The sequence below is a fragment of the Sorangiineae bacterium MSr11367 genome, assembly GCA_037157805.1.
In the GTDB taxonomy this organism is placed as follows: domain Bacteria; phylum Myxococcota_A; class Polyangia; order Polyangiales; family Polyangiaceae; genus Pendulispora; species Pendulispora rubella.
In genome coordinates this window covers 5,015,379-5,246,064 of record CP089983.1, presented here as the reverse complement: position 1 = coordinate 5,246,064, position 230,686 = coordinate 5,015,379, and the positions used below count along the sequence as shown (strand labels likewise).

The 230,686-nt window shown below is 66.2% G+C and carries 146 protein-coding genes and 4 tRNA genes (2 of these 150 only partly in view); 79 read left to right on the top strand and 71 right to left on the bottom strand.

Going from position 1 to position 230,686, the window contains the following annotated elements; all coding sequences use genetic code 11:
• The 7 genes in view from LVJ94_20360 to LVJ94_20330 are tightly spaced (at most 10 nt apart) and all read left to right on the top strand, a layout consistent with a single transcriptional unit that may run on beyond the window.
• Positions 1-7,590: the 3' portion of an SDR family NAD(P)-dependent oxidoreductase gene (locus LVJ94_20360; GenBank protein ID WXB09571.1), read on the top strand. 174 nt of this gene lie to the left of the window's left edge; 7,590 of the gene's 7,764 nt are visible here — the last part of the coding sequence; the start codon falls outside the window, past its left edge; its stop codon occupies positions 7,588-7,590.
• A gap of 6 nt (positions 7,591-7,596) precedes the next feature.
• The gene (locus tag LVJ94_20355) at positions 7,597-12,204 is read left to right on the top strand and encodes a type I polyketide synthase (GenBank protein ID WXB09570.1); all 4,608 of its coding nucleotides are present in this window, start codon (positions 7,597-7,599) and stop codon (positions 12,202-12,204) included.
• Entirely contained in the window at positions 12,201-17,660 is a 5,460-nt protein-coding gene (locus LVJ94_20350; protein WXB09569.1) for a type I polyketide synthase, read from the top strand. Before LVJ94_20355 ends, LVJ94_20350 begins: the two co-directional genes overlap by 4 nt.
• Positions 17,657-28,663: an SDR family NAD(P)-dependent oxidoreductase gene (locus LVJ94_20345; protein WXB09568.1), complete on the top strand. Its 11,007-nt coding sequence runs from the start codon at positions 17,657-17,659 to the stop codon at positions 28,661-28,663. The genes LVJ94_20350 and LVJ94_20345 overlap by 4 nt, the downstream gene beginning before the upstream one ends.
• Positions 28,660-33,966 carry a type I polyketide synthase gene (locus LVJ94_20340; protein ID WXB09567.1) on the top strand — a complete coding sequence of 1,769 codons (5,307 nt, stop codon included), beginning with the start codon at positions 28,660-28,662 and terminating at the stop codon, positions 33,964-33,966. The genes LVJ94_20345 and LVJ94_20340 overlap by 4 nt, the downstream gene beginning before the upstream one ends.
• Positions 33,963-38,267, top strand: coding sequence for an acyltransferase domain-containing protein (locus LVJ94_20335; GenBank protein ID WXB09566.1), 4,305 nt, complete (start codon positions 33,963-33,965; stop codon positions 38,265-38,267). Before LVJ94_20340 ends, LVJ94_20335 begins: the two co-directional genes overlap by 4 nt.
• Before the next feature lie 10 nt (positions 38,268-38,277).
• Positions 38,278-43,569 carry an amino acid adenylation domain-containing protein gene (locus tag LVJ94_20330; protein ID WXB09565.1) on the top strand — a complete coding sequence of 1,764 codons (5,292 nt, stop codon included), beginning with the start codon at positions 38,278-38,280 and terminating at the stop codon, positions 43,567-43,569.
• An 84-nt stretch (positions 43,570-43,653) separates the two neighbouring features.
• Here LVJ94_20330 and LVJ94_20325 read toward each other — a convergent pair whose 3' ends face one another.
• Positions 43,654-44,130 (bottom strand): hypothetical protein, encoded by a 477-nt coding sequence (locus tag LVJ94_20325; protein WXB09564.1) that lies wholly within the window; start codon positions 44,128-44,130, stop codon positions 43,654-43,656.
• Between the two features lie 444 nt (positions 44,131-44,574).
• Between LVJ94_20325 and fdhD the strand changes: the two genes are divergently transcribed.
• Positions 44,575-45,417, top strand: a complete 843-nt coding sequence (gene fdhD / locus LVJ94_20320; GenBank protein WXB09563.1) for a formate dehydrogenase accessory sulfurtransferase FdhD — start codon at positions 44,575-44,577, stop codon at positions 45,415-45,417.
• Positions 45,418-45,547: 130 nt separating this feature from the next.
• Here fdhD and LVJ94_20315 read toward each other — a convergent pair whose 3' ends face one another.
• The 3 genes from LVJ94_20315 to LVJ94_20305 all read right to left on the bottom strand — a co-directional run bounded on the left by LVJ94_20315 (position 45,548) and on the right by LVJ94_20305 (position 48,662).
• Positions 45,548-47,956: an FdhF/YdeP family oxidoreductase gene (locus LVJ94_20315; protein ID WXB09562.1), complete on the bottom strand. Its 2,409-nt coding sequence runs from the start codon at positions 47,954-47,956 to the stop codon at positions 45,548-45,550.
• 446 nt (positions 47,957-48,402) lie between these two features.
• Positions 48,403-48,474 (bottom strand) — tRNA-Glu (locus LVJ94_20310).
• 117 nt (positions 48,475-48,591) lie between these two features.
• Positions 48,592-48,662: transfer RNA gene (locus tag LVJ94_20305), tRNA-Gln, on the bottom strand.
• A gap of 295 nt (positions 48,663-48,957) precedes the next feature.
• Between LVJ94_20305 and groL the strand changes: the two genes are divergently transcribed.
• The 8 genes from groL (at position 48,958) to LVJ94_20265 (ending at position 56,700) form a co-directional block, all read left to right on the top strand.
• Positions 48,958-50,676: a chaperonin GroEL gene (groL, locus tag LVJ94_20300; protein ID WXB09561.1), complete on the top strand. Its 1,719-nt coding sequence runs from the start codon at positions 48,958-48,960 to the stop codon at positions 50,674-50,676.
• Between the two features lie 210 nt (positions 50,677-50,886).
• Positions 50,887-51,435, top strand: coding sequence for a YceI family protein (locus LVJ94_20295; protein WXB09560.1), 549 nt, complete (start codon positions 50,887-50,889; stop codon positions 51,433-51,435).
• Between the two features lie 351 nt (positions 51,436-51,786).
• Positions 51,787-52,974, top strand: a complete 1,188-nt coding sequence (locus LVJ94_20290) for an OprO/OprP family phosphate-selective porin (protein ID WXB09559.1) — start codon at positions 51,787-51,789, stop codon at positions 52,972-52,974.
• Between the two features lie 5 nt (positions 52,975-52,979).
• Entirely contained in the window at positions 52,980-53,480 is a 501-nt protein-coding gene (locus LVJ94_20285) for a hypothetical protein (protein WXB09558.1), read from the top strand.
• A 1-nt stretch (position 53,481) separates the two neighbouring features.
• Positions 53,482-54,114, top strand: coding sequence for an RNA polymerase sigma factor (locus tag LVJ94_20280; protein ID WXB09557.1), 633 nt, complete (start codon positions 53,482-53,484; stop codon positions 54,112-54,114).
• Positions 54,114-55,241 (top strand): FecR domain-containing protein, encoded by a 1,128-nt coding sequence (locus LVJ94_20275; GenBank protein ID WXB09556.1) that lies wholly within the window; start codon positions 54,114-54,116, stop codon positions 55,239-55,241. The genes LVJ94_20280 and LVJ94_20275 overlap by 1 nt, the downstream gene beginning before the upstream one ends.
• A 12-nt stretch (positions 55,242-55,253) precedes the next feature.
• On the top strand, positions 55,254-56,231 hold the full coding sequence (locus tag LVJ94_20270; protein WXB09555.1) for a hypothetical protein: 978 nt from the start codon (positions 55,254-55,256) through the stop codon (positions 56,229-56,231).
• A gap of 238 nt (positions 56,232-56,469) precedes the next feature.
• Positions 56,470-56,700, top strand: coding sequence for a type II toxin-antitoxin system prevent-host-death family antitoxin (locus LVJ94_20265; protein WXB09554.1), 231 nt, complete (start codon positions 56,470-56,472; stop codon positions 56,698-56,700).
• A gap of 99 nt (positions 56,701-56,799) precedes the next feature.
• On the opposite strand, the gene LVJ94_20260 is transcribed toward LVJ94_20265, so the two are convergent.
• Both LVJ94_20260 and LVJ94_20255 read right to left on the bottom strand, forming a co-directional pair.
• Entirely contained in the window at positions 56,800-58,386 is a 1,587-nt protein-coding gene (locus LVJ94_20260; protein ID WXB09553.1) for a fused MFS/spermidine synthase, read from the bottom strand.
• Entirely contained in the window at positions 58,383-59,039 is a 657-nt protein-coding gene (locus LVJ94_20255) for a hypothetical protein (protein WXB09552.1), read from the bottom strand. The genes LVJ94_20260 and LVJ94_20255 overlap by 4 nt, the downstream gene beginning before the upstream one ends.
• Before the next feature lie 131 nt (positions 59,040-59,170).
• On the opposite strand from LVJ94_20255, the gene LVJ94_20250 reads away from it, so the two are divergent.
• The 3 genes from LVJ94_20250 to LVJ94_20240 all read left to right on the top strand — a co-directional run bounded on the left by LVJ94_20250 (position 59,171) and on the right by LVJ94_20240 (position 64,204).
• Entirely contained in the window at positions 59,171-59,956 is a 786-nt protein-coding gene (locus LVJ94_20250) for a 3',5'-cyclic-nucleotide phosphodiesterase (GenBank protein WXB09551.1), read from the top strand.
• Between the two features lie 165 nt (positions 59,957-60,121).
• The gene (locus LVJ94_20245) at positions 60,122-62,413 is read left to right on the top strand and encodes an ATP-binding domain-containing protein (GenBank protein WXB09550.1); all 2,292 of its coding nucleotides are present in this window, start codon (positions 60,122-60,124) and stop codon (positions 62,411-62,413) included.
• Positions 62,414-62,527: 114 nt separating this feature from the next.
• Positions 62,528-64,204 (top strand): protein kinase, encoded by a 1,677-nt coding sequence (locus LVJ94_20240; protein WXB09549.1) that lies wholly within the window; start codon positions 62,528-62,530, stop codon positions 64,202-64,204.
• 171 nt (positions 64,205-64,375) lie between these two features.
• Here LVJ94_20240 and LVJ94_20235 read toward each other — a convergent pair whose 3' ends face one another.
• From LVJ94_20235 to LVJ94_20220, 4 genes are read right to left on the bottom strand one after another with little or no spacing between them, the layout of a single operon-like run.
• Complete coding sequence (locus LVJ94_20235) at positions 64,376-64,864, bottom strand: DUF3574 domain-containing protein (GenBank protein ID WXB09548.1); 489 nt, start codon at positions 64,862-64,864, stop codon at positions 64,376-64,378.
• Positions 64,865-64,907: 43 nt separating this feature from the next.
• Entirely contained in the window at positions 64,908-66,563 is a 1,656-nt protein-coding gene (locus tag LVJ94_20230; protein ID WXB09547.1) for an ABC transporter substrate-binding protein, read from the bottom strand.
• Between the two features lie 12 nt (positions 66,564-66,575).
• Positions 66,576-67,589 (bottom strand): PEGA domain-containing protein, encoded by a 1,014-nt coding sequence (locus LVJ94_20225; protein WXB09546.1) that lies wholly within the window; start codon positions 67,587-67,589, stop codon positions 66,576-66,578.
• Positions 67,590-67,649: 60 nt separating this feature from the next.
• Positions 67,650-70,376, bottom strand: a complete 2,727-nt coding sequence (locus LVJ94_20220) for a phosphotransferase (protein ID WXB09545.1) — start codon at positions 70,374-70,376, stop codon at positions 67,650-67,652.
• A 75-nt stretch (positions 70,377-70,451) separates the two neighbouring features.
• Between LVJ94_20220 and LVJ94_20215 the strand changes: the two genes are divergently transcribed.
• The 6 genes from LVJ94_20215 to LVJ94_20190 are packed head-to-tail and all read left to right on the top strand — an operon-like array spanning position 70,452 to position 77,318.
• Entirely contained in the window at positions 70,452-71,294 is an 843-nt protein-coding gene (locus tag LVJ94_20215; protein WXB09544.1) for a thioesterase family protein, read from the top strand.
• Positions 71,291-72,700 (top strand): condensation domain-containing protein, encoded by a 1,410-nt coding sequence (locus LVJ94_20210; protein WXB09543.1) that lies wholly within the window; start codon positions 71,291-71,293, stop codon positions 72,698-72,700. The genes LVJ94_20215 and LVJ94_20210 overlap by 4 nt, the downstream gene beginning before the upstream one ends.
• A 53-nt stretch (positions 72,701-72,753) precedes the next feature.
• On the top strand, positions 72,754-74,412 hold the full coding sequence (locus LVJ94_20205; protein ID WXB09542.1) for an ABC transporter substrate-binding protein: 1,659 nt from the start codon (positions 72,754-72,756) through the stop codon (positions 74,410-74,412).
• A 22-nt stretch (positions 74,413-74,434) separates the two neighbouring features.
• Entirely contained in the window at positions 74,435-75,571 is a 1,137-nt protein-coding gene (locus LVJ94_20200) for an acyl-CoA dehydrogenase family protein (protein WXB09541.1), read from the top strand.
• Entirely contained in the window at positions 75,568-77,070 is a 1,503-nt protein-coding gene (locus tag LVJ94_20195) for an amino acid adenylation domain-containing protein (GenBank protein WXB09540.1), read from the top strand. Before LVJ94_20200 ends, LVJ94_20195 begins: the two co-directional genes overlap by 4 nt.
• Entirely contained in the window at positions 77,067-77,318 is a 252-nt protein-coding gene (locus LVJ94_20190; GenBank protein WXB09539.1) for an acyl carrier protein, read from the top strand. The genes LVJ94_20195 and LVJ94_20190 overlap by 4 nt, the downstream gene beginning before the upstream one ends.
• Here the strand turns inward: LVJ94_20190 and LVJ94_20185 are convergent.
• Together LVJ94_20185 and LVJ94_20180 are read right to left on the bottom strand one after the other, a co-directional pair.
• The gene (locus tag LVJ94_20185; protein WXB09538.1) at positions 77,315-78,328 is read right to left on the bottom strand and encodes a PEGA domain-containing protein; all 1,014 of its coding nucleotides are present in this window, start codon (positions 78,326-78,328) and stop codon (positions 77,315-77,317) included. The two genes, LVJ94_20190 and LVJ94_20185, sit on opposite strands and share 4 nt — an antisense overlap.
• 68 nt (positions 78,329-78,396) lie before the next feature.
• Positions 78,397-80,067 (bottom strand): serine/threonine protein kinase, encoded by a 1,671-nt coding sequence (locus tag LVJ94_20180; protein WXB09537.1) that lies wholly within the window; start codon positions 80,065-80,067, stop codon positions 78,397-78,399.
• Between the two features lie 104 nt (positions 80,068-80,171).
• Between LVJ94_20180 and LVJ94_20175 the strand changes: the two genes are divergently transcribed.
• Positions 80,172-82,127: a serine/threonine protein kinase gene (locus tag LVJ94_20175; protein WXB09536.1), complete on the top strand. Its 1,956-nt coding sequence runs from the start codon at positions 80,172-80,174 to the stop codon at positions 82,125-82,127.
• A gap of 40 nt (positions 82,128-82,167) precedes the next feature.
• Here LVJ94_20175 and LVJ94_20170 read toward each other — a convergent pair whose 3' ends face one another.
• Genes LVJ94_20170 through LVJ94_20160 form a run of 3 tightly spaced genes read right to left on the bottom strand, consistent with a single transcriptional unit; the run spans position 82,168 to position 85,542 of the window.
• On the bottom strand, positions 82,168-82,434 hold the full coding sequence (locus LVJ94_20170) for an acyl carrier protein (GenBank protein ID WXB09535.1): 267 nt from the start codon (positions 82,432-82,434) through the stop codon (positions 82,168-82,170).
• A 15-nt stretch (positions 82,435-82,449) separates the two neighbouring features.
• On the bottom strand, positions 82,450-83,751 hold the full coding sequence (locus LVJ94_20165) for a cytochrome P450 (GenBank protein WXB09534.1): 1,302 nt from the start codon (positions 83,749-83,751) through the stop codon (positions 82,450-82,452).
• A 42-nt stretch (positions 83,752-83,793) separates the two neighbouring features.
• Positions 83,794-85,542: a fatty acyl-AMP ligase gene (locus LVJ94_20160; GenBank protein ID WXB09533.1), complete on the bottom strand. Its 1,749-nt coding sequence runs from the start codon at positions 85,540-85,542 to the stop codon at positions 83,794-83,796.
• A gap of 440 nt (positions 85,543-85,982) precedes the next feature.
• Here LVJ94_20160 and LVJ94_20155 point away from each other — a divergent pair, with 440 nt between their 5' ends.
• Positions 85,983-87,584, top strand: coding sequence for a hypothetical protein (locus LVJ94_20155; protein ID WXB09532.1), 1,602 nt, complete (start codon positions 85,983-85,985; stop codon positions 87,582-87,584).
• Between the two features lie 82 nt (positions 87,585-87,666).
• The gene (locus LVJ94_20150) at positions 87,667-89,034 is read left to right on the top strand and encodes a sigma 54-interacting transcriptional regulator (GenBank protein ID WXB09531.1); all 1,368 of its coding nucleotides are present in this window, start codon (positions 87,667-87,669) and stop codon (positions 89,032-89,034) included.
• An 18-nt stretch (positions 89,035-89,052) separates the two neighbouring features.
• Here the strand turns inward: LVJ94_20150 and LVJ94_20145 are convergent, their stop codons facing one another.
• The gene (locus tag LVJ94_20145) at positions 89,053-89,460 is read right to left on the bottom strand and encodes a DUF6184 family natural product biosynthesis lipoprotein (GenBank protein ID WXB09530.1); all 408 of its coding nucleotides are present in this window, start codon (positions 89,458-89,460) and stop codon (positions 89,053-89,055) included.
• Positions 89,461-89,862: 402 nt separating this feature from the next.
• Between LVJ94_20145 and LVJ94_20140 the strand changes: the two genes are divergently transcribed.
• Both LVJ94_20140 and LVJ94_20135 read left to right on the top strand, forming a co-directional pair.
• The gene (locus tag LVJ94_20140; protein WXB09529.1) at positions 89,863-91,626 is read left to right on the top strand and encodes a serine/threonine protein kinase; all 1,764 of its coding nucleotides are present in this window, start codon (positions 89,863-89,865) and stop codon (positions 91,624-91,626) included.
• Between the two features lie 277 nt (positions 91,627-91,903).
• Complete coding sequence (locus LVJ94_20135) at positions 91,904-93,352, top strand: serine/threonine protein kinase (protein WXB09528.1); 1,449 nt, start codon at positions 91,904-91,906, stop codon at positions 93,350-93,352.
• An 11-nt stretch (positions 93,353-93,363) separates the two neighbouring features.
• Here LVJ94_20135 and LVJ94_20130 read toward each other — a convergent pair whose 3' ends face one another.
• Positions 93,364-93,591 (bottom strand): acyl carrier protein, encoded by a 228-nt coding sequence (locus tag LVJ94_20130; protein WXB09527.1) that lies wholly within the window; start codon positions 93,589-93,591, stop codon positions 93,364-93,366.
• 336 nt (positions 93,592-93,927) lie between these two features.
• Here LVJ94_20130 and LVJ94_20125 point away from each other — a divergent pair, with 336 nt between their 5' ends.
• Genes LVJ94_20125 through LVJ94_20115 form a run of 3 tightly spaced genes read left to right on the top strand, consistent with a single transcriptional unit; the run spans position 93,928 to position 96,996 of the window.
• Positions 93,928-94,950, top strand: a complete 1,023-nt coding sequence (locus LVJ94_20125) for a 3-methyl-2-oxobutanoate dehydrogenase (GenBank protein WXB09526.1) — start codon at positions 93,928-93,930, stop codon at positions 94,948-94,950.
• Positions 94,947-95,960: an alpha-ketoacid dehydrogenase subunit beta gene (locus LVJ94_20120; GenBank protein ID WXB09525.1), complete on the top strand. Its 1,014-nt coding sequence runs from the start codon at positions 94,947-94,949 to the stop codon at positions 95,958-95,960. Before LVJ94_20125 ends, LVJ94_20120 begins: the two co-directional genes overlap by 4 nt.
• Entirely contained in the window at positions 95,926-96,996 is a 1,071-nt protein-coding gene (locus LVJ94_20115) for a 2-oxo acid dehydrogenase subunit E2 (protein ID WXB09524.1), read from the top strand. Before LVJ94_20120 ends, LVJ94_20115 begins: the two co-directional genes overlap by 35 nt.
• Here the strand turns inward: LVJ94_20115 and LVJ94_20110 are convergent.
• Both LVJ94_20110 and LVJ94_20105 read right to left on the bottom strand, forming a co-directional pair.
• Positions 96,993-97,940 carry a PEGA domain-containing protein gene (locus LVJ94_20110; protein ID WXB09523.1) on the bottom strand — a complete coding sequence of 316 codons (948 nt, stop codon included), beginning with the start codon at positions 97,938-97,940 and terminating at the stop codon, positions 96,993-96,995. The two genes, LVJ94_20115 and LVJ94_20110, sit on opposite strands and share 4 nt — an antisense overlap.
• Before the next feature lie 84 nt (positions 97,941-98,024).
• A complete protein-coding gene (locus tag LVJ94_20105) occupies positions 98,025-100,493 on the bottom strand; it encodes a condensation domain-containing protein (GenBank protein ID WXB09522.1) in 2,469 nt (822 codons plus the stop codon).
• Between the two features lie 60 nt (positions 100,494-100,553).
• Here LVJ94_20105 and LVJ94_20100 point away from each other — a divergent pair, with 60 nt between their 5' ends.
• The 4 genes from LVJ94_20100 to LVJ94_20085 are packed head-to-tail and all read left to right on the top strand — an operon-like array spanning position 100,554 to position 105,524.
• Positions 100,554-101,708: a metallophosphoesterase gene (locus tag LVJ94_20100; protein WXB09521.1), complete on the top strand. Its 1,155-nt coding sequence runs from the start codon at positions 100,554-100,556 to the stop codon at positions 101,706-101,708.
• A 56-nt stretch (positions 101,709-101,764) separates the two neighbouring features.
• Entirely contained in the window at positions 101,765-103,012 is a 1,248-nt protein-coding gene (locus LVJ94_20095) for a hypothetical protein (GenBank protein WXB09520.1), read from the top strand.
• Positions 103,013-103,020: 8 nt separating this feature from the next.
• Positions 103,021-104,697: an ABC transporter substrate-binding protein gene (locus tag LVJ94_20090; protein ID WXB09519.1), complete on the top strand. Its 1,677-nt coding sequence runs from the start codon at positions 103,021-103,023 to the stop codon at positions 104,695-104,697.
• A complete protein-coding gene (locus tag LVJ94_20085) occupies positions 104,694-105,524 on the top strand; it encodes a class I SAM-dependent methyltransferase (GenBank protein WXB09518.1) in 831 nt (276 codons plus the stop codon). The genes LVJ94_20090 and LVJ94_20085 overlap by 4 nt, the downstream gene beginning before the upstream one ends.
• Here LVJ94_20085 and LVJ94_20080 read toward each other — a convergent pair.
• Positions 105,516-110,765, bottom strand: coding sequence for a type I polyketide synthase (locus LVJ94_20080; GenBank protein WXB09517.1), 5,250 nt, complete (start codon positions 110,763-110,765; stop codon positions 105,516-105,518). The two genes, LVJ94_20085 and LVJ94_20080, sit on opposite strands and share 9 nt — an antisense overlap.
• Before the next feature lie 290 nt (positions 110,766-111,055).
• On the opposite strand from LVJ94_20080, the gene LVJ94_20075 reads away from it, so the two are divergent.
• From LVJ94_20075 to LVJ94_20055, 5 genes are read left to right on the top strand one after another with little or no spacing between them, the layout of a single operon-like run.
• Positions 111,056-112,216 carry an efflux RND transporter periplasmic adaptor subunit gene (locus LVJ94_20075; protein WXB09516.1) on the top strand — a complete coding sequence of 387 codons (1,161 nt, stop codon included), beginning with the start codon at positions 111,056-111,058 and terminating at the stop codon, positions 112,214-112,216.
• Positions 112,213-113,538 carry a TolC family protein gene (locus LVJ94_20070; protein WXB09515.1) on the top strand — a complete coding sequence of 442 codons (1,326 nt, stop codon included), beginning with the start codon at positions 112,213-112,215 and terminating at the stop codon, positions 113,536-113,538. The genes LVJ94_20075 and LVJ94_20070 overlap by 4 nt, the downstream gene beginning before the upstream one ends.
• Positions 113,535-116,780, top strand: coding sequence for an efflux RND transporter permease subunit (locus LVJ94_20065; GenBank protein ID WXB09514.1), 3,246 nt, complete (start codon positions 113,535-113,537; stop codon positions 116,778-116,780). The genes LVJ94_20070 and LVJ94_20065 overlap by 4 nt, the downstream gene beginning before the upstream one ends.
• The gene (locus LVJ94_20060; GenBank protein WXB09513.1) at positions 116,777-117,880 is read left to right on the top strand and encodes a histidine kinase; all 1,104 of its coding nucleotides are present in this window, start codon (positions 116,777-116,779) and stop codon (positions 117,878-117,880) included. Before LVJ94_20065 ends, LVJ94_20060 begins: the two co-directional genes overlap by 4 nt.
• A 5-nt stretch (positions 117,881-117,885) precedes the next feature.
• Positions 117,886-118,698, top strand: a complete 813-nt coding sequence (locus tag LVJ94_20055) for a LytTR family DNA-binding domain-containing protein (protein WXB09512.1) — start codon at positions 117,886-117,888, stop codon at positions 118,696-118,698.
• Here the strand turns inward: LVJ94_20055 and LVJ94_20050 are convergent.
• The 13 genes from LVJ94_20050 to LVJ94_19990 all read right to left on the bottom strand — a co-directional run bounded on the left by LVJ94_20050 (position 118,657) and on the right by LVJ94_19990 (position 131,942).
• The gene (locus LVJ94_20050) at positions 118,657-119,910 is read right to left on the bottom strand and encodes a hypothetical protein (protein ID WXB09511.1); all 1,254 of its coding nucleotides are present in this window, start codon (positions 119,908-119,910) and stop codon (positions 118,657-118,659) included. The two genes, LVJ94_20055 and LVJ94_20050, sit on opposite strands and share 42 nt — an antisense overlap.
• Positions 119,910-120,266, bottom strand: coding sequence for a YciI family protein (locus tag LVJ94_20045; GenBank protein ID WXB09510.1), 357 nt, complete (start codon positions 120,264-120,266; stop codon positions 119,910-119,912). The genes LVJ94_20050 and LVJ94_20045 overlap by 1 nt, the downstream gene beginning before the upstream one ends.
• 12 nt (positions 120,267-120,278) lie before the next feature.
• A complete protein-coding gene (locus tag LVJ94_20040) occupies positions 120,279-120,671 on the bottom strand; it encodes a VOC family protein (protein WXB09509.1) in 393 nt (130 codons plus the stop codon).
• Between the two features lie 274 nt (positions 120,672-120,945).
• Positions 120,946-121,875: a hypothetical protein gene (locus LVJ94_20035; protein ID WXB09508.1), complete on the bottom strand. Its 930-nt coding sequence runs from the start codon at positions 121,873-121,875 to the stop codon at positions 120,946-120,948.
• Positions 121,872-122,909 carry a polyprenyl synthetase family protein gene (locus tag LVJ94_20030; protein ID WXB09507.1) on the bottom strand — a complete coding sequence of 346 codons (1,038 nt, stop codon included), beginning with the start codon at positions 122,907-122,909 and terminating at the stop codon, positions 121,872-121,874. The genes LVJ94_20035 and LVJ94_20030 overlap by 4 nt, the downstream gene beginning before the upstream one ends.
• A complete protein-coding gene (locus LVJ94_20025; protein WXB09506.1) occupies positions 122,906-123,904 on the bottom strand; it encodes a hypothetical protein in 999 nt (332 codons plus the stop codon). The genes LVJ94_20030 and LVJ94_20025 overlap by 4 nt, the downstream gene beginning before the upstream one ends.
• Positions 123,901-125,223, bottom strand: a complete 1,323-nt coding sequence (locus tag LVJ94_20020; protein WXB09505.1) for a hydroxymethylglutaryl-CoA reductase, degradative — start codon at positions 125,221-125,223, stop codon at positions 123,901-123,903. Before LVJ94_20020 ends, LVJ94_20025 begins: the two co-directional genes overlap by 4 nt.
• A gap of 32 nt (positions 125,224-125,255) precedes the next feature.
• Positions 125,256-126,209, bottom strand: coding sequence for a mevalonate kinase (gene mvk, locus LVJ94_20015; protein ID WXB09504.1), 954 nt, complete (start codon positions 126,207-126,209; stop codon positions 125,256-125,258).
• A gap of 14 nt (positions 126,210-126,223) precedes the next feature.
• Positions 126,224-127,306: a type 2 isopentenyl-diphosphate Delta-isomerase gene (gene fni, locus LVJ94_20010; protein WXB09503.1), complete on the bottom strand. Its 1,083-nt coding sequence runs from the start codon at positions 127,304-127,306 to the stop codon at positions 126,224-126,226.
• A 21-nt stretch (positions 127,307-127,327) separates the two neighbouring features.
• Positions 127,328-128,764, bottom strand: a complete 1,437-nt coding sequence (locus LVJ94_20005; GenBank protein WXB09502.1) for a hypothetical protein — start codon at positions 128,762-128,764, stop codon at positions 127,328-127,330.
• Positions 128,761-129,792: a diphosphomevalonate decarboxylase gene (mvaD, locus tag LVJ94_20000; GenBank protein ID WXB09501.1), complete on the bottom strand. Its 1,032-nt coding sequence runs from the start codon at positions 129,790-129,792 to the stop codon at positions 128,761-128,763. Before mvaD ends, LVJ94_20005 begins: the two co-directional genes overlap by 4 nt.
• Positions 129,793-129,797: 5 nt before the next feature.
• The gene (locus LVJ94_19995) at positions 129,798-130,463 is read right to left on the bottom strand and encodes a hypothetical protein (protein ID WXB09500.1); all 666 of its coding nucleotides are present in this window, start codon (positions 130,461-130,463) and stop codon (positions 129,798-129,800) included.
• Positions 130,464-130,844: 381 nt separating this feature from the next.
• The gene (locus LVJ94_19990; GenBank protein ID WXB09499.1) at positions 130,845-131,942 is read right to left on the bottom strand and encodes a helix-turn-helix transcriptional regulator; all 1,098 of its coding nucleotides are present in this window, start codon (positions 131,940-131,942) and stop codon (positions 130,845-130,847) included.
• Between the two features lie 1,260 nt (positions 131,943-133,202).
• On the opposite strand from LVJ94_19990, the gene LVJ94_19985 reads away from it, so the two are divergent.
• Together LVJ94_19985 and LVJ94_19980 are read left to right on the top strand one after the other, a co-directional pair.
• Positions 133,203-135,926: a hypothetical protein gene (locus LVJ94_19985; GenBank protein WXB09498.1), complete on the top strand. Its 2,724-nt coding sequence runs from the start codon at positions 133,203-133,205 to the stop codon at positions 135,924-135,926.
• A gap of 85 nt (positions 135,927-136,011) precedes the next feature.
• Positions 136,012-136,686 (top strand): hypothetical protein, encoded by a 675-nt coding sequence (locus LVJ94_19980; protein ID WXB09497.1) that lies wholly within the window; start codon positions 136,012-136,014, stop codon positions 136,684-136,686.
• Positions 136,687-136,694: 8 nt separating this feature from the next.
• Here LVJ94_19980 and LVJ94_19975 read toward each other — a convergent pair whose 3' ends face one another.
• The 5 genes from LVJ94_19975 to greA all read right to left on the bottom strand — a co-directional run bounded on the left by LVJ94_19975 (position 136,695) and on the right by greA (position 145,135).
• Positions 136,695-138,017 (bottom strand): PQQ-binding-like beta-propeller repeat protein, encoded by a 1,323-nt coding sequence (locus tag LVJ94_19975; protein WXB09496.1) that lies wholly within the window; start codon positions 138,015-138,017, stop codon positions 136,695-136,697.
• Positions 138,014-139,330, bottom strand: a complete 1,317-nt coding sequence (locus tag LVJ94_19970; GenBank protein ID WXB09495.1) for a hypothetical protein — start codon at positions 139,328-139,330, stop codon at positions 138,014-138,016. Before LVJ94_19970 ends, LVJ94_19975 begins: the two co-directional genes overlap by 4 nt.
• A 29-nt stretch (positions 139,331-139,359) precedes the next feature.
• Positions 139,360-142,425 carry a sulfatase-like hydrolase/transferase gene (locus LVJ94_19965; GenBank protein ID WXB09494.1) on the bottom strand — a complete coding sequence of 1,022 codons (3,066 nt, stop codon included), beginning with the start codon at positions 142,423-142,425 and terminating at the stop codon, positions 139,360-139,362.
• The gene (locus tag LVJ94_19960; GenBank protein WXB09493.1) at positions 142,422-144,572 is read right to left on the bottom strand and encodes a DEAD/DEAH box helicase; all 2,151 of its coding nucleotides are present in this window, start codon (positions 144,570-144,572) and stop codon (positions 142,422-142,424) included. Before LVJ94_19960 ends, LVJ94_19965 begins: the two co-directional genes overlap by 4 nt.
• An 89-nt stretch (positions 144,573-144,661) precedes the next feature.
• Positions 144,662-145,135 carry a transcription elongation factor GreA gene (greA, locus tag LVJ94_19955; GenBank protein ID WXB09492.1) on the bottom strand — a complete coding sequence of 158 codons (474 nt, stop codon included), beginning with the start codon at positions 145,133-145,135 and terminating at the stop codon, positions 144,662-144,664.
• A 74-nt stretch (positions 145,136-145,209) separates the two neighbouring features.
• On the opposite strand from greA, the gene LVJ94_19950 reads away from it, so the two are divergent.
• The 3 genes from LVJ94_19950 to LVJ94_19940 are packed head-to-tail and all read left to right on the top strand — an operon-like array spanning position 145,210 to position 148,064.
• Positions 145,210-145,644: a hypothetical protein gene (locus LVJ94_19950; GenBank protein ID WXB09491.1), complete on the top strand. Its 435-nt coding sequence runs from the start codon at positions 145,210-145,212 to the stop codon at positions 145,642-145,644.
• A 25-nt stretch (positions 145,645-145,669) separates the two neighbouring features.
• Entirely contained in the window at positions 145,670-146,548 is an 879-nt protein-coding gene (gene bamD / locus LVJ94_19945; GenBank protein WXB09490.1) for an outer membrane protein assembly factor BamD, read from the top strand.
• A 4-nt stretch (positions 146,549-146,552) separates the two neighbouring features.
• Complete coding sequence (locus LVJ94_19940) at positions 146,553-148,064, top strand: sigma-54 dependent transcriptional regulator (protein WXB09489.1); 1,512 nt, start codon at positions 146,553-146,555, stop codon at positions 148,062-148,064.
• A gap of 161 nt (positions 148,065-148,225) precedes the next feature.
• On the opposite strand, the gene LVJ94_19935 is transcribed toward LVJ94_19940, so the two are convergent.
• The 5 genes from LVJ94_19935 to LVJ94_19915 form a co-directional block, all read right to left on the bottom strand.
• Positions 148,226-150,688 (bottom strand): hypothetical protein, encoded by a 2,463-nt coding sequence (locus tag LVJ94_19935; GenBank protein WXB09488.1) that lies wholly within the window; start codon positions 150,686-150,688, stop codon positions 148,226-148,228.
• Between the two features lie 65 nt (positions 150,689-150,753).
• Positions 150,754-151,851: a serine/threonine protein kinase gene (locus tag LVJ94_19930; GenBank protein WXB09487.1), complete on the bottom strand. Its 1,098-nt coding sequence runs from the start codon at positions 151,849-151,851 to the stop codon at positions 150,754-150,756.
• Between the two features lie 68 nt (positions 151,852-151,919).
• Positions 151,920-153,350, bottom strand: coding sequence for a hypothetical protein (locus tag LVJ94_19925; GenBank protein WXB09486.1), 1,431 nt, complete (start codon positions 153,348-153,350; stop codon positions 151,920-151,922).
• A complete protein-coding gene (locus tag LVJ94_19920; protein ID WXB09485.1) occupies positions 153,347-154,339 on the bottom strand; it encodes a hypothetical protein in 993 nt (330 codons plus the stop codon). Before LVJ94_19920 ends, LVJ94_19925 begins: the two co-directional genes overlap by 4 nt.
• Positions 154,326-155,657, bottom strand: coding sequence for a serine/threonine protein kinase (locus tag LVJ94_19915; GenBank protein WXB09484.1), 1,332 nt, complete (start codon positions 155,655-155,657; stop codon positions 154,326-154,328). Before LVJ94_19915 ends, LVJ94_19920 begins: the two co-directional genes overlap by 14 nt.
• A 382-nt stretch (positions 155,658-156,039) precedes the next feature.
• On the opposite strand from LVJ94_19915, the gene LVJ94_19910 reads away from it, so the two are divergent.
• Entirely contained in the window at positions 156,040-158,274 is a 2,235-nt protein-coding gene (locus LVJ94_19910; protein WXB09483.1) for a germacradienol/geosmin synthase, read from the top strand.
• On the opposite strand, the gene LVJ94_19905 is transcribed toward LVJ94_19910, so the two are convergent.
• From LVJ94_19905 to dut, 3 genes are all read right to left on the bottom strand, one after another.
• Complete coding sequence (locus LVJ94_19905; GenBank protein WXB09482.1) at positions 158,271-158,855, bottom strand: C2 domain-containing protein; 585 nt, start codon at positions 158,853-158,855, stop codon at positions 158,271-158,273. The genes LVJ94_19910 and LVJ94_19905 overlap by 4 nt on opposite strands.
• Before the next feature lie 53 nt (positions 158,856-158,908).
• The gene (locus LVJ94_19900) at positions 158,909-161,221 is read right to left on the bottom strand and encodes a beta-propeller domain-containing protein (GenBank protein WXB09481.1); all 2,313 of its coding nucleotides are present in this window, start codon (positions 161,219-161,221) and stop codon (positions 158,909-158,911) included.
• 140 nt (positions 161,222-161,361) lie between these two features.
• Entirely contained in the window at positions 161,362-161,811 is a 450-nt protein-coding gene (gene dut / locus LVJ94_19895) for a dUTP diphosphatase (protein WXB09480.1), read from the bottom strand.
• An 89-nt stretch (positions 161,812-161,900) separates the two neighbouring features.
• Here dut and guaA point away from each other — a divergent pair, with 89 nt between their 5' ends.
• Positions 161,901-163,454: a glutamine-hydrolyzing GMP synthase gene (guaA, locus tag LVJ94_19890; GenBank protein ID WXB09479.1), complete on the top strand. Its 1,554-nt coding sequence runs from the start codon at positions 161,901-161,903 to the stop codon at positions 163,452-163,454.
• Positions 163,455-163,476: 22 nt separating this feature from the next.
• Here guaA and LVJ94_19885 read toward each other — a convergent pair whose 3' ends face one another.
• Positions 163,477-164,076 (bottom strand): CGNR zinc finger domain-containing protein, encoded by a 600-nt coding sequence (locus tag LVJ94_19885; protein WXB09478.1) that lies wholly within the window; start codon positions 164,074-164,076, stop codon positions 163,477-163,479.
• Between the two features lie 153 nt (positions 164,077-164,229).
• Here LVJ94_19885 and LVJ94_19880 point away from each other — a divergent pair, with 153 nt between their 5' ends.
• Entirely contained in the window at positions 164,230-165,099 is an 870-nt protein-coding gene (locus tag LVJ94_19880) for an alpha/beta hydrolase (GenBank protein WXB09477.1), read from the top strand.
• 305 nt (positions 165,100-165,404) lie between these two features.
• On the opposite strand, the gene LVJ94_19875 is transcribed toward LVJ94_19880, so the two are convergent.
• Positions 165,405-165,477: transfer RNA gene (locus tag LVJ94_19875), tRNA-Gly, on the bottom strand.
• A 703-nt stretch (positions 165,478-166,180) separates the two neighbouring features.
• On the opposite strand from LVJ94_19875, the gene LVJ94_19870 reads away from it, so the two are divergent.
• Positions 166,181-166,879, top strand: coding sequence for a hypothetical protein (locus LVJ94_19870; GenBank protein ID WXB09476.1), 699 nt, complete (start codon positions 166,181-166,183; stop codon positions 166,877-166,879).
• Between the two features lie 302 nt (positions 166,880-167,181).
• On the opposite strand, the gene LVJ94_19865 is transcribed toward LVJ94_19870, so the two are convergent.
• Complete coding sequence (locus LVJ94_19865; protein ID WXB09475.1) at positions 167,182-167,454, bottom strand: PEGA domain-containing protein; 273 nt, start codon at positions 167,452-167,454, stop codon at positions 167,182-167,184.
• Between the two features lie 130 nt (positions 167,455-167,584).
• On the opposite strand from LVJ94_19865, the gene LVJ94_19860 reads away from it, so the two are divergent.
• The 3 genes from LVJ94_19860 (at position 167,585) to LVJ94_19850 (ending at position 169,493) form a co-directional block, all read left to right on the top strand.
• Positions 167,585-168,100: a VOC family protein gene (locus LVJ94_19860; GenBank protein WXB09474.1), complete on the top strand. Its 516-nt coding sequence runs from the start codon at positions 167,585-167,587 to the stop codon at positions 168,098-168,100.
• 92 nt (positions 168,101-168,192) lie between these two features.
• Entirely contained in the window at positions 168,193-168,807 is a 615-nt protein-coding gene (locus LVJ94_19855) for a PadR family transcriptional regulator (GenBank protein ID WXB09473.1), read from the top strand.
• Positions 168,708-169,493, top strand: coding sequence for a TetR/AcrR family transcriptional regulator (locus tag LVJ94_19850; protein ID WXB10737.1), 786 nt, complete (start codon positions 168,708-168,710; stop codon positions 169,491-169,493). The genes LVJ94_19855 and LVJ94_19850 overlap by 100 nt, the downstream gene beginning before the upstream one ends.
• Before the next feature lie 64 nt (positions 169,494-169,557).
• Here LVJ94_19850 and LVJ94_19845 read toward each other — a convergent pair whose 3' ends face one another.
• The 6 genes from LVJ94_19845 to sugE all read right to left on the bottom strand — a co-directional run bounded on the left by LVJ94_19845 (position 169,558) and on the right by sugE (position 175,238).
• On the bottom strand, positions 169,558-170,517 hold the full coding sequence (locus LVJ94_19845) for a DUF6268 family outer membrane beta-barrel protein (protein ID WXB09472.1): 960 nt from the start codon (positions 170,515-170,517) through the stop codon (positions 169,558-169,560).
• A gap of 220 nt (positions 170,518-170,737) precedes the next feature.
• Positions 170,738-171,139, bottom strand: coding sequence for a barstar family protein (locus LVJ94_19840; protein ID WXB09471.1), 402 nt, complete (start codon positions 171,137-171,139; stop codon positions 170,738-170,740).
• The gene (locus LVJ94_19835) at positions 171,136-172,521 is read right to left on the bottom strand and encodes a Hint domain-containing protein (protein ID WXB09470.1); all 1,386 of its coding nucleotides are present in this window, start codon (positions 172,519-172,521) and stop codon (positions 171,136-171,138) included. The genes LVJ94_19840 and LVJ94_19835 overlap by 4 nt, the downstream gene beginning before the upstream one ends.
• Before the next feature lie 27 nt (positions 172,522-172,548).
• Positions 172,549-174,144, bottom strand: coding sequence for a hypothetical protein (locus tag LVJ94_19830; GenBank protein ID WXB09469.1), 1,596 nt, complete (start codon positions 174,142-174,144; stop codon positions 172,549-172,551).
• Positions 174,135-174,884 (bottom strand): ABC transporter ATP-binding protein, encoded by a 750-nt coding sequence (locus tag LVJ94_19825; GenBank protein ID WXB09468.1) that lies wholly within the window; start codon positions 174,882-174,884, stop codon positions 174,135-174,137. The genes LVJ94_19830 and LVJ94_19825 overlap by 10 nt, the downstream gene beginning before the upstream one ends.
• A gap of 27 nt (positions 174,885-174,911) precedes the next feature.
• Positions 174,912-175,238, bottom strand: a complete 327-nt coding sequence (gene sugE / locus LVJ94_19820; protein WXB09467.1) for a quaternary ammonium compound efflux SMR transporter SugE — start codon at positions 175,236-175,238, stop codon at positions 174,912-174,914.
• 125 nt (positions 175,239-175,363) lie between these two features.
• On the opposite strand from sugE, the gene LVJ94_19815 reads away from it, so the two are divergent.
• From LVJ94_19815 to LVJ94_19795, 5 genes are all read left to right on the top strand, one after another.
• Positions 175,364-176,674, top strand: coding sequence for an FAD-dependent monooxygenase (locus LVJ94_19815; GenBank protein ID WXB09466.1), 1,311 nt, complete (start codon positions 175,364-175,366; stop codon positions 176,672-176,674).
• 9 nt (positions 176,675-176,683) lie between these two features.
• Entirely contained in the window at positions 176,684-177,424 is a 741-nt protein-coding gene (locus LVJ94_19810; GenBank protein WXB09465.1) for an SDR family oxidoreductase, read from the top strand.
• Complete coding sequence (locus tag LVJ94_19805; GenBank protein WXB09464.1) at positions 177,421-178,713, top strand: amidohydrolase family protein; 1,293 nt, start codon at positions 177,421-177,423, stop codon at positions 178,711-178,713. Before LVJ94_19810 ends, LVJ94_19805 begins: the two co-directional genes overlap by 4 nt.
• A 27-nt stretch (positions 178,714-178,740) precedes the next feature.
• A complete protein-coding gene (zwf, locus tag LVJ94_19800; protein WXB09463.1) occupies positions 178,741-180,132 on the top strand; it encodes a glucose-6-phosphate dehydrogenase in 1,392 nt (463 codons plus the stop codon).
• Between the two features lie 70 nt (positions 180,133-180,202).
• Positions 180,203-181,264, top strand: coding sequence for an SDR family oxidoreductase (locus tag LVJ94_19795; GenBank protein WXB09462.1), 1,062 nt, complete (start codon positions 180,203-180,205; stop codon positions 181,262-181,264).
• Positions 181,265-181,303: 39 nt separating this feature from the next.
• On the opposite strand, the gene LVJ94_19790 is transcribed toward LVJ94_19795, so the two are convergent.
• The 3 genes from LVJ94_19790 to LVJ94_19780 form a co-directional block, all read right to left on the bottom strand.
• Positions 181,304-182,275 carry a LysR family transcriptional regulator gene (locus LVJ94_19790; GenBank protein WXB09461.1) on the bottom strand — a complete coding sequence of 324 codons (972 nt, stop codon included), beginning with the start codon at positions 182,273-182,275 and terminating at the stop codon, positions 181,304-181,306.
• Between the two features lie 321 nt (positions 182,276-182,596).
• Positions 182,597-183,817: a PQQ-like beta-propeller repeat protein gene (locus LVJ94_19785; GenBank protein ID WXB09460.1), complete on the bottom strand. Its 1,221-nt coding sequence runs from the start codon at positions 183,815-183,817 to the stop codon at positions 182,597-182,599.
• Positions 183,818-184,325: 508 nt separating this feature from the next.
• Positions 184,326-184,835 carry a hypothetical protein gene (locus tag LVJ94_19780; GenBank protein ID WXB09459.1) on the bottom strand — a complete coding sequence of 170 codons (510 nt, stop codon included), beginning with the start codon at positions 184,833-184,835 and terminating at the stop codon, positions 184,326-184,328.
• 70 nt (positions 184,836-184,905) lie between these two features.
• On the opposite strand from LVJ94_19780, the gene LVJ94_19775 reads away from it, so the two are divergent.
• A complete protein-coding gene (locus tag LVJ94_19775) occupies positions 184,906-186,192 on the top strand; it encodes an aminotransferase class I/II-fold pyridoxal phosphate-dependent enzyme (GenBank protein WXB09458.1) in 1,287 nt (428 codons plus the stop codon).
• Here LVJ94_19775 and LVJ94_19770 read toward each other — a convergent pair.
• Together LVJ94_19770 and LVJ94_19765 are read right to left on the bottom strand one after the other, a co-directional pair.
• Positions 186,140-187,801 carry a serine/threonine protein kinase gene (locus LVJ94_19770; protein ID WXB09457.1) on the bottom strand — a complete coding sequence of 554 codons (1,662 nt, stop codon included), beginning with the start codon at positions 187,799-187,801 and terminating at the stop codon, positions 186,140-186,142. The genes LVJ94_19775 and LVJ94_19770 overlap by 53 nt on opposite strands.
• A gap of 34 nt (positions 187,802-187,835) precedes the next feature.
• A complete protein-coding gene (locus LVJ94_19765) occupies positions 187,836-189,719 on the bottom strand; it encodes a beta-galactosidase (protein WXB09456.1) in 1,884 nt (627 codons plus the stop codon).
• Between the two features lie 131 nt (positions 189,720-189,850).
• Between LVJ94_19765 and LVJ94_19760 the strand changes: the two genes are divergently transcribed.
• Both LVJ94_19760 and LVJ94_19755 read left to right on the top strand, forming a co-directional pair.
• Entirely contained in the window at positions 189,851-190,591 is a 741-nt protein-coding gene (locus tag LVJ94_19760) for a formylglycine-generating enzyme family protein (GenBank protein ID WXB09455.1), read from the top strand.
• Positions 190,592-190,745: 154 nt separating this feature from the next.
• Positions 190,746-191,657: an SIMPL domain-containing protein gene (locus LVJ94_19755; protein WXB09454.1), complete on the top strand. Its 912-nt coding sequence runs from the start codon at positions 190,746-190,748 to the stop codon at positions 191,655-191,657.
• 3 nt (positions 191,658-191,660) lie between these two features.
• Here LVJ94_19755 and LVJ94_19750 read toward each other — a convergent pair whose 3' ends face one another.
• Together LVJ94_19750 and LVJ94_19745 are read right to left on the bottom strand one after the other, a co-directional pair.
• On the bottom strand, positions 191,661-192,227 hold the full coding sequence (locus LVJ94_19750; GenBank protein WXB09453.1) for a Uma2 family endonuclease: 567 nt from the start codon (positions 192,225-192,227) through the stop codon (positions 191,661-191,663).
• A gap of 61 nt (positions 192,228-192,288) precedes the next feature.
• On the bottom strand, positions 192,289-192,792 hold the full coding sequence (locus LVJ94_19745; protein WXB09452.1) for a DUF6496 domain-containing protein: 504 nt from the start codon (positions 192,790-192,792) through the stop codon (positions 192,289-192,291).
• Between the two features lie 86 nt (positions 192,793-192,878).
• Between LVJ94_19745 and LVJ94_19740 the strand changes: the two genes are divergently transcribed.
• The 4 genes from LVJ94_19740 (at position 192,879) to LVJ94_19725 (ending at position 198,765) form a co-directional block, all read left to right on the top strand.
• The gene (locus tag LVJ94_19740; protein ID WXB09451.1) at positions 192,879-194,063 is read left to right on the top strand and encodes a DUF2786 domain-containing protein; all 1,185 of its coding nucleotides are present in this window, start codon (positions 192,879-192,881) and stop codon (positions 194,061-194,063) included.
• Positions 194,064-194,244: 181 nt separating this feature from the next.
• Entirely contained in the window at positions 194,245-195,708 is a 1,464-nt protein-coding gene (locus tag LVJ94_19735; protein ID WXB09450.1) for a serine/threonine protein kinase, read from the top strand.
• 13 nt (positions 195,709-195,721) lie between these two features.
• Entirely contained in the window at positions 195,722-197,809 is a 2,088-nt protein-coding gene (locus LVJ94_19730) for a protein kinase (GenBank protein WXB09449.1), read from the top strand.
• A gap of 92 nt (positions 197,810-197,901) precedes the next feature.
• Positions 197,902-198,765: an acyltransferase gene (locus tag LVJ94_19725; GenBank protein ID WXB09448.1), complete on the top strand. Its 864-nt coding sequence runs from the start codon at positions 197,902-197,904 to the stop codon at positions 198,763-198,765.
• A 222-nt stretch (positions 198,766-198,987) separates the two neighbouring features.
• Here LVJ94_19725 and LVJ94_19720 read toward each other — a convergent pair whose 3' ends face one another.
• Both LVJ94_19720 and hydA read right to left on the bottom strand, forming a co-directional pair.
• Positions 198,988-200,292 carry a hypothetical protein gene (locus LVJ94_19720; protein WXB09447.1) on the bottom strand — a complete coding sequence of 435 codons (1,305 nt, stop codon included), beginning with the start codon at positions 200,290-200,292 and terminating at the stop codon, positions 198,988-198,990.
• Positions 200,293-200,435: 143 nt separating this feature from the next.
• On the bottom strand, positions 200,436-201,842 hold the full coding sequence (hydA, locus tag LVJ94_19715; GenBank protein ID WXB09446.1) for a dihydropyrimidinase: 1,407 nt from the start codon (positions 201,840-201,842) through the stop codon (positions 200,436-200,438).
• Positions 201,843-201,926: 84 nt separating this feature from the next.
• Between hydA and LVJ94_19710 the strand changes: the two genes are divergently transcribed.
• Together LVJ94_19710 and preA are read left to right on the top strand one after the other, a co-directional pair.
• Positions 201,927-203,213, top strand: coding sequence for an FAD-dependent oxidoreductase (locus tag LVJ94_19710; protein WXB09445.1), 1,287 nt, complete (start codon positions 201,927-201,929; stop codon positions 203,211-203,213).
• 23 nt (positions 203,214-203,236) lie between these two features.
• Positions 203,237-204,583, top strand: coding sequence for an NAD-dependent dihydropyrimidine dehydrogenase subunit PreA (preA, locus tag LVJ94_19705; GenBank protein WXB09444.1), 1,347 nt, complete (start codon positions 203,237-203,239; stop codon positions 204,581-204,583).
• A 187-nt stretch (positions 204,584-204,770) separates the two neighbouring features.
• Here preA and panB read toward each other — a convergent pair whose 3' ends face one another.
• Complete coding sequence (gene panB / locus LVJ94_19700) at positions 204,771-205,712, bottom strand: 3-methyl-2-oxobutanoate hydroxymethyltransferase (protein WXB09443.1); 942 nt, start codon at positions 205,710-205,712, stop codon at positions 204,771-204,773.
• 163 nt (positions 205,713-205,875) lie between these two features.
• On the opposite strand from panB, the gene LVJ94_19695 reads away from it, so the two are divergent.
• From LVJ94_19695 to LVJ94_19685, 3 genes are read left to right on the top strand one after another with little or no spacing between them, the layout of a single operon-like run.
• The gene (locus tag LVJ94_19695; GenBank protein ID WXB09442.1) at positions 205,876-206,316 is read left to right on the top strand and encodes a cytochrome c; all 441 of its coding nucleotides are present in this window, start codon (positions 205,876-205,878) and stop codon (positions 206,314-206,316) included.
• Positions 206,306-206,791: a hypothetical protein gene (locus LVJ94_19690; protein WXB09441.1), complete on the top strand. Its 486-nt coding sequence runs from the start codon at positions 206,306-206,308 to the stop codon at positions 206,789-206,791. Before LVJ94_19695 ends, LVJ94_19690 begins: the two co-directional genes overlap by 11 nt.
• Positions 206,788-208,125, top strand: coding sequence for a sigma 54-interacting transcriptional regulator (locus LVJ94_19685; GenBank protein ID WXB09440.1), 1,338 nt, complete (start codon positions 206,788-206,790; stop codon positions 208,123-208,125). Before LVJ94_19690 ends, LVJ94_19685 begins: the two co-directional genes overlap by 4 nt.
• On the opposite strand, the gene LVJ94_19680 is transcribed toward LVJ94_19685, so the two are convergent.
• The 6 genes from LVJ94_19680 to LVJ94_19655 all read right to left on the bottom strand — a co-directional run bounded on the left by LVJ94_19680 (position 208,122) and on the right by LVJ94_19655 (position 212,874).
• Positions 208,122-209,147: an alpha/beta hydrolase gene (locus LVJ94_19680; GenBank protein WXB09439.1), complete on the bottom strand. Its 1,026-nt coding sequence runs from the start codon at positions 209,145-209,147 to the stop codon at positions 208,122-208,124. The genes LVJ94_19685 and LVJ94_19680 overlap by 4 nt on opposite strands.
• Before the next feature lie 117 nt (positions 209,148-209,264).
• The gene (locus LVJ94_19675) at positions 209,265-210,047 is read right to left on the bottom strand and encodes a hypothetical protein (GenBank protein WXB09438.1); all 783 of its coding nucleotides are present in this window, start codon (positions 210,045-210,047) and stop codon (positions 209,265-209,267) included.
• Positions 210,048-210,147: 100 nt separating this feature from the next.
• On the bottom strand, positions 210,148-211,389 hold the full coding sequence (locus tag LVJ94_19670) for a DUF3570 domain-containing protein (protein WXB09437.1): 1,242 nt from the start codon (positions 211,387-211,389) through the stop codon (positions 210,148-210,150).
• Positions 211,380-211,583, bottom strand: coding sequence for a DUF4266 domain-containing protein (locus tag LVJ94_19665; protein WXB09436.1), 204 nt, complete (start codon positions 211,581-211,583; stop codon positions 211,380-211,382). The genes LVJ94_19670 and LVJ94_19665 overlap by 10 nt, the downstream gene beginning before the upstream one ends.
• A 2-nt stretch (positions 211,584-211,585) precedes the next feature.
• Positions 211,586-212,389 carry an SH3 domain-containing protein gene (locus tag LVJ94_19660; GenBank protein WXB09435.1) on the bottom strand — a complete coding sequence of 268 codons (804 nt, stop codon included), beginning with the start codon at positions 212,387-212,389 and terminating at the stop codon, positions 211,586-211,588.
• A gap of 17 nt (positions 212,390-212,406) precedes the next feature.
• Positions 212,407-212,874: a hypothetical protein gene (locus LVJ94_19655; protein ID WXB09434.1), complete on the bottom strand. Its 468-nt coding sequence runs from the start codon at positions 212,872-212,874 to the stop codon at positions 212,407-212,409.
• A gap of 403 nt (positions 212,875-213,277) precedes the next feature.
• On the opposite strand from LVJ94_19655, the gene LVJ94_19650 reads away from it, so the two are divergent.
• The 8 genes from LVJ94_19650 to LVJ94_19615 all read left to right on the top strand — a co-directional run.
• Positions 213,278-213,529 (top strand): hypothetical protein, encoded by a 252-nt coding sequence (locus LVJ94_19650; protein ID WXB09433.1) that lies wholly within the window; start codon positions 213,278-213,280, stop codon positions 213,527-213,529.
• 67 nt (positions 213,530-213,596) lie between these two features.
• Positions 213,597-213,668 (top strand) — tRNA-Val (locus tag LVJ94_19645).
• A 1,853-nt stretch (positions 213,669-215,521) separates the two neighbouring features.
• Positions 215,522-218,032, top strand: a complete 2,511-nt coding sequence (locus LVJ94_19640) for an FkbM family methyltransferase (GenBank protein ID WXB09432.1) — start codon at positions 215,522-215,524, stop codon at positions 218,030-218,032.
• Between the two features lie 17 nt (positions 218,033-218,049).
• Positions 218,050-218,898, top strand: a complete 849-nt coding sequence (locus LVJ94_19635; protein WXB09431.1) for a 3-hydroxyacyl-CoA dehydrogenase NAD-binding domain-containing protein — start codon at positions 218,050-218,052, stop codon at positions 218,896-218,898.
• Positions 218,899-218,904: 6 nt separating this feature from the next.
• A complete protein-coding gene (locus tag LVJ94_19630; GenBank protein ID WXB09430.1) occupies positions 218,905-219,159 on the top strand; it encodes an acyl carrier protein in 255 nt (84 codons plus the stop codon).
• Positions 219,160-219,163: 4 nt separating this feature from the next.
• Positions 219,164-220,333 carry an acyl-CoA dehydrogenase family protein gene (locus LVJ94_19625; protein ID WXB09429.1) on the top strand — a complete coding sequence of 390 codons (1,170 nt, stop codon included), beginning with the start codon at positions 219,164-219,166 and terminating at the stop codon, positions 220,331-220,333.
• Positions 220,330-221,391: an HAD-IIIC family phosphatase gene (locus LVJ94_19620; protein ID WXB09428.1), complete on the top strand. Its 1,062-nt coding sequence runs from the start codon at positions 220,330-220,332 to the stop codon at positions 221,389-221,391. The genes LVJ94_19625 and LVJ94_19620 overlap by 4 nt, the downstream gene beginning before the upstream one ends.
• Before the next feature lie 78 nt (positions 221,392-221,469).
• A protein-coding gene (locus LVJ94_19615; protein ID WXB09427.1) for an SDR family NAD(P)-dependent oxidoreductase crosses the window boundary here: on the top strand, positions 221,470-230,686 show its start. It continues 24,410 nt past the right edge of the window; only the first 9,217 of its 33,627 coding nucleotides appear in the window; the start codon lies at positions 221,470-221,472; its stop codon lies beyond the right edge, outside the window.

Below are 230,686 nucleotides of genomic sequence, written 5' to 3'. Positions count from 1 at the left end.
ATTCGTGAGACACCGCCCGAGCGCTGGGATCTCGAGGCGCATTACGATCCGGACCCGCAAGCGGCCGGCAAAGTGTCGACGCGGTGGGGCGGCTTTCTGGAACGTATCGACGGGTTCGAGCCGTCTTTCTTCGGTATTTCGCCGCGCGAAGCAATGCAAATGGATCCCCAGCAGCGGCTCATGCTCGAGCTGGCCTGGGAGGCGCTCGAGGACGCGGGGGTACGGGCCGAGGGGCTCGCGGGCAGCCGCACCGGCGTGTTCGTGGGGGCGATGTGGAGCGATTACGCCCGGCTGACGAGCCGCGATCCGGTGTTGATCGACTCCTTCAGCGCGACGGGGCAGGACACGAGCATCATCGCTGCGCGCATTTCGTACGTCCTCGGACTCGAGGGGCCAAGTTTGGTCGTGAACACGGCCTGCTCCTCATCACTGGTGGCGGTTCATCTGGCGTGCCAGAGCCTTCGCAGCGGCGAGTGCGACGTAGCCCTCGCGGGCGGCGTCCACGTCATGGCCTCCGTATCGAGCACCGTGGCGATGTCGAAATTCGGCGCGATGGGAGCAAGCGGTCGCTGCCGGTCGTTCGACGAGCGGGCGGACGGCTACGTGCGCGGGGAGGGGGGCGGCATGGTGACCCTCAAACCGCTGTCACGGGCGCTGCGGGATGGGGACAGAATTTACTGCCTGGTTCGCGGATGCGCGATCAACAACGATGGCTTCAGCAACGGTCTGACGGCCCCTAGCCCCAAGGCGCAACAGGCCGTATTGCGCCAGGCGTACGCCAACGCGAACGTGGCCCCCGAGGCCGTGCACTACGTGGAAACGCACGGGCCGGGAACCTCGCTCGGGGATCCGATCGAGGCAGGGGCGCTCGGTGCGGTTCTCGGTGCGGGCCGTCCGGCGGAGCGGCCGCTGCGGCTCGGATCCGTGAAGACGAACCTGGGGCATTTGGAAGCGGCGGCCGGCATCGCCGGGTTGATCAAGACGGCCCTGTCGATCCATCGCCGCTTCATTCCGAAGAACCTGCATTTCGAAGAGCCGAACCACCTCATTGCGTTCGAGGCGCTACGCCTCGACGTGCAGCGCGAGCGAACTGCGTGGCCATCGCCGGACACCGCCATCGCCGGGGTCAGCTCCTTCGGCTTCGGTGGCACCAATGCGCACGTCGTCCTGGAGGGGCTGCCGGCAAGGCCGCGGTTGCTCGACGTGGGCGCGGACAACGCGCACCTCTTGTCGCGTCGCCTGCTGGAGATTCTCGGTGCGCTCTCCGGGATGCAGGACGATTCGGAGCTCGATGGACTTTGCCGGCGCGCCGGACGCGACTCGGTGGGGGCACCCCGTCGGACGGCCTTCGTCGCGCGATCGCCGGACGAAATGTTCGATGCGGTCGCCGGGGCCATCAAACTCGGACGGGGGATTCGTTCGGTTGCCGAGCGTTCGCGCGCCGTCTTCGTATTTCCCGGCCAGGGCTCGCAATGGCTCGGGATGGGGCGGACCCTCCTGCGGACGGAGCCGGCCTTCCGCGCCGCGATGGTGGCATGCGATCGGGCGGTTCGAGAACGTGCGGGTTGGTCCGTTCTCGACGAACTGGTTGCAGATGCATCACGGTCGCGTCTCGAGGACGTTCGCGTCGTTCAGGTCCTCCTGTTCGCGGTTCAGATCGCGTTGGCGGCGCTCTGGCGCTCGTGGGGCGTCGTCCCGGACGCCGTGGTCGGGCACAGCATGGGGGAGATTGCGGCGGCGCACGTCGCCGGCATCCTGGATCTCGAGGACGCCGTGCGCATCGTCTGCGCGCGCAGCGAGCTCGTTCGAACCCTCGCATCGGGGCAGGGCACGATGGCCCTCGTCGGTCTCTCCGCCGACGAGGCGGCCCGTGCGATAGCAGGCCAATCCGGCAAGCTGACGATTGCCGCGCACAACGGTCCGCACGCGGTGGTTCTCTCCGGCAACCCGGATGCGATGGAGGCACTGATTCGGCCGCTCGAAGAGGCCGGGGTTCACGTCGGGCGGGTGAAGGTCGATTACGCGTCGCACAGTCCGCAAATGGACGCCCTTCGGGGGCCCCTGCTCGATGCGCTGCGCGGCATCGCGCCGAAACGCAGGGAGGTGCGGTTCGTCTCGACGGTGCGAAGCGAGAGCCTGCAGGGCCCCGAGTGCACCCCCGAATACTGGTTCGAGAACCTGCGCGCCCCCGTGCACCTCCATCGAGCCATCGAGACGTTGCTCGCCGAAGGGCCGACCGTCTTTCTCGAGGTGAGCGCGCATCCCATTCTCGAGAAAGCGCTGCAGTCGATGGCCGCAAAGCGCGGCGGGACGGTGTTGCACTCGATGCGGCGCGACGAGGCGGAAGACGGCGTCTTCTTCGAGACGCTGCGCACGTTGTCGACGCATGGGGTCCCGCTTCGGTGGGAAGGGCTCGCCCCCTCCACGGTGACGTTGCCTCTGTCGGCCAAGAGCCGCGAGGCGCTTCGGGATCTCGCGAAGACCTACCGTCTCTGGCTCTCGAAACCGGGGCGCACGGAGCCTTTGGCCGACGTGGCGTACACCGCAGCGGTGCGTCGAAGCCACCACGCGCACCGGCTCGTCGTTCGCGGAAGGGGTCACGCGGAATTGGTCGAGGCGCTCGAGGCCGTCGAAGCAGGACGCGTCTCCCCCAACGTGTTCGAGGGGGCGGATCCCGAGCGCGCGGCGGTCGTGTTCGTGTTCCCGGGACAAGGCTCGCAATGGGTCGGTATGGGGCGAGAGCTCCTGGCGCGCGAACCGGTCTTTCGTCGCGCGATCCTGGAATGCGAGGCGGCGCTCGGTCCGCACGTCGATTGGTCCTTGCTCGCGCAGCTGGAGGCCGCTCCCGAGGCCTCGCGGCTGGGCGAGGTCGACGTCGTTCAACCGACGATCTTCGCCATCCAGGTGGCCCTTGCCCGGCTTTGGCAGTCGTGGGGGATCGAGCCTGCCGCGGTCGTCGGCCACAGCATGGGCGAGGTGGCGGCGGCGCACGTCGCCGGTGTGCTGGGGCTCGACGATGCGGCGAGAATCATCGCCGTGCGCAGCCGGATCACCCGCCGGCACGCCAGCGGGAAGGGTGCCATGGCCGTGGTCGAGCTCTCGTTCGAGGAGGCCGAGGCGGCCATCGCAGTGGTGAGCGATCGCCTTGCCGTGGGGGTGAGCAACGGTCCGCGTTCCTCCGTGCTGTCCGGTGAGCCGGCGGCACTCGACACCGTGCTGGCGGTTCTCGAGCGCCGCGGTGTGTTCTGCCGGCGGGTCAAGGTGGATTACGCCTCGCACAGTCCGCAAATGGACCCGCTGCGGCCGCGGCTTCTCGAGGCACTCGCCGGCCTGGCCCCCGTCCGTGCCCGCGTGCCGTTCTATTCCACGGTGACGGGCGACTGGCTCGACGGCGACGCGATGGACGCCTCCTACTGGGCGGCGAACTTGCGCGAGCCCGTGCGCTTCGCCGACGCCGTCCGCGCATTGCGAGGGAGCGGGCACGGGGTCTTTCTCGAGATCAGCCCGAACCCGGTCCTGGTCCCGGTCATCGAGGATGGACTCCGCCATCTCGGCGTTTCCGGTGCAGCGATCCCGTCACTGCGCCGCGACGAACCCGAGCGCGAGGGTCTGCTCCGCGGCCTGGCCCAGCTCTTCGTTCGGGGGGCCACCCCGGATTGGGCGAAGGTCCATCCCGACGGCGGTCAGGTCGTCTCGCTCCCGTCGTATCCCTGGCAGCGGGAGTCCTATTGGCTCGAGGACGCACCGGTGGAGAGCCCGCGAAGCCTGCGGCCGAAGAGCGGCGAGCATCCGCTGCTCGGCCCGAGCATTCCCTCGTCCGTTCACCCCGGGACGCGCTTCTGGGATGGCGAGATCCATCTCGCGGCACTCCCATATTTGCGCGACCACAAGGTCGAGGATGCCGTCGTGCTCCCGGCCACGGCGTACGTCGAGATGGCGCTCGCCGCCGCGCAGCAGGCCTTCGGGGGCGACGGCGTGCATGGCATCGAGGACCTATCGTTTCGGGAGGCGCTGGTCCTGCGCGAACAGCCCAAGGCGCACCGAGTTCAGCTCGTGCTGAGCGAGCACGCCGCGGGGGGCGCGTCGTTCCGGATCGCGAGCGTCGCCGATGGAAAGGGCGCCTGGACGCTGCACGCGAGCGGCTCCCTCCGCACGGTGGAAGGCGCCACGCTCCCCGAGGACGTGTCGCTCGATGCGATTCGCACACGCGCAGCGCACGGCATGGCGCCCGAGGCGCACTACCAGCGGCTCGCGGGTTGGGGCTTGAAGTACGGTCTCGGGTTTCGAGCCGTGATCGAGCTCTGGAGGGGCACGGGCGAGGCGCTCGGTCGAATCCGGCTGCCCGCGTCGGTGGCCCGCCGGGCGGACGCCTATGCGCTGCATCCCGTGGTGCTCGATGCCGCCCTGCACGTCCTGCTCGGACTGGTGACCGAAGGTGAGGGCAGGGGGCCCTTCGTGCCCGTTCACGTTCGTGCCGCCCGGCTGCACCGCCCCACCGGTGCCGAGGTCTTTGCCCACGCGCGGCTTCACACGACCGAGGGGCAAGGCGCCATCGAGGGCGACGTCGTTCTCCTCGATGCATCGGGGCAGGTGCTCGCCGAGGTGCTCGGGGTACAGCTTCAGCGCCTCGAGCGGGTGGCGCCGCCGATGGCGGAAGAGCAGCAACCCTTCGTTTCGCTCACGTGGAAGAGGACCGACGCCGTCGCGGGGAGCACGCCGCGCGGCCGATGGTTGCTCCTCGCGAACGAAGGCAGCACCGGCGAGGCGCTCTGCCGCAACTTGGAGGCGCTCGGCGAAACGGTGCTCCACGTCCGGCCCGACGCGATCGACATGGATTCGCGCGCCAGCATCGCGACCCTGCTGGCCACCGCCTTCGACGGCCAAGCGCCGTGCTGCGGGGTGATCCAGGCGCTCGGCGTGGAGGCCACGCACGCCGTCGAGACGGCGGACGCGGCGGTCATCGAGGAAGACGCCTTTCGCGCGTGCACGCGGACCTTGCACCTGGTGCAAGCGCTCACGCGCATGCCATGGCGCCACGCGCCACGCCTATGGCTCGTCACGCGCGGCGCGCAGCAGGTGGGGCCCACGCGGCATGCGCCCGCGGTGGCCCAAGCGGCACTTTGGGGGCTCGGGCGAACCATCGGCTACGAGCACCCCGACCTTCGGTGCACCCTCGTCGATCTCGACCCGAGCGCATCGGACGAAGAGCCCGAGCTCCTCGCCCGTGAGTTCGTCGCGAACGGCCCCGAGGATCAGATCGGATTTCGTCCCGACGGGCGCTACGCGGCACGCCTGGTCAAAGGCCCGCCTTCTGCGCCGACCGACGAGGCGCTCACACCCGCGGGCACGAGGCCATTCCGCCTCGAGATCGACCAGCCCGGTGTGCTGGATCGCCTCGCGCTTCGGGCCATCCCTCCGGCCGCCCCGGCGCCGGGCGAGGTGACCCTCGAAGTGACCGCCGCCGGTCTCAACTTTCTCGACGTGCTGCTCGCGCTCGGGGCGGTCCCCGAGGACGAGGAAAACCAAGACGCCGCGGCCCGCGGGTTGGGCGCCGAGTGCGCGGGGCGCATCGTGGCGGTGGGCGATGGCGTCGATCACCTTCGCGTGGGGGACGACGTTCTCGCCGTGGCGCCGGGCGCCATCGGGACGCATGTCGTCACCTCCGCACACCTCGTCGTTCCGCGGCCGGCACACATCGATGCCGACGACGCCGCGACCCTGCCCATCGTGCACCTCACGGCATACTACGCACTGGCGCACGTCGCGCGGTTGACCAAAGGCGAGCGCGTGCTCATCCACTCGGCCGCGGGGGGCGTCGGCCTCGCGGCCATCCAGTGGGCTCGGCACGTCGGCGCGGAGATCTACGCAACCGCCGGCAGCGCCGAGAAGCGCACCTATCTGCGATCGCTCGGCGTGAAACACGTTTCCGACTCGCGCTCGCTGCATTTCGCCTCGGACATTCGCGAATGGACGCAGGGCGAAGGTGTGGACGTGGTGCTCAACTCGCTCGCAGGCGACTTCATTCCAAAGAGCCTGGAGCTTCTGCGCGATCACGGGCGCTTCGTCGAGCTTGGAAAACGCGACCCTCTCTCCAACGGGCAGCTGGGGCTCCGGCCCTTCCTGAGGAACCTCTCGTTCACCTTGGTGGATCTGCGCGGAATGTGGCGCAAGCGGCCCGAAGCCGTCGGCCGCGTCCTCCGCGAAGTGCTCTCTTGGGTCGAGCGAGGCGTGCTCTCACCGCTCCCCAAGCGCGCGTTTCCAATCGGCGAAGCGGCGGAGGCCTTTCGGGAGATGTCGCACGGCCGGCATATCGGCAAAATCGTACTCAGCACACGCGACGCGCGGGAAACGCGCATCGCCGCCCCCTCGGTGCGTGCGCGCATTCGACCCGAGGGGAGCTACCTCGTCACGGGCGGTCTCGGCGGCCTCGGACTATCCGTGGCGCAGTGGATGGTCGCGCAAGGCGCTCGCCATCTGCTTCTCGTCGGCCGGAGCGGTGTTTCGTTGCCAGAGCAACAAGATGCACTGGACGCCCTTCGAGCCTCGGGGGCGACCGTCGCCGTCGGCCTCGCCGACGTTTCCGACCGCGCCGCACTCGCGCATGTGCTCGCCGATTACGAGGGGCCTTCGTTTCGTGGGGTCGTGCATGCCGCGGGGCTTCTCGAGGACGGGCTCCTCGCGCAGCAGGAGCCGGAGCGGTTTCGCGCGGTCATGAAGCCGAAAATCGCCGGCGCGCTCCACCTCGATGCGCTGACCCGTGACGAGCCGCTGGATTTCTTCGTTCTCTATTCGTCGATTGCGGGGCTTCTGGGCTCTCCGGGGCAGGGGAACTACGCGGCGGCGAATGCATTCCTCGATGCGCTCGCGCACAACCGGCGTGCGCGCAATCTGGTGGGATGCTCCGTGGGGTGGGGCCCGTTCTCGGACGTAGGGCTGGCGGCGGCGGACGCAAAGCGCGGGGTGCGCTTGGCCCAGCGGGGGATGGGGAGTCTCACCTCGCGTGAGGGCATCGGGCTGCTGGAACGCGCGCTCGCGCGGGGCGACGTGCACGTGGGCGCCGTGCCCTTCGACGTGCGGCAGTGGGTCGAGTTCTATCCAGCCATCGCATCCTCGTCCATGTTCTCCGACCTTCGAGACGAGGGGCCGCCGCCGTCTTCGGCGCCTTCCTCGGAGCTGCGCAGGGCCGTGTCGGCGGCAGCGCCCGAGCAGCACAAGGAGATCATCGAGCAATTCGTACGCGATCAGGTTGGCTTGGTGCTCCGCATGGAGCCGGGGCGTGTGGCGCGCAGCACGCCGCTCAAGAGCCTGGGCATCGACTCGCTCTTGGGGCTCGAACTCCGCAATCGGCTCGAGGCCGGCGTCGAAACGAGGCTGCCGTCGACCTTGATCTGGACCTTTCCCCACGTGGCCGCGCTCACCGAGCATTTCGCGGGGCTGCTCGCGCCATCCGCGGAGGTCGTCTCGGGCGGTGAGGACCTTACGGAGAACGATGAAGCACTCCACGACGATGTGCGAGAGCTCTCGAACGAAGGATTGATCGCGGCCCTTTCGAGCGAGCTCGCACAGGTCGCCGAAGAAGGCGGCGAATAGAGAACCATGTCGACGAAAGACGTGTCCGCAGACGCTCTACGCCCGCTTCTGGAAACCGCCACCGTGGAACTGCGCAAGCTGCGTGCGCAGAACCAGCGCCTCAAGGCCGAGGGAGCCACCCGGAGCGAGGCCATCGCCATCGCCGGCATCGGCTGCCGATTCCCCGGGGGCGCACGCGGTCCGGTGGCCTTTTGGAAGCAGCTCGAGAACGGCGTCGACGCCATCCGCGAGATCCCGCGCGAGCGCTGGGACATCGAGCGAGCACCGCGCTTGCCCGAGATGCGCTGGGGCGGTTTCCTCGACTCCGTGGACCGCTTCGATGCGGCGTTCTTCGGGATATCCCCGCGCGAAGCCTCGAGCCTCGACCCGCAGCAGCGGTTGCTCCTCGAGGTGGGGTGGGAGGCGCTCGAGGACGCCGGGCAGATCATCGGTGCGCTGGCCGGAAGCCGCACGGGCGTGTTCATCGGCATGTGCCATCTCGACTACCGGGAGCAGGCGACGGCCCGCACCGACCAGCTCGACGTTTATGCCACCACGGGGAACATGGCCAGCACGGCGGCCGGCCGCCTCTCGTACACGTTGGGGCTCGAGGGGCCGTGCATCACCTTGGACACCGCGTGCTCGTCGTCGTTGGTGGCGGTGCACCTCGCCTGCCAAAGCCTGCGGACTGGCGAATGCGACGTAGCGCTTGCGGGCGGCGTCAACGTGATGATCTCGCCCTTGACGATGCACCTGCTCGCGCAGCTGCAGGCGCTCTCCCCCGACGGCCGCTGCAAGACGTTCGATGCCCGTGCCAATGGATTCGTCCGCGGGGAGGGCGCCGGGGTGGTCGTGTTGAAGCGCCTCTCCGACGCCGTGCGGGACGGAGATCGCGTTTGGGCCGTCCTTCGCGGCTCGGCGGTGAATCAGGACGGCCGGTCCACGGGCCTGACGGCGCCCAACGTCCTTTCGCAGCAAGCGCTGTTGCGGCAGGCGCTCGAGCGGGCGCGCGTCTCGCCGGATCGAATTGGCTACGTCGAAGCGCACGGCACGGGGACGTCGCTCGGGGATCCCATCGAGGTCGAGGCGCTCGCGGCCGTGCTCGGCGCGCCCAACGCCGATGGCGCCCCGTGCATCCTGGGCTCCGTCAAAAGCAGCATTGGCCATCTCGAAGCGGCCGCGGGGATCGCAGGCCTCATCAAGGCGTCGTTGGTTCTCCACCACGAGAAGATCCCGCGTCAGATGCACTTCGAACGCCTCAACCCCCGCATCCCGCTCGATGGGACGCGGCTCGCGATTGCGGCGCACAACATCGCGTGGTCCCCGGGGGCTTCGCGTTTTGCGGGCGTGAGCTCGTTCGGCATCAGCGGGACGAACGCGCACGCGATTTTGGAGGCGGCGCCACCCCAGCCTTCGTCGTCCTCGACGGTGCGGTACGCGCACATCGTGCCGCTTTCGGCGCGCAGCCCGGAGGCGCTTCGCGGCGCGTGCGAAGCGTACCGCGCATACCTGGAGGGCGCGAAGGTCCCGCTCGAGGACATCGCCTACACGGCGGGCGCGCGGCGCGATCATCACGAGCACCGCGTTGCGGCGGTTGGCGCTTCCGCCGGCGAGCTTTGCGCGGATCTCGACGCCTTTCTCGCGCAGCCGCATCGCCCCATCGCGCCTGGTGACGAGACGGCGGGCGACGAGGACGCGGAGGGCACGAAGACGGCCTTCGTGTTCTCCGGTCAAGGCTCGCAGTGGCTCGGCATGGGGCGACGTTTGCTGGAGCACGAGCCGGTCTTTCGCGAGATGGTGCATCGGTGCGACACGCTCCACGCGCAGCACGCGTCTTGGTCGATCCTCGACGAGCTGCGCGCCGAGCCATCGCACGCGCGTCTCACCGCGACGGAGGTCGCGCAGCCGGTCCTTTTCGCCGTCCAAGTTGCGCTCGTGGCGCTCCTCGAACACGTGGGGATCGTGCCGGCGGCCGTGGTGGGGCACAGCGTCGGCGAGGTCTCCGCCGCGTGGGCCTCGGGGGCGATCGATCTCGAGCAAGCGACGGCCATCGTCCATCACCGCGGCCTCCTCATGCAGCGTGCAACCGGTTCCGGGCGCATGGCGCAGGTCGCACTGCCGTGGAGCGATGCGCAGTCGCTGGTGGCCGGCACCAGCGTGTGCGTTGCGGGCCACAATGGTCCGGAGTCGGTCGTCCTTTCCGGTGACGCGACGGCGCTCGCGGAGCTGCTGGCCACGCTCGAACGGCGCGGCATTCGATGCCGCGATTTGAAGGTCGACTACGCATTCCACGGTCCTCGCATGGCCCCGTTCCAACAGGAGCTCGCCGAGCGGCTCGCCGGGCTTCGCCCGGGGCCGGCGCGCGTGCCGATGTTCAGCACCGTGACCGGTCATCGGGTCCCGGGCCCGGAGCTCGATGCCGCGTATTGGGCACGCAACATCCGCGAGCCGGTGCAGTTCGTGAACGCGCTCGAGGCCTCGCTCGACGCGGGTTGCCGCACGTTCGTGGAGATCGCACCACACCCCGTGCTGGGCGCGAACATTCACGAGATCCTCGGCCGCAAACACCTCGCTGGGACGGTCGTCCCCATGCTTCGACGCGAGCACGACGATGGGCTCGTATTCCTTCGCGCGCTCGGTGCGCTCTACCGTGCGGGGTCGTCGGTCGACTTCGCAAAGCTCCTTCCGGAGCGCGGTCGGGTCGTGTCACTGCCGGCGTATTCCTGGCAAGGAGAGCGCCATTGGATCGAACGGACCGAGGGTACCGAATCGCCGGCGAGCACGGTCTCCGAAGAGCCACTCGACATCGAGGCGTACGAGCTCGCATGGGATCCGATCCCCACGCCGCGCGGCGATGCGAAGGCGTCGCCGGAAGGCCCATGGCTCGTCGTCACGCCGAAGGACGAGGTGTTCGATTGGGTGCAGCAAGCGCTCGCGCCACGTCGCTGCGTAAGGTCGCTTCCCCCGGAAAAGGGACATGAGCCGGTTTCGCTTGGAGGTGTCCTCCACCTGGAAACGTCGGACGACGCCGCCTTCGCATCCGCGGGCGACCTCGGTGCGGAAGCCACCGCGCGGTGCGCGCGCGTGATCGACACCTTGCGCCTGCTCGAAGGGCGGCGCTGGACCTCGGTGCCGAAGCTCTGGGTCGTGACCCGCGGCAGCCAGAGCCTCCTTGGCGGCGGCGCCCCCGGACTGCTCGGGGCGCCGCTCTGGGGCCTTGCGCGTGCGATCGCACCCGAGCACGGCGTGCGATGGGGCGGCATCTTGGACCTGGATCCCTCGGGCGACGCCAGCCGCGATGCCGCCGCACTTCGCAGCGTTCTTGCGCGTGCGGGCGCGAGCAAGAGCGGCATGGGGGAGCGACTCGCGGCCCGCGGCCGCGCGATCTACCGCGCGCGGATCGCTCGCCGTCCTCGGGAGATCCCGGCGCCCGCGTACGCCTTCCGCGCCGATGCGAGCTACCTCATCACCGGCGGCCTCGGTGCGCTCGGTTCCAAGGTTGCACGGTGGATGGTGCAATCGGGCGCACGGCACCTGGTACTTCTCGGTCGCACCGGCCTGCCGGCGCGCGATGGGTGGGGCGAGGTTCCCCAGGACAGCGACGCGGGGCGCCGGATCGCCACGGTGCTCGACATCGAGCGCCTCGGTGCGCACGTCCGCGTGCTCGCGGAAGACGTCGCCGACGAGGACGCGTTGCGCCGCGCCCTCGAGGCGCACGATCGCGCATGCCTCCCGCCGATTCGGGGGATCGTCCATGCCGCGGGCATCGCCGATCCGCGGCCGCTGCTCGAAGGCGACGCGCGCTGGCTCGACGCACACCTGCGCCCCAAGGTGCAGGGCGCGTGGGCGCTGCACCGCGTGTTCGCGAACCGCCCGCTCGACTTCTTCGTCGCCTTCTCGTCGATCTCCAGCTGGCTCGATTCGCCGCGGCTCGGAGCCTACGCCGCCGCCAATGCCTTCCTCGATGCGTTGGCATGCGAACGACGTGCCCGTGGCGAAGTGGCACTCTCGATGGGGTGGGGCGCCTGGGCGGAAGGCGGAATGGCCGCGCGCGCGCTTCCCGGCATCGCATCCTCCACCGATACCCTCGAACCGCAGCGAGCCCTGACCTTGCTCGGCCGGCTGATGAGCGACGCGCCCGCGCAGGTCGGCGTCGTCCCTGCGGCATGGGCGACGCGGTTCGAGGGCGATGCCGAACACCCGCGCGCGTCGAGCTTTCTCGACGAACTCGCGGCGCTCCGCGCGGATCAGCGCAAGAAGCTGCTCACCGAGTCGCTCGCGAAACAGCTGGGCGTGATCTTGGGCGTTCGCCCCGAGCAGATCCCACTCGACCGCCCCTTCGGGCGGCTCGGTGTCGATTCGCTGATGACCATGGAACTGCGCAAGGCCGTCGAGGGCGCCCTCGGCGTGAGCTTGTCGGCGACCATGTTCTGGAACTACCCGACGCTTCGAGCCCTCACGGCGCATCTGCTCGAGCACCTCGAGCTCGACGAGCCGGCGGAGAGGACGGCGCCCGCGGTCAGCGAGGTGCAGGAGCTGACGCTGATGTCGGACGAGGAGGCGGAAAATATGTTGCTCGAGCAACTTCGTGGGCTCGAGCCATCGACCGGCGTACTGCGTAGAGAGGATTCATGAGCGAAGACGAACAGCTCTCGCCGGTGAGGCGTGCGCTTCTGGCGTTGAAGCAGATGCAGGACAAGGTCGACCGCCTCGAGCGCGCACGCACGGAGCCCATCGCCGTCGTCGGCATTGGCTGCAGGCTTCCCGGCGGGATCCACGATTCCGACGCCCTCTGGCAATGGCTCGACGAAGGAAAAGATGCGGTGACCGAGGTCCCCAGGGAGCGCTGGGACAATGAGCGGTTCTTCGATTCGGACCGGGCCGCGCCCGGGAAGATCAGCACCCGCCACGGGGCGTTCCTCGACAGCATCGACGGTTTCGACCCTGGCTTCTTCGGCATCTCGCCCCGTGAAGCGATCTGGATGGACCCGCAGCATCGCGTGCTTCTCGAGGTGGCCTGGGAGGCCATCGAGCACGCGGGCATCCCCATCCAGACCATGGCGCGCACGCAGACCGGCGTGTTCATCGGCATCACCGGCAACGACTACATTCAGGAGCAGAACGCGAACATCGACACCATCGATGCCTACACGAGCAGCGGCACGCCCTACTCGTTCGCGGCGAACCGCTTGTCGTACCATCTCGACCTTCACGGGCCGAGTCTGGCGGTGGATTCGGCGTGCTCGTCGTCGCTGGTGGCGCTGCACCTCGCTTGCCAGAGCCTTCGCAACCGCGATTGCGATGCGGCGCTCGCGGGCGGCGTGAACTTGATGATCTCGCCCACGGTGAGCATCTCGTACACGAAGTGGGGGCTGCTCAGCCCCGACGGCAAGTGCAAAACCTTCGATGCGGCGGCCAATGGCTTCGTTCGCGGTGAAGGTTGCGCCGTCGTCGTGCTCAAACGCCTCGACGATGCCCTCGCAGCTGGTGACGACGTCATCGCCGTCGTTCGCGGGTCGGGTGTCAATCAAGACGGACAGACGACGGTCATCACCGCGCCGAGCGGTCTCGCGCAAGCGGCGGTCGTACGGAAGGCCCTCGATCTCGCACGGCTCGATCCGTCGGACATCGGGTTCATCGAGACGCACGGAACCGGTACGTCCCTGGGCGATCCCATCGAGGTCGAGGCGCTGGCGAGCGTGTACGGGCGCAAAGCGTCGCGCGGGGCGTGCGCGCTCGGGGCCATCAAGACGAACATGGGCCACCTCGAGGCGGCCGCGGGGATCCTCGGGTTCATCAAGGCCGTGCTGTGCGTCCACCACGGGGCCATTCCGCGCAACCTGCACTTCGAGAAGCCGAATCCCGAGGTGCCGCTGACCGGCACGCGCTTCGTGCTCCCCTCCGCCACCATGCCTTGGCCCGAAGGGCATGACCGCCGCTACGCAGGCGTGAGCTCGTTCGGCGCAGGCGGAACCAACGCCCACGCCGTGCTCGAAGAGCCACCGGAGCGAATTCCCCCGTCCGCAGGGCACGAGGCGCCGGGCCGGCCCTTCTTGCTTCCGCTCTCCGCGCGCAGCGCGCCCGCATTGACCGAGCTTGCGCGCCGCTATCGAGCGTTCCTCGCGGGCGTCCCACCGCTGCGCGATCTGGCGCACACGGCGGGCGTGCGGCGCACGCACCACGACCACCGCCTCGCGCTCGTCGGTCGCTCGCACGACGAGTTTCTGGCCGCACTGTCGGCCTTCGTCGATGGGGCCGAGCACCCGGGCATGCACCACGGGCAGCTTCCCGCGAGCGCGCAGCCGAAGGTCGTCTTCGTCTTTCCGGGCCAAGGGTCGCAATGGATCGGCATGGGGCGAAAGCTTCTCGCCGAGGAGACCGTGTTTCGCGACACGCTGTCGGCCTGCGATGCCGCGATTCGGAAATACGTCGACTGGTCGCTGCTCGCCTTGCTCGGGCGAAACGATCCCGCACCGTGGGAGCGCGTGGACGTGGTGCAGCCAACCTTGTTCGCGATGGGGGTCGCGCTGGCCGCGCAGTGGCGGGCGTGGGGGGTCGAGCCCGATGCAGTGGTCGGCCATAGCATGGGCGAAGTCGCGGCCGCGCACGTCGCCGGCGCCTTGAGCCTGGACGATGCGGCACGGGTGATTTGCCTCCGTAGTCAGCTGCTCGGGCGCGTGAGCGGCAAGGGCGCGATGCTCCTGGTCGAGCTTCCCGCGGCGCGCCTCGCGGCGCGCCTGGAGGGCTATGCGAAGCAGTTGTCGATTGCCGCGAGCAACGGGCCTCGGACGACGGTCGTCTCGGGCGATCCGGATGCCGCGGAGCACCTTCGACGGCAGCTCGAGACCGATGGCATCTTCTGCCGGCACATCAAAGTGGCCGTGGCTTCCCACAGCCCGCAGATGGATCCGCTGCTGCCCGAACTCACCAAGGTCCTCGCGGGCATCGAGCCGGTGGCGGAGTCCGTCGCCTTCTACTCGACGGTGAGCGCCGGGCCGTTCGACGGCCGGCAGCTCGACACCGCCTACTGGGGCAAGAACCTGCGCCAGCCGGTGCAGTTCACCCAGACGGTCGCGAGCCTCCTCGAGGCGGGCCACACCCAGTTCGTGGAAATGAGTCCGCATCCGCTGCTCCTGACCGCGGTCGAAGAAGCCATCGCCGCGAAGGGCGAAATGAGCCACACCGTTGCCGTGCCGAGCTTCCGGCGCGACGCGGACGAGCGCGCGGTGATGCTCGAATCGCTGGGCGCGCTGTACGCCAAGGGGTACCCCGTGCCGTGGGAGAAGCACTACCCCACCGGCACGCGCATCAAGCTGCCGAGCTATCCTTGGCAGCGCCAACGTTATTGGTTCGTGCCCCCGGTACGACCGACTGCGGACGCGTCCTCGACGGAGCATTCATTGCTTGGGCAACGACTTGCGCCGATGGCGCACCAGCCGACGACGCACGGCTTTCAGATTCCACTGGAGCGAGGATGCGCGCTGCTTGGCGCGCCGCATCGGCTCCAAGGGCTCGCCGTCTTGGCGCTGGACGCATTCGCCGCGCTCGTCGATGCGGCGGTTCGGGAGATCGTCGGCGCGGGGGCATTTCGCGTGAAGCTCGCGATGAACGAGCCCGTGGTGCTCTCCGAGGAGGGCGGCGCCGCGTTGCAGCTTCTGGTGACGACGTTCGACGCCGAGGCGGAGACGTGCGCCGCCGTGAGCCTCTATTACCGCGAAACCACCGAGGCATCGTGGCGATGCATCGGCGAGGGGCGCGTGCTGCCGGCGGAGGCGCTCGAAGCGTGCGCGCGCCCCGACGACGTGGTCGCGCGATGCACCGTGGAGGTGCCGCGTGCGGTGTGGAGGCAGCGCCTCAGCGAGTATGGCATCGAGGACGTGAACGATCCGCCGGTGACGCAGGTGCTCGTGCACCCGGACGCGCACGAAGCGATCGCCCGCGTGCAGCTTTCGCCGGCGGCGGGCAGCCATGCGCTCGTGCGCGCGGCCGCCATGCTGGTGGGGCTCGCCCGGCTGGAGGTGGGCGCACCGCAAAAGCGCCAGCTCCCGGTGGCGGTCGAGAGCCTCGACCTATGCCCAGGAACGGCCCGGTGGATGCACCTTCGGCAGCGCCCGGACGGCGAGGGTCGGGTCGACATCGCGGTGTTCGGCGACGACGGCGCCACGCTGGCGGAGCTTCGCGGCCTCGAGCTCTGCGCCTCACCCCTCCGCGACATCGTGCGGAACGCAGGGCGCGATCCCATCGCCGACTGGTTCTACGAGCTTCAATGGCCGGAGCGGCCCGCGCGCAGCTCGACACGCCACCGTGCCACCTCGGGCGGGCACTGGCTTCTCGTGGTCGATGGCCCGAACGCGGGCGTGGCGTCCGCCTTGGCCACGAGCCTCACCGAGGCCGGTGAGACGTCCGCGACGTTCTCGCAGCAAGATCTGAACTCTGGAGGCCTCGCCCGCGCGCTCCAAGAGGGTGCGCCCGTGCGCGGTGTGGTGCTCCTGCTGGACACGTTCGACACGGCGGCGGCCGTCGACCTCGCCGCGCGTACCCATGGCGCGTCGGTGCTGCGACTCTTGGAGCTGGTCGTTCGCGCGGGCAGGGGATCGCGCCTCTGGCTCGTCACGTGTGGAGCGCAAGCCATGGCCTCTTCGGTGCGTGAGGAGACGGCATCGCTGTCGCACGCGCCGCTCTGGAGTCTCGGCCGCGTCATCGCCCAAGAGCACCCCGAGCTCTGGGGAGGGCTGGTCGACCTCGATCCCGAGTCGAACGATGCCGCCGACGCGGAGGCGCTGGCCGCCGAGCTCCTGCACCACGACGACGAGGACCAGATCGCATTTCGCCGCGGACGCCGCCATGTCGCGCGACTGGTGCAGATGCCCGCGCCCTCGGCCGGCTCGCCTGCGCCGATCCGCGCCGATGGCAGCTACCTGGTGACGGGCGGCCTCGGTGGCCTCGGGTTGCATCTCGCGCGCTGGCTCGTAGAGCGGGGCGCGCGGCACGTGGTGCTCACCAGCCGCACGGGCCTCCGCGATCGCAGTCGGTGGGTCGTCGCGGCCATTCGCGCGCTCGAGGCCGCGGGCGCGACCGTCGAAACGCCGGCCATCGACGCGGCCGACCGCGACGCGATGGCCCGCCTGATCGACGGCCTGGCCAAGCCCCTGCGAGGCGTTTTTCATGCCGCGGGCGACGTTTTCTTTGCGCCGCTGGTCGGCGAGAAATCCGAGCAGCAGCTCGAGGCGGCGTTCCGACCGAAGGTCCATGGCTCGTGGATCTTGCACGAGCTCACCGCGCACCTGCCGCTCGACCTGTTCGTCCTGTTCTCGTCGGTGACCTCCCTCTGGGGCGGCCTGGATCAAGGGCATTACGCGGCATCGAACCAGTTCCTCGATGCGCTGGCGATCCATCGGCGCGCAATGGGGCTGCCGGCCACGAGCATCGCCTGGGGTGCCTGGGCCGGTGGAAATACCGTCTCCGAGGAGATCGGCACCTTGCACCGCTCGTGGGGTCTCAAAACGATGCCCACCGACATCGCGCTCGATGCGCTGGAGCGCGTGCTGCAATCTTCGCAAACCGGTGGGGCGCGCATCGGCGTCGCCTCCATCGATTGGGACGTCTTCAAGCCGATCTACGAGGCGCGCGGGCGGCGGCGGCTTCTCGAGGAGATTCGCGTCTCCAAGGATGCCGCCGAGCGCGAACCCGCCTTGCCGGATCTCCTGATGAAGATCGACGCGCTCTCCGCGGTCGAGGCGTGGCAATACCTCACCGACACGGTCGCTGCCGACGTCGCCCAGGTACTCGGCTTCGCGCGCGACCAGGTCCCCCCGGTCGACAAGGGATTTTTCACGCTCGGCATGGACTCGGTCATGGCGGTGCGGCTCTTGTCGTCGCTGGGGAAGCGACTCGGTCGAAAGCTGCGGACGGTCATCGCCTTCGAGTACCCCACGATCGCATCGCTCACCCAGCACCTGGGGACGACGGTTCTCGGGCTTCGCGATCCGTCGGCCGACGAATCGGCACGACATCAAGACGGCCACTACGATGACGTGACGGAGGACGAGCTCGCCGAGCAGCTGGCGCGGAGGCTTCTGGAGCTTTCATGACGACGATGACGGACAAGAAATCGCTGCTCAAGCAAGCCCTCGACAAGCTCGACGACATGGCCACGAGGTTGCGTCGCTCCGAGTCCTTTCGCGATGCGCCCATCGCGGTGATCGGCATCGGATGCCGTTTCCCCGGCGGTGTCCGCAGCCCGGATGATCTGTGGGAAAACCTGGAGCGCGGAATCCACGCGGTGACCGAGATCCCACGCGAGCGCTGGGACATGGGCACGCTCTACGATCCGGATCCGTCGACCCCCGGCAAGATCGCCACCCGCCACGGCGGCTTCGTGGACGGCGTCGATCAGTTCGATCCGGCGTTCTTCGGGATCTCTCCGCGCGAGGCGGCGAGCATCGATCCGCAGCACCGCTTCGTCTTGGAGGTCGCCTGGGAGGCGCTGGAGCGCGCCGGGCAGGTGCCCGATGAACTGGCGCATACGAAGACCGGTGTCTTCGTTGGCATCAGCACCAACGACTACGCGCGGATCCTCTCGCGGCAGGGCAATGCCCACGTCGATGCGTACTACATGACCGGCAACTCGCTCAATTTCTCGGCCGGACGGCTTTCGTACCTGCTCGGCCTTCACGGCCCCGCGATGGCCGTGGACACGGCGTGCTCGTCGTCGCTCGTCGCCATTCATCTCGCCTGCCAGAGTTTGCGCATGGGCGAATGCGAGGTGGCGCTGGCCGGTGGCGTCAACCTGCTTCTCTCGCCCGAAGGCTACCTGGCCGCCTCCAGCGCGCGGATGCTTTCGCGGTCCGGCCGATGCCGCACGTTCGACGCCGATGCCGACGGGATGGTGCGCGCCGAAGGGTGCGGCATCGTCGTTCTGAAGCCGCTCGATGCGGCGCTCGCCGCAGAAGATCCGATCGTCGCCGTGGTTCGCGGTACGGCCGTGAATCAGGACGGCCCGAGCAGCGGCCTCACCGTGCCGAACAAGAAGGCGCAGGTGGAGGTGATCCGCGCCGCGCTAGCCAACGCGGGCGTGAGACCGCACGACGTGGGCTACGTCGAGGCCCACGGCACGGGCACCCCCCTGGGCGATCCGATCGAGGTGCGCGCCCTCGCCGAAAGCTTGTGCGACGGGCGCCCTGCCGAGAGGCCACTCTACATCGCCTCGATCAAGACGAACATCGGGCACGCCGAATCCGCGTCGGGCGTCGCAGGCTTCATCAAGACGGCGCTTTCGTTCGAGCGTGGAAGCCTTCCGCCGCATCTGCACTTGGAGCAGCTGAATCCCCACATGGAGTGGGTCGACTTGGCGATCCGCGTCCCCACCCGCAGCATGGGCTGGCCGTCGTCGCCCGAAGGAAAGCGCATCGCGGGGGTCAGTTCGTTCGGTGCGAGCGGGACGAACGCGCACGTCGTCCTGGAGGCGCCGCCGCCGCAGAGCGAGCTCCCCAGCGATCCCGGGCCCATCGTGCTGTCCCTTTCGGCGCGCACCGAAACGTCGCTGGGCGATCTGGCGCGTGCGTACGCGCGGCACCTCGAGAAGGCCGGCGCGCCGCCGCTGCGCGATCTCGCGCACACCACCGGCGTGCGGCGGAGCCATCACGAGCACCGGTTGTCGGTCGTCGGTCGCACGCACGCCGAGCTCGTTCGCGGGCTCGAGACGCAGAGAGAGCACGCGCCCTTGCCCGGCGTGGCCCGTGGCTTCGCGAAGGCCGGAAAAGAAACGACGATGGCCTTCGTCTTCTCCGGGCACGGATCGCAATGGTTCGGCATGGGGAGGCAGCTCTTCGAGCACGACCCGGTGTTTCGGCAAGCCCTGGAAGACTGCGATGCGGCGATGCGGCCGTACGCCGATTGGGGCCTCGTCGACACGCTCCGAAGCACGGAACCCGCATGGCTCGATCGGGTCTCGCAGGTCCAATCGGCGCTCTTCGCCATCGGCGTCGCGCTCGCGGCCCGGTGGCGTGCATGGGGGATCGAGCCGAGCGCCGTCGTCGGGCACAGCATGGGCGAGATCGCGGCGGCGCACGTCGCCGGCGCCCTGGGGTTGGACGACGCCGCGCGGATCATCTGCCAGCGTGGCCTGCTGCTGGACCGCGTCCGCGGCCAAGGGGCCATGCTCCTCGCCTCGTTGCCGCTCGGGGATGCCGAGGCGTGCCTCGAGGGTCATCGCGATCGCGTTTCGATTGCTGCGAGCAACGGGCCGCGCATGACCGTATTGTCCGGCGATCCGCGGTCCGTGGCGGAGATCCGCACGCGGCTCGAAGTGGACGGCGTGCTTTGCCGCGTCGTGAAATCCGACGTCGCCTTCCACAGCCCGCAGATGGATCCTTTGGTGGGCGAACTGGTGTCGCTGCTCGCGGGAATCACACCACGGGCCGCCGAGGGCATCGCGTTCCATTCGACGGTCACGGGCGACACGCTCACGGGCACACGGCTCGATCCGGCGTACTGGGGGAGAAATCTGCGCGAGCCGGTGCGCTTCGCGCGGGCGATGGATCGCTTGCTCGACACCGGGCACACGCATTTCATCGAGATGAGCCCGCACCCGACGCTGCTGCACGCGATGCAAGAGGCGTTCACCTCCGAAAACCGCGTCGCCGTTTCCAGTTTGCGGCGCGAGCGCGACGATCGCGCGCAGTTGCTGGAGTCGCTCGCCGCGCTGCACACCACGGGGTATCGGGTCGATTGGAAGCGTCTGTACCCGTCGGGGCGCTGCGCCGATCTGCCGACGTATGCGTGGGAGCACAAGCGCTTTTGGGCCGAAGAGCCCGAACCGCCTGTGCGGGAGGGGGACGATTGGATCTACGAGCCCCGCTGGCGAACGAGCCCGCGCGCCGCGACGACGGCGAACTCCGAATCGGGCGCGTGGCTGCTCGTCGGCGATGTGCCAGGGGTGGGCGGCGAACTCGCGGAGCTGCTGGTGCAGCACGGCAACGAGGTGCTCACTACGTGGCCCGAGGATGCGAGCACGCTGCGCGGCGTCGTGTACCTGGGAGGGCTCGAGGCGGCTTCGCCCGAGAAAGCGCTGGGAGACCTCATCGAACTGTTGCAGTGGCTCGCGCCGCTGCCGGCCCCCGTGTCTCTCTTCGTGGTGACACGGGGGTCGCAGTCCGTCGTCGCCGGGGATGCGATGGTGCTCGCACCGGATCAAGCGGCGCTCTGGGGCTTCGGGCGCACGGCCAGCCTCGAGCACCCCGGTGTCCTGCGCGCGATGCTCGACCTGGATCCCGCCGCCACGGGGCACGCGGAAAGCGCGGCGGCGATCTTCACGGAAATCGCCGCACCCGATGGGGAGGAGCACCTCGCGCTCCGAGGCGGAGAACGCTACGCGCTGCGCATCGAACGAAGCGCCGTTCTCCGCGGCAAGCCGCTCGAAAGCGCCCCCGTTTCGGACAACGCGACGTACCTCGTGACGGGCGGTCTCGGTGCGCTCGGTCTCAAGGTGGCGCGCTGGCTCGCGGGGTGCGGCGCGCGGCACCTCGTCCTGGTGGGTCGCAACGTTCCGTCCCGCGATGCGCCCGGCGATGCGCACACCGCGACGCAGATCGCGTCCCTGCGTGAATTGGAGGCGATGGGCGTCGATGTTCTGATGGTGCCCGCCGACGTCTCCGACGAATTGCGCATGGCGCTGTTGTTCGCGCAGATCGCCAAAACGAAGCCGCCGCTCCGCGGTGTCGTTCACGCGGCCGGCACGGCGACGGAGCGCCCTATCGTCGATCTCGAACGAGGGTCGCTCGCGCGCGAACTCGGCGCCAAAGTGGCCGGCACGTGGGCGCTTCACCGGCTGACCCAGGACCTCGCGCTGGACTTCTTCGTTCTCTTCGGCTCCACCGCGGCGGTTTGGGGCTTGAAGGACATGAGCCTGTACGGCGCGGCGAACGCCTTTCTCGAGACGTTCGCGCACCAGCGACGCGCCATGGGCCTGCCCGCGCTCAGCATCGCGTGGAGCCGGTGGGACGACGCGCGCATCGTCCGCCGCAGCGAAGGGCAAACCGAGCGCCTGCGCGAGCAGTACGACCGCATGGGCGTCTTCGCACTGCCCTCCGAGCTCGCCCTCGAGGTCATGGGAAGACTCCTCGCGACCGGGGTCTCGCACGCCATCGTGGCGGCCATGGATTGGTCGCGCTTCACACCAATCTACGAAGCCCAACGCCGACGGCCGCTGATCGCGAGCGTCGCGGCGCGCGAGCCCGAGGCCAACGGAATCCGTGGGGCGGAGGACGGTGACGACCTCCGGCGGCAACTCGAATCCACCTCACCGGCCCGACGCCTGGGCCGGCTCAAAGGGATCGTGCGCAAGGAAGTCGGCCGCGTGCTCGGCTTCGGGGACGACGACATCCTCGATCCGGCCGCGGGCCTCTTCGAGCTGGGCATGGATTCGGTGATGGCCGTCGACGTTTCGCGACGCCTGGGATCCCTGTTCGGGCGGCCGGTCCCCGTGGCCGCGGTGTTCAACCATTCGAGCATCGAAACCCTCGCGCGCCACCTCGAGGAAGACGTCCTGGGGTTCGCCTCGACCCGCACCACGCGCGTGGACCGCACCGAGGTGGCCGCCCAGGAATCGATTGCCGTGGTCGGCATGGGATGCCGTTTCCCCGGCGGCATCGAGAGCACCGAGGCGCTCTGGCGATTGCTCGAGGAGGGGCGAACCATCGTCTCGAAGGCCCCGCGCGAGCGATGGGCCGCCGACGCCTTCGACGACGACGGCGACGCATGGCACGGGGCATTTCTCGACCGCGTCGATCACTTCGATTATCCGTTCTTCGGCATCTCGCCCCGCGAGGCCGCTGCGCTGGATCCGCAGCACCGCCTCCTGCTGACCGTGGCGTGGGAGGCGCTGGAGCACGCGGGGGTGGCACCGGAGAGCTTGGCCGGCAGCGCGACGGGCGTCTTCGTGGGCATCGCCGGTGCCGAGTACAATCTGCTGCGACTTCGAAGCGCCGGCGCCGGCGACTACGATGTCTACGATCTGACGGGCAACGCCCTCAGCTGCGCGGCCGGCCGCCTCGCGTTCGTGCTCGATCTGCAGGGCCCCGCGGTGTCGATCGACACGGCGTGCTCGTCCTCGCTTTCGGCCGTCTACCTCGCCTGCCAGAGCCTGCGGGCCGGGGAGACCCACCTCGCGCTGGCGGGCGGTGTCAGTGTGATCGCGTCGCCGCTGTCGTTTGCCGCCACCACGCGCGGAAAGATGATTGCGCACGATGGCCTTTGCAAAACCTTCGACGCGCGCGCCGACGGCTACGGTCGCGGCGAGGGGTGCGGGCTCGTCGTCCTCAAGCGCCTCTCGGATGCCCTTGCGGGCGATGACGTCATCCACGGCGTGATTCGAGGCATCGCGATGGTGCACGATGGGCACAGCAGCGGCCTCACCGTTCCCAACGGCTTGGCGCAGGTGAAGGTCATTCGCCGCGCACTCGCCGATGCCCAGGTGAAGCCCTCCGAGGTCTCCTACGTCGAAGCGCACGGCACCGGGACCGCCTTGGGTGACCCGATCGAGATCGAATCGCTGCGCGCGGCGCTGGGGGATGGGCGCGATGCCGAGCACCCGCTTTGGGTCGGTTCGGTGAAGACGAACTTCGGTCACCTCGAGGCGGCATCGGGCGTCGCAGGCTTGATGAAGGCCATCCTGTCGCTCCAACGCGCCCGGATCCCCGCGCACCTGAACTTCGAGCGGCTGAATCCCGAGATCTCGCTTTCGGAGATTCCGGCGATCATCCCGACCGAGGCCCTGGCGTGGCCGGCCCACCGCGCCCACATCGCGGGGGTCAGCTCCTTCGGATTCAGCGGCACCAACGTGCACCTGGTCCTGGGCGAGCCGCCTGCGAGGACCGCCGCCGAGGCGCGCGAGGATCGGATCCAACTCGTTCCGCTGTCGGCGCGGTCGCCGGAAGCCTTGTCCGACGCGGTGCGGGCCTCGGTCGAGCGCTTCGGTACGGTGGACGCATCCCTCGAGTCCATCGGCTACGCGAGCGCACGCAAGCGCGGACACCATGCGCAACGGCTCGCGGTCGTCGCCGGTTCGCGATCGGATTGGGTCGAGGCGCTCCGTGCGTTCGGGCGCGGGGAGGAGGATGCGCGGGTCATCTCGGGGCTCGTTCGCTCCGATCGCAGCCATGCTGCCGTCTTCATTTATCCCGGCCAGGGTTCGCAATGGATCGGGATGGGGCGCGAGCTCTTGGTTCGGGAGCCGGTCTTTCGCGCGGAGTTCGATCGTGTGGCGCACGCCATGAAGGACCTGGTCGACTTTTCGCTCCACGACGAGATCGCGCGCGACGATGGTCCGCTTGCAAACGGTGCGATCGACGTGGTTCAGCCCGTCCTCTTCGCGCTCGAGAGCGCGTACACGGCGCTCTGGCGCTCATGGGGCATCGAGCCCGAGGCCGTGGTCGGTCACAGCAAAGGGGAGGCGACGGCCGCGTACATTGCGGGCGCGCTTTCGCTCGAGGACGCGGCGAGCGTGATCTGCATTCGCAGCCGCTTGCTCCGGCGCATGAGCGGCCACGGAGGCATCCTCATCGTCGGCCTCCCGCTGGCGAAGACCGAGGCGGCCCTCGCGCCGTACGCAGGCCGCCTTTGGGTGTCGGCGAGCAACGGCCCGACGATGACCGCCGTCGGGGGCGATCTGGACGCCCTGGACACGCTGGCGGCGTCGCTGCGCGAAGGAAACGTCTACTGCCAACCGGTGCGCACCGACGTCGCGTCGCACACGCCGAAGATGGATCCGTTGCGCGAAGATCTGCTCGCGGCGCTCGCGCACCTGAAGCCGCGCGCCGCCGCGATCCCCATCTATTCGACGGTCACCGGTCAGGTGTCCGACGGTGCGTGTTTCGATGCCCGGTACTGGGTCGACAACCTGTGCAAGCCGGTCCTGTTCGCGCCGGTGATCGAAACGATGCTCGGCGAGGCGTTCAACGTCTTCCTCGAGATGAGCCCTCATCCGAGTCTGCTTCATGCAGTCGACGATGCGATTGCCCAGCGCGGGGCCGATGCGATCACCGTCCCCTCGGGCCGTCGCAGCCACGACGAACGACAGACCTTGCTCGATTCGCTGGGCCGGCTTTACGTGCGCGGCGTTCCCGTCGCCTGGGAGCAACTCTATCCGTCGGGGGCCGCGTGGGCGTCGCTCCCGCCGTATCCGTGGCAAACGGAGCGGGTCTGGCTCGCGCACGAGGAGCGGGGCCATGCCCACCGCGCGCGAACGTGGCGCGCGGGCGATCCCGGGCGTCCGCTGCTTCACGGACGAACGCCGGTGGCCGCGTCGGGGGTCTTCGTTTGGGAGATGCGCCTCGACGCCGAACGCCTCGCGTACCTGAGCGATCACCGCGTTCAGGGGAACATCCTTTTCCCGGCGACGGGCTACATCGAGATGGCCCTCGCCGCCGCCGAAGAGGTATTTGGCCCCGGAGCTCACCTCGTTCGAGACGTGGCGTTTCGGTCGGCGCTGCAGCTGACCGCGGGCGAGCCCGAGCTGGTGCAGGTCGCGGTTACCTTGGAGATGACCGGGCTGGCATCGTTCCAGATCGCTACGCTTCGCGGCCCGTCGGACGAGCCGTGGGACGTGCATGTGCAGGGGACGCTGGTCTCGAGCCCCGCGACGCGGGCACGCGGGCCGCGCCTCGATGTGGAATCTTTGCGCGCCCGGTGCACACGTTCCACGTCCCACGAGGCGCTCTACGAGGCGCTCACCGCACGCGGGCTGAACTACGGCGCGAGCTTCCGGGGGATCGGCGAGGCCCATGCCGGTGACGGCGAAGCCATCGCCACGCTTGTCATCACCGAGCCGCATGCCGCCGGCTACCTGGTTCACCCGGCGCTGCTCGATGCCGCGCTGCACCCGTCGATTCTCGCGTTGCCGAGCCAGCACTTCGAGGCCGGCGACGCCGTCCTGCCCGTCGCCGTCGCGCGCGTGCAGGTTCACGGGCCGCCGGCCGACGCCGCGGGCGCCTACGTGCGCATCTCGCCGCGACCTGGCGCCACCCTGGATATGGTCTCGATCGATGCCTCCATCTTCGATGGCGATGGCCACGTGCTGGTCGAGATCTCGGGGATGGATGCGCGCCGCCTGGGAAAGGGTGCGACGGCGAACGAGGCCGGCACGGATGGCTGGTTGTACGAGCTCGCATGGCCCCCGCAACCGCTGCCCGCGCCCGCGCCCGATGCGACGGCGGCGAGGGGAGGGTGGTTGCTCTTCGACGCGGGCGACGGCCTCGTGGCGTCGCTGCGATCGCGGCTCGAGGCGGAGGGCGGCACGTGCCATACGGTGACCCTGCAGGATCTCGATCCGACGTCCCCCGACGCCTACCGCGAGCTCGTCGGGCGCGCGTTCGAGAACCGCGGCGTCGAACTCCGCGGCGTCGTTCACGCGTGGAGTCTCGCGGCGGGCTCGCTGGAGGAAACCCAGGACCGGGGGTGCATCAGCGCGCTGTACCTCGCGCAGGCCATCGCGGACTCGGCGCCATCGGCACGCCTTTGGCTGGTCACCCGCGGTGCGCAGGCGTACCCGCCCGGGGCGGCCCTGAACGTTGCCCAGGCCCCCATCTTGGGCCTCGGGCGCGTTCTGGCCAATGAGCTCCCGGGCCTCTCCTGCACCCGCATCGACCTCGACGCGGTCACCTCCAGCGCCGATGGCGACGCCCTCTTCGACGAACTCGGGTGCGCCGATGGCGAGAATGAAATCGCCTGGCGCGGCGGCACCCGTCACGTCGCGCGCCTCGCCGTGCGGCCTCGGGAGAGCGGCCTCGCTTCGGAGTCCCGCCGGCGCGTCTCCACCCGCCAGGCGGGCGTCCGGCTCGAGATCCCGATCCCCGGCTCGCTCGACAACCTGACGCTGGTGGAGGTGCCGCGCCGCGACCCCGGCGAAGGCGAGGTGGAAATCCAGGTCGTCGCCGCGGCGCTCAATTTCAGCGACGTCATGAAGGCCATGGGCGTCTACCCCAATCCGCCGAGGGGCGTGCACGTCCTCGGCGGTGAATGCGCCGGGCGCGTGAGCCGCGTCGGTCCGGGTGTCGCCAACGTTCACGTCGGCGACGACGTGGTGGCCATGGCGCCGTACGCCGCCGGCTCGTTCGTCACCGTCAAGGCGGCGCGCGTGGTCCGGAAGCCGACGAACCTCTCCTTCGAGGAAGCGGCGGCGATCCCCACGGTCTTTCTGACGGCGCATCACGCATTGGTCACGCTCGGGCGCATGGAGCGAGGCGAGAGTGTGCTCGTGCATGCCGCTTCGGGCGGCGTCGGCCTCGCGGCCATGCAGCTGGCCCGCCACCTCGGCGGCATCATCTTCGCGACCGCGGGCAGCGAGGAAAAACGCGACTACGTGCGCGCGCTCGGCTGCGCGCACCACGTGATGGACTCGCGCTCGCTCGACTTCGCGGACGAAGTTCGCCGTCGCACCAGCGGCCGCGGTGTCGACCTCGTTCTCAACTCGCTCACGGGCGCGGCGCTCGCCAAAGGCATGGAGGCCCTAGCCCCCGGCGGCCGCTTCCTCGAAATCGGCAAACGCGACATCTACGCGAACAGCCGTCTCGGCATGCTCCCGTTTCGGAACAACGTCGCCTTCTTTGCCATCGACCTGCAGACGCTGGCCGAGCAAAAGCCCGACGCCTTGATGCGCACCCTGGAAGGCATCTTCGCGGACATGGAACAGGGGCACCTCACGCCGCTCCCCGTCCGCAGCTTTCCGCTTTCCCAGGCGGTCGACGCGTTTCGGCACATGGCGCAAGCCCAGCACGTGGGCAAGATCGTCCTCACGGTGGAGGAGCCCGAGGTGGTGGCCACACGCGGTGATGCACTGCCGCTCGTGCGATCCGATGGGCACTACCTCATTACCGGCGGACTCGGCGATCTCGGGCTCGAGGTCGCGCGGTGGATGGTGGGCGAGGGTGCTCGACACCTCACGCTCATGGGCCGCCGGGCGCCCTCTCCAGCGGCCCACGAGGCCATCTCCGAGATGCAGCGTGCCGGGGCGCAGGTGCACGTGGCGTGCGGCGACGTCTCGGATCGGGCGCAGGTCGACCACGTCTTTCGCGGTATCGCGGCATCGTCTGCGCCGCTTCGTGGCGTCATTCACGCGGCGGTGGCCCTCGACGACGGCATGATCCTCAACCTCGATCGCGAGCGCTTTTTGCGGGTCATGGCGGCCCGGGTCGCCGGAAGCCAATGGCTCCACGAGCATTGCACCGACCCCGACCTCGACTTCTTCGTTCTGTTCTCCTCCGCGTCCTCGATCCTCGGCACGCCCGGGCAAGCGAACTACGCGGCGGCGAGCGCGTTCATGGACGCCCTCGCACACGCGAGGCGCTCCCAGGGCTTGCCCGCGCAGACCATCAACTGGGGACCTTGGGCCAACATCGGCCTCGCGGCGCGCGGCGTCTTTGGTGCGCGGCTTCGATCGAACGGTGCCATCACCGAACCGTCCACCGCGACGATTTCTCCCGAACGGGGCATCGAGGCGCTCGCTCGAATCCTGCAGCGCGGGTGGATCCAAACGGTGGTCATGCCCGCGCAGCCGGAGGCGTGGAAAGCGCTCGCCCCCAATGTCGTCGATATCCCCATGGTGCGAAAGCTCTTCGAGGCCGGCGCGGGGGCCGGCGCGAAGGGCACGCGAGGCGCCCTGCGCGAGGCGCTCGAGGCCGTGGACGCCGGACCGAAGCGCCGGACCATGCTCGAGGGCTACATCTGCGAACAGATTGCCCAGGTGCTCCGATTCGACACGAGCCGCGTCGGCGCGGAGACCCCCTTTGGCACGTTGGGCTTCGACTCGCTCCTGTCCCTGGAGGTTCGCAACCGCCTCGCACGGGGCCTGGGCGTGACGCTCCCCGTGACCCTTCTCTGGTCGCACGCCAACGCTGCCGCGCTGGCCGTGCACCTGGCCAGCGAAATGTCGCTCCCCCTCGAACCCCTCGCATCGCTCGCCGTCGAAGAGATGCCCACCCAAGTCGATGCGCTCGACGCCAGTGCACTCGCACTGCTCGAGCAAATGAGTGCGCTCTCGAAGAGCGAGCTCCAAAAGCTCTTGGAGGCCCCCGCTTCCAATCAGGAAACCATTCTATGAGCGACGGTATTCTCAAGTTGATTCAAGCGCTTTCGCCCGACCAGCGGCGAACGCTCGCGCGCCTCCTCGAAGAGCCGAAGGAGCCGATTGCCGTCGTGGGAATGGGCTGCCGGCTGCCGGCGGGCATTCGCGGGCCGGATGCGTTTTGGAATGCGCTGGCCAACGGCGTCGATGCCGTCTCCGAGCCGCCGGCGGAGCGCTGGGACGTGGAAGCCCTATGTGCGCGCCATCCCGATCGGCCGGGCGTTCGCTTCGGCGGATTCGTGTCGGACATCGACAAGTTCGACCCGGATTTTTTCAACGTCAACCGGCACGAAGCGGCGTGGATGGACCCGCAGCAGCGGATGGTGCTCGAGGTCGCGTGGGAGGCCCTGGAGGATGCCGGCCAAGTTCCCCGCGAGCTAGCCGGGACCCACGCGGGCGTCTTCATCGGCATTTCGGCCAGCGAATACATGCAGCAGCGCCTTCGCGACGATTACCAGGCGGAGAGCTACGTCATGGCGGGCGCCTCCCACGCGCTCGTGGCCAATCGTCTTTCGTATTTCTTGGACCTGCGCGGCCCGAGCATGGCCCTCGACACGGCCTGCTCGTCGTCGCTCACCGCGCTGCACCTCGCTTGCCAGAGCCTCCTCTCCGGCGAGAGCGATCTGGCCATCGCCGGTGGCGTCAACTTGGTCCTTTCCCCCGCCGGCGTTCTGGGCTTTGCCGACCTGGGCGGGGTCGCCGGGGATGGTCGGTGCAAACCCTTCGACGCGCGCGCCGATGGGATGATCCGCTCGGAGGGGTGCGGCATCGTCGTGCTCCGGCGGCTTGCCGATGCCCGGGCGCACGGAGATCCCATTCGCGCCCTCATCCGCGGCAGCGCCATCAATCAAGACGGGCGCAGCACCCGGCTGACGGCGCCGAATCCCGCGGCGCAAGTGGACGTGATCCGCCGTGCCCTCGCGCGTGCCGCCGTCGAGCCGCACGACGTGAGCTACATCGAGGCGCACGGAACGGGGACCACGCTGGGGGATCCCATCGAGGTCGAGGCGCTCACCACGGTGTATGGCAAAGCGCGTTCCGACGGGTCGGAGTGCGTGCTCGGTTCCGTGAAGGCGAACCTCGGTCACCTCGAGTCCGCGGCGGGGGCGGCCGGCCTCCTCAAGGTGCTCCTTTGCCTGGAGCACGATCGCATTCCGGAGCAGATTCATTTTCGCGCGCTGAATCCGAACATCACGCTCGACGGCACGCCGCTCACCGTGCCGCGGGCACCGCGGGCGTGGCCGCGCCGAAAGGGGGCACGCCTCGCGGCGGTGAGCTCCTTCGGGATGGGTGGAGCCAATGCGCATGCCATCCTGGAGGAGGCGGGGCCCGAGCTGCAGACCGCACCGGCGGCCCCCAAGGAGACGTACGTCCTGCCGCTCTCCGCGCAAAGCGAGGATTCGCTGCGGGCGACCGCGGCGTCCTATTCGGGTTACTTGCAGAATGCATCGGCATTCGCGGATATTTGTTTTACGGCCGCGGCGCGGCGCGATCATCATGACCATCGCATCGCGGTGGTCGCCCGCGATGCCGGCGAGGCGGCGAACCGTTTGGCGGCGTGGTCGCGCGGGGAGCGGCTTCCGACGGTGGCGTCGGGGCGACTCGCCACGCAACGGCGCCCCGGGCTCGTGTTCGTCTTCTCGGGATGGGGCTCGCTTTGGCCGGGCATGTCGCGCCAGCTTATTGCCGAGGAGCCGGCCTTTCGCGAGGCCTTCGTCCGATGCGCGGAAGCCCTCGCACCTCATTCGAAGCCGTTCTCGCTTCTCGAGCGGGTGCGAACGAACGGGGTCGAGCACACCCAGGCCGATTGGGGGTTCGCCGAAGGGCAGACCGCGATTTTTGCCATGTCGGTGGCCCTCGCCGCGCTGCTTCGTTCGTGGGGTGTGGTGCCCGACGCCGTGATCGGGCACAGCATGGGCGAGGTGGCCGCCGCCCACGTGGCTGGGATCCTCTCGCTCGAGGACGCGGCGCTGGTCATCTCCCGTCGCAGCCAGCTCCTGGCCGGCACCGGGAAGGGGGCGATGGCGGTCATCGGGCTGAGCGAAAACGAGACCCGCGAATGGATCGCGCCCTACGGCGATGCGCTCTGCGTGGCGGTGTGCAACAGCCCCGTCTCGACGGTCATCTCGGGCGAGACCGCGGCGGTGGACGACGTGGTCGCCGCGCTCGAGAAGGGCGGCGACGTCTTTTGCCGCCGCGTAAAAGATCTGCCGATCGCCGCGCACAGCCACCGGGTCGATGCGGCACGCGCCCGGCTCGTGGGCGATTTGCATGGGGTGCGTCCTCGCGCGGGGACGATTCCGTCGTATTCGTCGGTGCTCGGCGGCATCGCACCCGGGCTCGGTTGCGATGCCGCGTACTGGGGAAAGAACCTTCGCGATCCGGTTCTCTTTTCCGAGGCCGCGCGGCGCGCATCGGAAGATGGCCACGGCTTCTTCCTCGAGTTGAGCCCGCACCCGATCTTGCTCGCGTCGCTCGAGGAGTGCCTGCGCGACGGCGAACACCATGGCCTCACCTTTGCGTCGATGCGTCGCGACGCCGCGGGGCGGGAAGCACTGCTCTCGACGGTCGGAAGCCTCTACGCCGCAGGCCACGATGTCCAATGGTCCGCGCTTTATCCCGGAGGACGCAGCGTTCGCCTCCCGCGGTATGCGTGGCGCAACCAGCGCTATTGGATCGATCGCCCCGCGCGGGCGGGCGCCGTCGATCCGGTATGGGAAATCACACTCGACCTCGAGAATCTCCCATTCCTTGCCGATCACGCGGCCTTTGGTGAGGTGGTCTTTCCCGCCGCGGGCTACCTCGAGCTCGCGATGGAGGGGGCGCGGCGACGCGGATTGGCCAGCGCCGTGGCCGAGGGCATCGAGCTCCTGGAGGCGCTCGTGTTGGGCCCGAGCCCGATTCGCCTTCGCGTGGCGCTGTCGTCGGATGCGTTCGGCACCTCGACGTTCCGCATCTCCAGCGCCCCCGCCGGCGAATCCGCCGACGCGGAGCGGCGGTGGACCGTTCATGCCCAGGGGCTTCTTCGCGCCGTCCCGTCTTCGCAACCCCCGCCGCTCGAAGCAATCTCGCTCGAGCCGATTCGTCGGCGGTGCACGCGCCGGATCACGGGCGCCGAGCACTATGCGCGCGCCGCGCAGGGCGGCCTGCACTACGGGCCCACCTTTCGCGGCGTTCGCGAGATCGTCTGCCGAGAAGGCGAAGCCCTCGCGCTCGTGGAGTCCGTCGACGAGGCGTGGGCAAGGCTCGACGCGTGCATCCAGGCGGCCATCGGCATCGTGTCCTCGGTGCCCGACGATGCGGCGAGCTACTTGCCCGTGCACATCGACGCATTTCGCGTTCATGCGCGCCCCGGCGCCCGACTTTGGTCCCACGCGAAGCTTCGCGAGGATCGCGGGGCCGACAAGGTTTTCGACGTCCACGTTTTCACCGACGACGGCGTTCCGGTCCTCGCGCTCGAGGGCCTTCGCGCGAAGCGCGTCGAGCGCCGTGGTCCGGTATGGCTCGATTGGCTTCACGTGGTGCGCTGGCGCCCGCAGGCTTTGCCGGCCAACGCCGCCATGCCGATGCACGCGACCGGCCGCTGGCTCCTGGTGGGCGACGACGACCCCGGCGGGGTGCGCCAACGCCTTCTCGCCCGGTTCCGGTCCGCGCAGCAACCCGTGGCCCTGGCAAGCGCGCGTGACGAGCTCCGTTTCGATGCGTCGTCGCTGGCGGGCATCGTGTACGTCCTCGCGCGCGGCCAAGACGGACCGGTCCCGCGCGAGCGGATCCTCGGGGCGTTTCGACTGGCGGCGTCGCTCGTGCGCGAGGGCCGTCCCGATGCCGGCTCGCATCCACGCGTATGGTTCGTGACCGCGGGGGCGCAAGCGCTCGATGAGGGGCACGCGGTCGCCGCCTCCGAGGCGCCGCTCGTCGGACTCGGTCGTTCGCTCGCGTGGGAGCATCCCACGCTGCGGTCGACGCGCGTGGACCTCGGCGCGGTGCCGGGCGAGCACGAGATCGACGCGCTCTTCGACGAGCTGCGTGCCGGCGATCGCGAGGACGAAATCGCCTTGCGCGGCACCTCGCGCTACGTGGCGCGGCTCGGGCGGTATGTCCCTCCCGTGCCCGCCTCCGACGCGGATCGCACGATCGTGCACGGCGACGCGACGTACCTCGTGACGGGCGGCCTCGGCGGGCTCGGTCTCACCGTGGCCGCATGGCTCGTCGAGTGCGGGGCACGCCATCTCGTTCTCGCCAGCCGAAACGCCGATGGCGCCCGCGTCGAAGCCGCACTCGGCGCGATGCGTGCCCGTGGAGCGCGCATCGAAATCGCGCAGGCCGACGCCGCCTCGCGCGACGACGTGGCGCGCGCCCTTGGGCAAATCGATGCGGGCATGCCCCCGCTCCGCGGCATCGTGCACGCCGCGGGGACGCTGGCCGACGGCCTCGTCACGAGCATCAACGACGCGCGTTTCGAGGAAGTGGCCCGCCCGAAGATCGATGGCGCATCGAACCTCGCCAGGGTCGCCGAGGAGCGCCCTCTCGACTTCCTGGTGTTCTTCTCGTCGGCCGCCTCGCTCATCGGCGCCGCAGCCCAGACGAACTATGCGGCCGCCAACGCCTTCATGGACGCCCTCGCGCATGGGTTGCGCCGGTGCGGCATCCCCGCGCTCAGCATCAATTGGGGACCGTGGAGCCAGGTCGGTCTCGCGTCGGGAGATGCGGTCCGGCGCCACATGGAGGAGCAGGGGATCGGCACCATCGCCCCCGAGCAGGGCACCGCCATCCTCGAGGCCCTCCTCCGGAGCGGGGCCACGCAGGTAGGGGTCATCCCATTCCAGCGTGCACCGCTCCGTCCTCCATCCGTCTCGCTCTTCGCCGGGTTCGGCGCCCCCGAGGCGCAGGCCGCGCGGCTGCGGGAGGAGCTGCAAACGGCGTTGCCCGAGGCGCGAAGGAGCATCCTCTCGGCCTACGTCACCCGATGCATTGCGCCGATTTTGAACCTGCCGCTCGAGGAGCTGAATCCCGACAAGCCGCTCGTCCGCTTCGGGCTCGACTCGCTCATGGCCGTCAAAATGAAGAACGCCCTCGAATCGGAGCCCGGCATCTCCGTCTCCGTGGCGCGCCTCTTCCAAGGCGCGGCCGTGCGCGATCTCACCGAGGACCTCCTGGCGCAGCTCCTTGGCGGCGAGGCGGTCGCCCGAGCTCCCGCACAGGCCGAAAACGGCGCGCGCAAGGGACGCGATCGTCTGAGAGAGATGCGCCAGCGGCGCGCGGCGAAGGAGCAGGCATGACGCGAACGACGGACGAAGAACTCGACGGAATCGCGATCATCGGCATGAGCGGGCGCTTTCCGGGCGCGCGCGACCTCGATCAGTTCTGGAAAAACCTGCGGGACGGCGTCGAATCGATCACGTTCTTCCCCGACGCGGAGCTCGTGCAGGCCGGGGTCGACCCCGAGGCCCTGCGCACGCCGGGCTATGTCAAAGCATCGCCGGTCCTCGAGGGCATCGACCGCTTCGACGCCTCGTTCTTCGGGGTGAGCCCCGGGGAGGCGAGGGTCCTCGATCCGCAGCACCGCCTGCTGCTCGAGACCGCGTGGAGCACGATGGAGGACGCGGCCTACGACGCGGAATCCTACCCGGGCATCATCGGTGCGTTCTTCACCGGCGGCGAGAGCGGCTACCTGTGGACCCACGTCCTCGAGGGGCGAAGCCCCACCGAACGGGGCCATGCCGGGCTCCACATGGCCTTCATGTCCGCGTACTTCAGCAACGCGCGCGACTTCCTCTCCACGCGCGTTTCGTACAAGCTCAATTTGCGCGGGCCGAGCCTCACCGTGCAGGCCGCCTGCGCGAGCTCCCTCGTGGCCATTCACCTGGCGTGTCAGAGCCTCGTGGCCGGCGAGTGCGACATGGCGCTGGCCGGCGGCTCCACCTTGAAGATCCCGCACGGGCGCGGACACTTCTACGAGGAAGGCTCCATCCTTTCGCCCGACGGACATTGCCGCCCGTTCGATGCCGAGGCCCAGGGGACGATCTTCGGAAGCGGCGTGGCCGTCGTTCTCTTGAAGCGGCTCGCCGACGCGCACCGCGACGGCGATCGCATCCGAGCGGTCATCCGAGGTTCGGCGATCAACAACGACGGCAGCCTGAAGATGGGCTACACGGCTCCCAGCGTCGACGCGCAGGCGCGGGCGGTCTCCGACGCCCTGTTCCTCGCGGGCGTTTCCGCCGACTCGATCGGGTACGTCGAGTGCCATGGCACGGCGACGAACCTCGGCGATCCCATCGAGATTGCCGCGCTGACGCAGGCCTTTCGCGCCGACACGCAAGCGCAGCAGTTTTGCGCGATCGGCTCGGTCAAGAGCAACATCGGGCACCTCGATCACCTGGCGGGCATCGCGGGGCTCATCAAAACGACCTTGGCCCTCGAGCATCGCGCCATCCCGGCGAGCCTGCATTTTCGTCGCCCGAACCCTCAGATCGACTTCGAACGGAGCCCCTTCTTCGTCAATACCACCCTGCGCGATTGGACCTCGGGCGACGAGCCGCGGCGCGCGGGGGTGACCTCCGTCGGCGCCGGTGGCACCAACGTGCACGTCGTTCTCGAGGAGGCACCGGAGCGCAACGCCGAAAGCGTGCCCGAGCCGTTCAAACTTCTCACCTTGAGCGGTCACACGGAGGCGGACCTCGAGCGGGTCACCGAGCGGCTTGCCGCGCACCTGGCCGCCCATCCCGAGATCGACGTGAACGATGCCGCCTACACGCTGCAGATCGGGCGCAAGCCGCTGACCCATCGCCGAATCGCCGTCGTGCGCGACGCGGGCGATGCCGCCGACGTCCTCACAGCCCGGGATCCGCGACGGCTCGCGTCCGGACGGAGCAGCGCCGAGGTCCCCGGCGTGGTGTTCATGTTCCCGGGGCAGGGCGCGCAATACGTCGGAATGGGGCGCGCCCTCTACGAGCGGAACGGCGTTTTTCGGGAGCACTTCGACGCGTGCTGCGATCTCGTTCGGCCGCACGTTCGCACCGACCTGAGGGAGCTGCTCTATCCGAGCCGACTCTCCGACGAGGACTCGGAAGCGCGCTTGCGGGCGACCGAGTCGGCGCAGCCGGCGTTGTTCGCGCTCGAGTACGCGCTCGCGCGGCAGTGGATGGCCTGGGGTGTGCAGCCCGGGGCGATGATCGGTCACAGCGTGGGCGAATGGGTCGCCGCGTGCCTGGCCGGAGTCGTCTCGCTGCCCGATGCGCTGAGCATCGTGGCGGTGCGCGGTCGCCTCGTGCAAGCGCTCGCGAGTGGATCGATGCTCTCCGTACCGCTCCGCGAGGACGAGCTCGCGCCGCTTCTCGGCGAAGGGCTCGAGATTGCGGCGATCAACGAGCCCGCGCGGTGCGTGGTCTCGGGACCCGACGCGCCCATCGCCGCCTTGGAGCTCCGCCTCCGAGAGCGCTTCGCCTCCAGCGGGACGGACGCGACGACGCGGCGCTTGCACACCTCGCACGCGTTTCATTCCGCGATGATGGATCCGGCGGTGGCGCCGTTCCTCGCCGTCCTACGGCGCGTGACGTTTTCCGAGCCCCGCATCCCGTTCGTGTCCAACGTGACGGGCACGTGGATCACGGATGCGGAGGCCACGTCACCGGAATATTGGGCCGCGCACCTTCGGCGCCCGGTGCTCTTTTCGAAGGGGATACGCGAGATCCTCCGCCGCGCCCCGAGCGTGCTCCTGGAGGTCGGCCCCGGCCGTGTGCTCTCCACGTTCGCGATCCGGCACCTCGAGAAAACCATGGGGCATGGCGTCGTCGCCAGCCTCGGCGATGCGGCGTCCGAATCGGCGCTCACCGCGGTGGGAAAGGTATGGCTCGCCGGTGTCTCCGTGGACTGGGCCGCGGTGCACGCCGGCCATGGGCGTCGCCGGATCGGGTTGCCGACGTACCCCTTCGCCGGGCCTCGTCATTGGATCGACGATCCTCCCGCACCCGAGCCCGAGGTGCATTCCGCATCGCCCGGTGGTGAGCCGCGCACCGAGTCGGAGAAGACGCTCGCCCGGATCTGGCAAAGCCTTCTCGGCGTGGAGCGCATCGGCCTCGATGACAACTTTTTCGAGCTGGGAGGCGACTCGGTCATCGGCGTGCAGATCGCGGCGCGGGCGGAAAAAGCCGGCCTTCGGATCACGCCGAAGCAACTCTTCGACCATGCCACCATCCGCACGCTGGCCGAAATCGCGCGGCCTACGGGGGTGCTCCCGGCCGAGCAGGGCCCGCTCGTCGGACCGGTTCCGACGACGCCGGCCATGCGCCGCATGCTCGAGGCCTACGACGACGCGAGCCGGTTCAAGAACCTGCCGCTCCATCTCGACTGGCGTGAACCTCCGAACGTTCGCGTGCTCGAAGAGACCCTTCGGCACCTCGCCCTGCATCACGACGCCCTCCGGATGCGCCTTCGCCTCCTCGACGGGACCCTGCAGCTCTATTACGCGGAGTCCGCAGAAGCGGCCTGGAGCCCGGCGCTGGAGCACGTCGACGTTTCGCACTGCAGCGAGGCCGAACAATCCGCGATCGCGCGGCAAGTCGAAACGAGCCTCGCCCGCGACTTGATGACGCCCGACTCGCCGATGGTGCGCGCGGTCCTCTTCGACCGCGGCCGCGTTGCGCCCCACCGGCTCACCTTCGTGTTCAACCACCTCATCGCCGACATCGCGGCGCAGGGCATCCTCGTCGAAGACCTGGAGGCCCTTTATGCACGCCTGGCGGCGGGCCGCCCGCCCGAGCTCCCCCCGAAGACCACCTCGTTCCGAGCGTGGGTCGAGCAAATTTCCGCGCCGGAGAGCCGCGGCTCGGCACGGCCGACGTTCGACAGGGCAGAGCGCCATTCCGTCGTCGTCTCCTTCTCCCTCGACGCCGACGAAACGCGCGCGCTGGTCGAGGTTCAAAAGATGCATCATACACGCATCGAAGTCCTCCTTCTCGCCGCCGCGGTGCGCGCGTTTCAGCGCTGGACGGGGGAGCGACGCATCGCCTTCGACCTGGAGGGAGAGGGGCGAGAAGTCGCCCTGCCGGGGGTCGACGTCTCACGGACCTTTGGCTGGTTCACGACCCTGTTCCCGATGGTCTTCGAACTGGGGAGCGACCACGACCCGATGCGCGACGTCAAAGCGCTGAAGGAACAAGTGGCGACCATCGCGCGCGAAGGCATCGGACACGGCCTGCTCGACGCGCCGAACGATCCGCGCCCAGAGACCCTTTTCGTCTACCTCGGCCCGAACACGGACGTGGAATCGCGCCTTTTCCTTCGCCCGTCCCAGGATGGCCTCGCCGAATACTTCGCGGGCTTCCGCCCCGACCATTACCGACTCCTCATCACGAGCCACATGGCCCACGGTGGACTGGAGGTCCTCTTCACGTACGACACGCAGCGCTTCGACGCCGGCGCCATCGAGACGCTCGCCAGCCTCTTCGGCAGCAGCCTCCGCGCGATCTTCGCGGCGCGTGCGGCCGATGCGGCGGCGGCGGCCTCGCCCGTCGACTTTCCCGGTGCGGATCTGACCGACGCCGACCTCGCAGACCTTCTCGACGAATTCCAAGCCAAGTGAGTTCACCATCATGACGACCGAGCCCGCCACCGACGTGCGAATCGCCGACGTCTACGACTTGTCGCCCATGCAGCAGGGCATGTTGTTCCAATACCTGTACGCGTCGAAGACGACGATGTACCGCGAACGACTCCATTGCCAACTGCGCGGCCCGCTCGACGTGAATCTCTTTCGCAAAGCGGGGCAATGGCTGGTCACCCGGCACGCGGCGCTGCGCACGTGCTTCTCGTGGGAACGGCGGGACAAGCTCCTTCAGATCGTCCTGGAGAACGCGGAGCTGCCTTGGGAGTACAACGATCTTCGCGCCCTATCGCCCGAGGCGCGGCAGCTTTGCCTCGGGCAGATCGTGGACCTCATCGACGAGGAGCAGTTCGACCTCGCCCAGGCGCCGCTCTTTCGGATCACCGTGGTCCGCACCGAGGACGAGCTTCATCACCTGGTCGTCAGCTACCACCACATCATCATGGACGGCTGGTCCGCCGGGGTGGCCATCTCGGAGCTGTTCAGCGCCTACGACGCGCTGGTGCAAAAACGCCCGCTCGAAGTGTCGCCCGTGCGCCCTTTTCGGGACTACATCATCTGGCTTCGCCAGCAGGAGACGTCGGCCGCGGAAGCGTATTGGCGCAAGAAGCTCGAAGGCTTCGTCGCGCCGACGCCCATCGGCTTCGACCGCGCCGTGGCCGCCACGAGCGGCGCGGGCTCGCGCGGCGGAAGCCACCAGCACCGCGAGATCTTCCTCTCGGCCGAAACCACCGCGGGCATGGATGCCTTCGCGCGAACGCACCGCATCACGCAAAACACCCTACTTCAGGGCGCGTGGGCGTGGCTGCTCGGTGCGTACAGCGGCGAGCAGGACATCGTCTTCGGGGCAGTGACGTCCGGGCGGCCGTCGGACCTCACCGGCGTCGAGTCGATGGTCGGCCTCTTCGTCAATTCGCTCCCGAATCGGATTCAAGTCGATCCGGACGCGCAGCTCGTTCCATGGCTTCAGGAAATCTTGAAGTCGCAGGTCGAGGCGCGGCAATTCGGATACGTGTCGCTCGTGCAGGCGCAGGAATGGAGCCAGGTGCGCAGGCCGTTTCCGCTCTTCGAGAGCTTGCAGGGGCTGCAGAATCTGCCCCTCACGGCCGCCGACTTTGCGAAGATCAGCGAGAGCCTGGGCATTGGCGGCGTCGACTACACGAACCACGTGGGCGTGCCGCTCATCCTCATCGCCATGCCCGGAGAGCAGCTCTCCATTCGTGCCATTTATGACGCGAGCCGATTCCAGGCCAGCGACATCGACCGGATCCTTGCGCATCATGTGACGCTCCTGGAGAACATGATCGCGCACCCCGGGGCGCGGCTCGCCGAGCTCACGTGCATGAGCGACGAGGAGCGTGCGCTCATCCTGGGCCCGTGGCGGATGTCCGATCGCCCGGGCGCCCCCGATAGCTGCATCCACGAGCTCGTCGAAGCCCAGGTCCTCCGCACGCCCAAGGCCATTGCGGCCACCTTCGAGGACCAGCGGCTCACCTACGCCGAGCTCAATCAGCGCGCCAATCAGCTCGCCCACTACCTGCGCGCACGCGGGGTAGGCCCCGAGATCATCGTCGGCATTTGTGTCGAGCGCTCGCTCGAAGCGCTCGTCGCGATGCTCGCCGTGCTCAAGGCGGGCGGGGCGTACGCGTGCTTCGATGCCAACGATCCGCGCGAGCGGCTGGCGTTCATGCTCGAGGATACCGCGCCCGCGGTGGTGCTGACCTTGGAGCGGCTGCTCGACCGTCTTCCGAGCCACGAGAAGGACACCGTGGTCCTCGACCGCGACTGGGCGAAGATTGCCAAGCATGACACGTCGAATCCCTCCGGCGGTGCGACGCCGCGAAACCTCGCGTACATCGTCTACACGTCCGGCTCGACGGGAAGGCCCAAGGGCGCGCTGATGGAACACCGCGGCGTGCGCAATGTCCTCGATGACCATCGCGGGTTGTTTGGGGTCGGCCTCGGCACGCGCATGCTTCAATTCGCGCGATTCACCTTCGATGCCTCCGTTTGGGAAATCTATCTTTCGCTCACCTCGGGCGGGACGGTCTGCTTTGCCCGCGACGAGGCCATGATGCCCGGCCGGCGCCTGGGCGATCTCATTCGCAAGGAAAAGATCGAGCTGACGCTGTTGGCCCCGTCGGTGATGGCCGTGATGTCGGAGGAGTCGATTCCCACGTTCCGCGTGGTCGCTGCAGGGAGCGAGGCCGTGCCGCCTGCACTGGTCGCGCAGTGGGGCGAACGTTGCAAGGTGATTCACGTGTACGGGCCCACCGAGACGACCATCATCTGCGTCTCGTTCGAGTGCGATGGTTGGGACGGTGAGCGGCGGCTGCCCTTGGGGCGTCCGACGCCGGGGGTTCAGGTCTACATTCTCGACAGCCAACTGCGGCCGGTCCCCAGCGGCGTGCCGGGAGAGCTGTGCATCGGAGGTCCGGGCGTCTCGCGTGGATACCTCCATCGCCCCGAGCTTACCGCGAGCAAATTCGTCCAATCGCCATTCTCGAACGATCCCGACGACCGCCTCTATCGATCGGGCGATTTGGTGCGGTGGGGCTCGGACGGCCTGATCGAGTACATCGGCCGCACCGACTCCCAGATCAAGCTGCGCGGCTTTCGGGTGGAGCTCGGCGAGATCGAAACCGTGCTGTCCGAGCATCCTGCGGTGGAACAGTCCGTGGTCATCCCGCGGGAGGGCTTCGACGGAGAAAAGCAGCTGGTGGCTTACGTCACCCGAAAGAAGACCGGATCGGCCGGCGCCGAACGCGCGTCATCGGCCTGGCACGGCGAACAGGTCGCCCAGTGGTCCGATTTGTTCGACCGGGCCTACCACGACGGCGCCCCGTCGCCGAGCGATGCGGCCTTCAACATCGCCGGGTGGAACAGTAGCTTCACCGGCGCGCCCATCCCCGCGAACGAGATGCGCGAATGGGTCGATGCCACGGTGGCAAGCATTACCCGGACGAAGCCGCGGAGCGTTCTCGAGATCGGCTGCGGCACGGGGCTGTTGCTCTTTCGCTTGGCGCCGCAGACGACCCGCTACGTGGGGCTCGATTTCTCCAAGGTCGCCCTGGACTACGTGGGCCAACACCTGGCCGCGCACGCGCAGGACGGGCTCGCGCACGTGGAGCTGCTGCAGCGCAAGGCGGACGACCTTTCCGGCATCGAAAGCGGGTTCGAGTCGGTCGTGATCAACTCCGTCGTGCAGTACTTCCCCAGCGCGGAATACCTTCGGAGCGTCGTGACGCGTGCGGTCTCCGCCACCTGCGACGGCGGCTGCGTCTTCGTCGGCGACGTGCGCAGCTTTCCCTTGATCGAAGCGTTCCACGCGGCGGTGCAGCTGTTTCGGGCCGATCCGGGGCTGACCACGGAGAGGCTCGCCGCGCTCATTCGGACCGAGATCGACAAGGACGAAGAGTTGCTCGTCGATCCCGCGTTTTTCCATGCCCTCGCGCACGAGCTTCCCAGGATTCGCGGGGTGGAGGTGCATCACAAGCGCGGCCTGGGGCAGAACGAGATGACACTCTTCCGCTACGACGTCGTTCTCCACGTCGGGCCGCGCCGCGGAGCCGAAGCCGCCGTCGAAGGCGCCCCGCACCTGGATTGGACCCGCGAGGGCCTGAGCGTGGCGGCGCTGCGCGAGCGTCTCGAGCGCCACGATCAGGACGTGCTCGTCGTCGACGGCATCCCCAATGCGCGCCTCGTGGGGGCGGTGCATCTCGCCGAGCTCGTGAAGCGCGGCGACGCCCCGGCCACCGTGGCCGCGCTGCGCGAAACCTTGAAGGCGGCCGTGGAGGGCGCCGTGGACCCGGAGACGCTCTGCCTCACGGTGGCCGATCTTCCCTACGACGTGGACATCGCCTGGGCAGGCCACGGGGCCGAAGGGCGCTTCAATGCCACGTTCCGACGGCGCGGCACGACGAAATGGCTGCCGACACCCAAGCTTCAGGGGTTCGACGGGAATTGGGATCAGTATACGAACGATCCGCTCAAGCGGCGCGCATCGGCCCAACTCGTTTCGGAACTTCGCGAACGCATGCAACGCAAGCTGCCCGAGCACATGGTGCCGGCGTCCATCGTCGTGTTGGACGCGTTCCCGAAGACGACCACCAACAAGGTCGACCGGCGCGCCCTCCCGGCCCCCGGCGACGAAGACGGAAGGGAACGCACGCGCTACGTCGCCCCGCGCACGACCGAGGAGGTGCAAATCCAGCAAATCTGGCAAGAGGTGCTCCAGCTGCGTTCCGTGGGCGTGCACGATGACTTCTTCGACCTCGGCGGGCATTCGCTCCTAGCGGTGCGCCTGATGGCCACCATCAAGCGGCAGCTCGGCGTCGATCTGTCGCTCTCGACGCTCTTCCGCGGCTTCACCATCGAAAAGATGGCCGACCTGGCCGCCGCCGCACGCGCGGGCATCGCCTCGAGCCCCATCGTGCGCATGACCGGCGTTCGAACCGACAAAGCACCATTCTTCTGTGCGCCGCCGGGCGGCGGAAACTTGGTTTGCTATGTCGATTTGGCGCGCCGGCTCGGCGCGTCGCGAACCGTCTATGGCCTGGAGTCGCCCGGACTCGTCGGCGAGGGCAACGGCTTCGACACGATCGAGAAGCTTGCCACCCATTGCATCGAGGCCATGAAGACCGTGCAGCCCAAAGGACCGTACCACCTCGGCGGATGGTCGTTCGGTGGCCTCGTCGTCTACGAGATGGCCAAACAACTCGAGGAGATGGGCGATCCCGTGGCGTTCCTCGGCCTCTTCGACACGTCGCTGCCGACCCGCGCCAAGCAGGTCGACGACTCCAACGATCTCCATGCACGGCGCATGGTTCGAACGGCCAAGTCGGTCGAAATGCTCTTTGGCCTTTCGATTCACCTTCGGTACGAAGAGTTGGTCTCGCTGAACCCGAGCGCGCAGCTGGAGGTCTTTCTCGCGCGAACACGCCAATCGGATCCTTCGCCGGATGGCCTGCTGACCGCGAAAATCGTTCAATATCTCCGATTGCTCGAATCGAATTTGGCCGTCTATCGAACGTACCGCCCAGCGCCCCTACTACCGGGCGGCGATCTCTCGATGACGTTCTTCCGCGCCAAAGACCCATTGCCGGAAACGATGGTCGAATTGGAACACACTGCCCACGATGCGGCGGAGGGCTGGATGGAGCTCGCCCCCGGCCGCGTTCGACTCATCGACGTCCCCGGTGATCACCTCAACATGTTCCGCCCACCGCACGTGGACGTCCTCGCCGCGTCGTTGAATCGGTGCTTCGAGGGCATCCCGTAGCCATGCGCACCATCGCAATGACCGAGAGCTGGTGAATCGGTCATCATGGATCGTCGCAGACCGCGAGATCGATGCAGTCTGTGATCAGCTGACCGGGTTCTGGCAACTCGGATCCGTTTTGTTCGCGCGCAGATCCTCGCACGAGATCGTCTCGAGGCTCGGGATGCACGTCTGACGGAGGGACGATTCGTCGCGTATTTTGGAAACGAGGGGGCAAAGGCGCTTCTGTCCCGCGTACTCGTCTTCATAAGTGGCCCACCCACAACGCGCGGACGCTTTTGCCAGGGCATCCGCGAAGTCGAGGCATGTCTGGTATACACTTTTTCCCGCATCCGCCAATGGCTCCGGGTTTGCCGGTTGCCCCGCATCCGCCAGTGGCTCCGGGGTTGTCGGTTCCGTGGGAGGTGCCGGAGGCTTCGCGGTCGGAGGTTGCGTCGGGGCCGCGGTTTGCGCCGGGGGCGCCTTTTGATCGTTTCTCTTGCCGGTGTCCCTCGGGCCATCGGGACCGCCGCTGCATGCCGCGACGTTCAAAGCCATGACGGCGGCCGCGGACAGAATCATCGATTTGCCATAATATGAATACTGCATAATTCTCCTAAACGACGTAACGACTTCTTACGTTAAGATTTCGAATGATAAGATCCGTACGGCTATGCCGATGGCAAGCCTATGCTCGTCTCATTGTGAGGCTGCATGCTTGGCCAGTCTTGATTCCGCGCATGACGTATCTTCGGTCCTGGCGCCAGCCCTGATTGTTGTATCCTTGCAATGAAGACGTGCGCAGCTCTTCACTGACGCAAAGAAAATTGCGTTCGGTCCAAGGGAAAATACTGCCGACCTCTGCGTCCCATTGGGCCGCGACTCGCCCCGTCAGCCCAACAGAAGCGACCGCATCCAAGCGCGCCGCCTGTGACGCCCCCTTCGCGCCCGTGGCGCGAAGGGGCAGGGGCCGCGCAGCTCTCTTCGGCTTTGTGCTAACTCTTGGCGGAGGACGCGCGAGATCCGATGTTGAACCCTGGCATTCGATCGATTGAGGCACGCCGGCTCAACGGAGACGCGCCCCCAATCGACGAACGCGACGACGTCGTCGTCGAGGAACCGCTCGAGATCCGCATCGCCGGTGAAACGATCGCGGTGACGATGCGGACTCCAGGTCACGATCGCGAGCTCGTCCTAGGCTTTTTGCTCGCGGAAGGCGTCATCGCGTCGGCGATGGACGTCATGACCGTGACCTACTGCGGGCGCATCGGCGACGAAGCGCGCGAGAACACGATCGACGTGAAGCTCGCGCCCGGCGTGAAGCCACCGCTCGATCCGGAGACGGGACTCCTTACGCGGCGCGGCACGCTCACGACGAGTGCCTGCGGGGTTTGCGGGCGCCGCTCCATCGACGACCTCGTGGAGAACATCCGTCCGCTCGCGCCGACGGACCTGGGGACCGAGCGGAGCACCCTGGCCGGCGCCGTGCGCACGCTCCGCGACCGTCAGCGGATCTTCGGCCGGACGGGGGGGTGCCACGCCGCGTCGCTCGTGGACTTCGACGGGCGCGTGGTCGCGACGTTCGAGGACATCGGCCGGCACAACGCCGTCGACAAGGTGCTCGGCTCGCGGGTGCTCGCGGGCGAGGTACCGTCTTCGAACCGCGTCCTCGTCGTCAGCGGTCGATCGAGCTTCGAGATCGTGCAGAAGGCATTCTCCGCGGGCATCCCGGTCGTAGCCTCGGTCTCGGCACCGTCATCCCTTGCCATCGACCTCGCGAAGCGCGCGAACATGACGCTCGTCGGCTTCGTCCGCGAGGAGGCGATGACCATCTACACGGGCGCGGATCGTATCGTCGACGGCCCCTGAGAATTCACAGGAAGACGGGAAGACGGGAAGTTTTTTTGGTTTCCATTGCGGCCCATGGCCTCAATGGAAACCCATCAAAACCCTTCCCGTCTTCCCGTCTTCCTGTGAATTTCTCTTCTGCTGCTTTGAGCTAGGGCCCGAGCCTCGGGCGCTCGTTTGCGGCGATGGCGGGAGCTGCGCTCGCGGCGCGCAGGGTAATGCGTACGCATTTGTGGGCCGGTTGATTGCACTCGTTGATCGCACGCACCGCGACGAGCACGTTGGCCTCCGGGTAATAGCTGGCGGCGCTCTTCCTCGCGATCGGATACGCGATGGCGCGGAAACCGTGGGCCGTGCGCGTTTCGCCCTCGAAGTGGCTGGTAATGTCGACCGACTGCCCATCGGCGAGGCCGAGCTCCTTCAAGTCGTCGGGATTCACGAAGATCACGCGGCGACCGCCCCACACACCGCGATAGCGGTCGTCGAGCCCGTACACGACCGTGTTGAACTGGTCGTGGCTTCGCACCGTCGTCATGAGCAGCTCTCCGGGCGCGAGATCGTGTTGGGGGATCCCGCAGGAGGAAAACTTCGCCTTGCCCGTCGACGTGCGGAACGTTCGCTCGCGCGCCGCGTTGGGCAAGTAGAAGAAGCCTTCGCGCAACCGCTCGTTGAAACGGTCGAAGCCGGGAATCACCCGCGAGATGTGCTCACGCACCCGATCGTGATCCAGGAGCGACTCCCAATCGACGGGCTGTCCCTCCTTGCCAAAGGTAGCTTGCGCAATACGAACGATGATTTCCGTGTCGCTCAACAGATCCGCATGGACCGGTTCCTCGGTACCGCGCGTCGGGTTCACGATGCCCATCGAGTCCTCGGCGCTCGAGAGCTGGACCTTGCCGCCGTACACCTCGCGCTCGGCGCGGCCGAGGCACGGCAGGAGAATCGCCTCCTGGCCCCCGAACAAGTGCCCGCGGTGAAGCTTGGTCGAGACGTGGACGACGAACGGGCAACGGCGGAACGCTTCGGCGGTGAAGCGCGTATCGGGCGCGGCGGAGAAGAGGTTGCCGCTGATCGCGAAAAAGACCTTCGCGCTACCGTCATGGAGCGCGTGGAGCGCCTCGACGGTATCGACCCCGGCCTGGCGCGGCGAGCGAATCCCCATCTCGGCGTCGAGCGCGGCGAGGAATGCCTCCTTCGGGCGCTCCCAGATGCCCATGGTCCTATCGCCCTGCACGTTGCTATGGCCGCGAACGCAGCACGGCCCCGCACCTTGCCGCCCGATGTGGCCACCAAGCAAGAGCAGGTTCACCACCTGCCTCACGTTGTCGACGCCGTTCGGATGCTGGGTGAGCCCCAAGCACCAGAGGATGATCATCCGTTTGCCGCGACCCACGATGTCCGCGAGCTGCTCGATCATCGTGCGGTCCACGCCGCTGCTCGCGACGATCTCTTCCCACGTCGTCTTCTCGAGCCCCTCGACGAAGTCGTCCCAGCCACTCGTGTGCTCGGCGACGAAGGCGCGATCGATCACCGAACCGGGGTTTTTGCGATCGCGCTCGACGAGGAGCTTCATCACGCCTTGCAGCAGCGCGGCGTCACCGTTCACCCGGACGGGCACGAAGAGATCGGTGAGGGCCGTCCCCGATCCGAGCAGGGCCAGCGGCAGCTTGAGCGGGTTCGAGTAGTCCTGCGGGTTCGGGTTGATGACCCGCATCAACCCCGTCTCGGGCATGGGGTTGATCGAAACAATCGTCGCGCCCCGGTGCTTCACCTCCTCGAGCGTCGTGAGCATGCGCGGGTGGTTCGACCCCGGATTGTTCCCGATGATGAGGACCGTATCGCAGTGGTCGAAGTCCTCGAGCGTGACGGTCCCCTTGCCGATCCCAATCGTGTCCGTCAGCGCCGTGCCGCTGGCCTCGTGGCACATGTTCGAGCAGTCCGGCAGGTTGTTCGTACCGAACTGGCGCGCAAGCAGCTGAAAGAGGAACGCCGCCTCGTTGACCGTCTTGCCCGACGTGTAAAAGATGGCGTCGTCGGGGTGGGGGAGAGCTCGCAACTTGGCGCCAATGCGCGTGAAGGCGTCCGCCCACGAGATGGGCTCGAAATGCGTCGCGCCCTCTCGCTTGATCATCGGGTGCGTGATCCGGCCTTGCGCATTGAGCCAATAGTCCGATTGCTCGATCAAATCGGCGATCGCGTGCTTGGCGAAGAACGACGGCTCGACCCTGCGGCGGGTCAGCTCGTCGGCGATGGCTTTGGCGCCGTTCTCGCAAAATTCGAAAACCTTGCGTTTGTTGTCCGGGCTCGGCCACGCGCAGCTCTGGCAGTCGAAGCCGTCGACCTTGTTGACGTTGAGAAAGGTTCGGGTGGTGCGGGCGACCCCCATTTCCCGCAGACCGCACTTCATCGTTTGGACGATGGCGGGGATGCCGGCGGCCTCCTTGCAGCGGTCGTCGACCGAAACCTTGGCCAATTTCGTCTCGGCGGGCGTGTCACCGAGGGCGGTCGTCCGCTCCTGCTCGCCTCGCGTCGCAAGCTTAGTCGAAGTCTCGATGGACATCCCGAGCAGCATACACCTCGCGGCGACCATGAAACTTGGCTCGCATTCATCAGCTGCGGGGTGACGTTCATGATGACACCACGCCGCCTTCGCTTCGAAGCAAGTTCATCATGTCGAGCAATCGCACGACGCAATGTTCGGGCAACGCGGGGAGACGAATTCGGGCTCATTCCCGCTTTGCGCGTAGATACCCAATCATGGCGATCGGCCGTTCCGTCGCGTTGCAATCGAAATAGCGTTACCCATTGGCACAATCGCGATGTCAACGTCCGCGACACGCATTACGAAGTTTCACCGAGCGCCGGCTCGAAGCGGACGAGAAGGAGCGGCTGCGGCTGGCCGCGCGCGCTCGAAGGTACAAAAGAAAAAACGCCCGCTGCGTACCGAGGTACCGCAACGGGCGTCAATCAGGGTTGGCTTGAATCTCACGTTCAAGCCAGAGGGGGCGACCCCAATGGGAATCGAACCCATGTTACCGGCGTGAGAGGCCGATGTCCTAACCGCTAGACGATGGGGCCATTGCTCCCTTGCGAGAGGGAGCCTTGACTACTTCAACCGCGTAAGTTCAGCAAGTAAGAATCGGAAGAAAGATGAAAAAGCTTCGGAAGAAAAGATAGGTCCCTTTGTGGACCTTGCTGGGGGACAAGGATTCGAACCTTGATAGCCAGAGCCAGAATCTGGCGTCCTGCCGTTAGACGATCCCCCAAGGAGATGAACTGCTCAAGCGAAGGGATGCGCAGGGTACCCTTCCCAGAACAGATGTCAAGCATTTCGATCCGGGGTTCATTCTTTTCGGAACTTGCCCCGGGGCAGGGGGGTCAGGGTAAAAGGTTCCGACCGTGCGCCGCCCCGCTCTTGCAGCTGGGGGTGCAGGTAGGGGCTTGACGTGGGCGCGGGGAAGTTTAGCTTGCGCGGCGCTTGGCACTCGCTTTGTTCGAGTGCCAACTCGGTGGAAAGCCCCAGGTTTTGGGCCCAGCCCTCAAGGAAAAGCGGAGCCGCTCATGAGCGCCAAAGACATCCAATACAGCCGCAGCGCACGAAGCAAGATTTTGCGAGGGGTGAATCACCTCGCCAACGCCGTGAAGGTGACCCTCGGACCGAAAGGTCGCAACGTCGTCATCGAGAAGAGCTTCGGCGCGCCCGTGGTGACCAAAGACGGCGTCACCGTGGCGAAAGAGATCGAGCTCTTCGACAAGTTCGAAAACATGGGCGCGCAGATGGTCAAAGAGGTCGCCTCCAAGACCAGCGACAAGGCGGGCGATGGGACCACCACCGCCACGGTCCTCGCCCAGGCCATTTACACACAGGGCCTCGCCCTCGTCGAAGCCGGCCACAACCCGATGGATCTCAAGCGCGGCATCGACGCGGCGGTGGAAGCCATCGCCAAGGCCATCCGCAGCATCGCCAAGCCCACCAAGGACAAGGCGCACATCGCGCAGGTCGGCACCATCAGCGCCAACGGCGATTCGGCCGTCGGCAACATGCTCGCCGACGCCATGGAAAAGGTCGGCAAAGAAGGTGTCATCACCGTCGAAGAGGCGCGCGGCACCGACTCGGCGCTCGAGGTCGTCGAGGGCATGCAGTTCGATCGCGGCTACCTCTCGCCGTACTTCGTCACCGATCCCGAGAAGATGTCCAGCGTCCTCGAAGACGCCCTCGTGCTCATCTCGGAGAAGAAAATTTCGGCCATGGCCGACCTCCTGCCGCTGCTCGAGCAGGTCGCCCGTGACGCCCGCCCGCTGCTCATCATCGCAGAAGACGTCGACGGCGAGGCGCTCGCGACGCTCGTGGTCAACCGCCTGCGCGGCCTGCTCAAGGTCACCGCGGTCAAGGCGCCGGGCTTCGGCGATCGCCGCAAGGAGCTGCTCAAGGACATCGCCATCCTCACCGGCGGCCAGGTCGTCTCCGACGATCTCGGGGTGAAGCTCGAGAGCATCACCGTGCAGGATCTCGGGCGCGCCAAGCGCATCACGGTCGACAAGGACAACACGACGATCGTCGACGGGGCAGGGGACACGGCCCAGATCAAGGGCCGCGTCGAGGCGATCCGCAAGCAGGTCGACCTCACCACCAGCGACTACGACCGCGAGAAGCTCCAGGAGCGCCTGGCGAAGCTCGCCGGCGGCGTGGCCGTGGTGAAGGTGGGCGCGCACACCGAAACGGAGATGAAAGAGAAGAAGGCTCGTGTCGAGGACGCGCTCCACGCGACGCGCGCTGCGGTCGAAGAGGGCATCGTCCCCGGCGGCGGTGTGGCCCTTCTCCGCGCGAGCAAAGCGCTCGACGCTCTCAAGGTCCCGGCCGGCCAGGAAGCAGGCGTCAAGCTCGTGCGCCGCGCCATCGAAGAACCGCTCCGTCAGATCGCGCGCAACGCCGGTGTCGACGGCGCCGTCGTCCTCGAGAAGGTGCGCACGGCCGAGGGGTCCTTCGGCTTCAACGCCCAGACGGAGCAGTTCGAAGATCTCGTCGCCGCCGGCGTCATCGACCCGGCAAAGGTCGTGCGCTCGGCACTGGAATTTGCCGCCAGCGTTTCCGGCATGATGCTCACCACCGAGGCCGTCGTGGCCGATCGTCCCAAGAAGGAATCCGCAGGCGGCGCCGGCGGAGGCATGGGCGGTATGGGTGGAATGGGCGGCATGGGAGGTATGGGTGGAATGGGCGGCATGGGCATGGGTGGAATGGGCGGCATGGGAGGTATGGGCGGCGACTTCGACATGGACTGACACCCGTCCAGTCGGAGCACTCTCCCGGAAGACCACCTGATTCGCGCAGCCTGATTCGCGGGCCCTGGCTCAATGCCTCGGCCCGCGAATTTTTTTTGTCATCGAGCTGTGCCGAAGAAGCACGAAATTTTTTGCATGCCCGACCGTCAAACGCTGCACTGTAATCGTGAGGGTTCCGTTAGGCTCCCTCCCTTCTCCTTGGAGACCCACATGAAGAAAGCGTTGTCGTGTTCGCTCCTGGTGATTTTGGCCACCATGGCCTTCGGAGCAGACGCAAAGCTTGCGCGTACGGGTGAGGCGCCGGTCGTCCATTTCAATGCGTCGGGCCCTGCCGGGCTCAAGATCGTTGGCACCACCAGCGACCTCAGCACGGACGGCGACGACAAGGTCATCAAGGTCATCGTGCCGCTGGGCAACATGACCACGGGCATCTCGCTGCGGGACAAGCACATGCGCGAGAAGTACCTACAGGTTGGTACGTACCCCAACGCCACCTTCGAGGTGCCGCGGGCGAACATCAAGTTCCCCGCCGCCGGCGCCGAAGCGTCGGGCGATGCGCAGGGCACGCTCACCATCCACGGGCAAAGCAAACCCACCACCGCCAAGTACACCGCCCGAAAGAACGGCGATGTGTACGCGGTCAAGGGCACGATGCACGTGAACATCAAAGATTTCGGGATCGAAGTGCCGAGCTACTTGGGGGTAACGGTCAAACCCGATATCGACATCGATGTGCAGTTCTCTGCCAAAGATCAGTAACGAACCTCCTCCTCTCGCTTCTCGTCCTTCATGAAAACCAAAATGCCTCTAACGCCACGTTCGATGGCTTGTCCCAGTTTGCCCAGCACCCGGCAATCGAGCAGCGGCAGCGCGACAAGCCCGGCGAGGCCGGCGCGTTTGTCCGAGACAGGTGCGAGGATCGCCGGAGGTAATGGCGACCTTCGCGTTCCGAGCCACGCATCGCGCCGGTCCCGCCGGTTTCGTCCCGCTGCCGCCGTCCTCGCACGGCGACGTGGTGAGAACCGTTACGTACCATCGACAGGCACCGTAGCTGGCGGGGTTAAGCTCCGCCTCGTTCGCCTTCTTCCGTGCGCGCTGTTCGCCCTGGTCATGATTGCGTGGACGCGTCCCGCAGAGGCCTATGCGTGGATGATTCGCCACGACTACACCTCGTGCGCGCAATGCCACGCCGATCCGTCGGGAGGCAGCTTGCTCACCCCCTACGGCCGCGCGCAGGGCGAGCTGCTCTTGCGCAGCCAGTACGGCAAGCAGGCGGACGATGCCGAGCCGGGCAAGATGAAGGACTTTCTCTGGGGCCTCATCCCGCTCCCGGAGCCAACGATTCTGCTCGGCGGCGACGTGCGCAATGCGTACCTCGCCGCGCGAGAAAAGGCCGGGGACGCGCCCGCGGGCACCGACAACCGGTTCATCTCGATGCAGGCCGATTTCACCGGCCAGGTCATGGTCGACCGGTTCCGGGCCAACGCCAGCATCGGCTTCGATTACAAGGGCGCGCAGAGCAACGCCATCACCCACCGCGACGAGTACAACCTGATTTCGCGCGTCCATTGGGTGGGCGTGGACCTGGGTGAGGACAAGCAATGGCTCGTCCGCGCGGGGCGCATGAACATGCCGTTCGGCATCCGCCAAATCGAGCACACGCTCTTCGTGCGCGATCTCACGCGCACCGACACCAAAGGCGGTGCCGACCACTCCGCGCAGCAACACGGCGTTTCGCTGTCGTACAACGCGGAGGGGATACGCGGCGAGCTGATGGCCATCTTGGGCAACTACCAGCTCAATCCCGATGCCTTCCGCGAGCGCGGGTATGCGGGCTACATCGAGTGGGCGCCGATGACGACGCTCGCCTTTGGTGCGAGCAGCTTGGTCACGCACGCGTCGAGGGATTTGCGACTCGGAACCGAGTTGACCCGGCAGGCGCACGGCGTGTTCGGGCGCTATTCACCGATTCAGCCGCTGGTGCTCACCGCGGAGGCCGACTTCCTCATCAACACGCAGCCAGGCAACGGCGCCGGCGGCGGGACCCACGCCGGATTCGCCAGCTTCCTGCAGGGGGACTACGAAGCCTGGCAGGGCTTGCACTTCATTCTCACGGGGGAGACGAAACGCGACGGACTGGCGAACACGAACTGGTCCTACGGCGGGTGGGCCGGGTGCGCGTGGTTCTTCGCCCCGCACGCCGACATCCGCGTCGACGGGATGCTGCATCATCTGGATCGCTCCGGAATCGGCAGCACGGCGACCACCTTCCTTGCTCAGTTCCACCTTTACCTGTGAGCACGATGAAATCCTGGAGCCTTCGCCTCGCCTCGTTCGTCGTCACGCTCTGCGCCGCGCTGCCGGCAGCGGCCACGCCGAATTTTCCAGGGGCCATCCAGCGCGATCTTTCGCTGAACGCGCCCCCGCCGTGCACCACGTGCCACAACAACCCCGCGGGCGGCACCGGAACCGTCACGCAACCCTTCGGGATGAAGATGATCGCTCGCGGGCTCGTTCCGGGGGACGAGACCACGCTGCAGCGCGCGCTCGGCGCCCTGGACGCTGAAAATTCGGACGTCGACGGCGATGGCGTCAAGGACATCCAGGAGCTGCGCAACGGGACGGATCCCAATGGGTCGACGGAAACGCCCAGCTATGGCTGCGGCGGCTCTATCAGCCCGGTCAACCCGCGGCGTGCGTTGCCGGATGCGTCCGTGATTCTTTCGGGTACGCTGATGGCCATCGGGGCGATCTTCCTGCGCCGCCGCCGGCTTCCCCGAGGGCAACGAGAGGACGAGGGATAGCATGGGCCTGCGCCTACCGATTCCACCGCAACCGCAAGAGCGCGTTCGTCTGGACGACCACGTCCTCGCGCAGCGGTGCGTCGCGGGGGATCGCGCAGCGCAGCACCAGCTTTTTCACGCACACCGGCGCCGCGTTCATGCAACGCTCTATCGCATCGTGGGATCGAACGCGAGCATGGACGACCTTCTGCAGGACACGTTCATCAACGTCTTTCGCTCGCTGGCCACGTACCGCGGCGAAGCGCTCCTCGCGACGTGGATCGATCGATGCGCCGTTCGCGTGGCCTACGCACACATTGCGCAGCGAAGGGCCCGCATGCCGTCGCTCGAACTCGTTCCCGAGATCCCGGCAGGGGATCCTTCGGCCGAACGGCGCGCCCTGGCGCGCGAGGCGGCGCGGCACCTTTATGCGGCGCTCGACGAGATGGATCCCAAGCAGCGCACCGCATTCAGCTTGCACGCCATCGATGGCCGTCCCCTGGCCGAGGTGGCCGAGCTGATGGACGCATCCGTGGTGGCGACGCAAACGCGGGTATGGCGCGCGCGGCGTGCGCTGTCGGCCCGCGCCGGAAAAGATACCGCGCTGGTCGATTTCATTTCGGCCGGGCGCACGAGCGGCAAGGAGGACGGGTGATGGCGATCGAGCCTCGCATCGACGTCGAGCCGCTCAGCGAGTCGCGCTGGGCACGGATCGAAGGCGCCGTCTTCGATCAGCTGGACCACGACCAGCGCGTGGCGGTGCCGCACTTCATCGAGGCACCCGCGGGCTCGCGGTGGCGCGCCGGTGCGGCATTCGTCGTGGCCGGGGCGGTCGCGGCGGCCATCGGCGCGCTGGTCACCCGTGCGGTGTGGCATCCCGAGCCACCGCCGGCCATCACGTCGCAGGTGGAAACCGGCGCGAGCGGCACCCATCTGATCATCGGCGAGGCCGCGCTCGACGTGGGGCCTCGAACGGCGTTGGTCGTCAACGGCGACGATGCGCGCGGCGTGTTGGTCGTCCTGGAGCGAGGGCACGTCGAGTTCGAGGTGGCCCCGCGGCAGGGCCGCCCCTCGTTCGTCGTGCAGGCGGGCGAGGCGCGCGTGAGCGTCACCGGCACGCACTTCACGGTCGATCGCGGCGGGTTGAACGATCGCGGTGTCCGCGTCGAGGTGGCGAGCGGCTCGGTCGAGGTGAGCACGCCGGGCGAAATCGTGAACGTGCACGCGGGCGAGCAATGGCCCTCCTTGCGGGAAAACCAGGAAGCTTGGGTCGTCTCGCCCTTGACGCCGCCCGCGGAGCCTTCCCAAACGGAGGCGCCGGCCATCCCACGGGCAAGCCGGCGCAGCGCCGCATCGTCGACGCGGCCGCCGGAGGTCGATCCCGACGACTTCGTTTCCGGCGGCAACGGTGTCCTCGAAACGCCGGAACCCCGCGGCCGATTCGAGCAGCGCACACCGCCCCAGGCCGAGACGCCACCGGCTGCCGTGTCACCTGCGGAGACGCAAGCCTTGTCGCGCCGCGCGCTCTTCGAATCGGCGGCGCGCCTCGAATCGAGTCACCCAGCCACGTCGCTTTCGCAGTACGGGGAGCTGGCGCGCGGCTCGGATCCGTGGGCGGCGAACGCACTTTTTGCCGCAGGCCGGCTCGAAGCCGACCGCGGGATGCACGAGGCGGCGCGCCGCACGCTGGAAGAGTACATCGCACGTTTCCCACGTGGCGCGAATGCAGCCGATGCGCGCGATCTCCTGAATCGGCTCAAAGGAAAACCGAAGCTACCGTAAAGTAGCCCCGCGATGCCGTTCGCCCTGCGCACGCTGATCGTTTCCTTCGTGCTCCTGCTCACGAACACAGCGTGGGCGGAACGGCGGCGGCTCGGCTTCATTCGGGCCCCCGAGCGGCTCGCGCACGCGGTGTCGATTGCACTCTCGCCGTGGGAGATCGACACCGTCCCGCTGGAGGCCGCCCCCGATGCCCGTTACGTCGCCGCCCGCGATGCGCGCGCCATCGCCGCCGCCAAGGACGTCGATGCCATCGCCTGGCTCGTCGAAACCGAGGGCGATCGCACCATCTGGCTCTACGACGTGCGCGACGACCAAACCGTGACCCGCACGGTCACACCGGGCGAAATCGACGACGCCTCCGCCGCGTCCATCGCGCTATCGCTCAAGACGCTCCTTCGCGCCAGCACCGTGGCCCCGCCGCAAGAGCGCCTGGGCGGGCGGGCCGAGTCCCGCATCCGCGGCCCCGGCGTTTTCCGCCTCGAGCTGGAAGGCGGCGCGCGCCTCAACGCTTCGGAGCGAACCTTCCTCGAATCGCGCGTCGGCTTCGCCGTATCGTTTTGGCCGAGGCTCTTCGAGGACCGACTCGGCCTCGCGCTGCGCTACGAGGACGGGCCGGGCTGGGGGCTCGACGGGGTGCCGAACTACCTCGGCCGATTCGCCGACCACACCGTCTCCGCCGCCCTGCGCGGCCGCATCCCCCTCGGCTCCATTCTCGCACTGGAACCTGGTCTGGGCGGCGCTCTGCACATCACCACCATCACCGGCGGCTGGTCCAACGGGTATCCGCCCGCGGACATCTCGCGCAACTACCCCGCCGCCGAACTCTCCCTCGGACTCTCCGCCACCATCGCCCGCTGGGCCATCCTCGGCGCCCGCGCCACCGGCGCCTACTGGGGCGACACGCACCGCTACGGGGAAGGGGGCGCGATTTTGACGCTGCCGGCGGTGCAGGGGAACGTGTCGCTGTTCGTGGGCGGTGCGATCAATTAGCGCAGTAGATGCCCTAGAGGATCGAGCACGTGCGCGTGCACGTGCACGAAGACGATCACGTAAACGATCACGAGGACGTGCACGCGATCGTGATCGTGCACGCGCACGATCCTCTAGCCGTTACAAATCTGCGCCCTTGGGAGGTTGCGGAGTAGGGGCGCCATCAAACGAGTCGAGAGAGGCGCGACTTGCGCTTTTGTACGGCGACGTACAAACGGTGACGTACAATTTGAGAGCGATGAAGCGCGTCACTGTATCCGTCGCTCGTGAACAGTTTGCCTCACTCCTCGAGGAAGTGGAGACGGGCGGAGAGGTCGAGCTCGTTCGCCGTGGAAGGCCCATCGCAGCAATGGTGCCTATCGAGGCGGCTCGCCGCCTCAATGCCGCGAAAGGCTATCGCGCCTGGCTCGCAGAGTACGCCGATGTCGATCTGAGCGTGCTCGAACCCGACGAAGAACGCTCGAAGTGACGTTTCTTGGTTAGAGGATCAAGCACGTACACGTACTCGTCTACGTGATCGTACTCGTCTACGTGATCGTGATCGTGCACGCGCTCGATCTTCCAGCCGCTACAAATCCGCGCCCTTGGGGAACTTCAGCAAGTCTTCCCACTCGCAGAGCATATTGTCGTCCGTCACCAGCCGCGCACCCGCCGTGCGCGCCAGCAAATCGTCCCGCCCCTCGAGCCCGTACTTGTCGTACGCATGCTGCTCGATGGTGTGCCCCATGCCCAGCAAGCGCGCCAGCACATCGCGCTGGTGCGGCACGTTCAGATCCAAGGCGGGAACGCCATCGATCTCCATCTCGCGCAGGGTACGCTCCCAGCGCGCGTGATTGAAGGTGAGGGGAGAATCACTCACCGCCATGAAGTTCACGATGCGCATCGCGTGCGGAAACAGCGTTGCGGCGGTGCGCTGCACGTCATCCGACGACGTCGTATTGAAGTAGTGGAGCCCGCCCGGCAGAAGGTGCGCGCGCGCCACCTCCATGAAGTCCGCCGAGAGCAGGTTCGTCGCATGCGCCCGGAAGTGGTACGTCGTGTTCATCACGATGACGTCGAACTTGCGCTCGGGGTGGCGCAAAAGCCAACGGCGCCCATCGTCGATGACCATGTCGACCTTGGGGTTCTTCAGCAAACTCGCCACGTGCGGATGCTTTGCAATGAGCTCCAAATAGCCGGGGTTGATCTCGACCACCGTCAGGTGCTCCACCCCCGGCAAATGCGCCACCACCTGCGCCCACGATCCGGACGAGAGGCCCACCATGAGCACGTTCTTCGGATTCGGGTGAATCGCCGAAACTGCAAATGCCCGCTCGATGAAATTCTTGTCGTCCACCAGCGACACGTTGAACGCGCCGTCGTACGCGCCGCCCCCGTACACCTGTTGGTAGTGATTCACCGCGATGACGCCGTGCCGATTCTCCACCACGTCGGCCAGGGTCATCTCGGGGCGATAGAGCTCCTTGTACAAGAGCCGTTCGTACAGATGCTCGAACAGCACCGGTGAAGCGAACACCGCGCCCACCCCGGCGAGCACCACGGTTCCCAACCCCACCGCCGCGCGCGGGGTGGATGGGCGGCTCGCGAGAAACAGGAGCGCGACCATCACCAACCCCGTGGCCCCGAGGAAGGCACTGATGGTCTGCGTCGACCAAACGTCCATCAGCACGAAGCCGGTGAGGAAACTCCCCGCCGCCGAGCCAAGGATATTTGCAAGGTAGACGTACGACAGACGCTGCCCGGCACGGTCGTCCGCCGGAATGCCGAAGTGCGCCACCAGCGGCAGCACCGCGCCAAGAAGCCCCGCCGAGACGGCCACCACACCGAAGGCGGGAAACCATGCGTACTGCGCCAGGCGCGCGAGGATCGGAATGACCAGAAAGCCCGCCACGTCCGACAAGAACACGAACGCCGCCAGCGCCCGCAGCGAGCGCTCTTGCCCCGAGGCGTCGCCATCGTCCTCGCGGCAGAAACGGCGGCTCCCCGACGAGCCAAGCGCCACGCCGAGCAGGTAGCAGCCGAGGAGCAGCCCGAACACGGTCGGCCGGCCCCAGCTCACGAAGGAAAACGCCCGGTACCAGAGAATCTCGTACGAAAGCGCGATGAAGCCCGCCATCAGCGCCACGGCGAGGGTCAGAGGAAAACGGCGGCTCATCGTGCAAGCTCGGCAGTGCGGGAAGGCGTTTCACCGGATGAATCGCCCGAATCCAACGACGACGTCGCGCCTTTCTGGCGCTGGTGCAGCACGAACGCCGTCGCAGCTGCCGCGAGGTTGAGCAGCGCCGCCACGTGCACGGCGTGGCCCTGACCGAGACGCGGGAGGAGCACCAGCACGGACACCACCGACGCCAGCGCCGAGCCCAGCGTATTGATGAAGTACAGAAGCCCCACCGACCGTCCGACGTTTTTCGAGAGCCGGGTGAAGTGCGCCACCAAGAGCGGCAACGTCGATCCCATCAGCATGGTGGGCGCGAGGATCAAAAGGAACGTGACGAAGGCGACCGCGGGCGGCGATAAGGTCAACGTGGCCTGCCCCACGCCCCGAAAGAGCGGAAGGGAGACGGCGCCAAAGAGGCCGATGGTCGCTTCGACCGCCGCAAAGAGCAGGACTACCGGACGCCGCGGATCCTTCGAAACGGCGCCTCCTGCGAGGCTGCCCAGGCCAAGACCCAGCATGAAGGCCGTGACCACAACCGTCACGGACTCGATGTTGATGCCGTAGATCGCGAACAACGTTCGCTGCCACACGACCTGGTAGACGAGGGCGGCGAAGCCCGAGATGAAGAACAGCGTCGAAAGAATGCGCATGGTCTTTGGCGACTGAGTCCTGAGAGAAAGGGCCCGGAACGACCGCCCTTGTTTTGACTTGTTACAAAACGGCACGGTAAGCTCATTTGGACGTTCGGGCGCAGTCAAAAGCGCGCAGAACGGGCCAAGAAATGGATCTACGGGTCATCGGCTGCCATGGAGGGGAAACGCCGCGCCATCGAACGAGCGCTTTTTTGCTCGATGATCGTGTGGCCATCGACGCCGGTTCGCTCACGAGCGGCATGGACCTCGAGGCGCAATGCAAGCTCGAGGCGGTCCTCGTCAGCCACGCGCACCTCGATCACATCCGCGACCTGGCCACCATCGCCGACAACCGCGCGCAGAACGGGTGCAAGCCCCTCGTCGTGTGCGGCATCAAGCCGAGCATCGAGCTCTTAAAGAAGCACTTCTTCAACGGCAAGCTCTGGCCGGATTTCACGACCATCCCCACGGCCTCCAAGCCGACCATCGTCTACCAAGTCCTCAAGCCCGAAGTGCCCGCCAAGGTCGCCGGCCTCACGGTGCGCGCCATCTTGGTGAGCCACACCATCGACTGCAGCGCGTTCATCATCGAGTACGACGGCAAGACCGCCAGTAAGCGTGGCGCCATCGCGTACAGCGGGGATACCGGACCGACGAAGCGCTTTTGGGAGGTGCTCAACGAGGTGGAGGGATTGCGAGCCCTGCTGATGGAGGTCAGTTTTCCCAACGCGCAACAGAAGCTCGCGACCGTCAGCGGGCACCACACGCCGCAGACCCTGGGGCCGGAGCTTGCGAAGTACAAGAACCCCAAAGATCTCGCGACGTTACTCTACCACATGAAACCTACTTTCCAGGGTGAAGTGGAGCGTGAGTGTGCCAAGCTCAAAGGGCTCAACTTAACGGTCCTAAGCCTCGGGGATCACTTCATTCTTTAGGCATTCTACAGGGGTGAGCTTTCTTTCCCTTGCGCTCGCGCGCGAGCGGTATCAAACGTTGGGGCTTACGTGATCACTGCCCCTACCCAGATGTCCCCTACCTCCGCTCGCGCCTTGGAACATGAAGCCATCCCCGGTCTGGAGGATGATGAAGTCGCTTCTCGTGTGGTTCGTGAAGAACTGAAGCTCCTCGCCACCGTGCAAGCTGCGCTCGGTTCGGAGGCCAGTGCCAACACCGCCGCCCTTCGCGGTCGAGAACTCGATGATGCGCGGCTTCTCGAGCTGCGTGAAGACGTGGCCGTCGCCAAGCCGGAAGACCTGCCGGCGCTCTTCGAGCAGATGCATCACCTGGGCTCGTTGCGCGCCCAGCGTGGAAAAGGCGTGGTCGGCTCCGTCGACCCGAAGAATCCGTACTTCGGCCACCTGCGCCTCGAGGAGAACGGCAAGCGCCGCGACATCCTCATCGGCGGCAAGTCGTACGTCGACTCCAGCTCGGGCATCAAGATCGTCGATTGGCGTCAGGCCCCCGTGAGCCGCATCTTCTACCGCTACCGCGAAGACGACGACTACGAGGAGACGATGGGCGGTCGCGCGGTCGAAGGCGTCGTGCGCGCCCGCCGCGGCGTGGCCATCGCGGGCGGGGAGCTCGTGCGCGTTTCCGCGCCGCAAGGCACCTTCGTGCGCGGTGACGACGGCCGCTGGAAGCGCCTCGACGCGTTCAGCGCGCGCCTTCGCACCGAAGCGCGAACGGAGGCATCGGGCGCCAAAAAGCTGCCCGCGCATGCGGCAGGCGACAAGCACCTGCCGGCCATCGCATCGATGCTCGATTCCGCGCAGTTCGATCTCATCACGCGCCCCGGCGCAGGGCTCATTGCCATTCAAGGCAGCGCCGGCAGCGGAAAGACCACCGTCGGCCTGCACCGCATCGCCTACCTCGCCTTTGCGGAGCCGCAGCGCTTCCGGGCCGATCGCATGCTCGTCGTCGTGCCGCACGAGGCGCTCATGCACTTCGTCGCGCGCGTGCTGCCGTCGCTGGGGGTCGAGGGTGTCCCCATTTCGACCTTCCCGCGGTTCGCGCGGCGCCTTTTGCCGGAGCTTTTCCCGAAGCTTCCGCACCGCCTGCACGACGACACGCCGCCCGTGGTGGTGCGCGCCAAGACGCACGCCGCCATGCTGCGGGCCATCCACGCGTACGCCGCGCGGCTGAACGACGATCTCGATGCCCGCGTCGCCAAGGTCATGGAGAAGTGGCCCATGGGCGACAAAGTGGTCGCCGCATGGGCGGCAACCCGCGTCCCGGCGCCGGGCACCAAAGATGAACCGGTGGCCGATCAGCGCGTCACCACGTTCGCGCAGTGGCTCGCCGGCAAGCGCGCGATCGATGGCGCGGGCGTCGCGGCCACGTTGCCGCAGGTCACGCGCGGTGCAGTGGAGCGACTGGGCCAGGAGCTTCGCTCCCGGGCGCGCTCGGTCATCGGCGCGTGGGACGAGATCCTCACCTCGCGCGAGATGCTCGGGGAGGCCTTCCGCGGCCAGAAAGAGTTCGGCTCCGGTCAACTCGACCGGGTGCACGAGTGGTGCGTTCGCCAAGCGCGCATCCGCGCAGAAGGGGAGCGCGACGGCGAATTGGAGGCCATCGACGTGGAGGATATCCCGATCCTGCTGCGTCTCTGGCAAGCGATGCGCGGGCCGCTCACCGCACCGGACGGCACGCCGATCCGCATGGCCCACCTCTTCATCGACGAGGTGCAGGACCACAGCCCCGTCGAACTCCGGGTTCTGCTCGACCTGGCGAACAAGGATCGCTCCATCACCCTGGCGGGCGATAGCGCCCAACGTATGCTCGACGACGACGATTCGCGCGGCGAGTTCGATTGGAAGGGGCTCCTCACCGAGATGGGCATGGCAGCCACGACGTTGGAGCCCCTCAAGGTGAGCTACCGTTCCACTGCGGAAATCACGACGTTCGCGCGCGGTGTGCTGGGGCCGTTTGCGCACGAGGCGGAGCCCATCACCACCCGACGCGGGCCGGACGTGGAGCTCTTCAACTTTGCCTCGGTGGGCGAGTCGGTGGCGTTCCTTGCCGACGCGCTGAAGCAGCTCGCGCTGGACGAGCCCAATGCGAACGTGGCCCTCGTGGCCCGCTTCCCGCAGCAGGCCGACGTGATCTACGAAGGCCTGGAACGCGCGGAGGTCCCCCGCGTCCGCCGCGTGGCCAAGCAGGATTTCAGCTGGGAACCCGGCTTCGACGTGACCGACGTGCGCCAGACCAAGGGCCTCGAGTTCGACGAGGTAATCTTGCTCGAGACCACAGCGACCACGTACCCGGCGACCTCGCAGGCGCGTCATGCGCTTTACGTCGGTGCAACCCGAGCCGCGCATCAACTCTGGTGCATTGCCAGCGACAAGCCCTCGCCGGTCGTAACCGAGGCGCTTTCCACACGCCCGACGACCTAGCAACTTCCGCCTTCGCCGCGGCAGCGGATCTTTCGGACGCTTGCAGGAGCGTGCTATCGTCCCGGTGGAAACTCGAACGGGGCTCCTGCCAATGCCACGACGATGAACTCCACCATGTCTACGGCGCCCTCCTCCAACCGTACGGCTTCCTCCGGTTCGATCGCGGGGAAGTACCGTCTCATTTTCGAGCTGGGGCGGGGCGGCATGGCGGACGTCATGCTGGCCGTCATTCAGGGGCCAGGCGGGTTCAACAAGCTGCAAGTGCTCAAGCTCTTGCGCCAAGAACTCGCGGTTGAGCCCGAATTCTGCTCGATGTTTCTCGAGGAGGCGCGGCTTTCGGCCCGTATCAACCACAACAACGTCGCCCAGACGAACGAGGTCGGGTTCGATGGGGAGCGGTACTTCATCGCGATGGAGTACCTCGAGGGGCAGAGCCTCGACGAGCTGATGCGCCGCGCAAAGGCGAGGGGCATCCCGCTGCCGCTCGGCGTGGTCGTGCGGGCCCTGGCCGATGCGTGCGCGGGCCTTCACTTCGCCCACGAGCTGAAGGACTTCGACGGCACGCCGCTGCACGTCATCCACCGCGACGTGTCGCCGCAGAACATCTTCGTCACCTACGACGGCATCACCAAGCTTCTCGACTTCGGCATCGCCAAGGCGAGCGACTCGAACATTCGCACCCAGGCGGGGACCATCAAGGGCAAGATCGCCTACATGGCGCCCGAGCAGCTTCTCGGGGTGGCCCACATCGATCGGCGCGCGGATATTTTCTCTGCGGGCTCGGTGCTGTGGCGCACCATCACGGGAAAGCGCATGTGGGCGGGCGCCTCGGAGATGGAGATCCTCCAGAGCCTGGCCAACCATCGCATTCCCGAACCCGTGGCGCTCCCGGGCATCCCGGACGACTTGGTGCGCATCTGCAAGAAGGCCATCCTGGCGAATCCGGCGGAGCGCTATCCCACGGCGGCCGCGTTGAAGAGCGATCTCGAGGCGGTGCTCACCAAGATCCCCGGTGGCACGCACGAAGACGTGTCGGTCTTCGTGAACGACCTGCTCGCGGAGCGCCGCAAGGAGATCGCGTCGGCCATCGAGGCGAGGCTCACGTCGTCGGAGCGGGTGCCGTTTACCACCACGCGCTCGATTCCGCGCTTGGAGCCCACGGCGAGCTCCACCGCCAGCGGCTTGCTTGAGACGGCGGGCAGTGCTGAGGTGTCCGGCGTCTCGCCACCACCGCCTTCGTCGCAGCGCCATTGGGGTCTCCTTGGCGCGGTGGTCGTGGCGGGCGGGCTCGTGGCGGCGGCACTCATCGCGCGCCCCGGTTCCGCGCCCTCGGCGGATTCCGTGCCTCCTCCGTCCTCGGCGGCGGCTCCGCCTCCGTCGACCGGGGCGCCGAAAGCCGAGACGGAGGTGACCGTGGAGGTAAACCCGCCCACGGCCAACGTCACCATCGACGACGTCATGCTCATGGGCCGGCCCGCACGCGGCACGTTCCCCCGCGACGGGCGCGAGCATCGCTTGCGCGTGCAAGCAGAGGGCTACGTCACGAAGACCCAGGACGTCGCCTTGGACATTTCCAGCGTCCGCCTGGAGCTCTCTCTCGAAAAAGAGCACCGTTCCACCACGACGTGGCGTCCTACGGGAAAGGGGAAGGGCGCCGCGCCCTCCGCCGCCGCATCCCCGCCGCCCGCCGCCTCGTCCCCGCCGCCCGTGCAACAACCCGACCCTCCGCCCGTAAAAACGGCCAAGCCGGGCGTCGACACCATCGACAAAGACGATCCCTGGAAGAAGTAGAAGAGGGAACCGCCAGGACGCCAGGATCGCCAGGGGTGAACGGCTGTTTTTTTTGTTTTTCGGCGGTCTACGACTGTGTGACAAAAACCAAAAAACCAGGGACCAGGGTCGTCTTTGGGTGACACCCCTGGCGACCCTGGCGTCCTGGCGGTTTTCTTCCTCCGGGAGCCGCTAGAACGCGACGCAGATGACTTCGTCGGTGCGGAGCACGGATTCTTGCTCGAACTGCGCCTTGTAGGCGGTGCGGATGTCCTCGAGCTTCTGCGAATTTTGCCGCGAGCCGTCGTGGTAAACGAGGAGAAGCTTCGACGGCTCCTTGATGATCTGCCCCGTCGACATGCGGTACTGGCCCTTCACGTCGATGATGCTCAGACCATCCGGAAAGCGGGGGGTGATCTCCGCGTCCACGAACGCCGCGAAGTCCGCCTCGGGGATCGGCGTGCCCTTTCGATCGAGCCCGAAAATCAGCTCGGTCGAGACCATGGGGGTCGCGCCCTGGGGGGCGGTCTTCACGTCGCACTTGTGCTTCTTCAGGTCCTCGTCGAGGCCCTGCTGCGTGCTCGGATCCGAGTTGGTGGACGCTGCACATCCCGTGCTGGCAATGGACGAGAAGAGCGTGATCGAACAGATGGTGGTCAGGGCATAAAGGCGATTCATCATGGAGGTGGAAATCCCCTTCGTGGTGATTGGCTGGGCGGTGAATCTAGAGGGAGTAGTCGCAGTTGGGCGTGGTGGTGTTCTGCTGGATGCTCTGGGACTCCACCCGGTAAACGAGGCCGGAATCTTGCGAGTATCCTTCCCCCTTGTCCGTATCGGGATGACTCTTCAAGCATGCCAAAGGAATGTCGGCGGCCACGTCCCCTGTCTCCAGATTGAAATTCAGAGGTCCAGAGGCACCATTGATGTCCACCGATTGGCCGCGCCCCAACGTGTTCAGCGCCACGCCGATTTTCCTTCGATAGAGATCCGCAGGGTCGCCTGACACGAGGTTCTTCATGGCCGCCACGATGTCTCTGCCCGTCACGGTCGGCGGCTTGTTCCCACTGGTCGCACTCGTGACAGCGTACGCAATGATGTACGTTGAATCGTAGGTTCCCGCCAGGCCAAATTCATTCACGCGGCCTTTGATGCTCGCCGCCTCCCCGAGATAGTTGTTGTCGACGAATGCAAAGTAGTTGTCCCTAAAGTTGGAAAACACGGAATTTTCCACGGAACCGAGGCTCGGTGATGCATACAATGTCCGTGTCGCAACACTCGAATACCGCGTCATCAGGTCTTTGAGATCCGCCACGAGGCCTTCGGTGGCCACGTAGTAAGGGCGCGGCTGGCCCTTCGTATTCGGCAGATTTCCCCACAGGTCTTCGGTCTGCGGAATGATTTTAGCCTGCGATTCCGCGAGCCCGAACGTCAGGATGATGTGCGGGGCAAAGTCCTTTATCTGCTGTTGGATGTCGGATGCGGAGGGGGCGCTGTCGCTGGTTCCGTAATTGAAGTCGCGGTAATCCTCGGCCTTGATTGCATTGAACGCGGCCGTATTCCGGAAGGTGGCATTCAACCCCTCGCCGTAGGAGTCGCCGCGCAGCATGGTGAGGATGCGTACTTTGGCTTGTGCGGACAGGTTGTATTTCGCGCGCACACCCGGAATCAGCTTTTGCTGCACGTACGTCGCGATGGCCTGCGCTTGGTACGTGTCCGATGGAGCCGTGCGCCATAGAAGCCCCTGGGCCGGGCCCTCTCCGGGACCATAATCGCGCAACAGTGTGATGTTCTCCCCGGTCGCCGATGGCGAAATGGTGAACACGCCATGGGGGATGGTCACATCCGTTGCCATGGCAACCGTCGTACTGGTCGACGGAGTGCCAATGATGGCGGCCACGTTCACCCGCTCGACCAGGTGGCGTGCACTGCGCAACACCGTCGCGTTGTCGTTCTCGCTCGCACTCCGGTCGTCGCAGACGATGGCCACCACTGGACGAGTTCGACCGCCGGATCCCGCGACTTGCGGGAGCCCCTTCGTTTCCTTGTCGAAGTCGTCGATGGCCGTGCGGACCGCCGCCTCGTACGGCTTGTACCCACCATTTTCGCCATAGGGTCCGGTGAGGGAGATGACCGCGCCGAGGTACACGGCATTGTCATCTTGGTAGTTGCCGTAGATGTAGGGGCAATCGCTGCTGGTCAGCGGCTGGCACGTCTTGTCGCTCTTGCGGCAGAAGTTCGTGCCCGGAAACCGCGTGCAGTCTTGGTTGACGGTGCACTGGTCGACGTCCTTGCCGAGCGTCGCCGTGCAGGCGGTGTTGGAGGCCATGAAGCCGCCGAGCGCCAAGGCCAGAGCACCTACGAGGAAGGGGGTGCGAATCATGTTCTTTCTCTTCTAGAAACGCCCGACGATGCTGACGCCCCCGGGCGTCACGCGCGCGGCGGCCTGGGCGGAGTTGGATTTTTCCGGCTTGTGCAGCGTGAGGTAGAGCGAGATGCCACCCGCGACGACCGTGGCGGCGGTGAGGGCGTCGGCCACGATGGAGAGCGTCCTCGTCTTGGAGTGCGCATCGTCGATCTGGGTGCGCGCATTCGCGGCCTGCCGATCCAGCGCGTCGTTCTGATCCGAGTTGGCCTTGAGCGCGAGCAACCCCGTCACGACCGCACCGGTGGCCAGCGCGCCCGTGATGCCCCACGCGACGTAGGGAGCCACGCTCTTCTCTTCACGCTGCGCGATCTCGCGCTTGGGCAGTTCGATCAGCTCGATGCTCAGCTGCTCGACGTCCGATCCGGCGAAGACGAGTGACTTGGTTTGCGGAAAGTAGCCAGCCTTCGTCGCGGCGATCCTGCGGCGCCCCGGATTGACGAGGATCTTCTGCGGGATCGGCGTCTGGCCCACGGGCACGTCGTCCACCGTGATGGCCGCGCCGGGCACGTTCGTCGTGATGGTCACCGTGGCGATGTTCGGACGGAGATCTTGAATCTCCTTGTTCACGGCGGTGCGGCGCTCCTCGGGAACTTCGTCACCGCCGTCGAGCAAGTAGCGCTCGAACGCCTTCAACGCCTCGACGTAATCGTTGGTCTTTTTGTAGCAAAGGCCGATGTTGTAGAGGATGCGGTAGCTCGGTGCGAGCTCGTACGCCCGCTCGAACTCCACGCGCGCCGCAATGGTGTTGCCTTCGTCGTACAGCTTCAAGCCGCGCGTGTAGCGGGTGCGCGCCTCCTCCATGCGAGGGCTCATCCACGCGGGTGTGCCTTGAGCTCCCGACTTGCCCGCGCCCTGCGAAGGCGGGGCAGGGATCGTCGGCTGCGGAGGTGAACCCGATGGGGTTTGCGCGAGCGCCGTAAAGGGCGCCGTGGCGATGGCTGCGATCAGAAGGAGTGAAATCCTGCGCCGGCGGCACTTCATCAGCCGTGCATCTTTCCTACTCTGCAGTCGCTTCGTCAACGAGGCGCCGAGGTAGGCAAGTCATTTAAGCCATAGTGCGCCCGAGCTCGAGAGACGCAGGAGGCTACGCAAGGCGGCGACGATGCGATGCATGGATGGCGGCGGCGAGTCGCCGTACGCCATGATCGCGAGTGGAATTCGATGGATGGCCAGTTCGCGCAACGAGGCGGAAAATCCCGCGCGCCACATCGATTCATCGATGGCGCGCCCGGTCGCACGTTCGAGTGCGCGACGGTGGTATTCGACGTAGTGCGCAACCTCCTCGCGGTCCGGCTCGGCACGCTGCATGGGGAGCGTGTGGACGAGCAGCTCCGCGAGATCGCGTTGTGGAACGTGCAAGGTCGCAAGCTCCCAATCGCACGCGATAACCAGCGTTTTGCCCGCGAAGCCGAGGTTCGCCGGGTTGAACGCGTTGTGAATCAACGTGCGCGGCTGCTGCTCGAAAACCGGCCACCACTCGCCCAGGCTCGTGATCGCATCGCGTGCCTCGACCAAATCGCTCGCCAAATCACTCGGAAGGTATTCGGCGAGGGCGAGCCAGAGCGGCATGGCCTCGAGCATCCGTTCGCTCGACGGCGGCACACCGAGCCAGGGTTGCTCGAGGAGCTCGCGTTCGCGCCCATACCAAACGGAGTGGATCGACGCCGCGGCATCGAGTGCCGCCTCCACGTGGGCGCGCTCCCACTGCGAAGCGTCGAGCCATTCGACGTCGCGTAAGTACTCCATGACGAGTACGAAGGCGCCGCGGCTTGGATCGCGGTACGCATCGTAGATGGCCGGCATGTGCCGCGTGAGGCGCGGTTCCGTTTGCGCGCACACGCCGAGCTCCCGCGACTCGCACGCCTCGACCCCCGTGTGCGCGGCAAAGCGCGCGTAGGCTTTGGCGAACTGGGCACCGCTGGCGCCCTTCATGGCGAGCACGCGATCCTCCGAGAGCGCCTTCACCTTCACCATGACGTCGTGTTCGCTGGACGGCGCACCGGGCACGTCGATGCGAAGCCGGTAGGGCAGGAGGCCCATCAACTTCGTCACGCCGCGCGCCCGAAGGGCCGGCGCGATGCGGGGCTCGATGACGCCCTCGAGGGGCTCCGCGGAGGCGACGACCGCCGCATCGCCGCGCATCCGCTTGGCCGCGCCGTCGAAAAAGCTCGGGCGGGCCAAGTCTTCCCGAGCGAGCCATGCCATGGGCTTGTTGCGACCGAGGCGCTCGTGGGCCATCACGAACCTCTCGCTCAGCGACGCCGAGAGCGTCGACAGATCCAGCGCAAGGCAAAAGCCCGCGATGATCTCCGCAAGCCGCGCCGCCCCGCCGTCGCCGAGGCAGCCCATGAGTTGAAGCATCTCGCGCTGCCGCGGCAGGTGCGTTCCGCCGCCCACCGTGCCGACGACCAGGTTCGGCAGGAGCATGCTCGCGTAGAGTCCTCCGTCGGCCAACTGCAGCGAGAGAAGCCCACCGGACGACTCGTGCACGCACGCGATGTCCTGCCCCGTGGCGGCGAAGATGGCCGCCACGGCGTTGCTCGTATTGATGTTGTGGCTCACCAGCCCCGCCTGGAACGAGCCCGACATGTAATGCTCGTGCGCCTGCACGGCGGCCTCGGGGCTCACCTTCAGGACCTCGTGCAACACCGCACGCGGCACGTAGCAGTCCGCGGCCACCCGGAAGCCGCGCCCGCGCAGAAAGGAGAGGAAGGAGAACTTCTTGTCCCCGGCCATGTTCCCCTCCACGCTGAAGTGCTCGAGCTCGAAGCTTTCGACGTGCCGGATCTCCTCGAGCACCCAGGTGCAGGCTTGCCACGTTGCGGCGGTGGTCATGTTCTGACCGGCCGCATCGCCCGTGGTGTACCGAAAGATCACGTGCACGGTGCGCCCGAGCACGTAGGGCTCCACGCCGAGCAAGTTCGCGTGCTTGGAAACCTTGCGGACTTCCTTGGAGAGAACCTCGACGTGCGTGCGGATCCACTGCCCGAACGTCGCCGCATGGCCCACGTCGCGAAACACGAACAGGGGGGCGCGCACCATTTGCTGGTGGAGGACCCGGGTCGTGACCCCGCCTGCGCGCGACAAGGCAAGGGCCCCGCGCGTGGTCGATGCCACCAGGGCCCCCTCCGTGGTCGCAAACGGTGCGAGCACCAAGCCAAAGCTCCGAAAGAGAAGCGGACCGGCCAAGCCAACCGGGATCTCCACCCCGCCGATCAGCCCCTCGATGTTCTTCGCAAGCCGCTCCGCCGAGAGCGATGTTTCCTCCATGTGATCGAGCGGTACCCCGGTCATCGCGGACGCGAACGCGAGGCGCTCACGACGAGCTTCCTCCGTGGCGATACCCCGGCCTGGCAGCCTGGGGAGCACCGGGGGAGGGGGCGGGAAAAGCTCCGAGGGTCGCTCCATGGAAGGACGTCCTTCGAGCTCGGCAAGGGCCTCGCGAGCGAACGCGAGCCGTGCGCGCACCGCCGCGTCCTCGCCCGAGAGATGAAGCACGAGCTCGTCATGCACGCAATCCGTGTCTTCGACCGAGAGATCCCCAAATGGGACATCGGCAAAGATGCCCCGAAGGTGTACGCGACACTCGGTCAGCGTGGCACCTCGCATTACCTGAGGGCCGTCGCCGTTCGCGAACACGACACGCAACGCTCGTTCGGTCACCGCCTCGATGCGCCCCTCGTAGGTGACAGCTTCGAAAACGAACGAAACCTTCGACCCAGCGCCCTCTGGAATTCGCCGGTCGCTGCCCATGCGATTCTTGCCCATCAAGGTGTCCGCAGAGTACCAAGGATCTTGCGCAATCAGGTCCAAGACTCAAAATGCTTCGAAAGGCAGATCTCCATGGGCGATCTCTTGGAAGACACTGCGGTACACGGTAAAGACGGCGAATACACTGCCGAGGTCGTGCAGGACTGGAACGCATTCGGGCCGGTGGGAGGCTACCTCGCCGTCATCGCATTGCGCGCGGCCGGGGCGGCCAGCCAATTCGACCGGCCCGCGAGCATCAGTTGTCAATACTTCGGCCCGGCGACCTTTGGGCCGGTGCGGCTCTCGGTGCAGCGGCTCCTTGCGGGCAAACGCGCGGAGTCGTTCCGCGTCACCATGACCCAACAAGACCGTCCCATTTTGGAAGCCATCGTGTGGACGATCGGGGACATCGCACAAGGCCTCGAAGACCGCGAGGCCGCCGCGATGCCCGACAGCCCCCCCATCGACAGCCTCACCGAGTGGGAACTGCTCGCCGCACCGATGGCGCCGTCCCCGCGTCTCAGGTTCTGGCAGAACATCGATCAACGGTTGATCGGCTGGCAAGGCTGGCACCAAGCGGGCGAGCCCCGGCTCGATGGGTGGTACCGCTATCGTCCGCGCCCCGTCATGTCCGATCCCTTCGCCGACGCGGGGCGTGCGCTCATCATCGTCGACGCGGGCGCGTGGCTCTCCGCGATGAATCCTTATGTGAGCCGCACCCGAATCGTGGCACCGACGATGTCGATCAACGTTCGCTTCTACCATCCCGCCAACACGGAGTGGATGCGCTGCCGTTCGCGCTCCGACACGACGTTCGGCGGATTGATCGACAGCTCCTCCACGGTGTGGACGAGCGACGGAAAAACGGTGGCCCACGGCGATTGCCAGATGCTTTACCGCACCAGTGGCCCGCTCCCCGCAGGATCCCTGCCTTGACCCAGGGCCCAGCGTCCGGGCTGGAGTCGCAGGAGCCAAGTGCTCCACTTGGCTTCGCACAGCAGTACTTATGGTTCCTGCTGCAATACCCGGACGCGGGCCCCGCGCGCCTCAATGGCAATCTGGTCATCGAGTTTCACGGCCCACTCGATGTGCCCCGTCTCGAGCATGCCCTCTTCACCATCGAGGAGCGGCATGAACCACTGCGAACGTACTTGCGCGTCGAAAAGGGGCAGCCCCGCCAAGTCGTTGCCCAGGCCGCGAACGAATCGCTGCGCATCGTGGACATTCGCCCAGAAGAGCGGGAGACCGCCCTCGATGCCGCGGTCCGCGCGGAGATGGAAACGCCACTCGATTTCGTCCGCGGGCCGGTCCATCGCCGGATTTTGCTGCGTTTGGGCCCCGAGGAGCACGTTCTCTTGTGGACGGCCAACCATATCAACGTGGACTTCTGGTCGTACCGCATCCTGATCTCCGAGCTCCGAGAGCTCTACGGCGCACCGGACTACGGACGTCCGACGACGTTGCCCCCGCTGCCGCTCCGTTTTTCCGAATTTGCGCACGCCCAGCGCACGGCCCCCAACGATGAGCGCCGCGCCCGATTTTGGCGCTCCTATCTCGAGCAGTCCGAGTGCTACCAGCCACCGCACCGGGGACCGCGCCGCACCCGGCCATCGCCCGAACTCACGCGATCGATTCCCATCGAGCCCGATTGGATCGGTCGAATCGACATCGTGGCCCGCGATTTGGGCTGCACGCGATTCTCCATCTTGCTCGCGGCCCTGGGGCTCGTCGCCCATCGTTGGTCGGGTGCAACGGACATCGTTTCGCTCGTGGCATCGGCACATCGCAGCTCGCAAACGAAGCATCTCATCGGCCCATTTGCCGATATGTTGCCGGTGCGGGTTCGTCTCTCACCCGAGCAGACCCACGCCGACCTGGTTCGCGCGGCGCAATCGACGATCTTGCGCGCCTTATTGCACGAGTTGCCTCTGCGCAAAGTCGAAGACGCTACGGGGCGAACCTATCGGTTTACATTCGGGGTTACGGACCATTTGCCGTTTTACGATCGGGTCGCATCCGAGGGCGAGAAAGAGCCCGCGCGGCGAGCGCTCCAGCGATCGGATGCGGCGGAAATCGCGTGTGGACGGATTACGCCGGATACCCACTTTCGCGTCTGGGCACTCCCCATGCGGATGTACCGCATGGATCTTCTTTTTACGATGGAGCGAGATCTCTTGCTCTGCACCTACCAGCCGGATCTCTTCACCGAGGAGGCCATCGACCGCGCATTGCGTTGGTACCTCGATGCCCTAAAGGTCATCTTCACGTCACCGCAATCGGCCATGGCTTCAATGAGTTTGCTATGGGCGCGGGCGGATGATAATTTGTCCTCAACTAAATGAGCTTATTACGTCGTGCCTCTCTGTTTGGGAGTGCGGGTTTTCGCTCGGTGTGTGTGGCGGCAGGTCTGGCCGCGGCGTGGAGCGCGGTCGTTGGCGCCTCGGGCTGCACGGTCATCTTCAACGATGACGACCGCCAATGCGATGGCAACGCCTCGTGCGCGCGCTTTCCGGGCACCTATTGCAGCGACAGCAATATCTGCGTGCCCACGGAAGGGTATTGCACGAAGAACGTAGAGTGCCTGGATCGCAATCCGGGCAAGACGGTCATCTGCCGCAAGGACCAGAATCGCTGCGTCGAGCTCCCCGTCGGGGCCTGCAACGGCCTGATCGGCGACGCGAACGACTTGAAGAACGACGACACGGTCATCCTCGGCTTCGTCGATCCCATCGTCGATCCGAAGTACACGCCCATCGGTCTCGCCCAGCAAAACGCGGTGGAACTCGCCCTCAGGGAAGTGATGAAGGGGCCGACGTCCGGCCTGCCCCCCATCCGGGCAGGGGCCGCGAGCCGCCCGCTCGTCTACGTGAAGTGCGACGAGAACCCCACGTCGTTGGCGGCCACGTTCAATCACTTGATCGACGAAGTGAAGGTTCCGGCCATCATTGGCCCCACCTTCAGCGGCGACGTTCTCACCATCGCCAACACGAAGGCACTCCCCACGAAGACGCTGCTCATCTCCGTGTCGGCGAGCTCGCCGCTCCTCACCACGCTCCCCAGTAGGGATCCGCGCCTCGTCTGGCGTACCGTTCCGACGGACTACCTGAACGCCAAAGTCCTCGCGACGTTCATTCCGAACTACATCGAGCCGGAGCTCAAAGATTCTTCGTCGGGTACGGTCAAGCCCGCGGGCGCGCAGATGAAGATCGCCGTCGTTCACAAGGGCGATGCGTTCGGCACGGGGTTCGAGCGGGCGGTGTACCAGCAGCTCACGTTCAATTCCAAGTCGGCGGAGGCCAACGCCCAAGCGGGTAACTACGTGCCGGTCAACTACGGCGACCCGAACGACCCGAACAACACGAACCCCGCGGCCAAATACGCCGCCGCCGTGCGCTCGGTGGTCGACGCCAATCCGCCGCCGCACCTCGTCGTGTTCCTCGCCACGGCGGAGGTCAACAAGAACGTCTTCCAGCAAATCGAGGCGCAGTGGAAGCGGACGGACTACCGTCCCAAGTACATCTTCGCAACGGCCGCTCCGAAGACGAAGGAACTGACCGACATCATCGGGGCCAACCAGGACCTTCGCTCGCGCGTCATCGGAACGGAAGCCGGGACCACGAGCGCGCTCTTCTCGCAGTTCCAGACGCTTTACACGGGTCAAAACTTCACCACCGGCGGGCCGCCCACGTTCTACACGGCTGCAGCCTACGACGCGGCCTACATGCTGACGTACGCCGTTGCGGCGGTGGGTTCGAATCCACTGACGGGCGAGAGCATCGCCCGTGGCTTCGAGAAGCTCGTTCCCTCGGGCGTTGGCGTCGACGTAGGGGATACGAGTGCCATCCCGTCGGCCTTCCACGAGCTGGCCGAGGGTCGAAACATCGACCTCAATGGCGCAACCGGCCCGCTCAATTTCGACGTCTCCACGGGCGATGCCGAAACGGATATCCAAGTCTGGTGCGTAAGCGCAGGCAGTGGCTCATTTGCGTCGACGGGCCTCTTTTACAACTCGAACACCAAGGCGCTCTCCGGCTCGTACAGCAAGTGCCAATAGCTTCGTAGCAACGGTAGCAACCATGGATTTCGGCTGGTCGGCATCGCAAGCATCTCTCTACGATGCAGCGTTGTCGTTCGCGCAGGGAAAGCTCGGCGGCCCCATCGTCGAGCACGAGTTTTCCCACGAGCGATGGACGCTTTGCAGCGAATTCGGCCTCGCGGGCCTCTCGGCCCCGCAGGCGCATGGGGGCATGGGGCTCGATGCGCAGACCACGGCGCGCGTCCTCGAGGCCTTCGGGCGCGGGTGCCCCGACTTGGGCCTGCTCTTTTCCGCGTCGGCGCATCTTTTTGCGTGCGTGATGCCCATCGCCGAACACGGCAGTGAGGAGCTTCGCGCGCGGTTGTTGCCGCCGCTGGCCTCCGGCGCGTGGATCGGCGCCAACGCCATCACCGAGGCGGGGGCTGGCTCCGATGCGTTCGCGCTCAAGACGCGCGCCGAGCGCGTGGGCGGCGACTACGTCCTCCACGGCGAAAAGAGCTACGTCACCAATGGCCCGGTTGCGGACGTGTTCCTGGTCTACGCCTCCACCAACCCGAGCGATGGCTATTTGGGAATCAGCGCCTTCGCCGTCGACCGGGGAACGCCCGGGCTGGTCATCGGCAAACCCTTTCGCAAAATGGGCCTGACCACCGCGCCCATCTCTCAGGTCTACTTCGAGAACTGCCGCGTCCCCGCGGCCAACCTCGTCGGGCCGGAAGGCAAGGGGGCCTCCATCTTCAATGGCTCGATGCAATGGGAGCGCGCCTGCCTCTTCGCCATCTACCTCGGGGCCATGGAAAGCCAACTCGAACGGGTCGTGGACTACGCCGTTGCGCGCAAGCAATTCCGTAAATCGATTGGAAAGAACCAGAGCATCTCGCACCGCATCGTGGACATGAAACTGCGGCTCGATTCGGCGCGCCTCATGTTGTACCGCGCGTGCTGGAAGGCGGACCGCGGTGAAGATGCTTCGATGGAAATCGCCGCCTCGAAGCTCGCGGTGAGCGAGGCCGCCATCCAGGCGGGGCTCGACGCCATTCAGATTCACGGAGGCCTCGGTTTCATGGAGGAGTCGGGCATCGAGCGGGCCCTTCGCGACGCCGTCCCCGCGACGATTTTTTCCGGCACGTCCGAGATCCAGCGGGATCTCATCGCCCGAAAGCTCGGACTCGGATGAACACGGCGCCCACGGTGAACCTGGCGCGCCTGGTGCTGGACTCCGCCGCGCGCTCGCCGGAGCACCTCGCCGTGCGCGCCCCCGATGCGAGCTTCACCTACGGAGAGCTCGACGAATGGGCCAATCGGTTCGCGCACCGGCTCCGCGAGCTCGGCGTCGGGCCGGGCGATCGCGTGGCCATTTGGATGGACAAAGGCGCGCGCGCCATCGCGGCCATGCAGGGGGTCCTGCGGTTGGGGGCGGCCTATGTGCCCATCGATCCTCTGAGTCCATCGCTGCGCGCGCAATCGATTTTCGAAGACTGCACGGTCAAGGCCGTGGTCACCCAGACCGCGAAGGTGCTCGCCGAGGGCCTTCCCGCACTTCGCGTGGACGATCCCGAGGAGGCCGCCCGGCTGGCCCGCGCGCCGGTGAGCCCGGTCGGTGACGTGGCGCATGCCGAAGACGAGCTTGCATTCATCCTGTACACCTCCGGATCGACGGGCCGCCCCAAGGGCGTGTGCATCTCGCACCGCAACGCGCTCGCATTCGTCGAGTGGGCGGCCGGCGTCGTCGGTGTTTCCGCGCTCGATCGGCTGTCGAACCACGCGCCGTTCCACTTCGATCTCTCGGTGTTCGATCTGTACGTCGCCTTTCTCGGCGGGGCCTCGTGCCACATCGTTCCGGAGGGCGTCGCCTACGCCCCATCGCGCGCGGTCGAGTTCATGGCCTCCGAGGGCATCACCCTTTGGTATTCGGTCCCCTCGGCGCTCATCCTCATGATGGAAAAGGGAAGGCTCCTCGATCTCGGCGCGCCACCGCGCGCGGTGGTCTTCGCGGGCGAGCCATTTCCCATCAAGCATTTGCGCACCTTGCGCGAGGCTTGGCCGAACGTGCGCCTTTTGAACTTCTACGGCCCCACCGAGACCAACGTGTGCACGTGGTACGAAGTGGACCGCATCGAGCCCGGTCGCCTTCACCCCGTCCCCATCGGCCGGGCATCCTCGGGCGACCGCGTTTGGGCCGAGAAGCCCGACGGCACCGTGGCGGGCCCCGGCGAAGAAGGGGAGCTCTTCGTCTCAGGCCCCACGGTGATGCTCGGCTACTGGGGAAAGCCTCCGCAAGGGGATGCACCGTACGCGACCGGCGACATCGTCCGTCTCCTCGACGATGGCAACTATTTCTACGTTGGCCGGCGCGATCATATGGTCAAGGTGCGGGGCCACCGCATCGAGCTCGGCGACATCGAGGCCACCTTGCTCGCCCACGCCGCCATTCAGGGTGCGGCGGTGGTCATCGCCGGCACCGGCCTCGAGGCACGGCTCGTGGCATGCCTGGTCGCGCGCGGAGAACGCCCGCCGCTCCTCGATTTGAAACGACACTGCGCGGAGCGCCTGCCGCGGTACATGATCGTCGACGAGAGCCAATTCTTCGACGAGCTTCCCGTCACGCCCAACGGAAAGACCGATTACCAAAGGCTCGCCGAGCTCGTGCAGCTTCGTCGAGAAGGAAAACCATGAACGCCGAACACGTCATGGCCGAACTACGCAGTTTCATCGTGTCCGAATTCCTCGATGGCCGCGAAGACGGCTTCGACACCACGACCCCGTTGCTCGAATGGGGAATCGTCGATTCGATGACCCTCGTCTCGGTCCTCGCCTTCATCCGCGATCGCTACGGAGTCGAGGTCCCCGACGACGAGCTCACGCCGGACAACCTCCGCACCCTGGAAGCCGTCACGGCGCTGGTCGTTCGACTCTCGTCCTAGAACGTTCCCACCAGGTGCACGGAGCCGAGGCCCGTCTTGACCCGGATGGTTCCCGCCGCGGGCGTCTGCGGAGACTCTGGCTCCGACTCCGCCTGGACGGCCTTCACCGTGAAGTACACGGACACGCCGGCCCCAATGATGGCCATACCGCCAAAAATGTCCGCGAGGATCGCGTCACGTCGCATGGCGCTGTGCGCGGAGTCGAGGGCGTCGTTGTTCTGCTGCTGCTGGTTCTTGAGATCGTCCAGATCGTTCGACTTTTGCGAGGCCAGGTAGGCGAACACCCCGGCGCCGCCTGCGAGAGCTGCGGTGGCGGCCCAGCTAATGATGGCGCGGTTGCGCGGGCCGGTGTCCTTTTCCGGCTTTTGATCCTGCACGGAGACGCTCAAGTCCGTGGGCCGCAACTCGACGGCGATCGAATCGGAGCCGACGACCTCCACGACTTTGCTGGCCGGTGCGTATCCCTCTTTCGATACGGTGACCTTGCGGCGTCCCGGATTGACCACGATGGAGTAGGAGAGGGGCGTCTTGCCCACGACGACGTCGTCGACCGAGACCTCCGCGCCCTTCACCGGGCTGGAGACTTCGACGCGTGCCACGCGCGCCTCGAGCAGCGTGATTTCCTTCTGCACTTCGGCCCGGCGGCTCGCGGCGATTTCCGCCTTGCCCTCGTCGAGGTAGCGGGTGAAATCGCGCTGGGCGGCGGCGAAGTCCTTCAGGGCCTTGTGCAACTTGCCCATGTTGTAGAGCACTTTGTACGAGGGCGAGAGCGAGTACGCGCGTTGAAACTCGACCAGCGCCGCCTCGTACGCTTCCTCGTTGAACAACTCGACCCCGCGCTCGTAGTGGAGCCGCGCAGCATCGAGCTTGTTCGCCGGCGTAGCCTCCTGCTGCTGTGCCGGCGCCGGTCCGGGCGCATCCTGCGCGAACGCCGCCTTCGCCGGCACGGCGGCCAGCGCGGTGATCGTTGCCATGGTGACCAAACCCCGCCCGAGAGTCTTCGCGTTCATGAACAGCCCTCTCTGCCTGATATCAAAGTAAGAGACGCCCCCATCTTCGCTCATTTGAGAGCAAAACACTACTTCGCGTACGGATTGTCTTGGTCGATGCTGGTCTTCTTGGTCGGCGGGGCGGGACTCGGCGTCGGAGCGGGCGGCGGAGGTGCGACCGCAGGCGGGGGCGCCGGAGTGTTGTCGTTGTTGGATTCCACCGGCGCTTTGCCCGAAGTTCTGGCCGGCCGATAAGGGGCAGCCGCCGGCGCCGTCTTGGTCAGCGTCAGTTGGACGCTGCCCGTGGGCGCGGTGAACTTCACGTATTGCTCCGCCAAACCGTACCCCGGGGCCGTGCCCACGATGCGATGCACCTTGCCGTCGCGCACGAATTGCTGGCGCGCCGGGTTCGAGGACAAACGCACGTCGTCCACGGAAAAGCGCGCGTCGGACGGCGTGCCCGACACCGTGAGCTCGATGTACTCCACGGCGGCCACGGTGGAAGGGGACTTCTCGTCCTTGCCGGGCGCGTCGGGCGCGGCCGCCGGAATGGGCACCGCGGACCCGACCGGCGTGGCCGGCGCCGTGCGGTCACCGTGATGCAAGTAGTAGTACCCACCACCACCCGCCACCGCCGCCAGGCCGAGGAAGCCGAAAGCATACGCCAGTCCAGCCTTGCGCCGCGGGGCCTCCGTGACGAAAGGACTCTGCACCTCCATCGTTCCGGAGGCCGTGGTGATGGGGATGCGCGGAATGGCCGGTACCACGGGCTGCGAAGAGCGCGTCTCCTTGCGCATCTGCGTCTCGATGGCGGAGCGGATCTCGCGTCGCTCCTTTTGAAACATTTCGGTGACGTATTGCGACACGTCCCGTTCATCGATCCGCCCCGAATGCGCGTTGATGTAGTCGTTCAACGCGAAGCGCAGCTCTTCGGCCGACGAGAACCGATCGTCCGCGTTGCGTGCGAGCGCCTTCATCACGATGGCCTCGAGGTCGGGCGGTACGTCGGGCTTGACCGTCGACGGCCTCGGGATCTCCCCGCCGGCCACGCGCTGGAAGATCTCGATGTCGGACATGCCCTTCCAGAGCTTACGTTCGGTCGCGACCTGCCAGAGCATGACGCCCATGGCATAGATGTCGATGCGCCGATCGATGGGCAAGGTGAGAAGCTGCTCGGGCGCCATGTATGCGCACTTGCCCTTCAACACACCAGTGCGCGTGTGCTGCTGCGAATCGGCCGCTTTGGCGATGCCGAAGTCCACGAGCTTCACGTGGCCGTCGTAGGTGACGAAAATGTTGTGCGGCGACACGTCCCGGTGAACGAGGTGCAGGGGTTGTCCCTCGAAGTCGCGGAATTCGTGCGCGTAGTGAAGGCCCGCCAACGCGTCGCTCAAGATGCGCAGGTTCAAGGCTACGGGGAACCGACCGCTCTGCGACGAGGCTCGTCGAATGATGGCCTCGAGCGAATGGCCTTCGAGGTATTCCATCTCGATGTCAAAATGAACTCCGTCGTGACCGACTTCGTTCACTTGCACGATATTCGGATGATTCAGCCGGGCCGAGAGCCGCGCCTCCTCGTGGAACATCGTGCGAAATTCAGGGTCGGATGCCAGCTCCTCGTGCAGCCGTTTGATGACCACCAGCTTGCTGAAACCCGCCGGACCGCGAATCACGGCCAAGTAGATGCGGCTCATGCCGCCTCGGCCCAATTCGAAAAGGAGCTCGTATTTGCCCGGAGCTCCAACAGGCGAAGACATCATCTTGCCCTCAAGTCTATACGCTCGAGACGGGGCGTACAACGATCTGGGCCGCCCGAACGTAATAGCGTAAACTTCGTGAACGAGCGTCGGAGGCCAAGCCGAACATGAGCGAACTGACGCACCCCGTCACCATCGGAAAATACCAGTGCATTCTGCGAATCGGCCAGGGCGGGATGGGGGAAGTCTTCCTGGGGGTGGCCCGCGGTCCAGGTGGATTCAGTAAGCTCAACGTTATCAAGAGACTGCGGCACGATGTCGCGGCGGACGAGAGCTTCATCGAGATGTTTCTGAACGAGGCGCGCTTGGCCGGCCGTCTCAATCATCCGAATATCGTCCAAACTAAGGAAGTTGGCGTCGAGGGCGACGCGCACTTCATGGTGATGGAATACCTCGAAGGGCAAACGCTCTTTTACGTTTTGCGTAAGCTGCGCCGTGGAGAGGCGTCGAGCGCTGCGCGTCTTGGTGGGTTGGGGTCGACCTTCAGCCCCATGCCCGAAAGTAGCCGTCCTTCGCACCTGAGCCGACCACCGGAGAGCCGGCCCTCGTACGCCGGGCCGCCCTCGCGCCCCTCGCGCCCTTCGTCCACACCGTCGTATGGCGGGCCCGTGTCGAGCCCTTCGTACGGGGGACCGTCCTCGAGCGGCGGGGTTCGCTCGCGTTCGATGCACCTGCCCCACGCAGCGGCCTCGGGTTTCAGCCTGGCGATGCACCTGCAGGTCATTTCCGACGTTCTCGCAGGGCTGCACTATGCGCACGAAGCGCAGGACTTCGCGGGCACCCCGCTGAATTTGATTCATCGCGACGTGGCGCCCAGCAACATTTTCATCACGTACGAAGGGCAGGTGAAGGTTCTCGATTTTGGCATCGCCAAGGCGGCCGACTCGGGGAATGCCACGCGGGCGGGGGTCTTCAAGGGCAAGGTCGCATACATGGCCCCCGAGCAATTCGTAAACGCGAACATCGATCGAAGATGTGACATCTTCGCTGTGGGCGCGACACTTTGGGAGGCCGCGGCGGGGACGCGCCTGTGGAAGGGGCTGTCGGATGTGGAGATCTTCCGCCACCTGGCCGAAGGGCACATTCCTCCGCCGAGCACGGTCGCGCCCAATGCCAATCCGCGACTGGAAGCGATCTGCATGCGTGCCCTCGCGTTCAACCGCGATCAGCGCTACGAGACCGCACAAGAGCTGCGGGCCGATCTCGATGCGCTGATCGACGAGCTGGGACGGCCCACGCGCGAGGAGATCGGTTTGGTCGTCTCGGACATGTTCACCGCCGAGCGCGCACAGACCAACGCGCTGATCGAGGCGAAGTTGCGCTCGCTGCGCAGCCAAGAGGCCGCCGCCGCAGGAAGAGCGGCCGCGGAAGGCTACGTCGCCGTGGCGCCGGATCCGACGGTACCTGCTGCGATGAGCCCCATTGCTGCGGCCACGGCGGCCGCCGCGGTCGAGCCCAGCATTCCGCCCCCGCAAAAATCGAGTCGCAAGGGGCTCGCGGTGGCCGCGATCGTGGTGCTCGGTGGCGTGGGGGTAGGGGGCGCGCTGCTGTCGAAGGGGAGTACTTCGAATGCTCCCCCGTCCACCCCGGCTTCGGCGAGCGCCGTCTCCTCCGTGCCGCTGACCTCGGACGATGCGGCGCCGCAGGCTCCACCGGCTCCCGCGGCGTTGAGTTTGCAGATCTCGGCAACACCGCGGACCGCGATTCTATACGTGGACGACGTGCGGCTTCCCAGGAACCCGCATATCGGGACCATCGTGCCGGATGCGCAATCGCACCGCCTTCGCGTCGAAGCGCCCGGGTATCGTTCCCAGACGGAGTTCGTGCAGTTTGCAGGTACGGAGCCGATCGAGCTTCATGTCGATCTGGTTCCGGAGAAGGCCGCCAAGCCGACGTGGGTTCCACCGCGCAAGCTTGCGCCCTCCAAGTCAGGCACGACGGAAGCTCCCAAGGCTACCGAGACGGCAACGGCAACGACGCCCCCATCGGCGCCTCCCAAACCGGCGCCCTCCGCGAAGCCGAAACCGTTCGAGATCGATGTGACGTCTCCGTACAAGAAGTAAGCAATAAGCCGCGCGCAATACGAGCTAGGCAGCTAGGCAGCTAGCGACGCATCGTCGCGAGGTGCTCGGCGATGGCCTCGATGGTGGGGTAGTCCCAGACCAACGTGGGCGGCAGACGCATCTCCAGCACCTGCTCGAGCTCACCGGCGATTTCGACGGTGACCATCGAATCGAGCCCGTAGCTCACGATCGGCTCGTCGGCCTGAATGCGATCCGGTTCCACTTCGAGAGCAGCAGCGAATTTGCCAATGAGCCAAGATCGCACCGACTGTGCCGAGAGCGACGCGCGACTGAGTGACGTTTCCAATGACTTACTCCTTGTCTAGAGCTTGACCGGAAGGGCGCGAAGACCGCGCAGCAAGATATTGTCCCCCCATTGAGGCACACTATCTACTATATCCAGACGCGGATAACGTCGCAGAAGCGCCGACAACGCAGCATGTGCCTCGAGACGTCCGAGGGCTGCCCCCAAGCAGAAATGAATGCCGTGACCGAAACCCACATGCGGTAGCGGCGAAATGCCCTGGCGGGTGACGTCGAGCACGTCGGGACGCGGGTAAATTTCCTCGTCGCGGTTGGCTGACCCTAGGAACACGAAGATTTGTTCACCTTTTTGGATCGTCCTGCCACCGATTTCGACGGTTTCCACGGCGTTTCGATACACGATTTGGAACGGACTATCGTAGCGCAGCAGTTCTTCGATGGCGTTGGGGACGAGGCCCGGATCCTTTTGGAGGCGCTCGAACTGATCACGATTCCGCAACAGTGCATTGACACCGTTGCCAATCAAATTGACCGTCGTCTCGTGGCCCGCGAAGAAAAGGAGGAAGCAGTTGGAAATGACCTCCGCCTGCGTAAGACGGTCGCCCGTGTCCTCCGCCACCAGCAACGCGCTCAGCAGATCCGGTCCGAGGCATTTGCGGCGTTCCTGGGCGAGATCACGGAAATACGCGACGAATTGCGCGCACGCTTCGTTGGCGGCGTCCATCGCGGGACCCGGGGTCATGGGCGCGAACGCCGGGGCGAAGCGGCGTGAGAGAAGGCGGATGAAGTCGCGGTCGGCTTGCGGGACGCCGAGCATTTCCGAGATGACCCCGACGGGCAGGGGCCACGCGAGGTCGCCGATGATGTCGATGTGCCCACGAGAAAAATCGCGCTCGGCCTCGTCGAGAAGGCGGTCGACGTAGCTCTCGATCCACGGGCGCATCGTTTGCACCACGCGGGGTGAGAAGGCCTGCTGCACGAGACGGCGCAGACGCGTTTGCGACGGCGGGTCCCGGAAGATCATCATTTGCTCGGACACCGCGGCGCACGGCGTGGGTTCGCCGGTGAGGGAGCGGAACTTCGGATTCGATTGGTAGCGATCCCACAGGGAAAGCTGGCTGCTGAACCGCGCCGGGTCCTTGAGGATCCTGAGGATGTCGGCGTGGCGGGTCACCATCCACACGCCGACGAAGCTCCAATGAACGGGATCGAGCGCGCGAATGCGGCGGTAGAAAGGATAGGGATCGCGCCGGAAGGCGGCCGTGAACGGGTTGAAGGGATCGCGCGAAGGCGGGCCGTCGCGTTCATCGGAGATGGAGACCGGACCGCTGGACGGACGCTCCGAGATGGGCGCGAGCATCTCCGGTTCCGATAACAGTGCTGGCTTGCTTCCCATATGTCCTCAGCCCCTATGAACGACGTCGAGCGTCTTGTCGCGATGGCCAATACGGCATTGGAAGCGGCGCAGCTTGCCACTCGATGTTTTGGGGATGGTCGCTGCCTTCAGCAAGAGTACCTCTGCCGGTCGCACGGCAAATTCGTCTGCGATGGATTTATGAATAGCCGCGACGATAGTCGTCGGATCTTTCGGAGCACGCTCGACCTCGGCAACGATGATGAGTTGCTCCTCGCGCTCGGCATGCGGGTCCTGCTGGCCCTGCAGGGGCTGGGTCGAGAAGGCGGCCGAGCATCCACGGCGGATCGAAGGATGGGCAGCCTCGACGACGGCCTCGAGATCTTGAGGAAAGAGATTGCGACCGCGAATGATGATCAGGTCCTTGCGTCGCCCCGTGACGAAGAGATCTCCGTCGTCGCCCGCGAAGCCGAGATCGCCCGAGCGGAGGCGGTTGCCCTCGAAGACCGACGATTCCGCATCGCCCCAGTACCCTTGCGCGACGCTCGGCCCCGAGATGAGGAGTTCCCCAACGACCCCCGGTCCGACGGGCTGGCCCGCATCGTCGACGATGGCGACTTCGTGACCGCCAACGGGCTTGCCCACCGCCACGAGGGTGCGAGCCTTGCGCGAGACGTGATCGTCGGCGGGCGTAAACGGAACCGCGCGCCCCGCTTCGAGAACGTCCGCATCCACGTCGAGTGTCCGGTAACCGCCCTGGCGTTCGCCGCCGCTCACCATCAACGTGGCCTCGGCCAGGCCGTAGCAGGGAAAGAACGAGGAGCTGCGGAAGCCGCACGGACCAAATAGCTCCGAGAACGTCCGCAGGGTGGCCGCGTTGATCGGCTCCGCACCGTTGAACACGACGGACCAACTGCTCAAATCGAGCGAGGCGCGCTCCTGCGGGGAGACTTTGCGGCTGCACAGATCGAAGGCGAAGTTCGGCGAGGCGCTGGTGGTGCCGCGGTACTTCGTGATCGCCCGCAACCACCTCAGTGGGCGCTGCAGGAAATGAAGCGGGGACATGGTCACGCACGGGTAACCGGCGTAGAGCGGCTGCAGCAGCTGCCCGATGAGGCCCATGTCGTGGTACGGCGGAAGCCACCCGACGTAGACACTGTCGCTCGCACCGCGAAAGCACGCTTCGTAGGTGCACTCCAAGTTCGCGAGCAAGTTACCGTGGGTGACAACGACGCCCTTCGGCGCGCCCGTCGAGCCCGACGTATATTGAAGAAAGGCGACATCGCTCGGACCGATGTTGGAGCCTGCCCGCTCGTCCCACTCCGCTTCGCTTCCCTCAGGAAGCGCATCGACGGCGATCCATTTCAACTTGGCCAGATCGGGCGCGTGCGGAGCGATCATCTCGACGAGCCCGAGAATGGGCTGCGTGGTGAGGACGACGTTCGCGCCGGAATTGGCGGCAATGGCCTGCAACCGAGGAAGGCCGCGCGCAAGCCTCGCCAGGGTAGGGGGATACGCGGGAACGGCGATGACTTTTGCGTGCAGGCAACCGATGAAGGCGGCGATGAAGTCGAGCCCGGGCGGAAAAATGAGAAGTGCGCGATCACCCGGCTGCGACCCACGAAGGCCGACCGCGATGCGGCGGGCACGCCGGCCCAACTCTGCGTAGTCGATGCTTTCCGCCTCGTCTTCACCGTCGAGCAAAAACGTGTACGCGGACGCGGAGGAACCTCCCGATTCTCGACTTCGCCTTATCGTCAAATCGACAAGGCTCCGATATCGGAGATTCTTTGGCATCTAATTCACCTTTTACCGACGCGGCTCGTGGTGGTCAATGCGCACCGCTCACGCCACGGCTCGTCTTCATGACTTTTTTTCCCGGGCCGCACGCTTGTAGATTCGTAGCACAGCCTACGGCAGGTGGCCCGTTTCCGGACGTCGGCGATTTCGATGTTGCAGCAACGGCAACACAGTGGCGGCAGCAGCAACAAGGCGCAGTCCGCGCGAAGGGTGACGCGGCGCGTACGATGGGACGATGGGAGGTTCGTCCGCCCGGAATTTCCCCGGATTCACGGGAGAAAGCCATGGTGGCGCCATCCTTCATGCACCGCTCGAGGATGTCATTTCGGGGCGTTTGGTCACCCACAGCAAGGGCTTGGTACACGCGCTGCACTACGGGGCCCCGTCGCCGATTCCGTTGCTCTGGCTGCAACGACGACGATGAAATCGAGGAACGAATGGCAAAGCCCTGGAAGGTCGGTGTCGTTGGTATGCGGATCGTTTCGGTTGGCCTCTTGGCTGCGAGCGCCGGCATGTTCACCGGCGGCTGCGGAGCGACGGACGAAAATGCGCGAGGCCCGAGCACGTCGGAACCGACCGACGAGAGTGACCCGCTCCACATCTCGATTGACGGCTTTGGATGGTGGCGGGGGTGTGCGGGTATCAACTTCGCGTTGCGCGGAGTTGCCAAGAATGTGACGTGCGTGGAGAGCGACGACCTCACCACCAACAACGAGGCGACCACACCGCTCGACAACTCGCTCCAGGGCTTACCGGCGGGTGCTTTCACGCCGCGCACGGATCGGCAGGTCATTTCGCCCGAGGGTGCCTCGCGAACGCCCATCACGAAGAAGGTGCCCGGCGTTCAAGTCTCCGCGAGCTTCGGCGACAAAGACGAGGCCCGCTTCGTGGTGCGCCTGCCCAATGATTGGAACGGCAAGCTGGTGACCGGCGCCTCGTCCTCGACCCGTAGCGAATACGGCCTCGATTATGCGTGGAGCGATTACGTCGTCCAGCAAGGCTATGCGTTCATTGCCACGAACAAAGGTATGTACAACGCGCGCGCGACGACCAAAGACGATCCCGCGGGTTGCCAGCTCGCGCCAGACGGAGCGCCGGGTCCGTTCTCGAACACGTACTTGCACTTTTACTTCGCGGACCCGCAAAATTCCTTCAAGGAGTGGTCCGTGCGCACGGTGCAGGCCGCCAAGATCGGTCAGCGCCTCTCGCTGGTGCACTACGGGCGGCTCGCGCAGCGCAATTACGCCGTCGGTATTTCGGCGGGCGGGTGGACGGTGCGTCACGTTTTGGAGAATTACCCGGCGTACTTCGACGGCGGCATCGATTGGGAGGGCGTGCTTTTCACGGCGGAACAGAATCTGCTGCGCGATTACCCGGTCGCGCTGTCCAACTGGCCGGCGTACCGCAGTTCGAATTACGACACGAACAGCGACGCCTACAAAAACATCATCGCCTATGGCTACGGCGACGAAGTCAAAGTGGGCCCGCAAGCGGCCAATCCGTTTAGCCCGCAGCAAGGCTCGTATTTCGAGACGCACGCGAACAACTACTGGCAGCTTCTGCACTGCTTCGCGGCCCGCAAGGTCGACCCGACGTACAACGGGCCGTGGGCGCAGTACGATTACGGCGCCCGCGATGCGGAGTTGCATCTGACGGAAAAGTCCAAAGACGGAATCACCAGTGGCAAAATCCGGAGGCCGCTCATCTCGGTGGCGGGCACGATGGACAACATCTGTCTGATGAAGACCGACAACCGCGTCTACCGCGACTTGGTGGTCGAGAACGGACGCGGCAACCTGCACCGCCTGTACGAGGTGCAGAACGGCAACCACATCGACCGATACAAACAGAGCTACGGCTTCTCGACGCTCGAGTTCGTTCAGCCGCACGCCCAAGCCGCGTTCGACCAGCTCGCCCAATGGGTCGAAAAGGGCGTTCCGGCGCCGAAGGGCCAATGCATCCCCCGCGGCGGCAAGCTCGTCGGCGACCGAGAGGCCGGGTCGCGGCCGGAGCACTGCGCGAATTTGTACGAGCCCTAGGCCGAGGGAGGGCGCCGAACCGAGGGGAAGGGGGCTTCTGGATGCCGCTAATTTCCGGGCGGATGTACTAAGCTGTTCCAGGATGCCCTCGATTCCCCCTCCGCCGCCTCAGACGCTGGTGCATTCGCTCGCCAGCCTCCAAGCACCGCCCACGGAGCGCTCCATCGTGACGTGGAGCGATGCCGCGGGTGAGCATACAGCTCAGCTTCAAGACCGAACCTTGGTGGGCTCGGCCGCCGAGTCGGGGATCGTGATTGCCGACCCCACGGTGTCGCGGCTTCACGCGGAGTTCCACTTCGACGAGCGCGGCCTGTGGGTGCGCGACCTGGGAAGCCGCAACGGGACGTTCGTGGAAAACGTGATGGTGCGGGAAGCGCGTCTGGAGACAGGCTCGACGATCCGCATGGGGGGCACCACGTTGAAGCTCGGCTCCGAGATGACCACGGATGGGGCCACGCCGTTGTGGCCGGCCCATCGCTTCGGGCCCTTGGTCGGGGGCAGCGTGGTGATGCGGCAGCTGTTCGCCTGCCTGGCGAAATTCGCGGTGACGGATCTCGCGATGATGATCCAAGGCGAAACCGGGACGGGCAAGGAGCTCGTCGCACGGGCCATCCACGATGCGTCGCCGCGCAAGCAGGGGCCGTTCGTCATCGTGGATTGCGCCGCGGTTCCCGACGCGCTGTTCGAGAGCGAGCTCTTTGGCCACGTGAAGGGCGCGTTCACCAGCGCGGTGGCCAACCGCGAGGGCGCCTTCGAAGCGGCCGACGGCGGCACGGTCTTCCTCGACGAGATTGGCGAGCTGCCCATCGCGATGCAGCCGAAGCTGCTGCGCGTGCTCGAATCGCGGACCGTGCGCCCCGTGGGCTCGACGGAGCACCGCCGGGTCGACGTGCGCATCGTCTGCGCGACGCATCGGGACCTGCGCACGATGGTCAACGCCGGGGCCTTTCGCGAGGATCTGTATTTCCGTCTGGCCGGGGTCCCCATCTTGGTTCCGCCGCTTCGCGAGCACCCGGAGGACATTCCGCTCTTGGTCGAGCACATTCTCGGGCGCGGTGCCTCGGCCGAACTGCTCGCCGCCACGGCGAACCGCCCCTGGCTCGGCAACGTGCGCGAGCTGCGAAACTTCGTCGAGCGCGCCCGTGCCGTCGGCGCCCAACAGGCTCTCCAGATGGCCTCGCAACAGAGCACGGGCGGCTCCCCCTCGGGAACGATGCGCGCCGCCCCGAGCGTCGCCAACACCACCGCCTCGATGAACCCCGCGCTGCTGAGCAACATCTCGTTCCAGCAGTCGTTCCGAGAGTTCCGCGATCAATGGTTGGAGGTCGGCGAACGCGAGTACCTCTCACGCGTGCTCGCCCAACACGCCCGCAGCATCGCCGCCGCCGCCCGCCAGGCAGGCCTCGATCGCACGTACATGCACCGGCTCGTGCGTAAGCATTTGCTGTGATGAGCTGGTGGTGACGGATCAGAGGCAGAGCATTTGCCGGCGGCACGTGGCGACGCGTTGCACGTTGGCGACGGGCGTCGAGCAGACCTGCGTTCCTAGGTCGTAGAGGCACTTGTCGAGGGCGGACTCGTTCACGCCGTTGGGGCATCGCTCGACGCCCAGTTCGGCGTGGGTGTCGCGCCACGAGTCGCGCGTGCAGTCTTCGACGGAGTCGTAACGCTTGCCGGCTCCGATCTGGTTGCACACGTGTTCGCGGTTGCATCGCGTCGCCGCGACGTACTGAACGGCGACCTTGCTCGGCACGATTGCACCGCCGGTGGTTTGCGTCGTTCCGACGGCACTCGCGCTGCGGTGTTGCGAGGAGCACGACACCACACCAACGAGCCCGGCCAGTCCCAGGAGGCATCCAAAGGTTGCGCGCATCATGGTCGAGGTGCACTGCATCTTACGGACCCAAGCCGCCATCGTCGCGCGACGTCGTGTGCAGCGCGCGATCTCGAGACGCGATGGCTCGTAGGAACATGGCGGCGTTTCGCACCGATGGGGCGCTCTGTCACGGCTGTCACGTTCGGACGCGCCACCATCTTCGCATCTCATGCGCGCGTGCATTCGCATTCCATGGAGGCGTGGCGCGCGGATATCGCACGGACGCCCTACCGGTGAGCTGAAAAGCAATTTGGAACGGATAATTCTTTCCATTGGTGATTTGCAGTTTGCGCAAATCGAGATCTGCGACTTCTCGGTCGAAAAGTGGCCGTCGCACGGCGGAAAGGACGTCCGCGGTGCTAGGCTCTCCGACGCTTGGACGATCGATTGAATAAGCAGTCGGTGGATATCCCGATCGAGATTGTGCAGGAGCCGGCGTCGCCGATTCGACCTCCGTCCGTCGTTTCGAACGCGCCAAATCCGTTCGGCATCGACGGAGGGGGCGGGGTCGTCGGAAGATACCGCCTCATCTTCGAGCTTGGACGCGGCGGAATGTCCGATGTCGTGCTCGCCGTCATCCAGGGACCCGGCAACTTCAACAAGCTGCAGGTGCTCAAGTTCCTGCGTTCGTCGTTGGCCCAAGAGGCCGACTTTTGCACGATGTTCCTCGAGGAGGCCCGGCTTTCCGCGCGGATCAATCACCCCAACGTGGCGCAGACGAACGAGGTTGGGTTCGATGGCTCCAAGTACTTCATGGCCATGGAGTACCTCGAGGGGCAGAGCTTGGACGACGTGCTGCGCCGCATCCCCGCGGAAAAGCGTCCGCTCCCCGTGGTGCTCCGCGCCATCGCCGACGCGTGCCTGGGCCTGCACTTCGCACACGAGCTGAAGGACTTCGACGGCACGCCGTTGAAGGTGGTCCACCGCGACGTGTCGCCGCAGAACATCTTTCTGACCTACGAGGGCACGACGAAGCTGCTCGACTTCGGCATCGCCAAGGCCAGCGATTCGCATAGTCGGACCGAGGTCGGCATCATTAAGGGCAAGCTCGCGTACATGTCGCCCGAGCAAGCCATGTCGACCGGGCAGCTCGATCGGCGCGCGGACGTCTACTCGATGGGCGCCATCTTGTGGCGCATCATCAGCGGCCGCCGCCTCTGGGCGGGCGGAACGGAAGTCGCAGCGCTCCAGGCGCTGGCCACGCGCGAGATTCCTCCGCCGGTGGCCAACCGGAACACGCCGCCCGAGGTGATTCGCATCTGCAGAAAGGCCATGGCCTGCGATCCGGAGGAGCGCTATCCGACGGCCACCGCACTGCGGGCCGATCTCGAAGCGCTGATTGCCTCGCTCGGCGGTGCCACGTCCGCCGACGTCGGCGACTTGGTCAGCAAGGCCTTCGCCGAGCGCCGGCAGGAAGTCCGGGCGGCCATCGACGCGCGCTTGTCCTCTGGGACGCAGAGCATCTCGGCGATCGAGCTTACGCAGCTGCCTCGTTTGCTGCCGGCGTCGGGCGCACCGCCACCCGAGGTCGACACACCGCCGGCGTCGTCGTCGACCCCGAGTGTGCCACCGCCGTTCCGGCGCCCCATCAACTGGGGCCTGGTCGGTGCTGGTGCCGCGGTGGCGCTGGGGCTCGTGGTGGCCGCCGTCCTCGTGACCCGCGCGCCGGCCCCCGCGGAGGCGCACACGGCCGCCGCGACCACTGCGACCGCCGAGCCGTCGCATGGACCTCGGCTCCAGAGCGAGGTCACGTTCGAGGTGTCGCCGCCCCAAGCCCAGGTCTTCGTCGACGACATCTTTTTGATCGGGCGGCCACCGCGCGGTGTGTTCCCACGGGACGAGCGTGAGCACGTGGTTCGTGTCCAGGCGCCGGGCTTCGCGCCCAAGCTCCTGGAGGTGACATTCGACGCGGCAAGCCTCCAGGTCCCGGTAACCCTCGACAAGGAGCCATACCAAGCGGCCGCCGCACCGGTCACGTCGTGGCACGCGGCGGCGAACCGGGGGCGCGTCGCGTCGTCACCACCGCCTTCGAACCCGGCCGGGAGCACGCCGGCGCCGGCGAACGTCGCTCCGCCACCGCCCGTGACGCCCAAGCCCCCGGCGGTGCGGACGGCCGCCTCGGCCCGCGCCCCGGGTCTCGATACGGATGATCCCTGGAACAAGTGAGGGCGTGCCATGCCATCGCCCGGGGCTCTTTGCGCATTGAGATCTATCGATTCCGCATTTGAGATCTCGTATTTCCCATGTTTGTTTGGCCAGATTGCTCGATAATGTGCAATGTGGACCATGCTAGTATCACCCTCGATTGAAGAGGCATTCCGCAAAGCTTCCGATCGAGATGACGCCGCCCCCCGCGTCCTCCGTTCGCTCATCCCTCGTCGTTCCGACCGCTCCCGGCACTGCGGGACGCTATCGTCTCCTCTTCGAACTCGGGCGCGGAGGAATGTCCGATGTCGTGCTCGCGGTCCTTCAAGGTCCCGGCAACTTCAACAAATTGCAGGTGCTGAAGTTCCTGCGTGCCTCCCTGGCCGATGAATCCGATTTTTGCGCAATGTTTCTGGAGGAGGCACGACTTTCCGCCCGGATCAATCACCCTAATGTCGCGCAAACGAACGAGGTCGGGTTCGATGGCACTCGGTACTTCATGGCCATGGAGTACCTCGAAGGCCACAGCCTCGACGAGGTGCTACGCCGCATTCCCCCCGACAAGTGCCGACTGAACGTCGTCCTCCGGGCCGTCGCCGACGCGTGCGTTGGCCTCCATTTCGCTCACGAGCTCGAAGACTTCGACGGTACACCGCTGAACGTCGTCCACCGTGACGTGTCGCCGCAGAACATCTTTCTGACCTACGAGGGCACGACCAAACTTCTCGACTTTGGCATCGCCAAGGCAAGCGACTCGAAGAGTCACACCGAGGTCGGCATCATCAAGGGCAAGCTCGCGTACATGTCGCCGGAGCAGGCCATGGCGGGCCAGATCGATCGGCGCGCCGACATTTTTTCGATGGGCACCATCTTGTGGCGACTCGTAAGCGGCAAGCGTCTCTGGGCGGGAAGCAGCGAAGTTGCCGCTCTTCATGCGCTCGCGTCACGCGATATCCCGCCGCCGGTGCCGCAGCGGGGTATTCCTCCGGAGCTGGTGCGCATCTGCCAAAAAGCGATGGGGCCCAACCCCGCCGAGCGGTACCCGACGGCCATCGCCATGCATGCAGAGCTCGAACGCGTGATCGCATCGCTGGGCGGTGCCAGCACGGCGGATGTCGCGAGCATGGTGAGCGAAGCCTTTGCGGAGCGACGACGCGAGGTGAGGGCGACCATCGAGGCGCGCCTCTCCGCCAGCACGACGACGACGGGGATCACCCATGTGACGCAACTGCCCCGGCTGGAGCCGGCGGCCGCGACGGCGACGGTCGAAATCGACGCCATGCCGTCGCCCCCCATCCCACCGCCGCCCACGTCGCGAATGAATTGGGGCTTCGCGGGCGCGGGGCTCGCGATTGCTTTGGGGCTCGTGGCGGCGGCCTTCATCGCGCGCGCTCCGTCGACCGGGCCGCAGACGCATCCGGTCGCGGCGAGCGGGTCGAGCGCACCGGTCTTGCCGGCCGCGCAACCTGCGAAGACCGAGGTCGCTGCAAGCATGCACGTGGAGGTGATGTTGGAGAAGGAGCGGCTTCGGCCGGCGAGGCCTCCGCCTCTTTCACCTGCGCCCCCCGCACAAGCGCGCCCTCAAGCGGCAAGGGCGCGCGTTACGCCGCCACCGGTACCGACCGCCGTCGCCGTCTTACCCGCACCGGCACCAACGCCCGCGCCATCACCACCTCCGTTGCCGACGGTGGTGGAACCGTCGGGCCCCACACATCCGCTGGACAAGGACGACCCCTGGAAAAAGTAGAACTCCCCGAGTCAGGCCTTCACGGCCGCCAGAAAGGCCCGCGCTTCGTCCTCGGACATGTCCTTCAAGCGAGCGATGATCTCCGAACCGGGCAGGGTGACCATCGCAGGGCGAGCCGAGGCCCATCGTACGGTGAGATGCTCGGCCAGTGCTTCGATGGTGGAATAGTTGAAAAGGAGCGACGCGGGCAGGCGATCGCCCGACGCCTCTTGAAGGGCCTGCCGAAGACGTACCGCCATGAAGGAATCGACCCCCATTTCGCGCAATGGTTTCCTGCGCGAAATGGAAAGAGCCCCAGCGGCATCGAGCATCGAACGCACACATCCCTCGATGAAAAGAAGCAGGCGTGCACGCCGTTCCTGGGCCGAGAGATTTACCAAGTTCGACAAATGGATTTCGTTTTGCGCGTCCATGCAATCAATGATTTAGCATCGCATCGTCGGAACATCGCAAGTTTGCGCAAACCCATCTTCGATTCCAGATACGAAGACACATTTCAATGACATCCGCCGGCAGCGCATCGACGGCAGTATTGGTTGGATAAAGTTCGATAATACCTACCGGGGAGTCGTCGAATGAATCACGTGGAGTTGGCTTTTTCCAACGAACGATTGCTGGACCTCGCGCAATCCATGATTTTTCTTCGCGCGTTCGACGAACGGTTGGTCGTCTTTCATCGGCATGGCCGCGTTGGGAACTGGCCACTGCTGCGCGGGCACGAAGCCATTCAGGTGGGCGCCACGCGGGCGCTCCGTCCCACCGATTGGATATTTCCCTCGTACCGCGAAGGTGGTGTGGGAATGCTTCGCGGATTGTCCCCGTCCATTCTCTTTGCCGCCGCCCGCGGTCACCATCGGGGCTTTTGGGATCCTCGTCCCCATCGCGTTGCCCCGCTCAGCGTCCCAGTGGGATCGCATGTTTCCCATGCCGTGGGGTTCGCATGGGGAGAACGTCTGCAGGGGCGCGATACGGTGGCCCTCGCCTTCTTTGGGGACGGAGCCACGTCGGAAGGAGATTTCCACGAAGGGGCGAACTTTGCGGCACTCACCGAAGCGCCGGTGGTCCTCCTGTGCAGCAACAATCAATGGGCCATCAGCACGCCCCTGGAAAAGCAGACGCGCGCCGCACGGCTTGCCGACAAGGGCATGGGTTATGGCATCCCCGCGGAGCGCGTCGATGGAAACGACATCGTTGCCGTATACGACGCCGTGCACCGTGCGGCCGAGCGCGCACGCCGCGGCCAGGGCCCCACGTTGATCGAGTGCGTCACGTTTCGCCCTTTGGGGCACGCCGTCTCGGACGACGCGAGCGAGTACCGCGACGAAGCGCAAATGGCGCGCGCACGCGAGCAAGATCCCGTCGAGGCCTTCGCCGCGCGACTCCTCCGAGACGGTATTGCCTCGTCCGAGCAACTCGCCGCGTTTCGTCACGAGGCGAGGGAACGCATGAACGAGGCCATCGCCGAGGCGGAGGCCATGCCCGCCGCCGGCGTCGATCTGCTGTTCGAGAACACCCTGGCCGAAGTTCCGGCCGCACTCGCCCGTGACCGTGAGCTGGTGCGCGAACTGGCCCACAAGGCGGCGAGGCGGGCACGATGAGTGTTCTCACCTTCGTTCGAGCCATCAACGCCGCCTTGCGCGAAGAGATGCTGCGCGATCCGAGCATCGTTCTCTTGGGGCAGGACATCGGACGCTCGGGCGGCGTCTTTCGGGCGACGGCAGGTCTGCAGCGCGAATTCGGTGCGCAGCGGGTTTTCGACACCCCGGTCTCCGAGGCGGGCATGGTGGGCGCGGCGGTTGGACTCTGCATGGCCGGGCTGCGTCCCGTCTGCGAGATACAATTCGACTCTTTCTCGTACCCGGCGATGAATCAGCTCTTCGCGCATGTGAGTCGCTATCGTTGGCGAACGCGCGGCTCGGTCACCATGCCCATGGTGGTGCGCATGCCCAGCGGCGGCGGCGTTCGCGCGCCGGAGCTCCACTCGGAGTCGCCCGAGGCCTATTTTTGCCACACCCCGGGCCTCAAGGTCGTCGTACCTTCCAGCCCGGCCGACGCCAAAGGCCTCTTGGCATCCGCCATTCGCGATCCGGATCCCGTCATCTTCTTGGAGCCCAAGAAGCTCTATCGCTCGCTCGAGGGCGAGGTGCCCGATGGCGAACATACGACGCCGCTGGGCAGGGTGCGCACCGTACGGCACGGCACGGACGTTACCTTGATTGCATGGGGCAGCATGGTCGACGTGGCCGTCACGACGGCCGATCTCGTTGCCCAACGCGGCATCGAGTGCCACGTATGCGATTTGCGGACGCTTTCGCCCCTCGACGAAATCGGGATGTTGCGGGCCTGTGCATCGGGGAGGATCATCGTCATTCAGGAAGCCGCGCGGTCGTGCAGCGTGGCCAGCGAAGTGGTGGCGCGCATCGCCGAGAGCAGGGACGTCCGGCTGCGTGCTTCCATTCAACGGGTCTGCGGCTTCGATGTCCCATACCCCTTTCCGGAACTCGAAGATCATCACCGGCCGAACGTGGCGCGCGTCGTTCATGCCGTCAAACGCGCTTTGGGAGAATCGAAGGATGGGAACGTTGTATCGTCTGCCCGATCTCGGTGAGGGCATCAGTCGGGCATCCATCGTAAATTGGTACGTCCGCGAGGGGGAGCGCATCGAGCCGGAGGCGCCGATGCTCGCCGTGCTGACCGACAAGGCTACCGTCGACATTCCGGCGCCCTGCGGCGGCGTGGTCTTGCGCATTTTTGCCGCGCCCGAGGAGGTCGTCACGGTGGGGCGCGTTCTCGTCGACATTGGTCCCGAGAACCCGGAGAGCGATGCCCGTTGCCATGAGACGGTGCGGCCTCCGTCCCGCGAGGGCGACGGGTACGCCGGCCTTCTCTCGAGTTTTCCGCCGGCGCCCCCGCCACCGTCGGTGTCGCTCCACCCCCAGGCGATGTCGTTCGTGCCGCCCAAGGGCTCTCACCAACGGATCCCTTTGAGCGGCGCGCGACGGGCGGCGGCGGAGCACTTGGCGTTCGCCCAACGCATTCCCTCGGTCACCGTGGTCGAGGAGGCCGATTTCACGATGCTCGATCGCATCCAGCAAGCCTCGGGGGTCGGCTACCTGCCATTCCTGATCCAAGCCGTCATTGCGTCGTTCGGAGAAACGCCGCAGGCCAATGCGATCTTCGACGAAGGGGGGCTCGAGCTGCTCGCGTACGACGATGTTCACGTCGGCGTCGCCGTGCAGACGGACGACGCGCTGCTGGTCCCCGTCCTGGCGGATGCCCAAAAGCTCACGCTCGACGAGCTCGAAGAGCGGCTCTTGTCACTCGCGGCCGACGCTCACGAGCGTCGCCTCAGACCCGCAGATCTCGCGGGGGCGACGTTCACCGTGACCTTTGCGGGGCACGGAGGCGGCTTGCTCGCCACGCCGCTGCTCAACGCTCCACAAGTGGCCATCCTCGCCCTGAACCGCCCGACACGCCGGCCCACCGTCGTCCACGACGAGCTCACCGTACGAAATATGGCGTACCTCGCGCTAACCTTCGATCACCGGGCCCTCGACGGGCGCGCGGCCGGCAAGTTCTTGCGCGACGTTCGCGATCGCCTCTCCGATCCGCTGCGCGCCATCTCCGCCGGTGACTTCCGTTAGAAGCGGCCGACGATGCTGACACCGCCCGGGGTCACGCGGGCGGCCGTCTCTCCGGACGAGGGCTTGTCGGATTTGCGCAAGCTGAAGTAGAGCGCAATACCACCCGTGAGGATGGTGGCCGCAACCAAGCAATCCGCCGCGATGGAGAACGTTCGCGTTTTGTCGCGGGCGTCCTCCACCTGGGCGCTGGTCGCCCCGGAGTGATCGATGATGTCGTTCTGGTCCGCGTTCGCTCTGAGGGCCAAGTACCCCGTGATGCCCGCACCAGCCGCGAGCGCTCCGGTCAACCCCCACGCTACGTAGGGGAGGGCACTGCCGCTCTCTTTCTCTTTGTTAGCGCCGGCAACTGGAAGCGCCACCAACTCGAAACTCACCGATGCATTGTCGCTGCCGGCGAGGACGACGGACTTGGTCTGGGGTAAGAATCCGCTCTTGCTGCCGGTGATCCTTCGGGTGCCGGGATTGAGCAAGATCTTCTCCGGGAGGGGAGTTTGTCCCGCCGGAACGTCATCCACGGAGATGGCCAGACCGGGCTCTCTGCTTGAAACCGTGATCGATGCGATATTCGGTTTGAGGTTCTGAATCTCTTTGTTCACGGCCGCGTGGCGATCGTCCGAGATCTCGTCTCGGCCTTCGATCAAATAGCGCTGGAAGGTGCGGAGGGCGCCGACGTAGTCGTTGGAAGCTTGATAGCAAAGGCCGATGTTGTACAGAATGCGATAACTGGGCACGAGCTCGTAGGCGCGTTCGAGCTCGATGCGGGCGGCCAAGGCGTTCCCTTGATCGTAAAGCCGCAAACCTCTGTTGTAACGCTCGCGCGCCTCCTCGAGCTTGGCCGCATCGACGGTGGCCGACGGGGCGGGATCCTCGGCACGGGCGGCGAGCGGCGACGAAACGAGCGAAGCCACCAAGAGCAGGGCGACGTAATGCGAGGTCCTCTTCATTTGATTCCGAATCTAACTCCACGGCGGAAGGTTGGGTTCCAAATCGAAACTATTTGGCATTGACGGTGACGGACTGGCGGCAATTTATGCCGACAGGGTCGACAGGCATGCAATCACCTCGTCCAACGCGGCTCCAAATAGAGGAGGTGTGCCGTCGGGTTGCCTACAGAACACCATAGCCTCGTTGGTGCAGACCGGAGCCGTATGGGCCAGCGCGATCTTTTCGTGAGCTTGATAAAGATCGAAATAACGAAAGACGGCATCCGGACTTCCAACGAGCCGTTCGGCGGTGGCACGTGCGGCTATCTCCGGCAATCGGATTGGCCGATTGTCCATCGCCGGGGGTGGAGCACTTCCACGTAGCGACCACCACAACTCGTGCGCAAATCCGATGGCGAGATCGGTGGGCTCCGAGTGGCTTGGCATCCACGGGTCGAAAAGGACCACGCCCTCGATCTGGACGCCCCCGTGCGCGGTGAGACGTTCCACCATGGCCAGCGCCACGAGCGCGCCGAACGACCAACCGCCAAGTGTGCATCGACGGTCTGGAAACGCGTCCAACAACGCGTCGGCGTACGCGGCGACCATCTCCTCCACCGAGCGGTGCGCGGCGAGGCCTTCGTGTGCGGCCGGAGCCTCGAATCCGAACACGGCGCCATCTCCGGGATAGCGACGGGCAAGCTCTCGATAGCCGTCGAGCCGCCCGAGGAGAGGATGAACCATGATTCGCGGCGTGCCAGCCCCTTCGCGAAGACGGACGAGGGACCCGTGCGTGGGGCGGTGCAGCACTCGGGCTGCGCGGGCGAGGGGAGGGGAGGCGAGGAGCTCACCGACGGACACATCGAGCGCGGCGACGTCGACGCCCAGAGTGTCGGAGGCAAACCGGACGAGCGCCTGCGGTGGAACGGAAGTCGACATTCTCCGTGCGAGGGTGGAGGCGACGTGCGCCAGCATCTCCGGTGAGTCGGCAACCTTCGCGCGTTCGGTCTTGCTGGCGTCGAGGCGTGCATCGAGCGCGAGACTGCCCACGAGGCGCTCCGGGTCCGACGCGACCGCGGCGAGCACCGCCATCACGGTACGAAGAAGCGCATCGATGGTGCGCCCGTCGAATCGATCGATGTCGAACTCGCAGCCGAGGGTATCCCCATCGTCGTGGCGCACCATGAGGATGCGAAGCTCGCGTGGCGCCGCCCCGTGGTAGACGGGACCGAATCCGCCCTCGAGCCCCGCGACGGACAGACGCCCAAAGTCATGCTCGAACTCGCTCATCCCAAGCGCCGACATGCGCGCGTGCACCTCGGCGTCGTCCAACCGCCCTTGTGGAAGCGGAAAGGCGTGCACTTGAACGATGGTGTTGAAGAGCGGTGCCGCGCGCACGCCGTGTGCCGCCAGGACGGCGCCAGCCACCCGCTCGAAGGGGAGGCCCGCGTGCTCGTGAAGCACGGTCGTCAACGAAGCGTTCACCCGCTCGAGCAGGGCGCCGAGCGAAAGATCGTGGGGCGCCTGGCAACGGAAGGGGAGGTGGTTGACCAGGGCCCCCACGCTGCCCTCCTGGTCGTGGCGTGAACGGTCCGACTTCACCAGCCCGATCACCATATCGTCCTGATCCGCCCATCGTGCGAACGTCGCGCACGCCGCTGTGACGAGAAGGGGAAAGAGGGTCACGTTGCAACGCCGCGCGCAATCGTCGAGGGCCCGCGAGAGATCGTTCGGCACGCGGAGGCGACGGCGGTCGCCGCGGCTGCGGGCAAACTCGGGTGCCGGACCGTCGTTGGGAAAATCGATGTGCGCCGGGGCTCCAGCCAGCGCGTCGCGCCAGTAGGCCACGTCGCGATCTGCATCGCGAAGTTGCGCGGTCTCCCCGGCAACCAGGTCTTGCCAGCGCGGCAACTTCGACCGGCGAGGGAGCGCGTCGCCGGAAGCCAAGGCCGAATAGTCCGCGATGAGCTCGGGCAGGATGATACGGAGGATGGACCAACCGTCGACGCTGATGTGGTGAACGATCACGACGAGAAGATGCTCGTCATCGGTCACGCGCAAGAGGGATGCACGAAGGGGAGGCCCCGCGGCCAGATCGAACGGCTGCCGCGACAGGCGCATGACCCGCGCCCGCACCTCGGCATCTCGCGCGCCGGGGGGAATTGCGGTGAGATCCTCGGTGGTTCCCAGGACCTCGATGCCTTCGGAAAGTGGCGTCTGCGTCGGCACGCCGCCATGCAGGCCGAACGACATGCGAAGCGATTCGTGCCGCGCCACCAAATTGCGAAAGGCGCGAAGCAGCGCCCCTTCTCGCAGCGCACCGCGCAGATAGATCCCGTATCCGATGTTGCACGCGGCGCTCTCGGGCGCGAATTGCTGGGCTATCCACATGCGCCGCTGGGCAAACGACAGCGGCGTCCGCGCAAGCTTTGGCGCGCTCGCCGCCTCGGCGGGCGCGGATCGCTCGCGGGTAACTCCGCGGCGTTGCTCGAGCAACGTCCGCAACTTCGCTCGGGCATCCGTGGGGACGGCGCTTCTCGGCGTCTCCTCGGACTTTCCCGTCCAAGAGCCCATGAGCGGAAGTTATCATGAGAAGAAGGCCATGCGCAGCCATTCGCATTGGCCTCTCACCTCATGAAGGAAAAGAATCGCATCCGCGTGGCGACGATTTTCGCGACGCTGATCTCCCACATCGTTTTCGCCGCCGCCGTGCACGACGCATTGGCGGGCACGGAAGAACGCCTACGCTGCGTGGTGTCGCTTCTATCCGCCGCCGCCGGTGTCGCGTTTTTCTCCGCGCGCATCGGGGCATGGATCGACGATCCACGAAGACACCGCTATTTCGTGGCGCTCATCGAGCTTCCGTTCTTGGTGCACTGGAATGCGTGTGCACTCGGCCTCGTACCGTGCGCCCTGGTATTCGCCATTCGAATGCTCGGATTGGACGTCCCTCGACTGGGATCCATCCCTTCTCCTTATATTAGTGTTTATCTCATCCAGCTCCCAATTGCCGCATATGGCATCTTCGTGCGCCGGCGTTGGATCGTCGTGCGTGAATTGGATGTTCCCATCCAAGGACTCGATCGCCGATTCGACGGATACCGGATCGCGCACCTCTCCGATCTTCATATCGGGAACATGACCCCATCCTCCTGGGGAAGCCATTGGGCCGCGCGGGTCAACCGTTCGGCGCCCGACATCGTCGTCGTCACCGGGGATTTGATCGTGGGCGGGTCCGATTTTCTCGAGGATGCGGCCGAGGTGATCGGTGCTCTTCGCGCTTCCGGCGGTGTTTTCGTGTCCTTGGGCAATCACGATTACTTCGGGGATGCCGAACGCCTGGTAAGCGCCGTACGACATCGCGGCGCTCGCGTACTCCGCAACGAGGGGATGGTCCTCCTCCGCAATGGAGCACGTCTCTACCTTGCGGGTATCGACGATACCTGGACGCGACGAGACAATCTTGCACTCGCCATGGCAGGTTGCCCACAGGGTGTACCCTCGGTGCTCTTATCGCACGATCCCGAGCGCTTCGCGGAAGCAGAACGCGCCGGAATCCCTCTTACTTTGAGCGGGCACACGCACGGAGGACAGGTCGCCGTTCCCTTTCTGAAGAGGCATCCCTCGTTGCTTCATCTCTTTCACCCATTTCCATCGGGCATTTACCGCAAGGGCCGCTCCTCATTGTACGTCCACCCTGGTCTCGGGACCTCGGGGCCGCCGATCCGATTGGGGGTCGCCCCGGCCATCGTCGTGCATACCCTACGGACAGTGGAATACCCCAAGTAACATTTAGTAACAATACTAGTGGACGACCCCGTGGCGGATGCTGCAATAGAGAGCGCATGGGAATATCGAATTTGCGAAGTTCGATGTTGGGGTGGTCCATCTTCTTGGCAGTGGCCGGAGGATGTGCAAGCGAATCCCGTGAAGAGCAAGATCCCATCGTCGCCGCCGAACGTGAACTCCAAGGCCTCGGCATTTCCGTCGACATCGATCTGCGGAACCCGGGCGAGAGGTTGGATGCGCTTCGCGGGGCTCTCCTCTTCTTCACGGACATCCCGCGGCTCGAGGGAAATCGGCGATCGTGCGCGACGTGTCATCGGCCCGAAGATCATTTTGCGCTGACACCGGAGACGGCCGAGGCGCGCTACCAAGCCTTGCTGCGAGCACGCCAGGTCAATCCGAAGGCGGATGACCCGCTCTTCCGCGCGATCGACGCGGATGACTTTGCAGACGACTTCACCACACTGCGAACGAAAGGACTCGTTCGCGTCAAAGTTGCGCTTCCGCCGAATGTACGTCTCACGGACGATCCCGCGGCGACCGAAGTCGACATTTTTCGCGCCGTGCCCACGATTCGCAATACATCGTTCGGCCAGCCCTATCAATTCGATGGACGTATCGCGGACCTCGAGGCGCAAGCACTGGCCGCCTTGCAATCGCACGCGGAGATCAAACGGCAACCCGGAGATGAGATTCTGGGTCGGATCGCGCGTTTCGAGCGCACGCAGTTCTCGTCGTTCGGCGTGAGAATCATGGATCACGAGCTATCGGCGGGAAATCCCACCCCACCCGATCCCGATCCGCCGCTCACCCCCCTCGAGCAAAAGGGCAAGGAGCTGTTCAAGGACTTCTGCGCCGGCTGCCACAGCGGCCCCACGCAGACCGTCTTTCGCGAGAAACGATTGGTTCCCCCCTACGACGGGTCGAACCTTCCGACGTTCACGAACGTGGGGGTTTCCGCACCCGAACCCCCAGGGTTCGATTTACCCCAGAACAACGGACTCCCAATTCGTCGTTATACGATCACGCTACCCGATGGTAGTCAGCAGGTCAGGGAAACGGACGACCCTGGCCGGATCCTCATTACTGGAAAGATCGAAGATTTCGATCGATTCGACATTCCTCCTCTATACGGCGTCGCCAAGACCGCACCGTACTTTCACAACAACAATGCAGCCACGCTCGAAGATGTCATGATTCACTATCAGCGCCTTTTTCGTTTCTTCGCGCGAGGCCTGAAGCATCCATTTCCCGAATTGTCGGACGCCGACGTGATTCCGTTGCTCGCCTATGTGCGCAAGATTTAGGGGGTACCATGGTGCGAACGTTCTCTCGTATCGCCGTTCTTGCGGCATTGTCCTCGATCACCGTCACTGTGAGCTCGTGTGTCGCGCTGCTCGGGCAGAACACCACGCAATGCCAAAGCACGGACGATTGCACGGCGCTCGGGCCGGAGTTCGCGTCCACCGTCTGCAACAGCGACCACCTCTGCCAGAGCATCACGGATGAAACCCGGTGCGACACGAACGCCACGTGCACGACGAGGTTCGGGGTGGAGGCGCCGCATGTTTGCGACAAGACAACGCACCGCTGTGTCAAATTGACCTCGGAGGATTGCGCCACACCACTGGCCGATCCCAGCGACTACGCGAACGACAATACGATCTACCTCGGCCTGATGATGCCGCTCACGGGAACCCAGGCCTCGGCCGCGGCGCCGATCGTCAATGCCGTCGATCTCGCCCGGAAGGACTTCAAGCTGAACTCGAACACCGGGTTGCCGCCCGCCAAGGATGGCGGACCGCGGCGTCCACTGGCGTTCCTGGTTTGCAACGAGCAAGTGGATTTCATGCGGGCTGCGCATCATTTGATCGATGATGTCCACGTCCCTGCGATCATCGGCCCTTCGTTCAGCTCGAACGTGGCCAAACTCGCGACCGACTACGCGTCCGGTGCGGACGTACTTCTCATGGGGCCCACCGGTGGTGCGGCGCTCATCACCACACTCGACGTGCACCCGCGGGGGAAACGTCTCGTCTGGCGCACCGTGCCCTCGGATACCGAGCATGCGCTCACCCATGCTGCGCTCGTGCCCGTGATCGAGAAGCAACTTCGCGACGCCGGGGTCATCGCCGCGGGCGAGGCCATGAAGGTCGCCCTCCTCCATCGTGGCGACAACTTCGGGAGAGGCCTCGCGAGCACCGTCTTCGACAACATGCGGTTCAACGACAACAAGTCGGCAGCCGAGAACCTCGCCGCCCAGAAGTACACGGACGTCGATTACGGAGACCCCAGCACCGACCCGAATCCAGACAACGCCTACGCCAAGGCCGTCACGCGCCTGAAAGATTTCGCGCCCCATGTCATCCTCGCGGGGGGCGCCGACGAGATCAGTCAGAAGATCCTAGGCCCCACCGAAACCAACTGGACGGTGACGTATCGACCTCGATGGTTGAACATCACCGGCGCCACACTCACGGCCAATCTTCTCGCGACCATCAACGCACAACCTGCAGCGAAGGGCCTTCGCACCCGAATCATGGCGAGCGCGGCCGGCCGAACCGGGCCTCTCTATTCCAAGTTCACGATTCTCTATCAAGGCGCGAACGAAGGCGCGACGCCGAGCTTCTATGCCGCCGGCGGATACGATGCGACCTATCTCCTGGCCTACTCCATCGTTGCGCTCGGGGATCAACCGCTCACGGGTACGAGCCTGGCAACGGGGCTGGAAAAACTGGTCCCGCCGGCCCCCGTGCTGACGACCGGCGCCGACAGCATCTCGAAAGCCTTCGACGCGCTGACCCGGAATCAGAGCATCGACTACGACGGCGCCATGGGGGCGCACGACTTCAACCCCGCCGTGGGCGAAGCAAAGAACGACATCCAGATCATCTGTGTTGGCGCCGATGACAGCGGTCAGGCGGCCAATTTCCGGCCATCCGGCGCCTTCTACCGGAACGGGGTCGTGACGGGGACGGTGGCCTGTCCATGACGGAGGAGTCGGTTTATGTCATGGGACGCTCCGACGCGGAAACGGAGCGGCTGCGCGCGCAGTCGATGCTCTTCGACCCTACCACCCGGCGCCTGTTCAAGGAGGCCGGGATCTCGACGGGGATGAAGGTGTTGGACGTCGGCAGCGGCGGGGGAGACGTGGCGCTGCTCTTGGCGGACCTCGTGGGTCCTACCGGGCAGGTCATCGGTGTCGACAGCCACGATTCGATCTTGGAGAAGGCTCGGGCGAGGGTTGCCCAGCGGAAGGTCCACAACGTCTCCTTCGTCCAAGGCGACATACGGACCATCGTGCTGGGCGATGACTTCGACGCCGTCGTCGGACGCCTCGTTCTTACGTACGTTCCGGAGCCGGCGAGGTGCGTGCGTCACCTCGCAGACCATGTTCGCCCGGACGGAATCGTCGCGTTCCAAGACATCGACTGGTCCATCGGCCCGGTAGCTTTCCCGCCATCGCCCCTTCTTGCGCGGGTATGGGACTGGGCACCTCCCGCCTTCGAGCGCGCGGGACTGGAACGGCAGATGGGGCTCAAGCTGTTTCGCGCGTTCGTCGATGCCGGATTGCCGGCCCCTCGGATGCACGTCGAAGCGCCCGCGGGTGGTGGTCCGCATTGGGCGGGCTACGACTACATCGCGGCCGGCATCCACAGCATGCTCCCGGTGATCGAGAAGTTCGAGCTCGCCAGCGCCGCGGACATCGGCATCGATACGTTCGCGGCGCGGCTGCGGGCAGAGACCTTGGCGCAACGTGGCGTCCTGATGCTGCCGCCGTTCGTGAGCGCGTGGTCCCGGGTCGCGCGATCACTCTAGCTGCTTCGTCAGGGCCGCCACATCCTCCTCGGAAAGTTCGTCGATGTGGTTGAGGAGGAACTGCTCGAAAAGTTCTACGGTGAGGTCGGCGATGCTGCGACCCCGCAACAGGGCGATGGTGTTGAGGGCGATGCCAAGCTCCGCTTGAATCGCATTCTTGAGCTCCATCGCCGTCAGTGAGTCGAGCCCGAAGTGGTTGATGGGGGCATCGGTCGTCAACTTCGACGGCGCGATCTTCAGGACGCGCGCCACGCCATCGAGAAGGAAGGGCGCGAGGATTTCCTTTCCCGCGAGTGGATCGGCCAGGAGCCGTTGGACGAGGCACGAAGGAACGTCGGAGTCCGTGGCCGCCCGCGAGCCCATGTCGAAGGGAAAAACACCGCACTGGGCGACGCGAGCCTGCAACAGCACATCGAGCGCGCGCAGCCCCTGTTCGGTGGTCAGCGACGCCCCCGTCCACGACGAGAGCGTGCCGTCCTCTGCGCGCGATGCGACCATCCCAACCTCCGCCCAAGCAGCCCAGTTGATGCTCAGGGCCGGGAGCCCGAGCGAACGCCTGGCGTGGGCGAGGGCATCCAGAAACGCGTTGGCCGCGGCATAGTTCGCTTGCCCCGGCGAGCCAAGGAGCGACGCCCCCGACGAGAACAAGACGAAGAAATCGAGCGACAGCTCGCGGGTGGCCTCGTGCAGATGCCAGGCACCGGCGACCTTGGCCGGCAGCACCGAGCGGAAACGTGACGCCGTCAGATGCTGGATCGTGGCATCCGCCAGCGTCCCAGCCGCGTGAAGGAGACCGCGAACGGGGGGCATCCCCGTGCGGATCGCCGCAAGCGCCGCCCGCAGCTCGTCGCGATGGGCGACATCGGCGTGGAACACCTCGACGTTCGCCCGCGCACGCAATCCCTCGAGGACGCCCGACGGAGCCCTCGACTTGCCCCTGGCGATCAGGGCGATGTGGCGAGCCCCCCGATCGATCAGCCGCTGCGCGCACGCGAGACCGAGCCCGCCGGTGCCTCCCGTGATCAGGTACGTGGCGTCCGGCCGAAGCCGAACGTCGTCCGGCGCCAACGCCCCAAGCTTCGCTTGGACCAATCGAGGCGCGTAGCGAACGCCGTCGCAGTAGGCAATCCGCCCGCCGCGCGGACCAGGCTGCGTGAGCTCGGGCAGCCACGGGCGAACGTCCCCTCGGGCACGCGGGTCGAGATCCAGGCTGGTGCAGGAGAACTCCGGATGTTCCAACGCGAGTACCTTGCCGAACCCCGCGAGCGGCGCCTGCGCAGCCTGGACACAGGCAGCGCCCAAAGGCACCGCCCCCGATGTGACGAGCCAGAGTCTCGGTCGGTGCTTCGTGGCCACCAACGCGCGCGCAAGATGCAGCGCCGAAATGCACCCGATGTCCGTCGCGGCATCGAGGGACTCGACGGTCGTCCGTTCGAACGGTGCCACGTCGAGGCTCCAGAGATGCACCACGCCCGCGCAGACACTGCCTTCGAAGGCGTCGATCAACAGACGCGCGAAGTCGTCCGCCCGCGTCGGTCGAATGCAGTACACGTCCGGTTCGATCTCTTCGTATCCATCGCCTGCGTACACGAGGAGGCACGCGTCGCCGCGTTCGGCGAGTGCCCCACGGAGTCCTGCGGCGGTTCCGAGGCGATCGGCGAACACGAGCCATTTCGCCTTGCTCGGAGCGGGGTCGGCCGAGCGGCTCACGGGGGGTAGGGGAGGCTGGGGTTCCCATGCCTCTTCGTAGAACCAATCCGTCACGCGCTCCGCGGATGCCGCGGCCGCATCGATCCGACGGAGTCGGACACCGCGCAATTCGAGTGCGATGTCGCCATTCTCGTCGAAGAGAAAGCTGTCGCCACCGGGAGAACCGTCCACATCGTCACGGACGGTGGCGTGAGCCCACGCCTTGAATCCGGGCTCGCGGTGAAAGCGGATCGAGTCGATCGCCACGGGGATCGCCAACTCGGGTCGCTGGTACAGACATGCCACCGCGAGAGCTTCCACCGCGCCTTCGATCAGCGCGGGGTAGAGGCAGAAGCCTCGGGCCTCGGAGTCAAGATCGTTCGAGATGGCGACGCGGGCGATCGCCTCGGATTCACCGCGCCATAGCTGCTCGATGCACACGAAGCCACGATCGAGCTGCACGCCAACGCGGCCAAGGAAGGCGAGCCAATCCGCCTGGCGAACGAGCGCTGGGCAACGGCGGCGGATGGCCTCGATGTCCTGGGGCTCGCGGGCATGCGCGGGCCTTGCCACGAGGCGCACCGAGGCATGTTCGATGGGGGCTTCGCCATCGCGGCTGCGGCTGGCGAATCGCAGGAGCACGTCGCCGGACGGCTCGCGTTCGGCCACGGCTTCGAGCTGGCGCGGCGGAACGAAGACCGCGTGCAGCCGCAGGTCTTCCACGGCGACCGTTTCCAGCCCGCCGAACATCTCGCGGGCCACGGAGAGCGCCATCTCCATGTACACGGCGCCCGCCATGACGGGTTCGCCGTGGATCAGGTGATCGCCGAGCAGACCCTCGGCGGTCAACGTGTTGCGCCATCGAAACGCGTGCCCGTCGGTCGACGCGACGCGCCCGAGCAGCGGGTGCACCATGGGTTCGCGTTGCCCGGGCCGGCGGCCTTGCCAATACCGCTCGCGTTGCCACGGGTAGCGCGGAAGCGACACGAGACGGCCTTTGGGAAAGAGCTGCTCCCACCGGAAATCGCACCCCGCGGCGTACAGCGCCCCAACGGCCGAGAGAAGCGCCTGCCGCCCACCGCTGTCCCGGCGCAACGACCCGAGGACCACCGCCTGCGCCGGGAGGCCATCGCGCATGGACTTCGTCAACTGCGGGTGCGGACCGATCTCCAGGAAGACGTCGGCGCCGGTGGCGACCAGCTGCCGCATCGCGACCTCGAACTGCACCGGCTCGCACAGATTGCGGCCCCAGTACGCGGGCGCGAAATCACCCGGCGCGTAGGCGCGGCCGGTGACGGTCGAGACCAGAAAGACCGTGGGTTCGCGCACCTCGATGCCCGCGATCGACTGGACCAGATCGCGCCCGAATGGCAGCATCCGCGGTGAGTGCGACGGGTATTCGCCCCAGAGCACGCGCGCGAAGATGCCGCGCTCCTCGAGCCCGCGAACCACGTCGACGATGATCGCGCCATCGCCGGCCAGCACCACCGACTTCGGGCCGTTGATGCCGCTGATCCACACACTCGTTCCAAGCTGCGGGACCGTGCGTTCCACTTCGGCCACCGAAAGCTCGACCAGCGCCATGCGCCCGCTGCCGAACGAGGCCTTCATCACGCGCCCGCGTTGAAGCGCAATGCGCACGCCGTCTTCGACGCCGATCGCGCCGGCGGCGTAGGCCGCGGCAATCTCGCCGAAGCTGTGCCCGACGATGGCATCGGGCGTCACCCCCCACGATGCAAGGAGCGCAACCACGCCCGCCTGCAGCGCGAACATCGCCGGCTGTGTCACCTCGGTCGCATCGATGCGGGTCGAGGAGCTGTCGCGCGAGAGCTCCTCGACCAGCGACCAGCCGGCCTCGCGGCGGACGATTTCGTCGCAGCGAAGGAACACCGTGCGAAACGCTGGCTCGGCGAGCAGCTCGAGCCCCATTCCGGGCCATTGTGCGCCTTGTCCCGGGAAAACGAAGGCGATCCGCCGGGAGCCTCCGCCTTCGTGAGCCCCCGTGGCCACCGTCGCGAGCGGCTGGCCCGCGAGGAAGGCATCGAGCCCCTCGAGCATGCTCGCACCGTGAACGCCGCCCACCACGGCCACGCGATGGGGCAGGTGGGCGCGCCGCGCTCCCGCCGTGTAGCAAAGGTCCGCGAGACCGCGGCCGTCTCCGGCCTCCGCCACGGCTTGGCGGAATGCGTTGGCACGCACGGCGAGCGCGTCGGAGCTGGCCGCGGAGATCAGCAGCAGCCCATCGCCATCCGGCGCCTCGTCGTTCTTACCAGGAGCCTCCGGAGGCTCCTCCACGATGACGTGGGCATTCGTGCCACTGAGCCCGAACGAGCTCACGCCACCGATGCGGCGGCCGGGCGGCCACGGCATGCTCGCGCTCGGAACGACCACCGGTAGCTCGTCCCACGCGATCTCGGGATTCGGCGCGTCGAAATGCAAATGGCGCGGGATCTGCCCATGCCGAACGGCCAGCAGCATCTTGAGCAATCCGGCGATGCCGGCGGATCCCTCGAGGTGGCCGAAGTTCGTCTTCACCGAGCCCACGACCAGCCGCGCCCGGCGAGCTTCGCCCAGAGCCGCGGCCAACGCCTCCATCTCGATGGGATCTCCCAGCGGCGTGCCCGTGCCATGTGCCTCCACGGCCGCCACGTCCGCGGGCTCGAGTCCCGCATTCGCAAGAGCATCGCGGACCACGTCCCGCTGCGCCAGCCCGTTGGGCGCCGTAAGCCCGTTGCTTCGGCCGTCCTGGTTCACCGCCGAACCTCGAATCACGCCGCGCACGTCGTCGCCCGCGGCCACGGCGTCCGCGAGTCGCTTGAGAACGAGCACGACGCATCCTTCGCCACGCGCATACCCATCGGCCGACGCGTCGAACGTCTTGCACCGCCCATCGGGCGCCATCGTCTTGAGCGCGCAGAAGTACACCGTGTTGCTCGGGGACAGCATCAAATTGACCCCGCCAGCCAGGGCCACGTTGCACTCGCCGAGTCGGAGGCTCTGGCAGGCCAGGTGCACCGCCACCAGCGACGACGAACACGCCGTGTCGACCGCCATGGCGGGGCCTCGGAAGTCGAACACGTAGGCAATGCGGCCGGCGGCCACGCTGAAATAGTTGCCCGTGCCCGAGTACACATCGCGCGCATCCTTGGACTCGGCGTAGTCGCTCGCGCAGATGCCCACGAAGACGCCCGTGCGCCCGCCGGCCAGGCTCCGAGGCGGGAGGCCCGCGTCCTCGAGCGCGTCCCACGCGACCTCCAGCAAGAAGCGTTGCTGGGGATCCATCGCCAGGGCCTCGCGCGGCGAGATGCCGAAGAACGACGCGTCGAACGCGAACGGGTCGAACTCCGCGAGGAAGCCTCCGCGTCGCGTGTAGATCGCACCGCGCGCGCAGAGCGCATCCAGTTCGGGCCAGCGTCCGTTCGGGACTTCGCAGGTCGCATCGACCCCGTCGCAGAGCAATCTCCAATACGCGTCCGGGGACGACACACCGCCCGGCAGCCGACACCCCATACCGACGACCGCAATCGGCTCGTGCACGTTCATCGGCCGCATGATGCCGGCGCCTCCGGCAAAGGAAGAGAGCGAAACATGCGTTCCCAGGCTTCGCCATGGCCCATCGCGCCGGCCGCCGCGGCCCTCCCATCGGCCTTTCGCGAAAGTTTACATAATGCATCTTATGCGACATTCGAGTGGGGCGCGTAGGGGGGAGAATCACGGGAAAAACCCGGGTTGAAGGCGCGGAACCCCGTTGGTCCGGGGCAACCTCCGCCTCGTACGCGGCCACCCCCCGCTCGTACGCGACCGAGGGCATCCACGGCGCAGGCGCCACACTCTCTGCGGACATGGATGGTCTTCGGTTCTTACTCTTCTTGGGCGGGCTCTCGCTGGTGGGCGGCGGCGTGGCTTGTTCGCATCCGGCGCAAGCTCACGACGAGGCGCCTCCGCAACCGATCCCACTGACCGTGACCCGGGTCAAAGCGCGGGCGGCCAAGGTGCCGCGCACGTTGACCTATCAGGCCACGGTGCTGGCGGCGCGCGACACCGTGATTTCGGCGGTGGCCGGCGGCCGGCTCGAGGTGCTGCTCGCCGAGCGTGGCGACAAGGTGCACAAAGGCGACGCGCTGGCGCGGTTTCGCGACGCCGAGGCACGTGCGGCGGCCGAGGGTGCCGTGGCCAACGTGGCCGGCGCCGAGGCGCGCCTCGCCGGAGACCGCGATCCGGAGCGGTCACCCGAGGTCGTGGCGGCCGAGGAAGCGGTGCGCGTGGCCGCCGACGCGCGACGCCGAGCCGAGACGCTGTCGTCGCAAGGCTCCGTGAGCGACCAGGATTTGCTCCGGATGCGGAGCGGCGAAGAAACGGCCCGTGCCCAGCGGGATGCCGCGCTGGCACAAGCCCGCGCGGCCAAAGCGCTGGTCGTGCAGTCGCGCGCGGCGCTTCGTCAGAGCCGCGCGGCGCTCGCGGATTTCACCTTGCGCGCGCCGTACGACGGCGTGGTGCTCGAGCGCCTGGTCGAGACCGGCGAGGTCCTCGCCGCGGGCGCTCCGGTGCTGCGCGTGGTCGATCCGAGCTCGCTGCGGGTGCGCTTCGAGGTCGGCCAGCACGAGGCCGCGAGCATTGCGCTCGGTCAGCAGGTCGAGCTCGACGGTGGCCGCGCCCAGATTTCGCGGCTTGCGCCGGGGCTCACCGGCGAATCGCGCACGCGGACGGTCGAAGCGCGGGTCGACCCGGCGCCGTCGTCGCTGCTTCCGGGCTCGCGCATCCCGGTGCGCGTGCTGCTCGACGCGAGCGACGACGTCGTCATCGTGCCGCGCAACGCCGTGCGAAACGAGGGCGGCGTGGCCCGGATCTGGGTCGTGCGCGACGGCCGCGCGAGCGAGCGGCTTCCCGAGGTGCTCCGGATGGCTGGCGACGAGGTCCTCGTGCGGCGGGGCCTTGCCGACGGCGAAGACGTCGTGCCCGATGCACCGCGCGAGCTCCGCGACGGGATGCAGGTGACTCCATGAGGATGCTCGCGGCATTCGTCGCGCTCGCGGCGGCCATGACGACGTCCGAGGCGCACGCCGAGGGGCCGATGCGCCTGACGGAGCGGCGCGTGGCCGAGGTGGCGCTCGCGCAGCACCCCGATGTGCGGGCCGCATGGGCGACGGCCCAGGCGGCGGACTCCGAAGCGAGGGCAACCGGGCGGGCGCGCCTCCCCGAGTTGGTCCTCTCGGGGCGCTACCAGCGGCTTTCGTCGCTGCCCGAGCGGTACCGCGCGATCACCTTCCCCGATGGCTCGAACTACGTGTTTCCGCAGATCCTCGACGGCTACGGCGCCCGCGCCGCACTGGTCGCGCCGCTCAGCGATCCATGGTTGCGCATGGCCGCGGCCGCGCGGGCGGCGGGAAAAACGGCGCTCGCGCGCGAGGCCGATGCACGCGGTGCCGAGGTTCGGATCGCGCTGGATGCGCGCACCGCGTACCTGGCCTGGCGGCGCGCGCTGCTCGGGCGTGATCTTTCCGTCGATGCGCAACGCGTGGCGCACGCCGAGGTCGAGGAGCACGAACGGCGGGTCGCTGCCGGCACGTCGCCGAGGACGGCGGGTCTCGGGCTCGTGTTGGCGGAAAAAGAAGCGGGCCTCCGGCTTCGGGCGGCGGAAGCCGACGTCGAGGTGGCTGCGACGGAGCTCGCGGTCTTTCTCGGGGTGTCGGAAAGCGAATTCGACAGCGCAGAGGATCTCGAGGGTGAGATCCGCTCCACCGACGGCGGCGGGCAGGTTCCGGCACTGGCCGCGGCCATCGCCGAGGCGGAAGCCGCCGACGATCGCGTCGACAGCGAGGCGCTGGCCTTCCTGCCGCGCCTCTCGCTGTCCGGCGTGGCCGACGTCAGCGTCCCGAGCCCGCGCGTCTTCGCGGTGACGACGAAGGATCCCGTCGTCACCTGGGAGGCTCTCGCGACCATCGAGTGGTCCACGTCGGCCCTCACCACCGGCACCGCCAACCTGGCGCGGGCACGCGACGAGCGGGCGGCTGCGCAAGCGCGGGTCGAGGCCGTGAAGCGCGAAATCACGGCGGCGCGCCGCTCCGCCGAGATATCGCTTCGAGCAGCCCGCGACCGGGTGGCGCTGGCGCGCGAGCGTCTGGCATCGGCACGGGCACTGGCCGAGGCGCGTCGGGCCGAGCTTCGCGCGGGGGTGGCGCAACCCCTCGACGTGGTGATCGCCGAGAGCGAGTTGGTGCGCGCGGGGCTGTCGCACGCCGATGCGCTGGTGGATACCAGGCTGTCGCGCGCGAAGCTCGACGCCGCACTCGGGCGCGCGCGTCCGGATCGGGGAGGCTCGAGATGAAGAACGACGTCATTGCGGTGTTCGTACGCCGGCCCGTCTTTACGTGGGTGCTCGCGCTGGTAACGGTGGTGCTCGGGCTGGCGGCACTCCAGGGACTCGGGCTCGAGCGGTATCCCAATGTCGACGTGCCCTGGATCAGCGTGACCACGCTTTCGCCCGGGCTCTCCGCGGAGCAAGTCGAGACCGAGGTCACCGCACGCGTCGAAACGGCGCTCGGCACGGTGTCGGGCGTCGAGCGCATCGACTCCATGAGCCAAGAAGGCCAGAGCATCGTCTTCGCGCAGTTCGTGCTCGAGAAAAAGTCCGACGTGGCCGCCCAGGAAGTACGCGATCGGGTCGCACGGCTCGGTGCGGAGCTTCCGATGGGCGTGCGCTCACCGCAGGTCGAAGCGTTCAACCCCAATGCCGCGCCGGTGCTGCTCCTTTCCGTGCGAAGCCCGGGTGGAACCGTCGATACCGTGCGGCTGACCGATCTGGCCGAGACGACCCTGCGGCGCGAGCTGCAAGCCGTGAAAGGCATCGGCGAGGTGCGCATCTTCGGAGCCCGCAAGCGCGCGCTCCGCGTCGATCTCGATCCGGTGCGCCTGGCGTCGTTCGGGCTCGCGCCGGCCGACATCTCGAGCGCGCTCGCACGCGACAACCTGGTCGTGGCCGGTGGCGAGCTCGCGGCCGGCGATCGCTCGCTGCCGGTACGCCTCGACGCCAAGGCCGGCTCGCGCGACGAGCTCGCGGCCATCGTGGTGGCCAAGCGCGGCAACGCGACGGTGCATCTGCAAGACGTCGCCACCGTGACCGACGGCATCGAGACACCGACGGCGACGGCGCTGGTCTCCGGCGAGTCGGCGCTGGTGCTCGGCCTGGTCAAGCAGACCGGCGAGAACACCGTGCGGGTGCTCGACGACGTCCACGAGCGCCTCCAAGAGCTGCGCGGTCGCCTGCCCGCCGACGTCGAGCTGACCGTGGTTCGCGACGAAGGCATCTACGTCCGCGCCTCCTTGCACGCCGTCCAAGAGCACTTGGTTCTCGGCGCCGTGTTCGCGGCCATCGTGGTTCTGTTCTTCCTGCGCAGCGCGCGGGCCACGATCATTGCGGGCCTGGCCATTCCGACGTCGGTCATCGGCACCTTTGCCGTCGTCAAGGCGCTCGGCCTCTCGCTCAACATGCTGACCTTGCTCGGGCTGACCCTGGCGGTCGGAATCGTGATCGACGATGCCATCGTCGTGCTGGAAAACGTCGTCCGCGTGATACGAGCCAGCGGGCTGCCGCCGCACAAGGCCGCGGTGGAAGCCACGCGCGAGATTGCCCTCGCGGTTCTGGCCACCACGTTGTCGCTGGTCGCCGTGTTCCTTCCCATTGCGTTCATGGGCGGACTGGTCGGCCGCTTCCTCGCGTCGTTCGGCATGACCATGTCGGTCTCGATCCTTCTCTCGATGGGCGTCGCGTTCACCTTGACGCCCATGCTCTGCGGGCGCTGGCTGCCGCGCACGGCGGCCCAGCCCAAGGCAAAGGCACCGCCGCTGCCAGTTTCGCGCGATGAACGCGAGGTCTACCGCGCTTGGGCACGCGGCGAGCGGCAGGCGCCGGATTCGGATCACGCCCCGGGGGTCATCGACCGGATCTACACGCGCATGCTCGCATGGGCCATGCTGCACCGGCGCACGGTGCTCGTGGCGCTGGCCTTGACCTTGGCCAGCACGGTGCCGCTCGGGATGTTCGTCCCCAAGACGTTCCTCCCCGCCGAGGACGAAGGCCGCTTCGAAATGTACCTGCGGCTCGACGACGGAACCTCGCTCGAGGCCACCGAGCTCACCGCCGAGCGGCTCGCGCGGGCCGTGCGATCGCTGCCAGGGGTTGCCCGCACGGTCGTGATGGTCGGCAGCCCGCGCGGCGATGCCTCCGGGCGCGGTCCCAACGAGGCCACCCTGTACGTCGCGATGGACGCGCCGGGCACGCAGGCCGAGACCATGCAGCGTGTGCGCAACGAGATTGCGCCGGACGGTCATTACGCGGGTGGACTCTCCTTCGTCTACCCGGTGAACGATCTCGGTGGAAGCGGCACCGACGCCGCGGTCGTGCAATACGTGCTGCGCGGACCGGATCTCGCGGTGCTCACCGAGACGGCGTCGAAGCTCGAAGGCGAAGCGCGCCACGTCGCGGGCACCACCGACCATGGCACCACCGCGACGATCCCCGGACCGCAGCTGGCCGTTCGCGTCGATCGCGCCAAGGCCCGCGAGTTGGGCGTGGCGCACATCGACGTGGGCGATGCGCTCGGGCTGGTGGGTCGAAGCGGGCTCGTGATCGGCTCGATGCGCGGTGCGACGGTGGATCGGAGCATCAACGTCGTCCTTGGCATGGGCGGCAGTGCCCTGACCGCGCCCGAGGAGCAGCTCCGCGCGGTCGACCTTCGCGCGGGAAACGGCGACCTGGTTCCGCTTCACGAGCTGGCCCGGTTCGAGCGGATCCCCGCCCCCGGCCAGATCCGCCACGTCAACCGCGAGCGGCAGGTCACTGTCTTCATGAATGCGCTTCCCGGCGTGGGCGAGGACGACGTCGTGACCGCGCTCGATGTGGCGTATGCGCGGCTCGGCGCACCGCCCGGCTACCGCGCCGAGGTGGTGGGCAACGCGCGGGAGCTCGAAAAGGCCGCGGCAGCGTTCTTGCTGGCCGCAACGCTCTCGGTGGTGTTCATGTATCTTGTCCTGGCGGCTCAATTCGAAAGCTGGCTGGTACCGGTCACCATTCTTCTCTCGCTCCCCCTCACCGTGCCGTTCGCCCTTCTGTCCCTCGGGGTTGCGGGACAAACCTTGAATGTCTTTTCGGCGCTGGGAATGCTCGTGCTGTTCGGGATCGTCAAGAAGAACTCGATTCTGCAAGTCGACCACACCCTCGCACTCGAGCGAGAAGGCCACTCGCGCCCCGATGCGGTGATGATCGCGAACCTGCACCGCCTACGTCCCATTCTCATGACGACCTTCGCCTTCGTGGCAGGCTTGGTGCCCTTGGTCATCGCCTCGGGCGCGGGCGCCGGCACCAACCGCGCCATTGGCATCGGCGTGCTGGGCGGGCAGACCTTGTCGCTTCTTCTCACCCTGCTGGCGACCCCGGTCGTCTTCACCTTGCTCGAGGATCTTCGCGCCTTCACCGTTCGCGTCGGCGGGCGGCTGCGCGGACTGATGCCGTGGCGCGCGAAGGTGCCCGCACCTCCGCCGCCTTCGTCCCCCAACATGGAGCCATCGTGAATCGGTCGCCCATCTCGTTTCGTCAAGGACTCGTCGGTTTCGCGATCGGCCTCCTCGCCGTCGCGGCACCGCTCGTTCCGCGCGCGGCCTTCGGAGCGCTCCCGCTGAATTACACCATCGGCACGTTGCTGGTGTTCAGCCTCACCTTGGCGCTGGGCGTGGCCTCGGTGCTCTACACCTTCGCGTTTGCGCAGCGTATCGGCTGGCCGCTGGGCCGTGCGGCCATGTTGGGCCTCGTCACGGCGTTTCCCATCATGGTGGCGAGCTTCCTTGGCACCTTCATCCTCGCGCAACTCTTCCCGCAGTTGCCGCTTCGCATCCCCGATCCGAGCGAGCCGAATACGCTCGCCTACCAAGTCGTCACCAGCGTCGGAGACTCCTTTCCCATGCTCGCCGCGTGGGCCGGCCTGATTCTCTTCCCCGCCGCGCTCCGCGCCCACGACCAACGCGCACGCGAGCTCGAGCAATTGCGCCTCGAGGCCGAACTTCTGCGCCTACGAAGCAACCTCGAACCGCACTTCGTGCTGAACACGTTGAACGCGGTGGCCGGCTTCGTCACCGACGATCCGGTGCAAGCGCGCGAGCTGCTCGCCGCGCTGGGCGATCTGTTTCGCGAGGCCACGGGCTTTCGCGAGACCCACCGCGTCGCCGACGAAGTGTCGTGGCTGCGCCGCTACGTGGCCATCCACGAGCTCCGCCATGCGAACCTTCTGCAGGTCAGTTGGAGCATCGACCCCGCCGCCCAACGCATGACCATGCCCGCGCTCCTCTTGCAGCCGCTGGTCGAAAACGGCGTGAAGCATGGCGCCCTCCGCGGGCCCGAGGCGCGCTTGTCGGTGCGCATCGCCATCGAGGGCGACACACTCGTCGCCGAGGTTCGCGACGACGGACCGGGTCCCGGCCCTCGCCGCGCCGGCGGCCAGGGATTGAGCATCGTCGAGCGAAGGCTCGCGTTCCACAGCGGTGCGCGCGGCCATTTCGAATTGAGCCGCGAAGGCAAAGAGACCGTCGCCCGCGTGCGTATGGAAGCCGTACCGCTGCACAACGAGCGAAACGGGCGAAACGGGCGAAACGAGAGAGAGGAGCGAGCCGCCGAATGAACACCATGACATCGAGGCCGTTGGGCGCCCTGGTGCTCGAAGACGAATGGCCCGCGCGCAACTACCTGGTCGAGCTCCTCGAACAGTCGGGTCGCGCGCGCGTGGTGGCGGCCGTCCCCTCGACCACACTGGCCACGGCCGCCTTGTTGGGCGCGCCCGAGCCCGTCGATGTGGCGTTCGTCGACGTGCACCTCGCGGGCGAGCTCGAGCCCGAGGCCGCGGGCCTCACCTGGATCGAAGTGTTTGCGCGCGTTCCCGGCGCCCCGCGCGTGGTGTTGACCACCGCGTCGCGCGAACATGCCCTGCGCGCGTACGAGCTCGGCGTATCGGACTATCTGCTCAAGCCCTTCACGGCCTCGCGCGTGGCGGAAAGCCTGGAGCGGGTTTCGGCGACGTTGAACAGCGAGCGCAGCGAGCGCCTCTCCCCTGCCCCTGTCAACGCATCGACATCCTCGGAACCTCGCCGCATCGTGGCGCGCCGTGGAAAGAGCCTGGTCTTCGTCGATCTGCGGGATGCCTGGGCCTTCGAGGCGGAGGGCCGATTGTGCTTCGTGCATGCTCCGGTGGGGCGCCTCGACGTCGATTTGTCGCTGGCCGCCATCGAAGCCGTCTTGCGTGAGAGCTACTTGCGCGTCCATCGCAATTGGCTCGTGATGAGTCCCCACGTCCGCAGCATCGAGCGCGAATCGGGTGAAACGACCTTGATCGTCGGCAACGACCAGCGCAGCGTCCGCGTCCCGGTCGCGCGCGATCGCGTGGCGACCATCCGCGATGCCCTATTGGCGACGGCGGTCGTGGGCCTGCGAAGGGAGCATTGAGAGAAGGTATCCCTTCACGGCCGCATCGGTGGTGAGGCCGATGGCCACGGTCAACGCCTCGATGGCCGCATCCGTGTCGCCGGCACGGGAAAGCAGGTGGCCCTTCGCGGCCCAGTAGGGCTGATACGAGAGCATGCGCTTGTCGCCGTCGAGCGACGCCAGATCCGCCAGGCCCGCACGCGGGCCCTCCATTTCGGCGCGGGCCACGGCGCGGTTGAGGACGACGACCGGCGAGCCCGTGAGTCCGAACAAATGGTCGTAGAGCGCGACGACCGCCGGCCAATTGGAAACGCCGGTCAGGCGGCGGGTGACGTGCGCGGACTGAATCGCCGCTTCGATCTGATAGCGGCCGCTCGGCCCCGCAGCGGTATTCGCCTGATGAAGAAGGTTCTCGGCCAGCGCAATCCGGGACTCGTCCCACAGCCCGGTGTCCTGCTGTTCGAGCGGCAGATACGTGCCGGCCGCATCGCGCCGGGCTTCGCGACGGGCCGCGGTGTAGAGCATGAGCGCCAGCATGCCCTTCGCTTCGGGCTCATCGGGGAGCAAGGACACGACGAGCCGCCCCAGCCAGATCGCCTCGTCGGCAACCTCGGGGACGGCGTCATCGCCCACCTCGTGCCAGCCCTTGGTGTAGGCAGCATAGATGGCGTCGAGCACAGCGCCGAGGCGTTCAGGCAATTCCTCGGGATCGGGCACGCGAAACGGGATGCCCGCATCACGAATGCGGAGCTTGGCCCGCACCAGCCGCTGACCCATCGTCCCGGGCGGGATCAAGAAGGCCGCGGAGATGTCCTCGGCGGTCAGGCCGAGGATGGTCTGGAGGATCAACGGCGTGCGCACGCTGCGCTCGATCGCCGGATGCGCGCAGGCAAACATCAGCGCGAGCCGTCGGTCGGGGATCGCATCCTGCTCCTCCGCCATCGCCTCGATCTCGTCTCCGATCCGCTGAATGTGCTCCTCCCCGGCCTTGCGGGTCTGGTTTCGGCGGGCGGCATCGATCTGCCGCCGCCGCGCCGCGGTCAGCAGCCAGGCATCCGGATTGTCCGGCACACCGTCCACTGGCCACGTGCGCAACGCGGCGGCAAAGGCCTCGCTGAGGGCATCTTCGGCGCTCGCCACATCGCGGTTGCGCGCGGCGAGGTAGGCAACGAGGCGGCCGTAGCTTTCGCGCGCCACGCGCTCGGCGGCACGACCGACCTCGTGTTCGACCATCAGCCCTTCCAGTCCGTCTGAATGTTGTAGACGGGTCGGATCTCGATCGAGCCGTATTTGACCGAGGGGCAGCGCTTGGCCCAGGCGATGGCCTCGTCGAGGCTCGCCGCTTCGATGAAGAAGTAGCCACCCAGCTGCTCCTTCGTGTCGGCATAGGGACCGTCGAGCACATCGAGCTTCCCGTCCTGCTCGCGCACGGTGGTCGCCGCCGAACTAGGCTTCAGCCGCTCGCCCGCGCTGGCGCCATCGGCCTTGGCCAGCGCCGCGAGGAAGGCGCCGTATTCGCCCACGAGTCCCTTCTGCACGGCGGGGGTGAGGGCGGCTTCGTCGTGGTGGATCAGCATCATGAATCGCATGTCGTTCGCTCCTTAGTAGCGCATCAACTGCGTCAGCTGGATGAGATTGCCGCAGGTGTCCTTCAAGCTGGCAATCTTGGAGGCCGTGACATCGGTCGGCGGCATGGTGAACTCGGCACCACGGGCCGTCATCCGATCATAGTCGGCCTGCACGTCGCTGGTGTGAAACATGACGGCGGGCTGACCCTGCTGGAACAGCGCCTCCTGGTAGGCCTTGGCCGCGGGGTTGTCGTTCTTCGCCAGCTGGAGCTCGGTGCCATCCGGCTCTTCGGACGAAACCACGGTGAGCCAGCGGTACGGGCCGTTGCTGAAGTCGGCCTTCTTCACGAATCCGAGCACCTTCGTATAGAAGTTCAGCGCCTTCTCCTGGTCGTCGACATACACGGTCATCAGCTTGATCTTCATGGGTTTACTCCCTTTCTGCACCCATGACGGGCAAGCTTCGTCGGTTTCTACAGGCTTCCAAAAAAATCGTGGGGGCGGGTCGAATGGGGGTGGGGCGGCTCACTTCTTACCGTCGAAGAACCCTTGGCCCTCGCCGGGCTTGTCCCACACGGCCCAGGGATTCTTATGGTCCGTTGTTAGGATTTCGAAAACAGAAGCGGTCAATATCCAACATAACGGATGGACGTCCGTTCGGGCGTCTCGCGCGCGGCGCGAGCGCGCGGAGACCGTCGCATCACAGAACGTGCACGCCGTCGTAGTCGACGCGCAGCCCAACGGGCCGCATCCCCAGGGACTCGGCGTGCACGCGGAAGTCGCACGAGGGGCGCGCCGTGCCCAGGAAGAGCCCCACGTCGCCGCCGCCCGCGCCCGACGGAAGGAACGTGGCCCCCTCCCCCGCCGCCCGCGCGGCCAGTTCGCGAAAGGCCGGCGGCGAAATCGGTGCGCCGGCGGCATCGCCCAAGGCCGCGAGGGAATCGCCGAATGCACGCGCGGCGGTGATGAAGCTTGGCGCGTCGCCACCGTCCAAAGCATCGACGGCCGCCGTCGAGGCCTCGGTCAGCGCCTTCATGTGCGTGCGATGCCGATCGGGATCCGCGTCTCGGAGCGTGCGCACGCGGGCCAAGAGATCGCTCGTGCGCGCGCTCGTTCCGCTCCAAAAGGCGACGAGGTGGAGGCTCTCGGGCAGCTGCACGGCGTGGGCGAAGGCCGTCCCGCGCACCACGGAATAGCAGAGGGCGCCGCCATAGACGCTCGCAGCGACGTCGATGCCGCTTCCCCCGCCCTGCGCTTCGCCGTGCGCGCGCCGGGCGCGCTCGAAGAGGGCTGCGCGGGTGGTGGTGCGGCGGATGTCCTCCCCGCGCGCGGCGGCGTCGGCGCCGAGGGCCGCGACCAGCGCGGCGGCGCTCGAGCCGAGGCCGAGCTTCGAGCCGCCTTCGTAGAGCGCGGACACATCGACCGACGGGGCCAGCTCGTCGCGAAATGCCGCGTGCACCTCACGCAGCGGTGACGGCGAGACGAGGAACCACGCGTCGGCCACCGCGTGACGGTCGACCGCAACGACGATGGCCGGCGCCCCCTCGAGCACCGCGTACCCGCCCGTCACGACGAGCTTTCCCGGTGCCGCAACCCGTAGCTCGGCGGGCTCCTCGGCGAGCGCACTCATTGGTTGCGCACCCCGAGCGCGAGCACCGCACCATGAAGCGCGTCGCGCGCTTCGGCCTCGATGGGCGCCGCATCCAGTGCCGCGCTGGCCTCGGCCAGCAGTGCCGCCAGCCGATCCTCGACCCGCGCGCGCGCCCCGGATTCCACCATCCGAGCCATCACCCGCGCAACATCCGCGGGATCGGCGTCGGCGCGGCCGAGAACGCGATCCAAGATGCCGCGTGACCCTGGAACCGCCAGCAGCTCCACGACCAGCGACGTGCGCTTTCCCTTGCGCAGATCGCCATCCGACGACTTTCCCGTGGTCGCGGAATCGCCGAAGGTGCCGAGCAGATCGTCGCGCAACTGGAACGCGATGCCGAGCGGCACCGCGAAGCGCTCCAGCGCCGTGCGCACGTCGACGGGAGCACCGGCAAGGGCGGCCGCGAGCGCGATGGGACCGCGCACGGTGTAGCTCGAGGTCTTCAGATCGTGCATCACTTCGACGGCAGCGCGATCGGGCGCCTCGGCGTGCACGTCGATGAGCTGCCCGTACACCACGTCGACCTGCATGCGTACGAACTCGCTGAAGGCATCGACCATGCGCTCCGCCGGTCCACGCACGGCGAGCAAGGCGCGCTGCGCATAGCTCACGGTGAGATCGCCCGCCAGCACCGCGGAAACGGCGCCGGCGCGGGGTGAGCCAAAGGCCTCGCGAAGCGCAGCGTGCACTGTGGGGCCGCCACGGCGCGTGTCGTCGTCGTCCATCCAATCGTCGTGCGTCAGCAGGTACGCTTGAAGAAGCTCCAGCGCCACACCGGCCATCGCCACCCGATCGGCACCGCCCTCGCCACCGCACGCCTCGTAGGCACCGGCGAGAAGAATCGGTCGAAAGCGCTTGCCGCCGCGGAGGACGAGCGCCCGCAGCGCGGCCACGGTGGCGGCCACCGGCGGCCCGTAGCCCTGCGCGCGATCGAGCATCGCATCGAGGCATGCCTCGAGCTCCGCCTCGACACGGGGACGCACGCGCCCGGAGAGTCGTTCGAACGCGCTCATGATGCACCCCCGACCAAACGACGAAGCTCATTGGTGAGCAGATGGCGACGCGCGTAACTCGCCAAGAGCCGCGGTAAAACGGAGTTTCGCCAGCACAGGTTGTAGCCGTGGATGTACGTCTTGCGGTCGTCCCCCGCCCACCGCGAGCAGAGCTCCTCGCGATCGAGCCGCGCGAGATCGCGCTCGATGGCCGCTTGCAGCACGCGCCGCGACACGTCCGTGAGGTACGGACGGTGCTCGCGATCGTAGAGAAGGAGCAGGCACGCGCCCACGACCTTGGGCTCGTAGTACATCATCAGCTCCTCGTACCAGCCGCTCGAGATGGCGCCGTTGATGAGGCCCGCGTTCTCCTCGAACACGCGGGCTTGCAGCCGCGTCCCTTCGAGCGGCAAGGCCGTGATCATGTTGGCCATGCACAACAGATCGCAATCCCATTTGTGCCAATCGCGCTTTTCCCACGTACGCAGGATGTAGCGTGCATCGCTTCCGCAACGCAGGGCGGCCTCGTGAAAGCGGCGCGGGAGCGAGTCTTCGGAGAGGAACGGCTGGAGCTGCGCATCGCCCGCGGGGACCTTGCGGAGCTTGCACCACCAGGCGGTGTCGTCGACGTCGTGGACGACTTTGGTCGGGCGGCGGCCGACGAAAAAGGATTTGCCGCGCACGATGTCTTTGCGCTTCCACCAGCCGCAAACCGTGCCATTGCCGAATTCGTCGAGGTGGTGAACCACGTCGGGGTCCAAGGCGATGCCCAGGCCGCGCCGCACCAGGCACTCGAGCATGTAGAAGCCGTTGATGTCGGGAAGGCGCGCGTGTTCTTTCCCGCGGCGATCGACGAATGCCACGTAATTCTCGGGGAGGAACGGGTCGCCGGCGCCGTGGTCGATCGCAGCGCCGAAGAGCCAGCCGCCGATGAGATCGAACAGCGCTTCGAACTCGTCCTTCCACTCCGTCCAGGTGACCTCGCGGACCTTGGTCAAATAATAGGACGCCATCATTCCCCCGCGTCGGCCAGAGCGTCGGAGGTGGCGGTGTAGCGCGCCATGATGGCGACCGCGCGCTCGAGACGCACGTCGCCCAGCTCGGAGAGTTCCCGCGCCACTTGCTCGACCAGTGCGCCCGATGCCCCCGCATTCATGGCCACCGAGCGCGCGTGCAGCGACATGTGGCCGCGCTGGATCCCTTCGCACGCCAGCGCACGCAGCGCGGACAGGTTCGACGCCAGGCCCACCGATGCGATGAGCATCCCCAGCTCGGCGGCGCCAGGGTGGCCGAGCAGCTTCATCACGAGGCGCGCACCCGGATGCGCCCGGGTCGTGCCGCCGACGGTGCCGACCACCATGGGCATTTCGAGATCGCCCTGGAGCATGCCGCCGGGGCCGACGCGCCAGATGGCGAGCGGGCGGTAGCGGCCATCGCGCGCAGCGTACGCGTGGGCGCCGGCTTCGACACCGCGCCAATCGTTGCCCGTGGCCAAAACGACGGCATCGACGCCGTTCATGATCCCCTTGTTGTGCGTGGCCGCGCGGTAGGGGTCGAGCTCGGCGAAGCGGCTCGCGGCAACGACGCCGTCGCGCACGCGCTCGCCGGAGAAGTTCTTCGTCTCGAGCGCGTGGAGCGGCACCAAGCATCGCACGCGGACGAGGCGTCGATCGGCAAGGTTCGACAAGATGCGCAGCCCCGGCTCACCGCCCGCGAGCTCCGCGAGGCGCCTGGCCACCGACTCGGCGACGGTGTTCACCATGTTCGCGCCCATGGCGTCTTGGCAATCGACGAGCAGATGGACGACGAGCATGCCCGGCTCGTGCTCGCTGCTCGCGACCAAGGTGCGCACCTCGATACCGCGCGCACCGCCCCCGCGGCGCACCAGCGACGGAATGGCGGCATCGCACGCGGCCATCAGCTCGGCCCGTCGCGCGAGGATTTCGACGCACGCAACGTTGGTGTCCGGCACGCCCACGATCTGGACTTGCGCAATCATGATGGGCGGATCGGCATCGGCGGTGAATCCACCGCCGTCGCGGACCGATTTGGCCGCGTTCGATGCCGCCGCGATGACCGACGGCTCCTCGACGCACATCGGAACGATGTAGTCGCGATCGTTGACGCGAAAATTCAGCCCAAGGCCGAGCGGCAAGGCGTGCGTGCTGATCACGTTCTCGACCATGTTGTTGGCGGCATCGATCGAGAGCGAGCCGTGCCAGCCCGATTCCAAGATGCGCAGATCGTCGTCGTCGAGATCGAGCCTCCCTCGAAGCTCGACGTGACGCTCCTCGACGGAGAGTTTGTAAAAGCGCGGAATTCTCGAAACACTCATGGTCGTCTCCTTGGACTGGATAAAAGACTGCGTTACGCCGCCCCTGCCGTCTCGAGCGGCTGCGCGCCCCCGACGGCCGCGACGAAGGACTCGAAGCCCGCCTGCTTCCACGCGCCCCGCACGCGCTCGGGATCGTCGGCGAGCGCGATGACCGATCCCCCTCCCCCGCCGCCGGTGAGCTTGACGCCCAGCGCCCCCGCACGCCGTGCCGCCACGCACATCGCATCGATCTCGTCGCACGAGACGCCGAGGACCGAGAGCTCCTCTTGGTTGTGGTTCATCGCCCTGCCGAGGGCCGCGCGATCGCCGCGCAGGATGGCGTCCACCCCGCTCTGCGCGAGAAGCCCGAGGGCCTCGAGCGACCGCAGCGCCACCGACGGATTGTCCCGGTGCAGACGCGCCACGCGTTGCACGCACGTGCGCGTATCGCGGGAGCGCCCGCTTTGCCCCACGCAGAGCGTGAAAGGATTGGCACGCAGCGGGACGAGGCCGGTGCCTTTGCGGTAGACGCCAAAGCCGCCGTACTGCGCGATGGCGTGATCGATGCCCGACGGATTGCCGTGAAAGACGCTCTCCGCCGCATGCGCCGCCGCCGCGATGGCCCGCTCGGAGGCGCCCAGCCCGAGGGCAGAATCGAGGGCCCGTGCCAGTGCCACCGCCAGCGCCGCGGAGCTTCCGAGCCCCGAGCGCGGCGGGATATCCGACGTCACCACGAAATCATGGTGGATGGCGCTCGGCTCGATGCCGAGCGATGAAATGATGGCTTGATACGCCCACGCGAAGGAGTCCTCTTCCCGCGGGCCGCCCGATGGAAGGCGTTTGCGCATGGCCATGGCGCTGCCCCCGGAGAGGATCACCATGCCGCTTCCGCGCCTCGTTTCAATCTGCACACGACGCTCGAGCGCCGCGGCCACCGCAGGGTATCCGTACACGACGGCGTGCTCGCCCAACAGGATGATCTTTCCATATCCAATCGATGTGCTCATGTCCGGTCTCCCCTTCATCGCGCATCCAAAAGCCACGCCCGCAACGCGGGGCCCAGCACCCGCGGCGCACTTCGAAGCGCGGCCGACGAGCCGCACCCGGTGAGGAACGTGATCGACCTCACGCCCGAGACCACGTAGCGAAGAAAGGCCAGCGCGCCCTCGTAGCCACCGCCCTCTGGTGCCCGCTGCGCACGCAGCACCGGTGCGGCCAGACCGCCCGCCGTCGCCCCGAGTGCCAGCGCGCGTACCACGTCCGAGCCATTGCGCAGTCCACCCGTCGCGATGACCTCGAGGCCGAGATCCGCGATGAGCCCCACCGACGCCGCCGTGGGAATGCCCCAATCCCAGAGCTCCTCGCCGAGCTGTCGCTCCTCTCCCCGCGCGCGCTCCGTTTCCACGCCGACCCACGAAGTGCCGCCGGCGCCGCTCACGTCGATGGCGGTGACACCGATGTCACGGACCGCACGCGCGACCCGGCGGGAGATGCCGCAGCCCGTTTCCTTGACGACGATGGGCTTGGGCAGATCGCGAACCAGGCGCTCGAGCACCGCGAGCCCTCCGCGGAAGTCGCGGTCGCCGCCGGGTTGGATCAACTCCATGGCCGGATTCAGGTGAACGCAGAGCGCGTCGGCCCCCACCGCATCGACGAGCTCCCGAAGCGACGCGCTGGACATCTCGCGCGCTTGCACCAGCCCGATGTTGCCCAGCACGAGAGCCGTCGGAGCCACGTCGCGCACCGCGTAGGTGGCCGCGGTATCGGGGCGCAGGACCATCGCACGCTGCGATCCGAGCCCGAACGCGAGACCCAAGGTCTCCGCCGCACGCGCGAGATCGCGGTTGATGGCGCGGGCTTCCGGCGTGCCACCGGTCATGCCGCTCACCACGACCGGCGCCGCGAGCCGCCGACCGAGGAGTGTCGTTCCGAGATCGATGGCATCGAGGTGCCGATCGGGGAGTGCGTCGTGGACGAGGTGAACCTCGTCGAGCAAGGTCCCCTTTCCGCGAAATTCGACCTTGCCGCTCGCGCACAAGGCAATGTGGTCGGCCTTGCGCGCACCGATGATGCTCTCTTGGACTGCTTCGTGGGTCTCGGCCATGGCTTACCTGGTTTGGCCCGGTCAGGCGGTGAAGGCGTAGTAGCGGTAGCCGACGTCGGTGATCTTCGCGCTGGTCGTCTGCCCGATGCGCGCGAGCACGAATTCGCCCTGTGGAGGCAGCACGCTCCGCGGCGGGCCGACGATGGCGACCTCTTTCGAGACGTGGCGCTCGACCTCGACGTGGGCGTGCAGCCGCTCGTACTCGGCGATAGCAATCTCGACGCGCCGGCCGCCGTCGCCCACCGCGCGCAGCTCTTCACCGTAGCTCGCGCGTCCTGCCACCTCGCGCCAGCGCGTCGCGATGCGGCCGCTGAACACTTTGGCACTGGCTCCGCTGCCGTAGGAGCAAAAGAGCAGCCGCCGGCCTTCGAGCTCCTCGCCCTTCTTCGCGGCCTGCTCGACGAGGCTGGCAAATGCCAAGTAGAGCGATGCCGAGTACACGTTGCCGACCTCGCGGGTCAACTCGAGCGACGGTGCAATGCGCCGGTCGAACTCGGCCTTGAACGCCTCGGTCTTCATCAAGCGGCGCTGGAGCTCGCGGTGATCGTCCGGCTTCTCCAGCGAATCGCGCAACTCGCGCAGCACCGGTTGGAACTCGGGCTCGTTCTCCCAAAGGGTGGCGAACACGCGCGCGGCCGCATATTCGGCCATGCGCGGAAATGGCACGTGAAAGAGAAGATGATCGAGTTCGCCGTAAAGGCCGCTGGCACCGCGCCCATTGCGCTTGGCGGCGCTTCGTGCCGTGTACTCGGAAAGGGCGCTCTCGATGCAATCGAGGTAGACGTCGATCGAATATTTGCCGTCGACGACGGCCGTCGAGCTCCAATTGGGACGGAAGAAGTCGCGTTCGTCGCGGGTGGCCGTGCCGGTCACCCCCGCCTCGAGGACGAGCAGCCGCGGATTTTCGCACACGAGAAGCGCCACCGCGCCCGCGCCCTGCGTGCACTCGCCGGCCGAGGCCAGCGGATACTTGGAGATGTCGGTGGCGATGACGATGGCGTAGCGGCGCGTGTTCTCGCCGGCGCGAAACTGATTCGCGGCGGCTTCGAGGGCGTAGGTCGCACCGATGCAGGCGAATTGCACCTGCGGCGTACTCACGTGCGGAAGCTTCTTGCCGTAGTGGCTCTCGAGCATCCCGAGCACGTAGGCGGCCATCGACTTGGACTGGTCGACCGTCGTCTCCGTGCCGATGGCCAAGGTGCCGATCTCGGAGGGGTCGATCCCGTTTTCGTCGATGAGCCGTTTGGCGGCCATGGCGGCCATGGTGGCGGCGTCCTCGTGCCCGTCGGGCACAGCCATCTTCTTCACGCCGATGCCCGTGGTGACCTTGCCTCGGAGCTTCTCGGGCGACTCCTCCCCCAGCTGCGGGGCCCGAACGGTGGGCCACTCGGTGGCCATGTCCACATAAAGGCGCGGCACATGCACCGCATACGCGTCGATTCCGATTACCTTCGTCATGCAATCCTCGTCTCGGGGGTGAAGCTCGAGGCCGAGACGCGCTGTCCATCGAGGAGCAGCGCGCCCTTGCCGGGAGCGGCGATGATGGTTCGTTGGATCCCCGGCACCTCGGCGAGCGCACGGGCAACCTGCGCGGCGTCCTCCGGGGATGTCAGGGCCTTGGGATGGGGTCCGGCGTCGCAGGTGAACCATGCGGGCACCCCCCGTGCCCGCAGCTTCCGGATCGCATGCAGACCTTCGACGGTCGGGCCGCGCAGGTACACGACCCCTGGATCCGCGGCCAGCGCGCACGCATGCATGCGCAGGGCACTTCGCTCGGCGACCGCCCCCAGCGCGGGCAGGTCGCGCCGCGCGATGGCGTCCATGGCGCGCGCGATGTCGGCCGGAGCCGACGACGTCCACGGCGCGTAATAAGGAGAGCTCTCACTCTGGTTCATGCCGTCGGTGGACGCGATCTCCTTCGGAGCCTCGGAGGCGATGCCGATGACCAGCCTCAGATCGGGCCACTCCCCTTCCGAGGCCACCTGCGTGGCAAACGAGGAATCGACCTGTCCCGGCGTCCCCACCCCGAGCAGAACCAGCCCGCCCAAGATGGAGCGCGCCGCCGACCCCGACGCCTGCCGCGCGAGGACGGAAAGCTTGGTCGGATCGCTCTCCCGCCCGGCCGCTGCCACCGCGGCCAACGTCAACGCGGCAAAGGCCGACGCCGACGACGCGAGCCCCCCGGCGGTGGGAAAATCGTTGGTGCTGCGAACCTCGGCAAACATCCGTGCGTTCGCGGCAGCCGACCCCACGACCCGATCGAGATGCCGAGAGACCCGCCCGAGCGCCCGCGGATCGGCCGGCTTCTGATCGATGAACAGCGCATCGAGGGTCCGTGACGGGTCGAAGCGAACACTGGTGCGGGTGGTGAGCGCATCGACGGTGAGCGAAAGGCTGGGCACGGCCGGGAGATTCAGCGCCGCGTCCAGCTTTCCCCAGTATTTGACCAGGGCGATGTTGGCGCGGGCTTCGGCGAGGGCTTGCATCGGACTCACCTCACCACGCTGCTGGTCAGACGCTGCGACGAGGGGGCACGTCGATCCATGAGCCCCTTGCCCACGATGTACATCGCGTAATAGCCGGCATTGAAGAGCGCCGCTTGCACGATGCCGAAGAACGAGATGGCCCCCAGAAGAAGCACCGTGCCCTCGCACACGAAGGACACGCAGCGGTGCTTGAGAAACAGGTACGTCCAGCGCGTGAGCCTCGAGGGCGACTGCGCCATCTTTTGGTGCTCGGGCCGATCCATGCGATCGTTCAGCTTCTCGTCGAGCACGTAGCCCAAGGTCAGTAGGAAGAACGCCGCGCCGGCCAGCACCGTCGGCCGCAGGTCGATGCCGACCGTCGCCTGCACCAAGACCAGGCAAACGCAGACCAAGCCCGTGGAGACGTGAAAGGCGAAGTTGTCGATCTTTCCCGACAGGAAGCAGCTGGCGATGATCGCGCCGTACAGAATGGTCGTCTCCCCGTCGCTGGCCATCGCCAGGCCGACGCTGACGCCGCAGATAACCGCGAGAAACAGCACCAAATCGCGGCGAAAAAGCTTGTCGTCGAAGTGGAGGTCGATGACCTTGGTCAAAAAACCCCACCCGAACCAGAGTACGAACCGGAGTAGGACCGATTCTTTGAAATAGGGCAAAGTGTCGCTGAAACGCATATTCGCATGCGTCCTTTCTCGTCGACATTTCAGGAATCGAAGATGGAGATCCCCCGATTGCGTCACGCGCGAACGCACGACGCACCTCTGGAGGGCGATTTGAACGAGAAACCCGAATCGCAAGAGGCGATCGACGGATCTCCGCGAAGTCTCATTTAGCCGTGTTGCCGAGATTGTCTTGTCACCCGAACGGGTGACACACCCGCGTATCTCGGCGAATACCAATCATGATCATCGTCCCGCCACGCGACTGCCAATATTGCGCAGTCGTTCGAAGGGCGATGTTTCCGAATCATGTAAAGCGAACATGCCCGGAGGTTATGTTCTTAGTCATTCATTCGAAATCATGCTTGTCACCCCCGGGGGTGACACCGTGCATCATCACTCGTCGTTCACGCGAATATCGCGATGGATCGAGGCATTCGAGATAGGCAAGTTTCCATTGCGGGACGATTCGACGAATTGCCGGACCATGTCCACGCGGTTCGAGACACCCAGCTTCGCGTACAGCCGCCGGATGTAAGTTCGCACCGTGTTTTCGCTGAGGCCCACGATGGCTGCGATATTGACGCGGTTGTAGCCGGCCACCAGCAAGCGCCCCACCTCGTGCTCGCGCGCCGACAGGGTTTCCCTTCGTTCGCCGAGTCCATTCATGGCTTGCAAATGGATCAGCACGCATCGATTGGCCCCGAAGATCGATTTCTCGTCGATGTCGGAAATACCCATTATGGTTCTTCCGCAAATTCGGGAGGTCGATACGACCGGCTCGCCATGGGCGCTCGTACGGCGCTGCGCATCGGCCAACGCCATGATTTCTCCGGCCACCGGCTCCACCAGTGCGGGCCAATCGACCCCGTCTTCCTTGCTCGCGGTCCACACCACGCGCCGCGTATCGCGATCGATGACCAACAACGTTCCCTCGACGCTGGCCAACGAACGCAGCGCCGTCACTTCGCGAAGCAGCTCATCCAAACGAAGTTGCGCGCGCGTGGCGGCATGGATCAAAGGCGCCACGTTCTCGGCCCTTTGAATCTCGCACGGGGTGAACGGCGGCTCGTCCCCTCGCCGCTCGACACCGCACACGCCGACGGTCGCGCCTCCTTCGCAGAGGGGCATCACCATGGCCCTCACGAAGGTATCGAGTGTGGAGTTATCGCGAAAATAGGGCGAATTCTTCGATGCGTCGGCCAAATCGAATTCAATGGTCGAAATCGCCCGGCGCGCGCCATTGGCCACGAGGCCGAAGGCGTGGGCGAGACTCACCGATTCGCGAAACGCGATGGATGCGACGGTGTCGTCCACCACGCGGAGAGAGCTTGCGAAGGCGACGACGCCGTTCCTCTCCAGGCAAAAGAAAGCGCCCGCGGCCGGCACCAGGCTCTGCATGGTGCCCATGACCCAGCGTTGAAAGTCGGCAAGCGTCCGTGAGCGCCCGATAGGGATTTGCGAGGTGCCACGGATATGTTCCGGAACGTCCATGAAGCGTAGTTCTTCCAGCGGCAACGGAGCGCTCGAATGCGGAGATGGTGCACCCCGGCTTCGAGCATGGCGATGTGGAACACGATTGTGTTTCACTCGATGGATGCGCGATTCTCAATTCGAACTTCGCTTCATGTTTCGAAGCATCGAAAAGACAAGCCCACACCGCTGCGCACGGCAATCTGCCGCAGAACGCCCTCCCCCGGATGGCCGAAAAGCGGCATCCGTCCCCTGGCTTGCAACGGCTTCTTACCTCGAACCCTGCTTATGAAATCGCGATGGCCACGAATCGGTGGACGTCGATATCACGCCCCCATCGGCTCCAGCCACCGCCCTCCCAACCATCGAACTCACGCATACCCCCCGAGGCACCGGCCTCGCCTTTTAACCAGAATTAAGGATCCGAACCAAGATGGTGGATCGATCGCCGTAAGTCAAGGCGTGATTGGACCCATTGTGCTGCATTCGGGTGCGGTCCATGAGCGCCCGCGAGAATGGCTAGTTCGTGCCATTGCCGTGTCGCGCATACCGATGATCCAATCGATCATACGATCCAATGGATCATCGTAGGCGAAACAGCGAAAATCGAAGCGTTTTGCACGCAACAGCTCCGACGCGGCACGGGCCTTCGAGGAGACAATCGTTAGTTGATTTCGACCATGTGGCGACAACATCGAATCAGGCACTGGGCGCGCCCGGAAATTCGCTATCCAAGTTTCGATAAGATCGCGAATCCCAAATCGGGTATTTCGAACATGGATATTCCGTCGTGCACGCGCCGTGTTCCAGGCTGGCGTCGTCGCGAACACATCTTTCGTCGAGTCCGCCACCCAATCCGACGAGCCGTGAGAACGGTGTGACGAAAGGTTATGGGCATCCGACGAACAGAACAGCTTCGCGCTCGCCTCCTCTAGATGCGCGCGCGCACGATTCTCGGACAGGAAGAAGGAAACCGCCAGGACGCCAGGGCCGCCAGGGGCTCCGAGGGAAACGGCAATAAACCAATTGAGGATTCATTGTTGGTTCACCGGGCGATCCTGCGACTCTCTTTTGGCGTCCTGGCGGCCTTCTTCTTCTTGATCCCCAAAGTCTCGAAGTGCGATCCACCGTGAGTCGCAAGGCGCGCGTGGGCGCACGAAACCATGGCGGGATGCGCCGAATCGTGGCGGATGGTGGCGAAACGAACATCGAAATCGTGATTTCGCAGTTCACGGTTTGTTCGGGATGTCGCGCTCATGTCGGACCCATTAGCGTGCCCGCATGCGACGACATCACTCAGGAACGGGCCGCGAGCGGCCCTGGGCCTTGATTGTGGGCGGATTGATCTCCGGTGTGCTCGGCGCCGCGCTGCCGGCCTGTGAGTCGAGCCAGGAGCCCGAAGCAGACACTCGGACCAGCGCACTGGATCTCGTGGCGCTGCGCGATGGCACCCACGTCATTCCGAACTGGCGCCTGCAATCGTCGGCATCGCTCGACGTCGATGGCGACGTACTCTCGGCGCCTCGATTCGACGATCGCGGCTGGCTCACCGTGCCGGCGCGCTCCACCGTGATGGCGGGGCTCATCGTCAACGGACGCTACCCCGACCCGAACTTCTCGACCAACTTGCGCGACTCGGTCGACCCGGCCGACTTCAAAGTGCCCTGGTGGTACCGCCAGGAGTTCGTCGTAGCCCCCACCGCTCCTGGTGGGCGTAGGCGCGTTCACACCTTCTTGCGCTTCGCCGGCGGCGTCATCTCGCGCGGGGAGCTCTGGGTGAACGGCACCAAGCTCTCGGGCGTCGCGGGCACCGACGACCTCGCCGGCGCATACCCCAAGTACGAGTTCGACATTTCCCACCTCCTTCGGCCCGGCCGCAATGCCATCGCCATCAAGGCCATGCCGGCCGACCCGTTCCGGGACCTCACGGTCAGCTTCCTCGACTGGAGCCCGCTCGCGCCGGACAACAACATGGGCATCTGGCGCGACGTGACCATCGTCCGCACCGGTGCCGTGTCCGTGGCCAACCCGCGGGCGCTCCCGGAGCTCGAGCTCCCGGGCCTCGGACGCGCCAGCCTGACCCTCAAAGCGGAGGTCTCGAACCACGGCGACACCGCCATCGAGACCACGGTGGCCGGCGTCGTCACCGGCGGCGACCGTCCGATTCGCATCCAGCAGCGCACGGCCCTCGGTCCCCACGAGACCAAGACGGTGACGTTCGCGGCCGGCGACTTCGCGGCCTTGCGCCTCGAGCATCCGCGCATCTGGTGGCCGGCGCAGTTCGGTGAGCAGCCGCTCTACGACCTCGCCATGACCGTGTCCAATGACCACGAGGTCACGGACCGGGCCACGACGCAGTTCGGCATCCGCGACGTTCGCTCGGAGCTGACCCCCCAGGGCTACCGTCGCTTCTTGGTCAACGGCAAGCCCTTTGGGGTGCGCGGCGGCGGATGGGCCTCGGACCTCTTTTTGCGCCCGCAGCCCGAACGGCTCGCCGACGAACTCCGCTACGCCCGCGATCTCGGCCTGAATACGATCCGCATGGAGGGCAAAGAGGAAGACCATGAGCTCCTCGAGCTCGCGGACCGCCTGGGCATCATGCTTTTGCCGGGTTGGGAGTGCTGTACCAAGTGGGAAAAGTACAGCACGTGGACCGAGCAGGATTACCGCGTGGCCGGCGCCTCGACGTTGGCCGAGGCGCAACGCATGGTCAACCACCCGAGCGTGCTCGGCTTCTTCATCGGCAGCGACAACGCGGCGACGGCACGCGTCGAGCAGACGTACATCGATGCGTTGCACGCGGCCGACTTCCAGGCACCGATCATCCCGTCGGCCGCCGCGAAGTCCACACCGCAACTCGGGGCCTCGGGCATGAAGATGGACGGCCCGTATTGGTGGATCCCGCCGAATTACTGGTACGAGGATAAGCTGGGCGGCGCCTACGGGTTCGCGTCCGAGGTGGGCTCCGGCCCGACGATTCCGGAGTTGGATAGCCTAAAGCGATTCCTGACGCCGACCGAGATCGAGGACCTCTGGAGCAAACCGAATCAGGCGCATTACCACTTGGCCAAGAAGGAGGTGTTCTCCAAGCTGGCCGTGTTCTCCACCGCGATGGCCAATCGCTACGGTGCGCCCAAGGATCAGGCGGACTTTCTGCGCAAAGCGCAATTGTCCAATTACGAAGCGAACCGTGCGCAATTCGAGGCGTTCGGACGGGATTTTTCCGATGCGGCGAACCCGGCCACCGGCGTCATTTATTGGATGCTCAACAACGCGTGGCCCACGCTTTATTGGCATCTCTGGGATCACAACCTGGCCACGGCCGGCTCGTATTTCGGCGCCAAGAAGGCCTTGCGGCCGCTCCACGTCCAGTACTCGTACGACGATCGCTCGATTGTCGTGGTGAACACCGGGCTCGCGGCCAAGGACGGTCTCACGGTTCGCGCCACCGCGTTCGGCATGGACGGCAGTGTGCTTTCCGACGAGCGGGCCTCCGCGGCCGCCGAAGCCAATGCCGCCAAGCGGGTGCTCACCCTGCCCGCGCCCTCCGGTACGACGGGTACGTACTTGGTCCGCCTGCTGCTCACCGACGGATCGGGGCGCGAGATCGATCGCAACGTGTACTGGCTTTCGACGAAAGCGGACGTTCTCGACTATCCGCAGTCGACGTGGTGGTACACGCCCACGGTATCGTACGCCGATCTGACGGGCCTCGAAGGACTGGCGCCGGCCACCGTTGCATCGTCGTCGAAGACGTTCGCCACGGGTGAAGGATTGGCCACCGAGGTGACCTTGCGCAACACGTCGCAGGTCGTAGCCTTGGCCTTGCGCGCGAGTTTGCGCCAAGGGCGCGGCGGTGCGGAGGTCGTGCCGGTGCGCTGGTCGGACAACTACGTCACGTTGTGGCCCGGCGAGTCGATCACGTTGCGCGCCGACTACCGCCCCGGCGATCTCGCTGGCAACATCCCACACGTCCAGGTGTCCGGATTCAATGTGAGCCCGTGAATGTCCATGGATCGTCGCATCGCGACGTGACTCGCGCCACGGCATGCGTGGTAACTTCGAGAGACTGATGCGTTCCCTTTTGCTTATGTTACTCGGTGCCGCCGTCTCGTCGTTCGCGTTGTCCACGCTCTCCGCGTGCAGCTCGAACGACGATTCGAATCCGCCCCCGGATGCAGGCAACGGCAGCACCACGTTCCCGCGCACCGTTCCCATTTCCCTCGAGAAGCAGCTCGATCCGCAGAAGAAGTATCGGCTCGGGGTCATTTGGGCGCAGCTCGACGACGACGGTCCGGATCCCCTCCCCGAGGTGGCCATCGATGTGTCCTTCGATCCGGCGGCGACCAACGTCACCTTCGACGCACCGCCCGTCCCCAGCGAGGCGAATTTCTTCTGCGAGCGCTCCTGCGACGACGAGGCCAAGTGCCCGTGTCTTTCGACATCGAAGTACCGCATCGCCTACGGAGCCATCGTCCTCGTGCTCGATGCCGATCAGAATGGGAAGATCGAGCTCGATTTCACGGGCACCGGCGCGAGCAAGGACCGGATCGAACTCTTCGGCTACGGCGCCTTCGTGCACAGCCCCAACGGGAACGATGCACTGCCGCAGGTGAAGGACGGCGTTCCGCTCGTCGACGGCGCGGTCCAGCAAGGGACCGCGCTCTATCGTGCCATCAAGAAGACGGACGAATTCGATCGACTGACCCGTTTCATCAACGGCGACACGCTGGAGTTCCGCACCAAAGCCCCCAGCGTGACGTAATCAGATCATCACGGAGACCAGTACGCGTGATTCGGCCGCAACGACGCGGCGCGAACTGGCGGATCGATCTGAATGCCGAGCAAGGTGCCGACGTTGGTCATCGCGTAGGCGCGGTTGCCGAAGGCCGAGGGAGTCTGGGCGACGCCCGTGCCCATGTCGAAGCCGTCGATCACGCGACCGTTGCGCGGCGATAGGAGGAAGAGCCCGTAGCGCGTGGTGCCCACGAGGAGCGCGCCGGCGACCTGCACGGGCGCGGTGACGCCGCCCTCGGGCACGTCGTTGCGCCACACCATTTTTCCGGTGGTGGGATCGAGGCCCCAGAGGCCGGTGGTGCCACTCGATGCGAGCAGCAGCTTGCGCGCCGGCACCGTGGGCCCGTCGCGATCGGGGCCGTTGGGATCGGGCGCGTGCGCAGGCTCGTTGAAGAGCGTGAGATCCGTCACGCCGCGCGCCTGGTCGTTGACCCAGACGCGCGATCCCGTCTCCGCGTCCAGCGCAAAGACGCCGCCCGCGTAGCTCGCCACGTACACGACGTTGCCCGAGCCCGGGATGTCGTTGGGCACCGGCGTGGTGTCGACGTCGAGGTACCGGGGCACCTCGCCCGCGGCGGTGTTCTGCTCGGCCTCGGCGGACAGGTCGACGGGCGTCCACTTCTCGCTACCGTCGCGCGCGTCGTAGGCCACGACGTGGCCATCGGAGAATGCGAGGTAGACCTTGTTGTTGGCCAGCGCCGGCCCTGCGTAACCCGCGATCTCCATGCCGAGTGCGGAGGTGCGCTGGGCCTGCCACTTCTTCTTGCCCGTCCGGCGATCGACCGCGAAGAGCTGGTCCGAGCCGTTGGCGAAGTAGAGCATCTCGCCATTGCGCACGGGACGCCGGGCCACCTCGGCGCCGGTGAAGTAGCGCCAGACGAGCGAGCCATCGAAGGCGCGCACGGCGTAGAGCGCACCGTCGTGCGAGCCAAAGTAGACGATGTCGAGCTCCGCATCGTACAGCGACTCGCACTGCACGACGCCGAGGGTCTCGAAGCGCCAGATGGTGCTGCCATCGCCCGCGCGCAACGCGTAGAAGCCGCGGTCGGCCGTGCCGACGAAGATGCGGCCGTGCGCCGGATCGATCTCGGCGCGGCCGCGTTCCCAGTCCTCACCCGTGGTGCGCCCCGTCGCGGTGAGCGAGCGTTTGAGCAACACGGACATGGTGTTGGCCGGGCGCCGGTACCAGAGAGGAGCCTCCGGGCTGACGCGATCGTTGGCCGTCTCGGACGTCGCGCAGCCGGCGCCCATCGCCAGCAGGCCGAAGGCCGCCAGCGCCGTACGTTTCCAAGCTCTCACTGAGGTGCGCCTCCGCCCTTTTGCTGCTGGGCCTTGCGCATGGCCTCTTGAATGGCCCGAATCTGCGCCTCGGTGGGCTTGTTGCCACCGAAAGCACCACCGCCGAGCGGCGTCTTCGGCGGGAGCGCGCTGGGATCGAGTGCACGCAGCCGATCCTCGACGAGCTGCTGCAGCGCCGGAAACACCTTGCTCTCGCCGGGTTTGCTCAGACGATCGTTCAGCGTCTTCAGGAGCTCCTTGGCCTTGTCCTTGTCGCCCTTGTCTTGGGAGACGCGGGCCTGGTGGTAGATGCCAAACTCTTTGAAGCCCTCGATGTCCGTATTTTCCAGCTCGTGGAAGCGCTTGAGCGCTTCGTCCTGCCACTTCGTCTTCTCGTCGCCCGAAGCGGCTTGCGCCTTGAGCTCGTAGGCGAAGCCCAGGCCCTCGAGGGCGCGGCCGCGCACTTCGGGATCGACCTTGGCCAGCGGGGAATTTTGCGCGTCGTTGAAGGCGGCGATGGCGCCCTCGGAGTCCTGCTTGTCGAGAAGCAGCGACCCCTCGCCCAGGCGGGCCAGGTACGCGGCGCCGGTACCCGTGTATTTCGTCTCGATCTCGCGGTACTTGGCCAGCGCGGAATCGCGCCGCTCGACCGCGGTCTTGAAGATGGGGCGCGGATCCTTGGGGCGATCCGGATCGTCGTCTTCCTTCGCGGGATCGCCAATGCGTCCGCGTTCGTCGGCCACGGCGGCGGCCAGGGCCACGGAGGCGTTGTTCTCGCGCTTGTCCTGCATGTACATGTACACGCCGAAACCGATACCGAGAACGGCGGCCGCGGCGGCGAGGATGCCCACGCCTTTTTGGTTCTTCTTGACCCACTTGGAGAACTCGGCCGTCTTCTCGATGAGCGGATCGGCATCCACGGCGGTGGCCACCGCGCGCTTGGGCGCCGGAGCCTTGGTGCCAATCTTGGCGAGGCGCTTGGACGCGGCAGCCTCGAGCCCCGTCTTCTTCTTGCCCTTGCCCTTCTTGGCCTCACGTTGCAAACGACGGCGCTCGGCGAGCTTTTCCTCTTCCTCGCGGGCGATGCGCTCGATGGCGTCTTCTTCCCCGAGGGCGGCCACGCGGCGCGCGATGGCTTCCTGGGTGGCGGCCTTGTCTTCCTCGTCGTCCTCTTGCTCGTCGTCTTCGTCGGCTTGCTCGTCGGCCTTTTCCGCCGGCAGCTCGCCTTCCGCGACGGCCTCGAGTTCCTCGGGGGCGGCGGCGGGCGCTTCGGTGCCCTCGGCTTGATCCTTCGCTTCCGACGTCTTCTCTTCTTCTTTGGGATTCTCGGCCACGGTCTCGCCTCCGATGCGCGGGATTACCTTTATTGCCCGGAATCCGCGGGGTCAACGCTTCCGGCGTCCCATGGTTCCGGAGGAGGCGGCTCTATCTCTTCGGTATGTGGCAAAAGCCAGAGCGCCCGGATGCCGCCCGGGGCGGCAAGCTGCAGGTGGATCCGCGGCAATTCCAGCGCTTCGGGCCCCAGTTCCACGACGCGAAGGGCACCTTCGCCCGAGGCGGAGGACACCGGGCGCGCCTCGGCGGTGCCCTGAACGGTGTCGCCTTCTTTTTCGAGGAGCACCAGCAAGCGCAACGGCGCCGGGCGCTTCTGCCGCGGCGTGGGCAACGTCACCGCGACCTCCGCGGTCGGCGCCCCGCCCTTCGCGACCGGGGCCACCCAGCCGCCGTGGACCTCGTCGAGGACCTTCGCGTCGAGGGCGAAAGTCATGGCCTCGGGCATGGGCTCGGGCAACCCGGCAAAGCGCAGAAGCGGGGCGCGCATCTCCTCGCGGGTGGCGCCCAGGGCGAGAAGTGCCCGCGCCAAGTGCGGGCGCGTGGGAACGTACCGCTCTGTGGCGAACGCCGCCAGCAACGACGGCCGGGCCGAGGGCTCCCCGATGGTCGCCAGCGCGTCGGCGATGAAAGGACGCAAACGCACATCGCCCAGCGTGCGGACCAAGGGGGACACGGCGCTGGGATCGCGCAATTTGGCGAAGGCGACGAGCAGCTCCTTCGCGCGTTCGAAGTCGAGGTTCATCTCACGCTCGCCGCGGCTTTCGTTCCACCAGGCGAGAAGATCGGCCAGGCCGCGGGCATCGCCCCGCTCCGCGAAGGCCAACGCCGCACGGCGCTTCCACTCCAGCGGCGACTTGAGGGCGTCCTCCGCCGCGCGCGACGGCGCTTCGCCGAGCCGGACCAACGCCAGCGCGCAGCCGGCACGAACCTGGGGATCTTCCGCGGTGGCGAGCGCCCGCTGCAGCGCCGCCGCCGTGGCCGGCGCGCGCAGATCGAAGAGCACATCGGCCGCCTTGCGGCGCACGTCGAGCCGCACGTCGTCGAGCAGCATGGCCACGTCGGGGGCCGCCTCGACGTCGCCCTGCGACCCTCGCCGCAGCGCCTCGGGCCAGGCCTGCGCATCACCGCGTTCCAGGCGGCCATGCTCGCGCGCGATGGCCGCCGTCAATTGACGCAGCTCCTTCACCGTGTCGGGACGGGCCCCGCCCACGTCGTGTTCCTCGTGCGGATCGCTCTTCGCGTCGTACAGGGTGCACGCCCCCGCTTTGCGTGCGCACACCAGGCGATCCTGGCCGCGCGCCAGCAGGGTGAAATGGTCGGTCTCCACGAAGGCCAGGCCGCCCGCCGGGGCTTCTTGGGACGGCCGGTCGGCGATCAGCGACCCCAGATCGCGCCCGCGCAGCCGTGCAGGCCGGGGGATCCCCAGCGCCGACAACGTGGTCGGGAGCAAATCGATGGTCTGCACCACCGACGAAACGCGCTTGGGGGCGCCTCCGCCGGCGACGATGAGCGGCACGCGCACCTGCTCGTCGTAGACCGTGGTGCCGTGGTAGCGGCCACCGTGCTCGCCGAATTCCTCGCCGTGATCGGCGGTGAGCATCACCACGGCATGGGGGCGCTTCTCGCGCACCCGCGCCAGGATTTTTCCGATGCCCGCATCGGCGGCGGCGACTTCACTGTCGTAGCGATCGCGATCCGTCGGTGCGTCCGGCGCGCCGAAAAGATGCTCCGGGTGCATCACGTAGGGCTCGTGCGGCTCGAACAAGTGCACCCAGAGAAAGAGCGGCCGCGAAGGCTGCGCGCCGCGATCCAGGTAGCGCCCAACCTGCTCGGCGCGCTCGTCGGCCGATGAGAACTCGACCCGGCGGTATTCGAAGTCCAGGCCGGATTTCTCGAAGGTGGTGAAGCGCGAGGCATCGATGAAGAACACGGCCGGCGGGTAGAAGGCCGCGGTCAGGTGCCCGTACTGCCGCATCAACTTGGCCCACGTCTCCGAGTCCTCGCCAAGGCCGACGAGAAGCAGCGGGCGCATGTACTTGCCCGTCATCATCGACGTGATCGAATACGACGTGTGCGGCGTCGGGCAGTATGCCGACTCGAACAGCGTGCCCTCGGCGGCGAGCTTGTCGATGTTCGGGGTGGTGGGCCGCTTGTAACCGTAGGCCCCCACGTGGTCCGCACGGAGGGCGTCCACCGAGATGAGGACGATGTCGCGCCCGGTCCAATCCAGGGCACGCGGCACCTGTCCCGTCTGCCCCGTTTGCCCCGGGATCACCTTCGCGCTGGTCACGCTGTCGAGGCTCGTCAGCCCCTCCCCCTCGGCCAGATCGTCCGCCGGCGGTGCAATGGCCGCCGCGAGCATCACGGCACGCCCCATCAGCGGCGCATGCTCCAGCAGCACCACGCGCAGATTGTCGACGGTGGCGAGCCTCTGGGCGGCCCACGGCGTGACCAATGCACAGGCCACGGAGAACACCAGCACCACGGTGCCCGTGCGCCGGAAATTCCAGATGGGCCGCGCCGCGAAGGCCGCCGCCGCGAGCGTCAGGACGAAGAGCCCCAGGTGAAACGCCGGGTAGAGGCGCGGCAGCACGAAGGAGTCCGCCGCCCAGAAAAGCCCCGCGCCGACCGCACCGATGGCCGCGAAAGCCCGGGGCGACCGCGCGGCAAACCCCACGAGCCGCGGCGCCGCCACGTAGGCCGCCGTCGCGCCGAGAAGGCTCAGGAGCGCGACGAAAGGCGCCCGCACCGCGAGGCTCTCCATGTGACGTCCGCCGGAGACACCGATGGCCACGGCCGCCGAGCCCAACGCGGCAAATATGGCGCAGGCCACGCGCGCCGCCTCTTCGCGCACGCCGTTGCGGGCGAGCTCGGCGAAGAGATACGCGAGCACGGCGCCCGGCAGCAGCATGGCCAGCGTGATGGGGCTCACGAAGGTGCGCGCCGCGCCCATCTCCCATGTGCCCACGAACAGCGCGCGGTAGCCGAAGCCCACGGCCACGTGCTCGACGGCCAAGAGCGCGACCCACGCCAGCAAAATGGTGCCGATGCGCGGCAACGCCGCCCGCCGGACGAAGGTCCACACAGCGTTCATCCGGCCTCCTCGCGCACGGCCATGGCCAGCCCGAGCCGCCGAACCGCGCGGGCCAGGTAGGGATGCTTCTCCAGCTTGGGATCGCGCGCGAAGAGCGCGCGGGCATCGGCCTCGATGCGATCGAGCCACGGGGGCGGCCGCGTGGGATCCAAGTAGCGCAACTCCTCTTCCACCCCCGATTGACGTGTGCCCCCCAGCTCACCGGCGCCGCGCAGCTCCAGATCGGCACGCGCCACCTCCGCACCGTCGGAGAGGCGGCAGATGGCCTCGAGCCGGCGCTTGGCCACGCCCTCGAGCGGTTCGTCGTGCACGAGAATGCAGGTGCCCGGCCGCGCGCCCCGTCCCACGCGCCCGCGCATCTGATGAAGCTGCGCCAGGCCGAATCGCTCCGCACCGTCGATGATGATGATCGTCGCCTCGGGCACGTCGAGCCCCACCTCGACGACGGTGGTGCCGACCAGCACGGACGCCTCGCCGCGGCGGAACGCACGCATGGCCGCCGCTTTTTCGTCGGGCCGCATCCCTCCATGAACCAGGGCCACGGTGTGCGGTGCAAGCGCCTTCGCCAGCTCCTCCGCGCGCACGACGGCCGCGCTCGACGGGTCGGCGGCAGGATCATCGGGATCGACCTCGATGCGCGGGGAGACGAAAAAGGCGCGTTCCCCGCGCGCACATCGCTCGCGCAACCGTTCGATAATCTTCGCCATCCCGGTGCGCGGCCATGTGCGTGTCGTCACGGGCGGGCGTCCCATGGGCCGTTCTTCGAGCCGCGAGGTCGCGAGCTCCCCCCGGAGCGCCAGGGCCAAGGTCCGCGGGATGGGGGTCGCGCTCACCGTGAGCAAGTGCGGCCGCTCCTGGCCCTCCTTGGCTTTGCCCACGAGGGCCAGCCGCTGCGCAACCCCGAGGCGGTGCTGCTCGTCCACCACCACGAGCCCCAACCGTGCAAATTGCAGATCCTGCGACAACAGCGCGTGCGTCCCCACGACGATGTGCACGTCGCCCCGCGCCACGCGCTCGGCCAGCCGCCGCCGGGCCGTCGCGGTCGTTCCTGCGGTCACCAGCGCGAGCATCCCCTTCGTGGCACGCACCAGAGGTTGCGCGGCATCGAGGTACTGCTCCGCGAGCACCCCCGTCGGCGCCAAAATGGCGACCTGAGCCCCCGCCGCAACGCATTGCGCGGCCGCCGCCAGCAACACCGCCGTCTTTCCCGTTCCCACGTCCCCGAGCAACAGCCGCCGCATCGGCGCCGTTCCCGCCAAGTCCGCGCCGATCTCCGCGATGGCACGTTCTTGGGACGCGGTCAGGTCGAACCGCAGCTCCGCGCGCAGCCGCCCGAGCACGGATTCATCCCGCGGCAACGCCAGCGCCCCGCGCCCCGCCTGCTCTTCCTCTTCTGCACCGAATCGCGCCCACACGTGCGCCAACGCCTCCGTCCACGCCAGGCGCTCGCCCAGGCACGCGAGAACCTCCGCCGAAGCCGGCTCCTCGAGCGCACCCCCTTGCCCGTGAACCGCGCGCATCGCCGGCCCGAGCGGCGGCATCTTCTCGCGCGCGGCGATGGTCGGTGGCACGGGATCCGGCACCGCATCTCCGCCGAGCGCCGCGGCGATCGCTTTGCGCACCGCCGCCTCGGAAATGCCCAACCGCGGGTAACGCGCCCGCACCGTGCGGGCACCCGGGATGTCCATCGCGAAGTCGGGGTGGGCCATCACGCGCTTCTCCGGATTCACGCGCCCGGTCAAAAGACAAAACTCGCCCACCTTGGCCGCCGTCACCACGGCGTGCGCCATGAAGAACCACCACGCGGTCAGGGACTTCTTCTTTCCTCTCCCCCCGCCCGATTCGTTTTTCTCTTCTTCCGGATCCTCCACGACGACCCGAACCCCACGCCGTCCGCGCAAAAACACGGGGCCGGCCGACTTCACCCGCCCGCGCACGCACACGCGCTTGCCAAGGTGGGCGGCATCGAGCGCGAGCGCCTCGGTCACCGTCAGAGGATGGCGCCCATCGTCGAACGCGATCGGCAGCGTCCACACGAGATCGCCAGCGCACGTGACCCCTTGCTCCGCGAGAAGCTTCGCGGAGCTTGGGCCAATTCCCGGAAGCCTCTCGACCGGATCGCTCCAGGAGACTTCAGCCGCATTCATTCGGGCCTTGCGGCCCTCATAGGCCTCATCTGCAATCGATTACCCAGTCTGCGCTCGGTTCATCGCAAAATAAGCAATCCAGCAAGCACTTACTTAAACGAGACTTCCAGGATCTCGTACATGCGGTCGCCGCCCGGCATGCGAACCTTGACCTCGTCCCCCACCTCTTTGCCGAGAAGGGAGCGGGCCAGCGGGCTCGTGACGCTGATGGTTCCCTGGGCGAGATCGGCCTCGTCGGCACCGAGAATGCGGTATTGCACCTCCTCATCGGTCGTCAGATTGGACAATTTTATGTAGGCGCCGAAGGCGACCTTGTTGCCGGACAACTTGGCGGGATCGATCACCTCGGCGAGGGCGAGCTTTTGCTCCAGCTCTTTGACGCGCCCCTCGATGAACGATTGTTTCTCGCGCGCGGCGTGGTACTCCGCGTTTTCACTGAGATCTCCATGTTCTCGTGCCGTGGCAATGGCCTGGATGATCTTCGGCCGCTCCACGCTCTTGAGGTTATGGAGTTCGTCACGCAGCCGCACAAAGCCCTCGGGGGTTATCGGGTTCTTTTCCACGGCGAGAGGTTTACCATAGGTCTATGGCCAGTTGCCGCCCGAGCGGGTAAAGGTCAAATAGCTGGAGGGGAACCATGGCCATCATCGGTGCGCACCCTGAACGGGGAATTCGCTTCATCCTGGAACGGAACGCCCGTCTGCCGCCCGACGACCTTTCACGCGGAGAATCGCGCCTGGAACGCCCGGAAGCGGCCGGTATCCCCGAAGCGCCAGAGTCCTTCTCGAACATCCCCGTCGCCTCGCGTCCTGCCAGCGTGCGCCGCATCGAGATTGCGCCCACGCAAGCGTACGCACCGCCGTACCGCTACGAAGGCTTCGCGTTCACGGCCAAAGAGAAGCACCGGCTCGTGGTCGATGTCCTAGCCGACGGGACCGTCGACATCGGGGGCGATGCACCCGACGACATCCAGGACAAGACCCGTCTTTTGATGCGTATGTTCGTCCGACACGCCGAAAGCGAAGGAACGGCCCCCCCGAGGCGGATCCTGCGCTGGCGTCCAGATGCCTGAACGCGGTAAACGTGGGGCCGGCATCATGTCGCGCCTACGTTCCCCCTCCTTAGCCCTCGCCTTAATCCTGACCGCCTCCACCCTCGGCCTCGCCGGCTGCCCCATGCCGGAGTCCAAGACCGGCCTTTCGTACGCGGCCAACGCAGAGCGCGACTACAACTTGGCGCTGGACGAGTTCAAAGCGCACAACTGGCTGCAGGCCCAGGCCCTCTTCCGCGAGGTGAAACGCAAGTACGCCTATTCGCGGTACGCTCCGCTCGCCGAGCTCCGCATCGCCGATGCCGACTTCGAGCAGGACAAGCTCGGGGAGGCCATCCGCGGCTACAAGCAGTTCGTGCATGACCACCGCTCGCTCACCGCGGAAGTGGGCTACGCGCGCTCCCGCATTGCCGAGGCGCAATACAACCAGATCAGCGATTCGATTTTGCTGCCCGCCAGCGAGGAACGCGATCAGGTCGCCACACTCGAATCGTACCGCGAGCTCAAAAGCTTTCTCCAGGACTACCCCGAGTCGAAAGAGAGCCCGCGCATTTGCGACTTGCTCGAAAAGGTCACCATCAAGCTGGTGGGCCACGAGCTGAGCGTGGGCCGCTTCTACCTGGCGAAGAACAACTTCGAGGCCACCGTCGGCCGGGTGCAGTACGCCATTCGCAACTTCGGGAGCGAGCTCACGTGCCGCGGCACGCGTCCCGATCCGTTGCAGAAGGGCGAGCCGAGCGAACTCCGCACCGAATTCGGCCTCATTCCGGAGGCGCTGCTCCTGCTCGGCGAGACGTACCTCAAAATGCGAAAATGGAACGAGGCACGCGAAGCTTTCAACACGCTGAAGAAGCGCTACCCGGAAAGCGCGCTGGTTGCCCAGGCGGACAACTTTCTCGAATTCATGAAGGCGCGAGGAGTCTAAAGCCATGAGCGTCGTCGGATCATCGGGACAACCACTCACCGCCGATTCGGGGGCCCCCGGGGCGAAGACCGTCCTCGTCGTCGACGACGAGAAGAACATCCGCCGCGCCCTCGAGCTGGTGCTCGCGGGCGAAGGCTACCGCGTGCTCCTGGCCGAAACGGCGGGCCAGGCGCTGCGTCTGCTGGCGAGCCCGGAGTCGCCGGTGGACCTGGCCATTTTCGACGTGAAGCTGCCCGACATGAGCGGGCTCGAGGCGCTCGAGCGCATCCGGCGCGACGAGGCCACGAAGGACTTGCCGGTGGTGGTCATCAGCGGGCACGCCACGGTGAACGACGCGGTGCAGGCCATCAAGCTGGGTGCGAGCGACTTCTTCGAGAAGCCGCTGGCCCGCGAGCGTGTCCTGGTCAGCGTCAAGAACGTGCTCGACGCCTGGCAAACCCGCCGCGCGTTGGCCGAGGTCACGCGCCTGCAATCGCAGCGCTACGAGATGATCGGGCAAGCCCCCGCCATGGGGCGCCTGTTCCACGACATCGAGAAGGTGGCCCCGACCAAGGCGAGCGTCCTCATCACCGGCGAAAGCGGGACGGGCAAAGAGCTCATCTCGCGCGCCATCCACCGACTCAGCCCGCGCACCGACGGGCCGTTCGTGAAGGTCAATTGCGCGGCCATCCCGCGCGAGCTCATCGAAAGCGAGCTATTCGGCCACGAGCGCGGCGCCTTCACGGGCGCGCAGGCGCGCAAACGCGGCTTCTTCGAGCAGGCCCACGGCGGAACGCTGTTCCTCGACGAAATTGGCGACATGGACCTGGTCGCGCAGGCCAAGGTGCTCCGCGCGCTGCAGTCGGGAGAAATCTCGCGCGTGGGCAGCGAGCACGTGATGCACGTGGACGTGCGCGTTCTCGCGGCGACGAACAAGGATCTCTCCAAGGCGGTCGAGCGGCAGACCTTCCGCGAGGACCTCTTTTTCCGGCTCAACGTCTTCCCCATTCGCAGCCCTGCGCTGCGCGAGCGCGTGGAGGACATTCCGCTGCTCGCCGAGGCCTTCATGGACGCCTTCGCCCGCGAGAACGGCACCAAGAAGAAGCCGATGGATCCGGAGGTGATCAAGGCCCTCACCGCCCGCAAGTGGCCCGGCAACGTGCGCGAACTGAAGAACGTCGTCGAGCGAATGGCCATTCTATCCGGCGACCGCGTCACCATCGCCGATCTGCCGGAAGACCCCCACGAGAGCCCCTTCGGCGAGGAAGACGAGCGCGATGCCCCGGGCACCGAGAGCCCCTCGATCCTCCCCTCCCCGCCCGACGATCACGAGGAGGGCACGCTCTCGAGCCCCCCGGCGCCGGGCACCTACATGACGTTGCGCGAATTCCGCGAGTTCTCCGAGCGCAAGTACATCGTGGACACCTTGAAGCTCACGGGATGGAACATCTCGCGCACCGCGGTCATCCTCGGCGTGGAACGCACGAACTTGCACAAGAAGATCCGCGCATTCTCGATCAAGCGCGGCGAGGGGTAACAGCCGGAGAGGATTCACAGGAAGACGGGAAGACGGGAAGGTTTTTTGGGATTCCAATCGGGCCAGTGGGCCAATTGGAAAACCTCAAAAAAAGCCTTCTGCGCTGACCGTGCCGTCAGTCCTTCCCGCCTTCCCGCCTTCATGTGAATTCCTCTCCCGGCTTACCGCGCGCGGCGACGCGCGAGGGCGATGCATGCGAGGAGCAGGCCCACGGGCCAAAGGCTCCTCGGCGGCGGCGACGATGCGAAGGAACAACCGGTGCCGGTCTCGCCAACGGGGCCACCCGCGACAGGATCCGGTGTGCCATTCCCGCGAGGATTCTCGCCCGACGGCTGCCCGCCCGGCGGCGGCTCGCCCGGAGGCGGCTGCGATGACGTTTCGAAGGTGAGAGTGCGCCGGCGGACGCGCGATGCCGGGCTCGGCAGGCCGTCCTCCTCGCGGTCGTAGAAGAGGAAGGCTTTTGCGGAGGGGCCTACGCCAAACCGCACCGTCGAGCGTGGGGATATGTCGCCGGCCAAGAGATCTCCATCCACCGATGCCAGCGTTCCGTCCGGTGCGATGGCTGTTCCACGGAGCGCGTGCTGGGTCTCGCCGGCGCGACGATCGCGCCAGGCCACATAGAACCCGGATGGTCTGGGAAGGACGTCGCCGTCGCGCGACCTCTCGTGCAACTCGAAAACGGGAGCCAGAAGCCGCCCCTCTCCATCGAGCCGCGCCCCGCGCACCCGATACTCGCCAAAGAGCGCCAGGTACTGCCCACCCGAGAAGGCAAGGCCGTCGACCCGGGTATCGATGTTCGAGTCGTAAACCTTTTGCACGGTGCCGACGGCACCGTCGGCCCAAGCCACGGAAACGGCGTCGACCCTGCCCCGCGCCGTCGAGGTGCCGTACGCAACGAGAAAGTTCCTGCCGTCCGACGCAACGCGTGGGGCACTCCAATGCGAGCTGCCCTCGCCGGGAAGAAGAATGCCGTCGGGGTCCTTCACCGTCCCGTCGTGCGCCACCCGTGCCACGCGAACCCGCAACGAGTCACTGCCCCCCTCGCGCCAGGCCACGAGGTAGCCATCGCCACTCGCGGCCACGAAAGGACTGATCTCGTAGTTTGTAACGTCGCTCCCGTGCCGCGCGGCGATCGGAAACACGGGGCCTGGCGCGCCACTGGCTGGGACACGCATGGCCAGGACGTCCCCGGACCAATCCTGCGTCCTATCGGTCCAAACGGCGAGGGCCTCATCCCCGACGGTCGCAAGGGCGATGTCCGCCCCCCGCGAGCTGAGGACCAGCGGAGGGTCGTCCAAAAGCTTTCCGTCCACGTCTGTACGCGCAAGAAGAACCGATCCCCCGCGATTCCAGGCGACCACGTGCCCTGCCCCGTTGGACGCTGAGGAGCCGCCTGCCTCGTCCTCGTGTCCCCAAACGACGTTGAACTTCGACTCCGGCAGCGGCGTGAGGTTGCGGTCGACGAGCATCGCCTGAAGCCCGTCGTCCTTCCACGTCAGAACCGAACCTGCTGGCGTGGTTTGGAACGAAGGCTCGAAGCAGTCGAACGTCGAACACACGAAGAGCGAGTGCTCGGGAACCTCGATGGCCGCCGGGCCAATTCCCGCCCCGAGCAACTCGGACCCGTGGTCCCTGTGCGCCGTCCAAATCACGTTGTACCGCTCGCCATCCCAATGCGCCGTGGGTGACATGCGTCGATCGATGGGAAGGCCGAAATAGAGTTGCGAAATGACGAATCCACTCGGTCCATCCGGCAAGGTTCCGTCGGCAGGAATGCGTGCGCCGCGAACCGCCATCCAGCGGTACCCCTCCCACGTTTCCCACGTCACGAAGCAGCCGCCGGAGCCATCGCACGCGAGGTTTGGCCCGGTCTGTTCCTGCAGCCAGCCGACCGGATCCGGCACGAAGGTGATCGGCTGGGCTTCGACGAGCGTACCGTCGGGGCGCACGTGAATGCCCCTCAGCCCCCACAAAACCAGATGGTTCGTCCCATCGAAGGCCGCCGTGACCATGCCGCCTCCCACACCAGGGGGATTGGGCTCTGGCTGAATGACAATCGGGTTCGCGTCGAGTACCTGCCCCGAAGGGGCGATGCGCCAAGCCACGACCCAGGGGGCGGACACGGACCTCTGGCTCGCGATGACGAGAAAGTTCGTCCCGTCGAAGGTGACGATGGGCGCGAGATCCGGCTGTTCCAGCCCTCCGTGGCCGAGCACGACGATCGGCTGCGTATCGACCACCACGCCATCCTGGGTGACCCGGACCACCTCGAGGCCATGTTCGTACGACTCGACGGCGATGAGATAGTAGCCCGCGCCGAATGCGCCCCCAAAGAGCTCAGCATCGCGCGCATGGATCCGAATCCCTAAGGGGTCGAGCAGGCGTCCGTCGCCCGTCACACGGGCGGCCGCGAGATGCGCCGCCTTCGGATACTGCGTGGGATCGCGCCTGGTGTCGAACACCACGAGGTGATTCGTCCCGTCGGAGAGCACGAGGCCGTGGTCCCCCGAACGTGGCACCCGTTCCGGAGCGCCCACATCGACCTCGGGCCCTACCACCGGCCCCGCAACGAGCAAGGCACTCCCGAGAAGCATCCCAAACACCGTCATCTGGCCAGCAAGCATGAGGACCTCTCCCTCCATCGCATTGGAGGCACGGTCCCGATTCCGTCAGCCCGACGTCGACTTTCTTACCGCTGCGTTTCCTCGGACGACGCGGGGGCCTCGCGCGTATCGGCCGGTGTTTCCGTGAGTTTCTCGTGAATCATCACCGCCGTTGCAACGCCCACGAGGGCGACGATGGCGAGGATCAGGGCGGCGTTGCCGCGCCATTGGGCGCGCAGGTCGATTTCGGTCATCGACGGGCGGCCGATGCGCGACACGGCGGCGCCCACGTGCTCGCCCGTAACCACGGAGAGGGCGCGGTAGCCGCCGGACGGGATGGGCTTTTCGGCGAAGGAGAGCTTCGGCCGGCGGCCCTGCATCGCCCGACGCACGTCGCCGAGCATCGCGTAGGCGCTCTCGTAGCGATCGTCCGGATTGGGGTTCAGCGCGTGATTCAGGATGGCCAGCGTCCCTTTGGAGATGTGCGGGAGCTCGCCCAGTAGGTTCTGCGACGTGCGCTCGCCCTTCGGCGATCGCTTGCAAAGTGCAAAGTACATGCATGCGCCGACGGACCACACGTCTGCCGCCTCGGTGGCGCGTGCGCCGGCCCAGCTCGTACGCTCGGGTGCGGTGTACGGACCGGCGCGCATCTCGGAGATGCGATCGCGCACGTCGGCGTGGCTCGCGCGGTTCGACGGCCGATCGAGCCCCATGGACGGGGTCATCGCGAAGTCGCAAAGACGGATGGACCCTTTGGGCGTGAGCAACAGGTTGTGCGGCGTGAGGGCGCCATGCGTGATGCCGTGCGCGTGGGCCATCTCGAGCGCGTCGAGCAGCTGCTCGGCCATGCGCAGCACCTCCTTCTCGGTGATGTCACGCTCCGTGGCCACCTCGGCGAGCGATTGCGCGTCGAGCCACGGTCGTATGACGAACGGCGCACCGGTCTCGTCCGTGCCATCTTGAAGGATGGGCACCACGCGCGGATGATGAAAACGATTCGCCGCGTAGACGGCGCGCAGGAAGAGGTTGTGCGCCTCCTTCTCGGGGATGGTGCACAGCTTGAGCACCGCATGCTGCCCGCCGTCGTCGTAGACCTCGTAGGCTGCGGAGACCCGACCGACGCCGAGCAACCGAACCAGACGCCACCCCCGGATCTTGGTCCCAACGAGCGGTATCTCGCTCATGACGCAGTTCAATACATTGAACGATAACAATCGTTCGTGGCGCCTCAATGGCGTGCGCGAAAAAAAGGTTACTCAAGCGGACCCACGCCTGCGATGCGGCGCGGGGTTGGAAAACACGGCTCGCCGCCACCGCACACCGCCACGCCGGCATCGGAGTCGTGCGGCTGTCCGCACTTGCCCGATTGGTTGCTGCCCCACGCCCAGACGGTTCCGTCAGCGCGGAGCGCAACATTGAAATCGGCACCCGAACTGATGTCCACGGCCTCGAAGTTCGGAATCGCGGCCGCGGTCTTGCCGCACTTGCGCTTGTCGCGGGAGAGGCATGCATCATCGTCGTCGACGGTACCGCGCCCGAGCTGACCGGCGCCGTTGAGGCCCCAGCACGTGACGGCACCGTCCTTGATCGCACAGGCGTGGTGGTACGCCCCCGAGAGTCGATCGACGGGCGGTATGTCCGGCACGCGACCGGCAAAGACGCGATCGGACAGGGCGTCCTCGCCGAGGCCCCCGTAGAAATTCGACCCCCAGCACCAGACGCCGTCGTTGGCGGATGCGCAGCTCGCACCGTCCAGGGTTATCGTTTCGACGACGCCGGCGAGCACCTCCTTCGTCTCCACCTTGCGCACGGTGATGGGCGTCGCCGAGTGGTCACCGTCGGTGTCATCCCCGAGCGAGCCGCGTTGCTCGAGGCACCGGTTGTCGCCCCAGCAATGCGTGAGCGAGCCGCCCATCACACGGCCGCAGGCGCGCGCGTTGCCGAGCGACATCGCGAGGCCCGCGTAGCCCGAGTAGGGCGGATCCTTCGGCGCGTTCACGCGGTTGGGGGCGACCCCGGCATCGGTCGCGCTGGTTCCGCGTACGGATTTGCCGTTGGAGCCCCAGCAAAACGTGGTGCCGTCGGACTTCAACGCCGCGCAGGCCGATTCCCAGCCCGCCGCGAGCGCCGCGTATTCGCCGCGGGCGCCGAGGACCTCTTGGGGTGTCCAGTTGCAGGTGACGGGATCGCCGTCGATGTCCTTGCAGGTTCGATCGCCGAGCTCCCCCTTCGCGTGACCGAGCTGTGCGAATTGGTTCGACCCCCAGCAATAGATAGGCGTACCACCCCCGTCGCGCGCCTCGGCGAGCCCGCAGGCAAAATCGTACCCCGTGGCGATGGCCGTGAACTTCACGCCGCCCATGGGGATCATCCGCGGCTGCCAGCGGCATGGACGCCCCGTCGGGCAACCGCCTGCGTCCCCGGCCGGCGGCACGCCGAGTTGCCCCACTTCGTTGCCGCCCCAGCACGTGACGGTGCCATCCTCGAGGAGCACGCACGCAAAGCTTCCGCCCGCGGACACGTGCCGAATGCGGCCGCAGCTTCCCTCCGTGCATCCGCCACCGTTCCCCTCGCCGTCGCCGAGAACGCGGTAGTCGTCTTCGAAGCCGAGCAACCAGTTGCAGGCGGTCGCGACGGGCGCGAGCAACGCGGCCACCGCGAGCAGCCCGCGCGCGCGCTTCACCAGGCCCCCTCGAGCAAGACGCTGCGACCATCGAACCCGATGCGCGTGGCCACGTTGGAATGCGCCGCGGGCGCGGATGGCGCGGTGAGAAGCAAGTATGTCCCGACGCCCGCCGCCACCAGCCCCACCCCGAAGCCCACCGTGGAAAAGGTGGCGCTCCGGCGCGCATCGTCCTGCAACTCGGGGCCGCCCGCCTGGCACAAGGAGCCGTTGCACTTCGCATCCGCATCGCTCTTCTGCGACAGGGCGCGCAACCCGAAGAAGGCCCCCACGCCCACGCCGACTGCCCCTGCCCCGAGGCCGACGAAGCCCCAGGTGCGGTGCCTGCGGCGCGAGGCCGCGACGTCCTCGTGCGACGCGCCCGACACGTCGGCGGCCATGTCCCCCGCCGCGGGCGGCTCGTTGCGCTCGAGCCGCGGAATGTCCACGTCGAGGTGAGTCGGCCCCGACGGGACGTTCACCTCCGTGGACCACGGCTTGTAGCCTTCGGCGCCCACCTGGATGGCGTGGGACCCCGGATCCACTGGCGCATCGTTCGAAAGGAGGGCGCGGTCCACCACCACGCCATCGCGCTGAACGATGGCCGCCGCCGGCAGGTCCGCACCGCGGATGCGCAGATACGAGAGCGTCGGTGCCAGCGCCTTCGCCCGCTCGCGCGCGTAGCGTTCGCGCTCGGTTTGCCCGAGGCGCGCCGCCAACTCCACGGTCTCCAGGTAGCGCGCCCACGCACTCGCCGTCTGGCCGTTCTTCTCGTAGCAAAGCGCCAAGTTGATCGCCGTTCCGGCCGTCGGATCGAGACGCTGGCTGTTGAGCAGGAGCGGGCACGCCTCGGCGTACCGTTCCTCCTTCATGAGGGCCTTCGCCGAGTCGAACAGGGTCTGCGCCGTCGCAGGATCCGTATGTTGGGCCTTGGCGCGCGGCGAAATCAGGGCCATGGCCCCGAAGGCCACCGCCCATCGCGCGCGCTTGCGTAAGTCAGTGTCGGTCATCGAAGATCGTTCCCGTCGCTTTCGGCGCGGGCTTGGGGGTGGGGCGCAAAGGCATACGAGCTTTTACCGGTTTCGGAGGTGCCTTGGGCGTGGCTTCGCTCGTCGGTGGCGCGGCCGCGGCGAACGCCACCGGCGCGGTTTCCTCCGGCACCATCTCACGCAGGGCCATCACGGGCTCCGCCGCCGGGGCGGGCACGCGCGCCCCACCGCCCGTCGCGCCGACGAGCGAGAGCAGGGCGAGCAGCGACAACACGACCCCGGTGCCGGCCACGAGGCCCAGGCTCGAGGGCTTCGTCACGAACTTGCGCGTCCGATGCGAAACGGGCACCTCCGTCGGATCGAAGGGCAAATTCGGGCTGCTCGGGGTCGGCGCGGGGAACGCGTCGCCCTTGGCGATCACGATGGTCTTGTCCGCGAGGAGCTTGTTCGCCCGCGCCACGCAACGCTGCCACTCCCCGCTGCCGAACGGGGCGAGGGCTTGCGCCAGCATGGCCACGTTGGCGAAGCGCTCGGCCGGCGTCTTGCGCAAGCAGCGCAGCACCACCTGCTCGAGCTCCGGCGGGATCTCCCGGCGCGGCGCACGGAGCGGCGGCGGCTCGCGTTGCAGGACCGCTTCGAAGACCTCGCCGATCGACTCGCCGTCGAACGGCGGCGCCCCGCGCAAAAGCGTGTACAGAATCGCCCCGAGCGCCCACACGTCCGAGCGGCCATCGACGGCCTTGGCCGAGCGGAATTGCTCCGGCGGCATGTACCGCGGCGAGCCCATGATCGCCTCGGCGTGGGTCAACGAAGGATCGCCCTCCAGCCCCGTCGCCTTGGAGATCCCGAAGTCGAGCACTTTGATGATGGGCGATGCGCCCGCGCGCCTGGCCAAGAAGAGGTTCGACGGCTTGAGATCGCGGTGCACGATGTGATGGGTATGCGCTTCGGCAACGGCATCGATGGCCTGGAGCACGCAATCGACGGCCATGGCGATGGGCAGAGGCCCTTGGTTCCCCAGATCGTGCCCGTCGAGGAGCTCCATCACCATGTAAGGGACGCCCGATTCGAGGGTCCCCGCGTTCATCACCCGCACGACGTGATCGCTCTTCAGCTTCACGGCGATGCGCGCCTCGCGCATGAACCGCTCCGCTGGCTCGGTCTCGGACCCACTCGCCCCCAAGAGCAACTTGATGGCAACGTGCTGGCGCAAGCCCGTATCCCAAGCGGCCACCACGAGCCCCATCGCGCCGCGCCCGACGACCTTCTGAATGCGGTACTGCCCGAGCAACATGACGCCCGGTTCGAAGCACTGCGATGTGACCCCCAGCGCCCTCATGCACCTCTCCCGGAGAAAGGTCAGCCTCGTCCCAGCATGACCTGGCTCATCGTATCACCCGCCCCCGCGCGCGAAATGATTACTTGAGCCAATAGCGCGCGCACTCCGACGCACACGACGCAGCGTGCGGCGATGTCTTTACGCGATCCGCGATGTTGGGGCGACGCCGCCATCTCCGCGCTCGCCAAGTTGGTATTCGGCAATATTCAATTTCGCGAGAACGTGACATCGAAACAACGACGCACGTCCCACCTGGACGAGAGCGCGCACGCGATGTACGAGTGCTTTCGCAGCTTTACGTCAGGGCGCCGCAGCATCTGCCATCTTGGCATCCAGCATCTGGCATCTAAGCCGCGGCCGCACCAGGGAGGGAGCATTCGTCATGCAGGCATTCAGGTTGCCGAACTTCTATATGCCGTATCCAGCACGGCTCAACCCGAACCTGGAGAGGGCGCGCGAGCACAGCACGGCGTGGGCACGGGAGCTGGGCATGCTCGATGCGCCCAAGCCCGGGGGCGGCGTCGTTTGGACCGAAGAGGATTTGCTCAAACACGATTACGCGCTCATGTGCGCGTACACGCATCCCGACTGCGACGGGCCTGCGCTGGACTTGATCACCGATTGGTACGTCTGGGTCTTCTTCTTCGACGACCACTTCCTCGAGCACTTCAAGCACGCCCGGAATCGCGATCTCGGGGGAGCGCAAGCGTACCTGGCGCAGCTCGAGCGCTTCATGACCCGTGGGAAGGAAGAGTCGCCCGAACCGACCAACCCCGCCGAGGCTGGGCTGAAAGATCTCTGGGCGCGGACGACGCCGGCGATGACCGATGCATGGCGTACGCGCTTCATCACGAGCACCCACAACCTCATGGTCGAGTCGATGTGGGAGCTCATCAACATCGACATCGGCCGCATTGCCAACCCCATCGAGTACATGCACATGCGCCGCCGGGTCGGCGGCGCCCCCTGGTCGGCAAACCTCGTCGAGTACGCCGTGGGCGCGGAGATCCCGGCCAACCTCGCCGGCACGCGGCCGATGGAGGTGCTCTCCGATACGTTCTCGGACGCCGTGCACCTCCGAAACGATCTGTTCTCGTACCAGCGCGAGGTGCAGGAGGAGGGCGAGAACTCCAACGCCGTGCTCGTGTTCGAGCGCTTCTTCGCGTGTTCGACCCAGGATGCCGCCGACCGGGTGAATGACCTGCTGACATCGCGATTGCAACAATTCGAGAACACCGCGCTCACGGAGGTGCCCCCTCTGTTCGTGGAGCACGCGGTGCCGCCGAACGCGCAGCTCGGTGTGGCGGCCTACGTGAAAGGCCTCCAGGACTGGCAGTCCGGTGGCCACGAGTGGCACGCACGCTCGAGCCGCTACATGAACGAGAGCCTCAAGGAGTCGTCCGCCCCGTCGCTGCCAGGCCCCAAGGGCATCGGCATCTCCGCGAGCTCGTTGTCGTTTGGCCCGGGGTTGCGCGGGCATGCGCGCCAGCATGCGCACAAGCCGTTCCAGCCCGTGGGGCACCTCGCGTTGCCCGATCTGTACATGCCCTACCCCATCCAAACGAGCCCCCACTTGGCGTCGGCGCGCCGCTACATCGTGGGGTGGGCGCGCAGCATGGGCTTCTTCGACGCGGTGCCGGAAATCGAGCGCGGCGTGTGGGACGAACCGCGCTTCGTCGGGTTCGACTTCGCGCACTGCGCGGCGATGATCCACGCCAAGGCCACCCAAGAGCAGCTCCATCTCTCATCGGATTGGCTGGCGTGGGGCACCTACGCGGACGACTACTACCCGATGGTCTTCGGTGCGTCGCGCAACCTCGCCGCGGCCAAGGCGTGCACGGTGCGGCTCGCGCAGTTCATGCCCCTCGACGCAGGCGCCACCCCGGAGCCGACGAACCCGCTCGAGCGCGGCCTGGCCAACCTATGGCAGCGCACCGCAGGGCGGATGAACGAGGCCGCACGCAAGGCCTTTCGCAAGGCCAACGAGGAGATGCTCGACAGCTGGCTCTGGGAGCTCGCCAATCAGGCACAGCACCGCATCCCCGATCCCATCGACTACGTCGAGATGCGCCGCAAGACGTTCGGCTCGGAGCTGACCGTGAGCCTCGCCCTTCTGGACCACTTCGAGGTGATCCCTGCGGAGATCCGACACACGCGCGTCATGCGCGAGCTCGAAACGGCGGCGCAGGATTACGCGTGCTTCACCAATGACGTGTTCTCGTACCAAAAGGAAATCGAGTACGAGGGCGAGGTCCACAACATCGTGCTCGTGGTGGAGAACTTCCTCGGCATCGACCGCTGGAAGGCGCTCGACATCGTGGTGCGCTTGATGAAAGAGCGCATGCAGCAATTCGAGCACATCGTGAAAAACGATCTACCCGCGCTGTTCGACGACTTCCAACTCGACGCTCCGCTGCGCGCACTTCTCCAGGGCCACGCCGACCATCTCACGTCGTGGATGTCCGGCATCCTCGAGTGGCACCGCCGCTGCGCGCGCTACTCCGAGGCGGGCCTGCGGCGCACGTACCGCTCGAAGCCCGACACGTCGAAGAGCTTCTCGTTCCTCCCCTCCGGCCTGGGCACCGCCGCCGTGCGCATCGGGCCGCGCGCGGACTAGGCTTCGGGGGCGACCGAAACGGCGACGAAGAGCAGCTGCCCGTGGGTCTGATCGGACACGGGCACTTGCACGACGGTACCCTTTTCGAGGGCCTCGCGCAGGTAGCCGGCGTGCACGTCGACATCGCCGATGGGCTCGTCGCTGCCGATGTCATCGCGGTCGACGAGGTGCACGCGAAGCCGCGTGGTGTCCGACAGGCGCACGTGCCGCCACTCGGCCGACGACCACGCGGGGGTCAACGTATCGCTGCCGCCCCCGGTCAGCGGACGGCGCACCCCGGTGAGCTCGGCCCACCCGGCCGGATCGGGCTTCTCGAACGGAGCGAGCACCTCGCCCGTCACGTGCGCGGCCATGATCGCCGTACCCGTCTCGCCCCCGGCCTCTCGGGTGACGCCGGCCACGAGGTTGGGCAGCACGGTCAGCCCATCCCAACGCGCACCATCGAGCTTCGCCGGCCCGACCGTGGCGCCGACCACCGCCACCCGCACGAAAAGCGGCTCAGGCCGCTCGGGCTCCGAGCTGCAACCGCCGACGCCCAACGCCATGGCCATGGCCGACAAAAAGAAGATCGCCGTTCGCACCCTCGAGAGACGTGCGAACGGCGAAAAAGATTCTCAGCTCGGCTTCGGTGGGCTCAGTAGCAGACCGGCCCGTACCCGTTGTTGATCTGCGGGCTTGGAAGCGCCAGCGTCACCGCCGGCTCGTCCAACTTGGCCGCGTTTCGCACCACCAGGCCGCCGTACGAGATGGCGTAGGCGTAGTCCTCCAGGAAGATGCCGCGGCGAACGCTGGGTCGGTAGTAGCCACCGCAGTAGCCCTGCCCATGCTGCGCCACGAGGGGCGACTGGTCGATGCTCGTCAGCTTGGTGATGCCCGCCCCCACGTCGACCTTGAAGAGCTCCAGGGTGCTCGTCATGCTGGTCGAGCCGTAGCTGTAGTACGGAAACGCGAGAAGCTTCTTGTCCGCGAAGTACGTGAACGCCTTGTGGTCGTACTCCGCTTCGCTGGCGCCGTACGTGCCGCTCTCGAACGTGTAGCGATGCTTCAGCACCGGATTGGCACCATCGGCCACGTCGAAGATCTGCAACTGCAGCGCACGCGCCCGCCCCTGCTGATCGCCGTCGCGACCGATGGTGAGGATGTGCCGCTCGTCGATGGGGTGCATGTACTCGCTGAAGCCCGGGATCTTGAGCGCGGCCAGCACTTTGGGGTTCTGCGGCGACGACAGGTCGAACACGAACAGCGGGTCGACGCGGCGGAACGTCACCACGTAGCCGCGCGAGCCGACGAAGCGCACGCTGAAGATCGACTCGTTCGGGGCCAGGTTTTCCACCTTGCCCGCCGGCAAGAGCCGCGCATCGTTCTGCTGGAGCACCGCGAGCTGATTCACGGAGCGCGGCCACTGGTTCGTCTGCGAATCGGGCGTGGGTTCGCCGTTCGCATCGAGCGTCTGGTTCGGCCAGAAGTACCGCCCCTTCGCGTCGATGTACGTGCGCGACTCCGTGGTGGCGACGCGGAGGTAGCCATCTTGGTCATCGAGCGAAAATTGATCCTTGATGGATCCTTTGAGCGTGCCGGACGCTTGGTAATTCGGAAACTTCGCATCCGTCTTGAATTCGAATTTGTGAATGTGCGTGCGCGCCGAGGAAATGGCCCTCACCGGCAGCGCGGGCTGCTCACCCGACGGCACACTCCCCGCCCGCCACGAGAAAGACGGCCAATTCCATGCGCGCGTCGCGAGGTAGAGCGTATCGGTCCCGCCGTAGACCGTATCGGCACGGCCGAGGATCGCGCTCTCCTTGGGGGCAGCGTTCGCATCGTTCAAGTCGATCGAGACCACCTCGGAGATGCCGCTCTCCGTGCTTCCCACGGTGGGCACGTAGAAATCCTCGCACGCCACGGTTTGGGCCTTCGTGCCCTCGGCCGTCTTCACGAACGTGTACGGCAGGTAGTCCGCCAAGGTGCTCGCATCGATGGCCGCCTCGTTCTGCGCACGAACCTCCTGGAGCGCCGCGAGCTGCTCCGAAATCGTCGGCGATTTGTTCGGCCCTTGCGGCGTGTACGGGTACAAATCGTAATAGCTGTACTTGAGACGCGGTCCGTACGCGTAGCCTTGCAACACGGTGCGCACGTGCGGTCCCACGCGGCGCGCATCGAGGTAGCCTCCCTCGAAGTAGACCTCGCGCGTCACCTTGGGGGTGGTCCCATCGAGGGCAAGCACGGTCATCTTCGTGAGCGGCACGTACGGCGTGCTGGAGCCCCCTCCAGCGGGCGCCCCGCCCTTCTCCGTCGCGGCCACATCGCCGACGAACCCGTAGCCGTAGTAGCTCTGCAGCCGATTCTTCGGCGACACACCGGCCGCGGTGAAGACGTCGACACCGTTCACGTACGAGTAGATGACCACCTTGCCGTCGGCCACGAACATCTCGGACGGATTGCCCTCGATGTCGAACGTCGAGGACTCTTTCAGTTCCTTGGACGGCCACGCATTGAGCACCTTGAAGGCGCGCCCGTGAAGGACGTAGATGTACTTGCCGTCGTTCTTGACGAAGTCCGCTTCGTCGACGCCGTTCACCTGCGTGTTCGTCTGCGAGTACGACGTCGCGGCTTCACCGCGGCTGTCCCCACCGGCTCCACCGGCGGTCGGGGGCGCACCGTTCGAGCCCGAGTCCATGCCCACGCCGCCTTTGTCGTAGCCGCACCCGGTCAGCAAGCATTGCTGCAGCCAAGAGATCTGCTGGTCGATGGATTTCTCCATCTTGAGCCGCGTGTCGCGCTTCAAGTCGTCGAGGAGATCGCCGCATCCCTGCGCACGGTGAAGGGACGCGTTGATCTCGCCCGTCTCCTCCTCCGCTTGGCCCCCCGAGCTGCTTCCGCAACCGCCGATGGTCATGGAACCAACCGCGGCGAAACAAGCCGTCCACAAAAGCGAATGGGTCTTCCTCATGGCCCACGGTCTCAGCAAACCGTGAGCCACGCACGAACGCGAGGTAACTAGTTGGAATAATAGCCGATATAGCCAGCTCTTCCGGGCAACCCGGTCCGAGGATGGCTCGATATGGCACATCCCCGCGACACGGCGCGTCCCTACGTGCCCGTCGAGCCGTAACCGCCTTCGCCGCGGGCCGTTTCGTCCAGGGCCTCGACCTCGAAGAGTTGGGCGCGTGCCACGGGGGCGATGACGAGCTGGGCGATCCGATCGAGCGGGGAGATGGTGACGGCCTTCGAGCCCAGGTTGACGAGCAGCACCTTCGCCTCGCCGCGGTAGTCGGAGTCGATCGTGCCGGGGGCGTTGAGCACGGTAATGCCTTCGTTGGCCGCGAGCCCCGAGCGCGGTCTCACCTGCCCTTCGAATTGCGGCGGGATGGCAAAACGCAATCCGGTCGGTACGAGCACGCGCTCCATGGGCTTGATGCGCACCGGTTTCTCGAGGGCCGCCACGAGGTCCATTCCTGCCGAACCCGCTGTTTGGTACCGTGGCAACGGAACCTGGATCGGGCCAGTGCGAGCTACCGCAATCATCAAGTCGGGGACCATGGGGACTGCGTACCACACCCGTCGGCTTTTCCGCGGATTTCCGTCGCATTTCCGTCGCGTGGCTGCGTGCCTCCTGCTATGCCGCGCGTGTGAGTGAAAAGCGCGAGCTGGTCCTAATTCTCGACTTCGGCTCGCAATACACGCAGCTCATTGCGCGAAGAATCCGCGAGCAGCGCGTCTATTGCGAGATCCACCCTTGCACCGTTCCCCTCGAGAAGGTGCGAGAGCTGAATCCCAAAGCGCTCATCCTTTCGGGCGGCCCCTCCAGCGTCTACGACGAAGACGCCCCGCCCTTCGATCCGCGCGTGTTCGAGTTGGGCATTCCCGTGCTCGGCATCTGCTACGGCCTTTACCTCGTGGCGCAGACGTTCGGCGGCAAGGTCGAACGCGCAACGGCACGCGAATACGGTGCCGCACGGGTCGTGGTCGAGCGGCCCGAGGGCATCTTTCATCGCTTCTCCAAGCGCGAAACGTTGGACGTGTGGATGTCCCACGGCGACCGCATCGTGTCGCTGCCGCCGGGCTTCGCGACCATCGGCGTCTCTGGCAACACGCCCTTCTGTGCGGTGGGCAACGCCGAGAAGAAGATTTACGGCCTGCAATTCCACCCCGAGGTGGTGCACACGCCGCGCGGCTCGGACATCCTCGCGTCGTTCCTGTTCGACGTCTCCGGGCTGCACCCCACGTGGACGCCCGGCTCGTGGACCGACGAGGCCATCGACATCGTGCGCCAGCGCGTCGGCGCGGACGAACACGCGGTGTGCGGGCTCTCGGGCGGCGTCGACTCCTCGGTGGCGGCGGTGCTCTGCCACAAGGCCATCGGCGACCGGCTCACGTGCATCTTCGTCGACAACGGCGTGCTGCGCGAGGGCGAGGTGGAGCAAGTGGTGGCCACCTTCCGCGAGAATTTCCACTTGAACCTCATCGCGGTGGACGAGAAAAAGCGCTTCCTCGACGCCCTGCGTGGCGTGACCGATCCGGAGCAAAAGCGAAAGATCATCGGCAAGGTGTTCATCGACGTGTTCGAGGAGCAGGCGGCCAAGGTCAAAGGCGCGCGCTACCTGGTCCAGGGCACGCTCTACCCCGACGTCATCGAGAGCGTCTCCTTCAAGGGACCGAGCGCGGTGATCAAGAGCCACCACAACGTCGGTGGCCTGCCCGAGCGCATGAACCTGCAGCTCATCGAGCCGCTGCGCGAGCTGTTCAAGGACGAAGTGCGCGCCGCCGGCGAGTCACTCGGCATGCCGCGCGACTTGCTCTACCGGCAGCCGTTTCCCGGGCCGGGTCTGGCCATTCGCTGCCTCGGCGAGATCACCGAGGAGCGCCTCGCCGTGCTGCGCAAGGCCGACACCATCGTCACCAGCGAGATCCACCAGGCCGGCCTGAACGAGCAGATCTGGCAAAGCTTCTGCGTCCTGCTCCCCGTACGCTCCGTGGGCGTGATGGGCGACGGGCGCACCTACGAAGAGACCTGCGCCGTCCGCGCCGTGCGCTCGGTGGACGGGATGACCGCCGACTGGGCTCCCCTGCCCTACGATTTGCTCGGCCGCATCTCGAACCGCATCATCAACGAGGTGCGCGGCATCAACCGCGTGGTGTACGACATCTCGTCGAAGCCACCGGCAACGATTGAGTGGGAGTGACCGCTAGAAAGTCCGCGTACCGCTACTTTCGCGCGCGGTACGCGTTGACCTTGTGGCGGTTGCCGCACGCTTCCATGCTGCACCACCGGCGGGTGTGGTTCTTGGAGACGTCGTAGAAGACGAGCACGCAGGTCGGGTCTTCGCAGGCGCGCACCAGATCGAGCTTCGCTTCGGCGAGGAAGGCGCCCATCGCCCGCAAGATGGGCGCGAGGAGATCGCTCGCGTTGGACAGGGCCATGCGGGTGATGCGCTGGAAGCCACCCGTCTTCGGGTTGCGGCATAGTTCCGTGTATGCGCCCGACTCTTCGCGCAAGGCCGCGTTGAGTGGCACGAGCAACGTCGAGGGGACCGTGCTGCCAAAAATGACGCAGTGAATGACGTCGCGGAAAAGCTCGCGAAGGGAGAGCGCGCGTGCGAGGACCGCAGCGGCCTCCGTCGTGTCACCCCATCGTGCGCCGGCTACGGCCGCATCCTCCGGAAGCACCAGGCCAGCCTGCTCCATCCATGCTGCGAGCCCGCGGTAGTCGGTGAGCCGCTCGCCATCCCGCGGCGCCGTGTTGAGAAAGTCGAGCGCGGGATGGTTCCCGAGGAAGAGAAAGGGCGACGAAACCCCTGATGTCACGCTTGACAGGTTACATGGCAAGCCATACACCGTCAAAGCAATATTTTGACGGTGTTAGCAATGCATCTCCGGTTCCGCAGTCTCTGCGCAGCGTTCGCCATCGTGATGGCCGGCTGCCGTGGCCCCGCACGGGCCCCCGAAAGGATCACGACCATGTCTGCTCCCTCCATCGCGTATCGGACCGCCAAGGTCGAGGGTCTCTCCATCTTCTACCGGGAAGCCGGGCCGAAGGACGCGCCGCCCATCTTGCTCCTGCATGGCTTTCCGTCGTCCTCGCACATGTTCCGCGATCTCATTCCGGAGCTCGCCCAAGACTTCCACGTCCTTGCGCCGGACTACCCCGGCTTCGGCAACAGCGACGCCCCGGCCGCCGATCGCTTCGCGTACACGTTCGACCATCTCGCCGACGTCGTGGAGCGCTTCGTCGGGGCCATCGGCCTTCCGCCTTTCGCCATGTACGTGCAGGACTACGGCGGCCCCGTGGGCTTTCGCCTGGCCACGCGCCACCCGGAGTGGATCCGCGCGCTCATCGTGCAGAACGCCAATGCCTACGACGAGGGCCTCTCGCCCATGGCGCGCGAGTTTCTCGCGACGCTTTCCGGCCCTCGCAACGCGGAACGCGAAGCCGCGGCGCGCAAGCTGATGTCCCTCGAAGGCACCATCTCCCAGTACAAAACCGGCGCGAAGAACCCCGACGGGATGAACCCGGACGCGTGGAACCTGGACCAGTACGGCCTCGATCGACCCGGCAGCTTCGACATCCAGTACGCGCTGCACGCGAATTACCACACGAACCCCGCGCGCTACCCCGAGTGGCACGCCTACTTCGCCAAGCACCAACCCAAGACGCTCGTCGTTTGGGGAAAGGGCGATCCCATCTTCACCGTCGAAGGCGCCAAGGCCTACGCTAAAGATCTGCGCCACATCGAGACGCACCTCCTCGACACCGGCCACTTCGCCCTGGAAGAAGAGCACGCGACCATCGCCACGCACATCCGCCGGTTCCTGGGGAAAAATCTCTAAAGCGTTGGGGCGTTCTCCAATACGAGCTGTTCGCGCTGTCTGCTCGAACCGCCAAGGCGCCAAGATGGAGGATGTGCTGGAGCGCCAAGGAATGCCCTCGTTCACGGCCCCTGAACTTGGCGCTCTTGGCGGTTCGACAAGATCGTTCGCCGGGTAGGAGACGCCACCTGCCCGTTGGCAAAAGCGCCTGCACGCTGCCTCCCGACGGTCGGGGCCGTCGGAGAAGGCTTTGGCGACAGTTCCCCGCCCAATGTCCGCGGCCTAGGCGTCTGTCCGCGAAATACGCGATTCTCTCGAAAAAACAGAGCGGGAAACGGGATTCGAACCCGCGACATCAAGCTTGGGAAGCTTGCACTCTACCAACTGAGTTATTCCCGCGTGCTGCAAGCGCTTTCGTAGCGCTGTCGTGTGGCCTTCGTCAATATGCCAGATGTGGCAATCGGCGGCTGCTGAAAAGTCAACGGCCCGGGTGAGGATTGTCTTCACCCGGGCCGCCGGTACTGGCCCCTTCCCGAAACCGCCAACCTCACCAGTGAGGCTGCGGATTCAGGGGATGTTCGGGACGCTTACGGATGACCGCTGCCGCGCATCGTTGGGCGTACACTCGCGTGATGGCCCCGGCGAAGCGGCAGGCTCCCGCGCAGCGCGGTGCGATGGATGCGTCGCAACCATCGGCTGGCGTTGTCGAGGGTGGTCCTGCGTCAGATTTTACCGAGACAGCCCCTTCGTGTTGGGACCATAGGTACTCTGCATGACGCGTTTCCTCCTCCGGACATGCCGGCACTCGGGGGTCAACGGAAGTTCCGCCGCCGCAGCGAGTGTTTCCGTAATGGGCCGCTTGCGCGAAGCCCGATTTGTGCCGTGCCCGCCAGGGTTTTCCCTTGCCGCATAATCGCTGGACTTGAGTAGCATCCGAGCACGACGCCTTTCGCTACTGTAACACGTGATGCCCGGAGTTTTTTCCAAGCTTTCGCTCTTTTCAAGATTCCCTTCGCGAATCCTTCTCGGATCGGCTTGGACATGGGATCTTCGCGGAGCTCGACGGGCTCTTGTTTTTGCCGGCCTTTCCCTGGCCCTCGCCTTGCTGCTGACGGCGACCACCGACGAAGGCGACGTCGCCTGGCCGGTGCGCATCGGGCGCACGTGGCCGGTCGTGCCCATGTGTGCAGGCGTAGGTGTATGGGCGGCCCTCGCCGGTGTGCGCGCGCGAAGCGAGCGGCTTGCTCTGGAAGCGCTAGGGCGCAGCCCTCGGAGGAATGCCGCGGGGCCCGTGGCGGCGGGTGTCCTCGTGTCCCTATTGGCGGGGGCGCTGCTCGTCGCCTGCCCGCGCATCGACCTGCAGGGCTACTTCCCCACGATGGCGCGCGGCTCGGATTGGACCTTCGACGGAAGCGACTTCGTCGACCATGCCCACGGCCTCCGCGTGACCAAAGATGGCGCGAGCGTCGCGTCGGCGATGGCCACGGACACAACTCGGCACGAAGAAGAGAGCGGCCCCGGTGTCGCGGGGCGCTCGGTCGCCGCGGCGGTGACCGCCCTCGCCGGCGGTGCGCTCACGCTGTTGGCGGCGTCGGTCCGACGCACCGAAAGGAAGGACGGCGGCACCACGCTGCGCTTCGCGGCAGCGGTGCTTCTCGCGGTCCTTCCGACGATCTTCCTCTTTCACGCGGCAGCCGTGGCGGCGAGCCGGTCATCGCGGGGAATCGTGCTCACCGCGGCGATCGTACCGGCCCTCTCGCTGCTCGTTTATGCCGCGGCGAAGTTTCGCGCGGACGCCTGACCCCAACCCGCTCGCGGGGCGATCAGGCTCCGACCCGCGATCAGCCCGATCAGGACGGCTCTTGCGAACCGGTGTTCTTGCGGTCGATCGCGTCCTGCAGACCGCAGCGCAGACGCGTCGCGCGCTTGATGCGGCGGGTCTTCGCGGGCTTGGCGAGCCATTCGTGACGCTTTCTCATGCTCCAAATTGCGCGGTTGGCCATTCGGTCAATCCTTCTTTCCTGGGGTAAGGGGCGGACAAGTGCCACGGTTTCGTCAAGAAGACAACGCTTTTCCGCGCGAAACGCTACATTCCAGGTCTCTTCAGTCCGGCACGGGGACCAGGGCGACGTCGAGCTGGACGGGGGCATCCCCTTCCTTGACCTCGACGAGGCGGTCCCAGGGGAAGTGCCCCGGCGCCTCCACCGTGATGCGATGCCGGCCCGGCGGGAGCGCCACGCCAAACCGGGTGACCCGCGCCAAGGTGCCGATCCACTGATCGTCGACGGTGACGGTGGCCGCGGCCGGCTCCCCCTTCATGCGCAGGGAGACCGTGCGCGGCGGCTCGCTACCGCCACAGGCCGTCAGGGCGGCCACGAGAAGAAAACCTGCGAGACAGCGAAGCACCGGCGCAGAGGAACATGCCGAGGCCGCATTGACAAGGAGGCTCGCGGGATCCAATAAGTCATCATGACAGGTCATTGAGACCTGTCTTCAAGGAGGACCCATGACCCTTTCACTGAAAAACTTGGTTCGGGGTGTCGACCACCTCACCCTTCCCGTCGGAGATCTCGTGCTGGCCGAGCGCTTCTACGTCGATCTCCTGGGCGCCACGGTCGTCGCCCGCTTCGACGACGCGGCGGCGTTCCACGAGCAAAGGCCCGAGCGCACGGGCGAGTTGAAGAACGGCGAAAACAGTCCCCTTCATCTCTCCCTCCGCTTCGGCAACGGACCGGGCCCGCGGGTCGATCTCTTCCTGCAGGGCGGTGGTCAGCCCGCACTCGAACGCGGCCACCCGCACCTTGCCCTCGCCGTAACGGGCGAAGACATGGACCGCGCGCGCGACGTGCTTGCGGCCGTCGACGTCCCCTTCGATGGCCCCCGCCGCCTCGGCCCGCCCGGGCAGGCGTCGCTCTATTTTCTGGATCCCTTTGGCAACAAGCTCGAATTCGTCACCCACGCGTACGCCGGCGAAGTCTCCGTGGGTGCGCCCGATCTCCGCAAGCTCGCGCCCGCGACCTGACCGGCGCCGTTGCATCGATCCTCTCGACGCAGTGCCATTGTCCCCAAGGATGGCCGCGCGCCCGCGCGTCGCGTACGGTGGACCCGAACGCGATGTACGAGCTGATCGTCCTCTCCCTTTTGATGCGCCAGCCCACCACGGGCTACCTCATGGCGCAGATCATCAACGACATCATCGGCCCCTTTGCGAAGGCCAGCAACGGGCGCATCTACCCGCTCTTGGCCGCGCTCGAGAAGGAAAAGCACATCACCGAGCAGCGTGTACCCGTGGCCCAGCGCAGTGGGCGGCAAGCGACGACGTATGCCATCACCGAGAGGGGCAAGGCCCGCTTTCACGAGTTGATGCTCGACACCAAGTCGAGCCCGCGTGAGTACCGCGAGCTCTTTTCCTACAAGGTGACGGCCTTCGACCTGCTCGCACCCGAGGAGCGCACGATGCTCGTCGAGCACTATACGGAGTTCTGCAAAGCGCACATCGCCCACATCGCGCGGGAGGGAGAGGAACTCGCGCGCAACGCAGAACGCTACGCCATCGGTGCTGCACAGCAGACGCTCTTCGGCTCCACGTTCGGGCACCTGGAGAGCCTCTGGCAAAACGAGCTCGCGTGGTGCCGCCAACTGCGCGACGAGCTAGACCAGCTAGGCGCGCTGGAGACTTCCGGTGCGCGGCGATCTGTGAGAAGACGGGGAGCGAGAGCTTCCGAATGACGAAAAAGGCGAAGGCCGCCGCCGTCCGCGGCGCCCCTGTGGTGGAGGCCATTTTCCAGGCAACCCTCGAAGAAATCGTGCGCGTCGGGTTCGCGGGGCTCGGCGTCGAGGAGGTGGCCACACGCGCGGGCGTGAACAAGACGACCGTGTACCGGCGCTGGCCCACCAAGGATGCCCTGGTGAGCGCGGCGCTTTCGTCCCTGCCGTCGCAGTTCGGGCCCTTGCCCCACGCGGGCTCCTTCCGAGCCGACGTCCTCGAGTGGCTCGCCGGCATGGTCCGCTTCCTCGACACCGTCGGGGGGCAAGCCCTCCTCCGCGTCGCCGTGCTGGAAGATCGCGCACGAGGCCCGGTGTTTTCCAGCGTGGGCGCCGCGTGGATGGCCTACGACGAAACGCGGGGCCTCGACGCCATCGTGAACCGGGCCATCGTGCGCGGCGACGTTCCGCGCGACTTCGACGGGGCGATCTTCGGCGAAGCCCTGCGAGGGACGCTCATGTTTCGGACCTTGGCAAAACGGGAAGCCCCGAAGCGCGCGACGCTCGTGCGGCTGGTGGACGCGCTTCTTACGGGCCTCCTTCCGCCAGAGAAACGCGCGAAGACGGCGACGAAGACTCGGAAGGCGCCGGCGAAGCGGGCGCGCGCCGCCGGAAGCGCGCGGACAGGTCGTCGAACAGCGAATAGGTAACGGGCGTCGCGAGCAAGGCAAAGCGCGGGCAGCAACGCAATCGCGGCAAGGGTCCACCGTCTCGTCATCGAGGCTCTCCCTCCTTGGGGGCGGCTGGTACTGCGGGCTCCGACGGCGCGGGCGCAGCCTGTTCGTTGCGCCAACCCGAGGGACCGAACCAAAGCCGAATCCCGCTGAGCACCGTGGGATTCAAGTACGCGCTGCCGAGCGAGTCGCCATCGCGCAAAACTTCGTAGCGCCGCATGACGGCAACGGACGAGTACACATCGAGATGCATCATGTCGGCGAGGCGGAACGTGACCTTGGGCCCCACGGTGATGATCGAGTACGCGAGCTGAAGATCCGAAGCGCCGTAGCGCTTCTCACTGAGATGGAAGCGATTGCCCTCGAAGGTGCCGCGCAAGCCCACGGTGAGCCATGGCAGTGCGCGATACTCCACGTCGAGCCTCGCGGGGATGAAGCCCCGGATACGAAACTCGTTGCTGATCTGCCAATTGACACCGATGGCAGGCAACGGCAGCAAATTGCCGGAGCGGCGGTCGTAGGTGACGCCGGCGCCGAGGGTAAAGTTCTTGTCGAACTTGTAGAGAAACAGCCCGGTGACGGTGAAGAGAAGATCGTCGGCCGAGACGCGATCGCGAAAGTCGGTGGCGAAGCCAGCGCCCACCATGGCCATGCCGATGAATCGGTCGCCGAAGACCTGCAAGAGTCCGAGCGACGCCGAAGGTGCATGCAAGGTACCGATGTTCGGCTTGTTGGCACCTTCCCCGTGAAACCCGAGCAGCTCGTAGGAGAGGCCGGGAAGGAGAATCGTCTTTTTCGATTCGGTGAGCGGGATGGGAAGGCCCGCGCGAAAGCGGAAAACCTCGAGACCGACCTGCGAGCCCGAGTCCCTGGGCGAGTTCACGTTCGGGTAGTGCTCGTAGTTGACCGACGCGAGTGAGTCGGCCATCTGTGCTTTCGCTGGCTTGGACCCGAGGAAGACCAGCAGCAAAAGAAAAGCGGCAGTGGTGCGAAGTTGCATTGCACTTTCTGTTAGAGGCGGGCCAGTTCGATCGCAACTAGAAGTTGCGATCATCGCCATTAAGATTTGCAAAGAATTTTTGGCGAAATCCGCGGCAAAAATCCCCTCAGCGAAGGCAGTGCCCCCCTTTGGGCACTCCGTTCAATCTTTCGATGATGGAATGCCAAATTCGGTCGAACGCACGTGCGAGTCGCGCGTTCGACCGACCGTCAGCGCGCACCTATCCGACGAGAACGCTTACGTGCTTCGTGCGACCGCGGGTCGCGCGCGCATCGGTCAGATCGCCCACGATTTGCGCGAGAACGTCCAGCGCGTTCTGGCGCTCGTCCGGCGGGCCCATGGCGGCCGAGTTCGGCCACACGATGACGAAACGGCGCGGCGTTTCGTCGAGCAGGCCGCTCCGGATGGAATCGCGGAACGCATCCCAACTCCGCGCGCTCACCAGCGGCGGATCCTGCGGCACGTGCGCGCGAAACCACGCGAAGAACGACGCGCGATCGGTGATGCCGGTGTCCGGCATGACGTAGACCACCGCACCGTGCACCTTGGCGGCCGCGCGGATCGCGTCCACGTCCAAATCGGGCACGTGCACCACGCCGGGCGCCTTGAGATCGAAGGTCACGGCCACCCGTTCCGGATCTTCACGAACGCCGGATCGCCGTGCGAACCGTAGTGGGTCCAGGTGTAGTACGCGTCGCCATTGCGCGTATCGATGACGATGCGGCGGCTGCCTGCTTTGCCGTCGGTGGCCGTCCCTCCGGGATCGACGCGGTATTCGCGGTACGGGCTCGGGCTCGCCTTGGCCGGGGCCGGAAGATCCCCACCGTTGTTGCCGTATTCGACGCCCCAGTTGTCCCCCATCTTGCCGGGCGGCGCATTGGCGCCCCAATCCGTCGAGCCCTTGCCGGGGATTTTGTCCAGCGTGTCGTGGATATGCTGGTTCTCCGCGGCCGGCGCCAAACTCTCGGCGTGCGTCTTCGCGTTCTCCGCGTCCAGCTTTGCCTGATTCGCGGACGCCTGCGCCGCGGCGGCGTCGTCCTTGACCTTCTGGACTCGCTCCGGGGGGATCTTGGCGCCCGCCGCCACGCTGGTCGCCATGCGGTCCGCCTTGTTTTGCTCGGCCTTGGCTTTGTCCGCCGCCTTCTTCGCGTCGTTGGCGGCCTTCTGCGCGTCCGTGACCGCCGTGCTCTCGGCATGGACGGCGGCGGCCCCCGCGGCAGGATCCGGGCGCGGGTAGTCTTTGAAGTCGGGATCGCCGCACGCATTGTGGACCAGCACCTTCGTACGGCTGCCCACGAAGTACGTGTGGTCGACGTCGACCTCGAAGTTGTAAACCTCGGCCTCCTGCGCGATGCGCACGACCTTGGTCACCTGCACTTCGTGCCCTGCGCGATCGACCAAGGTTTCGCCGGCCCCGAGATCGCCCGCCGCCTTCCACCCGTGGCCCAGCGTGAAGTACGGGTGCTCCGGCGTGGAGCGCACGCGATCGCGCACCTCGTCCACCGTCACCGTGTGCACGTCGACCAGTGCGTGCGCGGGATGCACGAACGTGCGCACGATGGGGCGGACCTCCACGTCTCCACCGGCGCTGCGGGCCAGCACCGGATCGCCCGCGTGCAAGCTCTCGATGGGCTGCTCGCCCGACGGCGTGGCCACCTGGGTGCCCGCGACGAAGCACGAGCCAGGTGCACCGCACGAGCGGCCGTCGCACAAGTCGCCACTCGGGCTGTTGCCACCGGGCGTGTTGCTCCCGCCACCGATCCCGCGGTCGCCGCTGCCGCCACCCGAAGGCGCCCAATCGGCATTGCCCACGATGGTCGCCTCGGCCACCTGCGTGGCCTTCTGATCCCTCTTGCCCAGCAGCCGGTAGCCACCAGCGACGAGCACCAAGATGGCCACGAGGAGAAGTCCGTATTCGATGGCGGAGACGCCGCGCCGATCGCGAATCAGGTGAAACACGCTCGCGAGGAAGTGGTTACGCGCTCGAGTCTGCTTTTCGCCCATGCTGGCTCAGGTTTAGCACATGGCGCCCTAGCCGATGGCCTCGAGCACGCGTTCGCGGCGTTCATCGAAGTAACGCATGGCCAACGCGCGCGTGAGCCGATCGAGCACGAGCAATCCGGTGAACACGGCGACGTTCACGGGGACCAGCCACGCGGGGGCGAAGCGCTGGCAAGCCGCGTACAGTCCGCCAAATGCGGTGCCGGTGCTCACCGTCAGGGCGAGCGACACCAAGAGCAACGCACCCGGCGCGCCCGTACCGCGCATGTCCCGGCGAGGAAGGCGGCGCGGAAGCCACGCCGAGGTCCAGCGCCCTGCCATGTTCTGCGTGAGGAAGAAGGAGCCGCCGAGGAAGCTTCCCGCGACGATCTCGATCACGGGGGTCTTTTGCACGAGCGCGAACAGCAGCGCGAGCAAGGCGGCCTGCAGGAGAAAGTACGTCGCGAGCCCCCAGCTCTTTCCGCGAAAGAGATCCTCGGTGGAGACGGGCAAGAGGAAGAGCGATTTGATGCCGTGGCCATCGAGGCCAAATTGATTGAGCTGGATGGCCGACGTCGAGAGCGCAACGTACGCATACGCGCCGGGCGTGCTCAATCCCGCACCGAGCCAGTGGAGCAGCGGAAGCCGGATCAGAACGATGGTGAGCAACGGCGCAATGAGGCCGACACGCCCCAGCGCACTATCCATCAGCGTGAGCCACGTCAGGCGCGCGATGCCAAACGCCGGCGAGCGAAAGCTCCACAACCGCGAAGCCGGCGCCGAGGCCACGATGCCGCCCGAGGCCACCTCGCGGGCCATCAGCCGCGACGCGAAGAAGACGCCGAGGGCGAGGACCCCGAGTGGGTACGTGTGCTCGGCCAACGCCGCGAGGTAGTTCCCATTGGCCGCGTGCCGCACGCTGCGAATGCCCCACGTCCCCGGGAACCATTCGGCCGCCACCTCGAGGGCTGCGCGCGCCTGCGTGACCCGATTCATCACGGCCTTGGCGGTCAAGCTGGGCGCCGGGCCCTCGACCGCGGAGGCGAAGATCAGCGAGGCAAACCCAATGGCGCCCATCAGCGCCGAAAATGCGATCCGCAGGCGCCGCAGAAGCGCCGCGGCCAGGCTGGAGATCAAGGTCTGGGTGATGAGCACGAAGCCGATGGTCTCGAACGTCACCAGCGCGAGCACCGGCATGGCACGCGGCAGCGCAATGCCCAGGGCCACCACGTGCGCGATGACCATCGCGGACAGCATGAGCGGCACCAGATCGAGCAAGCTTGCCACGAGCTCCGCGGCGAAAAGCGCGCCGTGGCGCACGGGAAAGGCGCGGTAGCTCTCCCAGGCAATCTGACGTCCGCCGCCGGTGGTGCCGCTGAGCACCCCGCCGCCGAAGGAGACCATGAGCAGGAAGAGCCCGAGCATGCGCTGCATGAATGGCTCGGTGATGTACTTTCCCCCGAAATAGCCGATGGTGGCGGCCCAGCCGACGAGCGGGATCACCAGCACGGCGACCAGGAGCGTCATCAGGAGCACCATGATGATCAAGCCACGCCGCCCCATTTCGCGGCGCATGCGGTTCGCCGCGCCCTGCGCGTGGCTCGCAATGACCGCGCGGACCAAATAGAGGCTCGAGCCTACAGCCAAGAAAGCTCCCCGGTGCGGGCGCCGCCGACCAAATCGACGAAAACGCTTTCGAGCGAGGCACCGCCGGCGCGCAGCTGCTCGACGGGCCCGAACCCGTGGAGGCGCCCGTCGTGCAAAATGGCGATGAGCGGACAGAGGCGCTCCACGACCTCGAGGATGTGCGAGGTGAGCACCAGCGTGGTGCCGCGCTCGCGCATGGCCATGAGGATGTCCTTGATGGTGCGGCTGGTCACCGGATCGATGCCCTCGAAGGGTTCGTCCAGGAAGACCAGCCGCGGGCCGTGAAGGATGGCCGCGCAGAGCGCGATCTTCTTCTTCATGCCAAAGCTGTAGTCTGCAAGCAATGCGCGCGGGCCGGGGACGAGGTCCAGCTTGACGAAGAGCTCTTTGGCCCGCGCATCGATGACGTCGTCGGTGAGGCCGTACATGCGTCCGACGAATCGCAGGTACTGCGGGCCGGTGAGCATGTCGAGCAGGGCCATGTCCTCGGGCATGACGCCGATCTGGCGTTTGACCTCGAGCGGTTCCTTCTCGATGTCCAAACCGAGCACGCGAATGCTTCCGTGCGTGGGGCGAAGCAGCCCGGTGACCATTTTGAGGGTGGTCGACTTCCCTGCCCCGTTGCGGCCGAGCAACCCGAGGAAGGCGCCCGGCTCGAGCGACAGGGAGAGGCCGTCCACCGCCACCTTGTCACCGAACCGCTTCGTCACCTCGCGAAGCTCCAACGCGGGAACCGCCATGCAGAGCCGACTCTAGCACGGCGGCTCTCAGGAAGCCTGGGGGCTCGTGACCTTCAATCCAATGATGGATATGACCAGAAGGGCCAGGAAAACGGCGCGCCCGATGGTGAAGGGCTCCTTGAAAAGCACCATCCCGAGGACGGCCGCACCGAATGCGCCGATGCCGACCCACACGGCGTATGCGGTGCCGATGGGAAGCGTGCGCGAGGCATAGGCCAAAAGGAGCATGCTCGCGACAATGGCCACCCCGGTGACCACGCTCGGTCCGAGCTTGGTGAAGCCCTCCGTGTACTTGATGCCGATGGCCCAGCAGACCTCGAGAAGACCTGCAATAACGAGATAGACCCATGCCATGACGCGTTCCTCCTGTGGAATCGCGTCGTCTTATCCTCACCGGGTACGGCGCACCTCGTCCGGGTAGCCACGACAGCTACGGGTAGTAAGTTAGGATCTCTCGCGTAAAACGGCAAGTGCTCCCCATGCCCCATAATGCCCCGTTGGAGATCGCCGTCGTCGGATGCGGAACGGCGGGCCCTGCCGCTGCGCTCTTTCTGTCGCGCGCCGGCCACCGCGTGACGATGTTCGAACGCGTGCCCGAGCCCGGGCCCGTCGGTGCGGGCATCGTGCTGCAGCCCATTGGGCAGGCGGTGCTCGGTCGATTGGGGCTTCTGCCGCAGGTGGCCGCACGCGGCGCACGCGTCGAGCGGCTCCTCTGCGAAACGGAGCGCGGGCGCACCATCTTCGACCTGTCTTACGCAACGTTGGAGCCCCGGCTCACCGGCTATGGTCTGCACCGCGGCGTCTTGTTCGAGGCGCTTTTCGATGCCGTACGCCACAGCCCCGTCACGCTCCGATGCGGCGTCTCCATCGATCGCATCGAGGACGATGGCGGCACGGCGCACGTGATCGACGAGGCGGGGCGCCGCCATGGCCCGTACCAACTCGTCGTGGTGGCCGACGGCGCGCGCTCGCGCCTTCGGCCCGTCGTGCGCACCGAGGCCCGCGTGCGGCCGTACCGCTGGGGAGCGCTCTGGTTCATCGGAGAGGACCCCGAGGGCCAGTTCGCCGGCCGGCTGCACCAGATCGTGCGGGGCACGGAGCGCATGCTCGGTCTTCTGCCCACGGGCCTGGGCCCGAGCGCACGCGGGACCAAGGCCAAGCCGCTCGTCACCCTGTTCTGGAGCCTGCGCGCGGATCGCTTCGACGAGGTGCGCATGCACCTGGACGCCTGGAAGCGCGAGGTCCGTGCCCACGCCCCGATGGCGGGCTCGGTGCTCGATCAAATCGAAAGCGCAGAGCAAATCACCTTCTCGTCGTACAACGACGTGACCATGCGGCGGTGGGGCGCGCGCTCGGTCGTCTACCTCGGCGATGCGGCGCACGCGATGAGCCCGCAGCTCGGCCAAGGGTGCAACCTCGCACTGTACGACGCCATGATCCTCGCCGACTGCTTCCAGGGCCCGGCGCCGCTCGAACGCTACACACACGCGCGGCGGCGGCACCTCGGCTTCTACCAACTGGCGACGCGGGCGCTGACGCCGTTCTTTCAATCGGACGCGCGCCTGCTCGGGTGGGTGCGCGATCGGTTCATGGCCGCCCTCTCGCGCGTTCCCTTCGTGCATCGCGAGATGGTGCGCAGCATGACCGGGCTGAAACTCGGGTGGCTCACGGGAACCTTGCCGCCGGTGCGCATGGCCGAGGCCCTGGAGCGCGATCTTCGTGCCCTTCCCGGCCCTTCGCCCCCTCCTTCACGTGAGGAGGGGCTTGATTTGGAACCGACCGTTCCCTAATTCCGCAGCATGGATGAAGGCGTTGCGATCGTCACGGGCGGAGGTACAGGAATTGGTCGGGCCACGGTGTTGCGCTTCGCGGAAGCGGGCGCGCACGTCCTTTTCAGCTACAGCCGCTCGGAGCGCGAGGCGGAGGAGACCGTGGCGGAGGCCGCAGGGCGTGGCCTGCGCGTTCGAGCGGTGCGCGCCGACGTGCGCGATGCGCGTGCGGTGGACGCGATGGTCGGCGAGGCGGTGCGCAACCATGGACGTGTCGATTGGCTGGTGAACAACGCCGCCGTGAGCCCGCCGGTGCCAGGTGGCTCGGCGAGCGATCTCCAGGCCATCCCGGACGAGGTGTGGGACACGGTGCTGGCGGTGAACGTGCGCGGCGCGTTCCAGTGCGCGCGGGCAGCCGCACCGCACTTGCGGGCGAGCCGCGGGGCCATCGTGAACATCGGCAGCATCGCCGGGCTGACCGGCGAAGGCTCGTCGCTCCCGTACGCCGTCTCCAAGGCCGCGTTGCACGGATTGACCAAGTCGCTGGCGCGGGCCCTGGCGCCCGAAGTGCGCGTGTCCTGCGTCGTTCCCGGCTTCGTGATGACCCGGTGGTGGGCCGGACGCGAGGAGGTGGCGGAGCGCGTTCGACAGCGCACACTCCTCGGCGAGGCGACCACGCCCGAGGACGTGGCCCAGCTCGTGTACAACCTTGCCACGCAGCGGGCGGTGACCAGCCAATTCGTGGTCATCGACGGAGGGCAGACGGCATGAGCGACACCGTCGTTTTGCGCGGGGCCACGCTCATCGATGGCACGGACCGCGAGCCCATCGCCCATGCGGTCCTCGCCGTGCGGGGCGAGACCATCGTCGCCACCGGCGAGGGTGAGATCCCCGAGGGCGCGCGCATCCTCGACTGCAGCGGCAAGACCATCATGCCGGGCCTGGTCTCGAACCATGCCCACGTGGGGCTCGTCGATGGGGCGGACGTCGGTCCGGGGCATTACACGCGGCCGAACATCCTTCGCCAACTGGCGCAATACGAGGCCTACGGCGTCACCACGGTGACCTCCCTCGGTCTGAACGGCGCACTCTTCTGCGAGCTGCGCGACGAGATGCACGCGGGAAAGCACCCCGGCGCCGACCTGTTCGGTGTCGATCGCGGGGTCGGCGTGCCCAACGGGGCGCCGCCGGAGGCCATGTTTCCGCTCGGAAACGACCAGCTCTTTCGCCCGCGCACCCCCGCCGAGGCACGCGCCGCCGTGCGCGAGATGGCCGATCGGCGGACCGACTTCGTGAAACTCTGGCTCGACGACTTCGCCGGCGCGCTCCCCGTCAAAATGTCACCGGCCATTTACGAGGCGGTCATCGACGAAGCGCACGCGCGCGGTGTTCGCGTGGCCGCCCACATCCACGACTTGGAAGACGCCCGAGCGGTCGCCCGCGCTGGGGTCGACCTCATCGCCCACGGGGTGCGCGATGCACCGGTCGACGAGGCCTTCGTGCGCCTGCTCGAGGCAAACGGCACGTGGTACGTCCCGACCTTGGCGCTCGACGAGTCGACCTTCGCCTACGCCGAGCGCCCCGTCTGGACCGCCGACCTCTTCACGCAACACGCGCTCCAGCCCGCCCTTCGCGCACGCTTCGACGATCCCGCGTGGCGGGCGCGCACCCTGCATGAGCCCAAGTCCGCGGCAGCCCGCGCGTCGCTGGCGACGAACCTTCGCAATTTGAAAACGCTGCATGATGCAGGCATCTCCATCGGCTTCGGCGCGGATTCGGGCGGCACGCCGCTGCGCGTGCCCGGCGTGTCGGAGCACCGCGAGCTGGCGCTGATGGTGGAGGCAGGGCTTACACCGCTGCAAGCCATCCGCATGGCCACGCGGCATGCCGCGGCTCTGCTCCAGCTCGGCGACCGCGGCGTGCTCGCGCCCGGAAAGCGAGCCGACTTCATCGTCCTCGATGCGGATCCGTCGCACACCATCGCGAACACCAAAGCCATCTCGGCCGTCTGGCATCGCGGCCGGCCCGTGCGGGGACCGATCGAAACGTTTGTACCTTAGGGTACCGAACCGGTTACATGATTTCTCATGAGCAACGAGAAGGATTCCCACTCCGATGCACTCGTGTTCTTCGGCGCCACCGGCGATCTGGCCTACAAAAAGATCTTCCCCGCCCTGCAGTCGCTGATCCGGCGCGGGCGGCTCGATGTGCCCATCGTCGGCGTGGCCAAGTCCGGCTGGACGCGCGATCAATTGATCGAGCGTGCGCGCGACAGCTTGAACACCGCCGGCGACTTCGACGAAGCCGCGTTCGCGAAGCTCGTAGCCCAACTCCGCTACGTCGATGGCGACTACGGCGATGCGCAGACGTTCGCGCAGGTGCGCGCGCAGCTCGGCGGGGCCCAGCGGCCGCTGCACTACCTGGCCATCCCGCCCAGCATGTTCCCCACGGTGGTCGAACAGCTGGCCAAATCGGGAAATGCCACCAACGCGCGCGTCGTCGTGGAAAAGCCGTTCGGGCGTGATCTGGAATCTGCGAAGAAGCTCAATCAAACGCTCCACGCCGTATTTCCCGAGTCGTCGATCTTTCGCATCGACCACTACCTCGGAAAAGAGGCGGTGCAGAATATCCTCTACTTCCGATTTGCCAACGCCTTCCTCGAGCCGATTCTCAATCGGCATTACGTCGAGAACGTGCAAATCACCATGGCCGAGTCCTTCGGCGTGAAGGGGCGCGGCAAGTTCTACGACGAGACGGGGGTCATCCGCGACGTCGTGCAGAATCACCTTCTGCAGATCGTGAGCTACCTGGCCATGGAGGCGCCGTCGAGCACCTACGCGGAGGCCATTCGCGACGAGCAGGCCAAGGTGCTGCGCACCATCCGCCCGCTGGACGTGGAGAATCTGGTGCGCGGGCAGTTCAACGGCTACCGCGGCGAGCCCGGGGTGAAGCCCGATTCGTACATCGGCACGTACGCCGCGCTCCGCTTGTGGGTCGATTCGTGGCGCTGGCAGGGCGTGCCCTTCTACGTGCGCGCGGGCAAGTCGCTGGCGAAGACGGTGACCGAGGTCATGATCGAGTTCAACAACCCGCCCCAGGTCGTCTTCAAAGAGGCGGCGCCCAGCATGGGCAACTACATCCGCTTTCGCGTCAGCCCCAACGTGGTCATCGCCCTCGGCGCGCGCGCCAAGGAGTACGGCGATCGCATGGTGGGAAAGCCCATCGAGCTCTCCATCGTCGAGGAGCCCGAACAAGGCCACGGCGGACGCATGGAAGCCTACGAGCGGCTGCTCGGCGATGCGATGGCCGGCGACGCGACGCTCTTCGCACGTCAGGACGTGGTGGAAGCCGCGTGGGCCATCGTGGACCCGATTCTGCATGGTCCGAGCCCGCTCCACGCGTACGAACCCGGCAGCTGGGGACCGAAAGAGTCGGATCGCTTGGTGGAGTCCGTGGGCGGGTGGAACACACCGACGTGACTTCGATTCACAAATGATGTGCCCTGGCCACGGCTATCTACCGTGGCCCCGCACCCCCACTTTCTGAGCCATGAGCACACGCAAGAACGTCGCCCTCGTCGTCGGAGCCCAAGGGGTCATCGGCGGGAATCTCATCGAGCATCTCGCGACCCTGGAGGACTGGGAGGTCATCGGCCTGTCGCGTCGCCCTGCGACGTCCTCGCGTCCGAAGGTGAAGCACATCAGCGTCGACCTTCTCGACCCGAAGGACTGCCGCGCCAAGCTTTCCGAGCTGACGGACGTCACGCACGTCTTCTACGCGGCCTACCAGGATCGCCCGACGTGGGCCGAACTCGTGCCGCCGAACCTGGCGATGCTCGTGAACGTCGTCGACGCCATCGAGCCGGTCGCGCGCAGATTGCAGCACATCAGCCTGATGCAGGGTTACAAGGTGTACGGCGCCCACCTCGGGCCGTTCAAGACGCCCGCGCGGGAGAGCGACGCCGGGCACATGCCGCCCGAGTTCAACGTCGACCAGCAGAGCTTTCTCGAGGATCGGCAGAAGGGCAAAACGTGGACGTGGTCGGCCATCCGGCCCTCCGTCGTGTGCGGATTCGGGCTCGGCAATCCGATGAACCTGGCCATGGTCATGGCTGTGTATGCATCCATCTCGAAGGAGCTCGGTCTGCCGCTGCGCTTTCCAGGCAAGGTCGGCGCATACGACAAGCTGCTCGAGATGACCGATGCCGGGTTGCTTGCCAAGGCAACGGTTTGGGCCGCCACGAGCGAGGCCGGGGCCAATCAAGCCTTCAATATCAACAATGGTGATCTTTTCCGCTGGAATGAAATGTGGCCCAAGATTGCGCGCTTCTTCGATTTGGAGGTGGCGCCGCCATTGACGATGTCACTCGACGTCGTGATGGCCGACAAGGCCGCCCTCTGGAAGCGCATGATCGAGAAGCACGGCCTGGAGCCCCTGCCCTACGAAAGCGTCTCGTCGTGGCGATTTGGCGACTTCGTTTTCTCGTGGGACTACGACATGTTCGCCGACGGCTCCAAAGCCCGCCGCGCCGGCTTTCACGAGTACGTGGACACCGAGGCCATGTTCCTTCGGATCTTCGGCGATCTTCGTCAGCGCCGCATTATCCCATGACGCAGAGTCGTCGCGACTGTCGCATTGTTCGACACTGCGTTATTCGCCCTCGAGCAGTTCCACCTGGGGCGCGTGGTGGTTCACGTGCCCGTCGGGGATGCCGTCGTGGAGGTCCATTCGCGCGAAGCTGTCGATGACGAAGTCGCTGAACAGCGCCACTTTCGCGGGGACCTGACGCGCGGAGGGGTAAACCATGTGCAGCACGCCGCTATGCACTTCGTACTGCGGTAGAACGCGCACCAATTTGCCGGCGGCTACGTCGCCCGATGCCGTAATGCGCGGCAAAAGGCCGATGCCACCGCCGGCCAGAATGGCCGCACGCACGAACTCGAAATCGTCGCCACCGATGCGGCCGCGCACCTTGCGCGTCTCCGGGTCTTTCCCATCGCGACCATGCAGCCGCCACTCGGTCTCGCCGCCCCGCGGACGAAACAGGACGCACGTGTGCTGATCCAAATCGTCGAGCGTTCGCGGTGTGCCATTTTGCTCGACGTACGATGCGGACCCGTAGAGATCCCACTCGATGTCGCCGACCCGGCGCGACACCAGACTCGTCTCCGAAAACGACCCGGCGCGCACGGCCAAGTCGAACCCTTCCTCGACCAGATTCACCATGCGCGACGAGAGATGAACCTCGACGTTTACCAAGGGAAAACGCTGCGCGAACTCGACCACGAGCGGCGGGAGAAACGTGGTGCCCACGTCGTGCGGGGCGGACAACCGCAACCGTCCGCGCGGCGAGCGCCCTGCGCCCTCGAGACCGCGTGCGGCATTCCGGACGACGGTGAGCGCCGGTGCCACGTCCTCGTAGAACATCCGGCCTTCTTCGGTCGGCATCATGTTGCGGGTCGTGCGCTGAACCAGACGAACCCCAAGCGCCTGCTCGAGGCGGGAAACCGCACGACTCACGGTAGACGTGGGGACCCTGCGCTCTCGTGCCACGTTTGCAAAGCCGCTTAGCTCGATCACGCGGACGAAAATGGCCACATCGTTGACGTCGATTTCAGACATTGACCTCTCTCGTTGTCTCCCCTTGGTTGCCGCACTGCAAAAGTTCGTAGCGCACTAAAATAAGCTGAAGTGGAGCTGAGGCGGCCTGACACGTATCACCGAGAGATACCAAATGCCTATATGGAAGACTCGCGCCAATCCGATGTTTCTTGACGGGCTTGGTCGAGATCGACCACATACGGCCCCTTCGGGGTTGAGTCAAGTGCACGTAGTTGAATATCAGCGGACCATTATTGGAATACCGATCATCTCGGGACCCCATTGCCTAGGTGCATCCGGCGCAAAAATCAACTTCGGCAGAGGTCTGCACTGCAGAGCCGATTACGGCACAAAGACCTTTGCAACGATGAAAGGTAACTGAAACGTCGTGGTGGTCACGGCATCGTTGGTCAGGGGACTCCGCTCCTGCTGGTTGGAAACGACGACGATGGGCGAGACCCCCGCGATCGGCGGCAAAAACCCTAGAGACGAGGGAAAATCGAAGCGCCGCGCGTCTTCGGCGACGATCTGACGGCGCCCGGTGTCCAGGTCGATGCGGATGATTCGGAGCTTCAGCGCGTCGGCCGCGTAGAGCCAGTGATCCGATGGATCGTAGGGGTGAAAGGTAAAGTCGAGGAGCTCCTCCATGTCGACATGGGCCGGAACGCCCTGGACGAGGCGGATGTCCCGCGCCCGCTCGTACGGCTGCCGTTGGTCGCGGAGAATGCGCAACGGGAACCGATACAGGCCGCGCCCGCACGTGGTGTTGAAGTAAACCGTACCCCGGCGTACAGCGAGGGGCGACACCCCCGGTTGCGTACCACCCGTGAAGCGGAACGGATAGCCATTCACCCGCGCCGTGGGTCCCGTTTCGCAAAAGGCCAACTGGGGAATGCGATCTTCGGGGAGAAAGGTCTTTGGCACGATACCGGGGGAGATGGTTCCATCGCGCTCGACGACCCAAATGCTGCCGAGGATGGCGTCGGAAACGAGGTATCGGCCGTCATCGAGGTGCACGAAGTCTTCGGCGAAGCCCACGAGCACACTCGCAAAGCTGATGTCGCGCGTGCGCGTGGCTCGAAATCCATGCAGCCGATCGTAACGATAGCTGAACTCGTACAAAGTGGGGTTGGCCGGCAAGAACGGCTTCGGGCTGGGGTATCCCCCGGCCCCGAGCACGGTGACCCGTCCCTCGTCGGGATCGCCCACGGTGTGAATGATAAATGGGACAGCGAAACCCTCGGCCGGCGAAGGCAGCTCACCGACCGGTTCCCCGGTGAACCGATCGAGGGCCATCACCTTGCCGTTGATCGGTTGACCTACGAAAACGACGTTCTTCCCGCCGGCGACGCCCGCAATGGGTATATCGCTGTAGGCGTAGTCGACGCTGACGCCAACGTTACCCGGTTTTCCCCGCTCGGCGCGCGGGGGCGTCTCGGTGTCCGTGGCCGCAGAGGACTGCTCGATGCTGCCCGATTCGATTGTCGTCGCGTCGGAAGGACTCCCGCACGCGTACAGCGATGCACATGCCAGCAACGGTGCTGCCCACTTCCATCGTGTCATGAACGGAACACCTCCCCATGATCGCGATATAGATGTCTTTTCGGAGCAGGTCGAGCCATTCGTGATCGGCATTCGCAATTTTGCAGCGATACCTTGGTATGCACTCGCACATCCTTCACGAACGCCGTCGACGCGAAACGGCGGCGAGCCTGTCCGCCTGTCCGCCTGTCCGCCTGTCCGCCTGTCCGCCTGTCCGCCTGTCCGCCTGTCCGCCTGTCCGCCTGTCCGCCTGTCCCTTGGCGTGCGTGTGCTTGAAGGTGACCGCCGCCCGTTCGTGGGTAGCCCCTGCCTTTGGTGCCGGAGCGACATTTTTTTGACGTCAGGGAGTTGATTTTTGCAAACCCCGATGAAGACTATAAACTTCTCGAGCCGTTAGACGTATATATAGTATCCCAAGGCGGGCGAACGAGCGTCCGTTGGCGGGATGCTCACCAGGTATATCCCCCAACTGCGACCGTTCGTATTTGGATATACCTAATCCAATGTTCGCGACTCGACGGGGAGTCGGTTATCGCTCCGGCAAGGGATCGAGTTCTTTTCGAACTTGTTCGATGAAGCTCGTTCCCCTTTCGATGGGACCGACGGGTACGTAATTTCGCATCCATTTGAGTGCGCTGAAGGTGTCCGAAAACGCCATCGCCTGCACTTTACGGGAGAGCAGTAGAGCCATGCCTGACAATACTCCCCGGGTAATGGCGGCTCGAAACCCCTCCCCTTCGATCACCACGCCCGTGCACTTCAAGTGATCGCCATGGGACATGACCATCTGCGCCGACGCTCTTCGCAAAGCATCGTCTGGAGGCCGGGTCGATGGTTCGATCACGCACAGGAAACCTGCGCCGTCTGGATGGTTCCGCACGACCTGGTCCAAGCCGGCGCGCTGCAGGTCGAAGGTGGGTTGGGTCACGGCATCGCGCCAGACCACGACACACAAGCGACCAAACTGTGCGATGGCCATGCCGCCGGTGCGATGCAGGATTTGCACCCCAACGGCTGACTTTTGAGACGCATTGGCCATGTCGCACCCGGTTTCGAGAGAGAGAACCTCCGCTGCTTATTAGAGCATTGTTCCCGTGACGTCAGAGGAAATGATGACAACCTATGCTCCGTCGCGCCTCCTTCCGCTCATCGAACACAGAATCGGTAAAACCGCCGGCGCCGGCCTGATGATGCTGACGGCCGACAGTACGGAATACGCAGGTCGGCAAGTTCAGATCGGTGGTCGGGTCCTCCTCAACTTCGGCGGATGCAGTTATCTCGGGCTCGAGCAACGGCCCGAATTGAATGATGCCGCAGTTCGGGCGATTCGTCGCTATGGGACGCAATTTTCGTATTCGCGGGCGTACCTGCAGTCTCCGCTGTACCTGCAGCTCGAGAGCGCTCTCGAAGCAATGACCGGCGGATTCCCCCTCGTGGCGCCGTCCACCACGCTCGCCCATATGGCGGCTCTCCCGGTCCTCGTTCACCCCGGCGACGCCGTTCTCATCGACGTATTCACGCATGCCAGCGTGAAAATGGCGACGTGCCTGCTCGATGGCATTCCGGTGGCAACGGTGCCTCACTTCGACATCGATCGACTCGAGCAAAAGATCGCAAGGCTCGCCTGCAAACATCGACGAGTTTGGCTGCTGCTGGACGGTCTTTATTCGATGTACGGGGACTTTGCTCCTGTTTCGGACTTGGCCGCCTTGATGCAGAAGTACCCAACTCTGCATCTCTACGTCGACGATGCACACTCGACCTCGTGGCTCGGCAAACATGGCCGAGGCTTCATCCTGGAACACTTCGCCGATCGACGTCGCATCGTCGCCGTCCTCTCGTTGAACAAAGCATTCTCCGCGGGCGGCGGCGCCGTCATTTTCTCCGATGCCGAGGATCGCACCCGCGTGCAGCGCTGCGGCGGGCCGATGCTGTTTTCTGGGCCCGTGCCGCCGCCGATGCTCGGCGCCGCGGTGGCGTCCGCAGAGCTCCACCTGCGTCCAGACTTTTCGGAACTACAGAAAGGACTGACCGACCGAATCGACTTGGTCTTGTCCCTCGCACGCCAACTCGACATTCGATTCGTCACCAACGATCGAAGTCCGATGTTCTTCGTTCCTTGCGGGGAGCTGGAAGCGATGTTTCGCTTTGCGCAAGGACTGCGCGCCCGCGGTATCTACACCTGCCCGGGCGGATTTCCAGCGGTGCCGAAGGGGCAGGAGGGGATTCGATTCACCGTGTCGCTGAGCAATACGGAGATGGACATTCGACATCTCATGGAAAGCATTTCCAGCGAGCAACGGAATACGAAGGGCCGCTCCGACGCCCCCTCGGGCAAGCGGGTCAGGGCGGCGACCCCTTCTGCTCGCGCAGTTGCTGACGGGCGTTCTCGATGAAGCTCGTACCGCCTTCCAGCATCGGCACGGCCACGTAGCTGCTCATCCATTCGAGCGCGCTCCCGACACTCGAGAATGCGCTGGAGGGCAGCAAGCGCGGAAGCAACAGGCCCATTCCGATGATGACACTGCGGGTCATCGCGGCCCAAAAGCCTTCGCCTTCCAACACGATGGCGACGCACTTCACCTTGTCTCCGTGTGAGGCCAGCATATCCGCGGAAGCGCGCCGCAACACGTTGTCGGGCGGCTTGGTGCCCGCTTCGACGATGCACATGAAGCCCACGCCCTCGGGGTAACGACGTACGACGTCGGCGAGACCGTCCCGCTGCTCGGCGAACTTCTCGTACGTAACGCCCTCGCGCCACACGGCAAACGAGATGCGTCCCCACTGCCCGACGGCGATTCCATCGGCACAATGAAACAGCCGCCCCTCGCGGTCGTTCTTTGGCCCCACCGCGATCCGCGGCGCGGAAATTCCGGCGGCTCGCATGGTTTGCGGAAGGTCGGCCGGTCGCCAAGCCTTCTCCGCCGGTTCCGTGGCGGGCAGGTTTGGGAGCGGCATCTCCGCATGGGGCGCGGCGCCAGGGGCTACGCCGAGGTGGGATGGTTCCCGGTGGTGGCGCGGCGAGAGCTCGTAGACGATGTCGGCGCGCACCCGCGAGGCCACGGTGCTGAAAGGGGCGCCTGCGGCGGCCTCGAAGGCCTCCGGCAAGGCGGCGCGCATCTCGCGGGCGGATAACCAGCGGTCCTTTGGCTCGAAGGCCAGGGCCTTGTCGACGAAGCGCACGAGGGCGGGTGCAGCGTCCGGCATGAGGTCCCCCAACGAGCGCGCGCTTCGCATGGCGGCGGCGACGAGAAGTGCCTCGGGGCTGTCGGCCACGTGAACGTAATCCCCCGTCAGGAGGGTGAAGATGGTCGCGCCCACGGCCCAGCAGTCGCTCCGAGGACCGACGCGGCGGCGGTCCCCCATGGCTTGCTCGGGGGGCATGAACGCGGGCGTGCCGACCATGCGACCGGTTACGCTGATGCTTGCATCGGCGTTGAGCCTTCGTGCGATGCCGAAGTCGAGCACGCGAACGTAACCGGCGGTGGTCACGAACAGGTTGTCCGGCTTGATGTCGCGATGAACGACGCCCCGCCCGTGCGCCGCGGCCAGCACGTCGAGCGCATCGGCCATCAGGATGAGCACCTCGTCGATGGGCAAGCGTCGCTCGCTACGCTCCCATCGCGCACGAAGGCTCTCGCCCTCGAGCAGCGGCATGATGAGAAAAGGACAGCCGGCCTCGTCGACGTCGTCGTCCAAGACGGGCACCACGCCGTGGTGCTCCACTTGGTTCGCCACGTACGCTTCGTGGCGGAAGAAGCGGCTCATCTCGGGATCGTCCGAGTAGCGATCGAGCAGAAATTTGATCGCGACCCGATTGCCGTTGCGATGAACCGCCGAATACACCACCGCAGTGCCGCCCATGCCGAGCATCCGGTCGATGCGGTACTTGTTCTGGATCGTGCTGCCGATGCGTGCGAAGAGGCGCGCTGGAATCGGGTGTTGCAAGTTCGCGCCCATCGCCACCTTTGCCGAAGGCTCTGGCATGATGATGGTGGCGCTCATCCGCTGTCAAGCGAGGGGCATGTCAACCGAGGGATCACCCCAGGTCCGGTTCGCCGTGCAGCGCGACCTGGCTGCCCGCACCGTGCAACTCGAGGAGCACGACATCGTTGCGGCCGGCTTTCCACAGCGGCGCGGGTGCATAAAGGCGGCGTTGTGGACCACGGTCCCAGTAGCGGCCAAGCAAGAATCCATTGAGCCAGACCATGCCTTTTTTCCAATTCGGGAACGCGAGGAACCCGTCGGCGGGGCGCGGGATGCTCAGGCTCGTGCGGTAGAACGTCGGACCGGTGAAGCTCGCGGGGATTGCGCCGAACTGCAACGGGTCGAGGTTGTCGAGGGGGAGCGGCCAGATGTCCCAGCCGAACAAAGCTTGCGCGCCGAGCAGCACGTTGCCATTGATGCCCTTGGGATCGCGGTTGTTCGAGCCGAAGTTGATGCGCCCATGGCAGTCCACCAAGAGATCGAGCTGGCTCGCCTCCCCCGGCACCGCGATGTCGACGCCGACCTTCGGTGTATTGCGATCCAGCCGTCCCACGAACTTGCCGTCCAGGTAGACGAGCGCCCAATCGGCCAAGCCCTGAATGGTCAACGTGGCCTTGGTGCGCGGCCCCTGGATGCGCGTCCGATAATGAATCATCCCGTAGGCCTGCCCGAGCTGCTCCATCGGCACCGGCGCGCCGCGATGCACGGCATGGCCGAGTCGATCGAGTGCGCCAAAAAGCGTGGCCGCGCTGCGCACGGCGACGGTTTGCGCGGCGAGGCGCGGCGGGAGCTCGGGAAGCGGATCGGTCGGCAGCGGGGCGTACTTGCCGATCACCTCGCGCAATTTGGTGAACTTCTGCGTGAGCTCACCGGCTTCTCCCACCGGGGAATCGTAATCGTAACTCGTAATCGTCGATTGGTAATGGCCGTCGTAGTTGGCACCGGCCCAGAATCCGAAGTTGGAACTTCCGGCAGCCATGTACAGATTCACCGAGGCCCCCATGGCCAACATCTTGTCGACCATCGCGGCGGTCTCCGTCGGATCGGTCCTGTGATGGCCTTCACCCCAATGATCGAACCACCCGTCCCAGTATTCGGTGCACCAGAGCGGCCCATTCGGCTGGAATTTCCGCAGGGCTTCGAAGTCGCCCGTCGGGTCGCCGCTGAAGTTCGCCGTGGCGAGCACGCCCGGCAGGTTCCCGCCGCGAAGCATCCAGTCGTAGGTGCCGTTGGAGCAAAAGAGGAGGCTGTCGATGCCGTGGCGGCGAAGCACACCCTCGATGTGTTTCAGGTGCGTCTGATCGTTGCCGAAGCTACCGTATTCATTTTCGATTTGAACGGCGATGATGGGCCCGCCCGCTCCCCACTGCAAGGGCGCGAGGTGCGGAAGCAGCTTGTCGAACCATTGGTCCAGGGCCTTTTCGTATTCGGGATCGCTACAGCGCAATTGAATCTTCGAATTGGCGAGCAGCCAGGCCGGCAATCCGCCGAAGTCCCACTCCGCACAGATGTACGGCCCGGGGCGCACCACCACCTTGAGGCCCAGCGAGCCGGCCAGGCGGATGAATCGCCCCAAATCGCGCCACCCCGTGAAGTCGGCGTCGCCGGGCGTGGGCTGATGAAAATTCCACGCGACGTAGGTCTCGATCGTGTTGAGGCCCATCGCGCGCAGGCGCTGAAGGCGATCGAGCCATTGATCCGGATGGATACGAAAGTAGTGAATCGCCCCGCCGATGATTTGAAATCGCTCTCCGTCGAGGAGAAAATGGTCTCCCTCGACGGTGAGACCCGCCCGGCGCGCGTTCGCGCCGATCGTCCCCGCCAGGGCCGTTCGCTCCGCCAGGGCCGCGGGCGTATCGCCACACGAGATCACGCTTCCCGACGCCGCCACTGTGCAACCTGCTGCTGCCGTACGAAGAAATTCTCGTCGATCCATGAGGTCACCTTCGTAGTGTTTCGTTTGCTTTCGTTTACTTGCGGCGAAGTGTACACCACGCCGTGCTCGCTTGCTCGATCAAAGTGGCTTTCTTCCGCGTGCCGGGACAAAGTAACGGAAGAATGCCGCTCGTGACTCGGTGGAAGAGCATGCTTGGGGTCGCCTTCGTGGCCCTGCCGTTTTTCCCTCGAACGGCACCGCAGCGGAAACCCGTCGAGGCCGTTCGCATCGAGGGCGAGTTCTGCCCGCAGATCGAGCAGCACTGCCTGCGTTGGTTGCCCAACACGGACGAGGTCAAAAGCGCCGAACCCCTGCGCTGCGCCGAATTCGCCCCCAGCGTGTGCAAAACGAAGACGCGCCACATGGCCTTCTACATGGACCGCTACGAGTACCCGGGGCGCGCCGGCGAGTTGCCCATGGTGGACATCACGTGGCCGCGGGCCGAGAAACTCTGCGCGGGCCGAGGCAAACGCCTGTGCACCGCGGAGGAATGGATGCTCGCGTGCGAAGGCGACAAGATCCTCCCCTACCCCTACGGCCACACGCGCGATGCGTCGGCGTGCCACATCGATGCGCCGCTTCGTCCGCCGGGAAGCCCGACGGGGCGCTCGGCACCGGCGCATTGGCGCACGCCCATCGATCAGCGCGAGCCGTCGGGAAGCCGTCCGCGGTGTGCGAGTCCATTCGGCGTCTTCGACATGACGGGCAATGTCGACGAATGGGTCGACGGGCGCGCGTCGGGGCATGCCTCCTCGTCCATGGGCGGCTATTGGGGCCCGGTGCGTAACCGCTGTCGCGTCGTGACCCGCGCGCACGACGAGCACTTCTCCTTCTATCAAACGGGATTCCGCTGCTGCAGCGACACCGAATGAAGCCAGCCGAGCGGACGAGACCGACGCGGCCATTCACCTTCTGCTTTTTCGAGAAACCCAACTGTAAGACGGGGCTGAGAATCGCGTTCGGGTAAGTGCAGTTGATGTAAAAGGACTGCGCCGTCCAAGACAGGTCCTGACCGGAGATCCTCACATGCCTCTTTTCACGCGCTCGTTCTCGATGTTGGCCAAAATTGGTCTCGCTGCGACCACGCTCGCGCTCGCCGCCGGCTGTGCAAATAACAGCGAAGGCGCCGGGGCCGCATCGCCCTCCTCGCCGCCGTCCATTCTGGTCGTCGGCCATTCCGAAGCGCATGCCAAACCGGATATCGCGTACATCAATCTTGGTGTCGAAGAGCGCGCCCCCACGGTCACGGAAGCGATGCAGCGCAATGCTTCGCAAATGAGCCAGCTCGTCGCCGCCCTGAAGCGGGTCGGCATTGCCGAGAAGGATATTCAAACGAGCAACTTCAATGTTCGCTTCGAACGCGATCTCCCCCTGCCCCCGCAGCCTTACCTCGGTGGTGCCGGCGTGCCGGAGATCGCACCGGCGCCCGCGCCCCAGGCTAGCGCCGCTGCGGGCAAGCCCGGCGTCGCCGCTGCAGGCAAAGGACCGCGCACGTTGCCCGCGCCCGGCGCGAAGAGCGTACCGCCCCCGCCGCCCGCCAAAACGGGCCCCGCAGGCTTCTACTTGGTGAGTAACAACGTCCAGATCGTCGTTCGCGACGTCACGAAAGTTGGGACGGTGATCGACTCCGCCGCCGGCGCAGGGTCGAACAACATTTGGGGCATCAACTTCGAGCTCGAGAAGAAGGACGCCGTCGAGGGCGAGCTCCGCCAAAAGGCCGTGGCCGATGCGCGCACGCGCGCCGAAGCCCTCGCCAAGTTGAGCGGGGTCGAAATCGGCTCCATCGTCTCGGTGAGCGAGGTCGTCTCCGGTCGCGACATGCCCCCGCCCATGCCGTACGCCGCCGCCAAGGCCGAGTCCTCTGTCAATACGCCGGTCGAAGCCGGCGAAATGACCTTCCACGGCCAGATCCAGGTCGTCTACGCGATCAAGAAGTAAGGACTACCCGGCCGGCGGAAAGAGCCGGTCGAGCGGAACCACCGCGTCGGGAAACGCCAAGGGAGCCAACATCGCTCCCTTGGTGACGCGTTCGATGCGCGCATACCGGCCATCCGTGGGCGCTCCGTGCACTTCCACCGCACCGTCGCGCAGGTTGACGATCCAGTACTCGTCGACGCCGGATTCCGCGTAGAGCGCCGCCTTCGTCGTGCGGTCGTACTCGAGCGACGAATCGGCCACCTCGACGACGAGAAAGGCGCGCTCGGGGTGCATACCCGCGTACGGGCCGAATGGAACGAGCGCCACGTCCGGCGCCGGCTCCGACTCGTCGTGCGCGACGAACGGCTGCTGCACGCGCACCGTGGCCCGATTGAGCAGCGGCGGCACGAACGCCTCCATGAGCGCCGTCACCCGACTCGCGTGCTGCGGGCCCGTGGGGGCCATCTGCAGGAGTGTCCCGCGAATGAGCTCGACATGTTCTCCGCGGAAGAACCCGAGCTCCAGCATCCGATCGTATTCCGCACGGGCGAATCGTCGGGGCGTGGCATGTTCGAGGATGTACGTCTGCACGCCGTCCTATCTAGCACCGTTTGCGCGGGGCGCATCGGACGGGGCAATTTGCACCGGTGCGCTAAGACGCGCGCTTCGAACGGCTCGTTCGCTTCGCCGTGGAACGCGTGCGACGCACGGGACGCTTCGACGTTTTCGGCGCGTGCGTCTTCTGGCCGCGGGCGCGGGCGGCGCTGCGTGCTTGGCGTGACAGTGCGCCCTTGGAGGCTGCGCGCTTTCCCTCACGCTTCAAGGCGCGCGTCGTGGCCAGCGAGCGTGCGCGCGAGGTGCGTTTCGGGGTGGCTCGCTTGGCGGTGCTGCGCTTCGGTGTGGTCCGCTTGGCGGTGCTGCGTTTTGCGGCGGTGCGTTTCGACCCACCCTTCTTGGCCTTGGCCGGCACCTTCACCCCGGCGCGCCGCGCTTTGCTGAGACCGATGGCAATGGCTTGCTTCGCCGAGCGTGCGCCGTGTTTGCCTTCGCGGACGTGCTCGATCTCCTCGTGAACGAACTCACCCGCTTGCGTCGTCGGCGCCTTCCCTTCGCGTTTCGCCTGGCGTGCCTTTGCAACCGTGGACTTTCTCGGCATGACCTTCTCCTTTTCCTCCGGAAAGTGCATTCACCATGCCGGGCAGCACTTGACGGGACACATCCGTTCATCAAGATCGGACGCCGGTGCCCTCCCCCGAATCCAATGCCAACCACGCGAATCACGCTAACCAGGCGAACGCCGAATTATCGGCGAAGCTCGAAACGGCGTTGGTGCGCGAGCTCTTTGCCGTGTGGAAGCAGATCAACGCTTCCTACTTTGGTGATGCCCTCGCCGCGCCGACCATCGAGCTGACGCGATCGCAATCCGTGCTCGGGCGTTGGTCGCACGCCACGCGCACCCTCGAGATCTCGCGCCCCCTGCTGCTCTCCCAGCCGTGGGGCATCGTGGTCGAGGTTCTCAAGCACGAGATGGCCCACCAATACGTCTCGGAGGTCCTCGGGGCCTCGGACGAAACGCCGCACGGCCCCGCCTTCCGCGAGACGTGCCGCCGCCATGGCATCGACGCGAAGGCCGCAGGCATGCCCACCTCGTCGAGCGACGGAGGCACGGGAGGCACGGGTGCCTGGGGCCAAAGCTTCGCCGACGACCGCGAGGCGCGCGTCGTCGAACGCATCGCGCGCCTGCTCGCCCTCGCCGAGAGCCCCAACGTGCACGAGGCGGAGGCTGCGACGTTGGCCGCGCAGCGACTGATGCTCAAGTACAACTTGGAGTCGCGCGCCATCCCACGCGACTATGGCTTTCGCCACGTGGGAAAGCCCTCGGGGCGCGTCGGCGAGAGCGACCGCATCCTCGCCATGCTGCTCGGCCGGTTCTTCTTCGTCGAGGTGATCTGGGTCCCCGTTTACCGCCCCGCCGAGGGAAAGCGCGGCAGCGTCCTCGAGATCTGCGGCACCCTCTCGAACCTGGCCATCGCGGAGTACGTACACGCCTTTCTCACGCACACCTCCGAGCGACTCTGGGAGGAGCACCGCCGCAACTACGGCATCCGCAGCAACCGCGACCGTCGCACCTTCCTCTCCGGCGTCATGGCCGGCTTCGCCGACAAGCTCGCCCGCGAGTCGACGGTGCACAAGGAAGAGGGCCTCGTCTGGATCAAGGACGGGGACCTCCATGGCTACTTCCGGCGGCGCCATCCGTACGTGCGCAACGTGCGCTACACGGGCACGCGGAAGAACGAGTCCTTCACCCACGGCCGCGAAGCCGGACGACGCATCGTGTTGCGACGTGGTGTGGAGGCCGCTCCATCGGCCTCCTCGTCGAAGCTTTCGGGCCGCGCGGTGGGGCTACTTCCGCCGAAAGCGCGATGACGAGCATGACGAGGATGCGGCGAGATGGAAACGAGTTGGGAGCGAGATGGCGGGTGAGATGAGGTAATCCTGCCCGGGCAGCGCCGATTGATTTTTACGAAGCTCGCGGTGAAGGCGCTGTGGAGGTAGGCTACTGGAACACTTGGCACCGCAAGTCGACTCAACCGAGCTCCCGGAAGGGATGCGCTTACTCGATCGATACACCATCATCGATCGCATCGGCAGCGGCGGCATGGCGTCCATCTATCGCGCGATGGATGAACGGCTCGATCGCGTCGTCTGCGTCAAACTGCTCCGCCTCGAACTGGAGGGCTCCGGAAGCACCAGCGGCCGCAGCGTCTACCAAGCGACGTATTCGCACTTCCTGCAGGAGGCGCTGACGCTCTCGCGCCTCATGCACCCGAACACGCTGCGCATCTACGACTTTGGCTACCTCGCGCAGAGCGGCCGGCCCTTTCAAATCAGCGAATTTCTCGACGGCGGAAATCTCGAGCAGCACGTTCGTTCGCGCGGCGCGTGCGACTCCGAAGAAACCGCGGCCATCCTCGAGCGCATTTGCGGTGCCGTCGGCGAAGCGCACCAGCACAAGATCATCCACCGCGACATCAAGCCATCGAACATCCTGTTTGCGCGCGTCGGCGACTACCTCATGCCGAAGCTGGCCGATTTCGGCATTGCGCACTCGAACGTGGTCAAGCGCGCCAAAATGGGCCGCACCGCCGACAACGGCGGGCAAGATCTGGTGCCCGGCGGATTCGAGGACGAGACGAACGACCAAGTGAGTGCGGTCACCTTGTTTTCGCCGCGCTGGGCCTCCCCCGAGCAGCTCGCCGGCTCACCGCAGGGACCCGAAACGGATATTTACGCCCTGGGCCTCGTCGCCGTGTACATGCTCGCAGGACGTCCCATTTTCGAGGGCAACGATGTGCGCGGCACGTTCACCGATCGCATCCGTGGTGACGATCTGGTCACACGCCTTCTCGGGCAAATGGAGTTCTCCGATGCCACCCGCAAGGCGCTGCTGAAGGCCCTGAGCGCCTTTCCGGAGAAGCGTTACCGGAGCTCGCTCACCTTTTTCGATGCCTTGCGCCGTACGCTCATCGGAGCTCGCCCTGCGCGCCCGCCCGCGGCATTTCCCTGGAAAAAACCGCGCGCGGACATCACGATGTCCGTCGAATTCGCCGTGCCTGCCATGCAGGAGGTGGCCAGTGTTCCAGCCCCGGAGCGCAAAGTCGCCGCCGGGCCTGCCCGTGCGCGCCTCGTGGACGTCGACGAGAAACTCGATTTGACATTCCCCAGCCCCAAGGGAACGGACGTCCGCTTTCGCATATCGTTCCTTCCCTCGCAGGGCAATTTCCGCATCAATATCAAAGGGTTGAACTGCTTCATTCGCAGCCCGACGGGGCGGCCCACCCCGGCCATCGCCACGGATTCCGACGGGACGGCGCACTTCGTTTCGACCGCGTGGGAGGAGCTTGGGACCCTCGCTTGGACATTCGGCCAAGCGGCGACAGGACCTGACGGGGGTCGCGTCTTTCACCTAGACGGAGGCGAGATGATGATAGCCTCTTCCCAAGCGACCCAATCGGTGGCCCTGTTCTTGGGCTCCGAGCGGGATGCGATCATCCTGTGTCGGAAGAATTAGGAGATCCTCGTTCGTGAGCCAAAGGAACGCGCCGCCCGTGCCGCCGCAGAAACCCGCGAATCCCGCGCCTTCGGAATCCAAGCAAGGCGCGGGCGCGGAGCCCGAGGCGGCTGGAGCTCCGGCGCCGCACCAAGCGCCGCGACGCGCAGGTTTCCAACGGCCCAACACCCCAACGACCCCCTTCTCGCCGCAGAACCCTCTGCACCAGGCGTTGATGACTGGCGCTATCGCGCAGAACGCGCCGCCGGTTGCACCGGGGCCGCGCCCGGCCGCGGGCATGCCTGCCGAGCCGCCGCGCCCCGCGCACGCTCCCCAGAGTGTCACTCCGTCGTCGTCGGGGGCTTACATCACCACGCCCATGTCGCCCGGCTCGCCAAATGCTCCGCCCGGTCACGCCGGCGCACCGCCGTCGTATTCTCCGGCGGCCACGGTGACCCCCGGATGGGGTGGCAGCCCGCGCGAGAGCGGGGTCAAGCCCGAGTGGGGCGCGCCCGAGCAATTCGTGCAGCAGGCTGGCCCCGGTGGCGTCGCCTACGCCGCGCCCCCAGCTCCGGTGGTGCCGGGACCGGCGGCGGGCATCGGCGTGCACGCGCACGCCCCGCAGCAATTCCGCGCCGCCCATGCCCACGTCGTTCGCGGACGTGCCTATGCCTTCGTGCTCGATGCCAATGGCAACCCCATCGAAATCGGGTCGGGCCGCTTCGGCAAGGTGTACTTGGGCGAGGAGCGCTGGCTCGATTCGAAGACGGATTTTCGTCGCCAGGTGGTCATCAAGGTTCTGCAAAAGGGCGTGAGCGACGAAGACTTGATGCGCTTCCAGCTCGAGAAAGAGCTGCTCGAGCGCGTGCAGGGCCACCCTTCCATCGTCGAGCTTTTCGCGTCCGGCGAGGGGGAAGATCCGGAGTTTCTGCCGGCGTCCATCCGCGACAAGGTGGAGAGCGAATTCGTCATCCTCGAGAAGCTGCAAATGTCGCTCGAGGAGCGCCTCAAGGGCTCACGCTCCAAAGGCGAGCAGGACGACCTTCTCGCGTGCAGCATGAACGAGCGCGTCTTTCGCGTGCTCGATTACATGATTCCCATCGCCAGCGCCGTGGAGTTCGCGCACCTGATCAAGAACATCAGCCACCGCGACATCAAGCCGGCGAACATCCTCATCGGCCTGCCCGACGTGAATCTGCGCGGTTCGACCTTGGAGGTGCGCCTGGCCGACTTCAACGTGGCCAAGGTGCAGGACGAAGAACTGAGCATCGGGATGACCCGTATGAAGAGCGTGCCCGGCACCCTCTTCTTCCAGAGCCCCGAGCAGGAAACCAACGTCATCGAGCTCTTGGTGAACGTGACCACCGGCTCGCCCGAAGTGGAATACTTCGAAGATTTCTATATTCAAATCGCGAAGAACGACACCTTTTCGCTGTTCAATCGCGGTGAGCAATATCCAATTTTGTACGCCGACCGCGCGAAGAAGAAGATTTTGCTGAGCCGCCCCTGGCGCGAGTCGAGCGAGTCGAACGTGCGGGCCAAGATTTTGAAGAGCGTCGGCCGGCCGGCGGACATCTATTCGCTCGGCGCCTTATTTTATTATCTAATATCTGGCGCCTACGCGAATCCGAAAACGCTTTACGACAACTTCCACAAGTTCATCGAATACGAGCGCCCCGACGAGAACAACACCATCGAGGGGTACCTGGCGCACGAATATTCGGTCATCAATTCGATGCGCGCGCCCAAGTCCGGCGAGGCCGCGGACGTGGCGCCGGCGGACCGGTTCTTTTCGTACAAGCATTACCTCGATGGCAATGGAGAGCTCATCGAGAACAACGTGATGCGCATCATCGCCAAGTGCATGATCCGCAACAAGCCGGATAGCTACTGCCAAGCGCACGATCTGGATACGCGCGGCATCAGCGATTTGGTGCAGGAGCTCATCGATCTTTACACCGTCTTCGGTGTCCACCCAATGGCCAGGCCGCAAAACCTCGCGCGCATGGCCCGGGCGAGCGGGGGGCGTGGTGCACTTTTGCGCTCCCTCGATAGATTCGGCAATCGGCTGCGATGGATGTGGCTTTCGCTGCTCGCGGCCTTCCGGCGCAAGAAGAAGTAAGTCCGCGACTTTCCGGGCTTTACGGGAAAGTGGCTTTGTCGGATGCTCGTGCCCTCGAAAACACGAGAGCGACGAGCACAGTAGGAGAAGACATGCCGAGAAACGTCAAAGTCGGTTTGATTCAAATGGCGACGCCGTTCGACCCGGCGTGGGACATCGCGCGCATCAAGAAAGACGCGCTGGAGCGTCACCTCCCCCTCATCGACGAGGCGGGCAAGAGTGGCGTTCAGATCCTCGGGCTGCAGGAGATCTTCAACGGCCCGTACTTCTGCCCGAGCCAGGATCCGAAGTGGTACGACGCGGCCGAGGGCTGTCCGGGACCGACGACGGAGCTGCTCGCCGGCTACGCGAAGAAGTACGGCATGGCCATCGTGGTGCCCATCTACGAGCGCGATCTGCCGGGCGTCTATTACAACACGGCCGCGGTCATCGACGCGGACGGTACGTACCTGGGCAAGTACCGCAAGAACCACATCCCGCACACCAACGGCTTCTGGGAGAAGTACTTCTTCAAGCCGGGCAACTTGGGATACCCGGTCTTCAACACGCGCTTCGGCAAGGTGGGCGTGTACATCTGCTACGACCGCCACTTCCCCGAGGGCGCGCGCCTTCTCGGCCTCAACGGCGCCGAAATCGTGTTCAACCCGTCGGCCACCGTCGCCGGCCTCTCGCAGTACCTCTGGAAGCTCGAGCAACCGGCCCACGCCGTCGCCAACGGGTACTTCCTCGCCGCCTCGAACCGCGTCGGCACGGAAGCCCCGTGGAACATCGGCCGCTTCTACGGCACGAGCTACATCGTCGACCCGCGCGGCAACTTCCTCGCCACGGCCTCCGAGGACAAGGACGAACTCATCACCGCCGTCACGGACCTCGACCAAATCGAAGAAGTCCGCAAGACCTGGCAATTCTACCGCGACCGCCGCCCAGAAACGTACGGCGACATGACCAAGATTTAGAACCGCAGAAGAGGAAACCGCCAGGACGCCAGGGTCGCCAGATTGAACCGAATCTGGCCCCTGGTTTTTGGTTTTTGTTGTTTCCCAAAAACAAAAAAAACAGCCGTTTCCCCCTGGCGACCCTGGCGTCCTGGCGGTTCCTTCTTCCTTTGTTTCTCACAAAGCAAAACGAGCCGAGTGCTTCGCAGCACTCGGCTCGTTTCATTTCAGGCTACCGCGGAATCAGCCGGTTTTGCCGGAGCCGGAGGCGCTGCCGCTGGCCGAGGCGCTGGCCTTGACGTCGACGGAGACCTTGACGTCGGCCTTCACGCTGGCGGCGGCGTCGATGGCGCCCTTGAAGGGGGCGGCCACGCAACCGGCGAGCTTGGCGCCGGCAGCAACGCCGCCGCTGGCCATGCCCTGGATGCTGCCCTGCAGGCCTTCGATGACGACGCTGACGTTGGCGGCCGTCTTGTTGGCTTGCTTGGCCTGGCCCTCGGCGATGACGAGGATGGCCGGGAGCGCCTTCTCGAGCGCGGCCTTGTAGTTCGCCGCGGCCGACGCATCGGCCGAGCCCTCGACGCGGACGATGACCTGGGCCGGCTTGCATTCCAGCTTGCCGCTGATCTCGGCGTCGCAGTGAGCCTTGCACTCGGCGCTCATCTTGGGCGGCGTCACCTCGCCCGTGCACTTCGGCTCCTTGAACTCGGCGGTGCAGCTACCGGTGCAGGTGCCTTCGCACTTGGCCTTCGCCTTGAGCTCGCACGAGCCGTTGCACTTGCCGCCGCAGCTGCCCTTGGCGTTCGCCGAGCAGGTGCCTTCGCAGGTGCCGTTGCAGGTCGCGCCCTTCGACGTCTTGCCGTCGCACTTGCCGTCGCAGGTGCCGCCGCAAGCGCCCTTGAAGCTCGCCTCGCAGCTGCCCGAGCAGGTGCCGTCGCACTTGGCGGCGCCCTTCATCTCGCACGAGCCGGAGCACTCGGCCGAGCACGAGCCGGAGAGCTTACCGGGCTCGCACTCCACCTTGGCGCTGCCGGGCGTCACGCTCGCGTCGCACTTGGCAGCGCAGTCGGCCACCATGTTCATCGAGGCTTCGCAACGCGGGGGCGTGGTGTCGATCTGCAGCTTGGCCTTCGCGCCGAACTTCGCCCGCGCGCCCTTCATCGCCTCGGCGGCGGCTTTGCACGAATCCTCGCCGGACTTGAAGTCGCCCGTCACGCCGAGGTCCTTCGCGAGACCGCCGCACGCGGCCTTGAGGTCCGCGTCGAGCTTCGCGCTGAACGCTTGAATCTCGGCCGAGGCCTGCAGACCCGCCTTGAGCTTGGCTCCGTTCTCCGCGCTCACCTTGAACTGGTCGACGAAGTCGACCTTTGCCACCGCTTCCGCGCTGCCCAAATCCGGGCAGCCGCCTCCCGCTCCCGGGATGCCGCTGGTCAACCCGCCCGGGGCGCCGCCCGGTGCTTTGCCGCCACAGTTCATCAGGGCGGGGGCTGCGAGCCCGCAAACGAGAATCGACAAAGACGAGGCTTTCCAAAGAATCGAGCGTGCCATGGGTGTGCCCTTCTGGAAGATTGGATCCGGTTGTTGAACTGGAAGAACTGCGCTGGTCGGAAACTGACTTTCTCCGGCGAGACCCCGCCTAACTCGTGTTCGCGGGGCCTCACCGAAAAATCAAGGAAGCCGCCGGGCGGGTATCACAATCCGAAGGTTGATCGCTTAATGAATCGTCCGTCCCCCCTCTTTCCGACGTACTTTCCGTCCTCAACTATCACGTTGCCGCGGGAAAGAACATATGAAGGACCGCCTGTGACTTCCTGGCCTTCGAAGGGGGAGTAGTCGACCCGCATGTGCAACGTCTTCTGGCTGAGGACATGCTTCTTTTCGGGATCCCACACCACAAGGTCGGCGTCTGCCCCAACCGCGATGGTACCTTTCCGCGGGTAAAGGCCGAAAATTTTTGCGGGGGCGGTGCTGGTGATCTCGACGAAGCGGTTCATGGAGATGCGACCGGTGCGGACACCGCCATCCCACAAGAGGTAAAGGCGCGTTTCGATACCGGGCATGCCGTTGGGCACCTTGGCGAACGAGTCGCGCCCGAGCTCTTTCTGGCCCTTCATGCAAAACGGACAGTGGTCGGTCGAAACCACTTGCAAATCGTTGGTGCGCAGCCCTCGCCAGAGGTCTTCTTGCATCTCCTTCGGCCGAAGCGGTGGTGTGCAAACGAACTTGGCCCCCTCGAACGCTCCATATTCACCCTCCGTCCGTGCGAGATCGTCCGCGGAGCAGAAAAGGTATTGCGGGCAGGTTTCGGCGTACACCGGCAGACCTCGATCGCGCGCCTCGACCACTTGCTTCAAGGCCCTCTCGGCCGATAGGTGCACGATGTAGACCGGTGAGCCAGCCATCTCGGCCAGGCAGATGGCCCGGTGCGTCCCCTCCGCTTCGGCAATCTGCGGGCGCGTGATCGTGTGGTACTTGGGCGCGGTGTGCCCTTTCGCGAGGGCTTGGGAAATGAGGATGTCGATCGGTATTCCGTTTTCCGCGTGCATGCAGATGAGCGCACCGATCTCACCGGCGCGCTGCATCGCGCGGAAGATCATCCCGTCGTCGGCGTAGAGCACACCCGGATACGCCATGAAGAGTTTGAACGAGGTGACACCTTCATTGACCAGGGTGCCCATCTCGGCCGCCGTGGACTCGTTCACATCCGTCATGATCATGTGGAACGCGTAGTCGATGGCGGTCTTGCCCTCGGCCTTGGCGTGCCACGTGTCGATGCCTTTGCGGAGCGCATCGCCCTTCGTCTGGATGGCAAAGTCGACGATGCTCGTCGTACCTCCATGCGCAGCGGCGAGCGTGCCGGTCTCGAAATCGTCGCTCGAGGTCGTGCCGCCAAAAGGCATGTCCAAGTGCGTGTGCGCATCGATGCCGCCCGGAAAGACGTATTTGCCTTTCGCGTCGAGGATGCGATCGAACTGGATGGCCGGCGCTGCGCCAGGGCCGAAAATAGCTGCTATCTTTCCATCGACAACAGCAAGATCCGCTTCGTAGGTATCGACCGCCGTGACGACAATACCGCCTTGAATGAGTGTTCGTCCCATGGTGCCCATCATACAACGCCGGCACCGAGCTCGTCTGCGAAGCTTGACCCCTTCATGCCCGAATGTAAAAGTGCCTCCTTCACCGTGAAATCCGTACTTCCGCAACGACGCGACGAGCTGCAACTCAAGGACAAGAAGCCCCTCTATTCGGCAGCAGAAGCCAGGGCCGAGGCCGACCGCTGTCTGTATTGCCAAGATGCGCCTTGCATCAAAGCGTGCCCCACCGAGATCGACATTCCGACCTTCATCAAGAAGATCGCGACCGACAACGTGCGGGGCAGCGCCAAAACGATCTTCGAGCAAAACCTGCTTGGCTATTCGTGCGCGCGCGTCTGTCCGGTGGAGGTGCTCTGCGTCGGCGCCTGCGTGTACAACGCATGGCACCGGGAGCCCATCCAGATTGGGCGGCTTCAACGTTACGCCACGGAGAAGGCCACGGAAGCGGGAAAACCGGTGCTTTTCACGCCGGCACCGCCCACGGGAAAGAGGGTGGCGCTCATCGGTGCAGGGCCGGCGTCGCTCGCGTGTGCGGGCTATTTGGCACTCGAGGGACACGCGGCCGTCATTTTCGAGAAGCGTCCCTTTGCGGGCGGGCTCAATACGACGGGCATCGCGCCGTACAAGCTTCACGTGGAAGATGCCCTGCACGAGGTGGAGTGGGTGCAGGCGCTCGGTGTGGAGATCACCACCGGGATGGAGCTGGGCAAGGACGTGTTCGGGAAAGATCTCCTTCGCGACTACGACGCGGTGTACCTGGGCGTGGGCCTGGGCGAGGACACCAAGCTGCGCATCCCGGGCGAAGACGGCGACGGCGTCTACGGGGCCACGGCGTGGATCGAGCGGATGAAGCTCACGCCGACATCGGAGCGAAAGCTGGGACGCGTGCTGGTCATCGGCGGAGGCAACACCGCCATCGACGTGGCGCGTGAGTGCGCACTGCTGGGGGCGACCGAAGTGACCATGGTGTACCGGCGGGACGCGGCGTCCATGAGCGGGTACGCGCACGAGATGGAGGGGGCACGCAAAGAGGGTGTGCGCCTGGTCACCCGGGCGACGCCGGTGGCGTTCGAGCGCGATGCGCAGGGCAAGCTTACGGGGCTGAAGGTCACCGTGGACGGTGCCGAGCAGGTCCTGCCCTGTGACATGGTGGCGCTGGCCATTGGGCAGTCGAAGATGCATGCCATTGCGGCGGAGTTCCCCGGGGTGGAGCTCGACGCACGCGGATGCATCGTGGCCGACCCGGCCAACGGAGCAACGGGCAACGCCAAAGTGTTCAGCGGCGGCGATTGCATCAACGGTGGCAAAGAAGTGGTGAACGCCGTGGCGGATGGTCGAAACACGGCGCGGTACCTGAATCAGGCCTGGAAATAGGTCGCGAGGGACGTGGGCACATCATGGCGGATCTAAGCATCGATTTTGCGGGCATCCGGAGTCCGAACCCGTTCTGGCTGGCGTCGGCGCCGCCGGCGAACAGCGGCGAGCAGGTGATGCGCGCCTTCGACGCGGGATGGGGCGGCGCGGTGTGGAAGACACTGGGCGATCCCATCGTGAACGTGTCGAGCCGCTTCGGCGCGGTGGACTACGCCGGGCAGAAGGTGATGGGCTTCAACAACATCGAGCTCATCACCGATCGCGGCCTGGAGGTGAACCTCCGCGAGATCCGCGAGGTGAAAAAGCGCTACCCGAAGCACGCGGTCATCGCCTCCTTGATGACCGAGACGAAGGAAGACTGGAAGGTCCTCATCCGCCGCTGTGAGGACGCCGGCGTGGACGGGCTGGAGCTCAACTTCGGCTGCCCGCACGGCATGTGCGAGCGCGGCATGGGCTCGTCGGTCGGCCAGGAGCCAAAGCTCCTTCAAGAGATCACCGCGTGGACGAAGGAGTTCGCGAAGACGCCGGTGCTGGTGAAGCTCACGCCGAACATCGGCGACATTTTGGATCCGGGCATCGCCGCGGTGAAGGGCGGAGCCGACGGGCTTTCGCTGATCAACACGATCAAGAGCATCATCGGCGTGGATCTGAATCGCCTGGTGCCGGAGCCGCGGGTGGGCAATGCGTCCACGAACGGTGGCTACTGCGGGCCGGCGGTGAAGCCGATTGCGATGCACATGGTGGCATCGCTCGCGCGCGATCCGGAGGTGACGATCCCCATCAGCGGTATTGGCGGTATTTCGAATTGGCGCGACGCCGCCGAATTCATCGCCTTGGGCTCCACCAGCGTGCAGGTCTGCACGGCGGTGATGCACTATGGATTCCGCATCGTCGAGGACATGATCGACGGGCTTTCCAATTACCTCGACGAGCAGGGCATGACGAGCGTGCGCCAGCTCGTGGGACGAGCCATCCCGGGCTTCCGCGAGTGGGGCGATCTCGATTTGGGTTACCAAATCGTGGCGAAGATCGATGCAAACAAGTGCATCGGCTGCCAACTCTGCGTGGCCGCCTGCCAGGACGGCGCCCACCAGTGCATTTTCACGGGGCCCAACGATCAACAGCGCCCGCCCCACGCCCACTACCCGGGCACCGCCACCGCCCCGCGCCCCCAAATCCTCGGCACCGTAGCCGGCGACCGCGTCCCCTGGGTCGACGAACCCGAGTGCGTCGGTTGCAACCTATGCGCCCTCGTCTGCCCCGTCCCGGGCTGCATCACCATGCAAGAAACCGCCACCGAAACCGGCGACACCTGGAACCGCCGCGTGCAAGAAGGCCGCGACAAGATCCCGGGCGGCATTCACGAATAGGAAACGGCTAGAGAATTTACAGGAAGACGGGAAGACGGGAAGGACTGACGGCGCGCTGCAGCCCTGAACGCTTTTTTTGGGGTTTCCAGTTGGCCCAATGGCCCAACGGAAAACCCTAAAAAAAAGCGTTCCACGACGTCCGTGCCGTCAGCCCTTCCCGTCTTCCCGTTCAAATCTCTCGGAGAGATCAGTTCCAGAAATCGATCGCCAAGGGCTCGTCGAAGGCGTGGAGGCGGTCTTGGCTGTCGCTGGCGGCGATGACCGATCTTTCGCCGGCGGCGCGGTTCGGTTTGTAGCTGTGTTGCGCCGACGGGAACGTGCCCTCGCGTACTTCGGCGACGTACTCCGCCACCGCGCGCACGGCTTGCTCGCCCAGGTTGGTGAAGCGCTTGGCGAACTTGGGAGCCTTGCCCGACGTGAGGCCGAGCAAGTCGGTACAGACGAGGACTTGCCCGTCACAGGCGGCGCCGGCACCGATGCCAATCGTGGGGATGCCGACTTCCGCGGTCACGCGGGCGGCAACGTCGGGCGGAATGGCCTCGAGCACGATCGCGTAGGCGCCGGCTTGCTCGATGGCGCGCGCGTCGGCAATGAGCTTCTGCTCCGCCTCGTCTCCCCTGCCCTGCACCTTGAAGCCGCCCAGGGCGTGCACCGTCTGCGGGAGCAAACCGATGTGGCCCATCACGGGGATGCCGGAGCGCACGAGCCGGTAGACATGCTCGGCGAATTCGAGGCCGCCCTCGAGCTTCACGCTTTCGAAGAGGCCCTCTTTCATGAGGCGCCCGCTGCTCTCGACAGCCTGCGCCACGGAAACTTGGTAGCTCATGAACGGCAGATCGCCGACGACGTGCGCCCGCACCCCGGCGCGCTGGACCGCCCGCCCGTGGTACGCGATCTCTTCCAAGGTGACGGGGATGGTGTTGGAAAGACCCTGCACCACCATGCCCAGCGAGTCACCGACCAGGATGGCGTCCACCCCGGCATCGTCGACGAGACGCGCCATGGTGTAGTCGTACGCCGTCACCATCGCGATGGCGTCACCGCCCTGGGAAACCTTCCGTCCGCGCAGATCGGGGACGGTGATCTTCTTCTCGGTCGCCTTACCCGGCGCCCCTGCGTTCGAGTACATGTTCCTCCCGGTCGCGGCCGGTTATATCGGTCCACGCCTACTTGAGGTGTAGCGTCGCTCCCTCACCGTGTCGAGGGGCACCTCGTGCTAACGTCCGCGGCGGCGAGGCGAAAGACCCGACGTGAGAGCACCGTTCAGAGCTTATTTCAGTAACAGTTTCAGTATGTTGTGCGTCGCGGCTTCGATGGGCCTCGGCGGCTGCGATCGCGCCCCTTCCGCCTCGGATGCGCGCGAGTGGACGCCCGCCGATCATGACCGGGTCGAGGAGCGTGGGCGCCTTCAGTCGGGTGCCCAAGCAGCTCCCCCTGGCAAAGGTGGGGCTGGCGGTGGCGCCGCGGCCCCCGCCGGAGACGATTCCGTGGTGGCCCTTACCTGGCACAATCAGTGCGCATCGTGCCACGGCATGGGTGGACGTGGGGACGGCCCCAACGGCCCCATGCTGAAGGCGACGGACCTCACGCGCGCCGAGTGGCAAGCCAAGGTGAGCGACACGGACATCGCCAACGCGATTCGCAATGGCAAAAATCAGATGCCGCGCTTCGACGTCTCGGACAAAGTCCTAGCCGGTCTCGTTGCCCGAGTTCGCGCCGTACGTGGAAAGTAGCCCTCAGCCTTCTCCGGATCCGGAGCCTCCGCCCTCGGATGCGGCCCCGCACGCGGGGCCCGTGGCGGGATTGCGATTCGGCCGCCGCTCCGGCCTGATCGTTCTCTTCGGGCTCATCTTCGTGGCCATAGGGCTCATCCTGTCCCCCAAATTGCCGCACGACCAAACCGTGCACATCGTCCTAGGAAGCGGGGCCGGCCGGGTAAACCAGCTTCAGGTCCGCTACTACGGTCCGCTGCCCGACGAAGATCCCGGCGGATATTTTGCGCGCGAGGCCACATTCCGCTACGGCCAAGGGGTGATCGCCCCTCGGATCGTCGACCATTCGCCGCGCCTCGCCGACGGCGACTACCTCGTGGAAATCGCCGTCTCGACCGACGCTGGCAACACCACAGTCTCGCGCCAAGTGCACCTTGCGGAGGGACACTCCGCCTCCATCGACTTGGTGGCCGCCATCCACGAGGTGGCACCATGAAATCGCCCGACACGCGCGCGTTCGGCGGACCTTCGCCCTTTGCCGTGGAGGTCGTCGTCACCGTTCTCTCCGGCGCCAGCAAGGGCGCGACATTGCCGCTCAAGGGCAAGGTGCGCGTGGGCAAGGCGCCGGACAATGATCTCGTGCTGACCGACGACACCGTCTCGCGTCACCACTGCGAGCTTTCGCGCACGGTGGCCGGTGTGCTCGTGCGCGATCTCGAGTCGACGAATGGCATCGTCGTTTCGGGGGCGCGCGTGCAGGAAGGCATCTTCCCACCGGGAACGATTTTGCGCGTGGGCGAGGTGGAAATCGGCCTGCGGCCCGCACCGCAGCGCATGGACGTGCTGCCGAGCGCATCGCAGTCGTTCGGCGGGGCCATTGGCCATAGCGTCGCGATGCGGACGATCTTCACCATTCTGGAGCGCATCGCCAAGACGGATGCGACGGTGCTCCTCGAGGGCGAGACGGGCACCGGCAAGGACGTGCTGGCGCGGGCCATCTGCAAAGAGAGCCCGCGGGCGAACAAGCCGTTCATGGTGGTGGACTGCGGGGCGGTGAGCTATTCGCTCATCGAGAGCGAGCTTTTCGGGCACGAGCGCGGTGCCTTCACCGGCGCGGTTTCGGCACGCCAAGGCGCCTTCGAGCTCGCCGACGGCGGCACTGTGTTTCTCGACGAGATTGGCGAACTGCCCCTCGACGTGCAACCCAAGTTGCTGCGCGTGCTGGAGACCCGCGAGTTCCGCCGGGTGGGCGGCAACAAGACGTTCGCGGCCGACGTGCGCGTCATCGCCGCCACGAAGCGCAATTTGGAGCGCGAGGTGGCCGCGGGCAAATTCCGCGAGGACCTCTATTTCCGACTCGCGGTGGTGCCCATCACGATTCCGCCGTTGCGCCTGCGACGCGACGACATCACGCCGCTCATTACGCATATCTTGAATAGCGCGAGCGCCTCGGATCTCGTGTTGCCCAAAGAATCGCTGGAGTCGCTCCTGGCCCACGATTGGCCCGGCAACGTGCGCGAGCTGCGCAACGTGCTCGAACGGGCCATCTACATGGTGAAACCCACGGGCGGCACGGAACTATCCGCGATCACGTTCCCGCTATCCATGTCCGTGCCGGAGGGCGGCAGCCCCTTCCAATTCGAGCCGTCGAAGAGCTACCGCGAAACGCGCGCCAAATACGACGCCGACTTCGAACGCCGCTACGTGAAATGGCTTTTGGGCCGCCACCACGGCAACGTCAGCGCCGCCGCCCGCGAAGCGCGGATGGATCGCAAGCATTTGCACGACATGGCGAAGAAACACGGCCTTCGCGGCGAAAGCGACGGCTAGGGCCGGACGCGGTCGTCGAGGAATCGTGTCACGGTATCGACGAAGTCGTGCTGTGCTTCGAAGTACACGAAATGGCCGGCGTCGAGCCATACGACGTCGGCGTGCCAGGCGCGGGCCGCATCGCGAATGTTCTCTTCGCCAATGACATGGCTCGCTCTCCCTGCGATGAGGATCGAGGGGACGCCGAGGGGATCGCTCACGCCCGCGGGCGAACCATTCACGTACCCCGTGTCGACGTAAGCCTTTACCACTTTGGCGGAGGTGAGCCCGAGCAGCTGCGAGCGCTCGTCGATGGCCTCCATGCGCGATTGGGCTTCACCGGAGTTGAAATGCATCTTTCGCTGAAGGGGCACTCGGCCGATGGTGCGATACAGATTGGCGATTTTTTCGAAGGGCTCCCCTTCACTGCGCACGATCCCGTGGACCGCTTTGGCGCGATCCGGAAATTCGGCATCCGCGATCGAATCCGCGTACCGGAGCTGCTGCCGGATGGCGGCGCCGATATCGGGCATGGTGTCGACCATGACGACGGCGCTCGTCCGTGCCGGAAAGCGGTGCGCGTACTCGGCCGCCACCACGCCGCCGAACGAATGACCGATGAGCACGATCTTGGAAGCGCCGACCGCCTCGCGAATGCGGTCGATGTCGTCCACGGTTTTCTGCATACCGTAGTTGCTATTCGCACCGTCGAATCCCGACCGGCCACAGCCACGCTGGTCGACGTAGACCATCCGGAAGCGTGATTCGAGGTCCTTGCCCGCGCTCCGTTCGAACGCGAACGAGTTGTACCCCGGGCCGCCATGGAGAAAAACCACCGTGGGGGCGCGTTCCGGTCCGGCCACCTTGTACCAAACAGCGACGCCATCGGGCATGGCGAGAAAGGTCCCGCCAAAACGGACCCGCGCCGCACGATCGTGCACCGCACCGGTTTCTTTCGGGGTGGGCGGTTTGTCGTGAGGTACCCCGCCGCAACTCGAGATCGTACTTGCGAGGAGCAACGCGAACCAGGAGCCGCCCTTCATTCCACCGACTCTCGCATCCCGAGCTCGACTCATCAAGAGCCCCTCGCGACTGTCGTCAATGCCATTGCCGACAAGCGCGCCGGCAAATCGCCGTCTCCACGCTAGCAAATCGCGCATTCACGAAGGGAGCTCGCGCGCTTCGACGTCGACGTCGGGATGCGCCGAGTGCACGCTGGATTTGGCTTGCGCGATGGCGCGATCGACCTCGAGGGCGAAGCGCTTTGGATGGCGCGCGTGCGAAAGACTGAGCAGGACGGCGTCCCCGCCGCTCATTTGGAAAACGATTCCCCATCGCGGGGAATCTTCGTCGTTTAAAGGATGCAATCGCGTGCGCTGGATCTCGTCCAGCGGCAGCTCCCACGGGCGGGTGCCGACCCATCGCCAGCGCTGCAGAGTCACTCGGTTGGCCTCGGGGTCGATGACGATGCGGCCGCGCGCGTTGAGGAGAATGAACGCGAAGAATACGACGCCCGCGCCCGTTATCCAGGTTGGCAGAAAATTGCCGATGATGCTTACGAACGGCTCGGGTGCGCCTGATTTGACGAATCGGTCGATTCCGTCGGCGAGGGCGATGTCCTCTTCGCGATGGGTGACCGTGCCCGAAGGCGCGTCCTCCCAAAACAAAGTCACGGGCCCGTCGTTCGCAAGAAGCTCGATGCCGTATGTCGTGAGATCTTCCCGCGAAGGATGCGTCCTCTCGTAGACGCGAGCCCCGGTCAAGGTGTCCAGTGGAAATCGTCGTTCGATGGATGACGAGAGTATCCCTTCCCGGAGGACGAGACATGCCCCCTCGGCGCGCGAACAATGGACTTTGGTGCGCTCGGCGCCGGCAAGCCCAAAACCGGCGAAGCAGACCATCGCACACGCAAACGCCACCACCGTCGCCACGGACCGAGGCATCCACAACGTCTTCGGCCTCTGCTGCTCTCGGGCCGGGCCTCGCCGATATGCTGCCATCTCGCAGCCATTGTAAGCGCTTTTGGTGAATCCCCGTTCTAAATTAGAACACCGCGGAGGCCGAGAAATTGGCAATGTATGCGCGCGCATTTCCAACGGCCGCGCCGCCGAGGGTGTAGCCGTCGTAGTCGAATTGGATGGCGTTGCCGCCGAGGCCGAGTTTCAGGCTCTGCATGAAGCCCAGGACGCGGCCGCGGTTCGAGAGGAATGTGTAGGTTGCACGCAAACCGAGAAGCATGCTGCTGAAGGGAGAGAGCTCGCGGTCGCCGGTGAAGTATTGGCCTTTGGGACCAAGTGGGGAATCACCGCCGGTGTAGTCGTCGCTGAAGAACAAGGCGCCGCTTTGGCGGTAGTAGCGGCCGCGTAGCTCGACGCGGAGGGCTTCTCCGAAATAGCGCTCGAACTCGGCTTCGACGGTGAGGCTTTTGACGTCCCACGTATCCCAATAGCCGCGCGTCTTCAGGCGGAGGGCGCTGCGGAGCGGCTTGAGGTAGACGTTCGCGCGGAGGGTCAGCGCTTCGCGGCCTCGGTTCTCGGGGTGGTGCTCCTGTGCTTTGAGGCCTTCCCCCAGGATGACGCTGCGGTACGGATTGCTCAAAAAGCCGTGGAGGATCTCGGCCGAGTACACCAGCTGCGTGGCAAAGATGCGCGTCCAAGCTTGCGACCAGCTGGCCTGAAATCCGTCGCGATCGATGTCGCGGGTGGTGCGGAGCGGATCGGAGCCGAAGCACCCGGTGGAGTTCTCCAAGGCGCGGTAGCGCGAGGGGGCGTCGTTGAGACCTTGCACGCGATCGCACACGCGATCGAAATCGTGCGCGTACGAGAATTCGAGCTGCGTGTTGTGCTCGAACAACTCCGTCTTGGCGGCGATGTCGATGGCGTGGGACTTGTAGTCTTTCTCCGTCGAATACGTGTAGCCCGGCGAGAGCGACACCGCGTCGTGCTTGATGGTGAATCCGCCCTTGGCCACGTTGCGCACGTCGTTCACGCTGGCGGAGCTGATGACGTCGGCGCCGGCGTGCGTGGCTTGGTACGTGGGCCCTGCTTTGACGGCCACGCTGGCGCCGGACACCACGTCGGCCTCCCAGCCGCCGCGCACGTCCAGGAACGAAAACGGGCTCGCGCGCAGATCGACCGACGGCGTGTACACCGTCATGTTCGAGCGGGTCGGCGCCTCGTGGTAGAGCGTGTGCGACGTGTCGAATTGCAAAATGCCATCGGCACGCGCCGCCGTCGCCACGGCGAAAAGCGCGAGAAATACCGGCGCGGAGGTGGCTAATTGCACCCGCAACCTCCGCCCGATACGCCCGCGCCCCCGTGCGATCCTTCGCGGTTGTCGATGGCGTGCTGCACCCGCGGGTTGGCCAGCGGATCGCCGTCGAACTGCATGATGGGATCGGCCAGGAGCGCGCGTTCTTGCGGCTTGACGGTGGCGCAGCCTGCGGCGAGCACCAGGAGGAGAAGAAGGACGACGCGCATGACTAGAAGTAGACCCCCAGGCCGCCCGCGTACGTCTGGGCGTTCTTGTACGTGTCGGCGGTGAACAGCGTGAGGTTGGTCACTTCGAGCCGGACGAGGATGCGGTTGCGCAGCGCGAGGAGCAATCCCCCTCCAACCCGGCCCACGAAGGAGTCGTGGCGTTTGAGCACGAACGAGTCGGACGTCGGAAAAGAGCTCAGCCCGCCGCCGCCCAAGGTGCCGAACGGGCAGATCGGCCAGCTCGGGAAGAAATGGATCGTTGCGCCCGCGCCATAGAGAATCTGCTGGCCGTCGGCGGTGAGGGCATCGCCCAAGAAGCCATCCAGGCTGATGGTCTTGTGCAGCACCAGCTGCGGGCGGATCTCCATGTAGCCAAAGGATGCGCGCGAGCCGTCGTCCACCGGGCCCGAGAAGATGCCGCCCACGATGGCGAGGCCGCCGCGTGCCCCTTCCAGAGGCGGCGGCGCGAGCAAGCCGGGGCGGGATGGGCGACCGCCGGCATCGTCGGAGCTCACCGCGAACGGCTGCACCTGGTCGCCGAGCACGTAGGCGGCACGGCCATCGGGCAGGAAGACCCGCAGCCAGAAGCCGCTGGCGGGGCGGCCGTCGATGGCGAAGGTCTCCCCCCGGTGCGCGCTGGTGACGACGCGGTAGGAAATGCCGGGGCCGCTGCGCAGCTCGGCGGAGTCCACGACCACGCGCGCGAAGGCCTCCACGTCGTCGTCGGCGGCATGTGCCGGCGGCGCCGCCATGAGGAGCGAGCCGGCGAGCATCGCCGCGGCAAAAGCCCCCCGAAGATGCCTCACGGTTGCCCCGAGTCCCTTCACGGTTGCTCCGCCCAGGCGCGGATGGTGTCCACCACCGCGTCGTCGCGTTGAAAGATGACCCGCGGATGGTTCGCCCCCGACGGGCGCACGAGAAGCGGCGCGGTCAGGTAATCGCGGCTCATCTCGAGCGAGACCGACTGCAGGTTCCCCTGCGCCGAGCTGCCCGCCCCTACCCGCGTGCGGTCGACGGGATGATCGCCGCCCGCGCAGTCGATGGGCTCGTGCTCCACGAGCACCATGCCGCTCACCGCCGAGGCATTGTAGTGGCAGCCGTTGCCCGGATCGCCCGCCGCCGGATCGCCGGGGCCACACCGCTTATTGAAGATGAGCGCCGGCTCGACGTGGCAATAGAAGTAGTCCTCGTTGAAGTGCTCTTCGGCCACGACGAAGTTCGGCCCCGGGTCGACCGCACGGCAGCCGAGGCACACCATCCACGCCGTCACCACCAGAGGGAGCGCTCGCACGAGAGGGACCAAGCGTCCCGCACCATAGCCCGCACGTCTCGAGCCCGTCAGAGCTTTTGTGTTCCCACGCACACAGGCTGTTGGCCCCACGCCCACGGTAAAAAAAAGTACGCAGCGGTAACTTATGGAAATGAGAGACTTTTTGGAAAACCGGCTCACGGAATAAAAGGTGCGAAGGAGCAGGCCATGACGCTTTCACTTGCTGAAGCGGGACCGAGCTCGGTAGAAGTTGGCCTCCCTCGCAAGGGTATCGTATCTTATCTTACATGTAGGGCGACCGGTAACAGGCATTTCACGTACCAAGTTCCAACCACCCCGGCCATTACGGCTACGCCCAGGCATGTCGCGCGATCCGCTTTCGAGTGAAGGCATCGCGGTGCTCCCCCGGAGAAGAAAGACTGCAATGAAAGTTACCCCCTGGTGCCTCGCTGCTCTTGCCCCCATCGCCGTTGCCGGCTGCTCCGGCGCGTTTCTCGGACATTTCGCAGTTCTTGCCCTGACCCTGGGCATCTTTTTCGGCACCCTTTCCCTGGGGCGTCATAACGCGACCCCGCAAGCGTCGGCCACCTCTCCTTCCCCTGTCGCGCCGATCGTACAGGTCGCGCAGGTGGCGCACGTCCTTCCGGCCACGTCCGGCGACGCGCCGAACGTTTAGCGTCGGATTTTCTTGCAGCTCTCGAGCAACTAGGTTACTTCGCTCATCACGAAACGTTGCTTAGCTGGGGCGCATAACTCAGCGGTAGAGTGCGTCCTTCACACGGACGAAGTCACAGGTTCAAATCCTGTTGCGCCCACGAATTATCCGGAGAGAACCCAGCACTCTCCGATGCGGCTTGATAGACCGAGTTCGATTGTAGAACTCGGATCGTCAACCTCGTCAGTTTCCTCAACCTGCGCGCACGCGTGAGTCTCGACCGCGTCGCTGCTGAGAGTGACCGCCCCGTCCCGAGTTGGCGGGGCTGGTGTCGACGCTATCGTGTCTATCGTGGCGTGATGTAGAGGCGCCCGCCTCCGCGCGTGCGGCGCCACACGAAGTCGTTCGGACATCGGACCAATCGTTGGCAACCTGCGCTCACTATCTAGTGCCGTATCAGCGCCACGATGTCTTCATCACACCGTCGAGCCTGAGTCCGACGGCACTCTTCGTGTCGAGTCGGGCATATGCACCTTCGTCGTCGCACGGGGGCCTCGATATGGGAGTAGCAGCTCGTCGAAACGCCTTCGACGGATTCCGAGCTGCGGCCAATCGCCACCGGTCGGCAATCAAATGAGATCCGAGCTTTCACGCGGACGAATGCACGTTCAGGGCTCGCAGCGGGTACTGCATTTCTCCTTGCAGGAGACGTAGTTGCTTGGCTGGAAGACTATCGACTTGCGCAATGGGCCGGACCAAGTCAATACAGGTTGTCGAGCTTGACAACGTCCGCATCAATGACCTGTCGCACTGAAGACTACGGCCATGCCACCACCATGGAGTCGCTGAACTTTCGGCGAGCCGCAGGTGCCTACGCTCTCCCGCCCCGCGCGCGGCGCTTCGTTCGAGAGTAGCGCCGCCGGGCCCGTTTGATTGTGCGCCGACAATTGAAATTAAAATCGCGACGATCCGAACACACCCAGTCCGCACATATCATATGGAGATAAACCACCGCGGTCTCCGCGCCCCATCATGAGTAGAAAGTGCAAGAGAAAACTGGATTGCAGGGTCAGTTTGGCGCGCAGGGCTACGGTCAGGGCGCTTCCACCGCGTTTTCGTGCGCAAATCTCGCCAAAAACGCGAGCCAACGTGGCGTTCGGTATCGTGGCAAGCCACTCGTCGCCGGCCCCTGGACATCGAAAGGAGCACGGCCCGATATCCAGTTTGGAAAAATGTCCACGCGCTAATGGAGAGACATGGCCACATTAGTACATAGAGATACACGTGGTGCATCTCCGGTAATCCCATGACGATGGGAGAAAGCACTGGAGAGAAATTTACTTTCGCGACTTAACTTGGTGCGCGCGTGACTACATATCTTCGCCGCGTGCGCAGATGGTGGTGAAAGCGCGGCCGACGTGGAGCTCGGTATAGCGGCGAGCTACTCGTCTGCACCTCACCGAGCACGACTCGTTATTTTCATTCTCGAAATGGCCGCAGGCCAAATGCGGAGAAAGACATTCTTCGTATAGAGCAAGCACCAACGGACTCCGGTAACCCCATGACGAACGGAAAAGTACAGAGGACCGAGTTACTTTTTAGTTTCACCACGGTAGGCACGTGACTCCGGACGAATTTCTTCGTATCGTGTCTATGTACGCCGACGGCAGTAACGCCGCGCCCGACATCGAGTACGGCGCGTAGCGGGCCATTCATCGGAGCAACCCCGTGCTCTTCGGAAGCTTCTGGGGGGGATCATCGAACCACGAATCCCGCAAAGGGATTCGTCGCGAGCCGTACCAAGTCATCATGACCAGAGTCTGCGAGCGCGGTGATGCCGCGCGCGTAAGCGCTTATGTCCATCTCAATGGATTCGACCTCGATCGCCTGATCGGGGCCGCCCACTTAATCAAGCAATCAAGCGTGGGTTCCGTCGGCCGCCAACCCGACTCGATTCCCTTCGCGTTGCACCATCATTATCGACTTCAAGCGGACTGGAGTGACAAAGCCCCTATGACCACCTCCATGCAGATTCGGGCGGGAGCCCCTGCTCAGGATCGAACGGCCAGAACGCCGTGCTCCCTTGCGCTGGTGTCGGCGCCCAACGAGTCGCAGGTGCGGGCGGCGCTCCAGCACGTACGCCCGCCTGGGGGCGGCATCGTCGAACTGCACGCCGCGGGTCAAGGCGGTCACCGGGCGGCCCTCCTTTTCGGTGAGGGCGCGGAGCCGGTCGTCGCCATCGGACCGGCAACTGCGACGGCGCGCCCAATCGCCTTCATGTTGCCTGGATTGGGCGATCACTACCTCGACATGGGGGCCGAGCTCTATCGGACGCAACCGACGTTCCGGGCCGAGATCGACCGCTGTGCGGAGCTCTTGAAGCCGGAACTCGGTCTCGACCTGCGCGATCTCATCTACCCGACCAAGGCCCAGCACGAGAGCACCCCGAACGTCTCGTCGAAGGGCGCGGTCGATCTGCGTAGGATGCTCGGACGCGATGACCGGGCACCGAGCGCGCATGAAACGCGACTGAATCGAACCAGCATCGCGCAGCCGGCGCTCTTCGTCGTGGAATATGCGGTCGCGAAGCTTCTGGAGGCTTGGGGTCTCCGCCCCAACGCCATGATTGGCTACAGCCTTGGCGAATACGTCGCCGCGTGCCTCGGGGGCGTCCTTTCGCTCGAGGCGTCCTTGACGCTCGTCGCGCGACGCGCGCAGTTGATTGAAACACTTCCCCCAGGGGCGATGCTCGCGGTCAACCTCCCCGAGGAGCAGGTGCTCCCGCTGCTGGGACGGCACCTCTCCTTGTCGGCGGTCACCGGCCCCGAGCTCACCGTCGTCGCGGGCGCGCCCGAGGAAATTGGCGAGCTCGAACGAGCGCTCGCCGGCCGGGCCGTGACCGTTCGGCGCGTTCAAACGTCGCACGCATTCCACTCCGCGATGATGCGCCCGATCGCCGACCGGGTAACGGCGCTCGCCAAGACGTATGCCCCCAGGGCGCCGGCCATCCCCTACGTTTCGAACGTCACCGGGCGGTTCATCACGGAGGCCGAGGTCCTCGACCCCGCCTATTGGGCCGCGCACCTATGCAGTCCGGTGCGCTTCCGCGAAGGTCTTCACACGCTCGCCGAGCGCCCGGAGCGCGTGTTCCTCGAGGTGGGTCCCGGGCAGTCGCTGAGCAGCATCGTCTTGCTCGATCCGGGGATCGGTGCGCGCCCCGATCGGCTCATCGTTGCTTCGATGCGGCACGCCTACGATCCGCAGTCGGACACGGTCGCGCTCTTCAAGGCGGTGAGTCGCCTCTGGGTGGAGAACGCGGCGTTGGATGCGGCGGCTCTCCCGGCGCAGCCGCTCGCGGATCATGCGTCGGACGCGGAAACGCACGGCACGACGCCCAGCACGCCGACCGCAGAGGCCGAGCTCGAGACGCGCACGGAGCGGGACCTGGCGGCGATTTGGAGCCAGCTCCTGCCTGGGCACAAGATTGGGCCGACCACCTCCTTCTTCGAGTTGGGTGGCAACTCCCTCACCGCCACGAGGCTGATCAACCGAATTCAACGGTCGTTTCGTGTCAGTTTCCCGCTCCGTCGCATCTACGAGGCGGGCACGCTGCGCGCGATGGCGGCCGCCATCGAGGCCACGAAGTCGGGTCGAAGCGTCAGCGCGCCGTCGGGTCAGTCTGGTCAGTCCGGTCGCCTCGCCACGCAGTCCACCGCGGCTCCGCAAGAGGCCATCCCCACCGTCGCTCTGGCCAACGGCCTCGTCGTCCGCCACCAGAACCTGGCCGAGACGCAGCACTTCTACGACGACATCTTCGCGCACCGATCGTACGTCAAGCACGGCATCCGCATCCCGGACGGGGCCTGTGTCTTCGACGTAGGTGCCAACATCGGCTTGTTCACGCTGTTCGCCCATCGGGAGGCGAAGGACGTTCGCGTGTTCTCCTTCGAGCCCGCGCCGCGCATGTTCGAGATTCTCAGCAAGAACATCGCCGAGCAAGGCATTCGCGCGACCGCGCTCAACGTGGGGGTGTCGAACGTCGAGGGCGAGGCCTCGTTTACCTTTTATCCGCGCAGCACGGGTATGTCGTCGTTCCACGCCGACGAGGCCGAGGAAAAACACAACCTCAAGACCATCATCTCCAATCAGAAGAAGGCAGGCGTCGCGGAGGTCAGCGAGGTCGCCGGGTTCGAGGAGGAGCTGCTGGACGTCCGCTTCCAGTCGACCGTCTTTACCGCCAAACTCCGTCGCCTCAGCGACGTCATCCGCGAGCAGCGCGTCGAACGGATCGATCTGATCAAGATCGATGTCCAGAAGTGCGAGCTCGAGGTCATCGAAGGCATCGACGACGAGCACTGGCCGATGATCCGGCAGGTCGTCCTCGAGGCCCACGATGCGGATGGCAGGGTCGAGGTGCTCCGGTCACGGCTCGCGCAGCACGGTTTCAAGGTCACGGTGCAGCAGGACGAGCTGTACGCGGGGACGAACATCCACAACCTCTACGCCGTCCGCGACGGCCTTTGATCTCGGAGAACATCGACATGGAGTTTCGATCCGTTGGCGTCGTTGGCGCCGGAGTGATGGGCGTAGGCGTCGCGCAGGACCTCGCGCACAGAGGACATGACGTCGTCCTGATCGACGTATCGGACGCCGTCCTGGAGCGCTCGCGCAAGGAGTTGAAGACTGGCCTTCGTACCGTCGCCCTCTTCAAAAAGGTCGCCGTGGACTCGCGGGACGTGATGAGCCGTGTCAACTTCACCGTCGACTACGACGCGCTCGCGAATGTCGACTTCGTCGTCGAGAACGTGGTCGAGAAGTGGGACGTCAAGAAGGACGTTTATGCCCGCCTCGACGCGATCTGTCGGCCGGACGTCATCTTCGCCGCGAACACCTCGGCCATCCCGATCACGAAGATCGGCTCGGCGACCAAACGCCCCGCCCAAGTCGTGGGGATGCACTTCATGAACCCGGTCCCGATGAAGCCGATGGTGGAGATGATCCGCGGATTCCACACGTCGCCCGCGACGCTCGACGCCGGCAAGCGCTTCCTCGCCGAGATGGGCAAGCAGTGCGTCATCGTCGAAGACTCGCCGGGCTTCGTATCGAACCGTGTATTGATGCTCACGATCAACGAAGCGGCGTTCCTGGTCCAAGACCGCGTGGCGCAGCCCGCAGACGTCGACCGCATCTTCAAGACGTGCTTCGAGCACAAAATGGGGCCGCTGGAGACGGCGGATCTCATCGGACTCGACACGATTTTGTACTCGATCGAGGTCCTCTACGAGAACTTCAACGATGACAAGTACCGCCCCTGCCCGCTCCTCAAAAAGATGGTGGACGCGGGTCTTTGGGGCAGGAAATCCGGCCGAGGCTTTTTCTCCTACGAGTGAGAAGACATGGAATCCAAACAGAAAATCGCATCCTATCTCGCACGCTTTTTCCCGGGGTACGAGCTCGCCGAGCAAGATGACATCTTCAGCCTCGGCTTCGTCAGCTCCATGTTTGCTTTGCAGCTCGTCAATTTTCTGGAGCACGAGTTCGGCATCGAGATCGACAACGAAGACCTCGAATTGGACAACTTCCGCACGATCCACGCGATGTGCGCGTTCATCGAGCGGAAGAAGGCACCGCAGCCCGCGCCGGTGGAGTGATGCGATGACGACGGCGTCGGTCACCGAACACGCCACGGAGTTCCGCGCCTTCGTCGAGCGGCACGTCGCGCCGTTCGCCGACGACGCCCATCGGCAGCAGCGCACGCGTCCAGAGACGATCACGGCACTCGCCGAGCATGGATACCTGGGTGCCGCCATCCCGCGTGAATTCGGCGGGCGCGGCTACGGGGCCCTGGCATTGGGCATCCTGGCCGGTGAGCTCGGACGCGGCTGTTCGTCACTGCGAAGCCTGCTCACGGTGCACACGATGGTGGCCCAATCCATCTTGCGCTGGGGAAGCCGCGCGCAGAAGGAGACGTGGCTTCCGAGGCTCGCGTCCGGCACGACGCTCGGTGCGCTGGCGCTCTCGGAGCCAAATGTGGGCAGCGATGCCAAGAGCGTCCAGACGCGAGCGGTCGTCGAGGGCGATGACGTCGTCCTCACCGGCCACAAGACGTGGACCACATACGGCCAACTCGCCCACCTGTTCCTCGTGTTCGCGCGATCGGAAGAGGGGCCGTCGGCGTACCTCGTGGAGCGGGACACGCCCGGGCTCTCGGTCGCGCCGATCGAGGACTTGCTCGGCATTCGGGCGTCGATGACCGCGAGCCTCCGGTTCGATGGCTGCCGCGTCCCGCGCGATCGCATGGTGGGGCGGCCGGGCCTCGGGACCTCGCACGTGGCAGCGGCCGCACTCGACTCGGGTCGCTACACGGTCGCGTGGGGCTGCGTCGGCATTCTCGAGGCGTGCCTCGAGGCATCGATCGCCTACACGCGAGACCGCGAGCAGTTCGGCGTCGCGCTGCGTGAGCACCAGCTCGTGCGGCAAAAGATCACCGACATGATGACCGGCTATCACGCCGCGAAGGCTCTCTGTGTCGAGGCGGGTACGCTCCGCGAGACGCGCGATCCCCGCGCCATGGCGCAGACATCGATCGCGAAGTACTTCGCCTCTACGGCGGCGATGCGCGCAGCGACGGATGCCGTCCAGCTCCACGGTGCGAACGGCTGCAGCGGGGACTATCCGCTGCAACGTTATCTCGGCGACGCCAAGATCATGGAGATTATCGAAGGCAGCTCCCAGATCCAGCAGATCACGATCGCGGAGTATGGGTACCAAGACTATGCCGCGGCGCCGCGCCGCGAAGGAACAGCGCCTTGGAGGCAGCCGTGACACAAGAGATGGTCGCGCCGCGCGACGACAAGAAGAAGGCCGTGAAATGTGTGGTGTGGGACCTCGACAACACGCTCTGGGACGGCGTGCTGCTCGAGGATCGCAACGTGCAGGTTCGGAGCGCCGTCGTCGACGTGCTGCGAACCTTGGACGAGCGCGGCATTCTCCACTCCATTGCGAGCAGGAACGACCATGCCACGGCGATGGCAAAGCTGCGCGAGCTCGGCCTCGAGAATTACTTCTTGCACCCTCAGATCCACTGGAACGAGAAGTCCTCGTCGGTGAAGGCGGTGGCCGAGGCCTTGAACATCGGCATCGACACCATCGCGTTCGTCGACGATCAGCCGTTCGAGCGAGACGAGGTCCGCTTCTCGCTGCCGGCGGTGCGCTGCATCGACGCAGCCGAGGTCTCCTCGATGCCGCAGTTGCCCGAGATGAACCCGCGCTTCGTGACGAACGACTCGCGGATGCGCCGCCAGATGTACCTCGCCGACATCACGCGCAAGGAGGTGGAGGACGGCCACCAGGGCAGCCCGGACGACTTCCTCGCCTCGCTGAACATGCGGTTCACGATCGCGAGGGCGGTCGAGGACGATCTGCAGCGCGCCGAGGAGCTGACGCTCCGCACCAATCAGCTGAATGCGACCGGCTACACGTATTCCTACGAGGAGCTGAATGCCTTCCGCACCTCGACGACCCACGACCTTTACATCGCCGGCCTCGACGACAAGTACGGGACGTATGGAAAGATTGGGCTCGCGCTGGTCGAGCGCGGCTCAGAAGTGCACACGCTCAAGCTGCTGCTGATGTCCTGCCGTGTCATGTCGCGCGGCGTCGGCACGGTCCTCCTGAACCACATCATTCGTCGCGCCCACTCGGCCGGCGTGCGACTGCGCGCGGAGTTCGTGTCCACCGATCGGAACCGCGTGATGTACGTCACGTACAAGTTTGCCGGATTCCGCGAAGTCCACAAAGAAGGCGGCGTCTCGATCCTCGAGAACGATTACTCGAGGATTCAGGACTTCCCGCCGTACATGCACGTCGTCGTGGACGATTAGCTTTTCCAAGGCTCGCCGCGCCCGTCGGACTCGGCAACGTTCCCGCTTGCCTTCGCGCTTCTGAAAGTTTCCAAGACAATGACTTCGAACACTACGGCGACGAGCTATTCGGCGATTGCGGACAAATACGACGGAGAGTCCAACGAGACATCGTTCTGGGGCGAGCTGGCTCGGCAAGCCTATGAACGCATCGTTCTCCTCCCCAAGCATCGTCTCATCGTCGATGTTGGATGCGGGACGGGCCTTGCCATCCACCACCTTCGAGGTCGCGCGCCATCGTCCGCGACGTTCGTCGGAATCGAGCCCGCCGAGCAGATGCGCCTTTTGGCGCAGCACCGCGCATCGGGAATCGATCGGGTCGAGTTTCGCGACGGTCGGTTCGAAGAGCTGCCGCTGCCCGATGCGTCGGTGGATTATCTCATCAGCATTTGGGCACTCCACTGGGTAAACGACGAGCGGCGAGCCTCGGCGGAAGTCCGGCGCGTGCTCAAAGCCGATGCGGACGTCGATCTGTGGTTCGCCGGCGTGAACACGGGAAGCGAATTCGCCCGGGCAACCGGTGAGGTCTTGAACAAGTACGTCGGCCTCGAGTCCCGGCTGCGGGCCGCGTCGATGCTGGCGTCCTTCGACCGGAATGTCGTCGACCAGTTCTTTTCGTTTCTAAAGCCGCAAGGCCTTACCATCCACGAGGAGTCGGAGACTCATTACGATACGCTGGAGCGGCATTGGGCCTGGCAAATTCGCTCGGAGACGTTCTACTCCGTCGTTCCTACGGCGCAGCGGGAGGCCTTCGATGCCGATTTGCGAGCTGCGATTTCCGCGCTCGGCGACGAACGCGGCATCCCCTACACGCGGCATAGCTTCCATGTCCGGTATCGCCACCGAAATAGCGCCTTTTCCGCTGTGCCGGCGTGGGTCGAGGGCAGCCGAGAGGCGGAGCGATTGGCCTCGACGAAGAGGCCGGCGAAGCTCTGGACGCTGACCGCAGGGACCGAAGTCGAGCTTCACGCCGGTGCGGTGCAACTGGGTCTGGACCTGGCCGCAGAGGCTCGGGAGAATCCGGCGCTGACCGATGTCCGCGCGATCGTCCACGAGCCGCCCTCGGGATCGCACCGCGCGGCGTTGGTCGGAGACGATCGGGAGACGTTGTTGGACGGTCTTCGAAAGATCGCGCGCGGCGGAGTTCCGTTGCTCGGTGCGCGCAGCCTCGTCAAAAGGCGCCCGGTCGTAGCCTTTTTGTTCACGGGGCTGGGCTCCGATCTGGCCGACGCGGGGCGTGAGCTATTCGAGACCAGCCCGACCTTCCGCGCGAGCCTCGCAGAGTGCGCGCGGCATGCCGATCCGCTGATCGGCACCTCACTCCTCGACATCTTGTTCCGAGACACGGGCGATCTCGTCCTCAACAACGTCTCTTTGTTTGCGCTCCAAGTGTCGCTGGCGAACCTGTGGCGAGCGTGGGGAGTGCACCCGAACGCCGTCGTGGGCCACAGCTTTGGAGAGCACGCTGCGGCATACGTCGCGGGCGTTTTGTCGCTGCCCGAAGCCCTGCGGTTGGTCGTGGGGCGCGCTCGGGCGATGCACGATCATGTTCCGTCGGGATCGATGTGCGCCGTGCAAGCGAGCGCGGAGCGACTTGGCCCATACCTCGCGGAGTACGCGGGGCGTGTCGTCATCTCGTCGTTCAATGCGCCGGAAAGCCTGGTCCTCTCCGGCGAAACACCTTCGCTGGAAGCGCTCACACGGGATCTTACGGCCCAGGGGATCAAAACTACGCCGCTTGCGACGGCCTACGCGTTTCACTCGCCGGTCATGTCGGCGGCCACCGAGCCGCTTCGTCGCGCGGCCGAGACGGTGCCGCATCATCCCCCGCAGATCGCGTTCGTCAGCACGGTGGAGCCCGGACGGGAAATCGAGTCCTTCGAGCCCGAGTACTGGGTCCGCCACATGCTCGCGCCAGTCCACTTCGCGGCTGCGATCGAGGCGCTCGCGCGGCGTGGTGTCACGGCCTACGTGGAGATCGGCCTGGGCGCCACGCTCACCAACCTCGCCGCGCAGTGCCTCGGCGAGACGGATGCGGTTCATCTTTCGTCCTTGAGCAACAAGGAGAGCTCTTGGCCTCGACTCATGACCGGTCTCGGGGCGCTGCACGCTCAGGGAATCGACATCGATTGGGACGGGTTGTCCGCTGCATCCTCGCTTCGCGTCGTACGGCCCGCAGGCGAGGCGGCCTCCGAGGAGACCGAGAAGGCGTCGTCCGGCTGGCGACGGGTCCTTTCGGCGACGTCGCAGGGTGACCGCCTCCGCATTGCACGCCGCCTCGTCCTTCAAGAGCTCGAGGAGGTTCTCGGCAGGCCTGTGAGCGAAATGCGTGCAGAGCGCACGGGCCTGATGGAGCTTGGCCTGCGCTCCGTTCAAATGGTCGCGCTTTCGCGACGGCTGTCCGACCGCATGGAGCAGCCCGTCTCGGAGACCATCGCGTTTTCGCGGCCGAACGTCGACCGCCTTGCGAACTTCGTGCTCGAAGCGTTCTCGCTCTCGGAAGACGCGCAGCCGATGCCGTCCGTGGAAATCCCCGCCGCCTCCGTCGATGATCCCATCGCGATCGTGGGAGTCGGCTGCCGATTGCCGGGCGGCGTTCGAGATGCGGGCGGCTTCTGGAGCATGCTCGAGGAGGCCCGCGCGACGGCTGCGCCCTTCCCGGTCGATCGCATGGCGATGGCGGCATGGTCCGAGTCCGACCGAGCCATGCTCGCGGGAACGCGGGCATCGTTCGTCTCGGATGTGACCGAGTTCGATGCCGCGTTCTTCGGCGTCTCGCCGCGGGAGGCCTTGCGCATCGATCCTACCCACCGCCTCTTGCTCGCGGTCTCGTGGGAGGCACTGGAGAACGCCGCCATCGTGCCGGAGGCTCTGGCCGGGACGAAAACGGGACTCTTCGTCGGCATCGGTCCGTCCGAGTACGAAGCAGCACGGCAGCAAGCGACGGACTCGGTCGGGGCCGACGCGCACGCGGGGCTGGGAACGTCGCCGAGTGTCGCCGCAGGCCGCATCTCGCACGTGCTGGGGCTCCAAGGCCCGTGCCTTGCGGTCGATACGGCGTGCTCCTCGTCGCTCGTGGCGATTCATCTCGCTTGCCAGAGCTTGCGCTCGGGCGAATGCAGCATCGCCCTCGCCGGTGGCGCATCGCTCCTTCTGTCGTCGGGCACGTTCGCGTGGCTGAAGAACAGCAACGCGCTGTCGGACGATGGGCTCTGCAAGACGTTCTCGGCGAACGCCGACGGGTACGGACGCGGCGAGGGCTGCGCGGTCGTGGTTCTCAAACGTCTCCGTCAGGCCCTTGCCGACGGCGATCGCGTTTGGGCGGTCATTCGTGGGTCGGCGATGAACCACGACGGCGCCAGCAGCGGCCTCACCGTGCCGAATGGAAGCTCCCAGGTCGCGCTGCTGAACAGCGCCCTCGCCGATGCACGCTGTGAGGCTGCGTCCGTGGGCTACGTCGAGGCGCACGGCACGGGTACGCCCCTCGGCGATCCGATCGAAGTCGAGGCATTGAGCGCGGTCTATGGCCGTGACCGGAAAGACGGCGAGCCCGTGCTCCTCGGGTCGGTGAAGACCAATGTCGGGCATCTCGAATACGCCGCGGGCATCGCCGGCTTGCTGAAGGCCGTTTTGGCCCTCCAGCACGGGCGCATTCCCGCTCATCTCCATGCGGAAGAGTTGAACCCGCGGATCGCATGGCAAGACGTTGCGGTCGCCGTTCCGCGTGCGGCGATGCCTTGGCCCGAATGGAACGTGCCGCGTCGTGCGGGAGTGTCTTCGTTCGGCATCTCCGGCACCAACGCCCACGTCATCCTCGAGGAAGCCCCCGCTCCCGGCGCGGCGGGCTCGAAGTCCCCTGCGCGTTCGCCTTTGCCCGCAGCGCTTCCCATGTTGCTTTCGGCCAAGGCCGAAGCCGTGCTCTTTGCTCAGGCGCGGCGGCTGCATGCCCACCTCGAGGCCCACCCGGAGCTCGAGCTGGTCGACGTCGCGGCTTCCCTCGCCACCACGCGGTCTCACTTCGATCACCGGGCCGCACTCGTGGTTCGGGACCGGGCCGAGCTCATGGCCGGTCTCGACGCGCTCGCGCAGGGACGGACACCGGAGTGCGCGGCGCGTGGCGTTCGTACGGGCGATGGCAAGGTCGTCTTCGTCTTTCCCGGGCAAGGCTCGCAGTGGGTCGGCATGGCCCTGCCCTTGCTCGAGAGCTCCCAGGTCTTCCGCGAGCAGATCGAGGCGTGCGAGCGCGCCTTCGCTCCGTACGTCGACTGGTCGCTCCTCGCGGTTCTTCGCGGTGAGGGGCCCTCCCTCGACCGCGTCGACGTCGTCCAACCCGCGCTGTTCGCCGTCATGATCGCCCTCGGCGCCGTCTGGCGTTCCCTGGGCGTCGAGCCCGATGCCGTCGTCGGCCATAGCCAGGGCGAGATCGCGGCCGCCTATGTCGCCGGTGCGCTGTCCCTCGAAGACGCCGCCAAAGTCGTCACCTTGCGAAGCCGCGCGCTCATGCGCCTTGCCGGCAAGGGCGCCATGGCCGCCGTCGAACTCGGGGTGGATGCCCTTTCGACGTATCTGGAGCCGTTCGGGGAAAAGCTGTCCATTGCGGCGCTCAACAGCCCGCGCTCCGCCGTGGTCTCCGGCGAGCCTGGAGCGGTCGATGGGCTGCTCGGCATCCTTGAAAAGGAGCAGGTCTTCGCACGAAAGGTCCGCGTCGATTACGCCTCCCATTGCGCCGCCGTCGATGCCGTCCACGACGAGCTTTTGGCCCAGCTCGAGGGGCTAACGCCGCGCGCTTCGAGCATTCCGCTGTACTCCACGGTCACGGGTTCGGCCCTCGGCGGCGTCGAGCTCGACGCGGCCTATTGGTTCCGAAATCTGCGCCAGACGGTCCGCTTCCACGACGCGAGCCTCGCCCTGCTCGAGGGCGGGCATCACTTCTTCGTCGAAGTCAGCCCGCATCCCGTCCTCACGCTCGCCCTCCACCAGACGCTCGAGAGCTCGCCGGTCGAGGCCACACCGGTCGCCATTGGCTCCCTTCGTCGCGACGACGGCGACTTCGGCCGGCTCCTTCTCTCCGTCGCCGAGCTTTTCGCGCGCGGGTACGAGCTCGATTGGAAAGCCTTTTTCCGGCCCTTCCGCGCTCGCCGCGTCGAGCTTCCCACGTACGCCTTCCAGCGCGAACGATTCTGGCTCGATGCCGCGCACACCCGAAACACGGATGTCGCCTCCGCGGGGTTGGCTTCCGCCGAGCACCCGCTGCTGGGCGCGGCGGTCGCGTTGGCCGACCAGGATAGCTTCCTCTTCACGGGGCGCTTGTCGCTCGGCGAGCACCCCTGGCTCGCGGGCCACGCCGTTTTCGGCACCGTCATTTTGCCCGGCACGGCGTTCGTCGAGCTTGCCCTCGCCGCCGCGCACCGCGTCGGGCTCGATCGCGTCGACGAGCTCACCCTGCAGACGGCGCTCGCGCTGCCCCAAGGAGCCGCCGTCCTTCTGCAGCTCGCTGTCGGTGCGTTCGACGCCACCGGGAGGCGACCGCTCACCCTTTACAGTCGATCCGAGGATGCTCCGAATGGCGCGCCCTGGACGACGCACGCCACGGGGATTCTCGCCCCTGCGACACCGGGCGAGCCTGCGCCGGCGTTCGATCTTCGCGCCTGGCCTCCCGCGGGTGCCACGCCCCTCGTGCTCGATGGGCTCTACGCGCGACTCGCCGCCGCGGGGCTCGTGTACGGGCCCGATTTCCAGGGGCTCTCCGGCGCCTGGAAGCTGGGCGACGCGATCTTCGCGGAGGTTCGGCTTCCCGTGGGCGCGGCGGACGCCGACCGTTTTGGTCTCCATCCTGCGCTGCTCGATGCCGCACTGCACGCGATCGGGCTCGAGGACATTCATGGCGCGGCCGATATCGTGTTGCCGTTCTCGTGGACGGGCATCGCGTTGCGCGCCCTCGGCGCGGAAAGCCTGCGGGTGCGCCTCGAACGCCTCGATGGAAACACCCTTTCGCTGGCAGTTGCCGATGCCACGGGCGAGCCCGTCGCCTCGGTGGAAGGGCTCGTCACGCGCTCCGTGTCACCGGAGCAGTTGCGCGGCGCCGGCGTCCACCGTGACGATGCGCTCTTGCGCATCGAGTGGACGGAGCTGCCCCTCGATGCATCGCCCAGCGCGCCGTCACGCTGGATGCAAGTTGAAGGCGTCGAAGGCGTCGCCGATCTCGCGAACCTTGGAGATGACGCGCCGGACGTGGTCGTGTTCGCGCAAACGACACGCCCGAACGGCGCCCGAACGACCGAGCAGCGCATCGCCGACGCCCACGAAGCCACGGCCAACGCGCTCGCCTTCCTGCAAGCCTGGCTCGCCGACGAGCGCCTTGCTTCGCGCCGACTGGTCGTCCTCACCGAGCGCGCCATCGCCACGCTCGTCGATGAAGACGTCCTCGATCTTTGCCATGCTCCCATTTGGGGGCTGGTTCGCTCCGCGCAGACCGAGAATCCCGACCGCAGCATCGTCCTCGTCGACATCGACGACGACGCCGCCTCGCGCGAAGCCCTCCGTTCCGCGCTCGAGGGCGACGAGATTCAATTCGCACTTCGCGAGGGCCGCCGGTTCGTTCCGCGGGTTGCGCGCTCGGTTCCGGACGAGGCACGCATCGTACCGGCCGACACGACCTGGCGCCTCCACATTCCGAGCAAGGGGACCCTCGAGAGCCTCACGTTCGCTCCGCATCCCGACGCCTCCGCGCCTCTCCTTCCTGGCCAGGTCCGCATCGCCGTTCACGCCGCCGGGCTCAATTTTCGTGATGTCCTCGACGCGCTCGGAATGCTCCCCAGGGACGTGGGGCCGCTCGGCACCGAAGGCGCGGGTATCGTCACCGAGGTTGCCCCCGACGTCCGGCTCTTCGCCCCCGGCGATCGGATCATGGGCATCTTTTCCTCTGCGTTTGGGCCCGTCGCCGTCGCCGATCACCGCACCATCATCCGGATCCCCGCGGGCTGGTCGTTTCTGCAAGCCGCCTCCGTCCCGGTCATCTTTCTCACCGCCTACTACGGCCTCGTCGAACTCGCGCAACTCCAGGCCCAAGAGCGGGTGCTCGTGCACGCTGCGGCGGGCGGCGTGGGAACGGCCGCTGTCCAAGTGGCGCAAAGCCTTGGCGCCGAGATCTTTGCGACGGCCAGCCCGGCCAAGTGGCCGAGCCTGCGCGATGCCGGCATCGACTCGGAGCACATCGCGTCTTCGCGCTCGCTCGACTTCGAGACCGACTTTCTCCGGGCCACGCAAAGCCGCGGGGTGGACGTCGTTCTCGACTGCCTCAAGGGCGAGTTCGTCGACGCGTCCCTTCGCCTCCTGCCCCGCGGTGGACGATTCATCGAGATGGGCAAGATTGATATCCGCGAGCCGGGCGTGGTCGCGACCCAGCATCCCGGTGTCGCCTACCAAGCCTTCGATCTCGTGGATGCCGGCCCCGTGCGCATCCAGCAGATGCTCACGGAGCTGGTGGCCCTCTTCGAGCGCGGCGTCCTTCGGCCGCCTCCGGTCACGGCGTGGGACATGCGACGTGCACCCCAGGCCTTCCGCGCCCTTGCGCAAGCCCATCACGTCGGGAAGTTCGTTCTCACGCTGCCGAGGCCCCTCGGTGGCGAAGGGACGGTGCTCATCACCGGCGGCACCGGCACCCTGGGCAAACGCCTCGCGCATCATTTGGTCGATACGCATCGCGTCTCGCATCTGCTTCTCACCTCGCGCCAAGGCGCTCTCGCACCGGGCGCCCTCGATCTGAAACGCGATCTCGAGGCCAAGGGCGCCCATGTCACCCTCGCCGCGTGCGACGTCGCCGACCGGGTTGCGCTCGAAGCGCTCTTCGCGTCCATCCCCGCCGAGCACCCCCTCACGGCCGTGGTGCATGCCGCGGGTGCCCTCGACGATGGTCTGCTCACCGCCCTGACCCCCGAGCGCTTGCACTCGGTCTTGCGCTCCAAGCTCGACGCCGCGCTCCACCTGCACGAGCTCACCCAGCACCTCGATCTCTCCGCCTTCGTCCTCTTCTCCTCCATCTCCGGCGTCCTCGGCGGCGCGGGCCAGGCCAACTACGCCGCCGCCAACGCCTTCCTCGACGCACTCGCTCACCATCGCCGTGCGCGTGGCCTCCCCGCCATCGCGCTCGATTGGGGGTATTGGGCCGAGAAGAGCAGTCTGACCGCTCATCTTTCGGCCGCCGACCTTTCCCGCATCGCGCGCACCGGCTTCCGCGCCATGTCCACGGAGGACGGCCTCGCACGCTTCGATGCCGCCCTCGCTCGCCCCGACGCCACGCTCGTCGCCGCCCGTTTCGACGCCGCCGCACTCCGCGCTCGTCCCGATGTACCGGCGTTGCTTCGAGGCCTCGTCCGAGCCCGCGCCGCCAAGCCTCTCGCCACCAACACGGTCTCTTCCTCGCTCGCGCAGCGCCTTCGCGCACTTTCGGCCGACGATCGCGCTCGCATCCTGCTCGACCTCGTCCGGGCAGAAGTCGCCACAGTTCTCGGCATTGCGTCCCCCAGCAGCATCGAGCCTCAGCGGCCCCTCAAGGAGCTCGGCCTCGATTCGCTCATGGCCGTCGAGCTTCGCAATCGCCTCGCCGCCGCAGCGGGGTTGCGACTCCAAGCGACGCTGCTCTTCGACCATCCGACGCTCGATGCGCTCGTGCGCTTTCTCTCCGCCCAGCTCCTTGGTGTCGACACCCCGGCAGCCGTGCCAACCATCGCCACGGCCCCTGCAAGCGACGACCCGATTGCCATCGTCGCCATGGGTTGCCGCTTTCCGGGCGGCGTACGATCCCCCGACGACCTGTGGCACCTCCTGGTCGAGGCGCGCGACGCCGTCGTCTCGTTCCCCGACAACCGGGGATGGAACGTCGATGCGCTCTACGATCCCGACCCCGAGGCCGTCGGTAAGAGCTACGCCCGCGAAGGAGGCTTCCTCGACGACGCCGATTGGTTCGATCACGACTTCTTCGGCATCAGTCCTCGCGAAGCTCTCGCCACCGATCCGCAACAACGCGTTCTGCTCGAGGTTGCATGGGAGACCCTCGAACGCGCCGGCATCGATCCCGGCACCCTGCACGGGTCGCGCACGGGCGTTTTCGTCGGTGTCATCGACAATGACTACGGAGCTCGCCATGTGCCCGCCGATCTCGAGGCTTACGTCGGCATCGACAACCTCGCCAGCCTCGCCTCCGGCCGCATCGCCTACACCCTTGGCCTCGAAGGCCCCGCGATCAGCATCGACACCG

Coding starts and splice junctions, on each gene's coding strand:
- LVJ94_20355 (WXB09570.1), top strand. CDS start 7,597: ATGTCGACGAAAGACGTGTCCGCAGACGCTCTACGCCCGCTTCTGGAA.
- LVJ94_20350 (WXB09569.1), top strand. CDS start 12,201: ATGAGCGAAGACGAACAGCTCTCGCCGGTGAGGCGTGCGCTTCTGGCG.
- LVJ94_20345 (WXB09568.1), top strand. CDS start 17,657: ATGACGACGATGACGGACAAGAAATCGCTGCTCAAGCAAGCCCTCGAC.
- LVJ94_20340 (WXB09567.1), top strand. CDS start 28,660: ATGAGCGACGGTATTCTCAAGTTGATTCAAGCGCTTTCGCCCGACCAG.
- LVJ94_20335 (WXB09566.1), top strand. CDS start 33,963: ATGACGCGAACGACGGACGAAGAACTCGACGGAATCGCGATCATCGGC.
- LVJ94_20330 (WXB09565.1), top strand. CDS start 38,278: ATGACGACCGAGCCCGCCACCGACGTGCGAATCGCCGACGTCTACGAC.
- LVJ94_20325 (WXB09564.1), bottom strand. CDS start 44,130: ATGATTCTGTCCGCGGCCGCCGTCATGGCTTTGAACGTCGCGGCATGC.
- fdhD (WXB09563.1), top strand. CDS start 44,575: ATGTTGAACCCTGGCATTCGATCGATTGAGGCACGCCGGCTCAACGGA.
- LVJ94_20315 (WXB09562.1), bottom strand. CDS start 47,956: ATGTCCATCGAGACTTCGACTAAGCTTGCGACGCGAGGCGAGCAGGAG.
- groL (WXB09561.1), top strand. CDS start 48,958: ATGAGCGCCAAAGACATCCAATACAGCCGCAGCGCACGAAGCAAGATT.
- LVJ94_20295 (WXB09560.1), top strand. CDS start 50,887: ATGAAGAAAGCGTTGTCGTGTTCGCTCCTGGTGATTTTGGCCACCATG.
- LVJ94_20290 (WXB09559.1), top strand. CDS start 51,787: ATGATTGCGTGGACGCGTCCCGCAGAGGCCTATGCGTGGATGATTCGC.
- LVJ94_20285 (WXB09558.1), top strand. CDS start 52,980: ATGAAATCCTGGAGCCTTCGCCTCGCCTCGTTCGTCGTCACGCTCTGC.
- LVJ94_20280 (WXB09557.1), top strand. CDS start 53,482: ATGGGCCTGCGCCTACCGATTCCACCGCAACCGCAAGAGCGCGTTCGT.
- LVJ94_20275 (WXB09556.1), top strand. CDS start 54,114: ATGGCGATCGAGCCTCGCATCGACGTCGAGCCGCTCAGCGAGTCGCGC.
- LVJ94_20270 (WXB09555.1), top strand. CDS start 55,254: ATGCCGTTCGCCCTGCGCACGCTGATCGTTTCCTTCGTGCTCCTGCTC.
- LVJ94_20265 (WXB09554.1), top strand. CDS start 56,470: ATGAAGCGCGTCACTGTATCCGTCGCTCGTGAACAGTTTGCCTCACTC.
- LVJ94_20260 (WXB09553.1), bottom strand. CDS start 58,386: ATGAGCCGCCGTTTTCCTCTGACCCTCGCCGTGGCGCTGATGGCGGGC.
- LVJ94_20255 (WXB09552.1), bottom strand. CDS start 59,039: ATGCGCATTCTTTCGACGCTGTTCTTCATCTCGGGCTTCGCCGCCCTC.
- LVJ94_20250 (WXB09551.1), top strand. CDS start 59,171: ATGGATCTACGGGTCATCGGCTGCCATGGAGGGGAAACGCCGCGCCAT.
- LVJ94_20240 (WXB09549.1), top strand. CDS start 62,528: ATGTCTACGGCGCCCTCCTCCAACCGTACGGCTTCCTCCGGTTCGATC.
- LVJ94_20235 (WXB09548.1), bottom strand. CDS start 64,864: ATGATGAATCGCCTTTATGCCCTGACCACCATCTGTTCGATCACGCTC.
- LVJ94_20230 (WXB09547.1), bottom strand. CDS start 66,563: ATGATTCGCACCCCCTTCCTCGTAGGTGCTCTGGCCTTGGCGCTCGGC.
- LVJ94_20225 (WXB09546.1), bottom strand. CDS start 67,589: ATGAAGTGCCGCCGGCGCAGGATTTCACTCCTTCTGATCGCAGCCATC.
- LVJ94_20220 (WXB09545.1), bottom strand. CDS start 70,376: ATGGGCAAGAATCGCATGGGCAGCGACCGGCGAATTCCAGAGGGCGCT.
- LVJ94_20215 (WXB09544.1), top strand. CDS start 70,452: ATGGGCGATCTCTTGGAAGACACTGCGGTACACGGTAAAGACGGCGAA.
- LVJ94_20200 (WXB09541.1), top strand. CDS start 74,435: ATGGATTTCGGCTGGTCGGCATCGCAAGCATCTCTCTACGATGCAGCG.
- LVJ94_20195 (WXB09540.1), top strand. CDS start 75,568: ATGAACACGGCGCCCACGGTGAACCTGGCGCGCCTGGTGCTGGACTCC.
- LVJ94_20190 (WXB09539.1), top strand. CDS start 77,067: ATGAACGCCGAACACGTCATGGCCGAACTACGCAGTTTCATCGTGTCC.
- LVJ94_20185 (WXB09538.1), bottom strand. CDS start 78,328: ATGAACGCGAAGACTCTCGGGCGGGGTTTGGTCACCATGGCAACGATC.
- LVJ94_20180 (WXB09537.1), bottom strand. CDS start 80,067: ATGATGTCTTCGCCTGTTGGAGCTCCGGGCAAATACGAGCTCCTTTTC.
- LVJ94_20175 (WXB09536.1), top strand. CDS start 80,172: ATGAGCGAACTGACGCACCCCGTCACCATCGGAAAATACCAGTGCATT.
- LVJ94_20165 (WXB09534.1), bottom strand. CDS start 83,751: ATGCTCGCGCCCATCTCGGAGCGTCCGTCCAGCGGTCCGGTCTCCATC.
- LVJ94_20160 (WXB09533.1), bottom strand. CDS start 85,542: ATGCCAAAGAATCTCCGATATCGGAGCCTTGTCGATTTGACGATAAGG.
- LVJ94_20155 (WXB09532.1), top strand. CDS start 85,983: ATGGCAAAGCCCTGGAAGGTCGGTGTCGTTGGTATGCGGATCGTTTCG.
- LVJ94_20150 (WXB09531.1), top strand. CDS start 87,667: ATGCCCTCGATTCCCCCTCCGCCGCCTCAGACGCTGGTGCATTCGCTC.
- LVJ94_20145 (WXB09530.1), bottom strand. CDS start 89,460: ATGATGCGCGCAACCTTTGGATGCCTCCTGGGACTGGCCGGGCTCGTT.
- LVJ94_20135 (WXB09528.1), top strand. CDS start 91,904: ATGTCCGATGTCGTGCTCGCGGTCCTTCAAGGTCCCGGCAACTTCAAC.
- LVJ94_20130 (WXB09527.1), bottom strand. CDS start 93,591: ATGGCGGTACGTCTTCGGCAGGCCCTTCAAGAGGCGTCGGGCGATCGC.
- LVJ94_20125 (WXB09526.1), top strand. CDS start 93,928: ATGAATCACGTGGAGTTGGCTTTTTCCAACGAACGATTGCTGGACCTC.
- LVJ94_20120 (WXB09525.1), top strand. CDS start 94,947: ATGAGTGTTCTCACCTTCGTTCGAGCCATCAACGCCGCCTTGCGCGAA.
- LVJ94_20115 (WXB09524.1), top strand. CDS start 95,926: ATGGGAACGTTGTATCGTCTGCCCGATCTCGGTGAGGGCATCAGTCGG.
- LVJ94_20110 (WXB09523.1), bottom strand. CDS start 97,940: ATGAAGAGGACCTCGCATTACGTCGCCCTGCTCTTGGTGGCTTCGCTC.
- LVJ94_20105 (WXB09522.1), bottom strand. CDS start 100,493: ATGGGCTCTTGGACGGGAAAGTCCGAGGAGACGCCGAGAAGCGCCGTC.
- LVJ94_20100 (WXB09521.1), top strand. CDS start 100,554: ATGAAGGAAAAGAATCGCATCCGCGTGGCGACGATTTTCGCGACGCTG.
- LVJ94_20095 (WXB09520.1), top strand. CDS start 101,765: ATGGGAATATCGAATTTGCGAAGTTCGATGTTGGGGTGGTCCATCTTC.
- LVJ94_20090 (WXB09519.1), top strand. CDS start 103,021: ATGGTGCGAACGTTCTCTCGTATCGCCGTTCTTGCGGCATTGTCCTCG.
- LVJ94_20085 (WXB09518.1), top strand. CDS start 104,694: ATGACGGAGGAGTCGGTTTATGTCATGGGACGCTCCGACGCGGAAACG.
- LVJ94_20080 (WXB09517.1), bottom strand. CDS start 110,765: ATGCGGCCGATGAACGTGCACGAGCCGATTGCGGTCGTCGGTATGGGG.
- LVJ94_20075 (WXB09516.1), top strand. CDS start 111,056: ATGGATGGTCTTCGGTTCTTACTCTTCTTGGGCGGGCTCTCGCTGGTG.
- LVJ94_20070 (WXB09515.1), top strand. CDS start 112,213: ATGAGGATGCTCGCGGCATTCGTCGCGCTCGCGGCGGCCATGACGACG.
- LVJ94_20065 (WXB09514.1), top strand. CDS start 113,535: ATGAAGAACGACGTCATTGCGGTGTTCGTACGCCGGCCCGTCTTTACG.
- LVJ94_20055 (WXB09512.1), top strand. CDS start 117,886: ATGACATCGAGGCCGTTGGGCGCCCTGGTGCTCGAAGACGAATGGCCC.
- LVJ94_20050 (WXB09511.1), bottom strand. CDS start 119,910: ATGGTCGAACACGAGGTCGGTCGTGCCGCCGAGCGCGTGGCGCGCGAA.
- LVJ94_20045 (WXB09510.1), bottom strand. CDS start 120,266: ATGCGATTCATGATGCTGATCCACCACGACGAAGCCGCCCTCACCCCC.
- LVJ94_20040 (WXB09509.1), bottom strand. CDS start 120,671: ATGAAGATCAAGCTGATGACCGTGTATGTCGACGACCAGGAGAAGGCG.
- LVJ94_20035 (WXB09508.1), bottom strand. CDS start 121,875: ATGAGTGCGCTCGCCGAGGAGCCCGCCGAGCTACGGGTTGCGGCACCG.
- LVJ94_20030 (WXB09507.1), bottom strand. CDS start 122,909: ATGAGCGCGTTCGAACGACTCTCCGGGCGCGTGCGTCCCCGTGTCGAG.
- LVJ94_20025 (WXB09506.1), bottom strand. CDS start 123,904: ATGATGGCGTCCTATTATTTGACCAAGGTCCGCGAGGTCACCTGGACG.
- LVJ94_20020 (WXB09505.1), bottom strand. CDS start 125,223: ATGAGTGTTTCGAGAATTCCGCGCTTTTACAAACTCTCCGTCGAGGAG.
- mvk (WXB09504.1), bottom strand. CDS start 126,209: ATGAGCACATCGATTGGATATGGAAAGATCATCCTGTTGGGCGAGCAC.
- fni (WXB09503.1), bottom strand. CDS start 127,306: ATGGCCGAGACCCACGAAGCAGTCCAAGAGAGCATCATCGGTGCGCGC.
- LVJ94_20005 (WXB09502.1), bottom strand. CDS start 128,764: ATGACGAAGGTAATCGGAATCGACGCGTATGCGGTGCATGTGCCGCGC.
- mvaD (WXB09501.1), bottom strand. CDS start 129,792: ATGCAAGCCCTCGCCGAAGCCCGCGCCAACATCGCCCTGGTCAAATAC.
- LVJ94_19995 (WXB09500.1), bottom strand. CDS start 130,463: ATGCGTTTCAGCGACACTTTGCCCTATTTCAAAGAATCGGTCCTACTC.
- LVJ94_19990 (WXB09499.1), bottom strand. CDS start 131,942: ATGGACGTTCCGGAACATATCCGTGGCACCTCGCAAATCCCTATCGGG.
- LVJ94_19985 (WXB09498.1), top strand. CDS start 133,203: ATGCGACGACATCACTCAGGAACGGGCCGCGAGCGGCCCTGGGCCTTG.
- LVJ94_19980 (WXB09497.1), top strand. CDS start 136,012: ATGTTACTCGGTGCCGCCGTCTCGTCGTTCGCGTTGTCCACGCTCTCC.
- LVJ94_19965 (WXB09494.1), bottom strand. CDS start 142,425: ATGAACGCTGTGTGGACCTTCGTCCGGCGGGCGGCGTTGCCGCGCATC.
- LVJ94_19960 (WXB09493.1), bottom strand. CDS start 144,572: ATGAATGCGGCTGAAGTCTCCTGGAGCGATCCGGTCGAGAGGCTTCCG.
- LVJ94_19950 (WXB09491.1), top strand. CDS start 145,210: ATGGCCATCATCGGTGCGCACCCTGAACGGGGAATTCGCTTCATCCTG.
- bamD (WXB09490.1), top strand. CDS start 145,670: ATGTCGCGCCTACGTTCCCCCTCCTTAGCCCTCGCCTTAATCCTGACC.
- LVJ94_19940 (WXB09489.1), top strand. CDS start 146,553: ATGAGCGTCGTCGGATCATCGGGACAACCACTCACCGCCGATTCGGGG.
- LVJ94_19935 (WXB09488.1), bottom strand. CDS start 150,688: ATGCTTGCTGGCCAGATGACGGTGTTTGGGATGCTTCTCGGGAGTGCC.
- LVJ94_19930 (WXB09487.1), bottom strand. CDS start 151,851: ATGAGCGAGATACCGCTCGTTGGGACCAAGATCCGGGGGTGGCGTCTG.
- LVJ94_19920 (WXB09485.1), bottom strand. CDS start 154,339: ATGACCGACACTGACTTACGCAAGCGCGCGCGATGGGCGGTGGCCTTC.
- LVJ94_19915 (WXB09484.1), bottom strand. CDS start 155,657: ATGAGGGCGCTGGGGGTCACATCGCAGTGCTTCGAACCGGGCGTCATG.
- LVJ94_19910 (WXB09483.1), top strand. CDS start 156,040: ATGCAGGCATTCAGGTTGCCGAACTTCTATATGCCGTATCCAGCACGG.
- LVJ94_19900 (WXB09481.1), bottom strand. CDS start 161,221: ATGAGGAAGACCCATTCGCTTTTGTGGACGGCTTGTTTCGCCGCGGTT.
- dut (WXB09480.1), bottom strand. CDS start 161,811: ATGGTCCCCGACTTGATGATTGCGGTAGCTCGCACTGGCCCGATCCAG.
- LVJ94_19880 (WXB09477.1), top strand. CDS start 164,230: ATGTCTGCTCCCTCCATCGCGTATCGGACCGCCAAGGTCGAGGGTCTC.
- LVJ94_19860 (WXB09474.1), top strand. CDS start 167,585: ATGACCCTTTCACTGAAAAACTTGGTTCGGGGTGTCGACCACCTCACC.
- LVJ94_19855 (WXB09473.1), top strand. CDS start 168,193: ATGTACGAGCTGATCGTCCTCTCCCTTTTGATGCGCCAGCCCACCACG.
- LVJ94_19845 (WXB09472.1), bottom strand. CDS start 170,517: ATGCAACTTCGCACCACTGCCGCTTTTCTTTTGCTGCTGGTCTTCCTC.
- LVJ94_19835 (WXB09470.1), bottom strand. CDS start 172,521: ATGGGCGAAAAGCAGACTCGAGCGCGTAACCACTTCCTCGCGAGCGTG.
- LVJ94_19825 (WXB09468.1), bottom strand. CDS start 174,884: ATGGCGGTTCCCGCGTTGGAGCTTCGCGAGGTGACGAAGCGGTTCGGT.
- sugE (WXB09467.1), bottom strand. CDS start 175,238: ATGGCATGGGTCTATCTCGTTATTGCAGGTCTTCTCGAGGTCTGCTGG.
- LVJ94_19815 (WXB09466.1), top strand. CDS start 175,364: ATGCCCCATAATGCCCCGTTGGAGATCGCCGTCGTCGGATGCGGAACG.
- LVJ94_19810 (WXB09465.1), top strand. CDS start 176,684: ATGGATGAAGGCGTTGCGATCGTCACGGGCGGAGGTACAGGAATTGGT.
- LVJ94_19805 (WXB09464.1), top strand. CDS start 177,421: ATGAGCGACACCGTCGTTTTGCGCGGGGCCACGCTCATCGATGGCACG.
- zwf (WXB09463.1), top strand. CDS start 178,741: ATGAGCAACGAGAAGGATTCCCACTCCGATGCACTCGTGTTCTTCGGC.
- LVJ94_19795 (WXB09462.1), top strand. CDS start 180,203: ATGAGCACACGCAAGAACGTCGCCCTCGTCGTCGGAGCCCAAGGGGTC.
- LVJ94_19790 (WXB09461.1), bottom strand. CDS start 182,275: ATGTCTGAAATCGACGTCAACGATGTGGCCATTTTCGTCCGCGTGATC.
- LVJ94_19785 (WXB09460.1), bottom strand. CDS start 183,817: ATGACACGATGGAAGTGGGCAGCACCGTTGCTGGCATGTGCATCGCTG.
- LVJ94_19780 (WXB09459.1), bottom strand. CDS start 184,835: ATGGCCAATGCGTCTCAAAAGTCAGCCGTTGGGGTGCAAATCCTGCAT.
- LVJ94_19775 (WXB09458.1), top strand. CDS start 184,906: ATGATGACAACCTATGCTCCGTCGCGCCTCCTTCCGCTCATCGAACAC.
- LVJ94_19770 (WXB09457.1), bottom strand. CDS start 187,801: ATGAGCGCCACCATCATCATGCCAGAGCCTTCGGCAAAGGTGGCGATG.
- LVJ94_19765 (WXB09456.1), bottom strand. CDS start 189,719: ATGGATCGACGAGAATTTCTTCGTACGGCAGCAGCAGGTTGCACAGTG.
- LVJ94_19755 (WXB09454.1), top strand. CDS start 190,746: ATGCCTCTTTTCACGCGCTCGTTCTCGATGTTGGCCAAAATTGGTCTC.
- LVJ94_19745 (WXB09452.1), bottom strand. CDS start 192,792: ATGCCGAGAAAGTCCACGGTTGCAAAGGCACGCCAGGCGAAACGCGAA.
- LVJ94_19735 (WXB09450.1), top strand. CDS start 194,245: ATGCGCTTACTCGATCGATACACCATCATCGATCGCATCGGCAGCGGC.
- LVJ94_19725 (WXB09448.1), top strand. CDS start 197,902: ATGCCGAGAAACGTCAAAGTCGGTTTGATTCAAATGGCGACGCCGTTC.
- LVJ94_19720 (WXB09447.1), bottom strand. CDS start 200,292: ATGGCACGCTCGATTCTTTGGAAAGCCTCGTCTTTGTCGATTCTCGTT.
- hydA (WXB09446.1), bottom strand. CDS start 201,842: ATGGGACGAACACTCATTCAAGGCGGTATTGTCGTCACGGCGGTCGAT.
- preA (WXB09444.1), top strand. CDS start 203,237: ATGGCGGATCTAAGCATCGATTTTGCGGGCATCCGGAGTCCGAACCCG.
- panB (WXB09443.1), bottom strand. CDS start 205,712: ATGTACTCGAACGCAGGGGCGCCGGGTAAGGCGACCGAGAAGAAGATC.
- LVJ94_19695 (WXB09442.1), top strand. CDS start 205,876: ATGTTGTGCGTCGCGGCTTCGATGGGCCTCGGCGGCTGCGATCGCGCC.
- LVJ94_19685 (WXB09440.1), top strand. CDS start 206,788: ATGAAATCGCCCGACACGCGCGCGTTCGGCGGACCTTCGCCCTTTGCC.
- LVJ94_19680 (WXB09439.1), bottom strand. CDS start 209,147: ATGAAGGGCGGCTCCTGGTTCGCGTTGCTCCTCGCAAGTACGATCTCG.
- LVJ94_19675 (WXB09438.1), bottom strand. CDS start 210,047: ATGCCTCGGTCCGTGGCGACGGTGGTGGCGTTTGCGTGTGCGATGGTC.
- LVJ94_19665 (WXB09436.1), bottom strand. CDS start 211,583: ATGCGCGTCGTCCTTCTTCTCCTCCTGGTGCTCGCCGCAGGCTGCGCC.
- LVJ94_19650 (WXB09433.1), top strand. CDS start 213,278: ATGAAAGTTACCCCCTGGTGCCTCGCTGCTCTTGCCCCCATCGCCGTT.
- LVJ94_19640 (WXB09432.1), top strand. CDS start 215,522: ATGACCACCTCCATGCAGATTCGGGCGGGAGCCCCTGCTCAGGATCGA.
- LVJ94_19635 (WXB09431.1), top strand. CDS start 218,050: ATGGAGTTTCGATCCGTTGGCGTCGTTGGCGCCGGAGTGATGGGCGTA.
- LVJ94_19630 (WXB09430.1), top strand. CDS start 218,905: ATGGAATCCAAACAGAAAATCGCATCCTATCTCGCACGCTTTTTCCCG.
- LVJ94_19625 (WXB09429.1), top strand. CDS start 219,164: ATGACGACGGCGTCGGTCACCGAACACGCCACGGAGTTCCGCGCCTTC.